This window comes from Beijerinckia indica subsp. indica ATCC 9039 (assembly GCF_000019845.1).
GTDB lineage: Bacteria > Pseudomonadota > Alphaproteobacteria > Rhizobiales > Beijerinckiaceae > Beijerinckia > Beijerinckia indica.
Genome location: NC_010581.1, coordinates 975,394 through 1,206,079, shown reverse-complemented (window position 1 = coordinate 1,206,079; position 230,686 = coordinate 975,394). Strand labels below are relative to the sequence as shown.

Annotated in this window: 196 protein-coding genes, 2 tRNA genes and 3 pseudogenes (2 of these 201 running past the window's edge); 94 read left to right on the top strand and 107 right to left on the bottom strand. The window is 57.0% G+C overall.

From position 1 onward, the window contains the following. The 6 genes from nusA to BIND_RS05305 all read left to right on the top strand — a co-directional run. A protein-coding gene (nusA, locus tag BIND_RS05330) for a transcription termination factor NusA (RefSeq protein ID WP_012384049.1) crosses the window boundary here: on the top strand, positions 1–1,325 show its 3' portion. The gene continues 292 nt to the left of window position 1, outside the view; the window shows 1,325 of its 1,617 coding nt (coding positions 293–1,617); its start codon lies beyond the left edge, outside the window; its stop codon occupies positions 1,323–1,325. Positions 1,326–1,396: 71 nt separating this feature from the next. After that, the gene (locus tag BIND_RS05325; RefSeq protein ID WP_012384048.1) at positions 1,397–2,140 is read left to right on the top strand and encodes an RNA-binding protein; all 744 of its coding nucleotides are present in this window, start codon (positions 1,397–1,399) and stop codon (positions 2,138–2,140) included. A gap of 178 nt (positions 2,141–2,318) precedes the next feature. Further along, the gene (gene infB / locus BIND_RS05320; protein ID WP_012384047.1) at positions 2,319–5,480 is read left to right on the top strand and encodes a translation initiation factor IF-2; all 3,162 of its coding nucleotides are present in this window, start codon (positions 2,319–2,321) and stop codon (positions 5,478–5,480) included. A 660-nt stretch (positions 5,481–6,140) separates the two neighbouring features. Further along, a complete protein-coding gene (rbfA, locus tag BIND_RS05315) occupies positions 6,141–6,566 on the top strand; it encodes a 30S ribosome-binding factor RbfA (RefSeq protein WP_012384046.1) in 426 nt (141 codons plus the stop codon). 42 nt (positions 6,567–6,608) lie between these two features. Continuing rightward, positions 6,609–7,511, top strand: a complete 903-nt coding sequence (gene truB, locus BIND_RS05310) for a tRNA pseudouridine(55) synthase TruB (RefSeq protein WP_012384045.1) — start codon at positions 6,609–6,611, stop codon at positions 7,509–7,511. A gap of 174 nt (positions 7,512–7,685) precedes the next feature. Further along, a tRNA-Ser gene (locus BIND_RS05305) sits at positions 7,686–7,775 on the top strand. 227 nt (positions 7,776–8,002) lie between these two features. Here BIND_RS05305 and BIND_RS05300 read toward each other — a convergent pair. The 4 genes from BIND_RS05300 to BIND_RS05285 form a co-directional block, all read right to left on the bottom strand. After that, a complete protein-coding gene (locus tag BIND_RS05300; RefSeq protein WP_148210561.1) occupies positions 8,003–8,248 on the bottom strand; it encodes a hypothetical protein in 246 nt (81 codons plus the stop codon). Between the two features lie 22 nt (positions 8,249–8,270). Continuing rightward, on the bottom strand, positions 8,271–9,665 hold the full coding sequence (locus BIND_RS05295; RefSeq protein WP_148210560.1) for a nucleotidyltransferase domain-containing protein: 1,395 nt from the start codon (positions 9,663–9,665) through the stop codon (positions 8,271–8,273). Between the two features lie 325 nt (positions 9,666–9,990). Then, a complete protein-coding gene (locus tag BIND_RS05290) occupies positions 9,991–10,347 on the bottom strand; it encodes a type II toxin-antitoxin system PemK/MazF family toxin (RefSeq protein WP_012384043.1) in 357 nt (118 codons plus the stop codon). Beyond that, positions 10,344–10,568, bottom strand: coding sequence for an antitoxin MazE family protein (locus tag BIND_RS05285; protein WP_012384042.1), 225 nt, complete (start codon positions 10,566–10,568; stop codon positions 10,344–10,346). The genes BIND_RS05290 and BIND_RS05285 overlap by 4 nt, the downstream gene beginning before the upstream one ends. Positions 10,569–10,816: 248 nt before the next feature. Here BIND_RS05285 and ureC point away from each other — a divergent pair, with 248 nt between their 5' ends. Continuing rightward, entirely contained in the window at positions 10,817–12,529 is a 1,713-nt protein-coding gene (gene ureC, locus BIND_RS05280) for an urease subunit alpha (protein ID WP_012384041.1), read from the top strand. 5 nt (positions 12,530–12,534) lie between these two features. Here the strand turns inward: ureC and argE are convergent, their stop codons facing one another. The 3 genes from argE to BIND_RS05265 form a co-directional block, all read right to left on the bottom strand. After that, on the bottom strand, positions 12,535–13,713 hold the full coding sequence (gene argE, locus BIND_RS05275) for an acetylornithine deacetylase (protein WP_012384040.1): 1,179 nt from the start codon (positions 13,711–13,713) through the stop codon (positions 12,535–12,537). Between the two features lie 41 nt (positions 13,714–13,754). Continuing rightward, positions 13,755–14,147, bottom strand: coding sequence for a Co2+/Mg2+ efflux protein ApaG (apaG, locus tag BIND_RS05270; protein ID WP_012384039.1), 393 nt, complete (start codon positions 14,145–14,147; stop codon positions 13,755–13,757). A gap of 107 nt (positions 14,148–14,254) precedes the next feature. Beyond that, complete coding sequence (locus tag BIND_RS05265) at positions 14,255–15,481, bottom strand: O-succinylhomoserine sulfhydrylase (RefSeq protein ID WP_012384038.1); 1,227 nt, start codon at positions 15,479–15,481, stop codon at positions 14,255–14,257. Between the two features lie 177 nt (positions 15,482–15,658). Between BIND_RS05265 and BIND_RS05260 the strand changes: the two genes are divergently transcribed. Further along, positions 15,659–16,843: a 2'-deoxycytidine 5'-triphosphate deaminase gene (locus BIND_RS05260; RefSeq protein WP_012384037.1), complete on the top strand. Its 1,185-nt coding sequence runs from the start codon at positions 15,659–15,661 to the stop codon at positions 16,841–16,843. Between the two features lie 18 nt (positions 16,844–16,861). Here the strand turns inward: BIND_RS05260 and BIND_RS05255 are convergent, their stop codons facing one another. Both BIND_RS05255 and BIND_RS05250 read right to left on the bottom strand, forming a co-directional pair. After that, on the bottom strand, positions 16,862–17,524 hold the full coding sequence (locus BIND_RS05255; protein WP_041778484.1) for a class II aldolase/adducin family protein: 663 nt from the start codon (positions 17,522–17,524) through the stop codon (positions 16,862–16,864). A gap of 343 nt (positions 17,525–17,867) precedes the next feature. Then, on the bottom strand, positions 17,868–18,140 hold the full coding sequence (locus BIND_RS05250) for a hypothetical protein (RefSeq protein ID WP_012384035.1): 273 nt from the start codon (positions 18,138–18,140) through the stop codon (positions 17,868–17,870). Between the two features lie 1,035 nt (positions 18,141–19,175). Between BIND_RS05250 and BIND_RS05245 the strand changes: the two genes are divergently transcribed. The 9 genes from BIND_RS05245 to BIND_RS05205 all read left to right on the top strand — a co-directional run bounded on the left by BIND_RS05245 (position 19,176) and on the right by BIND_RS05205 (position 31,370). Then, positions 19,176–20,648, top strand: a complete 1,473-nt coding sequence (locus BIND_RS05245; protein WP_012384034.1) for an undecaprenyl-phosphate glucose phosphotransferase — start codon at positions 19,176–19,178, stop codon at positions 20,646–20,648. A gap of 511 nt (positions 20,649–21,159) precedes the next feature. After that, positions 21,160–22,284 carry a polysaccharide biosynthesis/export family protein gene (locus BIND_RS05240; protein WP_244395966.1) on the top strand — a complete coding sequence of 375 codons (1,125 nt, stop codon included), beginning with the start codon at positions 21,160–21,162 and terminating at the stop codon, positions 22,282–22,284. A 310-nt stretch (positions 22,285–22,594) separates the two neighbouring features. Next, positions 22,595–23,725 (top strand): AGE family epimerase/isomerase, encoded by a 1,131-nt coding sequence (locus BIND_RS05235; protein ID WP_012384032.1) that lies wholly within the window; start codon positions 22,595–22,597, stop codon positions 23,723–23,725. A 637-nt stretch (positions 23,726–24,362) separates the two neighbouring features. Further along, positions 24,363–25,856, top strand: a complete 1,494-nt coding sequence (gene rfaE1, locus BIND_RS05230; protein WP_050763911.1) for a D-glycero-beta-D-manno-heptose-7-phosphate kinase — start codon at positions 24,363–24,365, stop codon at positions 25,854–25,856. A 199-nt stretch (positions 25,857–26,055) separates the two neighbouring features. Next, complete coding sequence (locus BIND_RS05225; protein WP_012384030.1) at positions 26,056–26,613, top strand: D-glycero-alpha-D-manno-heptose-1,7-bisphosphate 7-phosphatase; 558 nt, start codon at positions 26,056–26,058, stop codon at positions 26,611–26,613. Positions 26,614–27,103: 490 nt separating this feature from the next. Beyond that, positions 27,104–28,561 carry a UbiA family prenyltransferase gene (locus BIND_RS05220; RefSeq protein WP_012384029.1) on the top strand — a complete coding sequence of 486 codons (1,458 nt, stop codon included), beginning with the start codon at positions 27,104–27,106 and terminating at the stop codon, positions 28,559–28,561. Positions 28,562–28,568: 7 nt separating this feature from the next. Next, positions 28,569–29,024, top strand: coding sequence for a GtrA family protein (locus BIND_RS05215; protein ID WP_012384028.1), 456 nt, complete (start codon positions 28,569–28,571; stop codon positions 29,022–29,024). Beyond that, entirely contained in the window at positions 29,015–30,349 is a 1,335-nt protein-coding gene (locus BIND_RS05210; protein WP_012384027.1) for an FAD-binding oxidoreductase, read from the top strand. Before BIND_RS05215 ends, BIND_RS05210 begins: the two co-directional genes overlap by 10 nt. Before the next feature lie 208 nt (positions 30,350–30,557). Beyond that, positions 30,558–31,370: an SDR family oxidoreductase gene (locus tag BIND_RS05205; protein WP_012384026.1), complete on the top strand. Its 813-nt coding sequence runs from the start codon at positions 30,558–30,560 to the stop codon at positions 31,368–31,370. A 424-nt stretch (positions 31,371–31,794) separates the two neighbouring features. Here BIND_RS05205 and BIND_RS05200 read toward each other — a convergent pair whose 3' ends face one another. Further along, entirely contained in the window at positions 31,795–32,352 is a 558-nt protein-coding gene (locus BIND_RS05200) for an HdeD family acid-resistance protein (protein ID WP_012384025.1), read from the bottom strand. 365 nt (positions 32,353–32,717) lie between these two features. Between BIND_RS05200 and rpe the strand changes: the two genes are divergently transcribed. Then, a complete protein-coding gene (rpe, locus tag BIND_RS05195) occupies positions 32,718–33,395 on the top strand; it encodes a ribulose-phosphate 3-epimerase (RefSeq protein WP_012384024.1) in 678 nt (225 codons plus the stop codon). 86 nt (positions 33,396–33,481) lie between these two features. After that, positions 33,482–33,904: a hypothetical protein gene (locus BIND_RS05190; protein WP_244395964.1), complete on the top strand. Its 423-nt coding sequence runs from the start codon at positions 33,482–33,484 to the stop codon at positions 33,902–33,904. 123 nt (positions 33,905–34,027) lie between these two features. Here the strand turns inward: BIND_RS05190 and BIND_RS20035 are convergent, their stop codons facing one another. The 3 genes from BIND_RS20035 to cysQ all read right to left on the bottom strand — a co-directional run bounded on the left by BIND_RS20035 (position 34,028) and on the right by cysQ (position 36,557). Then, positions 34,028–34,786, bottom strand: coding sequence for a hypothetical protein (locus BIND_RS20035; RefSeq protein ID WP_012384022.1), 759 nt, complete (start codon positions 34,784–34,786; stop codon positions 34,028–34,030). Positions 34,787–34,928: 142 nt separating this feature from the next. After that, positions 34,929–35,522 carry a DUF1134 domain-containing protein gene (locus BIND_RS05180; RefSeq protein ID WP_012384021.1) on the bottom strand — a complete coding sequence of 198 codons (594 nt, stop codon included), beginning with the start codon at positions 35,520–35,522 and terminating at the stop codon, positions 34,929–34,931. Positions 35,523–35,690: 168 nt separating this feature from the next. Next, complete coding sequence (gene cysQ / locus BIND_RS05175; RefSeq protein WP_012384020.1) at positions 35,691–36,557, bottom strand: 3'(2'),5'-bisphosphate nucleotidase CysQ; 867 nt, start codon at positions 36,555–36,557, stop codon at positions 35,691–35,693. 393 nt (positions 36,558–36,950) lie between these two features. Here cysQ and chpT point away from each other — a divergent pair, with 393 nt between their 5' ends. The 3 genes from chpT to BIND_RS05160 all read left to right on the top strand — a co-directional run bounded on the left by chpT (position 36,951) and on the right by BIND_RS05160 (position 39,061). After that, a complete protein-coding gene (gene chpT / locus BIND_RS05170) occupies positions 36,951–37,619 on the top strand; it encodes a histidine phosphotransferase ChpT (protein ID WP_012384019.1) in 669 nt (222 codons plus the stop codon). Positions 37,620–38,013: 394 nt separating this feature from the next. After that, positions 38,014–38,547, top strand: coding sequence for an Hsp20/alpha crystallin family protein (locus BIND_RS05165; protein ID WP_012384018.1), 534 nt, complete (start codon positions 38,014–38,016; stop codon positions 38,545–38,547). 154 nt (positions 38,548–38,701) lie between these two features. Further along, entirely contained in the window at positions 38,702–39,061 is a 360-nt protein-coding gene (locus BIND_RS05160) for an ArsC family reductase (RefSeq protein WP_012384017.1), read from the top strand. 220 nt (positions 39,062–39,281) lie between these two features. Here BIND_RS05160 and BIND_RS05155 read toward each other — a convergent pair whose 3' ends face one another. Continuing rightward, a complete protein-coding gene (locus BIND_RS05155) occupies positions 39,282–40,055 on the bottom strand; it encodes an SDR family oxidoreductase (RefSeq protein ID WP_012384016.1) in 774 nt (257 codons plus the stop codon). A 114-nt stretch (positions 40,056–40,169) separates the two neighbouring features. On the opposite strand from BIND_RS05155, the gene BIND_RS05150 reads away from it, so the two are divergent. Then, on the top strand, positions 40,170–40,595 hold the full coding sequence (locus BIND_RS05150; protein WP_041778479.1) for a winged helix-turn-helix transcriptional regulator: 426 nt from the start codon (positions 40,170–40,172) through the stop codon (positions 40,593–40,595). Between the two features lie 334 nt (positions 40,596–40,929). Here the strand turns inward: BIND_RS05150 and BIND_RS05145 are convergent, their stop codons facing one another. The 16 genes from BIND_RS05145 to yajC form a co-directional block, all read right to left on the bottom strand. Beyond that, a complete protein-coding gene (locus tag BIND_RS05145; protein WP_012384014.1) occupies positions 40,930–41,124 on the bottom strand; it encodes a hypothetical protein in 195 nt (64 codons plus the stop codon). Positions 41,125–41,355: 231 nt separating this feature from the next. Further along, positions 41,356–41,431 (bottom strand) — tRNA-Phe (locus tag BIND_RS05140). A gap of 95 nt (positions 41,432–41,526) precedes the next feature. Next, positions 41,527–42,792 (bottom strand): phosphoribosylamine--glycine ligase, encoded by a 1,266-nt coding sequence (gene purD, locus BIND_RS05135; protein WP_012384013.1) that lies wholly within the window; start codon positions 42,790–42,792, stop codon positions 41,527–41,529. A 42-nt stretch (positions 42,793–42,834) separates the two neighbouring features. Further along, a complete protein-coding gene (locus BIND_RS05130) occupies positions 42,835–43,422 on the bottom strand; it encodes a hypothetical protein (RefSeq protein WP_012384012.1) in 588 nt (195 codons plus the stop codon). 39 nt (positions 43,423–43,461) lie between these two features. Further along, positions 43,462–45,375: a DNA mismatch repair endonuclease MutL gene (gene mutL / locus BIND_RS05125; RefSeq protein ID WP_012384011.1), complete on the bottom strand. Its 1,914-nt coding sequence runs from the start codon at positions 45,373–45,375 to the stop codon at positions 43,462–43,464. A gap of 35 nt (positions 45,376–45,410) precedes the next feature. Next, positions 45,411–46,691: a M16 family metallopeptidase gene (locus tag BIND_RS05120; RefSeq protein ID WP_012384010.1), complete on the bottom strand. Its 1,281-nt coding sequence runs from the start codon at positions 46,689–46,691 to the stop codon at positions 45,411–45,413. Between the two features lie 193 nt (positions 46,692–46,884). Next, positions 46,885–48,282: a M16 family metallopeptidase gene (locus BIND_RS05115; protein ID WP_425277059.1), complete on the bottom strand. Its 1,398-nt coding sequence runs from the start codon at positions 48,280–48,282 to the stop codon at positions 46,885–46,887. Positions 48,283–48,576: 294 nt separating this feature from the next. Then, positions 48,577–49,302: a hypothetical protein gene (locus tag BIND_RS20030; protein ID WP_012384008.1), complete on the bottom strand. Its 726-nt coding sequence runs from the start codon at positions 49,300–49,302 to the stop codon at positions 48,577–48,579. 315 nt (positions 49,303–49,617) lie between these two features. Further along, a complete protein-coding gene (gene lspA / locus BIND_RS05105) occupies positions 49,618–50,121 on the bottom strand; it encodes a signal peptidase II (protein ID WP_012384007.1) in 504 nt (167 codons plus the stop codon). Between the two features lie 28 nt (positions 50,122–50,149). Further along, the gene (gene ileS, locus BIND_RS05100; RefSeq protein ID WP_012384006.1) at positions 50,150–53,155 is read right to left on the bottom strand and encodes an isoleucine--tRNA ligase; all 3,006 of its coding nucleotides are present in this window, start codon (positions 53,153–53,155) and stop codon (positions 50,150–50,152) included. A gap of 582 nt (positions 53,156–53,737) precedes the next feature. Then, positions 53,738–55,051, bottom strand: a complete 1,314-nt coding sequence (locus tag BIND_RS05095; protein WP_012384005.1) for an ATP-binding protein — start codon at positions 55,049–55,051, stop codon at positions 53,738–53,740. Between the two features lie 96 nt (positions 55,052–55,147). Next, the gene (locus BIND_RS05090; protein ID WP_012384004.1) at positions 55,148–56,035 is read right to left on the bottom strand and encodes a phytoene/squalene synthase family protein; all 888 of its coding nucleotides are present in this window, start codon (positions 56,033–56,035) and stop codon (positions 55,148–55,150) included. Further along, positions 56,035–56,409: an Mth938-like domain-containing protein gene (locus tag BIND_RS05085; protein ID WP_012384003.1), complete on the bottom strand. Its 375-nt coding sequence runs from the start codon at positions 56,407–56,409 to the stop codon at positions 56,035–56,037. The genes BIND_RS05090 and BIND_RS05085 overlap by 1 nt, the downstream gene beginning before the upstream one ends. A gap of 120 nt (positions 56,410–56,529) precedes the next feature. Next, positions 56,530–57,489 (bottom strand): protein translocase subunit SecF, encoded by a 960-nt coding sequence (gene secF, locus BIND_RS05080; protein WP_012384002.1) that lies wholly within the window; start codon positions 57,487–57,489, stop codon positions 56,530–56,532. 48 nt (positions 57,490–57,537) lie between these two features. Beyond that, entirely contained in the window at positions 57,538–59,133 is a 1,596-nt protein-coding gene (gene secD, locus BIND_RS05075) for a protein translocase subunit SecD (protein WP_012384001.1), read from the bottom strand. Positions 59,134–59,230: 97 nt separating this feature from the next. Then, a complete protein-coding gene (yajC, locus tag BIND_RS05070) occupies positions 59,231–59,566 on the bottom strand; it encodes a preprotein translocase subunit YajC (protein ID WP_012384000.1) in 336 nt (111 codons plus the stop codon). 430 nt (positions 59,567–59,996) lie between these two features. Between yajC and BIND_RS05065 the strand changes: the two genes are divergently transcribed. Continuing rightward, positions 59,997–60,920, top strand: a complete 924-nt coding sequence (locus BIND_RS05065) for an ATP-binding protein (RefSeq protein WP_012383999.1) — start codon at positions 59,997–59,999, stop codon at positions 60,918–60,920. Between the two features lie 7 nt (positions 60,921–60,927). Here BIND_RS05065 and dusA read toward each other — a convergent pair whose 3' ends face one another. From dusA to BIND_RS21090, 3 genes and pseudogenes are all read right to left on the bottom strand, one after another. Further along, entirely contained in the window at positions 60,928–61,938 is a 1,011-nt protein-coding gene (gene dusA, locus BIND_RS05060) for a tRNA dihydrouridine(20/20a) synthase DusA (protein WP_012383998.1), read from the bottom strand. 96 nt (positions 61,939–62,034) lie between these two features. Continuing rightward, a complete protein-coding gene (locus BIND_RS05055) occupies positions 62,035–63,510 on the bottom strand; it encodes a protein adenylyltransferase SelO (RefSeq protein WP_012383997.1) in 1,476 nt (491 codons plus the stop codon). A gap of 156 nt (positions 63,511–63,666) precedes the next feature. After that, positions 63,667–63,824: pseudogene (locus BIND_RS21090) on the bottom strand (IS5/IS1182 family transposase); the annotation flags it as partial. Between the two features lie 50 nt (positions 63,825–63,874). Between BIND_RS21090 and BIND_RS21240 the strand changes: the two are divergent. Then, on the top strand, positions 63,875–64,171 hold the full coding sequence (locus BIND_RS21240) for a PASTA domain-containing protein (protein WP_148210559.1): 297 nt from the start codon (positions 63,875–63,877) through the stop codon (positions 64,169–64,171). A gap of 354 nt (positions 64,172–64,525) precedes the next feature. Then, the gene (locus BIND_RS05050; protein WP_012383996.1) at positions 64,526–64,978 is read left to right on the top strand and encodes a VOC family protein; all 453 of its coding nucleotides are present in this window, start codon (positions 64,526–64,528) and stop codon (positions 64,976–64,978) included. Between the two features lie 2 nt (positions 64,979–64,980). Here the strand turns inward: BIND_RS05050 and fdhD are convergent, their stop codons facing one another. From fdhD to BIND_RS05015, 7 genes are all read right to left on the bottom strand, one after another. Then, positions 64,981–65,868 (bottom strand): formate dehydrogenase accessory sulfurtransferase FdhD, encoded by an 888-nt coding sequence (fdhD, locus tag BIND_RS05045; protein ID WP_012383995.1) that lies wholly within the window; start codon positions 65,866–65,868, stop codon positions 64,981–64,983. Then, positions 65,855–66,484 (bottom strand): molybdenum cofactor guanylyltransferase, encoded by a 630-nt coding sequence (gene mobA / locus BIND_RS05040; protein ID WP_012383994.1) that lies wholly within the window; start codon positions 66,482–66,484, stop codon positions 65,855–65,857. The genes fdhD and mobA overlap by 14 nt, the downstream gene beginning before the upstream one ends. Before the next feature lie 58 nt (positions 66,485–66,542). Further along, positions 66,543–67,757 carry a molybdopterin molybdotransferase MoeA gene (locus BIND_RS05035; RefSeq protein ID WP_012383993.1) on the bottom strand — a complete coding sequence of 405 codons (1,215 nt, stop codon included), beginning with the start codon at positions 67,755–67,757 and terminating at the stop codon, positions 66,543–66,545. Positions 67,758–67,868: 111 nt separating this feature from the next. Next, positions 67,869–68,099, bottom strand: coding sequence for a formate dehydrogenase subunit delta (locus BIND_RS05030; protein WP_012383992.1), 231 nt, complete (start codon positions 68,097–68,099; stop codon positions 67,869–67,871). 3 nt (positions 68,100–68,102) lie between these two features. Continuing rightward, on the bottom strand, positions 68,103–70,958 hold the full coding sequence (gene fdhF, locus BIND_RS05025; protein ID WP_012383991.1) for a formate dehydrogenase subunit alpha: 2,856 nt from the start codon (positions 70,956–70,958) through the stop codon (positions 68,103–68,105). Between the two features lie 55 nt (positions 70,959–71,013). Further along, a complete protein-coding gene (locus BIND_RS05020) occupies positions 71,014–72,564 on the bottom strand; it encodes a formate dehydrogenase beta subunit (RefSeq protein ID WP_012383990.1) in 1,551 nt (516 codons plus the stop codon). Then, entirely contained in the window at positions 72,561–73,034 is a 474-nt protein-coding gene (locus BIND_RS05015) for a formate dehydrogenase subunit gamma (RefSeq protein WP_012383989.1), read from the bottom strand. The genes BIND_RS05020 and BIND_RS05015 overlap by 4 nt, the downstream gene beginning before the upstream one ends. Before the next feature lie 281 nt (positions 73,035–73,315). Here BIND_RS05015 and BIND_RS05010 point away from each other — a divergent pair, with 281 nt between their 5' ends. Further along, a complete protein-coding gene (locus tag BIND_RS05010) occupies positions 73,316–74,224 on the top strand; it encodes a LysR family transcriptional regulator (RefSeq protein WP_041778474.1) in 909 nt (302 codons plus the stop codon). Between the two features lie 42 nt (positions 74,225–74,266). Here the strand turns inward: BIND_RS05010 and BIND_RS05005 are convergent, their stop codons facing one another. Together BIND_RS05005 and BIND_RS05000 are read right to left on the bottom strand one after the other, a co-directional pair. After that, entirely contained in the window at positions 74,267–75,937 is a 1,671-nt protein-coding gene (locus BIND_RS05005; RefSeq protein ID WP_012383987.1) for an OFA family MFS transporter, read from the bottom strand. Positions 75,938–76,060: 123 nt separating this feature from the next. After that, the gene (locus tag BIND_RS05000; RefSeq protein WP_012383986.1) at positions 76,061–77,278 is read right to left on the bottom strand and encodes a cupin domain-containing protein; all 1,218 of its coding nucleotides are present in this window, start codon (positions 77,276–77,278) and stop codon (positions 76,061–76,063) included. Positions 77,279–77,402: 124 nt separating this feature from the next. On the opposite strand from BIND_RS05000, the gene BIND_RS04995 reads away from it, so the two are divergent. Further along, positions 77,403–78,266, top strand: coding sequence for a LysR family transcriptional regulator (locus BIND_RS04995; protein ID WP_012383985.1), 864 nt, complete (start codon positions 77,403–77,405; stop codon positions 78,264–78,266). Positions 78,267–78,599: 333 nt separating this feature from the next. Further along, positions 78,600–79,850 carry a hypothetical protein gene (locus BIND_RS04990; RefSeq protein ID WP_012383984.1) on the top strand — a complete coding sequence of 417 codons (1,251 nt, stop codon included), beginning with the start codon at positions 78,600–78,602 and terminating at the stop codon, positions 79,848–79,850. 220 nt (positions 79,851–80,070) lie between these two features. Here the strand turns inward: BIND_RS04990 and BIND_RS04985 are convergent, their stop codons facing one another. The 7 genes from BIND_RS04985 to urtA all read right to left on the bottom strand — a co-directional run bounded on the left by BIND_RS04985 (position 80,071) and on the right by urtA (position 86,653). Continuing rightward, positions 80,071–80,421, bottom strand: coding sequence for an FmdB family zinc ribbon protein (locus BIND_RS04985; RefSeq protein ID WP_012383983.1), 351 nt, complete (start codon positions 80,419–80,421; stop codon positions 80,071–80,073). 75 nt (positions 80,422–80,496) lie between these two features. Continuing rightward, a complete protein-coding gene (fmdA, locus tag BIND_RS04980; protein WP_012383982.1) occupies positions 80,497–81,729 on the bottom strand; it encodes a formamidase in 1,233 nt (410 codons plus the stop codon). Between the two features lie 26 nt (positions 81,730–81,755). Next, on the bottom strand, positions 81,756–82,445 hold the full coding sequence (gene urtE, locus BIND_RS04975) for an urea ABC transporter ATP-binding subunit UrtE (RefSeq protein ID WP_012383981.1): 690 nt from the start codon (positions 82,443–82,445) through the stop codon (positions 81,756–81,758). 11 nt (positions 82,446–82,456) lie between these two features. Next, positions 82,457–83,221, bottom strand: a complete 765-nt coding sequence (gene urtD / locus BIND_RS04970) for an urea ABC transporter ATP-binding protein UrtD (protein WP_012383980.1) — start codon at positions 83,219–83,221, stop codon at positions 82,457–82,459. A gap of 10 nt (positions 83,222–83,231) precedes the next feature. Next, positions 83,232–84,362, bottom strand: a complete 1,131-nt coding sequence (urtC, locus tag BIND_RS04965) for an urea ABC transporter permease subunit UrtC (protein ID WP_012383979.1) — start codon at positions 84,360–84,362, stop codon at positions 83,232–83,234. A 10-nt stretch (positions 84,363–84,372) separates the two neighbouring features. Further along, positions 84,373–85,299, bottom strand: coding sequence for an urea ABC transporter permease subunit UrtB (gene urtB / locus BIND_RS04960; RefSeq protein ID WP_012383978.1), 927 nt, complete (start codon positions 85,297–85,299; stop codon positions 84,373–84,375). Positions 85,300–85,372: 73 nt separating this feature from the next. Then, entirely contained in the window at positions 85,373–86,653 is a 1,281-nt protein-coding gene (gene urtA, locus BIND_RS04955; RefSeq protein WP_012383977.1) for an urea ABC transporter substrate-binding protein, read from the bottom strand. Positions 86,654–86,956: 303 nt separating this feature from the next. On the opposite strand from urtA, the gene BIND_RS04950 reads away from it, so the two are divergent. Beyond that, a complete protein-coding gene (locus BIND_RS04950; protein ID WP_012383976.1) occupies positions 86,957–90,349 on the top strand; it encodes a hybrid sensor histidine kinase/response regulator in 3,393 nt (1,130 codons plus the stop codon). After that, positions 90,339–91,268 (top strand): response regulator transcription factor, encoded by a 930-nt coding sequence (locus BIND_RS04945; RefSeq protein WP_012383975.1) that lies wholly within the window; start codon positions 90,339–90,341, stop codon positions 91,266–91,268. The genes BIND_RS04950 and BIND_RS04945 overlap by 11 nt, the downstream gene beginning before the upstream one ends. A 223-nt stretch (positions 91,269–91,491) precedes the next feature. Here the strand turns inward: BIND_RS04945 and katG are convergent, their stop codons facing one another. From katG to BIND_RS04920, 5 genes are all read right to left on the bottom strand, one after another. Then, positions 91,492–93,708, bottom strand: a complete 2,217-nt coding sequence (katG, locus tag BIND_RS04940; RefSeq protein WP_012383974.1) for a catalase/peroxidase HPI — start codon at positions 93,706–93,708, stop codon at positions 91,492–91,494. 139 nt (positions 93,709–93,847) lie between these two features. Then, a complete protein-coding gene (locus BIND_RS04935) occupies positions 93,848–94,402 on the bottom strand; it encodes a MaoC family dehydratase (RefSeq protein ID WP_012383973.1) in 555 nt (184 codons plus the stop codon). 42 nt (positions 94,403–94,444) lie between these two features. Then, the gene (locus BIND_RS04930) at positions 94,445–95,308 is read right to left on the bottom strand and encodes an alpha/beta fold hydrolase (RefSeq protein WP_012383972.1); all 864 of its coding nucleotides are present in this window, start codon (positions 95,306–95,308) and stop codon (positions 94,445–94,447) included. 127 nt (positions 95,309–95,435) lie between these two features. Beyond that, the gene (locus BIND_RS04925; protein WP_012383971.1) at positions 95,436–96,623 is read right to left on the bottom strand and encodes an MFS transporter; all 1,188 of its coding nucleotides are present in this window, start codon (positions 96,621–96,623) and stop codon (positions 95,436–95,438) included. 189 nt (positions 96,624–96,812) lie between these two features. After that, entirely contained in the window at positions 96,813–98,438 is a 1,626-nt protein-coding gene (locus BIND_RS04920) for a pyrroloquinoline quinone-dependent dehydrogenase (RefSeq protein WP_012383970.1), read from the bottom strand. Between the two features lie 565 nt (positions 98,439–99,003). Here BIND_RS04920 and BIND_RS04915 point away from each other — a divergent pair. Next, positions 99,004–99,930, top strand: coding sequence for a LysR family transcriptional regulator (locus tag BIND_RS04915; protein WP_012383969.1), 927 nt, complete (start codon positions 99,004–99,006; stop codon positions 99,928–99,930). A gap of 342 nt (positions 99,931–100,272) precedes the next feature. Here BIND_RS04915 and BIND_RS20500 read toward each other — a convergent pair whose 3' ends face one another. The 4 genes from BIND_RS20500 to BIND_RS22305 all read right to left on the bottom strand — a co-directional run bounded on the left by BIND_RS20500 (position 100,273) and on the right by BIND_RS22305 (position 104,236). Continuing rightward, positions 100,273–100,494 carry a hypothetical protein gene (locus tag BIND_RS20500; protein ID WP_012383968.1) on the bottom strand — a complete coding sequence of 74 codons (222 nt, stop codon included), beginning with the start codon at positions 100,492–100,494 and terminating at the stop codon, positions 100,273–100,275. A 298-nt stretch (positions 100,495–100,792) separates the two neighbouring features. After that, complete coding sequence (locus BIND_RS04905) at positions 100,793–101,038, bottom strand: universal stress protein (RefSeq protein WP_012383967.1); 246 nt, start codon at positions 101,036–101,038, stop codon at positions 100,793–100,795. A gap of 208 nt (positions 101,039–101,246) precedes the next feature. Further along, positions 101,247–103,379, bottom strand: coding sequence for a TonB-dependent receptor (locus tag BIND_RS04900; RefSeq protein ID WP_244395962.1), 2,133 nt, complete (start codon positions 103,377–103,379; stop codon positions 101,247–101,249). Positions 103,380–103,825: 446 nt separating this feature from the next. Next, the gene (locus tag BIND_RS22305; protein ID WP_012383965.1) at positions 103,826–104,236 is read right to left on the bottom strand and encodes a DUF2946 family protein; all 411 of its coding nucleotides are present in this window, start codon (positions 104,234–104,236) and stop codon (positions 103,826–103,828) included. A gap of 562 nt (positions 104,237–104,798) precedes the next feature. Between BIND_RS22305 and BIND_RS21230 the strand changes: the two genes are divergently transcribed. From BIND_RS21230 to BIND_RS04880, 3 genes are all read left to right on the top strand, one after another. Beyond that, the gene (locus tag BIND_RS21230) at positions 104,799–106,001 is read left to right on the top strand and encodes a hypothetical protein (protein WP_148210558.1); all 1,203 of its coding nucleotides are present in this window, start codon (positions 104,799–104,801) and stop codon (positions 105,999–106,001) included. 254 nt (positions 106,002–106,255) lie between these two features. After that, positions 106,256–106,858: a TetR/AcrR family transcriptional regulator gene (locus tag BIND_RS04885; RefSeq protein WP_012383963.1), complete on the top strand. Its 603-nt coding sequence runs from the start codon at positions 106,256–106,258 to the stop codon at positions 106,856–106,858. A gap of 165 nt (positions 106,859–107,023) precedes the next feature. Further along, the gene (locus BIND_RS04880) at positions 107,024–108,079 is read left to right on the top strand and encodes an alkene reductase (protein ID WP_012383962.1); all 1,056 of its coding nucleotides are present in this window, start codon (positions 107,024–107,026) and stop codon (positions 108,077–108,079) included. A 41-nt stretch (positions 108,080–108,120) separates the two neighbouring features. Here BIND_RS04880 and BIND_RS04875 read toward each other — a convergent pair whose 3' ends face one another. Next, a complete protein-coding gene (locus tag BIND_RS04875; RefSeq protein ID WP_012383961.1) occupies positions 108,121–109,002 on the bottom strand; it encodes a DUF72 domain-containing protein in 882 nt (293 codons plus the stop codon). 288 nt (positions 109,003–109,290) lie between these two features. On the opposite strand from BIND_RS04875, the gene BIND_RS04870 reads away from it, so the two are divergent. The 3 genes from BIND_RS04870 to BIND_RS04860 all read left to right on the top strand — a co-directional run bounded on the left by BIND_RS04870 (position 109,291) and on the right by BIND_RS04860 (position 112,214). Then, positions 109,291–109,953 carry a dienelactone hydrolase family protein gene (locus BIND_RS04870; RefSeq protein WP_012383960.1) on the top strand — a complete coding sequence of 221 codons (663 nt, stop codon included), beginning with the start codon at positions 109,291–109,293 and terminating at the stop codon, positions 109,951–109,953. 2 nt (positions 109,954–109,955) lie between these two features. Then, positions 109,956–110,684 (top strand): phosphoribosyltransferase, encoded by a 729-nt coding sequence (locus BIND_RS04865; protein ID WP_012383959.1) that lies wholly within the window; start codon positions 109,956–109,958, stop codon positions 110,682–110,684. A 201-nt stretch (positions 110,685–110,885) separates the two neighbouring features. Then, positions 110,886–112,214, top strand: a complete 1,329-nt coding sequence (locus BIND_RS04860; protein ID WP_012383958.1) for a chloride channel protein — start codon at positions 110,886–110,888, stop codon at positions 112,212–112,214. A 142-nt stretch (positions 112,215–112,356) separates the two neighbouring features. Here the strand turns inward: BIND_RS04860 and BIND_RS04855 are convergent. Continuing rightward, positions 112,357–112,868, bottom strand: a pseudogene (locus BIND_RS04855) (SRPBCC family protein). Continuing rightward, the gene (locus BIND_RS04850; protein ID WP_012383957.1) at positions 112,816–113,157 is read right to left on the bottom strand and encodes an ArsR/SmtB family transcription factor; all 342 of its coding nucleotides are present in this window, start codon (positions 113,155–113,157) and stop codon (positions 112,816–112,818) included. The pseudogene BIND_RS04855 and the gene BIND_RS04850 overlap by 53 nt, the downstream one beginning before the upstream one ends. A 107-nt stretch (positions 113,158–113,264) precedes the next feature. On the opposite strand from BIND_RS04850, the gene BIND_RS04845 reads away from it, so the two are divergent. Next, positions 113,265–113,507 (top strand): chloride channel protein, encoded by a 243-nt coding sequence (locus BIND_RS04845; protein ID WP_041777932.1) that lies wholly within the window; start codon positions 113,265–113,267, stop codon positions 113,505–113,507. Beyond that, on the top strand, positions 113,482–114,396 hold the full coding sequence (locus tag BIND_RS04840) for an MBL fold metallo-hydrolase (RefSeq protein ID WP_041777931.1): 915 nt from the start codon (positions 113,482–113,484) through the stop codon (positions 114,394–114,396). The genes BIND_RS04845 and BIND_RS04840 overlap by 26 nt, the downstream gene beginning before the upstream one ends. Before the next feature lie 69 nt (positions 114,397–114,465). Here BIND_RS04840 and BIND_RS04835 read toward each other — a convergent pair whose 3' ends face one another. Further along, a complete protein-coding gene (locus tag BIND_RS04835; protein ID WP_012383955.1) occupies positions 114,466–114,819 on the bottom strand; it encodes a winged helix-turn-helix transcriptional regulator in 354 nt (117 codons plus the stop codon). Between the two features lie 124 nt (positions 114,820–114,943). Between BIND_RS04835 and BIND_RS04830 the strand changes: the two genes are divergently transcribed. Further along, positions 114,944–115,957 (top strand): zinc-binding alcohol dehydrogenase family protein, encoded by a 1,014-nt coding sequence (locus tag BIND_RS04830; protein WP_012383954.1) that lies wholly within the window; start codon positions 114,944–114,946, stop codon positions 115,955–115,957. A 156-nt stretch (positions 115,958–116,113) separates the two neighbouring features. Then, the gene (acuI, locus tag BIND_RS04825; protein WP_012383953.1) at positions 116,114–117,097 is read left to right on the top strand and encodes an acrylyl-CoA reductase (NADPH); all 984 of its coding nucleotides are present in this window, start codon (positions 116,114–116,116) and stop codon (positions 117,095–117,097) included. Positions 117,098–117,117: 20 nt separating this feature from the next. On the opposite strand, the gene BIND_RS04820 is transcribed toward acuI, so the two are convergent. Further along, on the bottom strand, positions 117,118–117,912 hold the full coding sequence (locus BIND_RS04820) for a DUF1499 domain-containing protein (protein ID WP_012383952.1): 795 nt from the start codon (positions 117,910–117,912) through the stop codon (positions 117,118–117,120). A gap of 219 nt (positions 117,913–118,131) precedes the next feature. On the opposite strand from BIND_RS04820, the gene BIND_RS04815 reads away from it, so the two are divergent. The 3 genes from BIND_RS04815 to BIND_RS04805 all read left to right on the top strand — a co-directional run bounded on the left by BIND_RS04815 (position 118,132) and on the right by BIND_RS04805 (position 121,078). Further along, the gene (locus tag BIND_RS04815) at positions 118,132–118,365 is read left to right on the top strand and encodes a hypothetical protein (protein ID WP_012383951.1); all 234 of its coding nucleotides are present in this window, start codon (positions 118,132–118,134) and stop codon (positions 118,363–118,365) included. A 530-nt stretch (positions 118,366–118,895) separates the two neighbouring features. Next, positions 118,896–119,852: a metallophosphoesterase gene (locus tag BIND_RS04810; RefSeq protein WP_012383950.1), complete on the top strand. Its 957-nt coding sequence runs from the start codon at positions 118,896–118,898 to the stop codon at positions 119,850–119,852. A 296-nt stretch (positions 119,853–120,148) separates the two neighbouring features. Continuing rightward, positions 120,149–121,078, top strand: coding sequence for a histone deacetylase family protein (locus tag BIND_RS04805; RefSeq protein WP_041778464.1), 930 nt, complete (start codon positions 120,149–120,151; stop codon positions 121,076–121,078). Between the two features lie 15 nt (positions 121,079–121,093). On the opposite strand, the gene BIND_RS04800 is transcribed toward BIND_RS04805, so the two are convergent. Next, entirely contained in the window at positions 121,094–122,095 is a 1,002-nt protein-coding gene (locus BIND_RS04800; protein WP_012383948.1) for an Lnb N-terminal periplasmic domain-containing protein, read from the bottom strand. Between the two features lie 26 nt (positions 122,096–122,121). After that, entirely contained in the window at positions 122,122–123,426 is a 1,305-nt protein-coding gene (gene ribB, locus BIND_RS04795; protein WP_012383947.1) for a 3,4-dihydroxy-2-butanone-4-phosphate synthase, read from the bottom strand. Positions 123,427–123,488: 62 nt separating this feature from the next. Here ribB and BIND_RS04790 point away from each other — a divergent pair, with 62 nt between their 5' ends. From BIND_RS04790 to BIND_RS22155, 3 genes are all read left to right on the top strand, one after another. Then, on the top strand, positions 123,489–124,256 hold the full coding sequence (locus tag BIND_RS04790; protein ID WP_041777930.1) for a phosphodiester glycosidase family protein: 768 nt from the start codon (positions 123,489–123,491) through the stop codon (positions 124,254–124,256). A gap of 157 nt (positions 124,257–124,413) precedes the next feature. After that, the gene (locus BIND_RS04785) at positions 124,414–126,282 is read left to right on the top strand and encodes an ABC transporter ATP-binding protein (RefSeq protein WP_012383945.1); all 1,869 of its coding nucleotides are present in this window, start codon (positions 124,414–124,416) and stop codon (positions 126,280–126,282) included. Positions 126,283–126,557: 275 nt separating this feature from the next. Continuing rightward, positions 126,558–126,881 carry a GrpB family protein gene (locus BIND_RS22155; protein WP_158304357.1) on the top strand — a complete coding sequence of 108 codons (324 nt, stop codon included), beginning with the start codon at positions 126,558–126,560 and terminating at the stop codon, positions 126,879–126,881. A gap of 252 nt (positions 126,882–127,133) precedes the next feature. Here BIND_RS22155 and BIND_RS04775 read toward each other — a convergent pair whose 3' ends face one another. Further along, positions 127,134–127,931 carry a rhomboid family intramembrane serine protease gene (locus tag BIND_RS04775; protein ID WP_012383944.1) on the bottom strand — a complete coding sequence of 266 codons (798 nt, stop codon included), beginning with the start codon at positions 127,929–127,931 and terminating at the stop codon, positions 127,134–127,136. 230 nt (positions 127,932–128,161) lie between these two features. Further along, a protein-coding gene (prfB, locus tag BIND_RS04770) for a peptide chain release factor 2 (protein WP_012383943.1) occupies positions 128,162–129,293 on the bottom strand; the annotation gives its coding sequence in 2 pieces (ribosomal slippage) (positions 128,162–129,223 and positions 129,225–129,293; 1,131 coding nt in all). Positions 129,294–129,951: 658 nt separating this feature from the next. Between prfB and BIND_RS04765 the strand changes: the two genes are divergently transcribed. Both BIND_RS04765 and BIND_RS22150 read left to right on the top strand, forming a co-directional pair. Beyond that, positions 129,952–131,145: a mannitol dehydrogenase family protein gene (locus BIND_RS04765; protein WP_050763908.1), complete on the top strand. Its 1,194-nt coding sequence runs from the start codon at positions 129,952–129,954 to the stop codon at positions 131,143–131,145. Between the two features lie 40 nt (positions 131,146–131,185). Continuing rightward, positions 131,186–131,422, top strand: coding sequence for a hypothetical protein (locus tag BIND_RS22150; RefSeq protein WP_050763907.1), 237 nt, complete (start codon positions 131,186–131,188; stop codon positions 131,420–131,422). Positions 131,423–131,614: 192 nt separating this feature from the next. Here BIND_RS22150 and BIND_RS04760 read toward each other — a convergent pair whose 3' ends face one another. Next, the gene (locus BIND_RS04760; RefSeq protein ID WP_012383942.1) at positions 131,615–132,952 is read right to left on the bottom strand and encodes an erythromycin esterase family protein; all 1,338 of its coding nucleotides are present in this window, start codon (positions 132,950–132,952) and stop codon (positions 131,615–131,617) included. Positions 132,953–133,246: 294 nt separating this feature from the next. Between BIND_RS04760 and BIND_RS22300 the strand changes: the two genes are divergently transcribed. After that, positions 133,247–133,438, top strand: a complete 192-nt coding sequence (locus tag BIND_RS22300) for an MliC family protein (RefSeq protein WP_425277058.1) — start codon at positions 133,247–133,249, stop codon at positions 133,436–133,438. A 62-nt stretch (positions 133,439–133,500) separates the two neighbouring features. Here BIND_RS22300 and BIND_RS04755 read toward each other — a convergent pair whose 3' ends face one another. The 4 genes from BIND_RS04755 to BIND_RS21225 form a co-directional block, all read right to left on the bottom strand. Then, positions 133,501–134,208: an HAD family hydrolase gene (locus BIND_RS04755; RefSeq protein WP_012383941.1), complete on the bottom strand. Its 708-nt coding sequence runs from the start codon at positions 134,206–134,208 to the stop codon at positions 133,501–133,503. Between the two features lie 211 nt (positions 134,209–134,419). Beyond that, the gene (locus tag BIND_RS04750; protein ID WP_012383940.1) at positions 134,420–136,831 is read right to left on the bottom strand and encodes a penicillin-binding protein 1A; all 2,412 of its coding nucleotides are present in this window, start codon (positions 136,829–136,831) and stop codon (positions 134,420–134,422) included. A 544-nt stretch (positions 136,832–137,375) separates the two neighbouring features. Then, positions 137,376–138,752: an N-acetylmuramoyl-L-alanine amidase gene (locus tag BIND_RS04745; RefSeq protein WP_148210557.1), complete on the bottom strand. Its 1,377-nt coding sequence runs from the start codon at positions 138,750–138,752 to the stop codon at positions 137,376–137,378. 888 nt (positions 138,753–139,640) lie between these two features. After that, on the bottom strand, positions 139,641–139,862 hold the full coding sequence (locus BIND_RS21225; RefSeq protein WP_012383938.1) for a hypothetical protein: 222 nt from the start codon (positions 139,860–139,862) through the stop codon (positions 139,641–139,643). 145 nt (positions 139,863–140,007) lie between these two features. Here BIND_RS21225 and BIND_RS04740 point away from each other — a divergent pair, with 145 nt between their 5' ends. Continuing rightward, positions 140,008–143,025 (top strand): Rne/Rng family ribonuclease, encoded by a 3,018-nt coding sequence (locus BIND_RS04740; RefSeq protein ID WP_012383937.1) that lies wholly within the window; start codon positions 140,008–140,010, stop codon positions 143,023–143,025. Between the two features lie 284 nt (positions 143,026–143,309). Continuing rightward, positions 143,310–143,963, top strand: a complete 654-nt coding sequence (locus BIND_RS04735; protein WP_148210556.1) for a PAS domain-containing protein — start codon at positions 143,310–143,312, stop codon at positions 143,961–143,963. A 44-nt stretch (positions 143,964–144,007) separates the two neighbouring features. On the opposite strand, the gene BIND_RS04730 is transcribed toward BIND_RS04735, so the two are convergent. From BIND_RS04730 to BIND_RS04710, 6 genes are all read right to left on the bottom strand, one after another. Further along, positions 144,008–144,568 carry a GNAT family N-acetyltransferase gene (locus BIND_RS04730; protein WP_012383935.1) on the bottom strand — a complete coding sequence of 187 codons (561 nt, stop codon included), beginning with the start codon at positions 144,566–144,568 and terminating at the stop codon, positions 144,008–144,010. A gap of 239 nt (positions 144,569–144,807) precedes the next feature. Continuing rightward, positions 144,808–147,165: an Orn/Lys/Arg family decarboxylase gene (locus BIND_RS04725; RefSeq protein ID WP_012383934.1), complete on the bottom strand. Its 2,358-nt coding sequence runs from the start codon at positions 147,163–147,165 to the stop codon at positions 144,808–144,810. 172 nt (positions 147,166–147,337) lie between these two features. Then, a complete protein-coding gene (locus BIND_RS04720) occupies positions 147,338–147,733 on the bottom strand; it encodes a DUF3126 family protein (protein ID WP_012383933.1) in 396 nt (131 codons plus the stop codon). Positions 147,734–147,937: 204 nt separating this feature from the next. Next, positions 147,938–148,783, bottom strand: coding sequence for a serine O-acetyltransferase (cysE, locus tag BIND_RS04715; protein WP_081433809.1), 846 nt, complete (start codon positions 148,781–148,783; stop codon positions 147,938–147,940). Next, positions 148,776–148,958 (bottom strand): hypothetical protein, encoded by a 183-nt coding sequence (locus BIND_RS21220; protein ID WP_148210555.1) that lies wholly within the window; start codon positions 148,956–148,958, stop codon positions 148,776–148,778. Before BIND_RS21220 ends, cysE begins: the two co-directional genes overlap by 8 nt. Positions 148,959–149,065: 107 nt before the next feature. Further along, complete coding sequence (locus BIND_RS04710; RefSeq protein WP_012383931.1) at positions 149,066–149,833, bottom strand: alpha/beta fold hydrolase; 768 nt, start codon at positions 149,831–149,833, stop codon at positions 149,066–149,068. A 221-nt stretch (positions 149,834–150,054) separates the two neighbouring features. Between BIND_RS04710 and BIND_RS04705 the strand changes: the two genes are divergently transcribed. From BIND_RS04705 to BIND_RS04665, 9 genes are all read left to right on the top strand, one after another. After that, positions 150,055–150,315 (top strand): zinc-finger domain-containing protein, encoded by a 261-nt coding sequence (locus BIND_RS04705; RefSeq protein WP_012383930.1) that lies wholly within the window; start codon positions 150,055–150,057, stop codon positions 150,313–150,315. Positions 150,316–150,360: 45 nt separating this feature from the next. Beyond that, complete coding sequence (locus BIND_RS04700; protein WP_012383929.1) at positions 150,361–151,599, top strand: FAD-dependent monooxygenase; 1,239 nt, start codon at positions 150,361–150,363, stop codon at positions 151,597–151,599. Positions 151,600–151,665: 66 nt separating this feature from the next. Beyond that, the gene (locus tag BIND_RS04695) at positions 151,666–152,829 is read left to right on the top strand and encodes a PA0069 family radical SAM protein (RefSeq protein ID WP_012383928.1); all 1,164 of its coding nucleotides are present in this window, start codon (positions 151,666–151,668) and stop codon (positions 152,827–152,829) included. 126 nt (positions 152,830–152,955) lie between these two features. After that, positions 152,956–153,588: a ribonuclease HII gene (locus BIND_RS04690; RefSeq protein ID WP_012383927.1), complete on the top strand. Its 633-nt coding sequence runs from the start codon at positions 152,956–152,958 to the stop codon at positions 153,586–153,588. 89 nt (positions 153,589–153,677) lie between these two features. Next, the gene (locus BIND_RS04685) at positions 153,678–153,986 is read left to right on the top strand and encodes a hypothetical protein (protein WP_148210554.1); all 309 of its coding nucleotides are present in this window, start codon (positions 153,678–153,680) and stop codon (positions 153,984–153,986) included. Between the two features lie 421 nt (positions 153,987–154,407). Beyond that, on the top strand, positions 154,408–155,214 hold the full coding sequence (locus BIND_RS04680; protein ID WP_012383926.1) for a helix-turn-helix transcriptional regulator: 807 nt from the start codon (positions 154,408–154,410) through the stop codon (positions 155,212–155,214). Positions 155,215–155,291: 77 nt separating this feature from the next. Next, the gene (locus tag BIND_RS04675; protein ID WP_012383925.1) at positions 155,292–155,906 is read left to right on the top strand and encodes an acyl-homoserine-lactone synthase; all 615 of its coding nucleotides are present in this window, start codon (positions 155,292–155,294) and stop codon (positions 155,904–155,906) included. Further along, positions 155,890–156,123, top strand: coding sequence for a hypothetical protein (locus BIND_RS04670; RefSeq protein WP_012383924.1), 234 nt, complete (start codon positions 155,890–155,892; stop codon positions 156,121–156,123). Before BIND_RS04675 ends, BIND_RS04670 begins: the two co-directional genes overlap by 17 nt. 254 nt (positions 156,124–156,377) lie before the next feature. Continuing rightward, a complete protein-coding gene (locus BIND_RS04665; RefSeq protein ID WP_012383923.1) occupies positions 156,378–156,599 on the top strand; it encodes a DUF2093 domain-containing protein in 222 nt (73 codons plus the stop codon). Positions 156,600–156,986: 387 nt separating this feature from the next. Here BIND_RS04665 and BIND_RS04655 read toward each other — a convergent pair whose 3' ends face one another. From BIND_RS04655 to BIND_RS04645, 3 genes are all read right to left on the bottom strand, one after another. Next, entirely contained in the window at positions 156,987–157,235 is a 249-nt protein-coding gene (locus tag BIND_RS04655; protein ID WP_012383922.1) for a DUF4170 domain-containing protein, read from the bottom strand. A 97-nt stretch (positions 157,236–157,332) separates the two neighbouring features. Further along, positions 157,333–158,154 (bottom strand): 3'(2'),5'-bisphosphate nucleotidase CysQ, encoded by an 822-nt coding sequence (locus BIND_RS04650; protein ID WP_012383921.1) that lies wholly within the window; start codon positions 158,152–158,154, stop codon positions 157,333–157,335. A 109-nt stretch (positions 158,155–158,263) separates the two neighbouring features. Beyond that, positions 158,264–160,261 (bottom strand): glycosyltransferase, encoded by a 1,998-nt coding sequence (locus BIND_RS04645; RefSeq protein ID WP_148210553.1) that lies wholly within the window; start codon positions 160,259–160,261, stop codon positions 158,264–158,266. A gap of 235 nt (positions 160,262–160,496) precedes the next feature. Here BIND_RS04645 and BIND_RS04640 point away from each other — a divergent pair, with 235 nt between their 5' ends. Next, positions 160,497–161,555, top strand: a complete 1,059-nt coding sequence (locus BIND_RS04640) for an aldo/keto reductase (protein ID WP_012383919.1) — start codon at positions 160,497–160,499, stop codon at positions 161,553–161,555. Beyond that, positions 161,552–162,769 (top strand): MFS transporter, encoded by a 1,218-nt coding sequence (locus BIND_RS04635; protein ID WP_012383918.1) that lies wholly within the window; start codon positions 161,552–161,554, stop codon positions 162,767–162,769. Before BIND_RS04640 ends, BIND_RS04635 begins: the two co-directional genes overlap by 4 nt. Positions 162,770–162,777: 8 nt before the next feature. Here BIND_RS04635 and BIND_RS04630 read toward each other — a convergent pair whose 3' ends face one another. Then, a complete protein-coding gene (locus BIND_RS04630; RefSeq protein ID WP_158304356.1) occupies positions 162,778–163,050 on the bottom strand; it encodes an ATP synthase subunit I in 273 nt (90 codons plus the stop codon). Between the two features lie 223 nt (positions 163,051–163,273). After that, a complete protein-coding gene (locus BIND_RS20485) occupies positions 163,274–163,582 on the bottom strand; it encodes a hypothetical protein (protein ID WP_012383916.1) in 309 nt (102 codons plus the stop codon). 479 nt (positions 163,583–164,061) lie between these two features. Between BIND_RS20485 and BIND_RS04620 the strand changes: the two genes are divergently transcribed. Beyond that, positions 164,062–165,048 carry a zinc-dependent alcohol dehydrogenase family protein gene (locus tag BIND_RS04620; protein ID WP_012383915.1) on the top strand — a complete coding sequence of 329 codons (987 nt, stop codon included), beginning with the start codon at positions 164,062–164,064 and terminating at the stop codon, positions 165,046–165,048. A gap of 296 nt (positions 165,049–165,344) precedes the next feature. Further along, positions 165,345–167,351 (top strand): aconitate hydratase, encoded by a 2,007-nt coding sequence (locus BIND_RS04615; RefSeq protein ID WP_012383914.1) that lies wholly within the window; start codon positions 165,345–165,347, stop codon positions 167,349–167,351. Positions 167,352–167,512: 161 nt separating this feature from the next. Here the strand turns inward: BIND_RS04615 and BIND_RS04610 are convergent, their stop codons facing one another. Further along, positions 167,513–169,378, bottom strand: coding sequence for a PQQ-dependent sugar dehydrogenase (locus BIND_RS04610; RefSeq protein ID WP_012383913.1), 1,866 nt, complete (start codon positions 169,376–169,378; stop codon positions 167,513–167,515). 405 nt (positions 169,379–169,783) lie between these two features. Between BIND_RS04610 and BIND_RS04605 the strand changes: the two genes are divergently transcribed. Next, positions 169,784–171,109, top strand: coding sequence for an LLM class flavin-dependent oxidoreductase (locus BIND_RS04605; protein WP_012383912.1), 1,326 nt, complete (start codon positions 169,784–169,786; stop codon positions 171,107–171,109). A 93-nt stretch (positions 171,110–171,202) separates the two neighbouring features. Here the strand turns inward: BIND_RS04605 and BIND_RS04600 are convergent, their stop codons facing one another. Both BIND_RS04600 and BIND_RS04595 read right to left on the bottom strand, forming a co-directional pair. Further along, on the bottom strand, positions 171,203–172,300 hold the full coding sequence (locus tag BIND_RS04600; protein ID WP_012383911.1) for an alkene reductase: 1,098 nt from the start codon (positions 172,298–172,300) through the stop codon (positions 171,203–171,205). A gap of 46 nt (positions 172,301–172,346) precedes the next feature. After that, on the bottom strand, positions 172,347–173,354 hold the full coding sequence (locus BIND_RS04595; RefSeq protein WP_012383910.1) for an ABC transporter substrate-binding protein: 1,008 nt from the start codon (positions 173,352–173,354) through the stop codon (positions 172,347–172,349). Between the two features lie 230 nt (positions 173,355–173,584). Between BIND_RS04595 and BIND_RS21775 the strand changes: the two genes are divergently transcribed. The 4 genes from BIND_RS21775 to BIND_RS04580 all read left to right on the top strand — a co-directional run bounded on the left by BIND_RS21775 (position 173,585) and on the right by BIND_RS04580 (position 179,236). Further along, positions 173,585–173,734, top strand: coding sequence for a hypothetical protein (locus BIND_RS21775; RefSeq protein WP_012383909.1), 150 nt, complete (start codon positions 173,585–173,587; stop codon positions 173,732–173,734). A 202-nt stretch (positions 173,735–173,936) separates the two neighbouring features. Beyond that, positions 173,937–175,202, top strand: a complete 1,266-nt coding sequence (locus BIND_RS04590) for an efflux RND transporter periplasmic adaptor subunit (protein ID WP_158304355.1) — start codon at positions 173,937–173,939, stop codon at positions 175,200–175,202. A gap of 122 nt (positions 175,203–175,324) precedes the next feature. Continuing rightward, positions 175,325–178,513, top strand: a complete 3,189-nt coding sequence (locus BIND_RS04585) for an efflux RND transporter permease subunit (RefSeq protein ID WP_012383907.1) — start codon at positions 175,325–175,327, stop codon at positions 178,511–178,513. A gap of 141 nt (positions 178,514–178,654) precedes the next feature. Further along, complete coding sequence (locus BIND_RS04580; RefSeq protein WP_012383906.1) at positions 178,655–179,236, top strand: TetR/AcrR family transcriptional regulator; 582 nt, start codon at positions 178,655–178,657, stop codon at positions 179,234–179,236. Positions 179,237–179,249: 13 nt separating this feature from the next. Here BIND_RS04580 and BIND_RS04575 read toward each other — a convergent pair whose 3' ends face one another. The 3 genes from BIND_RS04575 to BIND_RS04565 form a co-directional block, all read right to left on the bottom strand. Next, the gene (locus BIND_RS04575; RefSeq protein ID WP_012383905.1) at positions 179,250–180,563 is read right to left on the bottom strand and encodes a TAXI family TRAP transporter solute-binding subunit; all 1,314 of its coding nucleotides are present in this window, start codon (positions 180,561–180,563) and stop codon (positions 179,250–179,252) included. Positions 180,564–180,923: 360 nt separating this feature from the next. Continuing rightward, positions 180,924–181,157 carry a hypothetical protein gene (locus BIND_RS04570; protein ID WP_012383904.1) on the bottom strand — a complete coding sequence of 78 codons (234 nt, stop codon included), beginning with the start codon at positions 181,155–181,157 and terminating at the stop codon, positions 180,924–180,926. 215 nt (positions 181,158–181,372) lie between these two features. Then, on the bottom strand, positions 181,373–182,008 hold the full coding sequence (locus tag BIND_RS04565) for a YoaK family protein (RefSeq protein WP_280110006.1): 636 nt from the start codon (positions 182,006–182,008) through the stop codon (positions 181,373–181,375). Between the two features lie 273 nt (positions 182,009–182,281). On the opposite strand from BIND_RS04565, the gene BIND_RS04560 reads away from it, so the two are divergent. Then, positions 182,282–184,300 (top strand): AAA family ATPase, encoded by a 2,019-nt coding sequence (locus tag BIND_RS04560; protein WP_012383902.1) that lies wholly within the window; start codon positions 182,282–182,284, stop codon positions 184,298–184,300. A gap of 87 nt (positions 184,301–184,387) precedes the next feature. Here the strand turns inward: BIND_RS04560 and BIND_RS04555 are convergent, their stop codons facing one another. Genes BIND_RS04555 through BIND_RS04545 form a run of 3 tightly spaced genes read right to left on the bottom strand, consistent with a single transcriptional unit; the run spans position 184,388 to position 188,560 of the window. Beyond that, positions 184,388–184,699, bottom strand: coding sequence for a hypothetical protein (locus BIND_RS04555; RefSeq protein ID WP_012383901.1), 312 nt, complete (start codon positions 184,697–184,699; stop codon positions 184,388–184,390). 4 nt (positions 184,700–184,703) lie between these two features. Beyond that, positions 184,704–188,225 carry a transcription-repair coupling factor gene (mfd, locus tag BIND_RS04550; RefSeq protein ID WP_012383900.1) on the bottom strand — a complete coding sequence of 1,174 codons (3,522 nt, stop codon included), beginning with the start codon at positions 188,223–188,225 and terminating at the stop codon, positions 184,704–184,706. A gap of 38 nt (positions 188,226–188,263) precedes the next feature. Then, on the bottom strand, positions 188,264–188,560 hold the full coding sequence (locus BIND_RS04545; protein WP_012383899.1) for an FAD assembly factor SdhE: 297 nt from the start codon (positions 188,558–188,560) through the stop codon (positions 188,264–188,266). A gap of 254 nt (positions 188,561–188,814) precedes the next feature. On the opposite strand from BIND_RS04545, the gene BIND_RS04535 reads away from it, so the two are divergent. The 8 genes and pseudogenes from BIND_RS04535 (at position 188,815) to BIND_RS04505 (ending at position 198,193) form a co-directional block, all read left to right on the top strand. Next, positions 188,815–189,123, top strand: a complete 309-nt coding sequence (locus BIND_RS04535) for a GlsB/YeaQ/YmgE family stress response membrane protein (protein ID WP_012383898.1) — start codon at positions 188,815–188,817, stop codon at positions 189,121–189,123. A 199-nt stretch (positions 189,124–189,322) separates the two neighbouring features. Then, complete coding sequence (locus tag BIND_RS04530) at positions 189,323–190,558, top strand: aspartate kinase (RefSeq protein WP_012383897.1); 1,236 nt, start codon at positions 189,323–189,325, stop codon at positions 190,556–190,558. 275 nt (positions 190,559–190,833) lie between these two features. Beyond that, positions 190,834–193,101, top strand: a complete 2,268-nt coding sequence (gene ptsP / locus BIND_RS04525; RefSeq protein WP_012383896.1) for a phosphoenolpyruvate--protein phosphotransferase — start codon at positions 190,834–190,836, stop codon at positions 193,099–193,101. A gap of 263 nt (positions 193,102–193,364) precedes the next feature. Next, a complete protein-coding gene (gene prfA, locus BIND_RS04520; RefSeq protein WP_012383895.1) occupies positions 193,365–194,441 on the top strand; it encodes a peptide chain release factor 1 in 1,077 nt (358 codons plus the stop codon). A 22-nt stretch (positions 194,442–194,463) separates the two neighbouring features. Next, a pseudogene (locus tag BIND_RS22295) lies at positions 194,464–194,598 on the top strand (EamA family transporter); the annotation flags it as partial. A gap of 151 nt (positions 194,599–194,749) precedes the next feature. Further along, positions 194,750–195,322, top strand: coding sequence for a YbhB/YbcL family Raf kinase inhibitor-like protein (locus BIND_RS04515; protein ID WP_012383894.1), 573 nt, complete (start codon positions 194,750–194,752; stop codon positions 195,320–195,322). 603 nt (positions 195,323–195,925) lie between these two features. Next, on the top strand, positions 195,926–196,768 hold the full coding sequence (locus BIND_RS04510) for a transglutaminase-like domain-containing protein (RefSeq protein WP_012383893.1): 843 nt from the start codon (positions 195,926–195,928) through the stop codon (positions 196,766–196,768). 168 nt (positions 196,769–196,936) lie between these two features. Further along, positions 196,937–198,193 (top strand): alpha/beta hydrolase, encoded by a 1,257-nt coding sequence (locus BIND_RS04505; protein ID WP_012383892.1) that lies wholly within the window; start codon positions 196,937–196,939, stop codon positions 198,191–198,193. A 156-nt stretch (positions 198,194–198,349) separates the two neighbouring features. Here the strand turns inward: BIND_RS04505 and BIND_RS04500 are convergent, their stop codons facing one another. From BIND_RS04500 to BIND_RS04470, 6 genes are all read right to left on the bottom strand, one after another. Continuing rightward, positions 198,350–199,612, bottom strand: a complete 1,263-nt coding sequence (locus BIND_RS04500; RefSeq protein WP_041778449.1) for a L,D-transpeptidase family protein — start codon at positions 199,610–199,612, stop codon at positions 198,350–198,352. A gap of 606 nt (positions 199,613–200,218) precedes the next feature. Further along, a complete protein-coding gene (gene ldtR / locus BIND_RS04495; RefSeq protein ID WP_012383890.1) occupies positions 200,219–200,791 on the bottom strand; it encodes a transcriptional regulator LdtR in 573 nt (190 codons plus the stop codon). Positions 200,792–201,407: 616 nt separating this feature from the next. Continuing rightward, positions 201,408–202,820, bottom strand: coding sequence for a glutathione-disulfide reductase (gor, locus tag BIND_RS04485; protein WP_012383888.1), 1,413 nt, complete (start codon positions 202,818–202,820; stop codon positions 201,408–201,410). Positions 202,821–203,052: 232 nt separating this feature from the next. Further along, entirely contained in the window at positions 203,053–203,631 is a 579-nt protein-coding gene (locus tag BIND_RS04480) for a DUF2059 domain-containing protein (RefSeq protein WP_244395961.1), read from the bottom strand. Positions 203,632–203,634: 3 nt separating this feature from the next. Then, the gene (gene rpiA, locus BIND_RS04475) at positions 203,635–204,345 is read right to left on the bottom strand and encodes a ribose-5-phosphate isomerase RpiA (protein ID WP_012383886.1); all 711 of its coding nucleotides are present in this window, start codon (positions 204,343–204,345) and stop codon (positions 203,635–203,637) included. Between the two features lie 165 nt (positions 204,346–204,510). Beyond that, positions 204,511–204,870, bottom strand: a complete 360-nt coding sequence (locus BIND_RS04470; RefSeq protein ID WP_085938742.1) for a hypothetical protein — start codon at positions 204,868–204,870, stop codon at positions 204,511–204,513. 117 nt (positions 204,871–204,987) lie between these two features. Between BIND_RS04470 and BIND_RS21210 the strand changes: the two genes are divergently transcribed. The 5 genes from BIND_RS21210 (at position 204,988) to BIND_RS04450 (ending at position 208,852) form a co-directional block, all read left to right on the top strand. Further along, the gene (locus BIND_RS21210) at positions 204,988–205,185 is read left to right on the top strand and encodes a hypothetical protein (RefSeq protein WP_148210550.1); all 198 of its coding nucleotides are present in this window, start codon (positions 204,988–204,990) and stop codon (positions 205,183–205,185) included. A 31-nt stretch (positions 205,186–205,216) separates the two neighbouring features. Beyond that, positions 205,217–205,900, top strand: a complete 684-nt coding sequence (locus BIND_RS04465; RefSeq protein ID WP_012383884.1) for an HAD-IA family hydrolase — start codon at positions 205,217–205,219, stop codon at positions 205,898–205,900. Positions 205,901–205,959: 59 nt separating this feature from the next. Then, the gene (locus BIND_RS04460; protein ID WP_012383883.1) at positions 205,960–206,727 is read left to right on the top strand and encodes an SDR family oxidoreductase; all 768 of its coding nucleotides are present in this window, start codon (positions 205,960–205,962) and stop codon (positions 206,725–206,727) included. Positions 206,728–206,886: 159 nt separating this feature from the next. Further along, complete coding sequence (locus BIND_RS04455) at positions 206,887–208,128, top strand: NupC/NupG family nucleoside CNT transporter (protein WP_041778447.1); 1,242 nt, start codon at positions 206,887–206,889, stop codon at positions 208,126–208,128. 196 nt (positions 208,129–208,324) lie between these two features. Then, positions 208,325–208,852, top strand: coding sequence for a hypothetical protein (locus BIND_RS04450; protein ID WP_012383881.1), 528 nt, complete (start codon positions 208,325–208,327; stop codon positions 208,850–208,852). A 70-nt stretch (positions 208,853–208,922) separates the two neighbouring features. Here the strand turns inward: BIND_RS04450 and BIND_RS04445 are convergent, their stop codons facing one another. Then, positions 208,923–209,918, bottom strand: a complete 996-nt coding sequence (locus BIND_RS04445) for an aldo/keto reductase (RefSeq protein ID WP_012383880.1) — start codon at positions 209,916–209,918, stop codon at positions 208,923–208,925. A 97-nt stretch (positions 209,919–210,015) separates the two neighbouring features. After that, positions 210,016–210,639, bottom strand: a complete 624-nt coding sequence (locus BIND_RS04440; protein ID WP_012383879.1) for a transglutaminase-like cysteine peptidase — start codon at positions 210,637–210,639, stop codon at positions 210,016–210,018. Between the two features lie 484 nt (positions 210,640–211,123). On the opposite strand from BIND_RS04440, the gene BIND_RS04435 reads away from it, so the two are divergent. The 4 genes from BIND_RS04435 to greA all read left to right on the top strand — a co-directional run bounded on the left by BIND_RS04435 (position 211,124) and on the right by greA (position 217,076). Then, positions 211,124–212,104, top strand: a complete 981-nt coding sequence (locus tag BIND_RS04435) for an EcsC family protein (protein ID WP_012383878.1) — start codon at positions 211,124–211,126, stop codon at positions 212,102–212,104. A gap of 13 nt (positions 212,105–212,117) precedes the next feature. Beyond that, positions 212,118–212,705, top strand: coding sequence for a hypothetical protein (locus tag BIND_RS04430; RefSeq protein ID WP_012383877.1), 588 nt, complete (start codon positions 212,118–212,120; stop codon positions 212,703–212,705). Positions 212,706–213,162: 457 nt separating this feature from the next. Further along, the gene (carB, locus tag BIND_RS04420; protein ID WP_012383876.1) at positions 213,163–216,486 is read left to right on the top strand and encodes a carbamoyl-phosphate synthase large subunit; all 3,324 of its coding nucleotides are present in this window, start codon (positions 213,163–213,165) and stop codon (positions 216,484–216,486) included. 116 nt (positions 216,487–216,602) lie between these two features. Next, the gene (gene greA, locus BIND_RS04415; protein WP_012383875.1) at positions 216,603–217,076 is read left to right on the top strand and encodes a transcription elongation factor GreA; all 474 of its coding nucleotides are present in this window, start codon (positions 216,603–216,605) and stop codon (positions 217,074–217,076) included. Between the two features lie 345 nt (positions 217,077–217,421). Here the strand turns inward: greA and BIND_RS21205 are convergent, their stop codons facing one another. Beyond that, complete coding sequence (locus tag BIND_RS21205) at positions 217,422–217,628, bottom strand: hypothetical protein (protein ID WP_148210549.1); 207 nt, start codon at positions 217,626–217,628, stop codon at positions 217,422–217,424. 654 nt (positions 217,629–218,282) lie between these two features. On the opposite strand from BIND_RS21205, the gene BIND_RS04405 reads away from it, so the two are divergent. Then, complete coding sequence (locus BIND_RS04405; RefSeq protein WP_012383873.1) at positions 218,283–219,302, top strand: bile acid:sodium symporter family protein; 1,020 nt, start codon at positions 218,283–218,285, stop codon at positions 219,300–219,302. Between the two features lie 20 nt (positions 219,303–219,322). On the opposite strand, the gene nagZ is transcribed toward BIND_RS04405, so the two are convergent. After that, the gene (nagZ, locus tag BIND_RS04400; RefSeq protein WP_012383872.1) at positions 219,323–220,435 is read right to left on the bottom strand and encodes a beta-N-acetylhexosaminidase; all 1,113 of its coding nucleotides are present in this window, start codon (positions 220,433–220,435) and stop codon (positions 219,323–219,325) included. Positions 220,436–220,759: 324 nt separating this feature from the next. On the opposite strand from nagZ, the gene BIND_RS04395 reads away from it, so the two are divergent. The 4 genes from BIND_RS04395 (at position 220,760) to BIND_RS20020 (ending at position 223,554) form a co-directional block, all read left to right on the top strand. Continuing rightward, entirely contained in the window at positions 220,760–221,329 is a 570-nt protein-coding gene (locus tag BIND_RS04395) for a hypothetical protein (RefSeq protein WP_012383871.1), read from the top strand. 75 nt (positions 221,330–221,404) lie between these two features. After that, a complete protein-coding gene (locus BIND_RS04390) occupies positions 221,405–222,196 on the top strand; it encodes an NAD kinase (protein WP_012383870.1) in 792 nt (263 codons plus the stop codon). Between the two features lie 3 nt (positions 222,197–222,199). Continuing rightward, a complete protein-coding gene (locus tag BIND_RS04385) occupies positions 222,200–222,781 on the top strand; it encodes an NUDIX domain-containing protein (RefSeq protein ID WP_012383869.1) in 582 nt (193 codons plus the stop codon). A gap of 53 nt (positions 222,782–222,834) precedes the next feature. Beyond that, positions 222,835–223,554: a citrate lyase subunit beta-like protein gene (locus tag BIND_RS20020; protein WP_012383868.1), complete on the top strand. Its 720-nt coding sequence runs from the start codon at positions 222,835–222,837 to the stop codon at positions 223,552–223,554. Positions 223,555–223,566: 12 nt separating this feature from the next. On the opposite strand, the gene BIND_RS04375 is transcribed toward BIND_RS20020, so the two are convergent. From BIND_RS04375 to BIND_RS04355, 5 genes are all read right to left on the bottom strand, one after another. Further along, a complete protein-coding gene (locus tag BIND_RS04375) occupies positions 223,567–224,454 on the bottom strand; it encodes a substrate-binding domain-containing protein (protein WP_012383867.1) in 888 nt (295 codons plus the stop codon). A gap of 3 nt (positions 224,455–224,457) precedes the next feature. Then, positions 224,458–226,608, bottom strand: a complete 2,151-nt coding sequence (locus tag BIND_RS04370) for a TonB-dependent receptor (protein ID WP_012383866.1) — start codon at positions 226,606–226,608, stop codon at positions 224,458–224,460. A gap of 133 nt (positions 226,609–226,741) precedes the next feature. Continuing rightward, positions 226,742–227,686 carry a 4-(cytidine 5'-diphospho)-2-C-methyl-D-erythritol kinase gene (locus tag BIND_RS04365; RefSeq protein WP_012383865.1) on the bottom strand — a complete coding sequence of 315 codons (945 nt, stop codon included), beginning with the start codon at positions 227,684–227,686 and terminating at the stop codon, positions 226,742–226,744. Positions 227,687–227,840: 154 nt separating this feature from the next. Beyond that, on the bottom strand, positions 227,841–229,559 hold the full coding sequence (locus BIND_RS04360) for a tetratricopeptide repeat protein (protein ID WP_012383864.1): 1,719 nt from the start codon (positions 229,557–229,559) through the stop codon (positions 227,841–227,843). 338 nt (positions 229,560–229,897) lie between these two features. Beyond that, positions 229,898–230,686: the 3' portion of a cell wall hydrolase gene (locus tag BIND_RS04355; RefSeq protein ID WP_012383863.1), read on the bottom strand. The gene runs 444 nt beyond the window's last position; 789 of the gene's 1,233 nt are visible here — the last part of the coding sequence; its start codon lies off the right edge, out of view; its stop codon occupies positions 229,898–229,900.

Below are 230,686 nucleotides of genomic sequence, written 5' to 3'. Positions count from 1 at the left end.
TCGCCGAAACCCTGCCGCCCTTCGACTTCGGCCGCATCGCCGCCCAATCGGCGAAGCAGGTGATCGTTCAGAAGGTGCGCGAGGCCGAGCGCGATCGGCAATATCAGGAATATAAGGACCGCATTGGCGATATCGTCAACGGCGTCGTCAAGCGCGTCGAATATGGCAATGTCATCATTGATCTCGGGCGTGGCGAGGCGACCATCCGGCGCGACGAGATGATCCCGCGCGAAGTGTTCCGCCCCGGCGATCGCGTGCGTGCCTATGTCTATGACGTGCGGCGCGAGCAGCGCGGACCCCAGATTTTCCTCTCCCGCACGCATCCCCAATTCATGGCCAAGCTGTTCCGTCAGGAAGTGCCTGAAATCTACGACGGCGTGATCGAGGTGAAGGCCGTGGCGCGCGATCCAGGCTCGCGCGCCAAGATCGCCGTCATCTCGCGCGATACGTCGATCGATCCGGTCGGTGCCTGCGTCGGCATGCGCGGCTCGCGCGTTCAGGCGGTCGTCAATGAATTGCAGGGCGAGAAGATCGACATCATTCCCTGGTCGCCCGATGCCGCCACCTTCATCGTCAATGCCTTGCAGCCGGCGGAAGTCGTCAAGGTCGTGCTCGACGAGGATTCAGCGCGTATTGAAGTCGTGGTTCCGGATGACCAATTATCCTTAGCAATCGGCCGTCGTGGCCAGAATGTCCGCCTTGCCTCGCAATTGACCGGCTGGGATATCGACATTTTGACCGAGGCTGAGGAATCGGCCCGCCGCCAGAAGGAATTCACCGAGCGTACCGCCATGTTCATGGGTGCGCTCGACGTTGATGAAGTGGTCGGCCAATTGCTTGCCTCGGAAGGCTTCCGTTCGGTCGAGGAACTTGCTTTCGTCGAACCTTCCGAACTTGCGGTGATCGAAGGTTTCGACGAGGAAACGGCGGCTGAGATTCAGGCCCGCGCCAATGCCTACCTCGCCCGCATCGAGGCTGAACATGAAACGCGCCGGCGCGAGCTCGGTGTTTCCGACGATCTGCTCGAGATCGACGGTTTGACCAATGCCATGCTCGTGAAATTTGGTGAAAACGATATCAAGACCGTCGAGGATCTCGCCGGCTGCGCCACCGACGATCTCGTCGGCTGGAGCGAGCGCAAGGATGGCGAAACCACACGCCATCCAGGCATTCTTGACGGATTTGAAGTGTCGCGCGAGGAAGCCGAGGGTCTTATTATGAAGGCGCGGGTGAAAGCCGGCTGGATCGATGCCCTGCCCGAAGCCTCCGAACCCGAACAAGAGACTTTCGCCGAAGCCGAGACGCAAAGCGAAAGCGCTGACTGAATTTAAACTGTTATGCAACTGATCGGAATGGATCCGATGATCTAGAAAACCTTCACAAACAGGAGTAATCCTTGGGGAAAGCCTTGCGCGCCGAAACCGCCGACGGACCAGAGCGCACCTGCATCATTACCCGCGCCAAAGGCGCGCCAGACGATATGATCCGTTTCGTCGTCGGGCCGCAGGCGGAGGTAGTGCCCGATATCAGGCGCAAACTGCCGGGGCGCGGCGTCTATGTCACGGCTTCCGCCAAAGCCGTGGCGGAAGCCGTCCGCAAACGCGCTTTCTCCCGTGGATTCAAGGCTCAAGTGACGGTTTCCGAGACGCTCGAGGCACAAATCGCAGTGCTTTTGGAGCAAGATTGCCTGCAGGCGCTTTCCCTCGCGAATAAAGCCGGGCTTGTCGTCTGCGGTTTTGGCAAGGTCGAAACCTTGCTCGCCAGCGGTGAGCCGGCTGGCCTGATCCATGCCTGCGATGGCGGTGAGGATGGTCGGCGCAAGCTCGGTCAAAGCTTACATCGGCGCTTTGGCCAGGAATTTGCCATTCCTCAGATCAAACTCTTTACATCTGCTCAATTGGATTTGGCATTAGGGCGGACAAATGTGATACATGCTGCGCTGGCAATGGGTCCGGCAAGCGAGGCTTTTCTCAAACGGTGTCAGAGATTGGAACGCTACCGGATGGACGCGATTGCCGATGGGATCTCGGAGGCAAGTCTGGAAACAGCTCCAGATGGAATGTTTGAAGAGCTTTCAAACGAAGCAATGGCGAGTGACAAAGCCTTGAATGAAGGGGTCGAGCCGAACCAGCAAACGTGAGCGATTTTTCCGAACTGGATTTCAACTGGCTTTCAAGGCGAGGTCGGCGAATTCCCCGAGGCTGAAATATTTTAATCGGGCGGATGCAAGCTCGAGAATGAGTTTCAGCGTGACGGACATGAAATGAATTTGTCGGCGGTATGAATTTGAATGGGCGCGGCCCCGGGACGCAAGACTGATGAGTGAATCGAAGAATTCGGGCGAGAATACTTTGAGCGTGACGCCGACTAAGACCTTGTCGCTCAAGCGGCCGGTCGAGGCCGGGACGGTGCGCCAGAGCTTCCCGCACGGCCGCAGCAAAGCGGTCGTGGTCGAGAAGGTAAAGCGCCGCCCCATCGGACCCGGCGGAGACGGGCATCCTGCCCGCGAGGCGGCCCCCACGCCCGCACCCGCCGCCACTGTAACGGCGCCACCACCGGCGCAGCGTCCCGCAGCGCCTAATCCGACAGCCGCTCCAACGACGCCGCCTGCGGCAGCCGTGCCTAATGTTCCCCCGCCTGCCCCGCGGGCGGAAGTGGCACCGCCGAGCGCCCAGCCCGCACCCGCAGCGCCCACTGCCGCGACTCCGCCTGCGCAACCCAAGGCAGAACCAGTACCCGCTCCGATCGCTGCGCAAGCCGCGCCAGCACCGGTCCCGCCTGTGCCTGCCCCATCCGCACCTGTTCCATCAACATCTGCTGCGCCAGCCGCTCCCAAGCCGGCTCCCGCGCCCGTTTCTCAGGCAAAACCGATCCAAACAGCACCCGTTCAGACTGCGCCTGCTGCGCAAGCTTCCGCATCACAAACGACAGGTCCCCGCCCCGTGGCCGCTGGGCCGCGTCCAGCGACGGGTGCCGCCAAACAGGCCACTGCCACGCCTCAACGCGGAGCTGCTTCTCCGGCTCAGCGCCCACAAACCGGTGGCGGGCAAAGATCAGGTGGACAGCAACGCAATCAATCCGGTGGACGCGGGGGGCCGGGCCGTGGCGAATCTGGTTCATCGCGCACACCGACCGGCGTTGTCCTGCGCTCCCTGACAGACGAAGAGCGCGAGGCGCGCGCCCGAGCTTTGTCGGGCGCCCGCATCCGTGAGGAAGAAGATCGTAAACGGGCCGCCGCCGAAGCCAAAGCCCGCGAGGAAAGAGAAGCGCGCGAACGCGAGGAACGCGCCGCCGCCGAGGCCCGCAAGGCCGAGGAAGATGCACGCCGTTTGCAGGAACAGGAAGCCAAGCGCCGCTCCGAGCAGGAAGCCAAGCGCCGCCTCAGCGGTGGCGAGCCGGCTCCCGCCGCCAGCCCCTCCGTCGCCCGCAAACCCGTGATGACGGCAACCGCCGCCGCTCCTGCCGCAGCAGCCCCGAGCGGGCGCGCCGCCGTGACCGACGAGGAAGAGACCAAACGCGTCATTCGCCGGCCTGGAATGCCGACCAAGGTCATCGTGCCGCCGCGGCCGACCAAGGGCGCCGAGCCAAAAAGCCGTGGCCGCTTGACCGTTGCAACAGCCACCGGCGGGGAGGAAGAAGAAAGGACGCGTTCCGTCGCGGCCTTCCGCCGGCGTCAGCAGCGTCTGCGTGGCCATGTCAACGAGGTGAAGGAAAAACTCTCCCGCGAGGTGATCCTGCCCGAGACGATTACCATCCAGGAACTCGCCAACCGCATGTCGGAACGCGGCGTCGATGTGATCAAGCTTTTGATGAAGCAAGGCCAGATGGCCAAGATCACCGATGTGATCGATGCCGATACGGCGCAGCTCATTGCTGAAGAACTGGGCCACACCGTGAAACGCGTGGCCGAATCCGATGTCGAGGAAGGTCTGTTCGATACGGTCGATGTCGAGGAACATCTGGTGCCACGGCCGCCGGTCGTGACCATCATGGGCCACGTCGATCACGGCAAGACCTCGCTGCTCGATGCCATCCGCCACGCCAATGTTGTTTCCGGCGAAGCCGGCGGCATTACGCAGCATATCGGTGCTTATCAGATCACCGCGCCGAATGGGTCGCCGATCACCTTCATCGACACGCCCGGCCACGCCGCCTTCACCGCCATGCGTGCCCGTGGCGCCAAGGTGACGGATATTGTCGTGCTGGTCGTTGCGGCCGATGACGGCGTCATGCCGCAGACCGCCGAGGCCGTCGCCCATGCCCGCGCCGCCGGCGTGCCGATCATCGTGGCAATCAACAAGATCGACAAGCCGGACGCCAAACCGGAACGTATTCGCTCGGAACTGCTGCAATATGAAGTTCAGGTCGAATCGCTTGGCGGCGACACGCTGGAAGTCGAGGTTTCTGCGACCAAGAAGATCAATCTCGATAAATTGCTGGACCTCATCGCCCTGCAGGCCGAATTGCTTGACCTCAAGGCCAATCCCGACCGGGCGGCCGAAGGCACGGTCATCGAGGCTTCGCTCGACAAGGGACGCGGGCCGGTGGCGACGGTTCTGGTGCAGCGCGGCACGTTGCGGGTCGGCGATATTATCGTTGGCGGCACGCATTGGGGTCACGTGCGTGCCCTGATCGATGACAAGGGCGCGACGCGCAGCGAGGCCGGCCCCTCCATGCCGGTTGAAGTTCTGGGCTTTTCGGGTTCGCCCGAAGCCGGTGATCGCGTCGCCGTGGTCGAGACCGAGGCGCGCGCGAGAGAGATCACCGAATATCGCGAGCGTCAGCGCCGCGAGCAGGCGGCCGCCCGCGGCGGCCAGGCGCGTGGTTCGCTCGCCGATATGATGAGCCAGCTCAAGAATGCGGGCCGGAAGGAATTTCCGCTTGTTATCAAGGGCGACGTGCAAGGCTCGGTCGAGGCGGTCGTGGCGACGCTCGAAAAGCTCAATACCGACGAGGTCGCCGCACGGATCATCCATGCGGGTGTCGGCGGCATTACCGAATCGGATATTACGCTCGCCCAAGCGGCCGGCGCCGTGGTTCTCGGTTTCAACGTGCGCGCTCTGAAGGAAGCCCGCGCGCTCGCCGAGCAGCAAGGGATCGAAATCCGCTATTACAACATCATCTATAATCTCGTGGATGATGTGAAAGCGGCCATGTCCGGCCTGCTCGCCCCGACGCTCCGCGAGGAAATGCTCGGCAATGCCGAAATCCTCGAAGTGTTCAACATTTCCAAGGTCGGCAAGGTGGCTGGCTGCCGCGTGACCGATGGCCGTGTCGAACGCGGCGCTCATGTCCGCCTGATCCGCGACAATGTCGTCGTCCACGAAGGCAAGCTTTCGACGCTGAAACGCTTCAAGGACGAGGTCAAGGAAGTGGTGGCCGGCCAGGAATGCGGTATGGCTTTCGAGAGCTATCAGGATATGCGTCCGCACGATGTGATCGAGTGCTATAACGTTCACGAGATCAAACGTTCGCTTTAAGATACACAATGAGTTCAGGCGGAAACGCCTGAACTCATTACATTCCGAGGGGATCTCTTCGCACCTGATGATGTCACTCCGCTTCCCGCGCGTCACAGCACAATGGCGAGGTTAATTGATCATTAACCATTGTCGTGTGTCCTGGAGAGGCGGGAAGCAGTTTCGGCCATTAACCTTAAAAGCAATCCATTGTGCTTTTCATGTATGGAGAGACATTGGCCAGATGATCAGAAGGCGTGAACGCAATCATAGCCGTGAGTTCTGATAGATTAAATCGACTCGATAGCGCGGCTGTTTTTTTCGTATCCTCTCTAGACTTCGCATCGAGAGAATTGTATTGCCGAGACCGTTTACGGCGCGGCATAGTTTGAAGCTGCTATACCAAAAAGCGCAAGTTTACGCAGGAGGCCGACCCTTTTCGCGTGAGATCATTTCGGGCCCGCGTCGAGTCTTTTCGCCGCTGGCTCAGCATTGGCGAACCCTTTTGGTTCGAATCGCTGGAGCCTGTTCTATCCTCGGATCATTCATAAGGCCGGTTTCTTAAGAAAGCCTTCCAATCCCCCGACAAGTTCAGGCCCAAAATCTGTCAATCGCTACAATCCTCTCCATATGTGTTCGTGGCCAAGCCACGGCGCTGGAGACGACACGGGAGCTTCTTCCATGTCCAGAGCCCATCATCAGCAAGGCGGCGCTCCATCGCAACGCATGTTGCGCGTCGCTGAGTTGATCCGCCACACTTTGTCCGATCTCCTCAGCCGTTCCATTGTCAATGATCCGGTTCTCGAGGGTCATGTCATCACGGTCCCCGACGTGCGGATGAGCCCCGACCTCAAATTGGCGACGGCCTTCGTGATGCCGCTCGGCGGCAAAGACATCAACAGCGTGATCGAGGCCCTTGACCGTCACAAGAAATTCCTGCGCAGCGAAATCGCTCAAAGGATTCATCTGCGTTTCGCGCCGGATATTCGCTTCAAGGCGGATGAGAGCTTCGACTATGGCGATAAGATCGATGCCTTGCTGGCTTCACCGCAAGTGCGCCGCGATCTCGACGCCACTCATACCGAGACTCAGAAAGCGGCGGATTAAGTTCGCCCCGATCTCATAATGGATAGGTTGATTTCAAAGACGATGAATGCTCCCCGTTCCAAACGCGTCGAGGTCAATGGCTGGGTCGTGCTCGACAAGCCCATCGGAATGACTTCAACTCATGCCGTTTCCCGTCTGAAACATATTTTCAACGGCAAAAAAGCCGGCCATGCTGGCACACTCGATCCCTTGGCTTCGGGCATTCTGCCCGTAGCCTTCGGCGAGGCGACCAAAACCGTGCCCTATGTCCAGGATGGGGAAAAAGCCTATCGGTTCACCATCCGCTTCGGCGCCGAAACCGATACGGATGATTCTGATGGGCGCATTACCTTGCAATCCGAGGCACGCCCCTCCCCCGCCGAACTAACTGCTTTGCTGCCGCGCTTTCTCGGCACGATCGAGCAACGTCCTCCGGCCTATTCCGCGATCAAGATCAATGGTGAGCGTGCCTATGATCTGGCCCGCGACGGAGAAATTCCAGATATTGCGCCACGCCTCGTGACGATTCACGCGCTCGATCTCGTCAACATGGACGGGGACGAAGCCGTTTTGGAAGCACGGTGCGGCAAAGGCACATATGTGCGCGCCATCGCCCGCGATCTCGGCCGTCTGCTCGGCTGCTACGGCCATGTCTCGGCTTTGCGGCGCACGCGTGTTGGCCCCTTCCACGAAGACGACGCCATCCCCCTTGCCTCCCTCGTGGAAGGTACGGCGGAGAGGCAAGGCATGCGCGGCATCGAAGCCGGCCTGACTGAAATGCCCCGCATTCCAGTTGATCGCTCGACCGCGGCAAAGCTGCGGCGCGGACAATCCATTCTGCTGCGCGGCCACGACATCCCCACTGAGGGACCTGCCTATGCGGCCTGCGGCGACGTGATCATCGCGGTTGGTGCGGTGGAAAGAGGTGAACTCATTCCAGGCCGTGTTTTCAATCTGCCGTTCTGATCAAGCAACGATCTCCCATCATCTCGTAAAAACCTAACAAGAAAGAGACAATCCCCGCTTGCGCTTCGCCTTCGGCTGGCTATAGTGCGGCGCATTCGCGATTGACCGCATCGCCAGGCTGCTCCCAAAGAGCACGGGCCGCGAGGACGCAAAACCGTCCAACAAGCGAAATCCGGAGGGGTGGCCGAGTGGTTGAAGGCGCACGCCTGGAAAGTGTGTATACGGGAAACCGTATCGCGGGTTCGAATCCCGCTCCCTCCGCCATAGAATTGATATAAATATTTGATTTTATTGATAACTTTTGTCCAGCCCGTGTATCGTATACACTTTAGATTACACCTTGAAGGGTGCTTTGATATCTGCGTACTCCCGCCCAGTTATCTTACGAGAAGCCCTGTTAGGCCTCCTCATCCCCCTTCAGCCATTAGACTGTGAATCGGCGTCCAAAAGTTGGACGCCGATTCACATTTCGATCAACCGACAGAAGCCCTTCAGGCCCGTATGCATTGCTGCGCCGCCTCGCCGATCGCGGCGCAATGCGTTGGATGCGGCTTGTCGGCTTTGGCATAGCGATAAACTCGGCCAGAATGGCCATCGGCGGCTCTGCTTTCAACAAGCGACAAGTTGATCTCTATGGTCGACACGCGGCGCAAAGCCCTCACGGCGGAGACCATCCCTTCCGGAGGCTGGAGAGCCGTCATCGTTGCAATAGCAAAGGCAACAGCACGGGGGATCACGAAGCGGAAGGTTCCCACTTGGTCAGGTGGGTTCAACCTCAGAGTGACTATCTTCGTTCGAGCTCGCTGGAGGTGCTAGCTCCTCCAGCAGACTTTTGATCCAGACCGGTGCGGTCTCTCGGATCTCGTCGGGTAATCCGCTCGTATCAACGTCGATAACGATCATCTTGTGTACTTGGCGTTCGTTCAAACGCATGGTCTGGCGGTGGATGTCGCCGCACATGATCATAGCCGCCATCCCGCAAAGATGAACCAATGCACGATCTGGTCTTGGCTTCAGCCGACGTGGACGCTCAAAGTTGGAAAGCTCGACACGCAGTTCGATCTCCGTTTCAAGGTCCCGAATCTCCCGTCGCAGCACCATGGATGCCGCGTCCCGCCCCTTCGGGTCGGACCAGGTTTCTTGATACTTCAAAAGGACCTTCGACACTCCGTCATAGCCGCCGGTTTTCAACGAGGCCGGGCACCAGTCGTGCCAGCGGAGTTCGGTGTCATCGGTCATCACGTAGGAGCCAGAACCCGGGACTGTCCGCCGCTCAGTGAATAGCCGGTGGGGAGAGATGCTCCCGTCGATCTTGTGTGCAGACATCCAACGAGCATCCATCGGTCGAGGCACCGAGGAAAGCGGCGTGAGGTCGGGCAATTCCCTTGGAGCGCTCATCTCGTTGCTGCGTCCCGGGGAGTCTGGGTGTCGGGGGATTACTTCGTCGTCAACCCTGCCGCCCCTGCTTCGGTCAAAGATCAACTGGCAAGGTACTCCAAGTCGCTGGAGTTCGCCGGAACCGATATGAGCACCGGCGAGGAGCGGATGCCGGCGCTTGCCAAAGATGCCTCGCTCCTCATGCCAGTATAGCTTCTGAAGGAAGAGGAGGTGATCTGGTGCTTGGTCAACCAACTCACGAAGTCGAGTCGAGTGTGATGCGTCGTCATCAAATGCCGGGTTGTGCGCGGTCTCGATTGCGAGGTCGATATCACCGACTGTTGCCTGCCCACGCATGACCGATCCGAACAGCCAGACCCGCTCCACAAGGTTGAGCGGCGCCGACTGCTCGTTCATGTGCTCAATACGCGCCAGTAGATCATCCAAAACCCGGCGGGCTGTGCGCAACGGGCTACGACGCGTTTTCCCACCGGCAATCGCTAGCCCAGCCTCGGTCAAATGGTGCTCGTGCGATACGGCCTCCGGATCGATGAGCTTTCGCTCGAGCATTTCCTCGTAGAGCGCAGCCGCTTCCAGTCGCGAGGGTGCGAATGACTTCGCCTCGAAGAAGTTCTCCTCTTGGCCAGTTCGCGCATACACCTTTAATGCCTGCTTGACCTGTGTCAGCCGAAACCCGGCTAGTGTAGTGTCCCTCGGTAGATTGACACCCATCGCTACCTCCAAGTGTGGTGCGCCATAACGGAAATAGCCGTTCAATACCAAGGTTGATCAAGAGAGATCAGCGCATCTTGACCGTGGCACCGGCGATGTCCGCTTCTGGCGAACGGCATGGGGGCAGCAGAATGACCGAGATAGGCGCATAGTAGAAATTGAGCGGCTATTTGGGAGAGGCCCACTATCCAGCATCCTGCCATTTGGCCTTAACCGTATTTTGGAGGGTCATAAAGGGGAATAGTGTAGACGTAGTTCCCATCTTCATCGTTCTCCACCCGCCATAGAATTGATGCGCCAACTCCTGGCCGCGTGCTGTCAAAGCTGACCGGCGCGCTTCTATGAACGTGGCGAACCGATGTAAATCCCCTTATTCATTCTTTACGGCTGCTCGTGGCGAAACTGCTAAGCCGAGGAAAACAAGCATGGCCTGATTGAGGCGCAGGATATCTTCATCATCCAAGCGCCCTATTTGCAGGCCGACCTTGGATTTCGGGACGGTGGTCATCTTGTCGACCATCAACCGGCAGGACATCCGCAATCCATTGCGTTCATTCGACGCTATCTGCAGCCGGAACAGAGGCGCTTCGGTCTCGTCCGTGGTGAAGGCACAAATGGTGATCGAATCTGTTGCATCAAAGCTATCGTCTTGCACGATGACAACCGGACGCGGTTTACCAGCGTAATCCTTGCCGCCAGCCACCGTCCAAATTTCACCGCGCTTCATTCATCGCCCCAATCCGAAATCGCGTCGATGAACGCCTGATCTGCACGCGCTTGGGTCCCTGTGGCAACGGCCAGCGATTGGCGATGCGCTTCGGAGCGAAAGGCCGGCGCTCGCACGTCCGGCACCCAGATCTGGATAGGGCGTAACCCCTGCCGGCGCAGGCGCTCACGATGCTCACGCACCTTGACGCGGGACGGCTTGGGCTCTGGTACTGGGGCCATGAGAGCACTCCATATTAAGTTACATGTAACCTAGCATGGGAAGAAAAGTTTAACCAGGAGAAACAACTCCCCTATCCTCTCACAAAAGAGTGGGTAGGGGATTTCCTGGGCCACATCGACCTTAGATGATGATACCAATCTAAAAAGGCATCGACGGACATTTATTGAGGTATCAGCGTAAGTTACCTCGGGTATTCGATTGTCATTTATGACCTAAAAGCCCATTTTTCTGCAGACCGGAGATTCGCATGGCCGTCACCCTACCCCGCCCCGCTTATGCCGGCATGTTTGGACCGACCACGGGCGACAAGGTTCGCCTTGCCGATACGGAGCTTTTCATCGAGATCGAACGCGATTTCACCCTTTATGGCGAGGAAGTGAAATTTGGCGGCGGCAAGGTCATTCGCGACGGGATGGGACAAGGCCAGGCCTCAAAAGCCGAGGGCGCGGCGGATACAATTATCACCAATGCCGTGATCATCGACCATTGGGGCATTGTCAAAGCCGATGTCGGGCTGCGTGATGGGCGCATTATCGGCATTGGCAAGGCGGGCAATCCCGATGTCCAGCCGGGCATCGATCTCATCATCGGCCCTGGCACCGAAATCATTGCCGGTGAGGGACGCATTCTCACCGCTGGCGGGTTCGACAGCCATATTCATTTCATCTGCCCTCAACAAATTGAAGAGGCCTTGGCCTCGGGCATGACGACAATGCTCGGCGGGGGCACCGGCCCAGCGACAGGCACTTTCGCGACGACCTGCACGCCAGGACCCTGGCATATTGCCCGGATGATCGAAGCCTCTGACGGTTTCGCCATGAACCTCGGTTTTGCCGGCAAGGGCAATGCCTCCAGATCTGAAGGTCTCGTCGAGCAGATCGAGGCGGGCGCTTGCGCCCTGAAACTGCATGAGGATTGGGGCACGACACCAGCGGCCATCGACTGCTGCCTGTCCGTCGCTGATGATCACGATATACAGGTCATGATCCACACGGATACATTGAACGAATCCGGTTTCGTCGAGGACACGATCCGCGCCTTCAAGGGGCGCACCATTCATGCCTTCCACACCGAAGGCGCCGGAGGCGGCCATGCGCCCGACATTATGAAAGTCGCGGGCCTGCCCAATGTCCTGCCTTCCTCGACCAATCCGACACGGCCCTTCACCGTCAATACGCTCGACGAACATCTCGACATGCTGATGGTTTGCCATCATCTCGATCCCTCCATTGCGGAGGATCTCGCCTTCGCCGAAAGCCGTATCCGCAAGGAAACCATTGCGGCTGAGGATATTCTGCACGACCTTGGTGCTTTATCGATGATGTCCTCGGATAGTCAGGCCATGGGACGCATCGGCGAGGTGATCACACGCACCTGGCAGACAGCCGATAAGATGAAGCGTCAGCGCGGACCACTCCCCGAAGACAAGAGCAATAACGACAATTTCCGTGTGCGCCGTTACATTGCCAAATACACAATCAATCCGGCCATCACTCATGGCGTTTCGCGTCACATCGGCTCGATCGAGCCCGGCAAGCTCGCCGATCTTGTTTTATGGACGCCTGCTTTTTTCGGCGTGAAGCCGGATCTCGTCATCAAGGGCGGTATGATCGCCTATGCGATGATGGGCGATCCCAACGCCTCGATCCCGACACCGCAACCCGTGCATGGGCGCCCAATGTTCGGAAGTTTTGGCGGGGCACGGACCGGCACGTCCTTAACTTTTACGTCGAAGACGGCCCTGGCGCATGGCCTGGCCCAAAAGCTCAAAATTTCGCGTAAATTAGTACCCGTCGAAAACACCCGCGGAAATTTGCGCAAGACGAGCCTGATCCTCAACGGCGCGATGCCTCACATCGAGATCGATCCGGAAACCTATGTGGTCAAGGCTGATGGCATGGTACTGACCTGCGAGCCAGCGAGGAGCCTGCCCATGGCGCAGCGCTATTTTCTGTTCTGAGCAGATCAACCCATCTCGGTCGCGAGCCGGCGCATGAAGGCAATGCCGGCCTCGATCTGGGCAATGGCAATATATTCATCCGGCTGATGCGCTTGGTCGATCGAGCCCGGGCCGCAAACGATGGTCGGCACTTCGGCCTTTTGAAATTGGCCGGCTTCCGTGGCGAAAGGCACAGTAATGGTCCGATTGGAACGCGCGAGTTTCAAGGCCAGGCTCTCGGCTTGCGAGCCCGTTTCTGGAGCAAGCCCCGGAACTTCCACCTCGACCAGAGTCTCGATGGACGCCTTGGGGGCATAACGGGTCATTTTCGGCAAAACCACACGGGCGGCATAGTCTTCAAGGTGCCGCAAGGCACGGTCCTGCGCCACGCCTGGCAGGCCACGAAACTCCCAAAGGAAACTGCATTCCTTCGCAAGGATATTGCGCGCCGTACCGCCATGAATCGTGCCGACATGAATGGTCGAGGCGGGTGGATCGAAACGGCCACTCGGATCGCCTTCGGCGGCCAAAACTTCGGCAAAACGATAAAGCTCGGTCACGAGATCACAGCCCGCTTCGACAGCACTGGCGCCGAGATAGGGTTTCGAGGAATGCGCCTCGTGACCGTGAACAGTCGTGCGATAGGTGGCGACACTTTTGTGGGCGTCGGCGACTTGCATCAGGGTTGGTTCACCCACCAGCACTGCCGCCGGACGTGGCAGATCATGACCGAAACGAGCAATCGTATCCAGCGAGCCCGTACAGGCGATTTCCTCGTCGTAGGACAGCAGAATATGGATCGGCCGCGCCAGCCGCGCCTGTTTGAATTCCGGAATCATGGCGAGACAGAGGGCGTCGAAACCTTTCATGTCACAGGTTCCGCGCCCGAATACACGGTCAGCCTCGCGGCGCAGGGTAAACGGGTCGCTGGTCCAGCTTTGCCCTTCAACCGGCACGACATCCGTATGGCCGGAGAGGACAACGCCCCCATCCACTTTCGGCCCAATGCTGATGAAAAGGGCGGCCTTATCCCCTTCCGCATTGGGGACTTTGACATAGTCAACAGCTTGTTCGCGAAGATAATCCTCGACCGCCGCAACGAGGGGCAGATTCGATTTCGAACTCTCCGTGTCAAAGCTGATAAGGCATTCAAGCATGTCGAGCGTAGCGCCCAGCCTGGCATCTGGATTTTGCGAATTCACCATGGCCAATCCAGTTGAGACGAGACGCCGCTCTTATCCGAAGATCAGTTTAGGACTTGTCGAGAGAATGGGGAATCGAGCGAAAAGACGGGGATTGCTGCTTCAAAAACATCCCCCTTTTCCGTCACCATGCGATAGCTGCCAGTCATGATGCCGGAGGGCGTGGTCAGTGGGCAGCCCGATGTATAGCGGAAGGTCTCTCCCGGTTTCAAAACCGGCTGCTCGCCGACAATGCCAGGGCCCTGGACTTCCTCAAGTTTGCCATTAGCGTCGGTGATCTTCCAATGGCGTCCGGTGAGTTGCACCGTCAAATCGCTCTGATTGGCGATCTCGACCGTATAGGCCCAGAAGAAGGAGGACTCATCCGCATCGGAACGTTCCGGCACGAATTCCGTCAGGACGGTGATCTGAATATCGCGGGTAATGGTGCTGTACATGGCCTGTCGTCTTTAATGTTTGGGTGTTAAGGTAACACAACGGGCCGGCTGAGGAAAAGGCTGGGAAAGAGGCACAAGCGGCACCTCTTGCCATCCCGTCACCTGCCTTATTCAGCGGCAAGCTGCTTTTGTCCAAGCACCGCGAGCGCGGCTTGCAAATCGGCGATCAGATCTTCCGCGTCCTCGAGCCCCACCGACAGTCTGAGCAGTCCCTCGCCGATGCCCATGGTGGCACGCGCCTCCGGTGTGAGACGCTGATGCGTCGTCGTGGCCGGATGCGTGATGAGGCTTTTGGCGTCACCGAGATTATTCGAAATCTTGATGATCGACAGAGCATTGGCGAAGGCGAAGGCGGCCGGCTTGCCGCCCGTGACCTCGAAGGCGACCATCGTGCCTCCCCCGAGCATTTGCCGTTTGACGATCTCGGCTTGCGGGTGATCGGCGCGGCCAGGATAGAAACAGCGCGCGATCAGCGGATGATCCGCCAGGAAATCGGCGACTTTTGCCGCATTGGCCATCTGCTGCTGGACACGCAGCGGCAGGGTTTCCAGGGACTTCAAAAGAATCCATGCGTTGAAGGGAGACAGAGCGGGACCCGTCTGGCGCAAATAGGTCTGGAGATGCGTTTCGATGAAATCCTTGCTCGAAAGGACGACACCACCAAGGCAACGCCCCTGCCCATCGATATGTTTGGTCGCCGAATAGACCACGCAATCAGCGCCGAGTTGCAGCGGCTTCTGCAACATGGGCGAAGCGAAGGCATTATCGACGACGAGGCGCGCGCCATGAGCATGGGCAATCGCCGCGACAGCCGCAATATCATAGACCTCGAGGCTTGGATTGGTTGGGCTTTCCAGAAACAAGGTCTGGGTCTGCGGCCGCAGCGCGTCTTTCCAGGCCTTGAAATCCTTGCCATCGACCAGCGTGGAGGCAATACCGTAGCGCGGCAGCAATTCCTCGACAATATAGAGGCAGGAGCCGAACAAGGCACGCGAAGCGACGACATGATCACCGGCCTTCAAGGGCGCGAGCAAAGCGGCCGTTACCGCCGCCATGCCGCTCGCAGTCGCACGGGCCGCTTCGGCTCCCTCGAGCAAGGCCATGCGTTCCTCGAACATGGCATTAGTCGGATTATTGTAGCGGGAATAGACGAAACCCGGTTCCTCGCCCTTGAAACGTGCTTCGGCCGCTTCCATCGTCGGATAGACATAGCCCTGGGTCAAAAAGATCGCTTCGGCGGTTTCACCGAAAGGGGAACGCGTCGTTCCACCATGAACGAGCCGGGTCGCCGTCCGCCAGCCTTCTGGATCACGCGGCGGCTTGAAATCCTGCATGGGTGGGCTCCTCGAAGAATAGCTTGCTGCCGTGCAGCTTCGTCACCGGCTTGAAAACCTATCGTGTGACGTGCTTACTGGGGCCAGGACCGCATCTCAAGTCCAGAGATCTTTTATAACGCATCACAAATTGATCCCAAAAGGGGTATCCCCTTTGGGTTCGCTCCGGGGACCCTCATGCCGACGCAAGCTTCTTCCATCAAAAGCGCGGATCAGCGTTCCGAGCCTGTCGCCGGTGCGGTGGAATTCGGTTCGCAATTTGGTCTTTTGCCGCGCCAGAAGATAGAAGTGATGGTCCGGCGCGGCATGATCATGAGCCCGGAACTCGACAACGGCCAGATTCAGCCCGCCAGTCTCGATCTGCGGCTCGGCCCGAAGGCTTATCGCATCCGGGCCAGTTTTCTGCCCGGCAAGGACCGTACGGTCGAAGGACAACTCGCTAATCTCAATTCGGAAGAAATCAGCCTCGAGGGTCATGGCGCCGTTCTGGAGCGCGGCTGCGTTTATGTGATTCCCCTTCTGGAATCCCTCAAACTGCCGGAAAGCATTTCCGCCATTGCCAATCCCAAAAGCTCGACCGGCCGGCTCGATATTTTCACACGACTCATCACCGATCGCAGTGAAGTGTTCGATCGCGCCGCGCGGGCCTATGAGGGACCGCTTTATGCGGAAGTCTCGCCACGCAGTTTCAGCATCCGCGTACGGCGCGGCACGCGGCTCAACCAGATCCGGTTTCGACGCCTCAACTCTCAACAATTAGAACGCAATGATTTCTCGCTGGATGAGAAGGAATTGCGGGAACGGCACGAAGCGCTCCCCCTCGTCGACGGCCCGTTAAATCTGCGCAACGGCCTTGTGCTGCGCGTCGCCCTGAGCCGCGAACCATTAGGGCCGATTATCGGCTATCGCGCGCAAAAACACGCCGATATTCTCGATGTGGATCGCGTCGGGGCCTATGCCGTCTCCGATTACTGGGAGCCGATTCTGGCCCGCGAGGACCAACGGCTCATTCTCGATCCCGGCGAATTCTATATTCTGGCGAGCCACGAAAAACTGCATATTCCACCGGATCTTGCCGCGGAAATGGTGCCAATCGATCCAGCCATGGGAGAATTTCGCGTCCATTATGCGGGATTTTTCGATCCAGGTTTCGGCCATACCGTCAGCAATTTGCCTGGCGCCCGGGCTGTTCTCGAGGTCCGCAGCCGGGAAGTCCCGTTCATCTTGGAAAACGGGCAAGTCGTCGGGCGTCTCGTCTATGAGAAAATGGCCGAGGCGCCGCTCTCCGTCTATGGCCAATTGGAGGGCGCCCATTACCAGGGGCAGGGCCTGAAGCTTTCAAAACATTTTCAAGAATGCTGAAATTTCCCGCCTGAAGTGTCAGGCGGGGCGCGGCTTCAGACCGTAACTTTTGAACTTCTCGATATTAAGAGCGATTTCCGCGTCCGATAGGATGACCGGTGTGCCGATTTGCGAAGCCACGTAATATTGCTGGCAGAGCGTCTCGAGTTCCACGGCCAGCCACAGAGCCTTGGCGAGATTGGGACCCGTGGCGATAATGCCATGATTAGCAAGCAGGCAGCAGGTGCGGTCTTCGAGCGCCTTGAGCGCCGTCTCGGAAAGTGCCTGCGTGCCAAAAGTCGCATAATCACTGCAACGGATCGTCGGACCGCCTGCGGCAGCGATCATATAATGAACGGCTGGGATTTCCCGCCGGCACATGGCGAAGGCCGTACTGTAGACGGGATGCGCGTGAACGACGGCATTGACGCTCGGCTTGGCCAGCAAAATATCCCGATGGATCCGCCATTCGGAGGATGGGACAATCGGACGGTCTGAAACGAATGTGCCATCGAACTTCAGAAAGACGATGTCGGCCGCCTGCATCTGATCATAGGGCAAACCCGAAGGCGTGATCAAAAGACCCTCGCCCCAACGCACTGAAATATTGCCCGACGTCCCTTGGTTCAGACCAAGGCCGCGCATGTTCCGGCACGCCTCTACGATCGACCAGCGAAGAGCTTCTTCTTCGGATTCGTTCAAACCCTGTCCCTCGAATGTCTTTCCCAATGACACCGCTCTATCCGAGACGCTGCACGACGCAAGTCTACAGCATCTAACCAAAAAGCAGGCCCGATTTTTCGGGATAAGGGAAAGACACACGGGGTCATTTCAGATCAGTAAGCAGAACTTGATCCGATCACGTCAACACATCTGAAGCAGACTGCCGCAAGGCTTTGAATACTCGACCGAACGCAATTTCGAGCATTTTCTGCTTCAATCGGATCAGAAAATGCTCGAAATTCTTTGGCGCACAATCTCTGTCCCAAAAGCTTGCAGCTCTTGGGAGTGTTAAGGACTCACACCGCGAGGATCACGATGTGGCTCAGGAACGCGAGCCGTGAACCAAGGGTTTACCGACGAAGCGAAGGGATTTCTTGGGAGGCGCGCTCAAAAGACCCATCAGATAACCCACCTGAAGCGCGCACAGGATTAAAAGGGGAGCAAAGACGAACCCAGGAACTCCGCCGTGCCAAACCTGTGGCATGGTGAGACACAAGAGCACAATAGCTGCAAACGTCGGGATGAGAACCAGAACTTTGAAGAAACGGCCCAGCAAGGCCCCTATGAAGACACTTCCGATCAGTAAAACGCTCATGTCATACCTCCCTGATTGATTTGATTTTATCGCGCCTTGTTTTAATTGGCGCTTTATTTATTCTATACAATTCTAAGCAATATCAGGCTTGATGTTTTTATCCCAATATCTGCTTAATTCCGACACTTTCGTTCGTTTTGCCTCAGTCCTCCCCTCTAATATTCATCGAAGGATGCCGAAGGTTCACTTCCTTCAATCATTATATTGCCATTCAGGATGGACTCTAAAGCTCCGCCGCGCAAGCGAATTTTAGGCTGAACCTTGGGTGGACACGACAGCCCTGTCACTTCGGGATGGTCGACTCCGCAGGAAACAGAAAGGCCGCGAAACCCATTCAAATACAGGGAGATCACCGCATGACATATTGCGGCCGATGTTCAACCCATGGGAACGCGACGGGTTGAAGGAACGCCATCCGAACATTTTTGAGAAGGCGATTTTGATCCCCCGGCGCCTTCACCCTGAGACACAATACTAAAGACTCGGCTGGCTCGCGGCCTCGCGTGGAACGCTTTCTGAAGCCGAAAGCAAAACGGCCAGACACGAAAATGTCTTAAAATAAATTATATATTACTTTTGAATTTCTCTCAATGCTCTTGTCTCTCGCAAGATCGAGACATTCACACATCAAGAGTAGCCCGATGACTTGCCTGAACCAGCATATCACGTCAGCGATTTCATCAAGAGGCACGCTGAAATCGTCACTCTTAAAGAGACGGGAGCCAGTCTTGCCGCCATGCGCGTGAGTTAAAGACAATAAGAATGTGCAAAATATTCGCTCTTCACAACGAGTGCCTGAATCCCGCGATCGGAAATCCTAGCTTGTCTATCCTTTTCAATGGACGTTACCATAGAATAGCCTAATATGGAGAAGGGCTTATTTCCTCGTTAGGCGCGCCACAGACGCGCACGCCCATTTCGATTTTCGGATGTTCGAGGCTCGGTATTCTCAAGTGCAGACAACTTTATCAGTCTTGAGACCTTAGTGTTTTGGTGCTATGAACGAAGGATCGGAACTGAAGCGGGCTCAGCTAGATGTATTTCAGCCGTACTGGTGAGATGGTCGAACAGGGAAATCATGTCGAGCACCATTCCTGGTTCGCTCAGCATATCAATATATCTTACCAAAATATCGAGTGGATCGCGGCACTCATTGATATTATACTTATAATTTCTGCCAGCATCATCGGTACTATCCTTTTTCAATATATCGCCTATGGCGATTTTGTCGGCTTGGAAGCCAGTTTCGGTGTCGGCGTCACGAATAGCCTCCTTTATGCCTATGTCGCGCGCTCACATGGTTTATATCGGCTGCCCGTTCTCCTCTCCCCTCTCCGGCACCTGGCTCGTATCTTCTTCTACTGGCTTGCTGTCGGCATGTTCGTCGCTGCTGGCCTCTTTCTGTTGAAAGTTGGCACCGCCATGTCACGCGGTGCCATGGTCTCCACCGGCTTGTTGCAGATCAGCTTCCTCGTCATTGCGCGACTGCTGGAAGAAAAACTGACTCGCTCCATGGTCGCCTCGGGCAACCTTGCCGGACGGCGCGTCGTCACGATCGGCGAAAGCGGTGAATTACAGCGCTTGAGCGCGTCCTATCTTTTCCGTTATTTTGGTTTGAAGGAAGTCGCTCGCATCGCGCTGACGGATATCGGCGATGTCAGGGCCAATCCCGCGACAGAGAATTCCTATTTCCTTGAGGCCATGGACGCGGCGCGCGACCTCAATGCTGAGGAATTCGTCATAGCCCTGCGCTGGAGCAGCCGCCCCTTGCTCGAAACTGCACGGGAACAGCTTCGCGCTTCTCCCCTGCCGGTCACGCTTTTACCGGATCACAATATTCGTTCGATTCTCGGCCGGCGCGGTATTGCCACGGGACGTCCAGTCGTTTCGCTCGAGCTCCAGCGCGCGCCCCTGACCTCGCCCGAAAGAGCCGTCAAACGCATTGTCGATATTGTCTTGGCCTCGATTGCCTTGGCCCTGCTCTCACCCATCTTCTTTATCGCAGCCCTCGCAATCAAATTGGACAGCAAGGGGCCGGTGATTTTCAAGCAAAGGCGCAACGGGTTTAACTCCCGCCTGTTCCTGATTTATAAGTTCCGCTCCATGACTGTGATGGAGGATGGCGCCGTCGTGAAGCAGGCCCAGCGCAACGATCAGCGCGTGACCCGGGTGGGAGCTTTCCTGCGGCGTTCCAGCATTGATGAATTGCCGCAATTACTGAATGTCCTCAAGGGCGATATGTCCCTGGTCGGCCCGCGGCCGCACGCTCTTGCTCATGACAATGAATATAAGGCCTTGATCGCGAAATATGCTTTTCGCCATCATGTTAAGCCTGGCATGACAGGCTGGGCACAGGTCAACGGTTTGCGGGGCGAGACCGGCCGTCTCGAGCAAATGGTGGAACGGGTCAAGCTGGACCTGTGGTATATTAATCACTGGTCGCTGGCGTTCGATATCAGCATTCTGCTGCGCACCTGTTTCGAGGTTTTGCGCAATCGTGCTTATTGATCGGCGGGCCGGAGCGGAAGATTGATCCGTTTCGGCCCTTGCCTTGGTCTCCATGGTCGATAGTCCATCATAAATCTATCGACTTCCCTCCCAATATTTACGATTCAGCCACGCATCTCCTGTCCATGCTCGAAGGCATCGGTTTACGTTGATCGCGCCTTTTGATACTAAGCTTGATTCTCCGTCTAAGGAAACCAAGGTTAATGTCATGGGCGCCCGCGTGGCGTTTCGAAATTATAGTTAATGCCATGGTAGATCTATTGTGCTTATAATTCCCTATCCTTAAAAAAATCCCTGTTCTTCTGAGAAGTTGTGTTAATTATGTAACACATACTGGATAATTTTCCAAAAGGACCTTTGAATCGGGGATGGCCGGCTGGTCCATTTGATCCCGACGCGTTATGAGTCGCAGGTTCCTAAATTGGGGTTGGTTATGTCGGCGTTTCGATGGGTTGCTTTGACCAGCCTAGCAATTGGCCTCCTTCCTGCCGGAGGCTGTGCCTTTTTCCCGGTGAGCGGACCTTCCTCCGCTAGCATCAACGCGCAATCCTCCCCAACAAGCCCTTACGGGCTCGTCCCCCTGACACCCGAAACGATCGATGTGATCGCCGCCTTTGAACCCAAAGGGTTGGCCGGCACGTTCACGGACAGGCGGCCCTCTTCGAACATCAAATTCGGCGTCGGCGATATCGTCAGTGTCACTGTTTTCGAAGCGGCAGCAGGGGGCCTCTACATTCCGCTCGAGGCCGGTGTAAGGCCGGGTAATTACGTCGCCTTGCCAGACCAAGTCGTCGATAATGATGGCAACATCACTGTCCCCTACGCCGGTGCTATCCGCGCCGCAGGCCGCACCAATGTGCAAATTCAGAACGATATTATAGCCCGCATCAAGAATCGGGCGATCGAGCCGCAGGTCGTCGTCGCGCTGTCACAGCAGCGTACCTCTTTGATCAGCATCATTGGCGAGGTTAATACGCCTTTGCGCTTTGCCATGCCCGCCGCGGGTGCTGGCGATCGCATTCTCGATGCAATCACGCGCGCTGGCGGCATCAAGGGCCAGGGTTACGAGACCTGGGTCATGCTCGAACGCGACCATCGCCGCGCGACAGTGCCGTTCGAAAATCTCGTGATGAATGCGTCGAACAATATTTTCGTGCAGCCCGGCGATCGCATCTATGTCTATCGCGAGCAGCAAAAATTCCTCGCTTTTGGCGCGACTGGAAACCAAGGCGAGTTCCCGTTCGATGCCTGGCGCATCAATCTAGCGGAAGCCGTAGCCAAGGCGGCGGGTCTCGTCGATCAGCAGGCCGACGCGACCTCCATCTATCTCTATCGGCGTGAACCGCGCGAAGTGGCGCGGCGGCTCGGCATTGACGTCAACAATATTCACGACGAGCTCGTGCCTGTCATCTTTACAGTCAATCTTCGTGATCCGGGTGGCTATTTCCTCGCGACACGATTGCAAGTGCGCAATCAGGACATTCTCTTCGTCGCCAACGCCCAATCCTATGAGATTGATAAGTTCCTCTCCTTCGTCAATCACGTTGCCGTTACCGCTCATTCCATCGAGAGTCCCATCGCCGGAGCTTCCATTACTCGGGCCGATGTCGCCGGTCACGCGGTTGTTGCACCGTAATATAAAACTCGTTTAAAACGGGTCAGATTCAAGAACAGAGTTCTCCCTTTTTCCAAGGGGAGAACTCTTTTTTGGAAGTTTAGCGCCTTTCCTATAAATCGAAATCGGGTCACGCTTTCCACGACCCTCGGAACGATCACAGATTATCGATCCGAAGAGCCAATATTGCCGAAAACCTGCTTTTCCTGGACAGAGTCAGTTCGATCTCACCTGATTTTACTCATAATATATGAGCGAAAACAAATTTCGGGCGCACCGTCGATTCATAAATACAGGGCTCAACAAAACGCCGAAAAGCGGGATTGAACGGATGCAGCACGACACCTTTGGCCACGAAATCGGCCTCGCTGAACAATGGCTGGAAAAATCAGCTTTGCCCCTCTGGCAGAGCCAAGGAATTGATTGGGAAAAAGGTGGTTTTTTTGACGCGCTCGATCTTGTGACCGGCGTCAATAGCGCCAACCGCAAGCGTCTGCGCGTCATCACACGGCAGATTTATGTCTTCTCGCAAGCTGCGAAACATAATATCCCGCAGGCACGGGAAGCTGTGCTTCATGGTATTGATTTCATCTTTTCCCGCGCCCGCCATCCGCAAGGCGCCTTTCTTTCCAATTTCGACCTCGACGGGAATGCTGTCGGCGATCAGCGAGATACCTATGATCTCGCTTTTGTCCTCTTCGCCCTGGCTCAAGCCTATTCAATCACACAAGACCCGAAACTCGCGCAGGAAGCGTTGAGCCTCGCCGCCTTCTTTTCGAAAGTTCTGTCACATCCAAGGGGCGGCTTCGTCGAAGGCATTCCAGCGGAAAAGCCACGCCGGCAAAATCCGCACATGCATCTTCTCGAGGCAAGCCTTGCTTGGGTTGGATGCGGCGAGAAAACGGTCTTTCCGGCGCTCGCGCATAATCTCGTTGATCTTTTCAAGAACCATTTTTTCGATCCCGAAACGGGCGCCATTCTTGAATATTTCGATGATTCACTTGGACGCTCCGGACCCGATATCCGGGAAGCAGTGGAACCGGGGCACCTGTTCGAATGGGTCTGGCTGCTGGACCAATACGAGTCGTTGACGGGACAAACGGTCCCTTATCTCGATCAGATCTATGACTTCGCGCATCGTCATGGCGTTGATCGGAAAAGCGGTTTCCTCTTTGGTGAAATCGGCCTCGATGGAAGTCTGCACGACGCCAAGGTCAGACTCTGGCCCCACGCCGAATGGCTGCGTGCGGAAGCAGCCTGGAAACGACGCCATCCGGAAGCAGATCCTGACCGGGTCCGTCAGGCTTTTACCGCTCTATGGCGTTTCCTCGAAACAGAGCGATCAGGGCTGTGGTTCGAACATTACGATCCCGAAAATGGTGGCTTCCAAAAAGGTCCTGTTCCGGCCAGTTCTCTCTACCACATCGTGGGGGGCTTCAAGGGCCTGAAAATTTGGGAATAATCCTGAAACACCCCAAAATGGGCTGATCTCCGCGGCGGGATTTGCCATCAAAGGCGGAGAGCACGATTGAAACCATTGACGCGTGCTCTCCCGTCAAACAATGTTCTGAAGCTGAAACCGCCACTTGCCAATCGCGGGGAACATCCCCCGACACCCCAACCATGATCAGCTAAGCCTATGAACTTTCAAATGTTTTCGCCTATGTGCGCGTGTGAACGTGCCTATGTATAGAGATTACATTTTAAAGTCAGAAGCAAAGCAAGTGCGTTTTCAGACTTGACCAATTCGCAGAATATCCTTCATAAATATTCGGTACACTAGCGCATCGGATCCAAAGTGCGGACCACTTTTCAGGATCAATCTGATGGATTTTCAAAGATCTAGAGTATCGGACACGATTAAACTTGAACGATCGATGCTCTAAGTGAAGGCTATCACGCCGGACGAACAGAGCGCCATGGCGTCATAGGTGCTGCTGATTGTGTGCTTCATTCTTCGGCGTTTCCGCTAGAGCATATCTCTTCAGAATCGTAATCAGACGACATGCTCTAACCTTAGAAAAGGCATCAATTAGTTCCAAAAGTGGTGTCCACTTCTGGATTGGTGCTACAAACAACTATTCGTGATGGGGCTTGCGATGAGCTTGGTCGAAAACTTCTCCTCGATCCGTATTTTATGCGTGGGCGATGTCATGATCGACCGGTTTATCGAGGGGCGGGTCAAACGCATTTCGCCTGAACGGCCGGTCCCTGTTCTGACGATTGACAATAATTATTTAGTTCCAGGCGGCGCCGCCAACGTCGCGCGTAACATTGCGGCCCTGGGCGGCCATTGCACGCTCATGGGCGTCATCGGTGACGATGCAGCGGGCCGCGAGCTTGAAAGCAAGATTGGGGAAGCGTCCCAGGTCGAGCCGGCGCTGCTTCGTGTCACGGACCGTTCGACGACCGAAAAAACCCGTTTCGTGACCCAGGGACAGCATATGCTGCGCGCCGATCAGGAACGCGCGGATTGGATTCTCGCCGAGACAGAAGCCGCTCTGATCGCCGCTTTCAAGGCCGCTTTGCCCCACCATCAGGCCGTCGTTCTGTCCGATTACGCAAAAGGAGTCCTGACCGATCACGTTCTCGCCGAAACCATCTGCGCCGCCCGTTCCTATGGCATACCGATCATCGTCGATCCCAAATCCGTGCGGATCGAACGTTATTCCGGCGCAACCGTCCTCACGCCCAACGCCAAGGAAATAGAACAGGCGACGGGCATTGATCCCACAGATGATGAGCAGGCGATCGCGGCGGGTCGCGAAACACTGCTGCGCGCGGCAATCGACAATATCCTCATCACACGCGCGGAAAAGGGCATGACGCTCATCGGCCGCGATGGGTCGCCTACGCATATTCCGGCCAGCGCGCATGAGGTTTTCGACGTTGTGGGTGCGGGCGATACTGTCGTCGCGACTCTGTCCCTGGCGCTCGGCGCTGGTGGTGAAATGGAAGCCGCGGCGCGCCTTGCCAATGCGGCCGCCGGCATCGTCGTTGGCAAGCGCGGCACAGCGACCGTCACCCGGACAGAATTGCTCGAAGAGCTCGAACGAGAGACACGTCAGGGTCTTCTGCCCCCCTCCTCCCATATTCTCTCCTGGCAAACCGCCAAGGCCCGTATCTCCGCCTGGCAAAGGGATGGATTCAAGGTTGGCTTCACCAATGGATGTTTCGACATCCTGCATGCCGGCCACGTCAGCTTGCTCGATTTCGCCCGCGCTCATTGCGATCGCTTGATCATTGCAATCAACAGCGATGAATCCGTACGGCGCCTCAAGGGCCCGACACGTCCGGTTAATTCCGAACAGGATCGCGCTTTCGTCCTCGCGGCTCTCGCCTCCGTCGATGTGGTAGTGATCTTCAATGAGGATACACCGCGCGAAATCATCGAATATTTGGCGCCCGATGTCCTCATCAAGGGTGCGGATTACGAGGTCAGTCAAATCGTCGGCGCGGATTTCGTCCTCAGCCGAGGCGGTGAGGTTCTTCGCGCTGAACTGGTGCCTGGACGCAGCACGACCGGGATCATCAGCAAAGCTGCGGGCCGCCAGGAAGCAAATACACAGCCCAAAGAGGGCGAGACGGTTTGACCGTGACGAAGCGTCCATCGGGTCACACGACGACCACCGACGACCTTGGCAAAAGACGGAGGACTTGGCCGTCTTGATGCGGTAAACGGTTTCGTCGAAGGCAATGTGGCAGGCCATCCACAAATGGCTTGCCTATGGTCAATGGTCGCGGCCACTCTCCGCCTCGCCAGAACGCCGCGAAAATCCTCCCGAGATTGCAATGCCTCAGCTGTCGCCAGCCATTTTTCTCGACCGAGACGGGACCCTCATCGAAGAGAGACATTATCTCGGCGATCCCGATCAAGTCGTCCTGCTCGCCGGCGCTGTCGAAGGGCTCAAGGCCATGGCCCAGCTTGGCCTGCCCCTTGTCGTCGTCACCAATCAATCGGGCATCGCACGCGGCTATTTCACCTTGGAGGCGGCGCATGCCGTCAACCAGCGTGTCGCCGATCTTCTCGCCGCGCAGGGGATCATCATCAACGGCTGGTATCTCTGCCCCCATGGACCGGACGATCCCGCTTGTCATTGCCGCAAGCCCCTGCCGGGCATGATCGAGGCAGCAGCAAGTGATCTTCACCTTGATCCAAGCCGCTCGGTAATGATCGGCGACAAAAAATGCGATCTCGACCTGGCAGAAGCGGTCGGCGCCGCGGCCCTCCTTGTCACCACCGGCCATGGACATGAAGATATTGACTATGCGCTGGGATTGAACATTCCCGTCTGCCGGGATCTGGTCGAAGCCAGCGATCATCTCAAGCGGCTCATGATCCAGGCTTGAGCCGCTCCTCAAGGACCCGATGTTCAAGTTTAAATATGTACTCTAGCATTTTGAAAATACATATCTTGATCGGCCTCTGATGATTGAGAGCATCACTCCAGCCTAGTGATGATTTTGACCTTCGTGCCTCGAACGAGCGGGCATCATCGACAGGCCGAATTTTTTCGATCGAGGTGTTTTGCTTGCAAAAATATTGCCTTCATCGAATCTTATCATGATGATCTTGAAGTGATTCCTTCTGGAGATCGGATGCTCATGGTTGCGTAGAAAGCCTGGAGCAAGCCAATGATGTTTCAGTCTTGGTGGTCAGCTGATACGTGGCCATAGGTTGCTTTTCCCGCGAGCAGCCTCCACCTTGTTTATATTCCTTTCTCTCCCTTCGACTCTTTGCCCGAGGCAGGACCGAAGCCGGTTACGGACCTGATGAACCATGACGGATCATTCCTCGCCCGCCCCTTTGCCCGACGAGACTGACTCTTCAGGAGACCGTGTGGCAACAATCGCGTCCTCAAGTCCTGAGGGTGATCGGGTTTCAGCTCAAAATCGCCCCCTTGTCGTCGATCTCGACGGCACATTGATCAATTCCGATCTACTGGTCGAAGGTCTGTTCCGACGGATCGGCAAGGCGCCCTTGGCGGCTTTTCCTCTTCTGCGGGCTTTATTCAAGGGTAAAGCCTATTTCAAACATGTGATCGCCGAAACCGACAGTCTCGACCCGGCAACCCTGCCCTATAATGAGACGGTGCTGAAAATTGTCGAGAAGGCGCGGGCGGAAGGACGGCCGGTCTATCTCGCTTCCGCGAGCAACGAACGCCTTGTCGGCGCGGTCGCCGATCATCTCGGCGTCTTTACGGGCTGGTTCGGCTCGAATGCCACGCTCAATTCTTCTTCGCACAATAAAGCTGGCTTGCTCGTCGAGAAATTCGGCAACCAGGGTTTCGATTATATCGGGAACGACAAGGTGGATCTTCCTGTCTGGGCGGCGGCAGCCAAGGGCATGGCGGTCAGACCACCCTCCCGCCTCCAATCGCGCCTTGCTACGGATCACATTGAGATCGTCGAAAACAACAAGCCGCGCCTTAAGAGCTGGCTCAAGCTGTTTCGCATCCATCAATATGCCAAGAATGCCTTGGTCTTTCTGCCCCTTCTGACAGCGCATAAATTCGATCTCTTCTCTTTTTTCCTCGCGCTCCAGGCTTTTTTTGCTTTTTCCCTCTGCGCCTCCAGCGTTTATGTTCTCAATGATCTCGTGGATATCGAGGCCGACCGCCAGCATCCGACCAAACGGAAGCGTCCGTTCGCCTCGGGCACGATACCGATCGTCCAGGGGGCGCTATCGATCCCTCTGCTCTTGCTAGTCTCCCTGGGGCTCGCCGCTGCAACCTCCTGGTCGTTCCTCGGCGTTCTCCTGGCCTATTTCGCCTTGACCAATGCCTATACGTTCTCACTCAAGACCAAGATGCTGATCGATGTCGTGACCTTGGCGATGCTCTATACATCGCGGGTCATTGGCGGCGCGGCGGCAATCGATGTCGGTGTCTCGGAATGGCTGCTTGCCTTTTCGATGTTCTTTTTCATGTCGCTCGCGCTCATCAAGCGCTATATAGAATTAGCAGTGCGAATCGACGCATCTTTGCCTGATCCATCGAATCGTAATTATAAATTGAGCGATGCGGATATTGTCGCCTCGCTCGCGGGTGCATCAGGATTGAATGCAGTCACCGTTTTCGCGCTCTATATTTCGTCCGATACCGTCCATACACTTTACCGTCACCCGAAATTGTTATGGCTGGTTTGTCCGATCCTCCTTTATTGGATCTCTCGTGTGCTGATGATGGCGCATCGGCGTCTCGTCAACGACGATCCGATCATCTTCGCCCTGAAGGATCGCGTGAGCCTGATCTGTGGCCTTCTCATCGCCTTGATCATGATCGTCGCCGCTCTATAGGATCCACATGTCCGATCGCTCCACCCTCCGCGTACCATGGCAAGGCAGTCAATCGGCTGGCATATTCGTCCGTTACGTTCTTTTCGCCATTATTGCCGGCATTATGAACCTCGGGACCCAGGCGCTCGTCTTCCGCTATGCCCCCGTCGAAGCCTTGATGCTGTCCATCCTGGCCGGAACCGGGGTCGGATTCGTCGTGAAATATTTTCTCGACAAACATTGGATCTTCTTCGACGATTATGATGGAGCGGCACAGGAAGCCCGCAAGATCTTTCTCTATGCGAGTTTCAGTGTCGCCATGACCCTGGTCTTCTGGGGTTTCGAACTTCTCTTCCTTGTGATTGGCAAAACCGAAACTGCCAAATATACAGGGGCTGTCGTTGGTCTTGCATTCGGCAATTTTGCCAAATATGTGCTTGATCGTACCTACACTTTCAAAACTAAGGCGACCTCATGGAACTGAGCGGTTGGGGCCGGTATCCGCGCTTCGATTCCACCGTGTTCGCTCCAGCGAACCAGACCGAAGTTTTCTCTCTTCAGCACAAGCTTTCGCATTATGTCGCGCGCGGCAACGGCCGGGCCTATGGCGATGCGGCGATCGGAACCATGTCGAGCCTTTCCATGCTCGGCCTCGATCGTCTTGGCGCCTTTGATCCAGCAACAGGTCTTCTCACGGTCGAGGCCGGGACCTTGCTCGCCGATATTATCGAGACCTTTCTGCCCAAAGGCTATTTTCCGCCCGTTGTCCCCGGCACGAAATTCGTGACCGTCGGCGGGATGATCGCAGCCGATGTGCATGGCAAGAATCATCATGCGGCCGGCAGTTTCGGCACCCATGTCATATCCTTGCGGCTTGCCCTTCCCTCGGGAGAGGTGGCGGTCTGTTCCCGGACGGAAAATGAAGATCTGTTCGATGCGACCATTGGCGGCATGGGTCTGACCGGCGTGATCCTCGATGCGACATTCCGCATGATGGAAGTGCCAAGCGGCTGGGTTCAACAGGAAACCGTCGTTGCCAAAAATCTTGAGACGGCGCTCGAAAGCCTGTCGAGCCACGAGGACGCGACCTATTGCGCCGCCTGGATCGATTGTCTCGCGACGGGCAAATCACTCGGTCGCTCGCTCGTCTATCTCGGTGAACATGCGACACCGGAAGCTGTCGACGAACTGAAGCCTGGTGCTCCCCTCTTCCCAACCGTTGGCCATGAGGCTCTTGGGGTGCCACTGGATTTTCCGTCCTTTGCCCTCAACCGGCTCAGCGTCACCGCCTTCAATATGCTGTATTTCCGCAAGGGCGCGCTCATGGCGGGCGTTCCCTACCTCAGTGGCATCGATCCGTCTTTTTTCCCGCTCGATGGCGTGCATGATTGGAATCGCATCTACGGCAAACGCGGCTTCGTGCAGCATCAGTCCGTGATTCCCGAGGAAAAGGCGCAGTCGACCCTGGCGGAAATTCTTCGCCGCATCGCCAACCGCGGCAATGCATCCTTCCTCGCCGTTTTGAAAAAATTCGGCGCTTCCTCCTCTGGGATCCTGTCTTTCCCCAGTCCCGGTTATTCATTGGCGCTCGATTTTTCGATCGATCGCGGCCTGTTTGAATTTCTCGACGAGATCGACAAACTGGTCATCGCGGCGGGCGGACGGATCTATCTGGCCAAGGATGCGCGGCAGTCAGCCGCAACATTCGCGGCCGGCTATCCCGGTCTCGAGCGTTTCCGCGAGATCCGCGCCAAGATCGGAGCCGACACCAAGCTGACGTCGCACCTGTCGGAGCGGCTTGGTATTTGACCGATCGGCGCGGTTTCAAGATCACGGCATAATCCCAAAGGCTAACACCTTTGGGACAAAATTATGCAGAAAAACAAAGTGTTAGAGAACATCGTTTCCATTTCTGTTGAATGAGCGATGTTCAACCGGTGTCCGTCAAGGCCAACGCTCTTTCTGGAGCACCGGATCATCATCCAACCCGGACTATTTCTCTTTCTCTCTGAAAGAGATGTGGTTCCTACTTCGAGCTTATCGATCATTGGGGCGGTTCGACTTGGCACATCTACCTGAAAACTCCCCGAAGGACGCGCAATCCCTCCTGGTGATCGGCGGCACGTCCGATATCGGTCGCGCTTGCGCCTTGCTCTTCGCCGAAGCCGGTTTCACCATCCTGCTTGCCGGTCGAGATAAGGAGTCCCTCACGCGCGAGGCCGGTGATATAGCGGCCCGCAGTGGCGCCGATGTCTCGGTTCATCCACTCGATATTCTCGAGACGGAGACTTTCGAGGATTTCATCAAGAACCTGCCCATTCTGCCGGATCTGGTTCTTTCCGTGGTTGGCCTCCTGGGCGATCAGACAAAAGCCGAAACCGATCTCCTCCATGCACGCACCATCATTCGTTCGAATTTTGAGGGGCCAGCTTTGCTGCTTGGTCTTTTCGCTGAAAAATTCGCTGCGCGGGATCAGGGTGTCATTGTCGGTGTCAGTTCAGTCGCTGGAGATCGTGGACGCGCCAATAATTATGTCTATGGCGCCGGCAAGGCCGGTTTCTCAGCCTTCCTCTCTGGTTTGCGTAACCGCTTCGGCAAGACAGGCGTCCATGTTCTGACGGTCAAACCCGGATTCGTGCGCACGCGCATGACAGCAGGCATGCCCTTACCAGGGCCGCTCACCGCCGAACCTGTCGAAGTCGCCAAGGCAATCTATCGCGCCGCGGTCGTGCATCCGCGCAATGTGATTTATGTCAAACCCGTCTGGTACCTTGTGATGACCATCATCACATTGATCCCAGAGTCGATTTTTAAACGCCTGCGGATTTAGAAGTCAGATCCAAAGGAAGATGCCCTCTTGGGATCAATCTGATGCCTTGATAAAGGCTTGGAGCATAATCCCAAAAGGTGGAAATTTTTAGGATAAGAATTATCCGTTAAAACAAAGAGGTAGAGAACATTTCCTGATCCAGTTGAATCAGGAAATGTTCTCTTTAAGAATGTCGCTCCCGACTGAACCCAGATGAACGGGCAGTGCTGTTTGAGCGTCCAATGCTCCGGCCAACTTTGACCGGCTTACAGACCTTTGACTTGGTCGTCCGGTTGAGTGCCTTGAGAGGCAATCCAAGAAAACCAATCCAGGACTATGGCAATGATGGCCAGCCTGGATCTATTCTTCGTCAGGGAAGTCAGAGCGTCGGACTTTCAAAGTGAATCCTGCCCGATGCTCTCTCTTTCTAAAAACGCATCATACTCTAAGCCGGCACGCGGTTGCTGGTTGGCAATGCGAGGCACAGCCAGCCCACGCCCTGAAAGATCATATCGAAGCCGAGAAGATAGCCCAGCACCCATAATCCGCTGGCTGGCCAACCGATGAGAATCACCAGGCCCGCGATTACGCCAAAGGCCCCTGAAAGGGACAAAAGCCATCCCAATTGCGACCAAAACCTGACACCCAGGTAGAGGCGCACGAAGCCGGAAATCAAAAGGACCAGACCAAGCACATAGGTCAGGATGAGAGACCCCACGACCGGTTGGTTCACCAGCACAACGCCACCGGCGACATAGAGAACGCCCAGAAAAATCTGCAAGAAGAACCCGCCCCATCCTTTGGTCCAGAAGGCATGAAAGATTTCAAAGAGACCGCCGACAATGGCACAGAGACCGATGATAACAGTGCTGACGAGGGTCGCCAAAATGACATCGCCAAGGATGAAAATACCAGCGGCGATGAAGACCACACCCAACAAAAGGCAGGCCCATAAGGGCAGTACCGCCCTTTCACTGATGGACGCAGACGTATTGAAGCTCATTGCCGCTCCTTTCGTTCCAGTTCAAGAAAATATCTGATCAACTTCGCAGGAATTATTCTTTCGATTTAATTATTTAATAATAAATACTTGCTCTACAGGTTTAAGTTCTTGGATTATGATTCAGAGTCTATTTTAAGTGAAACAAACTCTTCCGAAGTTTGTTCCTCAGTTAAGAAGCAGGAAATTTTGCAGGAAACAGACGTTCGCGATAAAAGCCTCGGGAGAAAAAGTCAGACATTTTCTTATAGTGCATGATGCTTCAAATCGGAATTAGACATCGTGACCTATGGCTTTGAAAATAAACAGGGCTGATCCTAGAAGCGATTCCCTTGGAGGGATTGTACCCTGATCGTGTCGGAGGCGAAATGAATCCCCTTGCCATTGCTCCTTCCATTCTGTCGGCCGATTTCGCCAAGCTCGGCGAGGAGGTTAAGGCCATTGCTGAGGCCGGCGCAGATTGGGTCCATGTCGATGTGATGGACGGACATTTCGTACCCAATATCACGATCGGTCCCGCCATTGTCGCCGCGCTCCGGCCGCATACATCGCTTTGTTTCGATGTTCACCTCATGATCGCTCCCTGCGATCCCTATCTCGCCGCTTTCGCCGAGGCAGGCGCCGATCTCATCTCGGTTCATGCCGAGGCGGGCCCCCATCTGCATCGGTCATTGCAAGCGATCAAAGCGCTCGGCAAGCAGGCCGGCGTCGTGCTCAATCCGGCCACCCCTGTCGCCCATGTCGCGCATGTCCTCGATCTCGTCGATCTCGTGCTCGTGATGTCCGTCAATCCGGGTTTCGGCGGTCAAGCCTTCATCCCGTCCGCTATCGGCAAAGTCGCGGAATTGCGACAATTGATCGGTGAACGGCCGATCCGGATTGAGGTCGATGGCGGCATCAATCCAGAAACCGCGCGGCAAGTGGTCGAGGCCGGAGCCGACACTTTGGTGGCGGGTTCCGCGGTCTTCAAAGGCGGCCCGGACCATTATCGGACCAATATTGCCAATATTCGCGCGGGAGCCCTTGGCAAACGACATGCGGCCTGACGCAGGATCCCGACAAAACCGTCATCGAAATCCGGTATGAGCTCGCGCGGCGCCCAAACGTTTCATCTCTGGACGAGCCTTGATCCGTGAGCGCTGTCTGGCTTGAAGAGCAAGCCAGAACTGGACCGGTTTTTGATTATCCAGCAGCGACCCATCCGTTTGTCGCTAGCCCCACCAGAGGAACAATCGTGAGCAATATTGCCTATTGGCTGAATTTCCGGATCGAAGACAATGACGTCGCCCGCAAACCCAATCAGAAGAGGCGTTACGAGGATCTGGTGGAGATTGTCGAGGAATATGCCCTGACCTGGTGGCGGCAAAGTCCCTCCCTCTATATTTTCGATACCAATGTCGATATCGAGCATATGGCTCCACTGTTCAAGAAATGCATCAATCCAGAATGCGATTTCTTCATTCTCGGCCAGCTCGGCAAGGATGTCGTCAAGATTTATGGAAAGTATAACGACAAGGATATTTTCAAGGTGATGCCCTATATGGAAGAATTGTAGGATCTGAACCTTTCATTACCAATCCTCGGCCGTGCTTATCTCAAGAGGAAAGGCCGAGGAGAAACGCCACATTCTCGACTTTTCGTGCATCTGATAGGCGAAAAGTCGAGAAGCTCGGCGCATTCATCGTGCTGGACGATCCATTTCCTTGGAAAGGACTGCTTGCTTCTCCTTGACGATCCGCACGACTGCAGTACCCAAATCCTTGATATCCTGTCGCAAAAGAACCTGCTGCTCCAGGATTTGTCCCTCCTTGGCCCGCGTTTCAGCCAAGCGGTTCTCAAGATTTTGCACTTTTTCCCCATCAGCCTCGTAGAGATCGCGCAAGGATCGATGCTCTTCGTGCAATTGAGCCAACGCGTTAAGACAATTCGATAAAGCCAGGGTCTTGTCGGTTTTTTGGCGTGTCAAAAGCTCTTTTTCCTCCTGCAGAGCCTGCAGGGCCGAGGCTTGCTCCTCGCATAAAAACCGTATCGTCTCGAAGCGCCGCTCGAGGCCAGCGGTTTCTGTTGCCGCTTCTTCCAGGGATTGATTGAGACGGCCAATTTCATTCAAACGCTCATGCGCTAATTCACTCTGAAGCGCGAGTTCGTTGGCAAGAGTGGTGATCCGCCATTCCCGGCGGCCGATCTCGACCATATCGGCGATATGGGCTTGATTGGCGGTCTCGAGTTTCTGTTCCATCCGCCTCTGAAGGAGGGCAGCCTCGGCGCGAATGAAATCACGATCGGCAAGGATTTCTTGAGGCGACAGCGGCATCTGTCTTTCGAGCCGGCGCCTTGTCAGGCGCAAAGCCCGGTTCCAGAAGACAGGGGTAAAGGCGAGCGCCAGTAGTCCCGCTAGCAGGAAACCAAGGCCAAAAATCATGATTTGCTCGATCATGAAGCCCTGTCACACATCAGACAGTCCAAGCGCTACTCTTTAATTCAGCATCCTCTACGACGCTCTGGAATCTTTAATAGCGCGTCAAATCTATCCAAAAAGTGGCGCCCCTTTTTTGAATAAAGGCTCCTTCCGCTATCACTCAGAATGGATTCCAGGTCGAGGTCGGAGTGAATTTCAAATAGCTGATATTCAAGCCAAGACGCGCGCCAATACCAGCACGGATGGGTACGACATAAATATCATCGGTCATCAGCGCCGTCATGCCAAAACCGCCAATGACATAGGCCGATCCATTGACTCCGCCAAAACGGCTGTAGATAGCCTGGGCCGCCGGCAGATTATAGACAAGCATCATAGTGCGATCACCATCTGCCCCGGCGTCGAAACCCAGCGAAGGGCCTTGCCAATAGACGCGCAGATTGCCGGCGTTGCGTGTGTACATGACACCTTCGCCATAACGCAGACCGCCGATGAAAGCGCCGCTGGCTTCCTGCCCGAGAATATAGCCGTTGGGCCTCCCCCATTGCTTGGTCGCGTTTTCGACGATTTTGGCGAGGCCGCGAGAGAGCGAACCAAAAAAACGGTGACCGCTCTCGATCACTTCATCGGTGGAAATTTCATCAGGCCGCTCAGAACCTGGATTAGCCTTGGCGCGAACCAACCCTGCACCGGACAATCCCAGCCCGGCAGCGACTGAGAGCAGTCCTTTCGTCATTGTCCTGCGTGAGTGCATCGGTCCCTCCGTCAACCGCACGACCTCTTCTCTCCGGCGCGCCGATCTCGTCGCGAGAGCATTGATGCAAACGGTTAACGAATGATTATAACGAGAATGAATTTTCACGCATATGCCAAAGCCCTTGAGCTTGGCCCTTGAGCCCAACCCATAAGCTAGGCCCGCCCCTCATGCGATCGGCTTTTCGGGAACGAGCGCGCGATCCCCCCAGGCAATGAAGAAATCATTACGATAAAGCTCCGTCGCCTTGCCATAATGCAGCGGCTGATTATCGAGGCCAAGGACGAGTCCGCCCGCCGCACGCAAAACCGCATCGCCTGCGGCTGTATCCCATTCCATTGTCGGACCGAAACGGGGATAGACATCGGCTTCGCCTTCGGCGACGGCGCAAAATTTAAGCGAGGACCCGGCGGAATGTCGCTCCGCAATGGCAAGCCGGCCAAGAAAAGCCTCGGTCTCGGCATTGGAATGCGAGCGACTAGCCAATGCCGTCAGGCCATGGGATGGAGCCCGCCGCACATGAATGGCATGGCGGGCTGAAACAGGCGGCAAGACACCGCCGGGAGCAACCGTGCAGACAAAGGCTTTTGTGCCGCCGAGCCACAGCCGGTCGAGCGCTGGGGCATAGACCACCCCGGCAATCGGTGTCCCCGCCTCGATTAAAGCAATATTGATCGTGAATTCACCAGTATGGCTCAAAAATTCCTTCGTACCATCGACCGGATCGACCAGAATGAAAGACGAACCGCAACGCGGCCGGTCACCCCGCGCGGAGGCTTCCTCCGCCACGACCGGCAGATGCGGCAGGCGAACGGCCAATTGTTCGAGAATGATCGCTTCAGCCTGTTCATCCGCGTCGCAGACAGGGCTTTGATCCGGCTTGCGTCTCGCGTGGCAATCGGAAGCATAGATCCGCATGACCTCGACTGAGGCGCGAAGGGCAATGGCCGCGAAAATTTCGGCTATGGTATCGCGGTCTTCGCACGCGACCTTTTGTTGCGCGGCAGGAGGCATTTGAATTTTCGTGCCGTTCATTATGCTCCCCACGCTTCGACCCGGTCTCTCTTCAGGCCTTGGTTCGCCCCTTGAATTTTGACCTGATGCATCCCGCGCCACTGCGTAACGTTAATATGAATTTCCGTTAATCTAACCCGCTATAGCGGGAATGACCATGAGACGAAAGATCACCATGGTTCCGGCCGAGCCAGGCCAACCGTCTCCATTTCGGCATAAGGTTCATGCCTTACGCTCATATAGGAATTCGGGGATTTTTGCGTCAGACCGCAAGCCTTCTCCGGCAAGGATCTTTCGTTCGAACAGCGGCTTGCGACCAAATTATTAACCATTGTTAACTATGCTGGCGAAACCTTGCTTTTTCCAGTCCCTACCGGAAAAAGCAATTTCCTCTGCTCTACGGATGGATGCTGAATGACTCAATTCTCCCTCGACCCCATGGATCTCGCGGCCCTGCTCTGTTCGCGGGTTTGTCACGATGTCATCAGCCCAGTCGGGGCCATCGTCAACGGCCTTGAAATCCTCGAGGAAGAAAAAGAAGAGAGCCAGAGGGAATTGGCTCTGGATTTGATCAAGAAAAGCGCCGAAACCGCATCCGCCCGCCTGCAATTCTGCCGCCTCGCCTTCGGCGCTGCGGGTTCCGCCGGCGCCCTGATCGACACGGGAGACGCGGAAAGGGTCATGCGCGGCCTTTTTGCAGAGGGGCGCAGCACCTTGGAGTGGCATGCCCCGCGCGTGCTGATGGCGAAAGACAAGGTGAAGCTCATTTTGAATCTATGCCTGATTGCCATGGCAGCCTTGCCGCGCGGCGGCGTGGTTTCGGTCACGATCGAAGGTGGCGAGACACCAAGCCATATCAAGATCGACGCCCAGGGCACGAATGCCCGCCTCGCTCAGCATGTCCCGAGCCTGCTCGCGGGCGCGCCGGACACTGGATCGGTCGATGCCCATGGCATCCAGGCTTTTTACACGGGCCTGGTGGCCAAATCGGCCGGTATGACGCTCGATATTATCGCGGAGCCGAATCTCGTCCAGATCGCAGCGACACCCATCGCCGCCAACGTGCTCGACAACGTCGCCTGAGAGCGGAACTCTCCAAGACTCGGTCCCGGTGAAATCTTCATCGGGTCGGGTCACACCCACCATGCTTGGTTTGATTGGATTCAACGGCGGGAAATTCAGAAGAAAGATAGGTTGCTTCTTTGTCATGGCTTCTTTGCCATGCCATTTCGATAAGCAACGGCATATTTTTCCACCGTAGAGATCACGTTATAACACGTCGAAATGAATATTCGAATTCTAAGCTAGACTAACCTTGCCAAAAAGCAAAGTGTCATTATGTGATCAGCAAGAGAAGTGACAGTTACTTCTCACCGATGACTTAGCCATACTTTCCGCTTCTCCTAATCCATACCACACAAGCAGAAGCGTCTCTATTCCTTCGGATTTGTTTTCTCATTCGAGAGGAGCAATGACTATGGTAGAGAAAGTTCCAGTGAAAGCCGAGCCTAAAGCTGTGACCCCGAGCTCGACCTTCGGCTCGTGGGCACCTTTTGAGTCGCTTCGCCGGGAAGTCGATCATCTCTTCGAGCGGTTTGCCAGCCCCGGACGCCCGCTTCCATTAGGCCGACAAATGTTCAGCCTCGATTTTCCCTGGTTGGACAAAACCAGTGGCTTCCTCGCGCCGGCCATCGATGTCATCGAAAAAGACCAGGAATTCGAACTCACCGCCGAGCTTCCCGGCCTTGATGAGAAAAATATCGATGTCAAAATATCAGAGGATCTGCTGACGATCAAAGGCGAGAAGAAGGAAGAAAAAGAAGAGCGCGAGAAAGAATATTATCTGTCCGAGCGCCGTTTCGGTTCTTTTACACGATCCTTTCAACTGCCCGCAGGCGTCGATGCCAGCAAGATCGAGGCGACGTTTACAAAGGGTGTTCTGACCATAAAACTGCCTAAGACGCCCGAAGCCCAGAAAAGCGAAAAAACCATCGAGATCAAAGCTGGTTGATGTCCCTCCCGGCGTCATGCTTCACAATCCCACCCTCTATGCGCCCGAAAGCGGACCCGCTTTCGGGCGCAATGCTTGAAAGGGTCTTGCAGGTCGAACCAGGAGACAAAGCCTCCGTCATGCTATAGCTGGACATGAACGGAGAAACTTGGCTATGGCGACGATCTACGGCATCAAGGCCTGCGATACGATGAAAAAGGCGAGGACCTGGCTCGACGAACACGGAATCGCTTACGCTTTCCATGACTACAAGACGGCCGGCATCGACCGCGACCGACTGGAAAGCTGGGCGCGCGCGATAGGCTGGGAAAAATTGCTCAACCGCGCCGGAACGACCTTCCGCAAACTGCCGGAACAGGACAAGGAAGGTCTCAACCAGGATAAGGCGATCAAGCTCATGCTCGCCCAACCCTCCATGATCAAGCGCCCCGTGCTGGACCTAGGAGACCGCCTCCTCGTCGGCTTCAAACCGGCCGATTATGAAGGGGCAATGCTCCCTTCCTCCAGATCATAAAATCGTTCCCCTGCCGGGCTGAACAATCCGAAACAACGCCCCTAAGCCCGACATTGTTGGTCATCGGGCGGCGGCGGGAGTTCGTCGACATCTGCCGCATCATCATCAACGGGAGGTGGGCCATGCTAAGTCTGGCCCAGTGCTCGATGCACCGTTCTTAAAGCCGAGCGTTCAGGGTGGCAAGATCAGAAAGTGGGTGGGTTGAGTCCGCCAGGACTAGCTAGATCGGACGGTTCCTCGGCTGCCCAAGTTTCACCATTTGCTTGAATATGAAATCCGGTGCGATCCGGCTTGCGATCTTGAGAATGTTCGCAGCGCCTGGCCTAATTTCCGTTCTCCCGGCTTCGATCGCCGCTAACGTTTGTTTGACCAGTTTGTCGGGTGCCATAGCGCTCCGGCCCTTCATCTCCTCGGCAAACTCACCTCTAAACAATTCCGTTTCAACTGGTGGCGGAGCCAACTCAATGACGTTGATCGACGTGTCGGAAAGTTGCGCCCGCAGGCTTTGCGTGTAGGCGTGCAGGGCTGCTTTCGCGGCGGAATAGACTGGCGACACAGGCATCGGGACGAAAGCGAGGCCCGAGGATACGTTGACGATCGCGGCTTCGTCACGTTGCAGCAGATGCGGCAGGAATTGCTGCACCATTCGGATTGCTCCAGTCAGCAAAATATCGACCTCACGCGTAATGTCTTCGAGACTGTGTGGCTCCACCAGCTTGAGATTCCGCATTATGCCCGCGTTATTGACGAGAACATCCAGCTTCGGAAAGCGGGATAAAATCTCCTCGTAAAGTCTCCGAATGTCGTCCGGCTTCGTGACATCGCTCCGAACAACGTACAGCCTCGGAAAGGCCTTCGAAACAGAAGTCAACTTGCTCTGATCACGGCCTGTGACAATCACGATGTTTCCGCGCTCGACGAGGCTATTGGCGAGCGTGAGGCCGATCCCGCTGGTGCCGCCGGTAATCAAGACTGTTCGATTGGTCATTTTCATAGTGAATACCTGAAGTCCGTTGCATTCAGGTAGTTTTGACGCTCATACTTTCCAAAGGGAAGAAGGCACCGAAAAGTTCTATACTTACCAAATGGAGAGCATTAGATGTCCACGATGGCAAAGTTCACGGATGAGCAGATCGCAGCGGCGAAGTTCTATGCAGAACAGCAGCCCCCGGCCGATCTCGATCCCCGCATTGAAAAGCTCGTGACCGACGTGATCGGGCGTGTGGCGGATAAGTGGACAATGCTGATTCTCGATGTGCTCGCCGAGAAGGGAGAGCTCAGATTTTCGCGTTTGGCTGAGGCCGTGGAAGGTATCAGCCAGAAGATGCTCACGCAGACATTACGCGCTATGGAGCGCGATGGGCTGGTCAAGCGCACGATCTACCCAGTTGTGCCGCCGAAGGTTGAATACCGGCTCACTGACCTTGGTATCACGCTCGGGGCGGCATTCTGCGGCGTGTGGGTATGGGCCGCAAACAATCTCGATAAGATCGAACAAGCGCGTGAGGCTTTTGACACCGCGAACGAGCGTTAATGCCCGCGTCGGATCGAAAGTACCAGGCTTTGATAACCGATACGACGTCTTCGACGATCTCTTGTAACTCCGTTGGCGTCGTACCGTCTCGGACCTGGATCGAAATGCCCTGCATGGGTTCTGGCGCACTTCGCGTGCAAGGAAGGTCTCAATCAGGACAAAGCGACCAAGTTCACGCTCGCCCGATCAAGCGCCCGTGCTGGAACTGGGAGACCGCCTCCTCGTCGGCTTCAAACCAGCCGATTATGAAAGGGGCAATGCTCCCGTCCTCCAGATCATAAAATCGTCTCCCTACCGGACTGAACGATCCGGGACGCCACCTCTAAGCCTGACATTATTGATCATCGGGCGGCGGTGGCGGGAATTCGTCGACATCCTCCGCATCATCATCAACGGGAGGTGGGCCGCCCCGATCGTCATAAACGGGAGGAGGTGGCGGCGGTCTATCTCCATTATCCGGTCCGCGATAGGGCTGAGCAATGGCTGTTGTGGCGACGCTAAAAAGTAAGGCCGTGAGAGCGAGTCTCATTTCGGTTTCTCCGAAGGTCGGTCATCATGACTATCCCCGTACGCAACAGAAATGATATTCCTCAATTTTGGGGAAATCATGCCTCATGACGAAATGAGGAGCACGACCAACCAACTGCTGCGCTCAGTGTCGAGAAACGATTTAGCCAGATGGTGTCGGAAGAGGTCTTTTAGCTCGAAAAATCTCATATTTAACGAGATCTTTTCTGCTCAAATTTTTCGGTGGGGTCGCTGGTGCCCAGGGGCGGAATCGAACCACCGACACTGCGATTTTCAGTCGCATGCTCTACCAACTGAGCTACCTGGGCAGGAACGAATCTTCTGTCTCAAGACGTTGCTTCGAACCTGGGGCCTTATAGTGGACTGGACGTCCCGTTGTCCAGCACCCTTAAGCGGATTTATGTCAGTTCCTTTGCAGCGCGCGCCATCCGATGTCGTGGCGGCAAAATCCTTCAGGCCAATCGATGAGATCGACAGCCGCATAGGCGCGCTCCCGCGCTTCCGCCACATCCTTGCCAAGGCCCGTGACATTCAAGACGCGGCCTCCATCAGCCAGGAGTTTCGTACCTTCGCGCCGCGTGCCGGCATGAGTTAGGCTGACACCAGGAAGACTGGCCGCCTTTTCCACGCCCCGAATCTCGCTGCCCTTTTGCGGCGCTTCGGGATAGCCCTTGGCGGCGAGCACGACGGTCAGTGCGACTTCATCGGCAAAATGCAGAGGCTTTTGCGGCAGGTGACCCTCCGCGCAGGCAAGAAGCAGGGCGAGAAGATCGTCTTGCAATCTTGGCAGCATGACCTGCGTTTCCGGATCACCGAAACGGACATTATATTCGATCAGCTTCGGCCCAGCGGGCCCGATCATCAGCCCCGCGAATAACATGCCCTTGAAGGGCGTCCCGCGTGCCGCCATGCCTTTGACCGTCGGTGTGATGATCTCATCGATGACCCTTTCGGTCATGGCCGCATCCATGACAGGCGCTGGCGAATAGGCCCCCATGCCACCGGTATTGGCGCCCGTATCACCCTCGCCCACCCGTTTATGATCCTGCGCCGAGGCAAAGGGTAAAGCGCTGGTGCCATCACAGAGCGCGAAGAAGGAGGCTTCCTCGCCTTCCAGAAAATCCTCGATGAGCAAGCCATTGCCACCGATTCCGCCCGCAAAAATCTGATCGATCGCAGCCTCCGCCTCCGCATGGGTCGCCGCCACGACGACGCCCTTACCGGCAGCGAGGCCATCCGCCTTAACGACGATCGGCAGGGGTCTTGTCGCGGCATAGGCTTTGGCCGGCGCCGCCTCATCGAAGCTTTGGGCTTGCGCCGTCGGAATCCCATGCTCCAAGCAGAATTGTTTCGTGAAATTTTTTGATCCTTCGAGCTGAGCGGCCGCTTGGCTCGGACCAAAAACTTTAATGCCCGCCGCAACGAGCGGATCGGTAAGCCCCGCGACGAGCGGCACCTCGGGGCCGATCACGACAAGGCCGATCGCCTGGAGGCGGCAGAAATCGATGACCGCCTGATGATTCTCGATTTTGAGCACGACGGGTTCGGCGATCTCCATCATGCCGGGATTGCCCGGCGCAACGAAGAGGGTCGAGAGCAAAGGGCTTTTGGCGAGAGTTTTGGCGATCGCATGTTCGCGCCCGCCGGAGCCGATGAGAAGGACGTTCATGAGCCTGGATATTCGAAGATCGAGGACGACGAAAAAGAGCTTTCAAGCCATGACATTATAATGGCGCACAATCCACAGAATTTGAAAAACCAGTGCGCCGCCGACGAAAGCCAAATGAAAACGCCGATCGCGAATGAACATGGCCGCGACAGCCAGACTGAAAAGGGCCGCCTGCTGCACAGGATATGCCCCTGACAGGGAACGGAAATAATCCCAGCCCTTCAAAATCGAATCGAAAACATCGAAGAAAAACACAGAGGCGAGCAGACCGTAAAACCATTTCTGGCATGAAAGGAAATAATCCTCGAACCCTTTATATTCGTCCATACGGTCTGGAAACAGCAGCGTCGAGATGAAGAACAACAAAACGATATAGAAGAGAATGTATGCGTAAACCTCGAAGGTGATGACATCGATGCGGGCCAGCATGATCTCGAACCACCAGAAATAGATGATGTAGAGAAGCAGAAAGAGAGCCCAGCCGAGATGGACCGGATAGATCGTCTCACGCTTGGGATGCTGGACAAAACGCGCGAGCCCGGTCAGCAGGCGGGCAATGCTCAAACTGGTGATAAAGCCTGTGATCAGACGAACATGGGTAAAGACATCGAGATGCACGATTTGGTTCATTTTCATCGATCCGACACTTATGAGATCTCGTCGCTTCGCTCATCCACGCCCGAATAATCTCTCGATGTCACCGAGCTTCAATTCGATATAGGTCGGGCGCCCGTGATTGCATTGGCCGGAGCCCGGCGTGCGTTCCATCTCGCGCAGGAGCGCATTCATCTCCTCGATACCGAGACGACGGCCGGCACGCACGGAATGATGGCAGGCAAAGGTCGCCAGCACATGATCGAGTTTGCGTTCGAGCGGGATCAAGGCTTTGTCGTCTTCTTGCAACTGGTTCGCGAGATCATGGATCAAGGCCGGAACCGAGCCATCCTTCAAAACGATCGGAATTTCCCGCACGGCTAGCGCGCCGGGACCGAAGCTTTCAACCACGAGGCCAAAATCGGCCAGCATCGAGGCCGCGTCGACCAGCCGTTCGACATCAGCCTCAGGCAATTCGACAATGGTCGGCAGGAGAAGGATCTGGCGCTCGACCGTTTGCGCCGCGCGCGCCTGTTTCAAACGTTCATAGACAAGACGTTCATGCGCCGCATGCTGATCGACCAGCACGAAACCATCGCGCGTTTGCGCGACAATATAGGTCTCATGCAATTGCGCCCGCGCAAATCCAAGTGGCTCATCATGCGGCGTCTCAGAAGCCGCCTCGCTGAGCTCTTTCCCGCTATCCCCGTTCAGACCAGCCGGTGTTTCGGCAAAACCCAAAGGCAGCGAGCCTGACATTTCGATACGATCGCCAGGGGGCGGATTTTGGGGCGGATTTTGCGGTCGCGCGGGGGATTGCCGCCAATCCCAATCCTGAACGCCTTCCTTGATCCAATCCCTGGGCGGCATGGTCGGCGCTTGCCTTGACGCGGATGGCATGGACGCGGATGATACGGGCCGCTGCCCCTGCCCCGCCGAATGCATCGCAAGAAGGCCGAGCGCCACTCTGCCACCATCAGGCGTCGCCCGATGCATGGCTTGCTGCAATGTCTGTTTCAAGGCGCCAACAAGGAGACCGCGCACAAGACCCTGATCGCGGAAACGAACTTCCGCCTTGGCCGGATGCACATTGACATCGACCTCTTGCGGATCACACCGCAGAAACAGAGCCAAGGCGGGATAACGCCCGGCTGGCAGATAATCCATATAGGCCGCGCGCACAGCGCCGGTGAGCAATTTGTCGCGCACCGGCCGGCCATTGACGAAAAGATATTGCGCTAGCCCATTGGCACGATGCCAGGTTGGCAGGCCGATGAACCCTTCGAGGATAATCCCTTCGCGTTCCGCCTCGACCGGCAAAGCATTGGCCTCGAAATCCTTGCCCAGCACGGCGCCGATACGCGCGAGCAGGCCTTCTGGTCCCTCGGCACAAGGCAGATAATCAAAGCCCGCTGTATCCGTGCTCGTGAAGGTAAAACGCCGGGTCGGATGCGCCATGGCCAGGCGCTGCACGGCATCGGCGGCAGCGCGCGCCTCGGCGCGATCACCTTTCAAAAATTTGAGCCTTGCCGGCGTCGTGCGAAACAGTTCACGGACCTCGATCCGCGTGCCACGTGGCTGGCCGCAGGGAATGACCGTCTGTTTGCGTCCATGTTCGACGCTGAGCGCGACACCATGCGTGGCCGTTTCCATGCGGCTCGTCAGCGACAGAACCGAAACGGAACCGATCGAGGGCAAAGCCTCGCCACGAAACCCGAGCGTCGCAATGGCGAAGAGATCGCCATCCGGCAATTTGGACGTGGCATGGCGCTCGACGGAGAGTTCCAGATCCTCGGCGCTCATGCCGCAGCCATTATCGGTGACGCGGATGAGCGTCTTGCCGCCGCCTTCAAGCACGACATCAATCTCGCTCGCCTGCGCGTCGAGCGCATTTTCGACGAGTTCCTTCACCGCCGCGGCGGGCCGCTCGATGACCTCGCCGGCGGCGATGCGATCGATGAGGACGGGATCGAGACGGCGGATCGTCAAAGGTTAATCGCTTGAAGATTTTACCGCATGAGCTTTTACAGATTTTCAGGCCGTCCGGCGATGGCGACAAGCAGATGGCCATCGCCAAACAAACGTTTGCAGACGCGCTTGGCATCGTCCATCGTTACAGCCGCGATCCATTGATTGCGCGCGTCGAGATAATCGACGTCGAAACCATCCGTCTGCAAATGCACGAGCTGGCCGGCGATCTTGGTCGACGTATCGAAACGCAAGGCATAGGACCCGATCAGATATTTCCGGGCCTTGTCGAGCTCTTCCCCGGTCGGTCCATTCTCGGAAAGATCGCGGATCTGCTCCTCGATGACGCTCAGGGATTCCGCCACACGCTCGTTTTTGGTCGAGGTGCCGCCGGTCAGCATGGCCCCATGATCGAAAGTGACGAGTTGGGAATAGACGGAATAGGCGAGCCCGCGTTTCTCGCGTACCTCGCGAAACAATCGTGCCGAGAAAATGCCGCCGCCGAGAATATGATTGACCACTGTCGCAGCGATAAAATCCGGATCCTTGCGGCCAATGCCCTGGCGGCCAAAACGGATGGTTGATTGCGGAATGTCGAGATCGACGACCTGCCGCCGCCCCTCGCCGGTAAAGAGTTGATCGGGGATGGCAACAAGATCGCCATGGGCCGGCAAATCGCCGAAAGCCTGGTCGAGATAGGCGCCGAGCGTCGCCGCGTCGATGGCGCCAACGACGGCGATTTTCAGACTATCCCGCGCCAGCAAGCGGCGGCGAAGATCGAGGAGATCATTCCGCGTCAGATCCGGCAGGCTGACGAGATCGCCACGCACCGGTAAGCCATAGGGATGGTTTGGATAGGACAGAGCGCGAAAGGTCCGGCCGGCGACATAATCAGGATCATTCGCCTCGCGCTTGAGGCTCGCCATCATCTGGCTGGTCACGCGGGCGAAAGGTTCGGCATCGAGCCGCGCCTCATTGACGGCCAGCCGCAACAATTCAAAGGCGCGCTCGGCATTGCGCGACAAGGTTTGCATCCGGCCGCCCAGAACGTCGCGATCGGCCGAAAAAGACAGTTCGATCGCATCTTCGTCCAGCGCCTGGTGAAAGGCATCGGCATCCAGGGCGCCGGCGCCTTCATCGAGCAGGCCAGCGAGCAGGGTCGCGGCTCCTGGCTTGCCCTCCGGGTCCTGCGCCGCGCCTCCCTTGAAGGCACATTCAAGGGCAATGAGCGGCACCGCATAATCCTCGACGAGCCAGGCCTCGATCCCTCCCTTGGAAACGACCTTCTGGACGGAGGCAGCGCGAGACGGAGCGTCAGTGGTGGCGAGTGCGGTCATGGTCGGAAAATTCCCAAAGGCCCCGCTGCGGAACAGGTCCTGGCCGGGGCAAAACAAACGTGCGGGTCATGAAAACGCTCCTCATGGCACGCCGATGGCGACCTGCCATGAGGAGCTACGAATTATGCACCCGATCAGCACGGATCATCTGACCCTGGCATCAACAGGAAGCGGGCGCAACCAGAAGGCCGGTTCAACTGGCCTCGGTCTCGACCTCGATCGTATGTTCTCCTGGGGCATGGGCCGGCAGGAGGAAACCCGTAACGCCGCGCCTTTTGGCGAGCCAGCGCGTGGCTTTCTTGACATCCTCCAGGGTAACGGCCTCGATTCGCGCCGGCCATTCGGCAATATCGTTCAGGGTCAGGCCAACGCTGAGCGAAGCGCCATACCACCGCGCCAATGTCGATTGATTATCCTGGGCATAGATCGCCTCTGCGACGAGTCGGGTCTTGGTGCGACGCAGATCCGCTTCCGAGACGCCTTCCTTGGCCACATGGGCAATGACGGCGTCAATGGCATTGTCGATTTCCTCGAGCGTAATGCCTGGCGCCGGGATGCCATAAACATAGAAGCGCGTCTGATCGACAGCCGTCCCCTGGTAATGGGCGCCGGCGGCAACGGCGACTTTATCGGCCACGACGAGCTTTTTGAACAACAGGCTGGTCTGACCGCCGCCCAGCAAATGGCCGAGAACTTCAAGCGCTTCCGCTTCGCCAGGCGCGGCCGTCTTGTAGGACGGGACGAGGAAGACCCCCTGATGCGTCGGCTGTTCGACCTTTTCATCGACGAGCTTGACGAGCCGATGAGCGCGCGGCTCGGGCTCACGGGGACGCGAGCGACGCGGCGCCTCGCCATGGGCCGGGATCTTGCCATAGACATCCTCGGCAAGCGCCAGAACCTCATCGGGCTCGACATCGCCGGCGACGACGAGAATCGCATTTTCTGGCGTATAGAAACGATCGTAATAGGCAAACGCATCCTGGCGATCGAGGGTTTCGATCTCATGGCTCCAACCGATGATCGGCTTGCCATAGGGATGATGCGTATAAAGGGCGGCCTGGACTGCCTCGTTCAGAAGGTCCGAGGGATCGGAATCCGTGCGCATGCGGCGCTCCTCGAGCACGACATCGCGCTCGGGGGCGACCACTTCATCGGAGAGGACCAGATTTTTCATCCGGTCAGCCTCGTAATTCATGCAGACGCGGAGATGGTCCTTGGCGACCCGCTGGAAATAGGCGGTATAATCATTCGAGGTGAAGGCGTTTTCCTGACCGCCGAAATCGGCGATCACTTCGGAAAATTCGCCCTGTTTGTGATCCTTGGTGCCCTTGAACATGAGATGTTCAAGGAAATGCGCAATGCCGGACTTGCCCACTGGATCATCGGCGGACCCGTTACGATACCAGACCATATGGGTGATGACAGGCGCGCGATGGTCAGGAATGACCACAATGTCCATGCCATTGGCGAGCTTCGCCTGACTGACTTGCGGCCCATGGGCCTTGGCCGGATTGGCTGGCGAAGGGGTGAGGCCGAAAGAACCTTGAACAGGTGATGCCGCGCTCGACTGACCCTGAGACATGCAGACCATCGCTTTCATTCACTCGCAGGCGCCTACGCCACGCTTGTGGCACGAGGCTGTTACCTGCCTGTTATGCATCTTCCCGCGCATCCTTCGCGGGACCATTCATTGCAACCTTGTATCGCAAGGCCCGGATCACAAGGGTCTTTCTTCTGCTTTCGGCATGAATTCCACTCTTTTCCAAAGAATAACGCGGTTTCCAAAAGCGAAAAAATCAGAACATTTGGACCTTTGAAACAAGCAGAATTCACGCCAAGTCTTTTCGGGCGTCAGGCTTGCGGCACGCTGGAGCCCTCGCCGCGCTTACCGGTCAAAGGCGTCGGCCGCGCTTTTGTGGCCCTGGCTGCGCGTATAGGCGGCGGCATCGCCCGCATCCACCGTTGCCTTGGCGTTCTTGTCGGATTCGAAATGGGTCGTCTTGGTCGCGGCACGATAGCCAGCCGGTGGCTCGGTCAGATATTTCCGCGAAGGCTCGTCACCCACATTGACGACTTCCTCGTCATCCTTGTGCATAACTTTTTTCAAGAGATTCCACGGCGCATAGACGCACATCGCCGTGCCCGCCGTCGCCTGGCACCCATCATCGGGTTTGCCGCCCGGCTCCTCCGTCTTATCGGTCTTGCCGCGCGCCAGTTCCTGCGGCGAAAGCTCGGCGCGCGTATTCAGATTGACCTGCGGCGCTGGACGATGGGAATCCGCCGCGGCCCGTTTGCGCGCCAAAACGTCAGGATCCTTAGGCCAAGCGGCATCTTGTTCCTTGCGCGCCACAGGTGCTGGCAATTGATCCATATGCGGCGGTACGACGAGCGGCGCCCGTGCCCGATAGTCGATTGCCTCCTGCTCTTCCTTGTCGAATTGCATGCCGACAAAGCCGAGCAAGGAATTCAGCGGGTTCGTATCTTCATAGGCGGCGGCAGGCGCGACCGCACCGAGACCGAGCACGAGGCCAAGGCATAAAGCAGAAGCGGTAATGAAACCCCTGGCCGGCGAAACCGTTCTGCGGCAAGCGGAGGCTTTGGCGGAATTCATGATCTCTCCTTCTCGCTGGGCACTCGATAAGAAAGGGCGGAACCGGGCCAAATCAAGGCAAACAGAAGATAGACCTGCCTTTTTAAACCTGACATCCGCGCCATGATATTATGGCATGAAGATATTTTACATGGGAGCTTCACGCCTTAACTTCAGAAGCAGGTGTGTGAATAATGCTATAATTCTTTATCAAAGCATCAAATTTACCCAAAAATGAGACCACTTTCAGGTTTGATGCTCTGGGTCGCGTCTGGCGACCGCTTATCCTCTTTATCAAAACATAAACTAAGGAAAACTTGCAAGGGTTTAGCTCGCTCAAGAATGTCCCTCACTGTCGGGCGCTGGCACCCCCGCCTCTTCACTCGTGAACGCATCAAGGATCAAAAGCGCCACCCCGGCGACGATCGCGGCATCGGCCAGGTTGAAGACATACCAGGAGAAGGAGCCGATGTGAAAATAATAGAAATCGGCGACTGCGCCGGCCGCGATCCGATCGATGGCATTGCCGAGCGCGCCACCGATAATGCAGCCGAGCGCCAGAGCCACAAGCCGGTTGGTGGCACGCCAAAGCCAAATCGAGAGCAGGAGAATAGCAAAAAGCGTCAGAGCGACGAGAATCCAGCGCCCCATGGCACTCTGCGCGCGGAACAGGGAATAGGAAATGCCCGGATTGCGCTCGTAGATAATATCAAAAAAGGGCGCGAGCCGCACGGGCCGGCGCGCCTCGATATCGAACACATGAATCAACCAGAGCTTGTTCGCCTGATCGAGCACGAGGCATAGGAAAGCGGCGAGCCCGCCGAGCACGCGCGGGCTCACGAAGCCATTCCGCAAAGGCGGGCCATTCTCACGCCGTCCACAGGCCGGCCGCCTTCAATTCCCGCAAGGCCTGGGCATCGCGCGGGCTCACATCGGGATAGTCCGGATCGGCGCCAATATGTGGAGACACCTTCCAGGACCTCGCGCATTTGCGGCCCGCTGCCGCAGCGCTGACAACTGCCACGCCCGGCACGTCGGCCAAGCGGAAAGCCTCCTCGGGTCCTTCCCCCGCCTCGATCGTAATATCCGAGGTGATACAAATTTCGGCGAAATCCACCCCCGCGAGCAAAGCGCGCATATCCTCCGCGGCGATGAAGACCCGCGGCGCCGCCTCGAGCGAAGAACCAATCCGTTTCTGCGCACGCTCGATTTCCAATGCGCCGGTGACCACCGAACGGATCTTGCGGATGATCGCCCATTTCGCCGCCAAGGCATCATCGCGCCAATGCGCGGGCACATCGGGAAATTGTTCGAGATGAACCGAAACAGCCTCAGGATAGCGCGAGAGCCAGGCTTCTTCCATGGTGAAGACGAGGATCGGCGCAAGCCAAAGTGTCACGCAGCGGAAAATCTGCTCGATCGCCGCCAAAGCCGCGTGGCGTTTACGGCTCGAAAGCGGATCGCAGTAAAGCGTATCCTTACGGATATCGAAATAAAACGCGGAAAGATCCGTGTTGAGAAAGGCGGACAGGCGCGCCACGACGCGTTTGTAATCGAAGCGCCGGTAGGCATCGCGGATTTCGCCATCGAGTTCGGCGAGCCTGTGCAGCATCAGCCGTTCGAGTTCGTCCCATTCTTCATAGGCAGGCGTCTGTTTCGCATCATAATGCGCAAGCGATCCCAGCATCCAGCGGATCGTATTGCGCAATTTCTTGTAGGTTTCGGTGAAGGTCGAAAGGATCTGTTTGCCGATGCGCAGATCATCCGAATAATCGGAGGCCGCCACCCAGAGCCGCAAAATATCAGCGCCGGCATCCTTGATGACCGATTGCGGCGCGGTGACATTGCCGAGCGATTTCGACATTTTGCGCCCCTGCTCATCGAGCACGAAGCCATGTGTCAGCACGGCATCATAGGGCGCCATGCCGCGCGTGCCGCAGGATTCGAGCAGGGAGGAATGGAACCAGCCGCGATGCTGGTCGGAGCCTTCGAGATACATGATCTCGTCGCGCCCACCCTCGCGCAGCCTCTTGATTCCGGCGAGCCCCGGAAATTCCCTCGCATCATCGAGCGTGAACGCATGCGTCGAGCCTGAATCGAACCAGACATCGAGCACATCATTGATCTTCTCGAACAGAGCCGGATCATAGTCAGGCGCAAGGAACCGCTCGGCCGCCCCGTCCGCGAACCAGGCATCGGCCCCTTCCGCCGCGAAAGCTTCGACGATCCGCGCATTCACTTTCGGATCGATCAGGATTTTCTGGCTCTCCTTCTCGACGAAAATGGTGATCGGCACGCCCCAGGCACGCTGGCGCGAGACGACCCAATCGGGCCGGTTGGCGATCATGCCGGTAATGCGATTTTCACCCGCCGCAGGATACCAGCGCGTTTTGGTGATCTCGGAGAGCGCGATCTCCCGCAAGGTCCCGTTGAACCCTTCGACCGGCTTGTCGAGCGCGATGAACCATTGCGGCGTATTGCGGAAGATCAAAGGCTTTTTCGAGCGCCAGCTATGCGGATATTGGTGCTTCATCCGCCCGCGCGCCATCAGGGCATGCGCCTCGATGAGCGCCTTCATCACGGCGTCATTGGCATCGCCCTTATTGCCCTTGTCGTCGATGACACGCGTTCCCGTGACCCCAGGCGCTTCCTTGGTGAGGAAGCCATCCGGATCGACCGTATAGGGAATATGCGTGTCGATGCCGCGCTCGCGCAAAACGCGCTGGTTCGCCATCCAGATGTCAAAGTCTTCACGGCCATGGCTCGGCGCCGTATGGACGAAGCCAGTACCCGTTTCGGCCGTTACATGATCGCCATCGAACAGCGGCACGGCGAATTCATAGCCGGGAATGGTGGCGCCGAGCGGATGCGCGCAGGTGATCCCGGCCAGCACCTCGGCCGGCACCTCGGCGACGCGCTCGAAGGCTTCGACCTTGGCCGATTTGAAGAAATTCTCGGCGAGCGCCTCGGCCAGCACGAAAGTCGCGCCCTTTTGCACCCAATTGCCCTCGGGCGCACCGGTCACGCGATAAAGCGCATAAGCGATCTTGTGTGAATAAGAGATGGCGCGATTGGCCGGAATGGTCCAAGGCGTCGTCGTCCAGATGACGATCGAGGCTTTCAGCAATTCCGTTTCCAGCGCATTGCCCGTGGCGCCCTCGCAACGCAGGGAAGCAATGGGAAAAGCGACAAAGATCGTATCGCTGGTATGGTCTTCATATTCGACCTCAGCCTCGGCGAGAGCGGTTTTTTCAACCACGCTCCACATCACCGGCTTCGAGCCGCGATAAAGAAGGCCATTGCCGGCGAATTTCATCAATTCCTCGGCGATCCGCGCCTCGGCCGGAAAGGTCATGGTGAGATAGGGATGGCCCCAATCGCCGCCGACGCCCAACCGTTTGAATTCCTCGCGCTGGACATCGACCCAGCTTTGCGCAAAGGCACGGCATTCCTGGCGGAATTCGATGATCGGCACATCATCCTTATTCTTGCCCTTGGCGCGATATTGCTCCTCGATCTTCCATTCGATTGGCAGACCGTGGCAATCCCAGCCGGGCACATAATTGGAATCGTGCCCGCTCATCTGCTGCGAGCGGGTCACGAGATCCTTCAGGATCTTGTTCAGCGAATGGCCGATATGGATATTGCCATTGGCATAGGGCGGCCCGTCATGCAGCACGAATTTCGGACGGTCCCTGCCTGCCTCGCGCAGAAGCTTTTGCAGGCCGATCGATTCCCAGCGGGCGAGCAGCTCGGGCTCTTTCTTGGGGAGACCCGCGCGCATCGGAAATTCCGTCTGCGGCAGGAAAAGCGTTTTGGAATAATCGGGACCGCTAGACTCTTTCGCTGCGGGTTTCGGCGTATCATCAGTCATGGGGAAAGGGCCTGCTCGGGCGTGGCGCGCAAAATGTGCGGGGATTGGTTTTCTTCTCCCGGCCGGACCCGAGCGGGGAGCAAAGCCCCATCCTCAGGTGCGAACCGGGCCTCTAATTCGGCCTTGGTTCAGCATGATTGGCTCCATCCATGCGCGCGAATAAGACCTTCGTCGCGGCAAGAAGCTCCTTACTAGCAATGAAATCGGCGGCGGGCAAAGGCTTTCAGACGCCAGCCTGCCATGAAAGCCCTCTGCGGGCTGATTGACAAACATGACCCGCAACTAAACTATTCTGTCGAATAGAGATGCCGTGACTCGCGGCTAAAAAATCAAAGGGAGGGCGTCACACTACATGGTGGCAGGCAGAAAGGCGTCGACCTGACACGGTCGACGCGCCAAACTCAGCTTTTCGATTGTGCCCACACGCGGCATGAGGGCCTACCGTGCCCAAATGGATGCCATCGCCTGGGATGGGATTGCCCCGTCAAGGAAATCGTCAATCCCCTTCACTTCTCAAGTTACTCATTTTCCGATGACAAACTTGACGCGGAGTAAAAGAGAAGAACTTTTAAGCGACGAGTATCAGATACGTCCGATGTGTCTTAGTTTGACATACGCGCGAAATACGGGGTCAGTAAATTCATAGGACCCACGCGTTTCTGGAACTTTTACGAGAACAGGCCCGTAGCGATCATCAATCAAGCGCGGAAGAAGTTGATCCATATAGTCAACACCAAGTTCCTGCGCGGATGACCGACTCCGTGATAAAAAAACTCGTCCCAACGACGCATCGTATTCTGCGCATTCATCCGCCTGCTCTGCAAGTAACGTTAGGAGCAAAGCGCGTTCTTCAGATTGACCAATAGCCCGTTGATATGCCGTTTCAAGATTAGGAAAGGCACGACCGGATTTTATATTTTCAATGACGAGGTTTAATATTTCATTATCAACAAGATTTGTACCTCTAGCATTCGCATTGCTAACACATGCCTTCCCCAAGAGCTGTGCGAAATAAGGGTATCCTTCAGAAAGCAACGCAATCTTTTTTACAACACTTTCTTCGAACTTTACCTTTCCCTTGTAAAGGTGCTCCGCGACTTTGAATATTTCCCTTGTCTCGCTCTCTGGCATCGGTTTCACGAAGATAGAGCCTTGTTCGATTAGCCGCCCAACCGAGGCATGATCTGCAATCAAGCTGCTCAAGTCTTGACCAATACCGCAAATACCAAACTTTACTTTATCACTAGATAGAGATTTTATAAGAGAACCAAGCCCTTGCTTGTCTTTAATAACATCGAACTCATCTAATAGTATAAGCACCGAATCACGTTTACTGAAGATCCGATTATTATACTCAACAACAGCAGAAGTAAAATTTCTGAAAGTTTGTATAACATCGCCTGGAACGGCATTAGCGTACTTGGATGCTTCTTGCCCTTTGGCTCCCCACTTTGCAACCTTGATATCTAAGCCTAAAGAGCTTTCAGCACTCCTGGAAAATTCAGCTAATTGTTTCCCTTGATCTGGCACCAAACGTAAAAGTCCATCCTCTTCGTCGGTATCATTACACAATCGTGATACGAGATCCTGTGCTCCAGATATTATTGAGTCACATGTATAATACACAGTGTAATATTTACGCAGCTTTTGTGGTAATAAATGGCTTAAGCCTGCCTTTCGAACCAATTCGTAATTGCCATTTGCAAGGGCTTGAATCTGTCTTGTTAAAGATGATTTACCGACACCACGTTTACCATAAATTGCGATCAAACCAAGAGATGAGTTTAGAGCGTCGATGCTTTCCTTAATTAAATCAGCTCTCCCAACGAATCGGTGCGGATCGGTGATTACCTGAGATGTAAAACCAACTTCTGGGTCTAAAAATTGAAATGACATGCAATCTTTCTCTTATACCAAGTGTCATAAAGAATGGCTCTTGGAGCCATTCTAAAATTTTCGATACACCTTTGAACGGGTTACCGTCCGCCTGTGTCACACCCCCCGCAACCGTTTCGAGGCCCGCCACAGAATCCATTGCTTGCGCCATTGCGGTAGCATGATCGGCACCCGGAAAGGCGCATAGCCGCGCTTATCCATTTGTTTCAGATAGGGGCTGGTAAAGCACACGGGCAGGAAGGCCGCGCGTGCTTTGAGCGGAACCGCCGCGATCCTTTGTTCGAACAAGCTAATCTGCTGGCGGGCGAGCCCGCGCATTTCGGCGAGCGTCGCAAAGACGCCCGGCGAGGCTATGCCGCCGATGATTTCTTCGAGATCGGCTTTATGCCTGCTCAGCATTTCGCAGGGCACATAATCCTGGCCGCGCGCGCTATGCCACGGCAAAGCGCGCATGAGGCCTGTCAGTCCATAGGCGAGCCCGGCCGGTTCGGCAGCGGCAAGAAGACCGGGTGTTTCCGGGCCGGAGAGGACAGAGGCCACGAGATAGAACAGGCTCCCAGCCGTCGAAAGGCCATAGGATTCGAGTTCGGCCAAAGTGCGCATCGGCGCGTCATAGAGATCGAAGGTCCGCGCCTCGATCATGCCGATGAATCTTTCACGCGGTAGCGCGAAACGCTCGATCGTATCGAGCACGGCGGCGGCCACCGGATTGGCCATTACATGACCTTGGGTCTCGCTCTCGATCTTGTTGTCTTCTCCTTCTGGCGGCTCCAGAATATCGCGCCACCATTGAAAACGGATTTCGCCCAAAATGGGCTCAGTCACGACCTCGCGCGCGCGGGCAATTTCCAGATTGAAAGCATAAAGCGCATAGGCATGTTTGCGGAAGGGCTGTTCAATGAACAGAGAGGCCAGCCAGCGATCGGGATCATCGCGCCGGACCATGTCTTCACAATATGTGTAATCTTCCGTGCGTGCATGCATTAGGGCACCGCCAGCAGCGCCGCCGCGACGAGGCGCCTTTCTCCGAGCAGGATCGGATAGGTCCGCGCCGCGGCGCCCGTCGGCATGGGTTCGGGCCTGATGCCCGCCTCGCGCAGCTTTTGCGCGAGCGCAGGCGGGAGAGGAACGAGATCGACCCCCGTGCCGATCAGCAAATGATCAATGGTCCCCTTCGGCTCCGCGAAAACGGTTTCGAGCGAAGCAAGAGTGATGTCTTCTGGCCGCAAAGGGTCCCAGGAGTAAATGCCAGACGGCAGAGCGAGGATGGAGCCGCGATGCGACATGCCGCCGAAACGGAAACCGCCATTGCCATAGCCCTCTATGGCATGTTGACCCGGCAGAAATCCTTGCGCCATGACAACACCTTCCACCCAAGAGTGTGATCAATAACTCTTGGTGCCGTTTTGAATTTTCACCTCGTCACGGGCAGGACGAACATTCGAAAGTCTGACAAAGCCATTCTCGTGGCTGTTGTCTCATACAGAAGCCTTCGCCGCTTTCCCCGAAGGCGATTGCGTATCGGCCTTGGCCGTCTCGCCGCCCTCATTGCGGAGACCGAGATAGATCAGCATCGGCGAGCAGATGAAGACCGAGGAATAAGTCGCGACCACAATGCCCCAGATCATGGCGAGCGAAAACGACCGGATCACCTGGCCACCGAAAATCACGAGTGAGAGCAGCGCGAGGAACACGGTCGTCGCCGTCATGATCGTGCGCGGCAGCACCGCATTCACCGAAAGATCGATCAATTGATCGGTCGGGATCTTCCGGTATTTCTTCATCATTTCACGAATACGGTCGAGCACGACAACCGTTTCGTTCAAGGAATAGCCGACAATGGTCAGGATGGCGGCAATGGATGTCGTGTTGAATTCGAGCTGCGTGACGGAGAAAAAGCCGACTGTCAGCAAGAGATCATGCATTGTGGCGATGATGGCGCCGACGGCAAATTGCCATTCGAAACGGAACCAGAGATAGCCGAGCACGGCGATGATCGACAAAACGACGCCGAGCGTGCCGGACTGGACGAGCTCACCCGAAACACGCGGGCCAACGACCTCGATCCTGCGGATGTCATAGCGCTCGCCGATGGTTTGCCGCACGCGATTGACGGCTGCTTCCTGCGCCGCGTCGCCGCCGGGCTGGAGGCCAAAACGCACGGTCACATCGGAAGGCGTCCCAAAACCCTGGACTTCAATATCGCCGATATTGAGATGATCCCCCAATTCGCGCAATTCGACGAGATCGGCGGGTCCTTCCTTGGCGCGTAATTCAAGCAAAGTGCCGCCCGAAAAATCGATGCCGAAATTCATGCCCCAGGTGAGAAAGATCGTGACCGCCAGAATCGACATCAGGGCCGAGAATGGATAGCTCAGCCGGCGCAGGCGCATGAAGGGAAAGCGGGTATTTTCAGGCGCGAGGCGCAGCAGTTTCATCGAAAATCCCAAGCCTTTTCAAGTGTTCTCAAGCAGCAGACCCGTGCCTTAGATCGGCAATTGGGTCGGGCGCTTGGAGCGATACCAGAGAGTAATCATCATGCGGGTCATGGTCACGGCGGTGACGATGGTCGTCAAAATGCCGAGCGCCAGCGAAACGGCGAAACCGCGTACCGGCCCGGAGCCGAGGAAATAGAGAATGGCCGCGGCGACAAACATCGTGACATTGGAATCGACAATCGTCGCGAAGGCGCGGTTGAAGCCGGCATCGAGCGCCGAGACGATCGAACGCCCTGCATGTGCTTCCTCACGGATGCGTTCATAGATCAAGACGTTGGAATCGACCGCCATGCCGATGGTAAGAACGATGCCGGCAATGCCCGGCAGGGTCAGGGTGGCGCCGAGGAGTACCAGGCCCGCAAAAATGAAGGCGATATGGACCAGAAGGGCGAGATTGGCGAAGACGCCGAAAATGCCGTAGGTCACGAGCATATAAAGTGCGACGAGCGCGGCACCGACATAGGCCGCCCGTTTACCGGCATTGATCGAATCCTGCCCCAGGCCCGGCCCGACCGTGCGCTCCTCCACAATGCTCAATTTGGCGGGCAACGCACCGGCGCGCAGGAGAATGGCGAGATTATTCGCCTGCTCAACTGTGAAACTGCCGGAAATCTCGCCCTGGCCGCCGGTGATCGGGCCCTTGATACGCGGCGCGGAAATCACTTTGCCATCGAGCACAATCGCGAAAGGACGCCCGACATTAGCGGCGGTCACTTCACCAAATTTCTGACCACCGCGAATATTAAAGCGGAAATTGACCACCGGCTCCTGCGTGCGGCTGTCGAACCCCGGCTGGGCATCGGTCAAGTCCTCGCCCTGCACCATCACCCGTTTCTCGATCGGCAGCTTGCCGTTGCTCTCGACCTGGTCGAGTTGCTCGATCTCGTTCGGATCGGTGCCAGGTTCCGCGACAAGGCGGAATTCGAGCTTCGCTGTCGTGCCGAGAATTTCCTTGAGCTTCGATGTATCCTGCAGACCCGGCACTTCGACAAGGATGCGGTCATTGCCCTGGCGCTGAATGTTCGGCTCTGTCGTTCCGAGCGCATCGACGCGGCGCCGTAAAACTTCGATTGATTGATCAACCGCGCGCCGCACGCGGTCGTTGATGGCGGCATCGGTCACAACAACCTGGATCAGGCCATCGTCCTTTTCGACAATGTCGAAAGAGGCCGCGCGATTGCCACCCAGCAGGTTCACGCCGCTGGAACCCGCCAATTGCTGGAGCTTCGGCATAAGCTTGGCGCGTTCGGCTGGATCAGCGAGGCGGAATTGGACGCCACGCGGCAAGAGGCCGATACCACCCGAAATGCCGATCTTCTCCTCGCGCAAGATCCGCCGCAAATCATCGCGCAGGCTATCGACCTGGGTTTTCAGCACGGAGGGCGCATCGACCTCGAGCAGGACATGCGAGCCGCCTTGCAGATCGAGACCCAGAACAATAGCGCGCAAGGGCAGCCAATGCGGCAGATGCGCGCTCACGGCCTCGCGTTGCTCTGGAGAGAAGAGGCTCGGCAGGATGACGAGAAAAGCGAACAACGTCATGCCGATGATCGAGGCGATTTTCCAGGTCGCGAAACGCAGCATGACTTTAGACACTTTCTAGAAGGAGCAAATCCACCCACCGGCCCTCTTATCGAGCGATCGGATCGTCAAAATTGGAGGAGCACGCAAAATTGGACGATCACGCCTGATCCTTGACCGGCTCACCCTTGGAACGCACTTCGGCGATCATCGTGCGTACAACCCTGACTTTGACATTCGGCGCAATTTCGAGCTCGACCTCGGCCTCGTCGGAAATCTTGCTAACCTTGCCGATCAAGCCACCGGTCATGACGACCATATCACCGCGCCGGATATTCTTGAGGAGATCGGCGTGTTCCTTCGCCCGCTTCTGCTGCGGCCGAATGATCAGGAAATACATAATGATAAGGATGAGGCCAAAAGGCGCCACCTGCAGGATGATGTCGGACGCTCCCGCCGCACCACCGGCGGACTGAGCGAAAGCAGGTGTGATCACAATCCTCTCCTCTAAATGCTTGACTCTTTAAGAGACGCACGATTCCAGCACGATCCATAGTCCGCGCCAGCAGACACGACAACCTTTTTGAGGCTTTTGTCCCGGTTTTCCCAACCAAAAACGGGAAAACGACGGCGCGGCCCCAGGCGATTCCCATGGCCATGCTTTAGATAATCATCCATACGATTTGTTAAACAGTCTGCCCGTCGAACAGAAATGTGAGCGCGAGTCTGTTGAAATTATACCAACGGTCATGATCAATGACCGTTGGATCGCTCTTGAATTTTCGCTCTCGCTTTGAAAAAGCGAAAATTCAAGAAAGGAACCAAAGGTCGTGCTTTACGACCTTTGGTATTATCGTAAGGGAGCAGAAGTCTATAGCGGCTCAGTCCCCGCCTGGTTCCTTAAAAATCCTCTTTTCAAGAGCCCCATGACCCATCCCAATTCCGACATCAAATCCGCCGTGGTTTCTGCCGCGGCATCCTCATGGAGCGATCCGGCGGCACAGGCGCTCGAAAGAATCGCCACGGCGCTTGAAAAGCTCATTCCAGCCCCTCCCCCGCCCGTCGATTTCGATGCGGCGGATGCCTTCGTCTGGCATGCGGCAACGGCGAGCCTCCAGCCTGTCAAACAGGTCAATCGCGTGGAAATGGCTCTTTTGCGCGGCATCGACCGGCTGCGCGATCTCCTCACCGACAATACCGAGCGTTTCGCCAAAGGCTTTGCCGCCAATAATGCCCTCCTCTGGGGAGCGCGCGGCATGGGTAAATCCTCGCTCGTCAAGGCGGCCCATGCGGACATCAACGCCAGGCTCAAAGGCACGCCGGCTTTCCTGCCCTTGAAACTCGTCGAGATTCACCGCGAGGATATCGATAGCCTGCCGGCCCTGATGGGTCTGATGCGGGAAGTTCCCTATCGTTTTCTGATCTTCTGCGACGATCTTTCCTTCGACGCCGAGGATACGAGCTATAAATCCTTGAAAGCCGTGCTCGAGGGCGGCATCGAGGGGCGACCGCCAAATGTGCTTTTTTACGCCACCTCGAACCGGCGGCATATTCTCGCCCGCCAGATGATCGACAATGAACGCTCGAGCGCGATCAATCCTGGGGAAGCGGTTGAGGAAAAAGTCTCGCTATCCGACCGTTTTGGCCTCTGGCTCGGCTTCCATTCCTGCTCGCAGGAAGATTATCTCGCCATGATTTCCGGCTATGTGGAGCATTTAGGCCTTGAGATCGAGCGCGATCAGCTCGAACGCGAGGCCCTCGAATGGGCAATCACGCGCGGCGCCCGTTCCGGCCGTACCGCCTGGCAATATATTCAAGATCTCGCGGGCCGCTTGGGCCGGGCCACCTGAGCCTTTTTCAGCCTGATACAGCCTCGACGGGCCGAAAGCTCCTCGCCTTGACCACATGCGCAGCGGCGGCCCGCAGAACGTCGGCGCCCGCATCACGTGCCAGACCTTCCGTGGCGAGATGGCGCCGAAAGGCCCGCGCGCCCGGCCGCCCGTTGAACAGGCCCAGAATATGCCGTGTCATGGAGTGCAGCGGCACCCCTTCGGCCCGCCGCGCTTCGACATAGGGAATGAAAGCCTCGACTACATCCGTGGCGTCGGTGAGCGGAGCCTCCTCGCCAAAAAACAGCGGATCGACCGAGAGCAGCATGGCCGGCTCCTGATAAGCTTGGCGCCCGACCATCACCCCATCGACATGGCGAAGCTGCTCCTGCATGGATTCATGCGTCACCAGCCCACCATTAATCATGATCGGTATCTCGGGATAGGTCCGCTTCAAGGCATGAACGAGCGGATAATCGAGTGGGGGCACATCGCGGTTCTGGCGCGGCGACAGACCCTTGAGCCAGGCCTTGCGGGCATGGACGATAATCCCGTCGACGCCCGCGGCAATGATCGCCGCGCTCAAAGTCCCCAAGGCTTCCTCCGGGTCCTGGTCATCGACACCGATCCGACATTTGACCGTGACCGGCAAGGAAACGCTCGCCTTGATCGCCGCGACACAATCCCCAACCAGCTCCGGTTCCAGCATGAGACAGGCTCCGAAAGCCCCGTTCTGCACGCGCTCCGAGGGACAGCCGATATTGAGATTGATTTCGTCATAGCCGAAATCCGCGCAAATGCGTGCCGCCGCCGCCAGATCGCGCGGTTCAGAACCGCCGAGTTGCACAGCAACGGGATGTTCGACATCATCAAAGCCAAGCAAACGATCGACGTGACCATGCAGCAATGCCGCCGTTGTAATCATCTCCGTATAAAGGAGCGCCCGACGCGACAAAAGCCGATGAAAAACGCGGCAATGCCGATCGGTCCATTCCATCATCGGCGCGACGGAAAATCTATACGATTGAAATTGCTTCATTTTTGAGTAATCTCAAAGCCATGAGCGCGCATCCTTTGCACTCTTTTACGCCATCCTGCGATGCGCCCGAACCACAGCCATAATTTAGCTCGCCGCTCATGTCCCGCAAAAGGTCTGCAAAACGCGCTCATGCGCGGCTGGCGGCTCCATATAATGCGAAAAATCCGGCTGGTCCGAATAGGGATCGGTCACGATGGAGAGAAGTTTCTCGAAGGGAGAGAAATCGTTCTGCCCGATCGCTGCAGCAATGACGGCCTCGACCCTATGGTTGCGGGGAATATAGGCGGGATTGACCCTCCGCATCGCTTGCTGTCGTTCCATGGGATCTTGCGGTTCTTGCGCGAGCCTTTGCCGCCACCCGGCAATCCAGGCATCGCAATCCGCCGGATCCTTGAACAAGGACCTGAGCCTGTCTTCCGCGTCTTGGCTCGCGGCGGCCTGGCTCAAGGCGCGGAAGGTCAGCGTAAAATCAGCGCCATTGCGTGCCATCGTCGCAAAAAGCGTCTTGATGAGCGCCTTATCCTCTTCTTGTTGCGTGAACAGGCCGAGCTTCCGCCGCATGGCGGCGAGATAGGCGGCCTCGAAATGCGCGTCGAATGTGCCGATGGATTTTTGCGCCATCGGCAAGGCTTGTTGTTGGTCATCGGCGATCAGGGGTAGCAGGGTCTCCGCCAGCCGCGCCAGATTCCACCGGGCGATGGGAGCCTGATTGTTATAGGCATAGCGCCCGCCATGATCGATCGAACTGAACACCGTTTCCGGGTCATAGGTATCCATGAAGGCGCAAGGACCATAATCGATGGTCTCACCGGCAACCGACATATTATCCGTATTCATGACACCATGGATAAAGCCGACCGACATCCATTGTGCGACAAGGGCCGCGAGCGCCATAATGACCGCATCCAGGAGGGCCAGATAAGGTGAGGCCTTGTCGGCGGCTTCAGGATAGTGCCTGGCAATGACATGATCGGCCAAAGCGCGCAGGCCTTCCACGTCGCCGCGCGCGGCAAAAAACTGGAAGGTGCCGATCCGAATGTGGCTCGATGCGACCCGGGTCAGAACCGCTCCCGGCAAAAATGTCTCGCGCGGGACCATTTCGCCTGTCACGACCGCCGCTAGAGCGCGTGTCGTCGGAATGCCTAAGGCAGCCATGGCCTCGCTGACCAGATATTCACGCAAAACTGGCCCAAGCGTTGCCCGCCCATCACCCCGCCGTGAAAAAGGCGTGCGCCCGGCCCCCTTGAGCTGGACATCGCGGCGGATTCCCCGTCGATCGAGAAGTTCGCCAAGCAGAATCGCGCGTCCATCGCCAAGCTGCGGCACGAATTGCCCAAACTGGTGGCCCGCATAAGCAATGGCTATGGGTTCAGCTTCGTCCGGAATGCGATTCCCCGCGAAGATCTCGGCCCCTTCCGGGCTCAGAAGCGATGCGGCATCGAGCTGGAGATCCGTCGCAAGGGCCTCGTTCAACCGGATCAATCGGGGCGAGGCGACAGGGGTCGGAGAAACCCGGGCAAAAAATCGATCCGGCAAACGCCCATAAGTATGTTCAAAAGCAAATCGAGTCATTTGGGGCCAGATTTCTCAAGCTTCGGCTTGTTCAGGAACGGAGCGCCACGATCCTCGGCCTCGAGCACCGTTAGCATGCTCTCGTCTCTTCAAATCCTGCGCCAAAGTCAGGTTTTTAGCGGATTTAAGAGGCAGACTCAAAACGCCCCGTTTGGATCAAGCCCTTACGATGTGGCGTGTGACGGTTCGGATGTGGGGGAGAACACCCATGCGATGGCGCTGACGATGGAGGCTTCGAAATTTTCGGCGAGGTGCCGACAACGGCCAAGCCAAGCGAATGTGCGCTCGACGACCCACCTGTGCGGTGGAACTTTGCATGCCGTACCGTTTACCCTCGTCGCGCCAAAATGGAGAATCAATAATCGTGACAACAATTGATGGAAAGATACGAGCTAGCGAATTCAGAGCCTATCTCGAAGAGCTACATAATGAATTAGCTCAAGCCCACAAGTTAACTGGTGGCCTTCACGGAACCGATATAACCAAGAATGTGGATGCTTATATAAAGACTGGAATGTCGTTCACTGAGGCTGAAGAGCTGTTGAAAGCAGCAGGATTCACAGTTGGTAAAAGACCAAGTTCTGTACCTCCAGAGATAAATAGAGCAAAAGACTGGTATGCCATTGTAGCAAATATATCGCCGTCGAAAACCAAATTCTGATGTAAAACAAATATTTATATCTCTTTGCTTCCAAAGGCCCCTGGTGATTACACAGTCGTTGACAAAGTCTCTGCAGCCTTCTTCGTATCCACCCTGTGAAGAGATAACATTATGCCCGAAGAGTCAATAAAAGTTTATTTCGAATCTCTCGATTCTGTAGAGCCTGAATTACATACAATCACCACTTGCATATACAGATTTATCCGGCCAACAATACATCGCAAAAGCGTATGCTTAAAACTTTAAATACCTATAGTAAAATCACGGATTTCGATCAGCAAACCGTGTCGGAAGCGTGAACCAATCCAGCACTCCTTTGTTATCTCATCCAGCGTCTCTGCCTAGGAGCGTCCCATGCCTGAAACCAAAAAGGCGCGCGCAATCGGCTTCAACCATATTGCGCTTGAAGTCGGCGATATCGATGAAGCCCTGTCATTTTACGGACGGATATTCGAGTTCACGCTTCGCGGGAAAAGCGAAAACATGGCCTTCATCGATCTGGGCGATCAGTTCCTGGCGCTTCAGAAGGGGCGCCTCCAGCCGCCGGACGATGGGCGTCATTTTGGACTGGTTGTCGATGATAAGAACACAGTCCGCGAAGCATTGACTGCGGCAGGCATTGAAACACTGCCTGGACCTTTCCTGGACTTTCGCGACCCTTGGGGCAATCGCGTCGAGATCGTTGGCTATGCTGACATCCAGTTTTCCAAGGCACCGAATATATTGCGCGGCATGGGGCTGACACATCTTTCTAAGACACCGCAGGCCCTCAAGGAACTCAGCGAAAAAGGCATGGCGCCGGATTAACCTCAGCGTTCAAGATCGATCCTGCTGGCTCCTGTAAAAATCACTTGCTGCCTCTGTCGCGCCAACGCCACCAGGGTCAATCCCCTCTCTTCCGCAACACCAAGAGCGCGAATGGTGGGGGCTGAAATAGCGACAAGAATCGGCATGCCGGCCATGACGGCCTTCTGCACCATCTCATAGGAACAGCGACTGGTAATGAGACAAAAGCCTTCACTGAAATCGATTTTGTTGCGCAGTCCCGCTCCAATCAATTTGTCCAGCGCATTATGGCGACCGATATCTTCCCGCACGAAAAGAATTTCGGCCTCCGGCGAGACCCAGGCGGCACCATGAACCATATGCACCACGGCGTTGAGAGATTGACGCGTCTCCAGATCTTCTAATGCTCGCCGCAATGCGGATAGCGCGATCCTTTTCCCTTGGGCGATCGTCGGCAACGGTTTGATAAGCGTATCCGCCGTCTCGGCTCCGCAGATTCCGCATCCGGTACGCCCCACCATCGCTCGTCGACCCGATTGAAGAAGACGCTGGAAATCTGAACCGGCTATATGGAGATGAACCTCATAGCCTGCGGTTGTCTTCTGAATTGTCATCTCACGAATGGCTTCGTAAGAGGAGACGATGCCCTCGGTGAGAGAGAATCCGATCGCGAAATCCTCGATATCCTGAGCGGTCGCCATCATGACGGCATAAGGAATAGTATTGTAAATCAGGCTGATGGGCGTTTCATCCGCTATTGCCAGGGTTATGTTTTCCTCATTGACACCATCGGTCGAGACGCAAAGGGCTGGCCAATGTGCCATGATGGACGCAGATGTATGTGAACCCTTGTCCGTCGAGGAACTGTCCAGTGTGGCATCTGTTTGAGCGTCACGGCTAGACACGGTCATGATCCACCTTATGCTCAAGCATTTCGATCGCCGCCTGATAATCCTCCGGCGTATTCACGTTGAAGAATGGATCAAACCATTCTGTGTCAAACACAATCTCCCTGACATCGATGAGATCGGCAAAGGCTTTCACGCTCAGCGCTCCCCGATCAGGACAAGCGATCGCGGCTTCAAGTCTTTGCCGCAAGAGTCCACAGCATGACACAGGCCAAGTCGCCACGAGATGGTGACGGCGATTTTCAGACACCGCAACGCAGGGCGCTGGCAACAGCCTTTGCAAGAGCATCGGCGGGATGAAGGGTGTATCCCCTGGGACAGTCAACAGACTATCGAGGCCCTGCACCGCTGCCCAATCGAGCCCGCGCAATACGCCTGCGAGAGGCCCCGCCCCTTCGATATCGTCAGAAAGAACAGGCAAGGACCAAGGGAAAAAACGATGAGGATCACCGTTTGCACTGATGGCCAGAGCCTGACACTGAAGGCTTAGAATAGCGATCAGCCGCTCCAGAATAGATCGGCCGCCAAGCGTCAGCAATGGCTTGTCGCATGTCCCCATGCGCCGCCCGATGCCTCCGGCTAAAATCACGGCACCACAGCGATGATCGATTGAGGCCATAGTCCTGTCTTCTTCTCTGGTATGATCAATGATCTCACCAATTCATCAGGTTGTAGACTCAAAACAGAATGACTTCCGCCGTTCGGCCCAATGTTACATTCGCACTGTCCGGATCCAATTGCAGCAACCCTTTCGCACGCAGCAATGTCATAATATCCGCAGCGCCGACACTTTTTACAGGTCTGATCCGCATTTCATGTCTGTCCTGTACCATATCGACAAAAATAAACTGAGTAAGATCCCGGCGTATCCTTGGCTCGAAATCGAGAATGCCGGAGCACCGCGAGATTTCCTTTTGACCATATAATTGTCTGATCAAAGGAAGGAGCAGCATATAAACACCAACGACAGCAGCGGTCGGATTGCCAGGCAAACCAAAGATAATCGTCTTTCCCAACGTCGAGACTGTTAAAGGCTTGCCCGGCTTGATCGCCACACCACGGAAAAGCACATCCGCGCCCAGATCGCGCAGCATGGCATGGACATGATCCGTGTCGCCGACGGAAATGCCACCGGTCGTCACGACAATGTCGGAGATTGCGCAGGCCTGTTGCAAGACCGATTTCAGTACGTCTGGAGTGTCCGTCGCCACGATATGCGTCGACGTATTCACCCCGAGGGATTCGAGCAGCGCCGCCAGCATTGGCGAATTGGAGTCGAAAATCTGCCCGGTGCGCGGCTGCGCGCCAGCGTCAGGTGCCACCAGTTCCTTGCCATTGGCCAGAATGGAAATATGGATTTTTCGCCTCACCGATGGCAAAGCGATCCCCTGACTGGCAAGGATCGCGACATGACGCCAGTCGAGCCGCGATCCTGCCTCGACCAGCCTGTCGCCGCGTGCGAATTCCTCACCCATACGCCTGATATGTGCCCCCAAGGGCGGCAACGAGGGAATAATAATCCCTTCTGGAGCTATTAGGACATCCTCCTGGGGAATGACAGTATCCGCTCCCTCAGGCAAGGGAGCCCCGGTCAGGATGCGACACACAGTGTGCTCACGCAAAAGGCCAGCCGGATCGCCAGCCGCACTCTCACCGACAAGGGGAAGGACACATCCGGGCGCGAGATCATTATGCCGAACGGCATATCCATCCATCGCCGAGAGATTCATCGCGGGCCGATGTTCGGTGGCGACAATATCTGTCTCGATGATCCGGCCAACGCATTGCGCCAACGGAACCGTTTCAGCCCGCACGCGGCGATCGGCGAGGCTCAGAACGAGTTGCAAGGCCTCCTGAAAAGATACGGCATTTGTAAAACACGAAGTTGTCATGGGCTTTACCCTCCCGTGACGTTCATATCGGATGCCACGCCGCCGGTCTCCCCCGCCCAGGAAACGTGCCTCACAGAGACCAGCGCTGCCTTGGCCTCTTCGGATCGATCCTCACGCCTCCGACTTCTCATGCGTTTGCAGGCTCATGGCCTCGACCACGATCAGATCGAGGTCTGGTGCGCCTTGTTCGATCACATGCTGCAAATCACGCCGCATGACCGGCGACCAGAACGAGGCAATATGCACGCGTACCTCTACAATGGCATCCTCCCGCGAATAGGGCTTGAAAAAGCCAGCGATCTGATTGGCCATGCGAATGAGCGTTTTTGGATGGTTCGTCATAATCTATTCCGCCGCATCGAGAATACGCGTGAGGCTAATGTTTTCCTCGGCGAATTTTTCCTGCCAGCCGGTCGGACCATTGGTCTTTCGAACCTGCACCGCCGTGACCTTATATTCCGGGCAATTGGTGGCCCAATCCGAATAATCCGTCGTGATCACATTGGCGCCGGTCATCGGATGATGAAACGTCGTATAGACGACACCCGGCTGCATTCGATCAGAGATCTTGACGCGCAGCGCAATAGCACCGACCCGGCTCTCGATGGCCACAAGATCACCATCTTGCAGGCCCCGACTCTCGGCATCGAAAGAATGGATCTCGAGAAGATCCTCTGGATGCCAGGCCGTATTGTCAGTCCTGCGTGTCTGCGCGCCGACATTGTAATGGGCGAGAATACGTCCGGTGGTCAAAATCAAAGGGAATTTGCGCGATGTGCGTTCATCCGTTGCGACAAATTCCGTCAGCATGAACCGGCCCTTGCCGCGCACGAAATGATCGACATGCATGATCGGCGTGCCAAGCGGCGCCGCCTCGTTGCAAGGCCATTGCACGGAGCCTATTTCATCGAGCTTGGCAAAGGAGACGCCCGCGAAGGAAGGCGTCGCAGCCGCGATCTCATCCATGATCTCGCTCGGATGATTATAAGACATCGGCATACCGAAGGCCTTGGCGAGCAGGATCGTGACTTCCCAATCCGAATATCCGCCGAGCGGAGGCATGACCTTGCGGACGCGGTTGATGCGGCGCTCCGCATTGGTAAAGGTGCCATCCTTTTCCAAAAATGAGGAGCCTGGCAGGAAGACATGGGCATATTTTGCCGTCTCATTGAGGAAAAGATCCTGAATGATGACGCATTCCATGGCGGCGAGGCCTGCCGTGACATGCTGCACGTCAGGATCGGACTGGGCAATATCCTCGCCCTGGATATAGAGGCCTTTGAAACGCCCGTTCACCGCCTCATCGAGCATGTTGGGAATGCGCAAGCCAGGCTCTGCCGAAAGCGCTGTCCCCCAAAGATGTTCGAAGAGGATGCGGGTCGAGTCATCCGAGACATGGCGATAGCCTGGAAATTCGTGCGGGAAGGACCCCATGTCACAGGACCCCTGGACGTTGTTTTGTCCCCGCAGCGGGTTCACCCCGACGCCCGGCCGACCGATATTGCCGGTTGCCATGGCGAGATTGGCCATGCCCATGACCATGGTCGAGCCCTGGCTATGTTCGGTCACACCGAGGCCATAATAGATCGCCGCCTTGCCGCCGGTCGCATAAAGCCTGGCGGCCGCCCGCAGTTCCGCCGCTGGCACGCCAATCACGGTTTCGAGCCTTTCGGGGGCATGCCGATCGTCAGCGATAAAACGCGCCCAGGCTTCGAATTCCGCCCAATCGCACTGCGCCCGCACGAAAGCCTCATTGACGAGACCTTCACTGACGATGACATGCGCCATCGCATTGATAAAGGCGACATTGGAGCCGGGCTTGAGCTGGAGATGATGCGATGCCTGAACGTGGGGGGATCGCACAAGATCGATCCGGCGTGGATCGGCGACAATCAAGCGCGCCCCCTGACGCAAGCGTTTCTTCATCCGCGCGCCGAAAACAGGATGACCATCCGTCGGATTGGCGCCAATCACCAGAATGACATCGGCTTCATCGACGGACGCGAAATCCTGCGTGCCAGCCGAGGTTCCGAATGTCATCTTCAGGCCATAGCCGGTCGGCGAATGACAGACGCGGGCACAGGTATCGACATTATTCGTGCCAAAACCGGCGCGCACCAATTTCTGGACGAGATAGGTTTCCTCGTTTGTGCAACGCGACGACGTGATACCACCGATGGCATCGCGTCCATATTGCGCCTGAATGCGCCGAAACTCGGAAGCCGCGTGAGTGATCGCTTCTTCCCAACTCACCTCGCGCCAAGGGTCTTTGATGCTGGCACGGATCATCGGCTTGGTGATCCGGTCTCCATGCGTCGCATAACCAAAGGCGAAGCGGCCCTTCACGCATGAATGGCCTTCATTCGCTTTGCCGTCCTTCCAAGGCACCATGCGCACCAGCGTCGTGCCACGCATTTCCGCTTTGAAGGAACAGCCAACGCCACAATAAGCACAAGTGGTGACGACGGAATGCTCGGGCGCACCAATCGCAATGACGGATTTTTCATTCAAGGTTGCGGTGGGGCAAGCTTGCACGCAAGCGCCGCACGATACGCATTCAGATTGCAGGAAAGGCTCACTCATTCCAGGAGATACGCGGCTGTCGAATCCACGGCCGGCGATCGTCAGAGCGAAAGTGCCCTGCACTTCCTCGCAGGCGCGCACACAACGGCTGCAGACAATGCATTTCGCCGGATCATAGGTGAAATAAGGATTGGATTCGTCCTTCGGCAGGACATGCGGCGACCCCTTGGCAAAGTGATTGCTGCCCTCCATGCCATACCGAACCTCGCGCAGGCCAACGGCTCCGGCCATGTCTTGCAATTCGCAGTCACCATTTGCGGAGCAGGTCAGGCAATCAAGCGGATGATCGGAAATATAGAGTTCCATCACCCCTTTTCGCAAGCGTGCGAGACGCTCGGTTTGTGTATGCACCACCATGCCGGGCGCCACTGGCGTCGTGCAGGAAGCCGGCGTGCCGTTCCGCCCCTCGATCTCCACAAGGCAGAGCCGGCATGAACCGAAGCTCTGCAAGGAATCAGTCGCGCAAAGCTTTGGGATTTGCGTGCCCATCTCCATGGCAGCGCGCATGATCGACGTGCCTTCCGGCACGTTGATTTGCATGCCATCAATGGTCAAGGTCACCTGCTGTTTCGATGTCGAAAGCGGGGTCCCGTAGTCGATCTCGTGGATGAGCGACATGCTGGGCGTCTCCTGATTGTTTTCTATCGAGGATCGAAAAGCGCGATCCCTGGTTCTATTCGGCGGCGTGCCGCACGGGTGTGAAATCGTCCTGAAAATGCGTCAGCGCACTCATGACGGGATAAGGTGTGAAACCACCAAGCGCACAGAGCGAGCCGAATTTCATCGTCTCGCAAAGGTCCTTGACGAGGGCGAGATTGTGCTCAGCCTCCATGCCATGGGCAATCTTGTCCAGGGTTTCCGCGCCTCGCGTCGAGCCGATGCGGCAGGGTGTACATTTGCCGCAGCTCTCATGAGCGCAAAATTCCATCGCGAAACGCGCCTGTTTCAGCATGTCCACCGTATCGTCGAAGACGACGATGCCGCCGTGGCCGATCAAGCCATCGCGAGCGGCGAAAGCCTCGTAATCGAACGGTGTGTCGAAAAGATCGACGGGAAAATAGGCGCCGAGCGGACCACCGACTTGGACCGCGCGCACCGGCCGGCCGCTGCGCGTACCGCCGCCAAAACCCTCGACGAGTTCGCCGAGCGTGACGCCAAAGGCGATCTCGACCAAGCCGCCATGCTTGACATTACCAGCGAGTTGAATCGGCATCGTCCCGCGCGAGCGGCCCATGCCATAATCCTGGTAAGTCTTGGCGCCTTGCGCCAGAATGAAGGGCACAGTCGCAAGAGACATGACATTATTGATGACAGTCGGACAGCCGAACAGGCCGACATGCGCAGGCAGCGGCGGCTTGGCACGGACAAGGCCACGTTTGCCTTCGAGGCTTTCGAGCAAGGCGGTTTCTTCGCCGCAGACATAGGCGCCAGCGCCCACGCGCACCTCAATGTCGAAGGCCCATTCCGAGCCCGCCACATTGGACCCGAGATAATCGGCGCGGCGCGCGGCCTCGATCGCCGCCTCCATCGCATGGACGGCATGCGGATATTCCGAGCGGATATAAATATAGCCCTTCGTCGCGCCGACCGCGATGCCCGCGATCGTCATCCCTTCGATCAGGACGAAGGGATCGCCTTCCATGATCATGCGATCGGAAAAGGTCCCGCTATCGCCTTCATCGGCATTGCAAACGATATATTTCTGCCCCGGCTTTGTCTGCGCCACGGTCCGCCATTTGATGCCAGTCGGAAAACCCGCACCGCCACGGCCACGCAATCCCGACTCGACCACTTCCTCGATCATCGCGGCTGGTCCAAGATCAAGGGCCCGGGCCAAGCCACGATAACCGCCATGCGCCAGATAATCTTCGAGGGAGCGAGGATCGACGATGCCGCAACGCGCGAAAGTGAGACGCTGTTGTTTGGCGAGATAGGGAATGGCTTCCGGCCGCCCAAGGCACAAGGGATGCGGTTCACCGTTCATGAGACCATCTGTAAGAAGCTCAGCCACGTTTTCCGGCGCTAGAGGACCATAAGCGATACGTCCCTGAGGAGTTTCCACCTCGATCATCGGCTCCAGCCAGAACAGCCCGCGTGAACCTGTGCGTATGATCTCGATGGCAAGGCCCTTTGTATCCGCTGCTTGCTGCAAGGCTTTGGCTATGGCATCGGCTCCGACTGCCAGAGACGCCGCATCACGGGAAATGAAGAAGCGTATCGTCATGAGCGCACCTCGTTCAGGAGGGCATCGAGCCTGGCCGCATCTACTCGACCGATCGGCTGATCATCGAGCATGGCGGAGGGGGCTACAGCGCAAAGACCGAGGCAAAAGACCGGTTCAAGAGTCACCTGCTGGTCTGGTGTGGTCTCACCGAGCTTAATGCCGAGTTGCCGCTCGACTCCCGTGGCCAGATGGTCGCCCCCTGCCGCCTGACAGGCTTCGGCACGGCACAGCTTCAATATATGGCAGCCCGGCGGCTCGCTGCGGAAATCATGATAAAAGGTCAGAACACCATGAACTTCCGCGCGGGACAGGTTCAGTGCCTCGGCGATCATCGGAACCGCTTCGGCGGGCACATAGCCAAAAGCCTTTTGAAGCGCGTGGAAGATGGGAAGAGTCGCCCCTTCTTGCGCCTTGTGCTGGGCGATGATCGTCGCAGCAACGGCGTCATTCCATGGCTCGTGGAATGCCATCAGGGGGAATCCTCCTCATGATTATGATCATTGTCCAGCAACGGGCTGTGCGGAAAACTATGGAACGTCCCTCGAAGGGGATCAATAAAGCTCTTTCGTTTGACGATAGAATATTCCTATCAAGCTTCAGGTATCGGGCCGTGCTTAATCGGAAAAGACTATGAGAATCAGAACCAATCCACTCCGCCCATCGGTCTGTCTCTTTGCCGAGACATTCACATTTAACGGAATGTTGATGCGTGTTCGGCATCGGCAAAATCGAGGCGAAGGCTCTTGTTCAAGTGATCGATAAACTGGAATTTCTCCTCGCCCTCTCCCGCGAGGGCCATTTCGGCCGTGCCGCTGAAGCTTGTGGCGTCACGCAGCCGACCTTGTCGGCGGCTATCAAACATCTCGAAGATATGTTGGGGGTTCGCCTGGTCAATCGCGGCTCGCGCTTCCAAGGCTTCACCGCCGAAGGGGAACGGGTCCTCACTTGGGCGCAGCGCATTGTCGCCGACGCGCGCGCCATGCGGCGAGAGGTCGATGGGCTGCGGCATGGCCTCAATGGACATTTGCGCATCGCCGCTATTCCCACGGCCCTGCCGATCATCGCCGCGCTGACGACGCCCTTCCGGGCGCGCCATCCGCAAGTGCGGTTCACCGTGCTGGGGCGCGCCTCGACGCAAATTCTCAGCATGATCGAGGCCGTGGAGATTGATGCAGGCCTGACCTATCTCGACAATGAACCCCTCGGCAAGGTCAAAAGCCTGCCGCTTTACCAAGAAGATTATTGCCTCATCACGGCCACTAAGACCGAGCCCGGCCAGCGTGACCATATCACCTGGAGCGAGGCCGCCGCTTTGCCGCTGTGTCTGCTCTCACGGGATATGCAGAACCGTCGCATCATCGACGATCTGCTCGGCAAGACCCTCACACCGGACAAAATCGTCCTTGAGACCGATTCCCTGACTGTGCTTCTCACTCACATCCAGACGGGTTCCTGGACGAGTGTCATGTCACGAAAACTCGCGGAGACATTGGGCGATCTTCCAGGCCTTGTCTCGATCCCATTGGTCGAGCCAGTCGTGAAGCATTTGATCGGGCTCGTCGCTCCCGCCAATGAACCCATGATACCGCTCACCGCGGCTCTGTTCACCGAAGCACGGCAGCTCGCCAAGACGCTCTATGGCGCGGGAGGACATTCATAATAGAGAGACCAGCGGTCATGGTTGATGACCGCTGGAATAGCTTCATTGAAAAAGCCGGATTGCGCTTTCGAGTGTTTTCGCGACACCCCAGAGAAGCGGCAAAATAACCAGCATCCACGCCAGGGCAGCCGTTGGCGTCAGGCCACCACGCCCGATTCCGTGAGACAGATCGCCTGCGACGGATGTCTCATGGGCGCCGGGTCCTGTTCCCACGTCCATGAAGCGATGCTCGGCCACCGGCTTGATCAAAGCGTTGCAGAGCAAGCCTAGAACGAGAAAGCCCGCCAGGACATAGAGCGTCACATCATAGAGCCGGTCGTCAGGAACACCGGCCGCCTTATTGATCTCGCGAATATAATTGACCACGACAGGGCCGATGATTCCGGCTGTCGACCAGGCTGTCAAAAGACGGCCATGGATGGCGCCGACAAATTGTGTGCCGAACATGTCGGCAAGATAGGCCGGCGCCAGCGCGAAGCCACCGCCATACATCGACACGATAATGCAGAGGGCACCAACGAACAAAGTCCTGGACCCCATATGCGCAAATGTCGGCGCAGCGGCATAGAGGATGATGCCAAGGAGAAAAAACACCAGATAGGCTGTTTTACGGCCGATCTTGTCCGACAATGTCGACCAGAAGAAACGGCCGCCAATATTGAAAAGCGAGAGAAGAGCCGCGAAACCCGCCGCAATGCCGGCGATGGCCCCACGCTGCACGGGATCGAGCGCGGCAAAACCAAGATCCGGCCGATGAATGAGATTGCCGCCAAAAATTTCCTGCAGCATGGGAGACGCCATGCCGATGACGCCGATCCCTGCCGAAACATTGAGGCAGAGAACAGCCCAGATCAACCAGAATTGCGGTGTCTTATGCGCTTCACTGAGATGCACATGGCCGTTGGTGATCATCCGCTTCGTACCGGCCGGAGACTGCCAGCCCGCCGGTTGCCAGCCTGAAGGGGGCACACGATAGCCGAAAGCCCCGACCATCATGAAGACGAAATAGATCCCCGCCATGACAAGAAAAGTTTCAAGGACGCCGACCGAGGCCGATGTCCTGAAATGCGCCATTAACAGGGCAGCCAGTGGCGAACCAATCATGGCACCGCCACCAAATCCCATGATTGCCATGCCCGTCGCCATGCCGCGCCGGTCAGGAAACCATTTGATCAAGGTTGAAACCGGCGAAATATAGCCAAGGCCAAGACCGATGCCACCAATGACACCGGAGCCAAGCCATAAAAGCCAAAGTTGATGCAGCTTGATTCCAAGCGCCGAGACGACGAGGCCACCGCACCAACATAAAGCGGCGATCACGCCAGCCTTGCGCGGCCCCGCCTTTTCCAGCCAGCCACCGAAGAGCGCCGCCGACGAGCCGAGAAGAACGAAAAACAGGGTATACATCCAGCCGAGATCAGCAATTTTCCAATCACATTGGGTCGTGAAAAGCCGCCCCAAGAGACTCATCTCCTCAGGACAGGCAAGAGGCGCTGCTATTCCAAGAGCCTGGCTCAACGGCAACCAGAACACACTGAAACCATAGGCCATGCCAATACAAAGATGGATGGCCAGGGCGCAGGGCGGGATCAGCCAACGGTTAAATCCGCGTTCCGCGACAATTCGTTCGCGCGCAAACAGGCCATAGCTCACATCCGGCTGCAAGGGTCCTGCTGTTGTCACTTCTTCCTCTGAAGGATAGGCCGTTCTCATCATTCCTCCCAAGACCTTGTTTGCTTGAGCAAACTTTATACCGGCGCGCAGCGCTATCGCATCGATTCCGAAAGGAGCAACCACTTCCGGGACCGATGCTGCCCATATTCTTTGTATATGCTTTCAGGCCGGCACGACAGGCGTCTTGTTTTGTGCGAGCTGCCGTAGCTGGGAAACATCCATATTGAGATGCGCCGCCACCAATTCATGCGGTGTGTTTGCCATCCACGATGTCAAGGAAATATCGGAATATTGCCCGGTCGTGAAGACCTCCAGAAAGCGCAAAGTATCCTTGCCTGTATTGAGAATATAGTGACCTGTCGAACGGGGAACATAGCCGACATCGCTCGGGCTGAAATCGAATGTGTTGGCGCGCCCCTCATTGGCGAAAACCGTCATACGGCCGGAACCACTGATATAATATTGCCATTCATCTGAATTTGGATGCCAGTGAAGCTCACGCATACCGCCAGGTTCGACCTCAACCAAGGCCGCGGACATGTTCGTTGAAGCTTTGAAATTATTCACATCGGCAATCCGCACCGTCCCGCTGCGCGTCTTGATTGGCGTCTGATCCATCAAGGCAAATTTATAGGAATTGGGCACGTCAGGACGATTGCTTTGCGCCAAATCGCTTTCTAGACTCCCCGGCATGGGCGCGTTGAAGATCCACAAATCCTTGTGGGGAATATTTGCAAAGGCGGATTCTGGAAGATTGAAATTCTTGGCGAGAATATCGGTGGGTGTATGCGCGATCCAGTCGCTGATGAGAAAGGTGCTATCCTCGGAGAAATTGCCATCGTTGAAGACGAGGACGAATTCGCAGCCATCCGGGCCAAGGCCCTGGATCGAATGCGGAATGCCCGAGGGAAAGAACCAGAGGTCTCCTTCCTTCACGTCGGCGACGAACCGTTTGGCGTCGCCATCGACTGCAGTAATCCGCCCCGTGCCATAGGTCACATAGGCCCATTCCGCTGGCAAATGCCAATGCAATTCGCGAACAGCCCCCTTGGGGAGGCGCATGTTGACGCCGGCCATGGCCTTGGAGGCCGGAAAATTGCGCACCGTGACTTCGCGTGCCCAACCCGCATCCGTATGCCGATTGTGCACCTCGGAAAAAGAAAATTTCAACGTGCCAAGATTGCCGTGATCGGTCGAAAGCGGATTCAAAGCGCTCGGATTGAGGGCTTCCTCGCGCGGATCGTGCGGGCCTGGATAGCTCACGGCGGGATTAGCGGAAGGATAGGCTGTCCCTTCCTGAGCACTGCGAGCCGTGCTTGCCGCAAGCAGACCACCGGCCGCGCCAGCCGCGAGAATTTTACGCCGAGAATAATCAGTCATGATGCGCTCCTTCCCTTCATACGCCCTTTATATCGAAGGCTGCGGTAGAATGAGGACCGCGGCTTTGTTTGGGAACAAGGCAAAGAACGATGACTGCGATCGCGTTTTCCGATAAGGAGATGCCATGCTCGATCCGCTGCACTTGCAAACATTTCTGCACATCGCAGAAGGCCACAGTTTTTCAGAGACGGGCCGCCGTTTGGGTATCCGCCAATCCACGGTCAGCGATCACGTGCGCAAACTCGAAGAGATACTCGGCCATCAACTTTTCGTGCGCGATACCCATCACGTGACATTGACGCTCGAAGGAGAAGCGCTTGTCGCTTTCGCGACGGGTATCCTTGCCGCCCAGGATAGAGCGCTCAGACATTTCGCCGGAACCAAATTGCGCGGACGTCTGCGTTTAGGCGTGACCGAGGATCTCATTCTTTCCTGGCTGCCCCAGATCCTGAATGATTTTGTCCAGAAGCACCCACAGATCGATTTGAGCTTTACAATTGCCTTGAGCAATGTGCTGATCCAGCGTTTCGACGCGGGCGAACTCGATCTTGTTCTGTGTAAGCGTTGGGCGGGTGAAGAGCGCGGCGAGCTCCTTTGGCGCGACCAAGTCGTGTGGGTGGGAGCCAACCCCGCTCCGATCAGCGCGAACGGACAACTTCTTCTCATTTTGTATCCGGCCCCGAGCCTGACGCGCTTCATGGCCTTGAGCGCGCTTGAAAGCGCTGGAATTTCGTGGCACATCGCCTGTACGAGCGACAGTTTAAGCGGTGTCGTTGCCGCGGCCCGTGCGGGAATGGGAATTTTCGCGCATTCCCGCAGTTTGATCCCATCGGGCCTCGTGGAAATCACTTCCTCCCATGGCTTGCCGAAACTCAATGAACTTGATTTCGTCATGCTCTCCGCCAATCCGCGCTATCATGCCTCCATCGGCGAACTAACCGAAGCGATCCGACTTCACGTCTCCCGACGCGACGGGTCCAAACCTTGAAACCGGAGGTTGGTGCCAATCGGCGTTGAAATCGCGAGCATTGCACCGCGCCAAGCCATTCCTTTAACGGCCAAGCGACTTGCACGAACATGCACTTGGTCAACGGTGCCATCCAAATAGACAGAATGTATAAAAACAATCCTGACAACTATTATATTTTCATCAGCAGACCATTTCCATCGTTCCAAATCTCGCAACCGCCCTGTGGCAAGGATAGGAGAATACGCGTTTCTGCGTATTCTTGAAGCTTTTGTCCCGATCTATTCTTCGCTGAGCAGTTTCGTTTCCAAGGAAACGGAGCCCAGTTCTTAAGAAAAGATTGAGGGGCCGTTAATGGTCAGAGATTTAGTCGGGACCGGCAAGAAGAACGAGAAGAAGCGCCCAATGTTGCGCAAAACGGCTTGGGCGTTGACTTTGTTGAGCAGCGTGAGTGGCATGTCACTGACGGGGGCTCAGGCCGGAGAGACCTTCCAACTCGGCGATGGCCATTCAATGACGCTTGGCGCGGGCATCAGAGCAGGCGTTGGATCCGTTTCCCCCCATGCCGTAGGTGGCAATGGTACTGGAACAATCGGCAAGTTCAGCCTCGATGATTTCCGTATCTATACGCAGTTTGCCTGGAATCAATACCTCAAGGCGACTGTCAATACGGAACGTGGATATGGCAATGGGCCTATCGGGATTCTCGACGCCTATGCGCAATACGAGCCGAGATCCGAGGTCAATGTCTGGATCGGTCAGATGCTGCCGCCGAGCGATCGCTCCAATCTCGATGGACCCTTCTATCTCAGCCAATGGTATTATCCGTTCGTCTCGCAATATCCTTCGCGTTTCAATGGACGTGATATCGGCGCCACGGTCTGGGGCAAGGTGCTAGACCAGAAACTGGTCTATTCGGCTGGTATTTTTGCCGGACACAATCTTGGGACCTATCGCGGATATCCTGATCCCGGCGTCGATCCATCGACCTTCGCTTATTACGGTCCCTCGAACCAGGGCCGCAATCCCCTCTTTGCCGGCCGCCTTGTCTATAATTTCTGGGATCCGGAGCCCGTCGACGCCTATTACACCGCGAGCACCTATTACGGAAAAGCCGATATTCTCTCTATCGGAATCGCCGGCATGTTCCAGCAAGATGGCGTCGGCAACGCGATCAATCGTGGCAATTACGGCGCGTGGAACGTCGATGCCTTGATGGAGAAGAAACTCGGCGATTATGGCGTGATCACATTGGAAGGCGCTTATTATCGTTATGACACGAGTGGTGTCATCGATGTCCCCGCCAATTACAATAGTGCTGGGCTTACGGCGAATATTGGCGGCCTGACCCAAGGCAATGCCTATCTTGCCAGTGCCGCCTATCTCATTCCCACCAAGATCGGTTGGGGCCAGTTCCAGCCTTATGCCCGTTATCAGCATTTCGATGCGACTCTTCTCAACACTTGGAACTCTCAGATCGATTTCGGCGTCAATTATGTGATCAAACCGCATGACCTCGTTTTGACGCTCAATTGTTCGATGAATTCCTCGAGCTATACGAATAGTGGCACACGCGTGACATTCGGCGTCCAATATCAGCTCTGACCCCGTCAGGATCAGCCAGTTGAAACGCCTCCCAAGAGATTTGGGAGGCGTTTTTCATTCGCGTTGCGGCAAGACATTCCATGGGCAATTTCAAGCGACGCAAATAGGCGACGCTTTATGGAAAGCCCGTTTACGCAATAAATTAAGGCCCCTTTTTACGATGGAATGCATCGTAAAAAGGGGCCTCCTGTTCAGCCAAGGTGAATGCGAACGATACGCTTCAATGGCTGATCATCCAGGGCCGAGCGGTCGGAAAGCTCTTGGCGCCACTCGTTGTGGTCAGCATTGGCCGTTTCTTCTTGCTTTTCAGGCCACCCGAGCAGCACGCGCAGCCAGCGCCATGTTTGGCCTTATATTCATCGCTCGTCATCGGCGCATGGCTCGCGCGCTCGTTGACGGCATGGGCCTCAAAGCGTGCGCGCGACATGCTGGAAGAGTGCGGCGCGGTCAAAAGCACGCGCGGCGCAAGGGCGCCACAATCCGGACAGGGTTGCGGATCGGAATATTCGCTCATCGGCCGCATTGCGGTGAAATCGCCACATGTATCGCACAAATACTCATAGACCGGCATGGCATATCCTCATCAACATGGAAACGGGATGGCATCAGCCATCCCGCGCATTCATGCGTGAATCATCACTTTGGATTACACATCCTGGGCGATCGGCATATCAATGGAGCCGTCAAGATATTTCGTCGGACCGGCCGCTGAAGGATTGATGTCGAAGTCGAAGATCTCGGTCGGGATCCACAAAGTGGCGCAGGAGTTCGGAATATCGACGACGCCGGAGAAATGGCCCTGCACTGGCGCGGTCCCGAGGATCGAATAAGCCTGCGCGCCTGAATAGCCGAATTTCTTGAGATATTCGATGGCGTTGAGGCAGGCCTGACGGTAGGCGACATTAGCGTCCAGGTAATATTGCTTGCCTTCCTCATCCACCGAAATACCCTCGAAGATGAGATAATCCTTGTAATTCGGCGTGATCGGCGACGGCTTGAAGATCGGATTCTTGATGCCGTATTTCGACATGCCCTCCTTGATAAGTTCGACCTTGATATGCAGCCACGCGCCAAACATTTCGATGGCGCCGCAGAAAGTGATCTCGCCATCGCCCTGGCTGAAATGCATGTCGCCCATCGAAAGGCCGGCGCCAGGCACATAGACCGGAAAATAGATCTTGGAGCCGCGCGACAAATCCTTGATGTCGCAATTACCGCCATGTTCGCGTGGCGGCACGGTACGAGCGCCCTCTGCCGCGACCTTCTCTTTCGCCTCGCCCTTGAGTCTGCCGAGATGAGCAGTCTTGGCGAAAGGCGGATTGGCGAGCGGCGGCACGCGGGTCGGGTTGGTCGCGATCAGCCCCAGTTCACGCGCGTTCCAGGTCTCGAGCATCGCCTTGCTCGGCAAGGTGCCGATGAGGCCGGGATGAATGAGGCCGCCAAAGCTGACGCCCGGGATATGGCGTGAGCGGGTGAACATGCCATCGAAATTCCACACTGATTTCTGCGCCAGCGGGAAGTGATCGGTGAGGAAGCCACCGCCGTTCTTCTTGGCGAAGAAGCCGTTGAAGCCCCATTCATGCCCCTTCAAGGGACCGGCATCAAGAATGTCGACCACCAAGAGGTCGCCCGGCTCGGCTCCTTTCACCCCGATCGGACCGGAGAGATAGTGCACAGTAGACAGATCGACATCGCGGATGTCATCGGCGGAATCGTCATTCTTGATGGCGCCGCCGGTCCAATCGACAGTCTCGACCAGGAAGTCAGCGCCGGGTTCGACCCACACCGCAATCGGAATGTCCGGGTGCCAGCGATTGTGGAGGTTTTCATTCTCTGTCGCCGGCCGTGACAGGTCGACGGAGATAAGGGTATCAGGCATTAAAAGCTCCGTTTCCGTAGGGTGGTTCAGACTGAGAGAAATTTGGCGACCTTGGCCTCGTCGACTTCGGCGCGCAGATTTTCATGGACGATCTCACCGTTCTCGATGACAAGCACGCGGTCGGCGATATCGAGAGCGAAGGACAGCACTTGCTCGGATACGACAACGGAGAGGCCTTTCTCGTCACGTATGCGCTTCAAAGTGCGGCCCATTTCCCGAATGATGGAGGGCTGAATACCCTCCGTCGGTTCATCAAGCAGCAGCACTTTTGGCTTGGTGGCGAGCGCCCGCGCTATGGCGAGCTGCTGCTGCTGCCCGCCAGACAGATTGCCGCCGCGCCGCTCCTTCATTTCAAGCAGCACCGGAAACAAATCATAGAGATCGGACGGCACCCTGCTTTCGCCACGCGCGATGAGCCCGGTTTCGATATTCTCCTGCACAGTCATATTGGAGAAGATCATGCGCCCCTGAGGGACATAGGCGATCCCCTCCACGACGCGTTCGTAGCTCCTGAGTTTCGTGATGTCGGTGGGACCAACGCGGACCGCGCCGCTTCGCGTCGGTATGATCCCCATGAGCGCCCTCATGAGCGTGGTCTTGCCCATGCCATTGCGGCCCATGATGGCGACAATCTCATTGGGCGCGACAGTCAAGTCGAGACCGTGCAGCACTTCGCTCTGTCCGTAAGCGACAACGAGTTTGGAGACGTCGAGCATTGCCCCTCCCCTCAATGACCGAGATAGACTTCGATGACCTTGGGATCCGCCTGGACCTTGGCCATCGTGCCTTCGGAGAGAACCTTGCCCTGATGCAACACGGTGACTTTGTGGGCGATATCCTCAACGAATTTCATGTCATGCTCGATCACGATCACCGAGCGGTTCTTGATAATGGTATTCAACAATTCAGCGGTCTTCTTGCGCTCGGAAACACTCATGCCGGCGACCGGCTCGTCGAGCATCAAAAGTTCAGGGTCCTGGATCAGCAACATGCCGATTTCCAGCCATTGCTTCTGGCCATGGCTGAGATATTCCGCGCGTTGATCGAGCTGGCCGGCGAGAAAGATGGTTTCAGCGATCTCTCTCACCCGCTCCTTCACGGCCGCGTCGCGGCGAAAGGTGAGTGCGCCCAGCACTGAACGCCCTTTGGGATAGGAGATTTCGAGATTCTCGAAGACGGTGAGATCCTCATAGATGGATGGATTTTGAAATTTGCGCCCGACCCCGGCACGCACGATTTCATGCTCCTTCATGGTCGTCAGTTCACGGTCCTTGAACTTGATCGAACCGTCGGTCGCCTTGGTACGTCCGCATATAAGATCGAGTACCGTTGTCTTGCCGGCGCCATTCGGGCCGATAATCACGCGGATTTCGTTCTCATCGACATAGAAGGAGAGATCATCGACGGCCTTGAAGCCGTCGAAGGAGACGGTCAGGCCCTCGACCGCCAGCACGAAGTCCTTATTCATCTGATTGTTCCGTTGCGGGTTCATTGGGTGCTCCTCACTCGGCAACGGCCGGGGCGCCGCTGGGCGTCTTCGGCTTCAGGCCGAAGACCTTGCCCAGATGCGGGGCCACATACGTCTGGTAGAGGCCGGCAAGGCCATTCGGGAAGACAAGCACCACGGCGATGAACAAGCCGCCGAGACCGAACAGCCAGAGTTCAGGAAAGCTCTCGGAGAGGGATGTCTTTGCCCAGCTGACGAGCAGCGTGCCATAGACCGCTCCCAGCAGGGAAAGGCGACCGCCGACGGCGCAATAGATGACCATTTCGATCGAGGGCACTGTTCCGACGAAGGACGGCGACATGAAGCCGACCTGGAGTGTAAACATCGCACCACCGATCGCCGACAGAATAGCGGAAAGGCAGAAGATGAAGACTTTGAAATTGGCGACGTCATAGCCGGAGAAACGGACACGATCCTCTTTATCGCGCATGGCGACGAGTATGCGGCCGAGTTTGGAGGATTTGACGTAATAGGCCAGCAGAATGGAGGCGAGCAGCAGACCGACACAGACGAAATAGAGGATACTCTTCGCCGCATCGGTGCGGATATCCCAACCGTGCAGCGTCCGCAGATCCGTGATTCCGTTGATGCCGCCTGTATATCCCTGCTGACCAATGATGAGGATGGTCAGGATCGAGGCGATGGCCTGCGTGATGATCGAGAAATAGACACCACCCACGCGCCGCTTGAACATGGCAAAGCCGATGATTCCCGCGAAGATGGCAGGCACTGCGACAATGGCGAGAGTCGTGAAGCCGAAGCTGTGGAAAGGCCGCCAGAAATAGGGCAATTCGGTGAGCTGGTTCCAATCCATGAAGTCCGGAATGCCCGGTGTCGACTGGATCTTGGTGTTCTCCACGCTCGAAGCTTCGAGCTTGAGATACATGGCCATGCAATAGCCGCCAAGGCCGAAGAATATGCCTTGGCCAAGCGAAAGGATGCCAGCATATCCCCAGCATAGGACCAGGCCAAGCGCCACGAATGCATAGGTCAGATATTTGCCAACCATTTGCAGGCGAAAGCTGTCGAGTGCGAGAGGCAGAATGACGATGAGCAGCGCACTCAAAATCACAATGCCAACGATATCCTTGCGGGCAAGGAAGAAACTACGGTCGAATGGTGTCATTTACCCCTCCTCAACGCCGGACCTTGATGGTGAACAGACCTTGTGGACGAATCATCAGGATGACCACCACGCCGAGCAGAGTGAGCACTTTCGCCATCGAGCCAGATAAGAAAAACTCCAGCGTCGACTGCGCTTGGGAAATTGTAAAAGCCGAAGCGATGACGCCAAGGAGGCTCTGCGCGCCACCAAACACGACGACGAGGAATGTATCGACGATATAGAGCTGACCGGCGGTCGGACCCGTAGAGCCGATCATGGTGAAAGCGGAGCCAGCGATGCCGGCGATGCCGCAGCCAAGGCCGAATGTATAGCGATCGGTTTTCTCTGTATTGATACCGACCGCCCCCGCCATGACACGGTTCTGCATCACGGCGCGCACCTGTTTGCCCCAGCTCGAACGATAAAGCAGAAGATAAACAGAAAGGGTAATGACGACGGTGAGGCCCATCACGAACAAGCCGTTGATCTGGACTTCGATCGTGCCGGTAACAGGCAGCGAACCCATCATCCATGGCGGCAGTTCGACACCCACCTCGCGCGCGCCAAAAATGGAGCGGTAGCTTTGTTGCAGGATGAGACTGAGGCCCCACGTGGCCAGGAGAGTGTCTAGCGGCCGCTTATAAAGAAAGCGGATCATGCTCCACTCGACAAGGAGGCCGAGCGCGCCGGAGGCGAGAAAGGCGACCGCCATGGCGACGAAGAAATAGATCGAATAGAGCGAGGGCAGATAGGTTTGGAACAGATTTGACGTGAGATACGTCATATAGGCGCCAAGGATCATGAACTCGCCATGCGCCATATTGATGACGCCCATCTGGCCAAAGATGATGGCCAGACCCAGCGCCATCAGGACGAAGATCGAGAACAGGATCAGGCCGGCAAAAGCCTGCATGACGAAGATCGAACCGAGATCGCCGAGCGAATAGTCCATGAACATCTGCGTTCCCCGCGCATGAGCCAAAGGGTACGCCCGCCCTCTGTCGTCAAAGAGAGCGGGCCATTTCTACAGCTTATTGATATCCTTTGGGGAACGGGTTCGGCTCTACGAGATCAGGGGTCTCGTAGACCACCTCGTACTGGCCATTGACGAGCGCCTTGCCGACACGCGTCCGGCTCCACAGATGGTGGTTCGGATGGATCTTGACGTAGCCTTCGGGAGCCTCTTTGAACTCGATGCCGGGAGAAGCTTCCACCACTTTGTCGACGTCGAAGCTGCCAGCCTTCTCAACGGTCAGCTTCCACAGCCAGGGCCCCAGATAAGCCGCCTGCGTCACATCGCCGATCACCACCTTGTCGCCATAGGCCTTCTTGAAGGCTTCCACGAACTTCTTGTTGTTCGAGTTGTCGAGGGACTGGAAGTACTTCATGCACGCATAGGCGCCGGCAATATTTTCGCCACCAATGCCCAATATCTCGTCCTCGGTCACGGAAATGGTGAGCAAGGTCTGCTTGGAAAGATCGATGCCTGCCGCCTTGAGCTGCTTGTAAAAGGCAACATTGGAACCGCCGACGATGATTGCGTAGATCACGTCCGGCTTGGTCAGCTTGATCTTATTGATGACGGAATTGAACTGGGTGTGGCCGAGCGGGAAATATTCCTCTCCGACCACCTTCCCCTTGAGGAAGTTTTCAATATGCTTCCGCGCGATCTTGTTGGAGGTACGCGGCCAGATATAGTCCGAACCAAGAAGATAGAACGACTTGGCGCCCTTGACCTTGGAAACCCAGTCGAGACCGGCGATGATTTGCTGGGTCGCCTCCTGGCCCGTATAGATGACGTTTTTCGACTGTTCCAACCCTTCGTAAAAGGTGGGGTAATAGAGGATGCCGTTATATTGCTCGAAGACCGGCAACACTGCCTTGCGCGATGCCGAAGTCCAGCACCCCATGACCGAGGCGCATTTATCGTTGACGAGCAGCTTCTTCGCCTTTTCGGCGAAGGTCGGCCAATCGGAGGCGCCATCTTCCTGAATATATTTGATCTTGCGACCGAGCACGCCGCCAGCGGCATTGATCTGATCGATGGCGAGCTTCTCGGCTTGCACCGAGCCGGTCTCCGAGATCGCCATTGTGCCGGTGACGGAATGCAGAATGCCAACCGTCACCTCAGTGTCGGTGACGGCTAATCCTGTCGTGTTGACCGCCGAGGTTGCTGGCGCCTGGGCATAGCCAGCCTTCGGAAATAATGCGGCAGCCGGCAGGAGCGCGGCAGCTGGAACAGTCGACAGGACTTTCAGCACATTGCGACGGCTGACAGAACTATCTTTCGAGTGATCGTCATTTGAAGACATAAGTCCCCCTCCACGGTTTTCCGCGCGGCCTTGACACGCGTTGATGCGCTTTTGTCGAGGGGGAAGATTGACGGTATGACGCGTCGCAGCAATACGTGGATTACCGTATAGGGGTTTGGCCCAACCCATCGGACAGTATGCACACTTTCTCCCTACCTTCGCCGTGGAATGGAGTGTGCTTTGGCGTGGTGCTCAACAAGCCTCGTGCTGATTGATTCCATGTTCCAGGACCGGCGAAAGAGCAGGAGCATCGTGGGGAACGAAAGGCGGATATCGATCGACGAGGCAGCGAGGCAGGCCCCGATGGCGGCGGAGCAGAAGATCATTCGGGTGCGGCGTCGCTACAATCAATGGGTCGTCAATGAGACGCTTGAAGATTATGCGCTCCGCTTTACCGCAAAGAATTCCCGGCGATGGTCGGTGTTGCGGGTCGCCAATACCGCCCTCGGCGCGGTCGCCTTTCTGGCGCTGGAAGCGATCGGCGGCGCCATCACCCTGAGTTACGGCTTTTCAAACGCCGTCACCGCCATTCTCGTGGTCTGCGCGCTGATCTTCGCCACGGGTCTGCCCATCAGCTATTATGCCGCCAAATATGGGGTCGATATCGACCTGCTCACGCGCGGCGCCGGCTTCGGCTATATCGGCTCGACGCTCACGTCGCTGATCTACGCATCCTTCACCTATCTGTTCTTCGCCATCGAAGCGGCGATCATGGCGCTTGCACTCGAAATGTGTTTCGGCGTGCCGCTGATGATCGGCTATTTCGTCAGCGCGCTCGTCGTCATCCCTTTGGTGACGCATGGCATCACCTTCATCAGCCGCTTTCAACTCTGGACGCAGCCCCTCTGGATTTTCCTGAACGTGCTGCCCTTTCTCTTCATTACCTGGAGCAGCGACGGCACATTGATGGCGGGCTGGACTGGTTTTCCGGGTCTGCTTGACGGCGCAAACGGCTCTTTCGATTTGGTGAGGTTCGGCTTAGCCTCGACATTGGTTTTCGCCGTGATCACCCAAATTGGTGAGCAGGTTGATTTCCTGCGCTTTCTGCCACGCCGCGCGCAAGGCTCGACGCCGGGTGTATCTCCCACGGCATGGTGGGTGGCCATGATATCGGCCGGGCCAGGCTGGGTCGTTCCGGGCGGGCTGAAAATGCTCGGCGGTTCCTTTCTCGCTTATTATGCCTTGCAGCATGGCGTGCCATTCAGCCATGCCGCCGAGCCGACCCAGATGTATCTCATCGCCTTCAAGACCGCGTTGTCACCGCAAGTGGCACTCGCTTTCACCGGTCTGTTTGTGATTGTGGCGCAGCTCAAGATCAATGTCACCAATTCCTATGCGGGCTCAATTGCCTGGTCAAACTTCTTCTCCCGCCTCACGCACAGCCACCCCGGACGTGTCGTCTGGCTGGTCTTCAATGTCGCCATCGCGCTGATGCTGATGACGCTCGGCATCTACAAGATTCTCGAGAAGATATTGGGCCTTTATTCCATCATCGCGGTCGCATGGGTGGCCGCGATCGTCGCGGACCTTATCGTGAACAAGCCGCTCGGTCTCTCTCCGCCCGGCATCGAATTCAAGCGTGCCCATCTCTACGATATCAACCCAGTCGGCGTCGGGGCGGTGATGGCTGGAACCGGTGTCGCCGTCTTCGCCTTCGCGGGCGTTTTCGGCCCGCTGCTCCAAGCATGCGCACCATTCCTGGCGCTCTTCGTTTCTTTCAGCACCGCGCCCCTGATCGCCTTCCTCACCAAGGGCCGTTATTACATCGCCCGCCATCCACGCGAGAATTGGCACGATAAGGAAGCGCTGAAATGCTGCATCTGCAAACATAAATTCGAGATCGAGGATATGGCGCATTGCCCGGCCTATGATGGGCCGATTTGCTCGCTCTGCTGCTCGCTCGACGCACGCTGCAACGACCGTTGCAAGACGGAGGCGCGCTTTCCCGAGCAGATCCTCGCGGCGCTGGGGGCGGCACTGCCGGCCTGGATCATGGAGCGCATCAATTCCCGCCTCGGCCATTATCTCGGTGTGTTGGCGGTGCTTGCCTCCATTATCGCAGCCATATTGGGTGCGCTCTATTTGCAGGCCGCTCTCGCCCCTGCCGCTGAGCGTGCGGCAATTGGTGCGATGCTCTTCACACTCTATTTCATCCTGCTCATCATCGCTGGCATTGCCGCTTGGCTCTTCGTGCTGACGCAAGAAAGCCGGAGTGTGGCGCAAGAGGAAAGTCACCGCCAGACCGCGCTTTTAAGGCGCGAGATCGAGGCCCATAAGCGCACCGACCAAAAGCTCCAGAAAGCGAAGGAAGTGGCGGAGGCCGCCAATCTCGCCAAAAGCCGCTTTGTGGTCGGCTTGAGCCATGAACTGCGGACGCCGCTGAATGCTATTATGGGCTATGCTCAGATTCTTGAACGCGATGTCTCAATCCCTTCTCACCGGCGCAATGCCATTCGCGTGATGCATCGCTCGGCGGAGCACCTGTCCGGCCTCATTGACGGACTGCTCGATATTTCCAAGATCGAGGCGGGACGTTTGCACCTGTCGCGCGACGAAGTCCGCTTTGGCGAATTCCTCGACCATCTGGTTGATATGTTCCGCCTCCAGGCTACAGCCAAAGGGATCGATTTCGTTTATATCCGCTCCGAACATCTCCCGGCCGTGGTCTTTACCGATGAAAAGCGGCTGCGGCAGATTCTGATCAACCTTCTGACCAACGCCATCAAATTCACCGCGGAAGGCCGAGTCACCCTCCGTGTTTCCTATCGCTATCCGGTCGCCAGGTTCGAAATCGAAGACACTGGCATGGGCATCTCCCGCAATGACCAGGAACGCATCTTCTATCCCTTCGAGCGTGGCCAGCATGCCGGCACCTATGCGATCATTGGCATTGGTCTTGGGCTCACCATTACCAAATTGCTTACGGAAATCATGGGCGGAGAAATCTGCTTGACCTCGGAAATTGGCGTGGGCAGCACCTTCCAAGTGAAGATCATGCTCTCCGAGGCGACCCATCCTGTCCATGCGAGGCCCATCGAGCAAAGCATTCGTGGCTATCTTGGCCCGCGTCGCACTGTGCTCGTTGCCGACGACAACGTGGACCACCGTGATCTCATGCATGAATTGCTGATCCCGCTGGGTTTCACAGTGCTTTCCGCTCCAGATGGCGTCGCCGCGATGGAAATGGTGCGGCAGTGGGATCCCGATCTGCTTCTGCTCGACATTTCAATGCCAAACCTGGATGGTTGGGAAGTCGCCCGACAACTTCGCGATGAAGGCTTCACGCGCCTACGCATCATCATCATCTCAGCCAATGCTGGCGAGATCCGCGAGGATGTGATGGAGAAGCGCTATCATGACGATCAGATCGTCAAGCCGGTTCATCTGCCGGGTCTCCTCGAAAAGGTACAGACATTGCTTGATCTGGAATGGACCGACCAGGTGGAAACCGGCGAGACCAAAGCCCCCCTACGCCCGCCGCTCTCGATACGCCCGCCAGCCAGCGACCATATCGCCGAATTGATCAAGCTCGGAGAAATCGGCTACGTACGGGGCATCCAGGCCAAGCTCAATGAGATGGAGACCCTCTCATCCGAACATGATGCCTTTGTCGCGCATATGCGTGACCTGATGGATGTCTTCGACCTTAAGCAATATATGACTCTCCTGGAGGCAATACGTCGCGATGACGCATAGCACACAGCGGCGTGACATTGTTCTTGTTGTGGACGATTCGCCTGAAACATTAAGCTTTTTGACCGACGCACTCGAAGCGGCCGGAGCGACCGTATTGATCGCGGTCGATGGCGCCAATGCCCTCGCGCTTGTCGAACGGATTACCCCTGACATCATCTTGATGGACGCCGTGATGCCGGGCATGGACGGTTTCGAAACCTGCCGCCGTCTGAAGCGCGATAAGATTGTGACACACGTGCCCGTGATCTTCATGACGGCTCTTTCCGATACCGAACAGATTGTCATGGGCCTCGAAGCCGGCGGCGTCGATTATGTGACGAAGCCAATCGCTTTGGACGAGCTCATGGCACGTATGCGCGTCCATCTCACCAATGCCCGCGAGACCTATAGCGCACGAGCCGCACTCGACGCGGCTGGCCGCTTTCTGCTCTCCGTCAACCGGTTGGGCCGCGTGCTCTGGAGCACTCCACAGGCAACAGCTTTGCTCACGACCATCACGAGTTCGGCACCCGTCGACGGTTTCCTGCTCCCTGAAACTGTACGATGCTGGCTCGACGGGCTGCGAGGAAAGACAGGAGATGAGACCGAGACATTCGAACTGCGGATCGAGAATGCAGACCGGAGGTTGAAAATATCCTATGTCAGTCAGGTCGGTCCGGATGAATTGCTGCTCAGGGTCATGGAAGACAATACCCTTTCGCCCGAGCAGACACTGAAAACCCGGCTGAACCTCACCTCTCGCGAGGCGGAGGTGTTGACATGGGTCGCTCGTGGCAAATCCAACCGTGACATAGGCGAAATCCTGGGCCTATCGCCACGCACCGTGGACAAACATCTAGAGCAGGTCTACGCAAAAATCGGAGTCGAAAATCGCGTAGCAGCGACAGCGCTCGCCATCCAGACATTAACGCCGAAGTAGAACGATGGTCTGAAAACTCATGCGCCTTCACTCGAAGGCGAGGTATCGGGTATGTGGCCTGGTGGCTATTCTGTACCAACTCAATTGAGACAGACTTCTGATTTAGAAAGAGCACAGTCGTAGAGACGCATCATACCTCCATTTCATAACCGGCAGGTGCGGCTTTCCTCTTCTGGAATGTAACCGGGCGGCCATACACAGGCCGCCCGCTAGATATATTCGGTCAGATGAGATCGAACCGGTCGGCGTTCATGACCTTTGTCCAAGCAGCCACGAAATCCGTCACGAATTTCGTCTGCGCGTCCGCGCAGCCATAAACTTCGGCCAGGGCACGTAGCTGCGCATGGGAGCCGAACAGCAGATCCACTCTGGTGGCGGTCCATTTCACCGCCTTGGTCTTGCGGTCATGGCCCTCATAGACACCGTCCTCGGCGGCGGGTTTCCATTCGGTCCCCATGTCGAGCAGATTGGTGAAGAAATCATTGCTCAGCACGCCGGGCCGCGTAGTGAACACGCCATGCTTCGAGCCACCCGTATTAGCGCCCAGCACCCGCAGGCCGCCGATCAGCACGGTCATTTCCGGCGCCGTCAGGGTCAGAAGCTGTGCGCGGTCCACCAGCAGATGCCCAGAGATTTCCGCCAGCTTGGCGGGCACGTCATTACGGAACCCATCGGCCGGAGGCTCCAGCGGCGCGAAGGAATGAACATCCGTCTGCTCCTGGGAGGCATCCGTGCGCCCCGGCGCGAAGGGCACAGTGATTTTTTGGCCCGCCTCGCTCGCGGCTTTCTCGATCGCAGCACCACCCGCCAGTATAATGAGATCGGCCAGCGAGATCTTTTTGCCGCCGCTCAGCGCGGCGTTGAAATCGGCCTGGATCACCTCCAGTGCCTTCAACACCTTGTCGAGCTTCTGCGGCTCATTCACCGCCCAGTCCTTCTGCGGCGCCAAGAGGATGCGCGCGCCATTGGCGCCGCCGCGCTTGTCGGAGCCGCGGAACGTGGAGGCGGAGGCCCAGGCGGTCGAAACCAGTTCGGCCACGGTGAGGCCGGACGACAGGATTTTCTCCTTCAGCGCCACCACATCCGCCTCATCGACCAGCGGATGGTCCACGGCCGGAACCGGATCCTGCCAGATCAGCTCCTCCTCGGGCACGAGCGGCCCGAGATAGCGCGCGCGGGGCCCCATATCGCGATGCGTCAGCTTGAACCAGGCACGCGCAAATGCATCCGCGAATTCGGCGGGATTTTCGAGGTAACGGCGGGCGATTTTCTCATAGGCCGGGTCTGCGCGCAGGGCGAGATCGGTGGTCAGCATCGAGGGCGCATGGCGCTTATTCGGGTCGAACGCATCCGGCACGCTGCCGGCACCCGCACCGTTCTTGGGCCGCCATTGATGCGCGCCCGCGGGACTCTTGGTGAGTTCCCATTCAAAGCCGAACAGGTTTTCGAGATAGTGGTTGCTCCATTGGATGGGAGTCTGGGTCCAGATCACCTCCAGCCCGCTCGTGATCGCATCCTTGCCCACGCCGGTGCCGAAGCTGCTCTTCCAGCCCAGCCCCTGCTGCTCCACCGCGGCAGCCTCCGGCTCGGAACCGACATGATCGGCCGGGCCTGCGCCATGGGTCTTGCCGAATGTATGCCCGCCCGCGATCAACGCGACGGTTTCCTCATCATTCATCGCCATGCGCGCGAAGGTTTCGCGAATGTCGCGGGCGGCAGCCAACGGATCAGGATTGCCATCCGGCCCTTCCGGATTCACATAGATCAACCCCATCTGCACGGCGGCCAGCGGGTTTTCAAGGTCGCGGTCACCGGAATAACGGCTGTGCTTGTTGTTGGGATCATTGCTGAGGGCGAGCCATGTGGTCTCCGCCCCCCAATAAGCGGACTGATCCGGCTCCCATGTGTCGATGCGCCCGCCGGCGAAACCGAATGTCTTGAAGCCCATCGATTCCAGCGCGACATTTCCGGTCAATATCATCAAGTCCGCCCAGGAAATCTTGCGGCCATATTTTTGTTTGATGGGCCAAAGCAAGCGGCGCGCCTTGTCCAGACTCACATTATCCGGCCAGCTATTGAGCGGCGCGAAACGCTGCTGCCCGCCGCCTGCGCCGCCACGCCCATCCCCAATGCGGTAGGTGCCGGCGCTGTGCCAGGCCATGCGGATGAACAGACCGCCATAATGGCCGAAATCCGCCGGCCACCAGTCTTGGGAGTCGGTCATCAGGGCCTTCAGGTCCGCGATAACAGCATTCAGATCCAGGCTCTTGAACTCCTTCGCATAGTCGAACGCTTCGCCCATCGGGTTGGACAGGCTAGAATTCTGGTGAAGGATCTGAAGATTGGGCTGCTTGGGCCACCAATCCCGGTTCGTCCTGCCGTGTTCCGCATGCACAAACGGGCATTTGCCCTGGGCCTTGTCGTCTGTCTGCGCGTCCATGGTCCCTCCTGTTTGCAGCGAATTGAATATCGCTGGACGGAAAATTGCCGTTTGGCCGTCTCTCTGTCCAATTGATTGAAGTGAAAACAATAATCGGTTTTCTCAATCGAACTAAGCCTGTCTTAGGCGGACTAAACACCTAGGGAGCCATCTGCTTTTCCGCCATGCGAAGGAGATATTTATGCTGCCCGGAAAGGACGAGTTCTCCCCGCTGGTTGTGCACCGTTGCTCTCGTCACGACAGTGCCGCCAGCTTCACCGGGTTCGAGAGCCGTGATGGTCAGCATAGGGTAGAGCGTGTCCCCTGAATGAACTTCTTTCAGAAATTGACATGACAATTCCGTAAACGCGATAAAGGCCTCGCCAATGAAATGGGGAAAGAGTGTCGCTCCTGGCGCTGTGAAGGCGAGCACCTGCAGACCATGAACCACAGGTGCAGAATGCCCGTGTCTGCGCGCCCACTCGACATCATAATGGACCGGATGATTATCGGCGGAGACGGTTTGAAAAGCAGCCGCATGGGCGTCGGTGAGCGTACGGCTGGGGGCGCGGAAGACCTCCCCTACTTTGAGTTCCTCGAACGTGCGCGCCGGGACGACCAAAAAATGCGTGGGATCGAACTCCGCATTGTCTTTTTCGTGAGGTGTGTTCGGACTCGATGACAATATCGTCTTGTCCGAACTGGGCGTGTCCATTTTTTTCTCTCCATCTGATGTCAGGTTCGACGTTGATACGGTTCAACCAGCCCAACCATCGAGAAATTCCAGCAGCAGCTTGTTCACGCGCTCGGGCTGTTCCTCATGTGGCAGGTGACCACATTGCGCGATCGGTTCGGCGCGAAGATTGTGTGCCATCTCGGCCCAGATGGAAGGCATATCGAACATTTTGCCGACGGCTTCGAAATCCTCTCCCCAGAGCGAAAGGACGGGACAGGTGATTTTCACGTCGGCATCGATCTGATCTTGCGCATTATCCTCGAGATTGGCCCGGTAATCCGCCATCGCCCCGCGTACCGCACCGGGCCGCCGATAGGCCTGAACATAAGTGTCGAACGCTTCCCCCGAGATTGTGTGAGGGTTGTAACACCAATCGGAGAAGAAATGCCGTAGCCACAAATCCTCCCGGCCAGCGATCAGCGCTTCGGGTAAATCCGGCACGAGGTGAAAGAAGAAAAACCAATATGCCTTGGCAACTTGCGCGTTTACGCTTCGTGCGACGATCCGTGTTGGCACATTATCCATCACGACCAAGCGATCAAGGAGAGCTGGATGATCCTTGGCGAAACGCGTGGCTACACGCGCACCACGATCATGGCCGATGAGCGCGATCTTGGGGATATCGAGAGCTTTGAGCAATGCGACGATGTCGAGCGCCATCGTGCGTTTGTCATAACCTGCCGCGGGCTTGTCCGTTTCGCCATAACCGCGCAGGTCCGGCGCAATCACCCGGTAATGTTCGGCGAGCACGGGAATCTGATGGCGCCATGCATAGCTCGTTTCAGGAAATCCATGGAGCAATACGATGGGCGGACCATTGCCAACCTCAAGATAGTGCTGGCGTATGCCATTGGCATGGACCGTCTTGTGGCGGATTTCAATCATCGGAAAATCCCTCATACCATGCAAGTGCAAGGAAACAGATTCTCTTGCCGAGCGATTTTTCATCATGTTCAATCCGCACGGAAAGTCGTCAGTACCGTACGCCCGACACGAAAGAAGCGAAGAGACATCAACGAGCGGGCTGGCCGCCAAGCAATCGAACAGCAAGCGCGAACAAGGCGAGCCCAGTGCCATAAACGCATACACCCGGCCAATCGGCGATATTCCAGGCGAAGGTCGCGCCGGCGGATCCAATCGCCCCACCGACGAACATCCCGCTCATGAAGATTGTGTTCAGACGGCTGCGCGCCTCAGGACGCAAGGCAAAAACCATGTGTTGGTGAGAAACCAATGCGCTCTGCATACCAAAATCCAAGACAACGACACCCACCACGAGGCCCACCAAGCTCGTCCAAACGCCGAAAAGGATCCAAGCCAGCAGGACTGAACCAAGTCCAAGCAAGACGACAGGGCGAGGCCCACGCCGATCGGCAAGATGCCCAGCCATCGGAGCGGCAAGGATGCCAACCGCGCCAACGAAACCAAAGAGACCCGCTACATCCGCGCCAAGATGAAATGCCGCGCCTTGCAGGCGCAACGCCAGGATCGTCCAAAATGCGGTGAACGATGCAAACAGAGCCGCCTGCACGATCGTCACCTGGCGCAGGATCGGCTCATCCTGCCAAAGGCCCGCCAATGATCGGATGAGAGCCGGATAGCGGATATCCGAGGAGATCTGGCTCAAAGGCAATACAACACGCATCAACACACCGCCGATTAAGGCAAGCGGGACACCAATCCAGAACATTTCACGCCAGCCAAAATATGTCGCGACATAGCCGGCAAGCGTCCGGCTGAGAAGGATTCCGCACAGCAGACCTCCCATCACCGTTCCGATCACGGCGCCGCGTTCACTGGCGGGCGCGAGGGATGCCGCGAACGGGATGATCTGCTGCGCCACCGTTGCGGCAAAGCCGATACACAAAGACGCGATGACCAGCGTCCAAGCCGAGGGGGCGAGACCAGCCAGGGCAAGGACGATGCCGAGCAAAGCGAATTGCATGACAATGAGCCTACGCCGCTCGACCAGATCCCCAAGTGGCACGAGCAGGAACAAGCCAGCCGCATAGCCGAGTTGCGTCGCAGTCGGGATGAGCCCGGCTGCGCCTGCATGATCAAAAGAGTCTTCGATCACGCCGAGCATCGGCTGATTGTAATAGATGTTGGCGACAGCGATGCCGCAAGAAGCAGCCATTGCGAAGAGAAGCCCCTTGCCGACCGATGTCGTCGCGGCACTTGCGGGTTGAGTGATTTGCATGTGAATACGCTCTTCCCCAACGCGAACGATATGGCCAAAGCCAGGAAAATTCAGATGTATGCCAGAAAGGTGTGCCGGCACGACGTTAACGTATGGCTAGCTCCGTCCGCGAACGCAGCCGGAGCGCTTTGCCGACCGCGTTCGCAAGTTGATCGAGTGAGGTAAGAGTTGACGAATGTCGCCGCCCGGTTACGGTTTTAGTGCGAAGACCGTGATGGTCGGATTTCCGCCGCCAATCTCTGGCGCCATCTGGTTGTAATAGCCACCCACGAAACCAGAGACCACGGCAACATATTGCTTGGCGCCAGAAGCGTAACTGACCACGCCCCCTGCGGCAGGGCCGCCAAGGCTATGCTTGAAGACAATTTTGCCGTCCTTCGCGTCGAAGGCGAGAAAGTCGCCAGTGAGCTCTCCGACGAAGACCAGGTCGCCGCCTGTAGCCGCCACGCTGCCGATTATTGGCTTGCCAGACTGGTACTGCCAGCGCTTCTGACCCGTCGCGGCGTCGAACGCGGTAAGCCAGCCACGCGCGTTGGCCCAGGGCTCGAACTGGAACTTGCCACCGAAAAACTGGCCTCGCTTGTTCTCGCCTTCCGGGTTTGGCTGCTCCGCCGCCGGCTGGATCTGATTGCACCAGTCTGTCGCCGGCATAAACAATGTGCTGAGCTGTGGGCTGTAAGCGCCTCCATTCCACTCATGGCCGCCCAAAAGGCCGGGACATATGCGCTTGGACAAGCTGCTGATCGGACCATCGGCGTTCTCCCGTGTGGTGAAGGGAACGCTGTAAAGCACCTTGCGCGTGTCACGATCCAACACCTGCATCAGGCCGTCCTTGCCATTCAGGGCAATGAGCGTGCGCTTCTGGCCATCGACCTCGATCGTGAAAACCGGCGCGGCATGACTCAAGTCGTAGTCTCGCACATCATGCGGGATCGCTTGATAGTACCACGCCAGCTTACCGGTGCGGACATCCAACGCCACAACCGAGTCCGTGTAGAGATTATCGCCCGGGCGATTTTTATCATAGAAGTCGGGTGCCGGATTGCCGACTGGCACATACAGCAAGCCCTTTTCCACGTCGAACGACATGGGTGTCCAGAGATTGCCACCCCCGTGTTTTAGAACGTTGGGATCGCTACCCCATGTTTCCGCACCCGGCTCATCGGGGTCCGGCACCGTGTTGAACGTCCACACGGGTTCGCCATCGCTCAGCCGGAAGGCGCCAACCCAACCCTTGCTGGCGAACTCAGATCCCGCCGGGCCAATCAGCACGAGGTCATCGTAGATGAGTGGCGGCATGCTGAAGAAATAGCCGTCGCTGGGCTTCACAACCTGCCGCGACCACAGCACTTTGCCGGTCTCGGCATCCAATGCAAGGAGATAACCGTCAGCGGTCCCGCGCACGACTTTGCCATCTTTGATAGCGGCGCCCCGATGGGTGACGAACGTCTCATGATCCCGCGGCTTCCATTCGGATTGCCAAATCACCTTGCAGTTCGCACCATCAATCGCCACGGTATAGTGCGTGGTCGTCGCGAAGATGGTGCCGTTATAGACGATCGGCGCGGTTTGCGCCGGCATTTTCTCCGGGAAGCTGTAGGCGCAGATCTGTGTGAGATCGGCAGCATTCTTCGCATTGATCTGATCAAGCGGCGTATAACGTTGGCCGCGATAGTCGTGATCCACATACGGCCAGTTGGCACTATCCGTGGTGGCGTTATTCAGCTCCTGTTGCGTCGGACCCGCCGCCAGCGCGGCACCGGTCGCTAGAGACAGAATAGAAACGCTTCCGAATGCAAAGGCTTTGGCACTCATTGTGCACTCCTTAGAGATAGACGATCGCACGCAATCGCGCGCCACAATCGCGTGCGTTACTCTTGTGTTGGCCTTCAATGATTGATGTGGCCGATTATTCGGGGGCCATCGAGTCTTCGAGAGCCGGCCGCTGTGAGAACATATTCCGAAAAAGCTGGGGGCTTTTTGGATAAGAATATGCGCTATAAACAATGCAATAGTGACCTATTTCCGATTCTATTTGATCGGAAATTGCTCTAGGTCCCATGCATTGATTGAGAGCTCCAGCGTGAACCTTCTGGCTCTTTTGTTCAGAGTTTACGAATGTCTTTAAACCGCGTGAGGCCCTTCAATGCCTTGAGTCATCGGCCATAGGTGTATGCATTGATAAAGTCCACCAAATGATTACCGATCTCGGCGAAGATTCGGGGCTCCACCCAATTCAGCAAACGGCCTGGGTTTGATCATCTTCAACTCCTGAAAGGGATGAACCTGTCCCTTTCAGGAGCTGGAAAATGAACCTCGACTGTATCGAAGAAAAGAGAAATAATGGAATGACATCAGTTCCAGTTCTTTAGGATATCTCATGGCTTTACCGGACCTCGAAGCCTGGGCTATTTTCGCCAAGGTGGTGGAAACCGGCTCTTTCGCAGCGGCGGCAGCCGAACTCGGGATTACAGGGCCCACGGTTTCGAAAGCTTTGGGTCGCCTCGAAGCGCGCTTTGGTGAACGATTGATTCATCGGACATCGCGTCGCTTTTCCTTGACTGAGACCGGCAGAGTTCTAGCGATCCGCGCTGCTCAGATCCTCGCCGAGGGTGAGGCTATTGAAGCGGAGGCCCAGGCCAAATCGGCAACGCCGCGCGGCAAGATCAGGCTTGCAGCACCTATGTCCTTCGGATTACGCCATGTCTCGCCGGTTTTGCCGGAGTTCCTGGCAATGTATCCGAACGTATCGATCGATCTCCAACTCGACGATCGCATGGTCGATCTGGTGGCTAGCGGGATCGACGTCGCGCTGCGCATCGCGGACTTACCGGATTCAAGCCTACTCGCGCGGCGGCTCTGCCCAGTGCATCGCTGGGTCGTGGGTACGCCAAGCTATTTTGAACGCCATGGAACGCCGCTGCGGCCGCGCGACCTCGCGAGCCATGCCTGCCTCAGCTACAACTATCTCATGAGCGGCGAGATCTGGCACTTCAAAGATACCAAAGGCGTGGAGGAGAGTGTCAGTATCAATGCCCGCTTGAGTTCCAACAATGCTGAAGCTCTGTGTGCCTCGCTTGAGGCCGGCGAAGGGATCGCGCTTCAACCGGACTTCATCGCGTGGCAGGCCGTCAAGGCTGGGCGCCTCATCGCCGTCCTGACCGACTGGACCTCCTCACCTTTGGCGCTGAACCTCATAACGCCTGCCGGACCTCGCGCGATCCGCACCCAGGTTCTGCTGGATTTTCTTACACGCCGCTTCGCGACCGGCGTGGCGCCGTGGACGATCGCTGCATCGACACCGTAGTATCTGTTTTTCGCCGCTTTGTGCGGCTGCTTCTATTCCACCTGCTGATGGTCAACCTGATGACCAGCAACATCGCCGGCAGAGCGGTTTTTTAAGATTGAGCTTTTGGAGAAGGCTCATCTACACCCATTTTTGGGGTCCTGCGTTCGACGGCAGCAACGGCCTCATGAGGTGTCGTCCCAACGATCGCGACTAATGAAACGGGCAAACGCGGGGCAAAGCGATAGCCAAGCAAGATGCCGCCTATCACAAGGGCCGGGCTAAGCCGCCAGCACAGCGATAGAACGCTCCCTATATCCACCTGCTCACCACAACAGTCAGAAATAATCGACGATAATGGAGTTAATGCTCGGCAGACGGATGCTGAGAGCTTTCTGCCTTCTTCTTGGCCAAGTGACGGCCCGCCAGACATCCTGCCGCAGCGCCCAGAACGGCATGATGACCGGCATAATGGCCAGCTATGCCCCCGACAATAGCGCCTTTAATACATCCCTTGGCCTCAGCAGCCACGGGAGCGGCGATGAGCGATCCGACACAAAGGATTGTCACGATCATTTTACGCATATGAATTCGTCCTTTTCACCCTGGCTTCTAGAGATGATCATAACCTTGCAGGCGACGCTCGAGGTGCGGATGGCCTGCTGGTTGCCCTGCCCTACCAACTGAATGCAGCCTCGCAATCCGAATAGTGACAAGACTTGAATGCGTCCGTCTGTTCTTCGATGCTTGAGCTGAATCGTTAGTCAGCAAAGAATGGATCACATAGAAACATAACAGCACATGAATGATGGGCTCGCCCCCTTCGCCAAGATCTTTTGCAACCTCGAGGAGGTGCGGACCTGCTTTTGGGCTGCTACAATCGCTAATGAGACATCAGAACGGGTATGGTTATACGGTCGAGAAGAGACTGGGTTGTGCCGCCGAACATGAATTCGAATAAGCGCGGGTGGCCATAAGCCCCCATAATCAAGAGATCCACCTGCAAATCCGCGATATAGGTCAGGAGCACATCAGGCACGTGCTTGCCGCCGGAGGAAACCTCCATCAGTTCAGCTGAGATGCCGTGCCGGCCAAGATGCGTCCGCGAAGAGCGGGCGAGATGGCGCATGCCATTACTCGACAGGCTTTCCCCAGCCAAACTGAGCCTCAGCCAGCGTGTCTGGATGTCGATCTTGCGCGCTTACCTCGTTATCTCCATCATTCTGGTGATTGTCAAAGTCTTCCAAATCGCAAGCGGTCAATAAAGCATAAAGATCAGGCCTGTTGACGCTGATCTGTGTCAACAGGCCAATTTTGCGGCACGCCCGCCTACTTTATCAGAAGCGTATGGTCATGCCGCCATAGATCGTGCGGCCTATTCCTGCAACAGGCGTTTGTAGGACGCTATTAAGACCGGCCTTGTAGCTGGCAATATCGACGCCGCCGAGTGGTGAATAATACAGCCGGTCGAAGAGATTTTCGACGCCGGCATCAAACCGCAGATTGGCGAATTCAAAGGCGGTGCGAACATTCATCAGGCCATATGCGGGGGTTTGCGGTTCGAGACGCAGGGTCTGAACATTCGTCTTTGCCGCAACTGCTTCTCCTTCGAGAGCTGTTGTCAGAACACCTCCGAGCAACGGGATCTGATGCTCGATCGCGACTTTGCCGTTCATCGGCATCATATGATAGAGGCTGCCGCTGTCATCGAGGCGCCTTCCGCGTGTATAGCTTGCAACACCCGTGAGCGTCAAAGTGCCAGCATCCTCTGAACGGAACAGGCGAGCTCTTCCCGAAAAGTCGACACCAAAAATTTCAGCATCATGATTGGCGAATTGCAGCAGATTGACCTGGCCGGAGCCAGTGCCGAGCACGCCCAGCTTATCGACGTCAATATAGTTTTCGATATGCATGTAATAGGGTGTGACCTTCGCCTCAAAACCTCCTTCGACCGCGTCCCGCCAGCTCGCACTGATACTGAACGTATGCGCAACCTCTGGTTTAAGGGCAATGTTGCCGACGTAACCGTTACCGTCACCAAACCAGTTGTTCATTTCCGAAGCCATGGCATTCGTTGACCACGTATAACGTTCGTAAAGACTGGGGGAGCGTGTCTTGCGGGTGTAGCCGGCCTCGATGAGGCTGCCGGCGTCAGGAGCAAAACGCACGAGCGCTGTCACATCAAAATTGATATCCATGCGGGCATGGTTGGAGGCATTGAATCGAGCAGCATCTGCACCATACATCATGGTATTGTACCCCTCGACATTCTGCGTATTGGTCCAGACGAGATCATTACGTATCCCGATCAGGGTCGACCAGCTTTGTGTCCAGCTTCTCTCCCATTCGACGTAGGTTCCAAGCCTGTCACGTGTACCATTATTGATGTTCTGGAACGTTTCGCAGCACATCATGCTGCTCATGCTCATAGACATGGAACCCATGCTGGGCGTGGAACCAGCGACGGGTGGCCACCAGTCATTGAGCGATTGTCCGTGAAACTCATTACCGATTCGGATGCTATCAATCTGGCTGGCTAGAATCTCGCTCTTGAACCTATAGCCGAAATCCGTTCCACTCGTATACATCGGCATTCCGGTCGTTGATGTTGCTTCGATGCCACCGTTCTTGTCAGCTAGAAAATTCATGTAATGCCGTGTATGTTGGTAATAGGCATTGGCCTCGGCACGTCCCCAGTCGAAGCCACCTTTGTAAGTTAAGTCGAAATTCAGAGATTTGTTTCCCAGCATATCCATGCGCTGATTGACGAAGCCCTGGTAGGGAATATCCTGATAGGCGGCACGGAGCGCAATGAATTGATCCTCTTTGCGATAGGCGATGGTTGCGGAATGGTTTTGCGCCGCAAAGCTTGTCGAGGGGACCTCGACGCCACCACCTGCGTGATAATTCGATGCCTTGGTCCAAGCGCCCGTATAATTGACACTGAAATGCTCAGTCGCGGCTGATGCCGTTCCGGCAATGGTCGGATTTTTATTGTTCGAACGATAGAAGAGCGACAGGGAACCGCTGAAAACGGGTGTATTATCCGAAGCCAGAATTGGCAAGTTGTCCTGAGTTACTGATACTTGCGTGGGGACAGGAGGCGCAAAGATAGGCTCGCGCGGGGTCACAATGATTGACCCACCGATGGAATCGCCGCCTTTGCTGACAGGAATAAGCGCCGTCAGGACTTCGATTTTAGAGATATTACTCGGGTCGATATAGGATAGTGGTGGATTCATATGGTTGCCGCAGGCTGAAGTGATCGATATGCCGCCGATCTCAATGGCATTGCGGTCATCATTGAGGCCATGAATGACCGGCAGGCTTGATAGGCCGCCTCCCTGGGCGAGGCTTATGCCCGGCACCTCTTTCAGCAAGAGTGCCGTATCGGGCGAAATAACTCTCTTGCTGGCGAGGCGTTCGCCACTCACCTCATGCCCCATCGCTGTATGGTCGATAGGGTTCATCGGTGGCTCGTCACGTTTACCAACGACTTCGATGGTTGGCAGATTGGATGGTGTCGCCTGTGCCAGACAGGAACTTGGCACAAGTCCCAGTCCCACGATCAAGGGAGTAATATGCTTTTTTCTCTTATGGCGAGGTGAAGAGGCTGGCGATTTGGCAATTGCACCAGTGTGCTCAAGGGGAGCAAACATACATGTCTCATTTGAATTGACTCAATCCCTTCCCTATCTCGCGGCGAGCGTTCATGCGCATGCAGGGTGTGCACGCGGTCGCCGCTTACGATCGATGAAGCGGATGAGCTTGAAGGAAAACACAAAGGCAGCCGCAGCCCGCGACACGAATCCTTTGTAGGATTAAGGCGTGACGGATCATCACCGTTACAGCTGGGTTACCACAGCGCACCAGCGTTAACGGTCTTGGAGACGCGTCACACTGAGTTGAGGGGAAATTACCCCACCTCAGCCGGAGAGTTCACAGGAGGCGCGCGTGTTCGCGGCGGCGAATGACTCGCGGAAGCAAGAGTTCCGAAACCCCGCGCGACAATAAAGAAGGGCTTTTGAACGGGCTCAATGGTGAGCCACAGTGCCAGAAAGACGGCAGGCAGCAAGCCGCCACCCAGCATAGGACATTCAGCAGTACAGCAATCGGTTTGATGGGAATGGATTGGCGCCTGATCCGAAGGGGTGCCGGGTGGGTGACTGTGACTGGAGCAAATGACAGGGGCGAAGGTCTGTCCGGCTTCACCGGACATCGCTTCGGCACTCATGACAGAGCCAAGGGCCAAGCCAGAGGACAGCATACGGATGACCAGCAGCCCAATCACTGCAAGCGCGATCCAAAAGTTGCCCCTCGAGCCCATTCCGCCCAAAATCCTGATCCCATCCTGGCGCTTCAGTCACAAACCGAAGCCTGATACTTACAAGAATCTATACGAAACAGCCTTGTTTGTATTGGTCGAAATCAGCGCAGTTTCGTTGAGGCAATCACATGGCTTAAGGCTTGCCGCCTATTACTGTGTCAGACGCTCAGTCAGGACCGACCTGACCTCTTGGCAACCCAACGCAAGCGTTGGGTTCACGCGGATTGGATTGGTGTGGTTGTGCTGTAAGAAATCCAAACACTAGACGACCGATCTATTCTTGTCGCTATATAGCCCCATTTAAATCGTTATAGAGCCGCATTTCAAGTTCTATTAGCAAAAATCATTCGTTCCATAATCAACAATAAATAGGCGAGACACGCCTATCAATAATACTAAACATCATGGGGACTTTATATTGCTTAAATACGCGAAAATATATAGAAAATGCCGCTATCACCTTCCGAAATCAAACTTAACTCCGCACCCTTCAATCTTTAAGCTCCTACTCCTTGGGGGACTTCTTGTAGCCAATGCATCCGCCTCTGCTGAACAAGCACATATGGCGGATCAGTTTGTCGATTCAGTAGGCGTTAATGCCCATTTCGACTTCTACAACTCGCCCTATTATCTTCATTTTAAAGATATTATCATCCCTGCTTTTAAGAGTTCAGGTATCCGTCATGTGCGTTTTGCTGCCTTTAATACGCCAACCGCCGCGACCACGAATGTGGCGACGCTGATCAGCACTCTCAGGTCCTATAATGGGACGCGCATCGGCCTTGATCTCGTCGAGTTTCCATCGACATGCCCGCTTACAAATGACATCCGAACAAGCGGGAATTTAAGTTGGGTATCTTACACCAATATCGACTATTTCGAGGGATTGAACGAATATAATGGGAGCAATAACCCTTGTGGCGGGAATTGGTACGACAATGATCGGTCTTTCCAAAAAGCTCTATGGAACAAAGTCCAATATGATAAAAGTGGCGTAGCGGTATTAGGCCCCAGTTTATACGGGACTCTCAGCACCTATGCCTCTCAAATCGGTAATCTTTATAGCCCTCAGTATGAGACTTACGGGAATGACCACTCCTATCCTTATAATGGAGGCCCTCCCTCTAATAACATTCACGGCTATCAAACCGGCCAAGCTGTGATGAATGGCAGCTTACCTTTCGTAACATCAGAAACAGGGTATCCAACAGATCCTGGACTGGTCAATAATTCCTCGATAAGCTATCGAGCCCATGGAAAATACTTCAGCAGGTTGTGGTTCGAATATTTTAATGCGGGCTCCGTCAGAACCTTTTCGTATGAATTGATCGATGATCCTGTCGCGGCGGGACCCGTGTCCGAGCAGCATCTCGGTCTTCTTGATCAACATGGAAACCCCAAACCAGGATTCACAGCCATCTCGAATGAGATCGCACTTCTTAAAGACCCTGGACATAATTTTACGCCGGGAGCTTTGAATTACACGTTAATAAACGCTCCGAGCCAAGTCCATCATACACTTCTCCAAAAGCGGGATGGCCGGTTTTATCTTGCCCTCTGGCAAGAGGTTGCCAGCTTCAAGCAGCAATGCTGCGATATCACCAATTCCTCTGTGGCAGTGACAGTCAAATTTGCCAATACAATGAATACGGTCAACCAGTATAACCCGATTGCATCAGCAACCGCTTTCGCAACCAGCAGAACGGTGAGCTCCCTGACTGTTTCCGTGCCAGATCAAGCAATCATATTGGAAATTATTCCGTGATACGATTTGCATCCGTTCGACCAGGCCGCAACAGCTATCGCGCCATGAATGGGTGTTTTGGTGATTTCCATTGCATGGTGGAAATCACCAAATCTCGGGCTCACTACACCCGTTGAGCTCGTTCTTGATGCCGGAAGCGACGGTCCGCCGCCTTATCCAGCACCGGCTCATGGCCGGACTAAACTCCAAGGGGAACGCGTTCTGAAAAACCCAACTACTAGACGACCGGTCTAATTTGGTCTAGAAAGAGGCCCATGAACGCAACGCCTGTCCATACCGATGTCCGACAACATATTCTGGAAATCGCCCGGCCTATTTTGAGCGGCAAGGGGTTTTCCGCCGTTGGTCTGAACGAGATCCTAGCGGCAGCCGGAGTGCCCAAAGGATCATTTTATCATTATTTCCCATCCAAAGAGGCGTTCGGTGAAGCGCTTCTGGAGCAATATTTCACATCCTCTCTGGCTCAGATCGACACCCTTTTGACGCAGCCCGGGGGCACGGCTGCCGACCGGCTGATGCGCTATTGGCAGAACTGGCTCAACTCCCAGGCAAGCAGCGAGACGCAGGCGCAATGTCTTGCCGTCAAGCTCGGGGCGGAGGTCTGCGACCTCTCCGAGCCTATGCGCACAATTCTTCAGGACGGCACGATGCAAATCGTGCGGCGTCTGGCGCGCTGCATGGAGGAGGCGCGCGCGGATGGGTCACTGCCAGATCTTGGAGATTCCCAGCACATGGCGATGACCCTTTACCAGCTCTGGCTGGGCGCCAGCCTGCTGGCCAAGTTCACCCGTGATCCTCGGCCTTTCGAAGAGGCCATGATCACAACCCGCAAATTGCTCAACCTTCCAGCGTCCTAAGCCGGGGAAAGACGTAGCCTATACCAGAGGTCCCCTTCATGATTTCTCTATAGACGACTGGTCTAATACAACCGGCAAAACAACCTTTCCCAACCAGCTTGCCCCCAAACACGAGGCCAGCCTCGCCGCGAAGTCCAACCCTTCTTCTTTCCCAGGAGATTTCACATGCCGACGCTTTTTGATCCCTTGACCATTGGCGATCTGAAACTGCCCAATCGGGTGGTCATGGCGCCACTGACGCGCCTGCGCGCGGGAGAGACACATATCCCAAACGGGCTGATGACCGAATATTACACGCAACGCGCCTCGGCCGGACTGATCCTGTCCGAAGCGACACCCGTCACACCACAAGGCATTGGCTATGAAGGTGTGCCAGGCATTTGGGCAGAGGCGCAGGTCGAAGGCTGGAAGCATGTCACGCAGGCCGTGCATGAGGCCGGTGGTCGGATCTTCCAGCAACTCTGGCATGTCGGACGCATTTCCGATCCTTTCTTTTTGGATGGTCAACTCCCCGTCGCGCCCAGTGCCATCGCGGCCCAGGGCCACGTCAGCCTGTTGCGTCCCGAGCGGTCATTCGTGACTCCGCGCGCATTGGAGACAGACGAGATCCCCGGAATCGTGGAAGCCTTCCGGCGCGGCGCGGCGAATGCAAAGGCCGCAGGGTTCGACGGCGTGGAAATCCATGGAGCCAATGGATATCTGCTGGATCAGTTCCTGCAGGACAGCACCAATCATCGCACCGATCTTTATGGTGGTTCCCTCGAGAACCGGGCTCGGCTGCTTCTGGAAGTCACAGATGCAGCGATCTCCATCTGGGGAGCAGGACGCGTGGGCGTCCATCTGGCGCCCCGATGCGACGCGCATTCGATGGGGGATTCCAACCCAGCCGCCACATTCTCCTATGTCGCGACCGAATTGGGCCGCCGGAAAATCGCTTTCCTCTGCGCGCGCGAGGCCGTCGGACCGGACAGTCTCGGACCACTTCTGAAGAAGGCGTTTGGCGGTCCCTATATTGCCAATGAGCAGTTCTCAGGCGCTTCAGCAGAAGCCGCAGTGGCGGAAGGCTGGGCGGACGCGGTCGCATTCGGCAAATCCTTCATTGCCAATCCCGATCTGCCCGAGCGTCTTCGGACCCATGCGCCTTTGAACGAGCCGGATCCTACAACATTCTACGGTCTCGGTGCCAAAGGCTATGTTGATTACCCAGCTCTTGCGCATTGAACAGGTTGACGTATCCGGCGGAAATATTCCGCCGGATACACTCACGCCCCAACATTGAGACGTTCAGCCAAAGCCGCGGCATCGGCTGGGGCCCGAATTTTGGCATCGTTATCGAAAAAGACGAAGACATCCCGTCCTTTCCCAAGCCGCTTCGTTGGTCCTAAGACACGTTCGGCATCCTCTGGCTCACCGCCACCAGCCCAGGCACGCACACGGCCCGCCCATCGATCGAGCGCTTGATCATCATACCCACTTGCGTAGAGCTCTTCCGATCCATGCAGGCGGCAATAGATGAAATCGGCAGTCAGATCCATCAAGAATGGCCATTCCACACTATCGGCGCAAACAAGCGCTGTTTTGTAATGGCGCAGCAATTCGATAAAGGCTGGTGCGCGGAAGCTATCATTGCGTATCTCCACAGCATGCCGAAGCGGCATTTCGACATCACTCTCAAGCCAGCATCTGTTGTCCAGCCATGTATCGTGACGCCGCGCCAAGACGCGCGCTTCTTGTGTATCATGCGGCAACAGGGCAAGAAATGACTGAAACAAATCGGCATCGAATGTCATGCGCGATGGAAATTGCCAGAGGATCGGCCCGAGCTTCGGCCCAAGCCGCAGGAGGCCGGATGCGATGAAATTGGCGAGCGGTGCCTCGATATCTCTGAGCTTGCGCATATGCGTGATGAAGCGTGATGCTTTGACTGCGAAGACAAAATCATCCGGTGTGTCATTCCGCCAGCGGGCAAAGCTTTCGGGTCGTTGAAGGCCATAGAATGTTCCATTGATCTCGATGGACCGAAAATGCCTGGCTGCGTAGGAAAGCTCCTGCTTCTGAGGCAGTCCTTTGGGATAGAAGGTTCCGCGCCAGGGAGCATAGGTCCAGCCCGAAATACCGATGCGAACCGCTCCACGCGTCGTCATGATCTCTCTCATCAAGATCTACAGCGCCATTGGCGCGTATCCTTCGTCAACACCATTGCCATGACATCGTTCCGCGCTGGAGCGCTTGCGCCGGTCTCCGCAAAAGGGTCTCGGCCAACCTTGCTCACACGGACTTGCGGGCAAATTCCCCTCGCGATCAAGCTATTGGAACTACTTTTGAATTTCCTGATTGTGGAACCTCCACAGGCCTTGGCGATTTCTGCGGGAGCGACAGGCGGCTCCCGCACCATGCTTCTCGACACGTGTCCAATTTGTTGAGGTTTAGTCATGTCACAATTGTTTCTGGAAAAGGTCGAGGACGTCCGGATCGAGCCTGAAAATCTGAGCGGTCTCCTGGGTGTGCCGGAGGGTGCGCAGGGCATTGTGATCTTCGCGCATGGGAGCGGGAGCGGGCGAATGAGCCCGCGCAACAATTATGTGGCCGCGGCGCTGAGACAGGCGGGTCTTGCAACTTTTCTGCTTGATCTTCTAACACCGGCCGAAGAACAGGACCGGCGCAATGTTTTCGATATCGATCTGCTGGCAGCGCGTCTGACGCGCGCCACACAATGGATCGCGGAAAAGCCCGAGACGGCGGCCCTCGTACCCGGCTATTTCGGAGCCAGTACCGGTGCTGGAGCCGCACTCAAGGCCGCCGCGCGTCCGCAATCGGACGTTGCCGCCGTGGTGTCGCGTGGCGGGCGTCCCGATCTCGCCCTCGATGTCCTGCCGCACGTACGCGCACCTACGCTCCTGCTGGTGGGCAGTCTCGATGGTCCAGTCATCGGCATGAATCAACGTGCGTTTGATGCGCTGCCAGGCAAGAAAAAGATCATCATCGTCGAAGGCGCCAGCCATCTCTTCGAAGAACCGGGGACATTGGACGAGGTCGTTCGCCACGCAACCGATTGGTTCCTCACCTATCTCGGCCATCCGAGACAGAGGAGGTGACGATGCCCCGTTCCCCATCAGCTTTTCGGGATCGCCGTGATGCCGGCCTTCGACTCGCCGAGGTTCTGGAGACGCGCCATTTTTCCAATCCTGTCGTTTTGGCCCTGCCGCGAGGCGGCGTACCTGTCGCTTTCGAGATCGCAAGGGCCCTGCGGGCACCGCTTGATCTGATGCTTGTTCGCAAGATAGGCGCCCCTGGTAATCCGGAATATGGAATTGGCGCCGTGATCGACGGAAGCCACCCGCAAATGGTCCTCAATGAAGAAGCCATGGCCATTCTGAGGCCTTCAGCGACCTATGTGAATGCGGAAAGGCAGCGTCAACTCGAAGAGATCGAGCGCCGCCGGGCGTTCTATCTGGGCGGGAGGCCTCCTGTTTCCCTCAAGGGACGCACGGCGATCGTGGTCGATGATGGGATTGCAACGGGGGGCACAATCCGTGTCGCGCTCAAGGCCTTGCACGCAACAGAAGCCGCCTTCATCGTCCTGGCCGTTCCTGCGGCGCCTCAATCCGTGATCGAGTCGCTTCGCAGCGAAGCCGACGAGATTATTTGCCTCGGGACACCCGAGCCCTTTCACGCCGTCGGTTTATATTACAAGAATTTCGAGCAGACTTCGGATGAGGAAGTCGTTGCCTTGTTGCGGGAAGCGGAGAGCTTTTCTGGAGGAAGCGAGCCGCCACCACAAGGCTTTGCGCCGAAAGGCAGCATGAGGTCAACAAAGAGCCCTTGAGGGAGCGCCATGCTGTCTCATCAAACGGGCTCAATTCACGCAGCCGCTCCAAACACGCGAAAGCACATGGAAGCCGAGATTGCTCACCAAGATTGCTCCTGGCCGTAATGCTTTATGATAGGTTTTTTCGTTAATGAAATTCGGCTTAAATGGCACGCAACAAACCGACGCCTTCGAGTTTAGCGAGCGCAGCCTCCTCCCATGGCTTCCCTTTCTTCCCAATTGCGCCGCCTCCTAGGCCTTTCGTATCCAGCTCTGCAAACCCTTCTGCGCCGGACTTTCTTTCTCATTGGCGGGCTCACGGTCGGCGGTGTAGCTGTGCTGATGGCCTTTTGCGCCGATCAAGCTCAGACTGCTTTCACGGCTCTCCTTGGCCGGTGGCCCAATGCCGCCTTTCTCATCACGCCAATAGGCTTCGGCCTTGCCTGTCTGCTCGCGCAGAAAGTCTTTCCGGGTTCGCAAGGCAGTGGCATTCCGCAAGTCATCGCCGCGCGGCGTGTCATTGACCCGAAATCCCGCCTCTCGCTGGTTTCCGTCCGGATCGCCATTGGCAAAATTTTGGTGATGATCCTTGGCCTTCTCTGTGGCGCCTCGATTGGCCGAGAGGGGCCGACGGTTCAGGTTGGGGCTTCGATCATGGGGGCCTTCGGTTACAAGGCTCCCCCTTTTATCCAGCCGGGCCTTTTACTCGCGGGCGGAGCGGCCGGCATTGCCGCAGCCTTCAACACGCCACTCGCCGGCATTGTTTTCGCCATCGAGGAATTGAGCCGATCCTTTGAGGCCCGGACAAGCGGTCTGGTTCTCGGCTGCGTTATCGCCGCCGGCCTCACCTCACTCGCAGTCGTCGGTGATTATACTTATTTCGGTTCGACCGACGCCATTCTGCCGCTCGGCCCCGCCTGGATCATCGTCCCCCTCTGCGGTGTCATCGGTGGGCTTGCCGGAGGTCTTTTCAGCCGGATTCTCATCCTGTTTTCAACAGGTTTGCGCAGCACATTCGTCAAGCGGCGCCCCATTATCTTCGCCATGATCTGCGGCCTCGGAGTCGCGGCTTGTGGTTTTCTGAGCCAGAATTCCATCTATGGAACTGGCTACGAGCAAGCCCATGCTATCGTCCATGGTGACGACACGCTTCCCGCCACTTTCAGTCTGTTCAAATTTCTGGCCTCGACCTTCTCATCAATTGCCGGCATTCCCGGCGGTGTGTTCGCGCCCTCGCTTTCCGTCGGCGCCGGGCTTGGCGCTTCGATCCATCACCTTTTTCCCGTGGTGCCGCTCGGTGCCCTCGCCCTTCTCGGTATGGTCGGCTATCTCGCGGGCGTCGTGCAAACGCCCATCACCTCTTTCGTAATCGTCTTGGAAATGACTGAGGATCACGCGATGATCATTCCAGTCATGGTCACGGCCCTCATCGCCAATGCGGCCTCGCGGGTCATCTGCGGCGATGGACTCTATCACGCCCTATCGCGCTCCTTCCTCGAGAAACTGCCCAAGGGCCATGTCCTGCCCGAACAGACCGAAGGGCTTTAAAACTTTCACCAGATGAACGACGGCCTGTTCCTCGATCCCGCTTGGGCAGCGGAGAGCTTTTCTGGAGGAAGCGAGCCGTCGCCACAAGGCTTTGAACCGGCGCAGTCACGCCGTTTGGCGTGATCTCAACGCACGCAAAGCATCAGGCCGAGAGTTGCACGGCAAGCTCCTCCAATTGCGTGAGACAAGTGCCCCACCCCTGGAAGAATCCCATTTCTTCGTGCTTTGTCCGATCCTGCGCGCTCTTATGGCGCACAATTGCGCGATAGCGCGTGCCATCAGCCACCGGCTCCATCGTAATTTCAGCCGTCATGAAAGCTTCGGCGTTCGGCCGGTACTGAGGACCGAGACCATCCGTCCAGACCAGAGCCGTTCCGGCTCTACGGCAAGGACGCACCCCGGCCTTTCCGGAAAGGCTTCCCCTTCTGGCGAACACATCACGATATTGAACTGGCCGCCCGGTACGAGCTCGATTGCGGCCTTGGTCACGCCGTAGGGCTTGGGCGCGAACCATTGCTTCAGAAGATCAGGCTCGGTCCAAGCGCGCCAGAGTTGCGCCGGACTCGCCTTGACCGTGCGTTCAAGGACGAGATCGAGTTGGTCATTTATGTCCACGTGTATTTTCCTTTGCAGCCAGTGTTTCGACGAAGGCATCCAGCTGATTCAGCCGGGTTTCCCAAATGCGTCGCTCTTGTTCGAGCCAGCCTTGTGCTGCTGTAAGCGCGTCAGGACGTAATTCGCACATGCGGACACGACCCGTTTTGCGGGAGACGACGATCTCGCTCTCTTCAAGCACGCGGATATGCTTCATGAAGCTGGGCAGTGCCATGTGATGGCGCTGCGCGAGATCACTGATGCTGGCCGGGCCACAGGCAAGCTGCGCGATAATTGCGCGGCGGGTGCCATCTGAGAGAGAATGAAAGACGCGATCAAGGTGAGCCATATGGCTAACTAATTGCAACCTTTCCCCTTTGTCAAGACACTAATCCATCTGGCTTAGTATTATCCTTGGAGGCTGGTGCACGAATTGGTTTTTCGTCGACACCGGGCATGGCCGGCTCTCTCGCGGGCGCCGTGCAAGCGCCCATCACCTCTTTTGTGATCGTCTTGGAAATGACCGAGGATCATGCGATGATCATTTCGACAACGGTCACGGCCCCCATCGCCCATGCGGCCTCAGCGCTCTCCTTTCTCGAGAAACTGCCCGGGGCTTATCCTGCCCGAACAGACCAAAGGGCTTTGAGACTTTCACCAGATGAACGACAGCATGTTCCTCGATTCCACTCGCCTTGATCCCACTCGCGAAGCGGCGCCGGGAGAACTCATCCAGCTCACGCCGCTGGTCCGCCGCATTCTCGCCGGTAATGCGAGCGCGATGACCTACAAAGGCACATGCACTTATGTCATCGGTCATGGCGAAGTGAGTGTCATCGACCCCGGGCCGGAAGATCCGGACCATATCAAGGCCTTGCTCACAGCCCTCAAGGGCGAGAGCATCGCACAGATTCTCGTCACCCATACACATCGCGATCATTCGCCCGGAGCGCGCCTTCTGAGCAAGGCTACTGGTGCGCCGATCTATGGCTGCGCCCTGCCCTCACCCGCACGCCCAATGTCGGCATCCGAATGGGATCGTTTCAAAAAGAGCCATGATCTCGACTACGAACCGACCTCCATTCTTTCCGACGGTCAACGCCTGGCAGGAATGGATCATACTTTCACCGTTATCGCGACGCCTGGCCATACGACAAACCATCTCGTTTTCGCCTTGGAGGAAGAAGCGAGCCTGTTTTCCGGCGATCACGTCATGGGCTGGGCCACGACCGTCATCGCGCCGCCGGATGGAAAGCTCAGCACATACATGGCCTCGCTCGAAAAATTGCGCGCGCGCAAGGACGAGCTTTATTGGCCGGCTCATGGCGGTCCCGTGATGGAGCCACAACGTCTCCTGCGTGGCTTTATCCAGCATCGCCATCAGCGCGAAATGGCTATTCTCAATCGGCTGGAAGCCGGCGATCAGACCTGTGAAACAATCGTCCAGAATGTTTACGGCAATCTCGGTCCGGGCTTGCAGGGAGCTGCCGCCTTATCGGTTCTCGCCCATCTCGAGGATCTTGCCGAAAGTGGACGTGTCACGATTTCGGGAGACGGCGGAATAGAAGGCCACTTTGGCTTAGCATAAACGGCAGCACCGCTCATTCATACAGATTGAGGAGCGGTGCTATAGGCCACTCTCTTTGAAAAAATCGCCTCACTCCTCGGCAGGCAGCCAAAGGTCCTTATTGGCGTCGCCCCAGGCTTTCAACGCCACGATGACCGGCTCCAGACTAAGCCCGCGCTCGGAGAGGCTATATTCGACGCGAGGCGGTACTTCCGCATAGACCGTTCGCTCGATGAACCCATCCCTCTCCAATTCGCGCAATTGATTGGTCAGCATCCGTTGCGTCACATTCGGCAGGCGCCGCCTGATTTCGTTGAACCGCAGCGTGCCCTTGAGCAAATGGTAGAGGACCACGCCTTTCCACTTGCCGTCGATGAATTGCAGCGTCGCCTCGACGGCGCAACCAGGGCTGCAAGTCAGTTCCTTATGACGAATCCGGGCCATGACGGTATCATTCTCGACACTATGAGCGATTAAAGTGCGTTCTTGTCACCTTTGAAAATAACCTGTCTTTTAGCCGCTGTGGAAGAGGCCGGATCATAAGGATTCGGCATGATGGAGACTATTCATGCGCGCTGTCGGCTATCAGACTTCGCTCCCCATCGACCAGCCAAACGCCCTCGTCGATATCGATCTGCCGAAGCCCGAGCCGAAGGGTCGCGATCTGCTCGTCGCGGTCAAGGCGATCTCGGTCAATCCGGTCGATACCAAGGTGCGCCTACGCGCGGCCCCGGAGCCGGGAGACTGGAAAGTCTTGGGCTGGGACGCTGCGGGCACCGTCGTTGCCACCGGACCCGAGGCGAATCTGTTCAAACCAGGCGATGAGGTCTTTTATGCCGGCGCGCTGGAGCGGCCAGGCAGCAATGCGGAATTCCATCTCGTCGATGAACGGATCGTCGGCCTCAAACCCGCCTCGCTCGATTGGGCGGCCGCCGCCGCCCTGCCCTTGACCTCGATCACGGCCTGGGAAGCCTTGTTCAATCGGCTCGACATCAACAAGCCCGTCGCTGGCATCAAGCCGTCGATCCTCATCATCGGCGGCGCGGGCGGGGTCGGTTCGATCGCGATCCAGCTCGCGCGCCAATTGACTGAACTTGAAGTGATCGCGACGGCCTCCCGGCCGGAGACGCGGAAATGGGTCGAGGATCTCGGAGCTCACCACATCGTGGATCATAGCAAGCCTTTAGCGCTCCAGATCAGCGCGCTTGATCATTCTCCCGGTTTCGTCTTTTCGACGACCCAGAGTGATCAGCATCAGGCCGATGTCGCGGATTTGATCGCGCCGCAGGGTCGCTTTGCACTGATCGATGACCCGCCATCGTTCAATATCGCTCTCTTCAAACGCAAGAGCGTTTCGATCCATTGGGAGTTCATGTACACGCGGTCGATGTTCCAGACAGCGGACATGCAAGAGCAAGGAAACTTGCTCAATGAAATTTCCAAACTGGTCGAAAAGGGCATTTTGCGCTCGACCCTGGCGGAGCATTTCGGCCTGATCAATGCGGCCAATCTAAAGCGAGCCCATGCCTTGCTCGAAAGCGGTCAAGCACGCGGCAAAATCGTGCTCGAAGGATTCGTCTGATCCTCAACAGCCCATCGTCTTCTTGACGATCGATCGTCTCTTCGTCGATCCTGCGGATGGCGACGCCACCAAACTCATCACGGCCATGCCGGGATGACATCTGTCATGAGGGCCGCATCGATCCTGTGAGCGGCCCTCTCATTTGGGAAGAGTCTCATGTTCAAAGGGTGGTTGATCGATAAGATCGACGGTAAGCAAAGCGTCGCCTTCACGGATATCGACGAAGCCAATTTGCCGGAGGGCGATGTCCGGGTTCGGGTCGCCTATTCAACGATCAATTATAAGGATGCCTTGGCCTTGACGGGCAAAGGCCCGGTGGTCCGGCATTTTCCAATGGTGCCCGGCGTCGACCTCGCAGGCCATGTGGAAACCAGTTCGGACCCCGCTTTCAAGCCCGGCGATGAGGTTTTTCTGAACGGCTGGGGCGTCGGCGAGACGCATTGGGGCGGTCTTGCCGAACTGGCGAGCCTCAAAGCCGCCTGGCTGCTCAAGCCGCCGACAGGACTTTCCCTCCGCCAGATCATGGCGCTCGGCACGGCTGGCTATACAGCCATGCTCGCGATCATGGCGCTCGAAAAACATGGCCTTAAGCCCGGCGACGGCCCTATTCTCGTCACGGGCGCCTCTGGCGGTGTCGGCGGCTTTTCGATTTCCTTTCTGGCGACGCTGGGGTTCCAGGTAATCGCCTCGACGGGACGGCTGCAGGAAACTGATTATTTGAAATCGCTCGGCGCAAGCGAAATCATTGACCGCGCGGAATTAGCAAGCCCTGGCAAGCCGCTCGGCCGCGAGCGTTGGGCAGGCGCCATCGACAGCGTGGGCGGTCATACACTCGCCAATGTCTGCGCCTCGACGCGTTATGAAGGTGCCGTCGCCGCATGCGGCCTCGCGCAGGGCATGGATTTTCCGGCGACCGTCGCACCCTTCATTCTGCGTGGCGTGACGCTCTACGGCATCGACAGCGTTTATCGCACCAATGAGACGCGGCGGGTCGCTTGGGATCGCATCGCCAATGTGCTCAATCGCCAGCAACTCGATCTCATCAGTCATGAACGCCCTCTGGCTCAGGCGCTCCAAACCGCCGAGGATCTGTTCGCCGGCGCCGTTCGCGGACGTGTCATCATCACCATTGGTTCATGAGAGACTAGAAGATCCGGTTCTCACTCTTCGTCGCCCTGAAGCGTCGTCATGAATTGTTGTATGCGCCGCGCATTGGCGCCAAAATCATGCGGCAAGAGAGTGGATACGGAACGCATGTCGATCCGCGTCTCCGCGCCGAGCGGCTGAATGCGGATCGTAATATCATTCGGAAACCCGAGAATACGGCCCCGCGCGATCGCATCGATATGGCCAGCATTGCGTCCTGAAGGCGGCACGGCCTCGACGATCCGCCAGCCCATGGCCGCCGCCGCCTGCCTGACAGAGCGATAGGCCGCTTGCGCGTCGGAATCGAGAAGAACCGGTTCGATCTCCGGATAAAAGCTTTTCTGAAGCTGACGCTCGGCCTCGGAGGGGATCGCCGGCGTTGTCTGACGACGCGCCGCAAGCGCCTTGGCACTCATGGAAAAGGCTGGAGGGTCGGCAAGATCCGTCGAAATGTCGCTCAAGGCTGGCAAGCGCCAGGCAAGGCTGGCGAGATAGGCTGGATAAGCGAGCAAGAGAAGGGAGAGGAAGAACCCCGCGAACATGGCCCCAAGCCCCTTGCGGCCCGTCCGCCAGATGATCGCCATGGCAATGAAACTGGAGATCAAGGCGAGACAGGCCGAGAACACCGCCGCGGCTAGAACCACAAAAACCATTCTCAGATCGAGACCCTTGATATGAAAGCTCCGAACGTCGAGCCCATAACGGGAAGCGAGGATGCCGAGGCCAGCTAATAAAAAGGCCAAAAGCGCGAAACGGCGACTCCAGAGCGCCATGGCCGAATAAGGCTCTTCCACAATCCGACGGCGCATTCCGAAAGGCCTTTCCCAAAATAAAACTGAAAAGCTTTTAATCGATAGAGCCGGCATTAACCTCGCAGCCGCATCATCGTTGCAGGCAAAACGAGCGCCTTCCACTCCGAGAGAAACGAGACAGCCGGGCAAAATGCCAGCACTCACCTGTCTCAGGCCGATGGATTGCTCGAGACCCTTGAGTTGACCAAGCATTGACCCCAGCGAGGATGATGAGCCATGAGCGAAGCTGAAGCCCCCCTTCCCCAATCCGGAGCGCGCGATCTTCTCGCACGCCTCTACCGCGAGATTGGCATTTCCGCCGTCGCCGCGGCTCTCGAATCTTTTACGGGGCGGTCCGACCAGGAGAACGCGGAACAATCTTCTGTGTCCACGGTCTCAAGGCTCCCCATGCATGAGCATGATGTGCACAAAAGCGATCTCCAAGATCAGGAGCACGATAAGGCTGCCTGAGGCAGCACCGCCTTTTTTGCACGACCGGGAGGTTCGTCATCAACGAGCCTTCCGGAATGGAATCCTTGACCGCTGAAAAAGAATCCAAAAATAGTTATGATCTGTTCAGGGCAAAGGTTAAGAATTTTTCACAAAATACAAATACTGATCCTTCCCTGTTTTCTTACGCAAAATAAATGTATCTCATTGGGTAGAAAAACACTCCCAGAGGACCATCTTAAAGCCGGATCAGCTTTTGGAATCAGTTTGAGGCTTTTTCCAAAAAGCCTTCGCTTTCAGATGCTTTCCCGCGCGCTGCTCCCCCTGAAACTGGCGGATCAGACCCATCTTTGCCGTTCTGGCTCGAAGAACGCCTATTTCTCCAAAAATTGATTGAAATTTGTTTTCCCTGCGGGGAGATTCCTGTATCTTTAAAAGATTATTTCAGCTTATCTTTGCGCTGCGGTCATACACAATGCTTAGCATTAATTCTGCCGTCTTTCCGTGGTGATATTCTTTTGAGATCGCGTTACGACAAGTAAGTTCCAGACATGCCTCTCTTCACACGGCGAAATTTTCTTCTCGGCGCCGGCACCTGCGTCCTCGCGGGGGCCGGGACCACTGCCTATGCAACCGCCATCGAAGCCGGACTTCGTCTGGAAGTCACCCGCTATTCGATCACTCCTCCTCATTGGCCGAAGGATTTGACCCTTCGGGCGGCTGTCATTTCCGATATTCATGCCTGCGAGCCTTGGATGCCGCCCTCCCGCGTGCGCCTGATCGCCGAGGTGGCCAATTCCCTTTCCCCCGATATCATTTTCCTCTTGGGGGATTTCAACGGCGGCAACCGCGTCGCCTCCCAACCCGTCTGGCCCGAGCAATGGGCGGAGGCTCTGTCGATCCTGAGCGCCCCACTCGGAAGCTACGCCATTCTTGGCAATCACGATTGGATGCATGGGCCGCTGCCGTATATACGGGGCGACAAGGGTGAATCCATCCGTCGGGCCTTGGCCCCCGCCAACATCAAGCTCCTCGAAAATGACGCCCTCCGCTTGAACAAAGATGGCCGAGCTTTCTGGGTTGCGGGACTTGGCTCTCAAACCGGCTATTTCGACGATCATCATCGCTGGACCAGGGGCATGGACGATCTGCCGGGCACATTGGCCAAAGTGACGGATCAGTCTCCTGTCCTTTTCCTCGCGCACGAGCCTTATATTTTCCATAAGATCAGCGATACAGCCACGGATTTGGGTGACCGTCGCATTTCCCTGACCTTGTCCGGCCATACGCATGGCAATCAGATCAATGTTCCCTTCTTGACGCCGCATCTTGTCAAACGGCCTTTTGTTCAAGATCTCGTCTATGGCCATATCGTCAGGAACGGCCATCACCTGCTCGTTTCAGGGGGGCTTGGCACCTCTGTCGTGCCGGTGCGGATCAACCGGCCGCCGGAAGTTCTTGACGTGACCATCAAGGGGACGGGACCGGCTCTCGCGGCCAGCATGTGAGCGCCCCGGCGCGTTCTTTCCTCTCCACGTTTTTGAACTTCCCTCTCTACATTTTTGAAAATGCATCAGATTATTCCGAAAGAGGTATCCACTTTCGAAGATGATCATCTATGGTCTGCTGTCAGAGCATCAGACTCAAAGGCCTACCCACTTCCAGGTCCGGTGTTCTAGTATCATTCATGCATCGGATCGTCCGTCTCGGGTCCGACCCGAGGCTTAGGAATTTTGCCCGCGCACCTATCGAGCCGAAAAAGCGAAGCTGCTTTCCGGCTGGATATTGTAAACATGGATTGATCGTGACGACTTTGTTTCTCAGCCATCCCTCCAGCGCCGGCCATGATACCGGCCCTGGCCATCCCGAACGTGCGGACCGGATTCGCGTCATCGATCAGATGCTCGAACATGAACGCTTCCAGATGCTGCATCGCGCGCTGGCGCCCGGCAATGACCGGCAAGCTATTTTACGGGTCCATCCGGAGACCTATGTCGACGCGATCCACGACGCCTGCCCCAAGGAAGGCTATGTCGAAGTCGGTCCCGATACGATCCTGAGCCCTGGCAGTTGGGAGGCCATCGCCCATGCCATCGGCGGAACGACCGCCGCAGTGAATGAAGTCATGCGTGGCGATGCCAAAAACGCTTTTCTCGCCGCCCGGCCACCGGGTCATCATGCCGAGCGTGAAGTTCCCATGGGCTTCTGCTTCTTCAATACGCCTGCGATTGCCGCGCGCCATGCCCAGGCGGTCCATGGCGCCGAACGCGTAGCAATCGTGGATTTTGACGTCCATCACGGCAATGGAACCCAGGATATTTTCTGGTCCGACGCCAGCGTGCTTTATGCCTCGACTCACGAAATGCCTTTGTTCCCCGGCACGGGCTCCGTGGCCGAGACCGGCGAACACAACAATATTGTCAACGCCCCCTTGAAGGCCGGCGACGACGGCGTGGCCTTTCGCGAAGCGATGGAAAGCCGGATCCTGCCGGCGGTCGATGCCTTCCATCCGGATTTCATCGTGATCTCGTCAGGGTTCGACGCGCATCGCCTCGATCCGATGGGTCATCTCAATTTGGTCGAGGCCGACTTCATGTGGGCGACGGCAAAGATCATGGAACTGGCGGAGCGTCATGCCAAAGGCCGCGTCGTCTCCATTCTTGAGGGTGGTTACGATCTCGAGGCTTTGGCCCGATCGGTCGCGGTCCATGTCCTGACCCTGATGGGTGCTTGACCCTTCAGCGACGGATCAGGGCACCGCAACCCTGATCCTCTTAGAATAATCCGGCGCCGAGCCCGCCTCCTCGCCGAGACGGGTGATCAAAGCCCGCTGCTTGACCATTTCAAGCGGCAAATTCTTGTCGACGATGCCATGTTCATAGAGGTAGTCGGGGAGATAGCCCGATAGAAGAATGCGCCAGTCGAGCGGTGTCCCCGGCTCGATGAGTCGCGCCAGCTTGAAGATGATGGTCGTGCAATTGGAGGTGATCGTCTGATAGAATTCAGGCGTCCCCGCCAGCCTGTTGCCCATGTCCAGAAAGGACAGAAAGAGCGCGCGGCGCTGCTCCGGCGTCAGCCGCAACCTGAACATCGAGACCGTTTCGTGCCTGATATTGGTGCGCAGGCGCAAGATGTCACGCTCGTCGGCCGCGATCAGGACCAGTTCGAACATTTTGAAAAAGCCGCCGAGTTCGGAAAAGGACTCGTGCCTTTCCTTGCGGATTTCCGCTGAGAAGACGACAAACCGCCCATCGTCGAAGCCGAAACTGATCAGCGTATGAGCAATGGCTGGGTTGGACCAGACGGAACTGATCAGATCGACAGAGCTGAGAGCCGCGATCGGATAAATCCGCGTTTCCCAATGCGGGGTGAAATCCGTCTCCGAGCGCCAGTCGAAATCGCGAATATTGTGCAAGAGAGCGTCGCCGTCCTGCAGCTCTGCGGTCACGCCATGTTCGACATCGGGCGCCCAATCGCGATCATTGGAGGGTTTGATCGAAATCCACCAAAGGACAGCGACACCCAAAGCGATCACGAGGCCGCACCAGGCAAAGCGTGAATCGCCACGCTGCTGCAAGACGAGCAAACCGATGGCGATTGCACTCACCAGCGCCAGCCATAGCCAGCGTCTGAGACCATCAGACTGATACCAGACGGCGAAACCAACCAGCACCGCCGCGACAAGCACCACAGGCCAGAAGAGCAAAAGCGCGGCAAGCCCAACACCGCTTGTCTGACGGACGTCATCCACGCTTTACGCTCCGAAAAAGCTCGTTGTCAGCTCAAGCCTTCGGTCGAAACGATTTCTATGCCAAAGCCGGAGAGGCCGACATAGGTCATTGCGGCAGAGGTGCAGAGCTTGATCGAGCTGACGCCGAGATCACGCAAAATCTGCGCTCCGAGTCCGACCTCGCGCCATTCCTTGGTCCGCAAAGCTTCCGAATCCATTTTGTCCTGGCCGGTGATCTGCGCCGGCACACCGGCCGTTCCGTCCCGCAGATAAATGAAGACGCCACGCCCTTCCGTCTTGAATTTTGCAAAGGTTTTGCGGATCGTCTCGCCGCCGGTAATGACGTCGGCAACGATATCAACGCGGTGCAAGCGGGTCGGCATGGCCCGGCCATCGCCGATCTCGCCCTCGACGAAGGCGAAATGCTGAACGCTGTCATAGGGTGTGCGATAGGCATAACCGGTGAGCGGTCCGCAAGGCCCTTCCACGCTGAAACTCGCCACCCGCTCGACAAGCTTTTCACGCGCCTGGCGATAAGCGATGAGATCGGCCACCGAAATCCGCTTTAGCCCATGGTCCTTGGCAAAAGCATTGATCTGCGCGCCGACCATGACGGTGCCATCGTCATTGGTCAATTCGCAGATCACGCCAACCGGCGGAAGCCCGGCGAGACGGCAGAGATCGACCGCCGCCTCGGTATGGCCGGAGCGCATCAAGACACCACCCTCGCGGGCGATCAGCGGAAAAATATGGCCCGGCCGCACGAAATCGCTGGCCCCCATATTACCGTTGGCTAAGGCCCGGACGGTATTGGAGCGCTGCTCTGCTGAAATGCCGGTGGTCAGCCCATGTTTGCCATCGACCGAGACGGTAAAGGCTGTGCCATGGGGGGCATCATTGGCCGCGACCATGGGGGAAAGATGTAAACGGCGCGCTTCCTCGAGCGTGAGCGGCGCGCAGACGATGCCGCAGCAATGGCGGATGATGAAGGCCATTTTCTCCGGCGTGCAGAGCGAGGCAGCACAGATGAGATCGCCTTCGTTTTCGCGATCGTCATCGTCGGTGACGATGACGAGTTCGCCCTTGGCGATGGCCTCGATGGCCTGGGCGACCGAATGGGGCATTGGGAAGCGCTCCTTGCTTGCGCGGGATTCGAGAAGGGCGTTGGACAGGAAATCATTGGGCGTGACGGCGCCTTCGGTCGCGCGCACGATCAGTTCGGCGGTTTCACGGGAGGGCCAAGCCTTGTGCTGATTGCACATTTGTGAAATCGAACCCTTGGAAAGGCCGATCTTCCGGGCGAAATCCGATCGCGTGAGATGATTGCGCTCTAGCCACTCACCGAGTTTCATAAAGCCATTCTAGTACGCCCATGGGTTTAGTCAAACTAAAACAAACCACGGCAGCCAGCCAAATGTTCATTTTTACTAAACTTCTGATGCGGGTTTTCTTACCCCTTTTCCTCTCGGCTGGCACCGCGTGGGCCGAGCCCTGCCTTCCTCTCACCGAGGAAGGAATCAATTATGTCGTCTGCCGGTTCGATACCAAGCGAAGCGATTTGCGGCTTTTCTGGCAACAGCCGGGCGGCCAGCCTTATGGCGGCTTTGCCCCCTTGCGCGCCCAATTACAGCCCAAAGGCGAGACGCTCGAATTCGCGATGAATGCCGGCATGTTTCAGGAGGATCTCAGCCCCGTCGGGCTTTATATTCAGGAGGGCCGCCTGCTCCATCCCGCCAATATGCGTAACGGGCCGGGCAATTTCCATATGAAACCAAATGGGATTTTCTATTTCAGCCAGACCAGCGCGGGCGTTATGGAAACCGGCCGTTTTCTGCAATCAGGCCTCAAACCCGATTATGCGACTCAATCCGGCCCGCTGCTCGTCGCCAATAATCAGTTGCATCCCAAGATTGAACCGACCGGCACCTCGGAGAAAATTCGCAACGGCGTTGGGGTCAGGGACAATCATGAAGTGATTTTCGCAATTTCCGAGGCGCCGGTCACCTTTTTCCGCTTCGCCCGCCTGTTCCGCGACAGGCTCCATTGCCCGGATGCTTTGTTTCTCGACGGCTCGATTTCAAGCCTTTACGCACCTTCCCTCAACCGCGATGACCAATGGCGGCCGATCGGGCCGATCGTCGGCGCCGTCTCCAAACCCACGCAAGGCGCAGCCGGAAAATAGAAGATTTCTCCCTTTACAACCAATTGCGGAAACTTCCTTCCTCTTTATGTCTCCGGCGCCGAATTTGCATTGAAATCAACATTGGTCGGGTCTAGTTCTCGGTCGCTCAAGCTTGCGGCCCCTCTTTCACCTTCGCCCGCGCCGGCATTTCTCGCTCATGCTCAATCGTCTGGAAGATCTGCTGCAACCCACCGAGGTTGCGCCCGAGGCCGCGCCACCGCAAAGCCTCATCGGTTTCTATTGGCATTTTGCGAAACAGGTCAAAGGCCTCGTCCTCATCCTGTTCGCGACGAGTTTCACGGTCGGGCTGATCGATCTCGCTTTGCCGTTTTTCCTGGGTCGCATCGTCGGGATGGTCGATTCCACGCCACGCGAGGTGTTCTGGCCCACGCATGGTCGTGAACTGCTTTTCATTCTCTTCGTGATTCTCGTGGCTCGGCCTTTTGTCTTCTTCGGCCATGGTCTCATCACGAACCAGGTTCTGACTCCCGGCCTGACCAACCTCACCCGCTGGCAGAACCATTGGCATGTGGTGCGCCAGAGCTGGGCTTTCTTTCAGAATGATTTCGCGGGACGGATCGCGAGCCGCGTCGTGCAGACCGGGGCATCGCTGCGGGAAACCATCGTCACCTCGGTCGATATCGTGTGGCGGGTTCTCGTCTATGGCGCGAGCGCGTTGTTCCTGCTTTCGGCGCAAAGCGTCATCCTCGCTTTGCCGCTCGCCATTTGGTTCGTCTTCTTCATAGCGCTGCTACGATTCTTCGTACCGCGCATGCGGGATCGATCACGAGCCAATTCGGACGCCCGCTCGGCCCTGACGGGGCGTGTCGTCGATAGTTACACGAATATTTTGACGGTCAAACTGTTCGCCCGCGCGCGTGACGAGGATCATTTCGTGCGCGACGCCATCGACAATCACACCAAAGCCTTTCGCGCTCAGCAAAGGCTGAACACTTTGTTCGGCCTTTGCCTTTCCTGCTTGAACGCGAGCCTCATCAGTGGCACCGGGATCGTGGCCCTGAATCTGTGGTCGCGCGGCGCCCTTTCGGCCGCCATGGTAGCGACAGGTTTGACGCTCACGTGGCAGGTCGCCAATCTCGCCTGGTGGATTTCGCAAAGCGTCACGACGATTTTCGAGGCGGTTGGCGCCGTGCAGGAGGGCATGCGCTCGGTGGCGGTGCCACGGCAAATGCCCGACCGGCCGGATGCGAAAAAACTGCATGTCACCGAGGGCGAGATCCGTTTCGAGCATGTCACTTTCGGTTATGGCACCACGCGCGGCGTGTTGCATGATCTCAATCTGACCATTCGTGGCGGCGAGCGCATCGGCCTCATCGGCCATTCAGGGGCCGGTAAATCGACACTCGTCAATCTGCTCTTGCATTTCTTCGATGTCGAATCTGGCCGTATTCTCATCGATGGGCAAGATATCGCCAAGGTGACGCAGGAAAGCCTGCGCGCCCGGATCGCCATGGTTACGCAGGATACATCCCTGTTGCACCGCTCGATCCGCGACAATATCCGCTATGGACGGCTCGATGCCAGCGAAGCCGAAATCCGTGCCGCCGCCGAACAGGCGCATGCGCTTGATTTCATCGAAAGGCTGGAAGACCATCAAGGCCGGCACGGTTTCGAGGCCCAGGTCGGCGAGCGCGGCGTCAAACTTTCCGGGGGCCAGAGACAGCGCATCGCCATTGCACGCGTGATCTTGAAGAATGCGCCCATCCTCATCCTCGACGAGGCGACCTCGGCACTCGATTCAGAAGTGGAAGCGGCGATCCAGGAACAACTCGGCACTCTCATGCAAGGCCGGACTGTCATCGCCATCGCGCATCGCCTCTCGACCATTGCGCAAATGGACCGGCTGATCGTCCTCGATCATGGCTCGATCATCGAGCAAGGCACACATAAGGAATTGCTTGCCGCCAATGGCGCCTATGCCCGCGCCTGGAAACGGCAATCGGGCCAGTTCGAAGCCGCCCGTTCCAACAAGGCCGATGCCATCTTCGATCTCGCTGAAGAATAAGCATTGGGCCGCAATATGACGCGCAACTCTGCCCTAAAGCATCAGACCCAAAAGTGGGCTCCACTTTTGGGTCCAATCTGATGCGTTTACAAAAACTTAGAGCATCGGACACGAGTCCATTTGAACATCCGATGCTCTAGATCTTGCGACTGATCGGTGCGTCATTCTGAAGTGACTTACACTTGGCCCAATACCTTGTTACGGCATCACAAAATCAAAGAGTGAGACGCAAACTCATCCGTATCCTCTAGGTATCCGAACCTATGGTTTCCAGTATGAAAAATCAGGAGCTTCAACGAAGTGAATGCGTTGTCATGCTGTCGCCCGACATGGTGGGTCCGGTCGCGGAAGAGGCATTTCAAACACTGCGTCAACAGCTTTTGGCGAAGCTGCCGAAGGATGTCGATATTGAACATATTGGCGCAACCTCTATTCCGGGTTGTCTTACAAAAGGTGATCTCGATATCGTGATCCGAGTCCAGCATGCTCAATTTGCCGAAGTAGATCGAAACCTTGCCCGATTATTCATTCGGAATGTCGGGTCGGTTCGGACAGACAGCTTCTCCTCATTCAAAGATGACGCAAGACACCCCCGCTAGGGATACAACTCGTAGTTCGGGGTGAACCTCTGGACATCTTCATTGCTTTTCGAGATCGCCTCCGCGCTGAGCCTATATTGTTAGCACGCTATAACGCGATGAAGCAGCGTTACGATGGAGCGAGTATGGAACTCTACCGAGTTGCAAAGGCTGCTTTCGTGGAATCAGTCCTGGCGGAACGATCGTCGCTTCGAGTCGATCATGCCCAAGACGACCGTCGATAAAACGTAAAGCATCGCTCATGCATCTGATTTAATGAACGATCTTCGCGGAGGGATCAAACCAACGAAATGCAATGAGCCCAAACAGAAAGCCGCCGATGTGGGCCTCCCAGGCAATCGTCGCATCGGTGAGGCCTAACGAGCCAGGCATGACGCCAAATAGGAAATTGGACAGGAACCAGAAGGCCAAGAAGGTCAGCGCCTGCCGATCCGAGAACACATCACGCAAGGGAAGCGCTGGCTGACGATAAAGGTCATCCCCTTCGACATCGGAGAACCCCAGGGTGCCGCCAAGCGGCGCGCCCGGCTGAAACACGAAGCGGATCGCCGCCGCCATGGCTGCCGAGACCACTGCCGAGGCGCCGACAATCGGCTGTAAATCCGCCATATGCGTCAGAAAATGCATGAAGGCTCCAGCGATTGCACCACCAGCGCAAAAGAGAAGAAAACGGCCGCTTCCAAACCGCCGCGCAACTGCCGAGCCAAAAGCGCCAAACCACAGGCCGTTCATGCCGACATGCGCCCAGCCGCCATGCAGAAAAGCATAGGTCAAGACGGTCCAATAATGCGGCTCGCCATTGTTCAGGAAGAACAAGGCCGCCTGCATCTTGAGTTCGTCTTCACGCGCCAGCGCATTCAGCACATCCGTCACCCGGTCGGGATCGATCTGGAAGGTGAAACGGCCAGGAACAAAGGAGAAATTTTGCAACAATCGCAGGAATTGCTCGGGTGAAAGCCAGTCGCAAAGAGCCTGTATGGCAAAAAGCACGACAAGAAGCGTGAGAATGACCGGCGGAATATTGAAGATTTTTTCCCGTTTCGCCGGCATGAATCTCGTACCCGTTAGAGCATCAGACCCAAAAGTGGTTTCCCGCTTTGGGGCCAATCTGATGCGTTTTCAGAAAAGATAGAGCATCGAATAGGGTTCACTTTGAAGGTCCCGATGCTCTCGAACATCATGGAGCTCAGCCGGACTCGTCTGAGCTCCATGAATGATTGGATAAATAATATTCGAGAGCACGATGCACGAAGATATCGCGCTCTCGTAAAGCAGGAAGCTTATTCCACATCCTCGATGGCGACCGGTCCGCCGCCATTGACCTTTTGCGCAAGCGCCGCTTCCATGAACGTATCGAGATCCCCATCCAGCACTTCGTCCGGCGTGCCGGAGGTCGTGCCCGTGCGCAGATCCTTCACGAGCTGATAGGGCTGCAACACATAGGAACGGATCTGGTGGCCCCAGCCGATCTCCGTCTTGGTCGCTTCGGTGGCATTGGCCTCGGCCTCACGCCGCTCCAATTCCTTTTCATAAAGACGAGCGCGCAGCATGTTCCAGGCGGTCGCCCGGTTCTTATGCTGCGAACGCTCACCCTGGCAGGCGACGACAATGCCTGAAGGAATATGAGTGATGCGCACGGCGGAATCGGTCGTGTTGATGTGCTGGCCGCCGGCACCCGAGGAGCGATACGTGTCGATCCGGCAGTCGCTTTCCTTCACGTCGATTTCGATCTTGTCATCGATCACTGGATAGACCCAAACCGAAGCGAAGCTCGTATGGCGCCGCGCATTGGAATCGAAAGGTGAAATGCGAACCAGACGATGCACGCCCGACTCGGTTTTCGCCCAGCCATGCGCATTATGGCCTTTGACGAGCAAAGTGGCGGATTTGATGCCCGCCTCGTCGCCCGCCGTCTCTTCGATGATTTCGACCTTGAACCTGTGCCGCTCGGCCCAGCGCGCATACATGCGAAACAGCATGCGCGCCCAGTCGCAACTTTCCGTGCCGCCGGCACCCGAATGCACTTCTATATAAGTGTCATTGGAATCGACTTCGCCGGAGAGCAAGGCTTCGATCTGGCGCCGTTCAGCCTCGATCTTCAAGCCCTTGAGCAGGTCTATTCCTTCTTTCTCGCTGGCCTCATCGCCTTCGGCCTCGGCCAATTCGATGAGCGTCGCCGCATCGTCGAGGTCACCCTCGAACTGCTTGATGGAGCCAAGCCGTTCTTCCAGTTCGGTGCGTTCGCGCATGATTTTCTGCGCGGCTTCCGCATCGTTCCAGAGATCGGGATTCTCGACTTTGGCGTTTAATTCTTCAAGGCGTCGCGTCGATGTATCGACGTCAAAGATGCCTCCTCAGCAATCCCAAGGATTGCTTGATCGTTTCGACGAGCGCTTCGGCTTCGGCGCGCATGATCTGCGAACTTTCCTGATTGGAGCATCGGATTGATGAAGACCCGCGAGGGGATCAATCCGAGGCGTTACGAAATCGGTCGGTCACCCCAGAGGAAGGACCAGCCTTGGCCCGTGAAGTGACCCTTGTCTTCATATAGTGCGTGTGAATGGCCTGAACCTTAAGAGACGCGCCCCCGCTTGTAAACTTTTGCTGTGGTTGATCGTGGGAATTCCGGCCAGAATCTGGCTCCACTGGGGAGAAAAAGCGAATTTGCCCCTAGACGGCGGGCTCCAATTGCAAAAATTTCAAAAAAAATTTCACTCGAAAGAGCACATTGGCACATTTTGACGCAGGTTAGGCTTAGCCATTTTGAGTGCAAAAAGCATTGCTTTTGCAAAAATTGCTAAGCTTTTGATGAGAATTTGCTCTCAAATCGATAATTTGCCCACACAGAATCATGCGTGGTGTGCCATTTGAAAATTTCAAGAGGCAATTTGTTCAATTCACGATATGCGTCAACTTGACACATGCCGAGGGGTTGCCCTGCTTCCGTGACCCACCTTACGTTATCCGACAACACCGTGACCCAACCCCGCGGACAGGCCTTTGTCCGCACGACGCCATGTCGAATCCGATCAGGAGAGATCGCTCCTCCGCGTCCACCAGGAGTTTTTCTTTGACTTTCTTGCACTCCCCCTTCGGCCCTCAAAAGCCCGCTTTCACGACCATCGATCTCCCCGATGAAGGAGGAGAAGATGCCAATGGCGAGCAGCCCCAGCTTTCCACCGCCGTGCTCGACACCATGCCGGAAAGCGTCCGCCGTCCAGGCTATGATGTGACCAGTCTCACAAGCGGCATTTTGCATCTCGGCTGTGGTGCTTTCCATCGCGCCCATCAAGCCGTCATCACGCAGAGAGCCATCGAGGCGGAAGGCGAGAAAGGTCTGTCCTGGGGCATTGCTTCGGCGAGCCTCAGACGGCCGACGACCCCGGACGCGCTGGAGCCGCAAGATGGGCTCTATACGGTGCTTGAACGGGATGCCAGCGGCACCAAGGCCGAAATCGTCGGCAGCCTGAGCGAAACCTTCTATGCCCCCACGGACGAACGCGGCCTCGTCGATCGCCTCGCCGATCCGGCCACCAAAATCGTCACCTTGACTGTCACCGCCGGTGGCTATTCACTCGAACCATCGAGCGGCCGGCTCCAGGCCGACGATCCCGACATTCAGAGTGATCTCACGGCGGAACGTCCGGTCACGACGATCGGCACTTTGATGCAGGGTCTCGACGCCGTGCGCAAGGCGGGCCATGTGCCGCCCGTCATTCTGAGCTGCGACAATCTCGGCTCCAATGGCGACACGGTCCGCCAGGCGGTGATCGATTGCGCCGCCATGACTGATGACAAGCTCGCGTCTTGGATTGAGCGCAGCGTGCAATTCCCCAATACGATGGTGGATCGCATCGTGCCGGTCACGACAGACGAGGATCTGCGCACCGCCCAGGATGTTTTGGGCGTGCTCGACGCGGCCCCGGTTTCCGCTGAACCCTATCTGCAATGGGTGATCGAGGATTTTGAAGGCGAGAGGCCGCTATGGGAAGCCGGCGGCGCCGAAATCGTCGGCAGCGTCGCGCCTTGGGAGGCGACCAAGCTGCGCCTTCTCAATGGCACGCATATGGTCCTTGCTTATCTCGGCGGCCTCGCTGATCATGGCACGATCGCCGAAGTGGCGAACGATCCGCTCATGGTCGACTTCGCCCTGCGCTTCATGCTCAATGAGCAAGCCCCGACCCTGCCCTCGACGGCGCCGGATCCCTATCATTATGCCAAGCTTCTGTTGAAACGCTGGCGCAATCCGGCCCCTGCAGCATGATGTCGGTCGTATCGGCCGCAATGGGTCTGAAAAACTCGCCATGCGCATTCTGCGCCCCTTACGCGAGAATTTGCGCGCTGGCCGCCCCTCCCCCTGCGCGGTGCTGGCAATCGCGAGCTGGATTCGCTGGTTTGCCCTGGATGATACATCCGGCACCAAAATCGAGCTCAATGATCCGCTGGAGATCGAACTCCGCAATCTTTGCGCAGCGATCGGCGAGGATCATACAAAAGCTGGCCAAGGCCTTCCTGAGTATCGAGGAAATTTTTGGCCCTGAGATCAGGAACAATGGAGAGCTGGTGCAGGACCTCGGCCGCGCTCTGTCCGATCTGCATCATCACGATCTGCGCAGCGTGATCGCGTCGCGGCTGAATTAATCGCGACGACATACACTTTTGAACCCGGCGGGCTGTGTGTGAGTCTGGCAGCCCACAGGGTTCAAATCCCTCTTCCGTCTCCGGAAAGGGAATCACACACCAAAAGGATAAGTCTCCGGCACGCCATGCGGGCGGCTGCTCGGCAAGGGTGTCACGGCTTTCGTTTCCTCGAACCAGACATAGGCATCGAACTGATCGGGCAGGACAGCTTCGAAATAATGGCTATGGAATTCCGTATCAGGGCGATAGATAACGCCGATCGCCCGTTCGAGCCGAGACTGCGTCAGAGCCTCTCGCAAGGCACCCCGTCCATGCCCCCGCAGCTCGGTCAATGAGCGCGGCATACCGGCCTTCAAAAACAGATATTCGTAGGAATCGAGCCTTGCCGGCAGCACGTTCTTGATGCGCATAGGGCCGTCCCAATCGTCGGCGGCAGCAACCGTACCGCGATCGGTGCCGAAGCCGATCGACACGGCGTCGTCGCCATAGGCCGTCTTGCAGAATTCGCCGATATTGAATTCGCCCTGCCAGCCCATCACGGTCGCCGCCGCATTGCCGATATGGGAATTATGCGCCCAGACCACAGCCTTGGTTTCCGGGCCGCGGGCTTTCATCACATATTGCAATGTCTCGAACATATGCCGGTCGCGCAGATTCCAGGATTCCGTCGAGCCGCGATACATGATCCGATAATAGGTCTCGGCGGCACGCACGATCCGCGCATTCTGCACAGCATCAAAAAGATCCTCGCCATCCTTCGCCGTGGCATCGAGTTCACGGTCAAGCATGGTTTTTAATTGGGCGACGACGGCATCCTCGCAACTGTCATGAGTGCCGCGCAGGACCGCCCGGCCATACCAGGCCGGGTCCATGTGCCAAGCCGACAAGCAGCCATAACGCTTGCGCGCGATTGCGGCCGCCGCCGGATCGACACGATCAAGATAAGTGAGCACGGCTTGTACGGAGGCATGCAGGGAATAGACATCGAGCCCGCGAAATTCGGCCCGCTGTTCCATCGGCAAAGCTTCATTATGCTGACGCATCCACGTGACGAAGGCGCCGACCTCTTCATTGCGCCACATCCAGGTCGGGAAACGGGCGAAGGAATCCTTATCATATTGGCCCGGCCCGCGATGGCGAACATAACGGTCGATACGATTGGCATCGGGCCAATCGGCCTCGACGATGACAATGCTGAAACCGTGACGTTCGATCAGCCGCCGCGTGATCGCGGCACGGGCGCGATAGAATTCGGAACTGCCATGCGTCGCCTCGCCAAGCAGCACGACACGCGCGCCGGCAAAACGATCGAAGAGAGTCCCGAAATCTTGTTCCGCATCGGGATCCGGCAGAGGCAAAGCCGCATCGCGGAGCAATTTGACCGTCTCCGATCCCTGTCGATCCAGGCCGGGAAAAGTCATATCGGTCATACGAACCTCCATCGTTGGCGAACGCGGGAGAGATCGTGTCCAAGTTAAAGCTTGGATGATGCATTCAGTCCGATTTAGGCACCATTCTCCCAGCTTCTTGAGAACGCACAAAATTGCGCGGAGTTGTCTTTGCTGGAATGGGCCATATGGGACCAGATCAAGGAGACGTTCTCTTCAAGGGCTCTGCAACACGGCGTGGTTCATTAAAAAGATGACGACGCAGGAAGAAGGAGAGAGGAATGGGGGCTTCAACAATCGCCTCGATCCAGCGGCCGATCGTCATCGTCAGCGACGATCACCTTCCAGAGTGAACCTCCATCCGCTACGATGACGCGCGGCGGTATTTTGGAAGTCGTCGTGCTCTCGCCATCCGGCTCCGGCACGAAATATCGCTATGATGGGGGAATTGAATTCTGGAGCAAGGAACAAGATGCCCTCGTCGAATGGAAAGGACAGTCTTTCCAATGCACGACGAGGAAATCATGATGGTAGCCCGCCCAACAAGAAAAGCTCCCAGCGCGCGACGGCCTTCTTACTGACCGAAGGGATTACTGCTTGGTTGCGGGCGCGGTCTCGGGCACGCTCGAACGGATGAGTTCGGCGACGACATTCAGATCGTCGGCGACCATGAAGACCTTTTCGAGCATTTCATCGGTCGGACCCAAAAGATCCGGCACCATGATCACCCGCATTCCTGCCGCATGGGCGGCCCTGACACCATTGTGGGAATCTTCCAGGACCAGGCAGCGTTCGGGTGGCGTTTGCAGGGCCTCGGCCGCGCGAAGGAAGGGATCCGGATCAGGCTTACCGCGCTGGACATCATCGCGCGTGATAATGGCGCTGAACCGCTCGCGAATGCCAATGAGTTCGAGATGATGATCAGCCTTGCGACGGCTCGAGGAGGTCGCGACCGCCTTGCTGATGCCTTGCTCCTCAAGTGCGCCGAGAAGATTTTCGACACCTGCCTTCAATTGCAAGTGGCCGGCTTCGACCAGTGATGTGAAATGCTTGTCGGAAGTTGCGAAATAGAGATCGAGCGGGAAATCCTCACCAAACCGTTCGGCGACAAGGCTGCGGCAGCGATCAATCGGCACGCCGATCATCGCTTGGCAAAAGGAAAACGGCGTATCATAGCCCATCTCCTCGCCCGCCTTATTGAGCGCCTTCATCGCAAGGCTCTCACTATCGATCAGGAGCCCATCCATATCGAAAATCACGGATTGCGGCGCAACCCAGGTTTGTTCAGAAGCTGTCATTGACCTGCCTTGGCAAAAATTCCATCTGTCGGGATCGCGGCACGCGACCCTCTAGAGCATCAGACCCAAAAGTGGCTCCCACTTTTGGGATCAATCTGATGCGTTTTCAGAAAGATAGAGCATCAGATTGGCTTCAATGTGAAAGTCCGATGCTCTAACAGCGGAATGTTGAGTTGGTCAGTTCAGCGATCCTTCTCAGCGATCGCCAGGTTCAGTAAAGACCGCCAGTACCGGTGCCGACGAGTCGGTCAGCATCGGGATTGACGGTTTGCGCGCGCGGCGCGGAATCGCTCGCCGCATAAGTATCGGGCGGCGCGGTGCCCGGTTTGAAGGCCTCAAGGATGGAACCAGCCCCGGTGGAACGCAAGCCTGACTTGGCATTGACCGAGATCAGCTTGATGCCAGGCGGCACGCGAAACGGCACATCAGGCTTGTCCTTCAGGGCCATTTTCATGAAATCCCGAAAGATCGGCGCCGTATATTGCGCGGCCTGCGCGGAATCGCCCAGCGAACGCGGCTGATCGTAGCCCATGAAGACGCCAACCGCGAGGTCGGGCGAGAAACCGATGAACCAAAGGTCCTTCGCTTCATTGGTCGTTCCGGTCTTGCCGGCCAGATGTTTGCCGACTTCCTTGATGACCTGTCCGGTCCCGCGCTGAATCACGCCTTCCATGATCGAGGTGATCTGATAAGCAGTCAGAGGATCAAGCACTTGCTCGCGTTTGTCGATCAACCGCGGTTCCGGCTGATTGGCCCATTTCTGGGCGTCGCAGCCCTCGCAGACACGATCATCATGCCGATAGAGCGTATGGCCGTAGCGGTCCTGAATGCGATCGATCAGGGTCGATTTGATCCTTTTGCCGCCATTGGCCAGCATGGAATAGGCGGTTGTCATGCGCATCAAAGTCGTCTCGCCGGAGCCGAGCGACATCGACAGGAACGGCGGCAGATCGTCGTAAATGCCGAAACGCTTGGCATATTCGGCGATGAGCGGCATGCCGACATCACGCGCCAGACGCACGGTCATCTGGTTGATCGAATGTTCGACGCCATAACGCAAAGTATGCGGGCCGCTCGAATGGCCTTCGAAATTTTCCGGCCGCCAGACACCAAGACCAGGCCCTTGATCGATTTCGATCGGCGCATCGAGCACGATCGACGACGGCGTATAGCCATTGTCCAGCGCTGTCGCATAGACAAAGGGTTTGAACGAGGAGCCCGGCTGGCGCATGGCCTGAACCGCGCGGTTGAATTCCGACTGATCGAAGGAAAAGCCACCGACCATGGCAAAGACGCGGCCCGTATAGGGGTCCATCGCGACAATGGCACCGCCGACCTCTGGGATTTGCCGCAACCTGAACTGCCCAGGCTTGCCGTCGAGGGGTTCGACGTAAACCACGTCGCCCGGGATCAGCGAGGCACGCCCGCCAAGGCCGCGCGTCCAACGCAATCCGACCGGCGCCAACGTTCCGGATTCCCGCTCGCGCGCGATTTCTCCGGATTTTTCCCGCTTCGGCTGCAAGCCTATGCGCGCATAATTATCCGATGCATCGAGGATGACAGCGAGCCGCCAGGGCGCGACATCGCCCAAGACCGGAATTTCGGCAAGCGCCACGCCCCAATCCTGGCTGATGTCAATATGGCGCATGGCGCCGCGGAATCCATGAGCCTCGTCGTAGCGCACGAGACCATCGACCAGCGCACGGCGCGCCATGAGCTGCATTTTTGGATCGAGCGTCGTGCGGACCGAAAGCCCGCCTTCATAGAGTTTCTTTTCCCCGTAACGATCGCCGAGTTCACGCCTGACCGCCTCGGCGAAGAAGCCCGCCGCATAGGCATTGGGAGAAAGGACACGCGGATTGACGCCGAGCGGCTCGGTCTTCGCCTTCTCGCCATCGGCGCGCGAGACATAGCCATTATCGACCATGCGATCGATGACCCAATTGCGGCGTTCGATCGCGCGATCGCGCTTGAGGAAGGGATGATAATTATTCGGCGCCTTGGGCAGAGCGGCAAGATAGGCAGCCTGAGCAATGCTCAGTTCATGCACCGATTTACCGTAGTAATTCAACGCGGAGGCGGCGACGCCGTAATTGCCGAGGCCGAGATAGATCTCATTGAGATAAAGCTCGAGAATGCGTTCCTTGGAATAGGCGCCCTCGATCCGGAAGGCGAGCAAGGCCTCACGGATCTTGCGATCGAAGGAGCGTTCATTGGTCAGCAGAAAGTTCTTGGCGACCTGTTGCGTAATCGTTGAAGCGCCCTGGACATGATGGCCACCCTCGACCAGCACCATAAAGGCGCGCAGGATGCCTTCCGGGTCGACACCGCTGTGATTATAGAAATTCTTGTCCTCGGCCGAAATAAAAGCCTGTTTGATCAGTGGCGGGATCGCCGTGCTCGGCAGATAAAGCCGACGCTCATGCGCATATTCGGCGAGAATCGACCCATCGGCGGCATGGACGCGCGTCATTACCGGCGGCTCGTAATTCTTGAGCTGCGTATAATCGGGCAGGTCGCGCTGGAAATTCCAGACAAGAAAGCCTGCCGCGCAAGCGCCGACAACGAAGAGAATGGCGGCTGTCGCGAAGAGGAAACCGAAAAAACGGGCGATAAGCCGCATCAATCAAGCCTCGATATCACGCGCGTGAAGGGAGACCGCGCCTTGGATGAAATGGCTCCGGCGTCCATGAGCCGGTGGAAGCAGGAAACGTGCTGAAACAAACTCGCTAGAGCATATTCAGTCAAACTGAGATCGGATGCCATGCTCTATAGTTGAAAAACGCGACAAACTTCCCCAAACTTGTGATCCGTTTGGGTTTATTGCCCGCATATCCCGGCCATACCGACCGGCCACTCGAGATCTTATATCGGGAAGCGGCGCCTCGTAGAGGCCGCGCGGCCAACCAGCGACAAGCTTGAAATAATCCTCATCAAGCCAAACCGCAACCGCAGTTCCCCATGATTCAGGCAAACTAACCAGTCTTTAATCTGTCTGTGAATAGGCAAGTATTTCATCATGCATGGGTGCGATGATTTTATGGTCTTAATTTGTCACTCTTGGCTTGGCCGAACCTTGCGGCGACTTACCAACGTCTTTCCTTGCCGACATCTTTCAATGCGCTAACACTCCCGATGAACCGTTTGGATTCCTTCGTGGAATCGTCTCAATGCGCATCATGGGCAAGATCGGTCGTGGCTGTACCGCGCAGAATGGATGCGGAATCGTGCCCCCTCGCCCGAGCTTGCGTTTCCCCTTGAAATTGTCCTGGTCCTGGAAACTGCCCTTGAACTTGAGTCGGACCGCGCGCGGCGAAAAATCGATCGACCGCCTCGGCGACCTTGGTCACAACTTTTCCGCGCCATTCCGGTGAAGCCAAGGCCGCGTGATCATTCTCATTGGACAAATAGCCGAGTTCGAGCAAAACCGAAGGAACATCAGGCGCCTTCAAAACGCGAAAACCCGCCGAGCGCTGAGGGTTTTTGTTGAGCCGGCCGACGACTTTCCAGTAATCGACTAAAGTCCTCGCGAAAACATGGCTGTAGGCTCTCGTCTCGCGCCGCGTCAAATCGAATAGAATATCGGTAATTTCCGGCGTTTCTTCCTTACTTTCGAGACCGCCGACAAGATCCGCCTGGTTTTCCTTATCGGCGAGACGTGCGGCCTCGGCATCCGAGGCCTTGTCCGAAACCGTGTAGACGGTGGCACCACCGACATCCGCCGTCTCTGAAAGAATATCGGCGTGGATCGAAATGAACAGATCGGCATGATGAGCCTGGGCAATCTTGACCCGCTCTCCGAGGGGAATGAAAATATCATCCTCCCGCGTCATGATAATCTGATAGCGCCGGCTAGCGTTAAGCTTATCGGCCAGGCTTTTGGCAAAATCCCGCACAAGGTTTTTTTCGACGAGCGTACCCGCCATCGCTCCGCTATCGACGCCGCCGTGGCCCGGATCGATGACAATGACAGGCCGATCCACATTGGGTCCCGGCTTCGGCGCAATCATAGGCGCATTGTCCGGCAAAGCCGCCGGGGCCTGAGCGGATGCCAGCGCGACTTCCTGCCGGCCATTTTGCGCCGCCGCCCGAAAACTCGCCCGATCGGTCGCGGCCAGGACAATGACGAGGCGCGCCCGGCCAGACGATGAAGTGTCTTGAGCGGCTTCCATGCCCGCTCGGATCACGCGAGCTGGCTCCTTGAGATCGATGACGATGCGCGATCGGCCGGGTGCGAAAGAGCCGAAACGATAAGCCGCAATGAGCCCGCTCGGGGCCACAGTCTGCGCGGTGGAAGCATGGCGCCCCCGGCGATGACGAGCCAGTGCCGCAGGGGCAGGCGCGAAAGTGGGTGGCGCGAACATGAAATCGACGGCGGGCAGATCGATGACCACACGATCAGGCGCGGAAAGCACCATGGCCTTGACCTCGACCGGAGCGGAAAGATCAAAGACAAGCCGGCTTCCCTCGCCACGCGTTTCGAGCCATGCCGCCGAGGCCTGAACCGGCGCCTGTTCGGCGGCAAACGAAGAAACCGGGCTCATGAAAATGAAAAAAAGCCACGCTGCCCACGCCCTGCCCGGCTTGGAAAAGCCCTGAAGCAAAGAGAAGAATCGATCCAGCGAAGCCCGCACTGGATGGCCATTCCAGTCCCAAAACATCATCGGCCCGCGCACCCCAGACAACCCAATCCCCATCCTTCCGGCTTGCCCAAGCTGGGTTCTCCAAAGACCGTTCCCAAGGAACAGGAAAGTTCGCGGCCCGGTCCGAATCATCGCTTTCGAATCAATACCGTTCGGCCCCAGCTCCGCTTCCCCTTGTCCTCGTATCTAACTCTTATCCTCTTGAATCCTTGCCTTTTCTCTGAAAAGATTCGAGCGTATTCGAAAATGATGCCCTATGAAAACGATCCAATTTGCCCAAACTTGCCGGTGCCAGCATAAATGTTGTGTGGTTAATGACTTATCACCAATTCAATGCTGGAAAAAACGATCAAAAAAACGCGGATTCATGCCAGAAGCTTGCCAAACCCCTGATATCCTCGATATGAATAAGTGAACCAGTTCGCACAGAGGGCGCGCGGTCTTCCTATCCGCAGGCGCCTCACAGCTTCAGCCCGCGAATGCGGCGTGGCCTCGACGCATCCAAGCAGATCGAGGACTTAAAAGCTGCAACCGCGTGCTTACGACATGCCCGTTGAACTGGGCGGAACCGGATTCCTCGGAATCCTCGTGCAACCTAGCGAGAATATGGTCTGACCCGTGCGGGGTAATTTATCGACCCGGACCAATCAGCAAAAGGCCATGCAGCCGATCTCTCGGCTGCCGTTCCTCGCGCCACATTTCTTCTCGACCTCAAAAGGGGAGACAGCGGTCTTCCCACGCATTGCGACTCTCGAGTTTCACCTTCTCGGTTCCCTTGCTCTCAAACCCTTAGTTTTTTCCCATCCAACGCATGATACGCCGGAAGCCCGGCGGCCCCGCCCGGAAAGGATCCGGCCGGCTCTGCTCATGAGCCTCGCCCCCAAAACCACGCGGCGGACGGCACCCAGTCGGATGACCCTTGGCGGGATAGTCCCTAGCGGAATATTTCGTGGTTACGTGACGCTTGCCCGGACAAGACTTGCCCGGCCCTTCAACGGCCAGATCAGCCACGGTTTGCCTCACAAGGCTCCGCTCGGCTCGGCAAGTCCCTCTTCCTTCAAGCCGATTTTCCACACAATCGATCAGCCTCAAGCCGATCGAGACCAAGGTGTTCAGCGGCCTAGGCGCCCGCGCGTCATGCCCGAACGAGTTTCCCATGGCCAACAAAATGCTTATCGATGCCTCCCATCCGGAAGAGACCCGGGTGGTGGTTCTGCGTGGTAATCGCGTCGAGGAATTCGATTTCGAATCCGCCAGTAAAAAACAGCTTCGCGGCAATATCTATCTTGCCAAAGTCACCCGGGTCGAGCCGTCCCTGCAGGCCGCTTTCGTCGACTATGGCGGCAATCGCCATGGCTTCCTGGCCTTTTCCGAAATCCACCCGGATTATTATCAGATTCCTGTCGTCGACCGTCAGGCTTTGATCGAAGAAGAGGCACGCGCCCAACACGAAGAAGATGAGGAGCCACAGGCTCCACGCCGCAGCCGGCGCTATCGCCGCGGTGACCGCAACGGCCAGCGCGCCGCCGAGAAACGGCGCAATGAAGACGACGTGCTGGCCCTATCCCCCGTCTTGCCCGAAGCGGTTGAACCCGCGCCCGACCAGGCGGAAATGACCGACGAACCGCAAGCCTTTTACACGGCGGATTCAACGGATCATTTTCCCCATTTCGAGAACGGAGCGGTAGAGACACCGGACGCCGACGAGACGCAGGCGGACGAACCCTTTCTCTTCCCGCCCCACGAAACCACTGCGGAGGAGTTACAACCGAGCTTCCAATCGAGCTTCCCGGCAAGCGAGGAGGAGCCCGCCGATTTCACGCGCCACGAGCAGCGGGAAGTCTCAAGCGACGAGAACGACGAAGCGCCTTCGGAGGAGCTCCCCTTCAACGCAACGGAATTGGCCGGCACGGCTGTGGCCGCCCCGGAAGCAATTCCGACACGCGATGATTTCGGCAACGATTTCAATGACGACGAGGGAGATGAAGGGGACGAGACCGAGGAAGAAGACGAGCAGGTCGAGCAGATCGGCGGCGACAGCGATGCCATGGAAGAAGCCATGCATCGCGCCCCCCGCTATCGCCGGCAATATAAGATTCAAGAGGTCATCAAGCGGCGCCAGATCCTTCTCGTCCAGGTGGTGAAGGAAGAACGTGGCAACAAAGGCGCCGCGCTAACCACTTATCTTTCGCTCGCCGGACGCTATTCCGTCCTGATGCCGAATACGGCCCGTGGCGGCGGCATTTCCCGCAAGATCACCGATGCGGGCGACCGGCAGCGGCTGAAGGCCATCGCCCAGGAACTCGAAGTGCCGGAAGGCATGGGCGTCATCCTGCGCACGGCTGGCGCCGCGCGCACCAAGGCCGAGGTCAAGCGCGATTTCGAATATCTCCTGCGCATGTGGGAAACCGTGCGCGAAATGACCTTGAAATCCACGGCCCCGACCCTCGTCTATGAAGAAGGATCGCTGATCAAGCGCGCCATCCGCGATCTCTACAATAAGGATATCGACGAAATCATCGTCTCGGGCGAGGCTGGCTATCGCGAGGCCAAGGACTTCATGCGCATGCTCATGCCGAGCCATGCCAAAAGCGTCCAGCTCTATCGCGATCCGCAACCGATCTTTGCCAAGGCAGGTGCCGAGGCTCAGCTCGACGCCATGTTCTCGAACCAGGTCACCTTGCGGTCGGGCGGTTATCTCGTCATCAACCAGACCGAGGCGCTTGTCGCGATCGACGTCAATTCCGGCCGCTCGACGCGCGAACATAATATCGAGGACACGGCCGTCCGCACCAATCTCGAGGCTGCCGATGAAATCGCCCGGCAATTGCGCCTGCGCGATCTCGCCGGTCTCATCGTTGCCGATTTCATCGACATGGAGGAAGGCCGCAACAATCGCGCGGTGGAACGCCGGTTGAAGGAAGCCCTCAAGAACGATCGCGCCCGTATTCAGGTCGGACGCATCTCGCATTTCGGCCTGCTCGAAATGTCACGCCAGCGCATCCGCACCGGCGTTTTCGAGGGCTCGACCGTTATATGTCCGCATTGCCTCGGCGCCGGCATGGTGCGTTCAACCAGCTCGATCGCCCTGCATGTGCTGCGGCTGCTCGAGGATGCGCTGATCAAGAATGCCGCCTATGACATTACCGTCAAGACGCGCACGGTCATCGCGCTCTATATCCTCAATCAGAAACGCACGAATCTGCGCGAATTGGAGCAACGTTTCGGAGTGAGCATCACGGTCGCGGCGGACGAGAGCCTGACCGGAATGACCTATCACGCTTTGGAACGCGGCGAACTCGCCAGCGGCACCAAGCTGCCCGTGCGGGAAACAGCTATCGGACCGGCCGATATCTTCCCTCTCGACGAGGAAGAAGAGATCGAAATGGAGGCCGAGGAGCTGGAACCCGTCTCCGGTTCGGATGAGGGTTCGAACGAGGACGAGGAAGCCACCGCCGAAGCCGAGGGTGAAACGGAGGCCGATGGCCGCGCTCGCCGTCGCCGTCGCAAGCGCCGCCGTGGCGGGCGTGGCAGCGACCGGGAAGGGTCAGGCATTGCCGCCAATGCACCGCAACCGTCCGATGATGCCTTGGGCCTGATCGCAGGCATGTCGCCTTATGCCGCTGCGGATGACGAAAACGCCGCGGCCTTCACAGCGAGCGAAGCAGAGGAAACTCGCGACGAGGAAACCGAAGGTGCGGAGACCGTGGAGGCAAAGGGCGAGGACATAGCCCCCGCGCCGAACCGCAGGCCGCGCCGTTCCCGCTCACGCGGACCAAGACGGGCCAATGCGGAAGCGGCCGAGTCATCGGCAGGTTCAGCGACAGAGACGGCGATTTCGCAGGAACCTTTTGAGCCAGAAAGCTCGCTTCCATCAACAGGTGCCGAAGCTGAACACTTGGCTCCATCTCAACCTGTGGAGCTGAGCCACGCCGAAGATTTTGCCCCCGTGCTATCCCCGGCTGCACCAGAGGAACCGCATATTGTGGAAAGCGTCCCGGTTGCTCCGGTGGCCTTGCCCATGATCGTGCCCGAGCAAGGGAGCACGGCGCTTGTGCCCGTCGAAGCGGAAGCGGAAACGGCCTCGATCACGCCCCCCGTTGAGGAAAGCGGTCCGCCGCAACCCAAACGCTCCGGCTGGTGGCAAAGAGCCAAGGCCAGTCTGCGGGGCTGATCAGTCTCTTCGTCTTCATATGATCAGTCAGGACAATGGCCTTCGATATTATCAGCGTCACCTGGAGCCGCTTAACCTAACGTCAAGCTAGAACGTCCAAGATCGCGAAAATCCTCCGGATTTTCGCGATCTTTTCATGTGCGACGGCGGCCATGACGAGAGGGATGCGGCGCTGGACTGGCACATCCACTGCTGCCATCCCGAGAAATCCCCGGATTTAGATCAAATACGTGCCAAATTTGAACATTGGCCGGCGGGCCAAGCTCATTTTGGTTCAGGAGGCCATGATGAGACATGCTGCGAGTCAGCATTTATATTCTTATTGGAATCAATTACGGCGCGATCGTCCGGCGCCGGAACGTTCCGAGATCGATCCCGCGGAAATCCGCTCTATTCTCGCCTATACATTCATATTGGAAATGGATGCGCAGGCAGCTTTTCCCTTTCGCCTTTCCGGCGCCAGGATCAACGCTCTCTTCGATAGGGAACTGAAGGGACGATCCTTCATCGGCCTCTGGCGCGACAAGGAAGCCGCCAGCATGGCAACCTTATTGCCCAGGATCGTCGATCATGCCTGTCCGATTGTCGCGAGGATCAATGCCGCGCCACAAGGTTATGCGGAGAGCGCGTTCGAGCTTCTGCTGCTGCCGCTCTGGCATGAGGATATGACGCGATCGCGTATTCTTGGATGCCTCGCCGGTTTTGACCACCCCGCCTGGCTCGGCCTTCTGCCGGTCGAACGTCTCGTCTTGCGCGGGCTGCGGCAGGTTCAGGAAAAAACCGCGCAGAATCAGGAAATAGAAAGCCAACACGAAGCAGAGCAAGCACGCGCCAAGCCGTTACAAAAAGCGAGCGTCTTCTCTCTCGGTGGCCATCTCGTCCGCCAATACGGCCATTTGCGGGTCTATCCCGGCGGCCGCCAGGATGCCTTGGCCTAGAAACACGATGCGATGTTTTCGCCTCTACTTGGTATCAATCGCCCTCACGGGCTGGAGAGAGGCGTGGGCGGCGGCGGGGCCGTGGAACCGGCGCCCAATGAGCGTTGCACCATGATGGTGTCAGCCCAGTGGCCGTATCGATAGGCGACACTTGGGAGGACGCCGACTCGTGAAAAACCGAACGTCTCATGAAGTCCAAGCGAGGCTGCATTATCGGCATCAATATAGCCGATCATTTGCCGGAACCCGGCTGCCGCACAGGCGTCAATCAACCCCTGCATGAGCAGCCGCCCTATGCCTTGGCCGAGATGTTCATGGTGAACATAAATCGAATGCTTGACCGTATAACGATAGGCCGGCCGCTTGCGGAACAGCACGACATAAGCATAGCCAATGACCTCGCCGCCCAGCATTGCTACCAGATGCGGGAAACGACGGTTGCGCAGGTTCTTGCGCCGATCGCGGAGATCGTCAGGTTGGGGCGTGCCGCTGTCGTCGACTCCTTCTTCGATGCCGCGCCGGATGTGCCGGCGGTAGATCTCCAGCATGGCCTCGACATCTTTGTCCTGTGATGGCCGGATGACGACAGCTTGTTCATTCTCCATCTATGACTCGGCCCGCGCATTCTTAATTTTATAGATAAATGATCCTGACACTTGCGAACCAAGTGTCAGGTTTATCCACTCTCATACCAAAGGTCGTGAATAACGACCTTTGGTTCCTTTCTTGAATTTTCGCTTTTTCAAAGCGAGAGCGAAAATTCAAGAGCGGTCCAACGGTCATTGATTATGACCGTTGGTATCACACCAAGTCTCATGAAGCATGCGTCTTGGAACATGCTCTCCTATTCGGAGACCACGTAAGTGTAAAGCCGGACGCGGCCGCCAGCATCCACCTCGCGATAAACGCCTTGAATCTCCACCTCGAAGCCGGGGAAGGCATTGAAGCTCGCCTCGAACATTTTGAGATAGTCGATCATCGGCTGCGCGCGCTCAGTGATACGCTCACCCGGCACGATCGTCGCGATCCCAGGCGGATAGACCACGAACGGTGTTGTGGCGATCCGGCCAAAGATGGCATCGATGGGGAGGTAATCGACGTCATTGCGTACGAGACAACGCGCCGCATCATGTGGAGACAAGGCGATCTCCGGCAGATGGTCAGGCGAAAACTGCTTCGCCTGCAAAGCGCTGACATCCGCGTCGCGGAAGAAACGATGCATGTCCGCGCAGAGATCGCGCAGGCGCTCCCCGGCATAACGTGCCGGCCTTCTCCGGTAGAATTCGGGAATGGCTTCTTCCAGCAGCACATTATCATCATGCAGTTTCTTGAAAGCGACGAGCCCGCTAACCAGCGTGCCGGCCTTGCTGGCCTCCACTCCAGGCGTCAGCAGGAAGAGCAGCGAGTTGAGGTCATTCTTTTCCGCGACAATGCGATTCTCGCGCAAATATTGGGCGACAACCGGGGCTGGGATGCCATGTTCGGCATAATTGCCAGTGGCGCGGTCGAAGCCAGGCGTCAGCAGCGTCAGCTTGTTGGGGTCGGTCATGGCAAAGCCCGGCGCCATGTCGGCGAAGCCGTGCCAGGCGGCACTCGGCGCGAGTTGCCAATAAAGAGGGTCGGTGGCGAGCTGGTCTGTCCCGATCGCCTCCCAGGCGACATCATGCACCGCGCCCTCGCGGGACACATCGGGGATCATGATACGGTCGGGCACGAAAGACTCGAAGAACCAGCGCCGCTCGGGACGTATTTCTTTCTCCTCGAACTCACGCTTTATGGCGCGAATCTTCTTGCGGAGCTCAATACCCAGCCTGATCGTATCGTCCCATAGCACCTCACCCGAACGCCCCTTCATCATCTGCGCGCCGACATCCAGCGATGCGAACAGCGGATAGAAAGGCGAGGTCGACGCATATTGCATGAAGCTCTCGTTGAAGCGGCGATGCTCGATACGGCGCTTTTGCCCCTTGATGTGACGATCCTTGATATGGATCTGCGAGGCCTGCGAGAAGCTGGCCAATTGCTTATGGGTCGACTGGGTGGCGATGATACCGGGGGCGTCAGGACCAAGGTCTGAAAGCCCCATGGCAAAACGCCCTGCATAGAGCGGATGAAACTTCATGAAGCCAGCCCAGGCCTCATCGAACAGGATGTAATCGCAAAGATGTCCGATGCGCTGGAGGATCATCTCGGCGCTGTGGATCGTGCCATCATAAGTGCATTGTTCGACCACGGCGACGCGGAACGGGCGCGGCCGGCGCCAAGCCTCGGCATCCTTGACCAGCGGATGAGTACGGATACGCTCGCGCAGTGCTTTCTCATCGAAAGCATCCCAGCGCATTGGGCCGATCAAGCCGAAGGCATTACGCACCGTCGGAAGATAGACCGGAATGCCGCCGCTGATCATCAAGGCGCCATGATGGGCGGCCTTGTGATTGTTACGGTCGAACAACACCAGATCGCCGTCGGTCACGAGCGCGGACAGCGCCACCTTATTGGAGGTCGAGGTGCCGTTGAGGACGAAATAAGTCTTCTCCGCGCCAAAAATCCGGGCGGCTTCCTTTTGGGCCTGCAAAGCCGGCCCTTCGTGGGTCAAGAGGTCGCCAAGATCGAGCACTGAATTGTCGAGGTCGTCGCGGAACACCGCCTCTCCGAGATGCTCCATGAAGACCCGGCCAATCGGGCTACGGCCATAGAACACGCCCCCATTGTGGCCCGGACAGGTCCATAGCTGATTGCCTTCTTGGGCATAATCGACGAGTGCGCCGAAGAATGGCGTCTTCAACGTCTCGGCATATTGCTTGAGACGGCTGATGAGATTCTTGGCGATGAAGGCAGGTGTCTCTTCCGAGAGAAAGACATAGCCATCGATGAAGTCGAGCACTTCGACGGGCAGATCCTCGAACCGCTTGCGGCGGATCAAGAGGATGATCGGAAAGTCGAGGCCACGGCGGCGCATGAGATTGATCAGCGCGGCCGTCTTGCCCTCGAGGCCCTTCTTGCCCCAGTCAACCACCATGCATCCGATGGCGGCGTCGGTCTGCACCGCAATCTCGGCGTCTTCGAGCTTGCGGGCCTTGACGACTTCGAAACCGGAGCGCTCGATCTCGTCGACGATCTGATTGAATCGGACGCCTTCGAGATCGTCCGCATCAAAGGCCGGTATCGCGAACAGGAACGTGAATCGTCTGAAATAGTCCATGCATCCCTCGGTCATATCCGAGGGGAGATGTCGGCTCATTCCATGACAGAGCGGTGACTATCGAAGGCGATGGCGCATCGGGCGGACCAATGCACCGGAGCGACGTGCAGGCGCGAGGCATCAAAGTGAGCCCAAAAGCGGTGCTCCCTTTTGGGTTTGATGCCCTCGATCTTCAGAAATCGTCGAGATCGATATCGAGGATCGCCATCTGAAAGGTGAAGCTCTTGCCTTTGGCGTCGTCGGCGGAGATCACACCGAGAAAATCGTCACCCGAATTCAGTTCGACGGAATCATTTTTTTTCGGGCGCGGAATGATTTTAAGCCGATCGTTCTCAAACAAGCGGCGCAGATAATCCTGCAGGACCGGGCGCTCGACTGGCACTTTCATCGCAAAGGCGAAGGAACGGTCGCCATCCTCGTCGTCGACCATGATTTCGCCGATCTGCCGCTCGCCAAGCAGGACATCCGCATCATCGGGATTTTTACGCGCCTGCGTGACTTTGATGCCCTGATTGCCGAAACTCTGGCGCAGGAAGCCTTGCAATTTTTGCAGCTCTGATTTTTCCAAGATGCTCTCCGAAACGCGGAACCTCGGCGCCGCCGCCAAGCTGCTCCGCCGCGATCAACCTTTCCAGCTTTATGAAAAGACATCGGACAGAGCCAGGGTCGTCTTCCCGCGCGTCCGATGATCGTTTTCGTGTTTAACCGCGGAATGTGGAGAGGGAAAGTCGGGCGATCGTTTCAGAGTCGAAGAAACTGACAGAAATCGATGTCAGTCCTGACCGCTCGTTGCCGCCAGAATCTGATCCATGAAACGAGAGGGCTCGGCGCAGCCGGCTTCGCCAACGATCTGCGCCGGGACGCCCGCCACGGTCTTGTGATCGGGCACCGGGCGCAGGACCACCGACCCTGCTGCGATTCGAGAGCAGCGGCCGATTTCGATATTGCCGAGGATCTTGGCCCCCGCGCCAATCAGCACGCCAGGACGGATTTTGGGATGCCGATCGCCGCTTTCCTTGCCCGTTCCGCCCAAGGTCACATCCTGCAGCATGGAGACATCGTCATCGATAACGGTCGTCGAGCCGACAACGAGACCCGTCGCATGATCAAGAAAGATGCCCTTGCCGATTTTTGCGGCGGGATGAATATCGGTTTGAAAGACTTCCGAAGAACGGCTTTGCAAATAAAGGGCGAAATCCGTGTGGCCAGCCTCCCAAAGGGCGTGAGCGAGCCGATAGATTTGAATCGCGTGGAAGCCCTTGAAGAACAGAACCGGCTCGATGATCCGCGTGCAGGCGGGATCGCGATCGATCACGGCAGCAATGTCTGCCCGAAACGCTTGGCCGATCGCCGGCTGCTGGTCCAGAATGTCGAGATAGGTCGTGCGAATGAGATCGCCCGGCACGTCCGGATGGCCAAGACGAGACGCCAGCCGATGGACGATGATCGCCTCGAGACTGTCCTGATTCAGAATGGTCGAAAAGACGAAACCCGCCAGTTCAGGTTCTCGCCGTACGGTTTCCTCCGCCTCGATCCGCAGCTTGGCATAGATTGGATCGGCCTTGGGGAGGCCCATCGCTTTGGCTGTGGCTTGCAAGGCATGGGTCACTTTAACCATCTCCTCGAGCATCAAAATCGAAAGGTATTTTTCCTTTCGAAGGCATTCGATGCATTTTCAAAACGCCGGACACGACATCAGCTTTCCAGCGAAAGTCATTCGCGCCCGCCTCTTCAACCATTCCTTGCCGCAAAACACGCGCGGCTCGGGACATTTGCTCTACTTCAGCCATCATGACAGGCGCGAGGCCCTCCCTATCTGTCCAGTGTTGCGACCGGACAGACGGAGTGCCGCGATTTGAAACAGTTCCGGCCCAAACCGGCTCCCGCCTGCATACGCTCGTTACGGCCTGTTTAGCAAGAATTCGACCACTCCCTTTTTATAAACGGGATCTCCCACTGCCCTATTATGGTCGCGGCCGGGAATGGGCAGAACGTGGGCTGCCGGCAGCAAAGCGGCAAGCTTGTGAGGATCCCCCGCGACATCATCGGTAGTCCCAACAGCGACCAAGGCGGGTTGGCGGATCTCGCCAAGCTGTGCCTCGGTCATGGTCTGGCGGGCCCCCCGGATGCAGGCGGCAAGGGCCTTGAGATCGCTTTTCGTTGCTTCCGCGAAGCTGCGAAACATGCGTTGCATTGGATCGGTCAGTGTGTCTAAAGAGGGGGCCTCCATCGCTTCGGCTATGCCGAGCGGCAAACCGGCGCCATCCACGAGATGATAGCCGAGCCCAGCCAGAATCGCCGAGCGGACCCGCTCTGGATGCGACCAGGCCAAATAAGCCGTGATCCGCGCACCCATCGAATAGCCCATGACATCGACCTGCTGCAGCCCGAGATGATCGAGCAGGGCTATGGCATCGCCGCACATCTCCTTGATATGATAAGCGGCAGGATCATAAAACTTTTCGCTGCGGCCATGGCCGCGATTGTCGAAGGCGATGACCCGGCGCCCGGCTTCCGTCAGGGTTTTGACCCATTGCGGAAACACCCAATTGATCGCATGGGTCGAAGCAAAACCATGAATAAGGAGGATGGGTTCGCCGCGATCGGCTACCACCGGCGCTTCGTCGATAAAGGCGATGCGCACCCCGCGCGCCGAAAACTCCTGCATGGTCTGCTCCTTCCTGCCGCCTCATTCGCCGTGGTAACCATGACTTGCGATCTTGGGCGCGACAGATCAAGCGAATTGATCATCAGATCTTGGCCTCAGACGTTCGACCCCTATCAAATCCTGGCCCGATCGCATAAAGGTGACCGGCAACCATTTGCTTTTCGCGGGGCTACTCGCTTTCATTCCCACAGTCCCGTTCGCGCATTCTGGAGTTGGTCCTGATGGCTTCGCACAGCACTCCGCATTTTCATAACCAACCGGGTGTCGAAACCGTGCGTGTCGGCGCCAAGGAATTCATGTGCGTCGGCGCCTTGCCGCCTTGTGACCATCCCCATATTTTCATCGATATGGGTGACGACAACGAAGCGATCTGCCCCTATTGCTCGACACATTATGTTTATGACGCCAGCCTGCATGGGGGATGCGAGCCGCCGGAATGCCGTTTCGAGCCCGCTCTCGAAACCACCAATGCCACGGCCTGATGGTTTTCTGATCCCGCCCGAAATGTTCGCACCCTAGACAATTGCATGCGCCAGTCCCATGCGCTCATTGCCGGCGCCGGCATCGGTGGCCTGACGGCTGCTCTCTGTCTTGCGCGGCAGGGTTGGCGCATCAGTCTGTTCGAACAGGCGCCCGTCCTCGAAGAGGTGGGGGCCGGGCTGCAACTCTCTCCCAATGCCAGCGCCATTTTGCGGGGGCTCGGCGTGCTGCCGCATCTGGAGCACGCCGCGCTGAGACCGCAAGAGCTCGTGCTCCGTCGGGCGCGTGACGGCGCCTCTCTCATCCGTCTGCCTTTGCATGAAGCCGAACATCTTTGGGGCGCCCCCTACCTCCTGGCGCATCGGGCCGATCTGCAACGCGCTCTGCTCGAAACGCTCGCGCTGCATGAAAACATCAGCTTGAGACTGGGTTCGACCGTCGCCGGTTTTGCCTCGGGCGCCGACGGCGTCCGCATCGTCGTCAAGCACGGACAAATCAAAAGCACGTTCGAGGGCGATTGCCTGATCGGTGCCGATGGCGTGCATTCCCTCGTGCGCGGCCGGCTTCTGGAAGCCTCACAGCCGCTCCCGCAAACAAAGAGAGAGCTTTGCAAACGGACGGCTTGGCGGGCGCTTGTCCCCGCCGAACTGGCCAGTACGGAGATGTTGAAGCCGCGCACCAATCTCTGGCTCGGTCCTGATGCTCATCTCGTGCATTATCCCCTGCGCCAGGGCACGGTCGTCAATGTCGTCGCCGTCATCAAGACAAGGCCTTCGACCGATTCCACGCAAACGTTCTGGGCTGGGATCGGCGATCCCGCCGAACTGGCGCAATCCTTTACCACATGGGCAGAACCCGCCCGCGCCCTGCTCGCGGCGGCGCCACAATGGCGCACCCACCCTTTGCTTGATTATCCACCTTTTCCCACCTGGTGCGCGGGGCGTGTCGCGCTTCTTGGCGATGCCGCCCATCCCATGGTGCCTTTTCTCGCGCAAGGCGCGGCCCAGGCGATCGAAGATGCCGCCATGCTAGGTCACGTTCTCGCGGAACCCCTCACAGGGACGCAAACGATCGAAACAGCGCTCGTGACCTATCAAAAGCAGCGTTACGCCAGAGCGAGCAAAGTCCAGGCTGCCTCACGCCGACAAGCCACAATCTACCATCTCAAAGGGCCTGCCGCCTTGGCCCGCGACACGGTCTTGCGTTTCAGCAATCCGGAACGCACCCTCGCCGGCTATGGTTGGCTTTATCAGGTTCAGAATTACCCACAGGACGAATTGACATAAATTCCGTTTGTTCTATTTTTGTTCTCGTCCGATGTCGGAACAAAAAGAGAATAAGCGGGGTGCGCCATGGTGGAAGCTGGACATCTGCTGAAACAAAACGTGGTCAAGACGCAGCTGGCCCCCAACTGGCTGAGCGTGCCATCCGATCGCGTCGCGATCAAGGACGTCCTGCCTACCTCTGAAAGACGGGGCCGTGGGGCTGTGTCCAATCGCGGTGGACGCTTCGAACAGGAAGCCCGCCAGCGTGAGCATGACGGCTGGCATGAAGAAGAGCCGCCGCCTCTCGCCACCAGCGTCACGCCGGAAAAAGTCCGCACCCTTATTACGCATAATGATTCCCCGGATATCGGCTTCGACCGTTCGATCAATCCCTATCGGGGTTGCGAACATGGCTGCATCTATTGTTTCGCACGGCCGACCCATGCCTATCAGGGTCTTTCTCCTGGCCTCGATTTCGAAACCAAGCTGTTCGCCAAGGCGGGCGCCGCGGCAGCGCTCGAACGCGAATTGGCCGCGCCTTCCTACCGTCCGAAAACCATTGCCATCGGCACCAATACGGATCCCTATCAACCCATCGAGCGGCAACAGAGGGTCACGCGTCAAATTCTCGAAGTTCTCGCCCGCACCAATCATCCGGTTGCGCTCGTCACCAAATCCGCGCTCGTGTTGCGCGATCTCGATCTGCTTGCGCCCATGGCACAAAAGGGGCTCGTCAAGATCGCCATTTCCGTGACGACACTCGATGCCGGGCTCGCCCGCAAAATGGAGCCCCGCGCCAGCACGCCGGAACGGCGGCTCGAGGCCATGCGGCTCTTATCGGAAGCGGGTGTGCCGGTGAGCCTGCTGCTCGCGCCCATCATTCCCGGCCTCAACGACAGTGAGATCGAAACAATCCTGACGCGCGTCCATGCCTTGGGGGTCCGCGAGGCCGGCTATGTCATGCTCCGCCTGCCGCTGGAATTGCGCGATCTGTTCAGCGAATGGCTGATGGAACATGCACCTGCGAAAGCCCGTCATGTTCTCTCCCTCGTGCAATCGGTCCGCGGCGGCAAGCTCTACGACGCCACATTTGGCAAACGCATGACCGGCACTGGCCCCTATGCCTGGATGGTCGGGCGGCGTTTCGAGATCGCTTTGGCGAAACTCGGTTTTTCCAAATCGCGCAAAAGGCTGCGCAGCGATCTGTTCCAACCGCCCATGCGGGAATCGGCGCAACTCTGCTTGTTTTAAAAGAGGCTGGTTCTTATTCCGATTTGCGGCGTTCATAATGGCCGGGGTAAGCCCTTGTGCACCGCTTGCCCTGGTCAAAGGCCTTCACGCGAGGCATCATGACGCGATCCCTGCAGTCGAGTCCGCATGCCCAAAGAGACACTCTCCAATCCGTCCCAACCGGATTTCACCTTCGAGAAACGCTTGCGAAAGCGTGGCTTTACCCTGATCGCCGGCATTGACGAAGTGGGGCGTGGGCCGCTGGCCGGCCCTGTGACCGCGGCCGCCGTCATCCTCGACCCAAAGAATTTGCCGCAAGGCCTCAACGATTCAAAAATGCTTTCCGCCGAGCAGCGCGAGGCGCTCTATGATCTGATCCTGGCGCGCGCCCTGGCCGTGGCCATAGCCTGCGTAGGTCCGGGTGAGATCGATCGCATCAATATTCGCCAAGCCACCTTGACGGCCATGCGGCGCACCCTGCCCGCTCTCGCCTTGGCACCGCATTATGTACTGGTCGATGGCAATGACTTGCCCGAAGACCTGGGGTGTCCAGGCGAAACCATCATCAAGGGCGATGCCCGCTCCTTGTCGATTGCCGCAGCCTCGATCGTCGCCAAGGTCGCGCGCGATCGATTGATGCAGCGTCTTTCAGCTCTCTATCCAGCCTATGGCTTCGAAAACCACGTCGGCTATGCAACGCAAGCCCACCTCACTGCGATAGAAGCATATGGGCCATGCCCAATTCACAGGTTGAGCTTTTCACCCTTCACTACCAAGTAAATCCTCAACTTCTCCAGCGATCCAATGAGCAGATCAAAGTGCGATGAGGCCGTTCCAGCTTTCCTCGACTTTCGCTGATGATCCTGGACATGAAAATATTCAAGGAGTTTACGGGAAGAGACGCCGACAAGTTTGAAGAGGAACATGCGATGATAGGAAATCATCAGCGAACTCTGATCCTCGGCTTAACTCTTCTGCTGGCATTGTCGACGGGAGCTTTTGCCAAAATGTCTCGCGTCAAAGCAGTAAAGAGGCACTATCCCCCCTATGTAGCCGAAGTCGTGGCGCCACCCTTTCAAGAGCCAGGCTTTCCGACGTTTCAGCGACGGATGAGGGAAAGCGGAAGTTATGGCGCCATGCTCGAAGGCAGAAATCCAGCCGCTGGTTCGCTTCCCTGAAGCATCCAAACGCGCGTGCGTTACACATGAATGCTTTGTGCTGAAGCTTGACTATTCTAAAGCTTGACTATTCTAACGTTCACATTTAAGTGATAATTATAACTTCCGGTTGTAGCCAAGGCCACGCTAATTTTTGCCGGCCGATCTTCTGTCACAGGCGCGTAGCCTTTGGAAATTTCTTTACCGCTGTTTAGCGGAAAGCTCTTTTTACAACCTATGCTCTACGGTTAGAGAAAGAACTCTCGACCATCCGGAAACGAACGATTCCGAATTGCGCCCCTGTTTGGCCCCTTTCTGCGACTTGAGGTTGCTTTAAGCACTAAGGCTAAATCGTGGCGAAGTTCCAGAAATTGCGCTAACTTTAATCTCATCCTATGCAATTGATCTCCTATGGAGAGATCCAACCGAGGCAACGCGGCTCATGTGCGCAGCGAAAAACGGCTCCGCTCTCCTCAAGCCTACAACGCTTCGATCACCGGCGTCCTGGGCTGCGAATGCGTCGACGGAAAACGTCGCCATCACCCAATTGCTTGATCTCGAAGCAAACCTTTCAGAGAGAACTCTGGAAGAATTCGCGGTTTTTATTCAAAAATATTATGAATTGAAGAATATCTTCTATATCTGTCCCAGTCTCCCGGGCCGCACAATTACGGATCCTTATATTCTCGGCACCTATAGTCAGGAATGGATCGAGCATTATCGAGAGCGCAATTACGTCAACCTCGATCCGGTGATCAATGTCGGCGCGCGGTCGCTGCTTCCGATCGATTGGGCCAAATTACCCCGGAGTTCTCCGAAAATTCAGAAATTTTTCGGAGAGGCGACGGATTTCGGCGTCGGCCGCCAGGGCCTCACTATTCCGGTCAGGGGCCCAACCAATGGCCTTTGGGCCCTCTTCTGCATGACCACAGATGATACACAGGCAGAATGGCAGGCACGCCATTATGAACTGATCCGCGACATGGTGCATGTCGCCCATTTCATTCAGCAACGCGCGTTTGAAATGCATCATCAAGATGAAGGGATCGATATCAACACGATCACCAAGCGGGAAATCGAGGCCTTGAGTTGGTCCGCGGAAGGCAAGACGCTCGAAGATATTTCTGTGCTGATGCGGATTTCACAGGAAACCGTCAAGGCGCATCTCGACTCCGCGCGCTATAAATTGGGCGCCCTCAATCGTATTCACGCTGTCGCCAAGGCAATCCGGGCCGGCTTGATTCGTTGAACTCCCCGATTCGGGGAATAGGCTCGCAGAGCCTGCGCAGACAACATGGATCATCTCTATTGATCGAGGGATGTCCAATGTTGCGCCTAGTATGCGGTTATGAACGAGACGAAAATCCAGAGCTCTTCACCGAAATGTTTCGGCAGAGGCGGATTATCTTTCATGACCAGAAGAAATGGGATGTCAAAGTCACATCCGATAATCTGGAAATCGATGAATTCGACCGTGACGACACAGTTTATCTCTGCGTGATGGGCCCCTCGGGCGAACTATTCGGATCGGTCCGCCTGCTCAGCACGATTACTGATCATATGGCGACACATGTCTTTCACAATATGTTCCCTGGTCTCGTCATTCGCTCACCGACGATTTGGGAAATCACACGTTTTGTCGTCTTCGATGATCAGGTCATCCAGCCGAACGGGATTTCTCGCACAGCCTGCGAACTGATCCTCGGCATCTGCCAGTTCGGGCTCGACCACGGCGTCACCCAAGTCACCTCGATTTATGAATCAAGCCTGCATCGGGTTTGGCGGCGTTGTGGCGTCAATCATATCGTGCTCGGGCGTTATCTCGGGGCACGGCCTTCAATCTTTTTCGGTCTGCAGGATATTGATCGGAATCTCGAGAAAAACATCCGCTTGACGACCGGTTTAACCACGGGAACGGAAGTCGATGTCCAAGCAGCTTAAAACCGTTCCCCAAAGCGACAATCGGATCAATCACGCGCTTGGTTTGGCTGCCGGTATCGAAGCGCTGGCCAAGGACGCCGTTGGCCTCGACGATCCCGTGGTCGATCTCTATCTCGCCCTGGCTTACGATTCCCTGCGTCGGCTAATCAACGAGATCGAGCGCCCCGAAACCGTGCGGAGCGCCCTCTCGGCCCAGGAACGAAGCTCTGGACTTTGAAAAAACATCCGGCTCAGAAGGTGGTCCGACTTCTGAGCCGGATGGTCTGGACCCGTGGGTAAATTGATATCGTGGAGCCGACTGATCTGGCGCTTGCAGATGCAAAGTTCAGGGCCGGCCCCAGGAATGCCCTTCCGAACTCCCGACGATCTACGCCGATGTGGCTAAAAAGCCGGTTCTCGTTTACGATCAGAGGTGTAATATTACAGGTCTCTTTTCGCGATCTTTGATAAAAAGCGTCCTTGAGTTTGTCCATGAACCGCTATGAACGTCGCCCCATATCGATGGGGGAAGCCGAAGTCCAATATCTCGACGGTGATCTCCGCATCATCCGCCCCGGTGCCTTTGTCAGATGCGCGGTGACGGGTGTCAGCATCGCACTCGAGGACCTGCGCTATTGGAACGTCGACTTGCAGGAAGCCTATGCTTCCCCTGAAGCAAAATTGCAGCGCCTTCAGCCTCTTTCAAAAAGCTAAGCAGCATTGCCCGCTGCAAGCCGTTATCGGCTTTGCAGCGTCAACGGCATCATTCAGGTGAATGGCCCGCGCCGATCTTTTTGTCGGCTTCCCTTTGCTTGGCTCCGCCATGGACGCCCCAGATCATTTTCAGTGCACAAAAGTTCACCGAAAATGATCTGGGAGGAATGAGGCTGGAGCATCAGATCCAAAACTGGCGCCCACTTTTGGAAAAATCCGATGCGTCTCAAAAGAATGGGAGCATGGCTCCCGTTCCGATCAAAGAGCTGGGCTCTTAGTTCCGTTCAGCCTTTTCCCTTCCACCCTTATCCAAATCGCCTTTATTCCTGGTTCCTGGCAGCGAATAATCTCTTGTCCGAGAGTGACGAGACAGCCAGGACGCCCAACTTAGGCTTCTTCTTTGACCTTCGTGGCCGGATCGAGAAGGAGGGACAAATCCGCGACGAAATAGCGCATCTGTGCATTGTCGACAGTCGCTTGCGCTTTGCTCCGCCACACGGATTCCGCCGTGGCGTAATCGGGATAGACTCCGACGATATCGATCTTTGAAAGATCCTGAAATTCGTGGCCAGAGAGATCTTTCAGTTCTCCGCCGAAAACAAGATGAAGATGCTGTTTGCCGGTTTCTTTACTCATCAGCGCTGGTCCGCGGTTGGAAATCAGTGGGGAATGGGAGGACTGGCACAGTCGAACTGCTCAGTCGCTTTCCCTTCAACCCTCCAAGATGCAAAAGTCAACCCAGCCGGTTGGACCGTGCCCTGCGCGCCGCCGCATTGACTTCCGCATGGATCCGCTCAGGCGCCGCCGTCAGGAGACCATGCCGCGTCTCTGGCCGATTATAAAGCAAAGGCAATCCTTCGAGACTGGCCAGCCGTCCACCAGCCTCATGCAACACGAGATCGGCAGCGGCAATATCCCAATCATTGGCATTTTCGGTGGCAAAGCCCGCATCCAGGATCCCGGAAGCCACCTTGGCAATGCGCACGGCCAGGGAAGGAATTTTCGGTTCGAGCGTGAAAGGCAGACCGGCTTGACGTAATTGCTCGGCCAACGGCAAGGGCGCCGCGATCCGGGCATCCTTGTCCATATGGGTGCGGGACGAAACCGTGATGGGCTTGTCGTTCAAGCGCGCGCCTTGCCCTGCCACGGCCAGATAGGTTTCGCCGAGAGCCGGCGCATGGACGATTCCGACGACGGGCCTTTGATCCTCAACCAAGGCCATCGCGATCGCCCAGCGTGGATCGCCATGCGCGAAACCGCGCGTCCCATCGATCGGATCGACGATCACCACCCGCTTTTTGCCAAGGCGCGCCGGTGAATCCTCGCTTTCCTCAGAAAGCCAGCCGGCATCCGGCAATAATTTCGCGAGATGTTCCTTCAGAAAGCGATCGACAAGATAATCCGCTTCTGTGACCGGAGAACCGCCGACCTTATGCTGAATTTCCGCGCGTGTGCGCTCTCCCGGCCTGAAATAGGAAAGCGCAATATCCCCGGCTCCGCGAGCTATGTCGGCAAAGGCGCCGACGAGATCATCAGAATGAGTGAGCGAGGCCAAGGGAAATTATCAAACCCACAGGAGAAACAAGTAGGATGAGGCTTAGTCCCCTCCTTGAGTGAAAACAAGCTTTTCATGGTGGCGCAACGAATCCGCGCGGCTCACATCATCATCCCAGGGAAAGGGCTCCGCTTCGCAGCGCGAATCCCGGATGAAAACAAGGATCGTCACGCAAACGGTCGAACCATTGTTGCGCGAACCATTCCGCGCCCGCTTCACCGGCAGAGGGCCGAGGCGCGTCGCGCCGCAGCCTGACCGACGGCTCGATACAGGATCTTTGACCATGCGCCGCAAGTCGCAAACAAAGATCCTGATCGAGCAAGGATGGAGGCAAGACGGGTTCGGCAGCAAAACCGCCGAGCAACAAGAATTTGCGCCGGGCTATGGCGAGGCAGCCGCCGCCCACAGCCGCCACTTCATGCAAGAGACTGTCACGCTCGCGCCAAAGCTCTGCCTCGGGACTATCCGCCACAATTATATCGCTGCGGGGTTCCCCCCCATCATCGCCAGAGCCAAGCACGAAAGCGGAGGGCAGGATCGCGCCGCGCGAATCGAGCATACGGACCCCGACCGCCCCGATTTCTGAGCGCATGGCAAGAGCCAGCAAGCGATCGAGCCAATCTTCACTGAGAATTTCGACGCCATTGTCGAGAAACACAATCATATCGGCGCGGCGCCGCGCCGTGGCGGCATTGCAGAGAGCCCCAAGACCGACCCCGCCCGGATTGTGCAAAACTGAAATAAGCCGGTCGTTCTTGATCAATTTGAAAAGATGTTTGGTGTCTTCCTCGACACTATCATCATCGACGATGAGGATCGAATAATTATCAAAGCGTGTGCGTTCATAAATACTGGCGATGCTGCGTCCGAGTTTTTCGGCGCCATCACGGATCGGCAGAATGATCATGGCCGAAGGATTGATCTCGCTCGATCGCGATGGGGACGGACTTACAGGCGGTGTCACCATCCCCGCGTTCGGACCACCTTCGCGCCGTTTGAGCAGAACACGGTGGAGCGGCAAAACCTCGCCTGGCGGCAGGGCCGCGAGCCGCGCCGCGGATAAGACAGATGCCGCGGGTGCCGCCCCATCGCTTTTCACGGCTTCGATCCGCACCGCGAAAGCCTTGCCGAGAAAGGCGCCAGCCTGAAAGAAATCCGGGCTCCAACCGGGTTTCAGCAAAATTCGGCCAACAACGGTTTCCTCGTCTCCGTAAAAGAGCGTTTTCTCGGGGTAGCGCATCGCGGCTTCCGCCAGACAGGCAAGACCCCATGCGCGCCATCGATCACCAGCATCGACCTCCGCCACGAGATCAGTCCCGGGCAATCCCATCACATATTCGGCGATCGTCCCGGCCGGCTGGTAACGCACATGTTCATCGTCGCAAAACGCACGGGCATCCGCCGCCAATTCTTCGGTTGGAAGGATCAAGGTCCAGCGCGGATAAATTTGTGCTTGAAGGGCCTCGATCGTTATTTTCAGTGCCTGTTTCCCGGCGCCTTGCCCGCTCAGAAGGATATGAATCCACGGTCCCTGGTGCCAATCGGAACGCGGCCGGTCGATCGCGGTAAGATCAGTCGGCCGCGTCCGTTCCGCGACCCACGCAAGCGAATCCGCAAGAGGCACGCCCGCGACGGCCTGTTCAAGAAGCCGCGCGGCTTCCCGCCTTTTGCCCTGCAGAAGCCGCAGCAAGGCCGCGCGCGTTCTGTTGCGATCGCGCACAAAAGCCAAACGGGCCATTTCGCTCGTGGAAACACGCCGGAGAGAGAGAATGGCGAAATCGAACCGCCCGGGCCGATTGGTTGGGCTGACGCTGATCGCCGTGCAATCGGCGGGTACAAAACCGCGCCACACCCCCTTGCCCGCGACGGGTCCTGGCGCGATCTGGTCGGTATAGGAGCCAGAGCCCGAGCGAAAGCGAAAGACGGGACGGACCGGCACATCCCACAGGCTCGCAGTATAGATGATTTCGACAAAAGCACCCGGGGCGAAGGCTCCCCAAGCCTCGATGATCAGCCAGGGCTGCGCGGACAAAGCCACAAACCCATCTTCACCGGCTGTGACATCCCTTTCAGGTGCCAGGGAGAAGCGTAAACTCTGCTTTTCCACGAAACCTCCCACGACCCATCTCCACACGGGATTTTCTCTTCCATACACGCTTTCGGCCAACAAGGCGGAAAAGCTTCGCTCGTCGCATCCGTCACTCGGCCCGTTTCGAAGCCGCTTCCGTTCATATCCTCGCGAGGTGGCAGCTCAAGCGTTGAGCTTTCCCCAGGGCCATGGTTGATAAGGCTCAGCGCGCGGTTTGTTACTCCCTCCACCCGAATCGTTTTCGGAGTTTGTCATGGACTATCGCCCCCTTGGTCGTTCCGGTCTCAAAATTTCGGCGCTGACGCTTGGCACCATGACCTTCGGCGGCAAGGGCGTTTTCGCCAAGACGGGTAACACGGATGTGAAGGGTGCCAGCCGCCAGATCGATCTCTGCCTCGAGGCGGGCGTGAATTTCTTCGATACGGCCGATGTCTATTCGGATGGCCTTTCGGAAGAAATTCTCGGCGAGGTGCTTTTCGGCCGGCGCAAGCGCGTGCTGTTGGCCACCAAGGCCCGTTTTCCAACGGGCGACAAGGGCCCGAATGATCGCGGCCTGTCGCGTCATCATCTGATCCGCTCGTGCGAGGCCAGTCTGCGCCGTCTGAAAACCGATCACATTGATGTCTATTGGTTGCATGAATGGGACGGGCTGACGCCGCTCGAGGAAGTTTTCGCCGCTCTCGATGATCTCGTGCGTGCCGGCAAGATCTCCTATGCCGGGGTCTCGAATTTCTCCGGCTGGCATGTCATGAAGTCGCTCGCCATTACGCAAGCCTATCCGCGCGCGCGGCCCATCGGCCAGCAGATCCATTATACGCTGCAGGCACGCGAGGCCGAATATGAACTGGCTCCCATCGCCATCGACCAGGGCGTCGATCTCGTCGTCTGGAGCCCGCTCGCAGGCGGTCTGCTTTCCGGCAAATACCGGCGTGGCAAACCCGAACCCGAGGGCACACGCAAAGCCGCTCAATGGACCGAGCCACCCGTCCACGATGTCGAAAAACTTTATGATATCGTCGAAGTCCTGATCACCATCGCCGATACGCGCGGCGTTTCCGCCGCGCAGATTGCTCTCGCCTGGCTGCTCGGACGTCCCGGCGTTGCCTCAGTGGTGATCGGCGCCCGCACCGAGGAACAACTCATTGATAATCTCAAAGCGGCCGATCTCATCCTGAGTGCGGACGAACGCGCGCAGCTCGACACCGTGAGCCAGCCACCCCTGCTCTATCCCTATTGGCATCAGGCGACGACCGCCGCCGACCGCCTCTCGTCGGCGGATCTCACGCTCCTCGCGCCCTATCTCCACGCATGAGCGCCGGCGGCAAGGCAAAATTCGCTGTGAAAGGGCTGTCACCGGCCCTGACGCTCGCTTGTGCCGTAGCCTGCGGCACCATGGTCGCCAATCTCTATTATGCGCAGCCGCTGGTTGATCTGATCGCACCCGACCTCGGCCTCGATGAGAGTTATGCTGGCCTGATCGTGACTTTGACGCAGCTCGGCTATGGCGCGGGCCTGCTCCTGCTCGTGCCTCTGGCCGATTGCCTCGACAATCGGCGTCTGATCCTGAGCACTTTGCTCGCAACCGCTGTCGCACTGGTCGGCGTCGCGACGGCCCCCTCCGAATTTCTTTTCCTCGTTGCCACGATTCTGGTGGGAGTCTGCGCATCGGGAGCCCAGGTCATCGTTCCCTTCACGGCCTCCCTGGTGCCCGAGGAAATCCGCGGCCAGACGATCGGCAATGTCATGGCGGGCCTGCTCACCGGCATCATGCTGGCGCGACCGGCCGCCAGCCTCATCGCCAATTATGCAGGCTGGCGCGCGGTTTTTTGGATTTCGAGCGGATTGATGCTGCTCCTGTTCACCTGGCTCGCCAAAACCCTGCCGAGCTACCGGCTGCAAGAGCGTGATCATTATAGCAAGATCCTGCGTTCCATGGGCCATATTCTGGTCAGTTCGCGCCCACTTCAACGCCGCGCGATCTATCAGGGCATAGCCTTCATGGTGTTCAATCTGTTCTGGACCGCCTCACCGCTGGTGCTGACACATCGTTTCGACTTCGATCAGAAGGATATTGCTCTCTTCGCCCTGGCAGGCGCTGGCGGCGCCCTCGCCGCCCCGGTTGCGGGACGGCTCGGCGATCGCGGCTATGTGCGTGCCGGAACCGCTGTGGCCTTGAGCACGATCACGCTGAGTTGCCTGTTCTCCGGGTTCGCGGTCTCATGGCACTGGCTGACGCCGCTCGTCATTTTCGCGGTGACGCTTGATGCCGCCGTGCAGCTCAACCAGATTCTGAGCCAGCGCGTGATCTTTTCCCTGCCAGGCCATGCAAGGGGGCGATTGAACGCCATCTATATGACAATCGTCTTCCTGCTCGGCGCCATGGGCTCGGCCGTCGCAACCTTCACCTATCATGAAGGCGGTTGGTGGATGACGGCGCTAACCGGCACGGGATTAGGCTTGCTGGTAACGGGCCTTTTCGCAACCGAATGGGTCAAACCCACAAAGACACACAAGCTGAAGAGATAACGCAAAGGTCACGAGATCTTTGCCCAGACACCGCGTAAAACAAGAAATCGGCCGACGAACAGGCCGAATACGGTGGCGAGGAGCGGGGCCACTCCTTCCCGGCTCGCCAGGATCAAGAGCCCTCCAAGGAGAACGAAACGGGCAAGGGCAATGGAGATTGCGAGAAGCGGGCGCCGGCCTTGCGCCAAAAGGCGCGTGTTCCACCACAAGGCCCGGAAATAAATCACACCCAGCAGAAAACCGCCAAACAAATGCGCGCCGAGCACAAGGGCCTGGTTCATGGGTGATAAATCATTGAAAAACCAAGGGCTCATCACCTCAGCATCCCTTGGCTGCTTGGCTACCGTGCCGGGCACGCTGCCTGAATTGACTATCGAGGCTCATACATCACTTTCAGAGGAGCATTTTCCAATTCAGTCGATTTGGAAAATGCTCGTTCTCTCTTACCTGAGAATAAACACCACAGCCGGCACTGAAAATCATGCCAGCGCCCGACAGGTCCGTTCACTGTGTACGGTGATGGTGGTGGTGATGATGATGGTGGTGATGGTGGGTCGTGTGCGTTCTGGTGTGCCGCCGATGCGGCGTGCCAACGACGCTGTGGACGCCGCCCACCACACCCGTGACCGCTCCGGTAGCGGCGCCGACACCCGCGCCGACCGCGCCACCCACGACGCCGCCGACCGGGCCCGCCGCACGATTACCTGTCGCGGCACCTTGCTGAGCTCCGCCGATGAGTCCCTGCGCCATCGTCCCCGTGCCGGAAAGACCGAGAGCAATAAGAGAAGCCACGACAAATACAAATTTCTTCATAGAATCATCTCCTAGGAAAGAGGCTGCTTACGCTACTATGAACTGAAATCAGTGGCAAAGTGTTCGATTTTGTCACATGCCTCAAATAGGCAGAAAAGCTTACGGTTATGCACCTTGTTCCACGCTATAAAATCCGGGCTAGTCTGCGGCGACAAAACCTCTGTTCAAGAGGAGACAACCCCAAGAGATTGCGCCCAAGAGATCATGGTTCCTCGAAAGCGCATGCGCAACGGGGCGGTTCTCTCTTGCCATTTTGCACGTCAGCGAACCGATGTGTCAGCATACCATCATTCATAGACAATGACCGATGAACCACTCCTGAATTTTCATTAAACCTTAGAAATGAATCAAACTCCGCAACCAGAAATCTTTTTTCATGACTATGGTCATGAGCACAAGATTTCCGTTGACGAGTTCACGCCGTCTCTCCTGAACAGGCGAGTTCCCGATAATTTTCGACAATGGAGGCGAGGACAAACATGCACGCCATGGTTTTGAAGGCGCTCAAGACACCTCTCGAGTGGACGGAGCTTCCTGATCGTCAGCCTGGCCCTGGGGAGATCCGCGTCAAGGTCCTTGCTTGCGGTGTCTGCCGCACGGACCTGCATGTCGTCGATGGCGAATTGCCCAATCCCAAGCTGCCGATGATTCCCGGCCATGAGATCGTCGGCCGTATCGACGCGATCGGGCCCGGCGTCGAGGGCTTGCACCACGGCGAACGGGTCGGCATTCCATGGCTTGGACATACATGCGGCGTCTGTCCCTATTGTGTCAGCGGTCATGAAAACCTATGTGATCATCCTCTGTTCACGGGTTTCACACGCGAAGGCGGATATGCGACCGCCGCCATCGCCGATGCCCGTTATGCCTTTCCGCTCGGCGAGACTGGCGATGATGTCACTCTTGCCCCGCTCCTCTGTGCCGGTCTCATCGGCTGGCGCTCGCTCGTGATCGCCGGCGAGAGCGCCAAGACGATCGGTCTTTATGGATTCGGTGCCGCCGCCCATATTATCGCTCAGGTCGCCGTTTGGCAGGGCCGCTCCGTCTTCGCCTTCACCCGGCCGGGAGACACAAAGACACAAGCTTTCGCCCGCAGTCTCGGCGCGGTCTGGGCTGGAGGATCCGATGAACCGCCGCCAGAAAAGCTCGACGCGGCGATTATCTTCGCTCCCGCGGGTTCGCTGGTGCCGACAGCCTTGCGAGCCGTCCGTAAAGGAGGCCGTGTCGTCTGCGCCGGCATTCACATGAGCGACATTCCCTCCTTCCCCTATGACATTCTCTGGGAGGAGAGGCAACTCGTTTCCGTCGCCAATCTCACGCGTCAGGACGGGCTCGACTTTCTCAGCCTCGCGCCCAAGATCGGCATCACCACAACGACCACGCATTATCCTTTGAAAGACGCCAATCAGGCGCTTGCCGATCTGCGTGCCGGCAAGTTCGAGGGGGCTGCTGTCCTCGTCCCCTGACCTTCAAGCTCAAAGTGCAACGCAGAAGCAAAGACGACGTTTCCCGCAATCAAAAGGAAGGCAAGGATCATTGCCTTCCGGTATCACGCTCCGTTAACGCTGGGCGACACCACAGCCGTTGAATGCGCAAGCACACGCCTTCCCTTAAAGCTTTGTTATAACAAGCAATTGTCTCGTCATCGCTGATTACGGCGACGCGGAACTCCCGCGTTTATCACGCATTTTAGCGACACCACTGCGTGATAAAAAACATGCGGTCGGCTCAACCCACGACTTGAGCATAATGCGGTGTTGCCATGGCCCAGAATGTCAGTCAGAAATTGATCGGCTCCCATCTCGTCGACGGTGTGATGAACCCCGGCGCACCCATTACGCTGCGCATCGACCAGACCCTCACGCAGGACGCCACCGGCACCTTGGTGATGCTGACGCTCGAGGCAATGGAGCTCGACCATGTCAAAACCGAAGTCAGCGTTCAATATGTCGATCATAATCTGTTGCAGATCGACAATCTGAACGCAGATGATCACCTGTTCCTCGAAAGCGCTTGCCGTCGGTTCGGGATCTGGTATTCGCGGCCAGGCAATGGCATCAGCCATGTCGTTCATATGGAACGCTTCGGCCGTCCCGGAAAATCCCTGCTCGGGTCCGACAGCCATACACCGGCAGCGGGTTCTCTCAGCATGCTCGCGATCGGTGCCGGAGGGCTCGATGTGGCGCTCGCCATGGCTGGCGAGCCTTATCCGACCGCCATGCCAAGAATTTTCGGGGTCGAGCTCAAAGGCGCGCTGCCCGATTGGGTGAGCGCCAAGGATGTCATCCTTGAAATGTTGCGCCGTCATGGCGTCTCTGGCGGTGTCGGCAAGATCATTGAATATTATGGCCCAGGCCTCGATTGTTTGAGCGCGATGGACAGACATGTCATCGCCAATATGGGCGCGGAGCTTGGCGCGACCACCACAGTCTTTCCTTCCGATGAGGAGACGAAGAAATTTCTGGAAGCGCGCGGGCGCGGACGGGATTGGTGCGCGATAGCGGCCGACCCAGGATGCGAGTATGATGATCACGACGAGATTGATCTCTCAAAGCTCGAACCGCTCATCGCCCAGCCCTCGAGCCCCGGCAATGTCGTGGCCGTCAAGGATATAGAGGGAGAAGACATCTATCAGGCCTATATCGGTTCCTCGGCCAATCCAGGATGGCGTGACTTCGCCGTGGCGGCGGAGATCGTGCGCGGCAAGAGCATTCCCGCCCATGTCTCCTTCGATGTGAACCCGACATCGCGCCAAGGCCTCGAAATCCTGGTCGCCGATGGACATCTTAACGATCTTCTCGTGGCCGGCGCGCGCATCCATCAGACGGGATGCAACGGCTGCATCGGCATGGGCCAGGCACCGGCGATCGGAAAAAACTCGCTGCGCACAACCCCACGCAATTTTCCTGGCCGCTCTGGGACAGAGGAAGACGCGGTCTTCCTCTGTTCACCGGAAACCGCCGCAGCCTCCGCACTCACCGGCAAAATCACCGATCCACGTTCGCTGTCCATGAGCTATCCAAGATTGCGGGAGGCAGAGTCCATCGCCATGACATCATCCTTGATCGCGTCGCCGCTTTCCTTCGAGGAAGCACGGCGGGTCACGCTGGTGAAGGGACCGAATATTCGCTCCCTGCCCACACTCGATCCTCTGCCGGATAGTCTGGACCTCCCGATCCTGCTCAAAATGGGAGACAATGTCTCCACCGATGAAATCATGCCAGCGGGCGCGAAAGTGTTGCCCTATCGTTCGAATATCGAAAAGATTGCAACCTTTTCCTTCGAGCGCATAGACGAAACCTATGTCGAGCGGACCCGCACGGTGCCAGGGCACGCGGTCATCGCCGGCAGGAATTACGGTCAAGGATCATCACGCGAACATGCAGCGGTCGGGCCGCGCAGCTTGGGGCTGAGACTTGTGCTTGCCAAAAGCTTTGCCCGCATACATCGGCAAAATCTGATCAATTACGGAGTCCTGCCGCTCGTGTTCGTCGAGCCAAAGGATTATGACTCGCTCGAAAAAGACGATGTTCTGGCAGTGCGTGATCTACGCCGCATACTCGAAAAAGGCGACGAGGTTGTTGCGCTGGAGAGCAAAGGCGCCACCAAGGGCGTGATCCTGGCCCGGCACGGACTGACGCCAAAGCAGATCGAAATCATCCTTGCGGGTGGGGTGACCAATTTGCGGCGGAACGCGAGCAAATTGCCCCCAACCGAGGGGGCGGGCACACAGCGCATCATCGAGCATGATGCGCTCATCGTTCACTAATCCCTCGGTCACAAGAAATGACCGACAGCATCAAGCCAAAAGTGGGCACCCCTTTCTGGCTTGATGCGGAGCGCGAGAATGGAGAAGGCTTACCGGGCGCCGCTGGCGGATGACCTGACCAGCGGCGACCGTCAATTCATCCCTCGTCCCTTATTGGTGGGTCATTGGGTGGCTTTTGGGGCTGGCTTTTGCGCAAGGGCCCAAACATAGGCCGCGACCGCGGCCACATCGGAATCCGCGAGCGGCGCGCCGCCACGCGGCGGCATCACCCCCTGGTAACGCTTGGGCTCCGTCACGCCTTTGGCAATCACTTGCCGCAAGGCTTCGTAGCTTCCATCGCTCCACTGCCATTGACCGTTGGTCAGATCCGGCCCGACAGGACTCCCCTTGGCATCCGAGCCGTGGCAGCCGGAGCAAGTACCGCCCGCGATCTCACCATGGAAGATCTGGTCGCCCCGCGCGACCTGTGCGGCCGTAGCGCCTTCCGGCACTGGCAACGACACCCCGGCATCAGGATCAATCCCCTCCGGCGGTTCGGCCTTGGCCGATGTCGTGGTCGTTCCCTCGATCGGAGCGACAGCAGCGGCGATCGCCGCTTTGTCCTTGTCCGGTCCCTGATAAGTCACCCGCCAGATACGCCCGCCCGCGTCATCGCCAATGAACAAGGCACCATCCGGACCGACCGCAAGACCACTCGGCCGATGCAAGGCTCGTCCGGGCTCCTTATGCGGGCCGGCAAATCCGTCGGCAAAGACCACGTAACGTCCTGAAACCCTGCCATCCTTCAAGGGCTGAAACACAACATTATAGCCAGCCTGTGGCGCCGGTGCCCGATTCCAGGACCCATGAAAGGCAATGAAGGCACCACCTTTATAGGCGGCAGGCAATTGATCGCCTTCATAGATCACAAGCGCATTCGGTGCCCAATGTGCCGGAAATGCCGCGACTGGTCCCGACTTTTGCGCGCAAACCCCGATCTTCTTGCCGCCGTCGCCACCATATTCCGGCGCCAACACGAGCTTGCCCTGAAGGTCGTCGAAATAGCATTGCGGCCAGCCGAAATCCGAGCCTTCATGCACGTCCAACAATTCCTCGGCGGGCAAGTTGACCCCCTGCTCTGTCGTATAGAGCCCCCCCCAATTTTGCGAAAGCTGATCGCGCCCATGCTGCGTCGCGTAGAAATGGCCGGAGGCGTCGAAGGCGAGCCCTTCGCCATTGCGGATCCCGGTCGCATAACGTTCTTTCGGTGAAAATTTCTGGCCGCGCTTGTCGGCATGATAGCGCCAGAGGCCACCGCGCGTTTCAAGTTCCACGCAAGGATCGGCGCCCACCACATTCGGCATGCGGTTTTCCGTCTGACAGGCGTTCGTGGCCGAGCCCAGATCAACGAAGAGATTGCCGGTGCGATCGATCACGAAGGGATGCATGGGATGATCGCCGGTTAGCGGCAGGCCTTCGACAACGATCTCCGGTTTTCCCGCCGGCACGATCCCTTTGCTCGGCAAGTCATAGCGTTCGATCCGATCGCTTTCCTCGATGAAAAGTCCATTGCCGTAGATCGCTATGCCGGTGCCGCCGGCAATCCCTTTGCCGGTTGCGCCGAAACGCTTGACCACATCCGCCTTGCCGTTTCCAGTCTTATCCTGCAATGCCACCAGAAAGCCACCGTCCGGGGTCTTGTCGCTTTTATAATAGCGGCCGCTCCACGTATTGACATAGACGACGCCATTCGGCGCGACGACGAGATGGCGCGCATGGCCAATGCCATCGGCAAAGACCGTCGCGCAAAATCCCGGAGGCAAAGTGATGCCGCCCGCCTCTTTGGAACAGGCGACGGTCGGCACCGTGGTCGTTTTCTCTTTGGTCCCTTCTGATTGTGCCCAGACAGAGGAACTGGAAACGGCCAGAGCCGTCGCTAAGGACATCCACAAGGACGTTTTCAAGGATGTCGTCATAAGCACTGCGCGATCGATCTTTGTGACAGCACGGACCCTTGCGGCGAGCGCAGGCGTGGCGAATACACTCATGGAGCCTTCATCCCTGATCAAAGGAGCGCGGCTTTTCGCGCGCCCAGCATGGTCTTCGTCGCGCATCATCGCATGCGACGCGCTTGCTGAAAGCTCTCTTTGAGACGGAATAACCAGTCAGCGCGTTCAAATATTCGCTATCTTGCCGATCATGCCTCGCATCACATTATCGATATGCCCATGGCCGATAATAGCGACATGATCGTTCCAGATATTGCAGATTTTCTGTCGATTTTCATTGGAAGTCTCAAATTTTCCTAATCTTTACTGCAGCATAACTTGAATTAAATTAAGTCTATTAATTATCTATGCATTGGACGATAAGAGAGGCCCATGGCCAGCATTCCTGTTTACAGTGAATGAAATGTGTGGCCCATGCGCCTTGGTGATTGAAAGGATATGCCGATGAGCGATCAACGCCAATTGCATCTTGGCGCTTTCATGCGTCCCATCAGCATTCATACGGGCGCTTGGCGTTATCCGGGCGCCTATCCCGATGCCAATTTCAATTTTTCGCATCTGAAACATTTCGCTCTGAAACTCGAAGCGGCGAAGTTTGATGCTTTTTTTATGGCCGATCATCTCGCCGTACTCGACATGCCGCTCAAGGCCCTGAAACGAAGTCATACGGTCACTTCGTTCGAGCCCTTTACCCTGCTTTCAGCTTTGGCCGCGATCACCGAAAGGATCGGGCTTGTGGCGACGGCTTCAACCACTTTTGAGACGCCCTATCATATCGCCCGCCGTTTTGCCTCGCTCGATCATTTGAGCAATGGCCGCGCCGGCTGGAATATCGTCACCACTGCCAATCCGGACGCGGCCCTGAATTTCGGCTACAAAGACCATATGGATCATGACGCACGCTATATTCGCGCGCGAGAGTTCTACGATGTCGTGACAGGCCTTTGGGATAGTTTTGCCGACGACGCTTTCATTCGCGATGTCGAGGCCGGCATCTATTTCGACCCTTCGAAAATGCATATCCTCGATCATCATGGACCAAGCCTGGACGTGCGCGGCCCCCTGAATATTGCCCGTCCTGTCCAGGGCTGGCCGGTCATCGTTCAGGCTGGCTCCTCCGAAGCCGGACGTCAGCTCGCAGCAGAAGTTGCCGAAGTGGTCTTTGCCGCGGAATCGACGCTAGCCGCCGCGCAAGCATTTTATGCCGATGTCAAAGGCCGTATGCGGACCATCGGCCGCGACCCCGATCATCTCAAAATCCTTCCCGCCGCATTTGTGGTCGTTGGCGACAGCATCGAAGAGGCGCAAGCCAAGCGCGCCCATCTCGATAGTCTGGTGGATTATGACAGTGGTATAGCCTCCTTGAATGGCATGCTGGGCCATGATGTTTCCGGCTATGACCCAGACGGTCCTCTACCAGAAATCCCCGAGACCAATGCGAGCCGCAGCGCGCGAGCGAGACTCGTCGAGGCGGCTCGAACCAAGAATCTGACCATCCGCCAACTGGCGCAAAAGGCTGGCAGCTATGCCGGTCTCGCCTTTGTCGGCACCCCCACGATGATCGCCGATGCCATGGAACAATGGCTTCGCGAAGAGGGATCCGATGGTTTCAACATCATGTTCCCCTATCTTCCAGAAGGACTCGACGATTTCATCGAACGCGTTGTGCCAGAATTACAGCGGCGCGGAATTTTCCGGATCGAGTATGAGGGACAGACCTTGCGCGACCATCTGGGACTGCCGCGACCACATAATCGTTTTTTTGCTTAAATTTCACCAGAGCAACTCCACGACTTCCACGGGAGAGCTGGAGAGACAAGAACAGAGCGGGGCGTCTGGATCGCCCCGCCGCAGTTGATAGAGTCAGCTCACTTCGGCGAGCGCCGGCGTCAGGCTCGGATAATCAATATAACCTTCATCGCCGCCACTATAGAAAGTCGCGGGGTCCGGCGCATTGAGCGGCGCCTGCAAACGAAAACGGGCGACGAGATCTGGATTAGCGATGTACAACCGGCCAAAGGCGATGAAATCCGCGCGTCTTTCGGTTAACGCGCGCTCACCACTCTCATGCGTAAACTCGCCGCACAGGATCAAGGCACCGGAATAATGCGTGCGTAAATGGGGTGCGATCCGCTCCGGCGGCGCGATCGTATCCGGCTCGATCACATGCAGATAGGCGATCCTGCGGCGATCGAGTTCTTGCGCGACATAACCATAGAGCGAGGCAGGATTTGAATCGTCAATTCCATCTTGCGTGAAATGCGGAGAAATTCTCACGCCGACCCGGCTGGCTCCAAAAACATTCACCGCCGCATCGACGATCGCAAGCAGAAAGCGCGCGCGGTTCTCGATGGAACCCCCATAGAGATCCTGTCGCCGATTGGATCGATCGCGCAGGAATTGATCGATCAGATAACCATTGGCCGCATGGATCTCGACGCCGTCGAAATCGGCGGCGCGGGAATTGACTGCCGCCAAGTGGAATTCATCAATAATCCCTTGAATCTCTCCCGTTTCCAATGCACGCGGAACAGGAAAAGGCGCCAGGCCCCCCGCTACGGGCACGTCACCAATGGCCGCAATGGCGGAAGGCGCAATCGGTATCCGATTATCTGGCAAGCGTTCCACATGCGCCTTGCGGCCGAGATGAAACAATTGCTGGAAAATCCGCCCGCCCTGCCGATGCACAGTTTTGGTGACCTGTTTCCAGCCCGCGATCTGCGCCTGTGTATGAATCGCCGACCCACCCGGGCGGCTGACACTGAACGGAGAGACATGTGTCGCCTCGGAAACAATCAATCCGGCGCTGGCACGCTGCCCGTAATAAGTCGCGACCCTTTCCAAAGGCGCACGCGTTGCAAGATCGGACCGCGCCCGCCCAAGCGGCGCCATGACAAGACGATTGGGAAGAACGAGATCACCGATCCGGCCCGGTTCGAACAGATTTTCACCTAGACTCATGCACCATCCTCCTCTCTGTTTTGAACATGTCCTTCATGCATACAGATCAAGGACTGCGCGACGCGCCAGCCTCACCCACTACGAAGCTGCGATCATAGGCTTGCGTAACATCAAGATGAGCCGGGATGATCCCGAGCTCGAAATAAAGATCGGCCACCTTCTGGTGTACGGCAATATCTTGATCCTCGACCGCTTGTGTCACGACAACCTTCATCCGCTCAATAGTTTTCAGCGCCACCTCATAGGATACACCCGTGTCATCGGCATAGACACGCGCATAATCAGGAATATGGGAATCGGCCCAGGCATGGGCGCGCTGCACCCGCGCGATGAAATCGAGAAGCTGAGCCCGTTTCGTGGCAATCGCGCGATCGCTCGCAACGCCGCATAGGACTTCATCGATAATGCCTTGCGAGGAGAGAATGACGCGCGCATGATCATTGAGTTCAGCGGCGGCAATAAAGGGATCCCATATCGCCCAGGCATCGACACTGCCGGATGCCAAGGCAGCCTTGGCATCCGCCACCGTCAGATTGATGAGATGGGTCTCTGATAAGGGAATGCCTGCCTGTTTGAAGGCCGCCGCGACGAGAAGATGAGCGGGCGAGCCACGCACCAGAGCGATCTTCTTGGCCTTCAGATCAGCAAGTTTGTGAATGGAGGACTTTTCGGGCACGATGAGCGCCGCGCCAAATCCATGAAAACGCCAGACATTGATGGTCTTGATCGGCGCATGACCCGCAAGTGCGAAAGTAGCGGTTGCATCACCGACATAGCCGAAATCGAGCGCATTGGCGGCTATCGCTTCGACCAAGGGGGCGCCGACGGGGAAAATCGACCATTCGAGCCGATAGGGTATCTGGTCCAATTCACCGGCGACCTTCAAAAGCGCCTTGATCGCGCCACGTTGATCACCAATGCGCAGGACCGGCCGATCCTCGGCCAAAACCGCATGGGAAAACACTGAACCTATGCAAATGACACTAAGCACAAGCAGCAAGGCGCGGCGAAAACGGCTTGCACAAGATGAATGCGACAGTTTCCAGAAAGCCATGCGCGCGATCCATTCTCTCTTGCCAGGTCTCTCTCGCCAAGCCACCTTATGGCCGGACATTATCGCATGAGATTATTATAGATCATAATTTCCATCAATTAAGTTACGTAACATATCACCTCGATAAAAAGTAACGGATGAGATCTCCGTCACCCGCCCCCGCCCATTAAGGCCGGTCTGCAAAATTTACGAAATTATGAGTGAGAGTGCTCGTCAGGACATAGCGCCGGATGTCCTACCCTTCTCGATCGGCGGGGAACAGGATCCGCCTGTGCCAATCAGGCCTTGCCGCCGCCAAGACACGCGCCTTCCTCGATTTCGTCATGGAAGCTTTTCGGCACAAATGGCTGGCGAAGCGTTCCGCTGGCAGCCTCGGCTGAGCCAGAAAATAATTCCATACCAACCGGAATAAAACGATTGACAAGGATGGGCGCTCAAGGCACCCTGCTTTTATACCGGTCGGTAGTTAACCTTTGGCGCGGGATGCGCCACGGCGAAAATCGGATCGGATCGGCCAATCATTTTTCATGCCGTAGCGGGAGCCTCATTGTCCCCAACCAGGCATGTCAGCGGGCACGGCTCATGACCATTCAGCAAGAAGCATCGATCGACGGGCTCGAGCGACGGGTTCTGCGTGACCCCGCGCTGCCGCGCAGCGAGGGCGCCAGCAAGACTTCAAGGAGAACTTCGGCTCTGCTCGCCGTTCTTGTCCTGGGCGGTGGCGCGCTTGCCTATGTTTATTACAAATCCCAGAGCAGCGCCCCGGCTTTAGCGGCTCCGCCCGCGCCAACGGTCACAGTGAGCCATCCGCTGCAAAAGACGCTTGCCCCCACGACCGGCTTCCTCGGGCAATTATCGGCCATCGATTTCGTCGAGATCCGGGCGCAGGTTTCGGGCTATCTCACTGAATATCATTTCAAGGACGGCCAGAACGTCCATAAAGGCGATCTTCTCTTCGTCATCGATCCGCGCCCCTATCAAATCCAATATGAGCAGGCGAAAGCGTCCTATCGCACGGCTGTCGCCCAACTCGATCTCGCGAACCAGGAAATCTGGCGCGCGCAGGAATTGAAGCGGCGTGAATATGCCACCACGCAAACGGTCGATCAGAGAAACCAGCAGCAACGTGGCGCCCAGGCCGCGGTCGATCAAGCTCAGGCCGCCGTTCACGCGGCGGAACTCAATCTGGAATTCACGCGGATCACCGCCCCCTTCGATGGCAAGATCAGCTCCCGCCGCGTCTCGGTCGGCAGCCTCATCAATGGCGGCGCCGGCGGAGGGGCGACTGGCGGCACCAACCTCCTCACCACTCTCGTTTCGCTCGATCCGATCTATCTCGATTTCGACATGAGCGAGAACGATTACCGCGCCTATCAACACGCCGCCAAGGCTCAAGGCTCGGATACGTTGGCCCCCACGATCGATGTCATTCTCGATGATGAAGAAGGCACGATTTACAAGGGCCAGCTCACCTTTCTAGACAATGCTGTCGAGCGCTCGAGCGGTACTTTGCGCGCGCGTGCCACCATCCCCAATCCCGATCTCGCCCTCACTCCCGGCCAGTTTGCCCGTCTGCGCGTGCCGATCGGCACCCCCAAGCCCATGCTGCTCGTGCCCGCCGCCGCTCTTGGCGCCGATCAATCGCGTGAAATCGTGATGACGGTCGCCGATGACAAAAGCGTCGTCCCCAAAGTGGTGAAGACCGGCCCCCTCGTCGATGGTTTGCGCGTGATCAACGAGGGTCTTGCCCCCAACGATCAAGTGATCATCAACGGCCTCATCCGCGCGCGTCCCGGCTCCAAGGTTACCGCCGTGCCCGGCACGATCGAAGCCGCAGCGAAATTGTAACGCCATCGGTCATCAAGAATAACCGACAGGGCACTCTCGAATTTTTGCTTATGCTTAAAAAGTAACAATTCGAGAAAGAAATTCACGCTCGCTATCTGCGACCATTGGTACGAGGGCGACCCATGCGTTTGTCCCATTTCTTCATCGACCGCCCGATTTTCGCGACGGTTCTGAGCCTGTTCATCACCATCATCGGGCTTGGCGCCTATTTCACTTTGCCCGTCGCTGAATATCCCGAGATCGTGCCGCCGACGGTGCAGATCACCGCGACCTATCCCGGCGCCTCGGCGGATGTTGTCAGCCGCACGGTCGCGACACCGCTCGAACAACAGATCAACGGCGTCGAAAACATGCTCTATATGAGCAGCCAGGCGACCGGCGACGGCAAGCTCGTCATCACCATCACCTTCAAGATCGGCACCAATCTCGACACCGCCCAGGTCCTGACCCAGAACCGTGTCTCCATCGCTCTGCCGCGCCTGCCGCAAGAGGTGCAAAGGCTCGGCGTGACAGTGCGCAAAACCACCCCGGACATTCTGATCCTCGTCCATCTCTTTTCTCCGGATGGCTCGCGTGATCAGCTCTATATGTCGAACTATGCCACGCTCCATGTTCGCGACGTGCTGTCGCGACTTGAAGGCATTGGCGATGTGCAAGTGTTCGGCAGCCGCGATTATTCGATGCGGATCTGGCTCGATCCCGACAAGGTCGCGGCCTATGGCCTGACCGCCGGCGAGGTCGTCTCCGCCTTGCAGGCACAGAATGTCCAGGTCTCAGCCGGCATTCTCAACCAACCGCCGCTGCCCTCCGCGGCCGCGTTCCAATTGAATGTGCAGACGCTGGGCCGGCTGACAAAGCCGGAGGAATTCGCCGAGATCATCATCAAATCGGATGAACAAGGCCGTTTGACACGTGTGAAGGACGTGGGCCGGGTCGAGGTCGGCGCCCAGGATTACGGCGCCAATGGCTTCCTCGACGGACGCAATGCCGTGCCGATTCCTGTCTATCAGCAGCCCGGTTCCAACGCGCTGGAAACCGCGAACCGCGTCCGCGCCACCATGGATGAACTTGCTCGCGATTTCCCGCCCGGGCTCGCTTACGATGTCGTCTATGATCCGACACGCTTCATCGAACAATCCGTGCATGAAGTTCTGCATACGATCATCGAGGCTATCGCGCTTGTTGTCGTGGTCGTCATTCTCTTCCTGCAAACCTGGCGGGCCTCGATCATTCCGATCGTCGCCATTCCGATTTCCTTGATCGGCACTTTCGCCATTCTCGCCGCACTCGGTTTCTCGCTGAACAATCTGTCCTTGTTCGGTCTCGTCCTCGCGGTTGGCATCGTGGTCGATGATGCCATTGTCGTGGTCGAAAATGTCGAGCGCAATTTGCAAAAGGGGCTATCCCCGCGCGAGGCCGCGCACCTGACCATGGATGAAGTCGGTGGCGCTTTGATCGCCATCGCCTTGACGCTCTGCGCCGTGTTCATTCCCTCGGCCTTCATTTCCGGCATCAGCGGCGCCTTCTTCCGGCAATTCGCTGTGACCATTGCGGCCTCGACAATCATCTCCTGCCTCGTCTCGCTGACCTTGAGCCCGGCGCTTTGCGCGCTTCTCCTGCGTCCGCATACACAAGAGCATGACCATCATGCCAAGGGTTTTGGACCCGCGCGGCTGATTCAGGGCTTTTTCAACCTTTTCAATCGCGGCTTCGACTGGCTTTCCAACACTTATGGCCGCGCGACATCACGCTTGATCCGCCTCTCGGCCATGGTGCTGATCGTCTATGCCGGCTTGATCGGCCTCACCGGCTGGCAGTTCAGCCGCGCGCCGACCGGCTTCGTGCCGGAGCAGGATCAAGGCTATCTCATCAATATTCTGCAACTGCCGCCAGGCGCTTCCCTCGATCGCACAGAAGCGGTTTTGCGCCAGGCGACTGACCTGATCCTTGCAACCCCCGGCGTCGCCCATGTCGTGCCCTTCTCGGCGCTCGATGCGACGACCTTCACCAATGCGTCCAATGCCGGCACCATTTTCGCCGTGCTCGATCCTTTCGAGGAGCGGCACGCCAAGGGGCAGACGGGCGTCGCCATTCTCGCGGAACTGCGCCAGAAACTGGCCGCGGTCCAGGACGCCTTCATCCTCTCGATCGCGCCGCCGCCTGTCCAGGGCATCGGCACCGCCGGCGGCTTCAAGCTCATGGTGCAGGATCGCCAGGGCCTGGGTTCGGCGGCGCTCGAGGCCGCCGCCCAGGATCTGGTCGCCGCCGCCAATCAATCGCCTGCCTTTGCCGGCGTCTTCACTTTGTTCAATACGCGCACACCGTCTGTCTATGCCGATATCGATCGCGCCAAGGCGCAAAAGGTCGGCGTCACGCCGGAGCGGGTTTTCGAGGCGCTGCAAGTCTATCTGGGCTCTGCCTATATCAATGATTTCAATTATCTCGGCCGTACCTACGAAGTCATCGCCCAGGCCGATGGACGCTTCCGCCGCGATATCGACGATATTGCCCGGCTGCGCACCCGCAATGCCCAAGGGGCCATGGTGCCGATTGGCACGGTCGCCACATTCAAGCCGCAGACAGCCCCCTATCGCGTGCCGCGTTACAATCTGTTCCCCAATGCGGAAATCATGGGCGCGGCGGCTCCAGGCGTTTCCACCGGCACCGCTCTCGCAACCATAGAGCGTCTGGCACAAGAGCATTTGCCTGCAGGCTTTGGCTATGAATGGACGGAAATCGCCTATCAGCAGAAAGTGGCTGGCACTTCGACCTTGCTGATTTTCGGCGCCTCGATCCTGTTCGTCTTTCTCGTGCTTGCTGCGCAATATGAAAGCTGGAAGCTGCCGCTCTCGGTCATTCTCATCGTGCCCATGTGTCTGCTTGCCGCCGTCACGGGATTGATGATGCGCGGCATGGCGATCGATATTCTGGCGCAGATCGGCTTTGTCGTTCTCGTTGGATTGGCCGCGAAAAACGCCATTCTGATCGTCGAATTCGCCAAACAGGCGGAAGATGATGGCGCCACAACAAAAGACGCCGCGGTTCAGGCGGCGCGGACACGATTACGGCCGATTCTGATGACCTCGCTCGCCTTCATCCTCGGTGTGTTGCCCCTGGTGATGGCGAGCGGCGCCGGCGCGGAAATGCGCCAATCGCTCGGCACCGCCGTCTTCTTCGGCATGTTGGGCGTGACCTTCTTCGGCCTTATCTTCACGCCCATCTTCTATGTCGCGGCGCGCCGGCTCTCCTCTCCCTTCGGGCACGGCAAAGCGCGGCAGGAGGCCGTGGCCAGCGCCAGCGCAGCGGAGTAAACTGGTCACGGCCTTTTCATACCTTCGACCCGGTGACTTGAGACCGGGTCAGGCATTACAAAGAGAATGCGATGAAGCTATGCATTTATCGCATAACGATCAGGCGAAAAGGAGGCATGCTGAACGAAGCATGCGAAAATAATGGGACGCCCTCGGGAATTCGATCTCGACGAGGCCCTCGACCGGGCGCTCGCCCTGTTCTGGCGCAACGGCTATGAGGGGACCTCTCTCGCCGATCTGACGGAGGCGCTCGGCATTACCAAGCCGAGCCTCTATGCCGCCTTCGGCAACAAGGAAGAATTGTTCCGCAAGGCGCTGGACCGCTATTATCAAACCTATATGCGTTTCATCGCCAAGGCTTTGGCTGAACCCAAGGCACGCCTTGTCGTCGAAACCTTGCTGGATGGTTATGTGAAAATCGCCACAGGCCAGCAAACACCGGCGGGGTCTCTCGGCATCAATGGCGCACTGGTCTGTTCCGAGGCGAGTGAATCGATCCGCAAGGAATTGACCGCACGCCGCGTCTTGGATGAAACCCTGCTCCGCCAACGTCTTGGCCGCGCGCGTGATGAGGGTGATTTCCCCATGGCGGTCGATCCCGCTGCCTTCGCCCGTTTCGTCATGACGCTGGCCATTGGTCTTTGCGTGCAAGCGATGGCTGGCGTCACGCGCAAGGATTTACAGGAGGTCGTGGCGACGGCGCTGCATGCCTGGCCGAGTTGATGGTCCGTTGCGATCACGCGCTCTGCGGCGACCTTGGTTCCAAGATCTGGCGGCGGTGTTCGATGGCATGGCGTGTATGATCGATGGCAACGGAAAAAGCGCTCGACCCGCCTGTATCCACGGCATGCTGGGTCAGAAGCGATGCCACGATTTGGTTGAATTCCTTCTCCAAGGCATCAAGCCCTGCCAGCTCGGCACTCGCGGCTTGATCGGCGATTTCGATCAGCCGGGTGATTTGTTGCATGGCAGCGTCGGATTTTTGACTGCTCAGCCGCCCGCTGATAATGGCAAACGCAGAGCCGAGCACGCTCGCAATCATGGTCCCAATATAAATATAGCTCTGAAACTCCTCGAAAAAGCTTTGCTCTCCGCTGCTCAGATAAGCGGTGACACCTGGATGAATAGGCAAGATCGGGCTTTTACTATCGGGATCGGGCGCTTCGATTTCATTGGCGAGAGGGCTTAGAGCCATGAGTTTGGCCTTTGTCGCGAAGATCGATCGGGCAAGGGCCCCGGCCACGACATTGAGCATCGTATCTGGAACGACAAACCGATAAGTGACAGCGAGCGTCGTCACCTGATCATTCGGCGTTGCTGGTTTGGCTCTGAAAGCGCCGGCTGGAACATCAAGCGATTCGAAGCCGGGAAACCGTTTGGCGATGGCTTCCGCCTCGTCAATGGCAAGAATGCCCGGCGTGCCCTTGGTTGCCCTGGCGATCGCGGAGACGGCATCAACCACTTCCCCCGGACCAACAGGGCCAATGGCCAGAACCGCATTGACACGCTTTTGTTGAACGGCCTCGCCGATCTCCTCCCGTGCGAGGAAAACCCGTTTCACGGCTGTAGGCGAAATATTATAGTAACTTAATATTGTATCGAGAGCTTGCGCATTATTCTCCTGAATGAACCCTTGCGGGATACCGACCGTCTTGCCGTAGAGCTTTGTGATCGTGTCGATGGGGGATTTTGGCGGCAGGACGAAGGCGACGGCGGCGCGTCGCAGAATCGCGATGGTCATTCCATTCGCGGGCGGGGATACATCACTGCGGACAATGGCAAGGTTGACTTGATGATCCTCGATCGCCTTGGAACTGGCCGCCAGATCCGGAACCGGGACGAGCGTGAACTGAATCCGCGGATGCTCGCTTGTCGTCACTTTGACGAAAGCCTGCATGAAAGCGTCCGCGGCACTCCCGGCGGGTCCGGTCGTGACGTACAAGGTCGCATGCGGTTTCAGGAAATAGACGGCGGCCACAATCGACGCGACCAGCAGCAAGCCAATGGCGACCGACCCCGCCAACAGCCAGGACCATCGCGATCCGAACATCTGGCCCGCCTCCCTCAGCAAGACCACGTCAGGTCATCACGACAGCACCTTGCCCGCCGTTCCCAGCAAAAGCAAGGACATTGAGATCTGCCGCGCCGCGCCTGAAAACGCATGATCCGGCAGCGAGGTTGCCAAGGATTAAAGAGAATGCGCCGGCTGCATTGATTTATTTTGGTTTATTGAGGGCGGCGGCGCCGCACGCCCGGCCAAATTGATCGTTCACCCGACAACATCAAACCGAAAAGCGGGCACCCGCTTTTCGGTTTGATGCGTTCATGAAAATTTGGAGCGCCTCTCCCGTTTCCGATTCAACAAGCGATGCTCGCCATGACGGAGACTCATGCTGAAAAGCATTCAGCCTCAATTGGGACCGCTATTGCCAATGTCCAGATTATCATTGGTGGCGGAGCCTTCGCCAGCCCGATAAGGGTGCGTCCCAGTGGCCGAATGATCGCTCATGCCATCCGGCGCGACATAGATAGGAGCCGCATGATGATGCCGCGCATGCGGCTCGTGCTGGGATTTCGCCCAGCCGGCGCTGGTCAGGCCAGCCGAAACCATTGCCGCCAGGATGAGGGATTTTCCCAAAGTCATGTCTTGCTCCTTTTTCTTTTATGACAGTTTGATGACTGTTCAATGACAAAATAGGAGCCTTGAATTCAGGTGCAAGATAGTGCGGGTGTCACCGTTTCGTGAGCCCCAAAGATGAGAGGTTTCGTCTCGAAAAGGGCAAGGATGGATCGAGAGGGAGCTTTTGCGGCTTTTTGGCCAGATTTTGTGGTTCTCTTTGCGAGCCAGAGACGCGTCGATTATTCCGATTTGCCAGCCTGCCCGCGCTCGAAGGCAAGAGTGAATCCAATGACAAGGCCGAGCAGGATCATCGGCACGATCAGCGGATAATCGCTGCGCGCCACGATAAGCGCCGCGCTCACGGCGCCAATGGCATAGGAAACCCAAGCCATGCCCGGCAGAGCACTTTCCGCCCAATGCACGCCCTTGCCTTGCCTGGGAGCGCCGCAGAGATGTTCCGCGCAATAATCCACGAAGGCTTTCGCGCATTTCAGAAGATTATTGGTGATGACGATCGTTTGCAAAGCAACGCCAGAAAAGCGGGAAATGGTTTCGCCCTGCATCGCCGCCGCCATGGCGAGAAGCACCAATTCCCATCGCAGCGAGACATTTTGCGCGAGACGCAGGACTTGCGCGACCAGAAGCAAAAGCGCCATCAAGAGAAGTTCAAGAACAGGCGGCTGCATCATGCGCCGGATGATGCTCGAAACAATGCCGCCGCAAAAGAAGGCCACAAGCACAAGACCGATGGTGGTGACAATATGCCAGTTGCCGCGCGCGAGCTCGATTCCGAGCTGCGCCGTATTGCCCGTCATAGCGCCTGTATAGATGCTAAGATCGAGATAGCCGATGACATCGATGTATCCGGCGACTATGCCGAGAAGGGTGACTTGTTTGAAGGCGATGACGAAACTATGAGGCTGGTTTGTTGTGGATAGGCAGATTGTGTGACTCTCCTATTCTCTGTAAAGATAGATATTTGATAAGGGCTTTATATCCTTTGATCTAATTTAGATTCCAAAAGAATCACAGCCGTTACAAGAATTTCGGAGATTTCCGGTTAATCAACGTTAAGAATCTTCATATTGATTGCGGCTAGAATCTTAACGTTGATCTTGTATTTGCTGACGCATAAACAGAGAGACGCTATGAAACTTAAAGTAGTCCGGCCGCATCTTTCGATCCAGCCATTTGATGAGGTCGAACTTCCTGATTTAACTATCCTCGTCGGCCTGAACGGTAGTGGAAAGAGCCATTTGCTGCAAGCAATCGAGATTGGAGCAGCAGAGACGGACTTATTTCCTTCCCTTCCTGGGTTCCATGCTGGTCACCCAGCCACAATTCCTCCTGGGTCAATCGTCCGCATCGAAAACTCATTTATTACTGCTGATATTTTTTCTGGGGCTGTTCTTAGCTCGATCGCGGGTGGCCATAATCCAAATCACCAATTGAATCACCGACTCTTGAATTTTGATATCCTCCGGAAGACTGTGCTCGCAGACAGTCTCTCAAATCTCGAAAATGCACTTGGATGCCCTATATCATCCTATCTGAGTTCCGAAGAAGATCCTTGGCAATTCGGTTACGACGCGATCCTCACAAAAGCCGGAATAACTGTTGGATCGCGCAAAGCATTGGAAATAAAGGAAGCTTTTGACGATGCGCAATCAAAACTGACGATCCATTTGACACAACCCGGACATCCATTAGATGCCGATCTACATGCGCTGCGGTTGCTGGTGAAAGACGTAGCAGAGATTCTTAGGATTTCGCCGCTCGAGGTTACAAAGATGCAAGTACTCAGCCGCAATTGCTGGGGTGGTTTCAGCATTTTCGAACCACAGATTTCGTTGGTCATCGCTCGCTATCGTGATGCCATGGCACAAAACGATCTCTATACATGTGCAGACCGACGCAACGGGACTTCAAATGGACTCAGCGACAATGCGTTCAGGGAACACTATGGACATCCGCCCTGGGAGCTAGTATCCGAATTTATTCAAAGCTTTGGGCTTGCCTACCGCGTAACAGCGCCCGCTCTCGAGCTTTCCCAACCCTATACTTTTTCTCTTGAGCGGACAGACACTGGTGCTACGGTTCAGTTCGGTGCACTGTCGTCAGGCGAGAAGGTGTTGCTTCGATTTGCCCTTTCATTATTCCCGTTTGATCCATTGCGGATCAGCATCATCCGCCCGCGGCTTTTACTCCTTGATGAAATGGATGCATCGCTCCACCCTGAGATGGCGTACCGCTGGCTGAAAGGCATAAGCGATGGGTTAGTACAAAAACTAGGGATCAAGTGCATCCTCACGACACATTCGCCAACGACAGTCGCCCTCGCAGATGAGGAATCTCTTTTCCAAAAGGTTCCCGGAACATCCCAGCCACAAAAAATTTCGAAGCAGAAGGCCTTGAATGGGTTAACCTACGGCGTGCCGATACTCTCCATAGACTTTTCCGGGCGCCGCCAAGTTTTCGTCGAAAGCGATACAGATGCTGCAATATATGAAACTATCTATACCCTAATAAAAACCCGCCTAAATATGCCCCGTGAGTTGAATTTTATTTCAACCGGAATGAGGATCAAGGACAACAATGAAATCAACGCTGGATGCACCATTGTCACGAACATAGTTCAAAACTTGGCTGGGAAAGGCAACCAGTCAGTCTTTGGGCTCATCGATTGGGATGGCACAGCCACTCCAGATCAGCGTATCAAGGTACTGGCAAGCGGCACCCACTATACATTAGAGAATGTGCTTCTGGACCCTCTCCTGATCTCGTTTCTGTTAATCCGAGATGGCGCTCCAGCAGATAGGCAAGTCCGTTCATACTCAAACCTCGATACACTGAATGGGACGGAGCTACAGGCTCTCGCCGACACGGTCCAAGATGTCCTTGTACTGCCAGGCGACGATTCAAATAAGCGATTGAACACATACATTAGTGGCCAGAAGATTGAAGTCAAAAATAGCTACACAACGATGAGTGGACACGACCTCGAGACAATTCTCGCGGATAAATTCCCATCACTGAAGCGTTATACTAAAAACAGAGGACACCTTGTAAGGAAAATGGTAAACACTATTCTTCTTGACTACCCAGGCTTCTGCCCGGCTGTTATACGAGATATCTTTCAAGAGATTTCATCTGCTCATATTGAGTAAAAGCAGTGAAGTATCGCGCATTTGATGCGATCCACCGCTAATGGCCATCTGAAAATTGAGTAATTTGAATAGCGCTATGTGATAGCCTCACACCCCGCCCTTCCCCAAAGCATGCTTCACATAGGGCCATTCCAGCGTAAACCGCCCATCAAAAAACTTCAGCCGGCGCACCGGTTTGCCATCCATACCCTCTTCCAGCAACGGCAGGCCGGCACGCATCGTTTCGGCGATTTTGGGTGACAGAGCCGCTTCGACACTCATGCCGAATTCCGCCGTCACTTTGATGATCGTCTCGAAGTATGCGCCATGTTTGTGATCACACAGAATCTCGACGGCTTTGTTCAGCTCATAGAGCCGCGCAAACAATCGTTCCTCTTCGAGCGTGTAACGGCGCGGCATAGTGTCATGCCGCCTGTTTCATGGCTATGGCCGCGAGTGTGCGCACGAGCTGTTTCGTGCCTTCCAGCCTGACATTGGGATTGGCGAAATCGCGGGAGAAGACGATCTTCATATCCGCGCGCACCTTGGCCTCAGACCCTTGCTGCGCGACATAGCGAACAAGCCCTTGCGGATTGGCGAAAGCATTGTCGCGGAAGCCGATGATGACGCCCTTGGGGCCCGCATCCACTTTTTCCACATGCGCCTTGCGGCACAATAGTTTGATGGCGACGAGCTGCATCAATTGCTCGACCTCCTTCGGCATGGGCCCAAAACGGTCGATCATTTCGGCGGCGAAACTTTCGATTTCCGCCTCGCTTTCGATGGTCGAGAGGCGGCGATAGAGCGTCAGACGCAATTGCAGATCGGGCACATAATCTTCTGGAATCGTGACCGGCGTGCCGAGCGTGATGGTCGGCGACCAGGCTTCCTCGACCGGCGCCTCTATGCCCGACTTCAGGGCCTCGACCGCCTCCTGCAACATTTGCTGATAGAGTTCATAGCCGACTTCCTTGATATGGCCCGATTGCGCATCGCCGAGCAGATTGCCGGCGCCGCGAATATCGAGATCGTGGCTGGCAAGCTGGAAGCCCGCACCCAACGTGTCGAGCGAGGACAGCACTTTCAGCCGCCGCTCGGCCTGTGGCGTCAGGGTCTTATTCGGCGGCACAGTGAAGAGCGCGTAAGCGCGGATTTTCGAGCGGCCAACGCGGCCACGCAATTGATAGAGCGCGGCAAGGCCGAACATATCGGCGCGATGCACGATCAAAGTGTTAGCGGTTGGAATATCGAGACCGGATTCGACAATGGCGGTTGAGAGCAGCACATCATATTTGCCCTCATAGAAGGCGGCCATTTTATCTTCGAGCTCGGTCGCCGCCATTTGTCCATGCGCGACCACGAATTTGACCTCCGGCACATGGGTGCGCAGGTATGTCGCGACATCCTCGAGATCTTCGATGCGCGGGGCGACATAAAAACTCTGCCCGCCGCGATAACGCTCGCGCAACAGAGCTTCGCGGACCAAAAGATCATCGAAGGGCGAAATGAAGGTACGCACGGCCAGACGATCGACCGGCGGCGTGGCGATGATCGAGAGATCACGCACGCCGGTCATGGCGAGCTGCAGCGTGCGCGGGATCGGCGTTGCCGAAAGGGTCAGCACATGCACTTCGGCGCGGAGTTCCTTTAGGCGTTCCTTGTGCTTGACCCCAAAATGCTGTTCCTCGTCGATGATGACGAGGCCGAGATCCTTGAACGTGATCCCCTTGCCCAGCACGGCATGAGTGCCGACGATAATATCGACATTGCCCGAGGAAATGCCTGCCTTGGCGGCTTTGAGATCGGCGGCGGAGACCATGCGCGACATTTGCGCGACTGTGACCGGCAGATGCGCGAAACGGGCTGAAAAATTCTTGTAATGCTGGCGGGCCAAGAGAGTCGTCGGCACGATGACGGCGACTTGTTTGCCATTGATCGCCGTGTCGAAGGCGGCGCGGAGCGCCACTTCCGTCTTGCCGAAACCGACATCTCCGCAGACAAGGCGGTCCATCGGCTTGCCCGAGGAAAGATCCTCCAGAACCGAGTCGATGGTGGCCTGCTGGTCCTCGGTTTCCTCGTAAGGGAAACCTGAACAGAATTCGGCATAGAGCCCTTCGGGTGGCACCAGTTTCGGCGCTTCCCTTGTCTCGCGCGCGGCGGCAACCTTGATGAGACCAGAGGCCATTTCGAGAATATGCCGGCGCATCCGCGCCTTGCGCTTCTGCCAGGCGCCACCGCCGAGACGGTCAAGCGGGACATCGGATTCTTCCGAGCCATAGCGCGAAAGTAATTCGAGATTTTCGACGGGCAGGAAAAGCTTTGTGCCTTCGGCATAATGCAGTTCCAGGCAATCATGGCGCACGCCCGCCGCCTCGATGGTCTGCAAGCCAATGAACCGGCCGATGCCATGTTCGACATGGACCACCAGATCGCCCGCCTGCAACGAGGCGACCTCGCTCAAGAAATCCTGGGCGCGGCGGACTTTGCGGCGCGTCTGCACGATCCTGTCGCCCAGAATGTCCTGCTCGCCGACGACGGCAAGCCCTTCCGCCTCAAAACCCTGTTCCAGGCCGATGACGCCGAGCGCCACGGTGGAGGGTTTCAGCGCCTGCGCCTGGGTGAAGGAGGAAATTGTTTCCTGATCCTTGAGGCCATGATCGGCCATGACATGGGCAAGCCGCTCACGCGAGCCATCCGTCCAGGCGGCGAGGATCACGCGCTTGCCCGCGCCTTGCAGGGCCCGCACATGGGTCAGCGCGGCCTCGAACACATTGGCCTCGGGATCGGCCCGCTCGGCGGCGAAACTGCGTCCGGGTTTGGAATTCAGATCAACGACAGGGCCGCGCGAAGAATCCGGCGGCACGGCGAAGGGCGAAATGCGCACGAGGCTGGTGAGGGACAGCGTTTTGCCCCATTGCTCCGGCGTCTGATAAAGTGCATCGGGCGGCAGAGGCTTATAGGCCACATGGGCCGGGTCGGCGTCATAGGCCGATTTGCGGGCCTCATAATAATCCTTGATCTGCGCGAGCCGTTGTTTCGCCGCTTCCTCGGCCTGCGGATCGAGTACGAAAGGCGCGCCGCCGACATAATCGAACAATGTATCGAGATGGTCGTAGAACAGAGGCAGCCAATGTTCGCAGCCTGGGTGCCTTCGTCCCTCGCTGATCGTCTCATAAAGCGTATCGCCGCGCGTCTGCGCATTGAAACGCGCGACATAGGCCTGGCGGAAATGGCGGATCGTCTCGGTGGTCAGTTGCACCTCGCTCATCGGCACAAGATCGAGCGCGCGCAATTGGCCAATGGTGCGCTGGGTTTCCGGATCGAAGGAACGGATGGATTCCAGCGTATCGCCAAAGAAATCGAGCCGGACCGGCTGCGCCATGCCGGGCGCGTAAAGATCGACAATGCCGCCGCGCACTGCATATTCGCCGGTATCCCGCACGGTCGAGGACCGTGCAAAGCCATTGGTCTCGAGCCAGGCCGCAAGGCCATCGAGCGCGACGGCATTGCCGGGCGCGGCTGAAAAAGTATTGGCGGCGATGAAGCGCAAGGGCGGCAAGCGCTGGACCAAGGCATTGACGGTGGTCGAGAGAATGCGCGGCCGTTCCAGGGAGGAGCGCGAACGGGCGAGACGCGCCAGCACCATCATCCGTTTGGCGGCAATCGCCGCGTTTGGCGAGACGCGGTCATAAGGCTGGCAATCCCAGGACGGCAGGTCGAGGATTTCGACATCCGGCGCCGCAAAGGCCAGAGCCTCGCCAAAGGCCCGCGCCCGCGTGCTGTCACGCGCCACATGCACCAGCACCACGGAGCGTTCCTCGCCGGCACGGGCACAGGCATGAATCAGATCGGCGAGGCAAAAGGCGTCGTAGCCATCGGCCACGGAAGCCAAAGTCAGGGAGCCGCCCTTAGCGAGTTCGGCGACGGCGCGTTTGAAATCGGTCACTTGTCAAAAAACCGGCAAAGTGAGGGGCAGCGGACCGCTCAAAGGTGAATCGGACTAGAATGCGTATGGAAAGCCAGGATCTTGTGAAACATCGGCGTATCATAATCGGCGGGCAGCGCCACCTCGCCGGTGAGCCAAGTGAAAAGATCGCGGTCGAGCGCGTCCATCAAATGTTCGAGATCGTCGAGTTCGGCATCGCTCAGCTTGGCAAGTTCGGAATCGACGAAACCACCGAGCAGGAGATCCATCTCCCGCATGCCGCGATGCCAGGCGCGAAATTGAATACGGCGGCGGCGGGTGTCAAGATGGGTCGCTTGCGGCTGCATGCCGGACATCGGCGTTCCTTTCAACGAAGATCGCGCCGAACGGGTCGTTCGGCGGTGCGATGATCCTGGAATTTGCCAATGAGTCTATCCGAAAAATCGGAAATTCTTAACCCAATCCCTTCATCGGATTTGTTCCCCAAAATCTCATGTTTCTGCCACGTCTTGCAGGGAACAGGTTTTTCTGCATGAGCTATGCAACTGCTAAGCCTGATGGGGCGTTCCTCGACGTCGAGGCGCGTCATTGAACATCAAGGATTCTGTTCATGAGTGTTCTAGGGATTTTATGGATCATCATCATCGGCTTTGTCGCCGGCATGATCGCTCGCTGGATTGGTCCTGGTGAGCATAAGCCTTCGGGCTTCATCCTGACTGTCGCGCTCGGTATTGCCGGCGCCTTCGTCGCGACGCAGCTCGGTCAATTGGTTGGCTGGTATCGTCTGGACCAGGGAGCGAGTTTCGTCGGCGCCACGGTCGGGGCGATCATCGTGCTGTTCATCTGGGGCTTCATCGCCAAGCGCCTTTATGGCAATGGTGGCACACCGCCCGGAGAAGGCCCCAGACGCTGGCTTTGACGCCAGAGAAGGCCAAGAGGGTTTCGAGAGAAACGACTAGCCCTAATCCGGGCCAGCTGTCTCCCTGTGATGTAAAAAATTAACAGACCTTGGCCAAACCGCGCGCTTCCTATATAGGCCGCACACTGACGGAAGCCATTGGCCCCTTGCCTGGCTTCCTTTTCCTGTTTTCTTTGATCCTGAATCAGTACGGAGTCCGATGCCCCGTCTCGTTATGAAATTTGGCGGCACGTCGGTCGCGACGATCGACCGTATCCGGAATGTGGCGCGGCATGTGCTGCGGGAACGCAAGGCGGGTTTCGACATTGCCGTGGTTGTATCGGCCATGTCCGGCAAGACCAATGAGCTCGTCGGCTGGTGCAAGGAGGCCTCCCCCCTCTACGATCCGAGCGAATATGATGCGGTCGTCGCCTCTGGCGAACAGGTCACGGCGGGGCTTCTCGCCCTTGTTTTGCGCGATATGGGTCTTCCGGCGCGGTCCTGGCAGGGATGGCAGGTGCCGATCCACACCTCCGATGCCCATGCCGCGGCGCGAATCGTGTCCATCGACGGCAAGAATCTGATCGAGGGCTTCGAGGCCCGTCAGGAAATCGCCGTCATTACCGGGTTCCAGGGCATCCACGAACCGACACAGAGAATCACCACGCTCGGGCGCGGCGGCTCGGATACGAGCGCCGTGGCGGTCGCAGCGGCGATCGGCGCCGAGAGGTGTGACATTTATACCGATGTCGATGGCGTCTATACGACCGATCCGCGCGTCGTGCCCAAGGCCAAACGGCTCGACAAGATCGCCTTCGAGGAAATGCTCGAAATGGCGTCGCTCGGAGCCAAAGTGCTGCAGGTCCGCTCGGTCGAGCTCGCCATGCTGCACAAAGTCAAAACCTTTGTGCGCTCGTCCTTCGACGATCCCGAAACCCCAAGGCCCGGCACGCTGATCTGCGATGAGGAGGATATTGTGGAGCAACAAGTCGTCACGGGCATCGCTTTTTCGCGTGACGAGGCGCAGATCACCCTGCGCCGCGTGAGCGATCATCCGGGCGTTGCCGCAGCCATTTTCATGCCTCTCGCCGAGGCCAATATCAATGTCGACATGATCATCCAGGTCGCCTCGGCTGATCATGCGACGGATATTACCTTCACCGTGCCAGGAACGGAATTCGAGCGCGCCCAGCAGATTCTCTATAAGGCACAATCGCAGATCGGCTTTTCGAATCTGCAAGGCACCACCGATATGGTGAAGGTCTCGGCCATCGGGGTCGGCATGCGCAGCCACGCGGGCGTTGCCGCGCGCGCCTTCAAGGCTCTTTCCGACAAGGGGATCAATATTCGGGCGATCACGACCTCGGAGATCAAATTTTCAATCCTCATCGAGGCGGCCTATACTGAATTGGCGGTACGGACCTTGCATACCCTCTATGGTCTTGATCAGCCTTGATTCACTTTGCGTTTTGGTGCAGCGCAGCAAAAACTCTTTGTTTTTAGCTGCATTTCCTGCTTGCGGTCCGGAGTTTGCCTTGCTTAAACCGACCGAAGCAACGAAAAGGCCCGGTCGCCTTCCGCCTGCCTGAGCGCCTCTTGCGAGAGCGCTGAGGCTCAAGATCAGAGCTGCATTGGTTTCGCCTTTAAAAACAAACCAATGACGACTTATGCCCCAAGGCTGGCCGACCGATGCCGCAATATGGGCCCCCCGGGGCTGAACAGGAAACGGCTATGTATGGCGCTCTCGGTGGCCCACGTCTGCTCTTGCGTCGGCTCCGCGAAGTCATGGCGGAATCGATCAGCCCGCAGGCCCAGCTCGACAAAATCGTCACGCATATCGCCGCCAATATGGTCGCCGAGGTCTGCTCGGTTTACGTGCTTCGCGCCGATGGGAGCCTGGAACTTTACGCCACGGAAGGTTTGAAGCCGGAAGCGGTTCACTTGACCCTGATCCATACCGGAGAAGGTCTCGTCGGCCGGATCGCCGAAACCGCCGAAGCCCTGGCGCTGTCCGACGCGCAGCAACATCCCTCCTTCCTCTACCGGCCGGAAACCGGCGAGGAGATCTATTCCTCCTTCCTCGGCGTGCCGATCCTGCGCGGCGGCAATACGCTCGGCGTTCTGGTGGTGCAGAACAAGGCGCGCCGCACTTATTCCGAGGAGGAAATCGAGGCGCTGCAGACGACCGCCATGCTGCTCGCCGAGATGATCGCCTCCGGCCAGCTGCAATCCTTGGTTCCACCCGGCCAGGATATTGCCTTGCGCCGCCCGCTGGCGATCAAGGGGACTCCTGTCGCCGATGGTGTCGCCCTCGGCCGTGTCGTCCTGCACGAGCCGCGGATCATCGTCAAACAGCTGATCGCCGAGGACACCAAGGCAGAAATTGCGCGGCTCGATACCGCCATCAACGCTCTGCGTGACTCGATCGACCGGCTGATCGAAAGCGGCAATATCGGGCCTGGCGAACATCGCGACGTGCTCGAAACCTTTCGCATGTTCGCGCATGATCGTGGTTGGCTGCGCCGCCTGCGCGAGGCAATTTCGAGCGGCCTGACGGCAGAGGCGGCCGTCGAACGGGTGCAGAATGACGCCCGTGCCAAGCTGCAAAGGCGTACAGAGCCGTATCTGCGCGAGCGCCTGCACGATCTCGACGATCTCGCCAATCGGCTCCTGCATCAGTTGACCGGCCAGAATTTTGTGCCGGAACATGCCAATCTGCCCGATCATGCGATCATCGTCGCGCGATCCATGGGCGCCGCCGCTTTGCTCGAATATGATCGCACAAAATTGCGCGGCCTTGTGCTCGAGGATGGCGGCGCTTCAAGCCATGTGGCGATCGTCGCCCGCGCGCTTGGCATCGCCATGGTCGGCGATGTCGCCAATATCACCGATTTCGTCGAACCCAATGACGCCCTCATTCTCGACGGCAGCACGGGTGACGTCCATGTGCGGCCGCCCCATGACATCGAACATGCTTATGCGGAAAAGGCGCGTCTGCGCGCCAGACGCCAGGAGCAATATCACAAGCTGCGCGCCGTGCCGGCCGTCACGCGGGATGGCGTGAAGATCGATCTGCATATGAACGCGGGCCTGTTGGTCGATCTTCAGCATGTCGCGGAAACGGGGGCACTTTCCGTCGGCCTGTTTCGCACCGAATTGCAATTCATGGTGGCGGCCAGATTCCCCCGCCTGAGCGAGCAGGAAGATCTTTACCGCACGGCGCTCGATGCCGTTGGAGATCGGGCGCTCACTTTTCGCACGCTCGATATCGGTTCTGACAAGGTGCTGCCCTATATGGCCCAGGTGCAGGAGGAAAATCCGGCGCTGGGCTGGCGGGCCATCCGCATCGGCCTCGATCGCCCCGTGCTGCTGCGCTCGCAATTGCGCGCCCTTTTGCGCGCCGCCGACGGCCGTCCCCTGCGCATCATGTTCCCGATGATCGCCATGATCGAGGAGCTCGATCGCGCCAAAACCATGGTCGCGCGCGAATTGCTGCATCTCGCCCGTCATAACCATCCCATACCGTCAAAGCTCGAACTCGGCGTCATGGTGGAAGTGCCGTCGCTCTTGTGGCAACTCGACGAGCTTTGTCCGAAGGTCGATTTTCTCTCCGTCGGCTCCAATGATCTGGTGCAATATCTCTTCGCCGCCGATCGTGACAATAAGCGGGTGGCAGGTCGTTTCGACTGTCTTTCCGTACCGATTTTGCGCGCCTTGAAGCTCATCGTCGACAAGGCTGCGGCGCATGGCACGAGCGTGACCTTGTGCGGTGAGATGGGAGGCCGTCCACTTGAAGCCATGGCCCTGATGGGGCTGGGTTATCGCGGCCTGTCCATGTCAGCCGCGGCCATCGGCCCGGTCAAAGCCATGACGCTCGCCCTCGATCTCGGCAAACTCGAGGCAAGCGTTCATTCCTGGCTCGAAGCCGACCAGGGCGCTAGCGCCTCACTGCGCGAAAGGCTGAAACGCTTCGCCGAGGAAGAGGAAATTCCTATTTAACCTGTTCGGCCCTGGCTTCACCGATCCAGGGCCTAACCGCCTCGCCTTTTGATATTTTCATGATTTTAAAGAAGAATATGGAATCCTTTTCCACGCAAAATAGTCTATAAGAGCAATTTCGTATCCATGACCGTTGAATCATTTCCGCATTGTCGCTTATGCCGCTAAAAAAGCGAAAAATGCGGGAAGGAACCAAGGATCGCTCCCGCGACGCCTTGGTTTAAAGGCGGCTTTCCCTTTTCCTTTCTCTTTCGCCCGAACCCATGCTGCCGCAAGACAAGCTCGATCTCATCCTGCGTCGCCACGAGGAAATTTCCGCGCGCCTGACGGAAAATCCCGATGCGGCGACTTTCGTATCCCTGTCACGCGAATTGGCGGGGCTTGATGAAGTGGCGCAGGCCATTCGCGCCTATCGCGATGAAATGACCGAAATATCCGGCATGGAAGCCATGCTGGCCGATCCCGCGACAGAGCCCGAATTGCTGGCGCTCGCCGAAGAAGAATTGCAGGATGCGCGGCAAAGGCTCGGCGCTTTCGAACAGCATTTGCGGATCGCTCTGCTGCCCAAGGACGCGGATGATGAAAAAAGCGCCATTCTCGAAATTCGCGCCGGCACAGGCGGCGATGAAGCGGCGCTTTTCGCCGGCGATCTGTTTCGCATGTATCAGCGCTACGCCGAGGCCAAGGGCTGGGGCGTCGAAATCCTATCTGTGAGCGAAGGGACAGCGGGCGGTTACAAGGAAATTGTCGCCGAGATTACCGGCAAGGGCGTCTTCGCCAAGTTGAAATTCGAATCCGGGACGCATCGCGTCCAGCGCGTGCCCGATACGGAGACACAGGGCCGGATCCATACCTCAGCCGCGACCGTCGCCGTCCTCCCGCAGGCCGAAGAAGTCGATGTAGAGATCAACGAGGCGGATTTGAAGATCGATACGATGCGCGCGCAAGGCGCCGGCGGCCAGCATGTCAACAAGACCGAATCGGCGATCCGCATCACGCATCTGCCGACAGGCACTGTGATTTTCGTCCAGGACGAACGCTCCCAGCACAAGAACCGCGCCCGCGCCATGTCACTTTTGCGCTCGCGCATTTATGACGCCAAACGGCAACAACTGGAGGCGGAAAGGGCTGCTGACCGCAAGGCCCAGGTCGGTTCGGGTGATCGTTCAGAACGCATCCGCACCTATAATTTCCCACAAGGCCGGCTGACGGATCACCGTATCAATCTGACGCTCTACAAGCTTGACAAAGTGATGACCGGCGAGGCGCTCGATGAGGTGATCGACGCCTTGATCACCGATTATCAAGCTGCCCAACTCGCCGCGAGCGAGGGGGCGTGAAGACTTTCTTCCTCGCCAATAACTGGCTTCGGAGGCCCTCGCCTCGCCAAGTTTTGCCGCCCTGACCGCCATTTTTGGCAAGATCGGTGCCGAAAACATCAATTCCGATTTCGCGACTTTCCTACATACGCTTGTCGTTCTGGCTGTGCTTGCGCTTAAAGCGTAAGCTTAGCATAAGATCAGCCGTTTATTTTATTGAGAACGACAAGACGTTTCAGCCTCGCATGCCAGAATTGCAGTTTTGATTATTGTGGTGGTCCAACAATTGCGAATAATTCAATTGTGTTTAGCAATTGAAGGAGAGAGGAATGCTGAGCGATGTGGCGGCCGCGTTCGGCCACATGCTTGAGAATTATCCCTTGGGTCCCAAAACCTTAGTTTATCGGGACGCCCGGACGGAAGCCCCCGAACTGATCAAGGTCGAAAGCCAAGCTTTTGAAAATTACTATCCCATTCCTCCCTTGTTCACGAGCGATGGTGAAAATGTCTCGCCGCCCTTGAAATGGGAAGGCGTGCCGGAGGCTGCGCAGAGCCTGGTCCTTCTCGTCGAAGACGCCGACAGCCCGACATATAATCCCGTCATCCATGCCTTGAATTGGACCTTGCCCGGCCACGACGGTGGCTTGAGGCCGGGCGTCCTGCAGACCGACGCGGCAACAGACGACGAGACGCTGACAGGCCAGTTCTCCGTGAAAGCCAGCTGGGTCGCGCCCAATCCGCCGATTGAGCATGGGCCACACCGCTATCTTTTCGAGATCTATGCGCTCGACACGCGCCTGCATTTCGCCTTCGTCCCCAGTCGGGAACAGCTTTTGACCGCCATGCGCGGCCATGTTCTCGCCAAAGGACAAGTGACCGGTATTTGCGAACGGATGGATTAAGCGCCGCCACGCAGCACCGGATCGCAGGTCCCCAATCAGCTTCCCCAAAAGCGCAAGATCCACAATGTCTTGCGCTTTTTTCTTTGATCCAGGACCATCGCTCGTTCGTCCGGACGTCTAGGCAATTCTATAAGCTTTTGTAATCACATCAAATTTATCTAAAAGTGATATATACTTTCAGGCTTGATGTGTAGGGTGAAATGACACGATTTCCTCATCGACCGTGAATGATCGGTCAACATGGTTTGATCTCGAACGGCATTGCCCCTTTCGCCACGTTCGAGTTGCGCTTCTTCCCCGGAATCCTCCCCTATTGGAACCAAGTTTCTATTGAGATGTTGGAAAAGAGGATCTCATTGCAGGTTGTAAGCGGAGCAGGTGCAACCCGTATTTCCAGGCCTTCGCGATGCAACTCACGGCCGGCCCTCCGTTCAGCCCATCACAGGGATTTCTGACAGACTGAAGTGGCCGTACCCCCGTGCCTGATCATTGCACGCGTTCCCACCCAACCGTCTTTCATGCGGAACTGCGATTTGACCAACGGCCCCTACGCCACGGTTTTTCTGCTTCTCTCCTTTCCGCACATTTTTAAGGCTCTATATCATGTTGATTCGGTACGGATATGAATTGACCTTCAATTGTCCCCGGCCGACCCTGATGCTGTGCCTTCTTGACGCCCATCCCGAACGGTCGCAGGAAATCCGCTACGAGGTCGCGCCAACCTTTCACCCGCCAATCCCGACGACGGTCTATGTCGATTCATTCGGCAATTATGTGCGCAAATTCGTGGCACCCGAGGGCAATATTACCTTGACCGCCGATGCGATCATCGAGGACAGCGGCCTGCCCGATCCCGTCATGCTCGATGCAGGGGAAGTCCCCCTCGAAGAAGTGCCGAACGAATTTCTCCTCTATCTTCTCGGCAGCCGCTATTGCGAGACGGACAAGCTCAGCAATATTGCCTGGGACCTGTTCGGGGCGACACCGCCCGGCTGGCGCCGGGTGCAGGCCATTTGCGATTTTGTCTGTGATCATTTGACCTTCGGGTATCAATTTGCCCGTGCAACCCGTACCGCTGCGGAAGCTTTCGAGGAACGCCTGGGCGTCTGCCGCGATTTCGCGCATCTCGCCGTCACTTTCTGCCGCTGCATGAATATTCCCGCCCGCTATGCCAATGGCTTTCTTGGCGACATCGGCGTGCCGCCGGATCCGGCGCCAATGGATTACAATGCTTGGTTCGAGGCTTATCTCGACGGGCGCTGGTTCACTTTCGACGCGCGCCACAATATTCCGCGCATCGGCCGGATCACGGTGGCACGTGGCCGCGATGCCGCCGATATCCCGCTCGCCACATCCTTCGGACCGCATCAGTTAACAATCTTCAAGGTTTGGACCCATGAGGTAAACGAGGAGGTCTTGCAGCAATTAATACGGCGTAGCGCTTAAACCCAATCTCACATCCCGCATCGCCAGCTTGACGGCGGCCGTGAAACAAAGGCAATGTCGCCATATTCAGGGACTCGAATGGGGCTCTCCATTCGGGTTCGATGCTCTGTCTCGCGGAGAATGGCGCAGGGGTATCATTCTGCCCGTTTGAAGATCTTGGGATAAGCCATGCACGGTGACGCGGCCCAATTCAAAAGACCTCGAACCGCGCTTTCACGCCTAGCGCTGGTCGTTGCCCTGACCTCGAGCCTCGGTGGCTGCGCCAGGGACATGCAAGGCTTTCTCATGCCCGTGGCTGAATCGGCCCCCGGGACCAATCGCGTCGAAATGGTTGTCGTGACGACACGCCTTCCGACCAACACGCCGGGTCTCATCTTCTCCGGCAATCGCAGTCAGAAAACGTCCTTTGCCGATATTGTCGTCTCCATCCCGCCGGATAATGCGCGCCAGATTGGCGATGTCCAATGGCCTCGCACACAGCCTGGTAATCCGCTGACTGATTTCGTTTCTCTGCGGACTGATATTGTCGATCGCGACACAGCGGTCCGTACATTCCACAAGCTGGTCCTGCATACACGCAAACGGCAGGCGCTTGTCTTCGTGCATGGCTTCAACAACAGGTTCGATGACGCTGTCTTCCGTTTCGCGCAGATCGTTCACGATTCCGGCGCGGATGTCGCGCCAGTCCTGTTTACCTGGCCCTCGCGCGGCAGCATTCTCGCCTATGGTTATGATCGCGAGAGCACCAATTTCTCCCGCAACGCTCTGGAAGACACTTTGCGGTTTCTCGCCAATGATCGCGATATCGATGAAATCGATATTCTCGCCCATTCAATGGGTAATTGGCTGCTCCTCGAATCCTTGCGTCAGATGGCGATCCGTGATGGCCACGTCGCCCCCAAAATTCGTAATGTGCTGTTGGCTGCGCCGGATGTCGATATCGACAATGCCCGCGAACAGATCGCCGATATGGGACCGAAACGGCCGCACTTTACGCTTTTCGTTTCGCAGAACGATCGTGCCCTCGCGCTCAGCCAAAGGATCTGGGGAAGCCCGCGATTGGGCGCAATCAATCCCGACGTCGAACCGGCGCGGAGTGAATTGTCACGCGACAATATAGACGTGGTCAATATGACCAATATTCAATCGTCGGATCCTCTGAATCACGGCAAATTCGCCCAAAATCCAGAAGTCGTGACATTGATCGGGACCCGATTGCTTCAAGGCCAGTCGATCAGTGATTCCCATACCGGGCTCGGCGATCTGATCATCGAAAAGGCGGCTGGCGTCGCGACATCGGTGGGAACGGCGGCCGGTCTAGCTGTTTCCGCCCCAGTAGCCGTCGTCGATTCCAACTCACGGGAAAACTACGGCGATCAGGTCGATGCGCTCAGCCAAAATCTCGGAAACTCCGTAAGCCCTTGAATTCGGAAGGCTTGACCCGAGAAAGCCATCTCGCTGCGCACGAATGAAAACGACAGATCGTCAAAATAATAGAAGGGCGGAAACACGTTCGTTTCCGCCCTTCTATTATATTCAAATTCAAATCAGTCCGTGAAAGTCGAGGAAGAGCCTCGTGGCTCATTCCTCATCATTGATCGGCGGGAGCCCCGTGTTCCGGGCATTGGCCGTCTGCTGCACGGTGGTCGGATTGTCCGCGACCGCACCGAAACCATCACGCTGATAAATATCCTCGCGGAACTGCACTAAACCATCGGGTGTGGCCCAAGCGGTGACATAAACCCAATAGACAGGCACTGAAGAGGTGATCTTCGCGTCGATCCGCTGGCCGGAGCGGATCGCCTCATCAATATGCGCACGATCCCAGCCAGGCGTGTCCTTGAGCAGCCACGTGACATAATCACGCACATTCTGCACGCGAATACAGCCGGACGAGACGAAACGCTCGTCATCGCCAAAGACACCCTTTTCAGGCGTGTCATGCATGTAGACGCCGTAAGGATTAGCAATATTGATACGCACCACGCCCAGCGAATTGATGTCGCCGCCCGGATCCTGACGGAACCGGTAGTTGGTCGCCTCAAGCGAGTTCCAATTGACCTGGCTGGACTGCAGTTCCTGCCCGTCCTTATTGAAGATCCGGATCTTATGATCGCTCAAATAATTCGGATCTTTTTGCATGCGCGGGATCAGATCCTTGCGGATGATAGAAGCCGGCACAGTCCAATAAGGATTGAAATTGATATCCGTGGCTCTGGTCATCATGACCGGAGATTGACGGTCGATCTTTCCGACGCCAGCAATATGATGCGTTGCGACGACACCATTCTCAACGGTTTCGACCGCCATGGCCGGAATATTCGCCATAACGAATCGTTCGCCGAGATTGCCGCTATAAGACCGCAACCGCACGAGATTGACCTCGAGCTGATGCAACCGCACATCGGCAGGCACGTTCATCGCCGTCACGGTCTCGCGGTTGACGATGCCTGTTTCGGCCAGGCCATGGCGCGCCTGGAAATGCCTGACGCCGGCATCGACATAGGAATCGAAGATCGGCGAGGTGCCGGCCGAAGCATCGAGATCGCCGGTTTCGATCAACCGTTTGCGTAATTCGGTGACGGCAGCATTATTGGCGCCGAGTTTCAGCGTGGCGCTGGCCGACACACGATTCCAACCACCCCGCGCGACGATGTTGCGATAGGTTTCGATCGCTTGCTCGGTCGCGTTCAACGTCTGGACCGAAAGCACCGGCACGTTGGAGCGCAGGACAGCCAGATTGGCATCCGTGTCATAGCGCTGCGCCCATTCGGCCTGGCTGCCATAGGGTCCAGCCAAGGCCGAGGAAACTTGCAAGGGAAGCTGTGAGAGGCAAAGACCCATGGCAAGCAGGATTTTGGCATCATTCCGCTGCCGCTTGCTCTCGATTTTTGGCGCAAGCGAAAGGGAAGGCAACAAAGACCTTGCCGGGGAGAAAAAAGCGTTCGTCACCTTAAACTCCAATTCATGGAACTCCGGTTCATGGAATTCTCATTCCCGGGACTCCATTGACGGGGCATGCCCAGAGCTCCAAGCAAATGGCATGCAGCACGAAAAGATTCAAACACGTCTGATTTTAAGCATCGACCTGGATAGACCACGAAGATTCATTGGTCTGGATAATGCGGCATTCCGTACAAACGGAAAACGCCCGCAACCCTACGCATCCAGAGGCATCGGTTTTTAATAAAAATCACCTAGGTTCTGATCAAGCACTAACCTCATAAAGGTTAAAAAGGAACGAACAGCGCGGCAAATTTGTGACAATTGCCTGTGTTTGCCTCAAGTCTGAGCCCAATGAGGACAAAAACCACGGTGAACGGGCAATGAATAAGGGATGATCTGGGTTGATCAGACGAAAAATCCCCTCCGAAGACTCTTTCCTCGGAGAGGATTTAATCCATCAGATACAAAAGTTAAGATGACCGGCCTCTGACAGCCCGATGTTTTTTAAAGGCGATAGCGGATCTGATCGGTCCAGAACCGTTCAAGACGCAGCAAGGCATGATTGAGCTTGCTGAATTCGTCCACGGACAGGCCACCGATCTGCTCGACGGTGGTGACATGTTTGTCATACAGGGCCGCCACGATTTCATGCACCGACCTGCCCTTTTCCGTCAGGCTGATGCGGACCGAACGACGATCGATCCGCGAGCGGGCATGGTGCAAATAACCAGCTTCGACCAGTTTCTTGACGTTATAAGAGACATTCGAGCCCAAATAATAACCGCGCGTCCGTAATTCCCCCGCCGTCAATTCCTTGTCGCCAATATTATAAAGCAAAAGCGCCTGAACGGAATTGATGTCACTGCGACCGCGCCGGTCGAATTCATCCTTGATAATATCGAGCAAACGCCGATGCAGACGTTCGACCAAGGTCAAGGCTTCGAGATAGACTGGCCGCACATCAGGGGTGCGAAGATGAGAGTCCTGAGCCTGGGGGCGCGTTTCCCCAACGGGCGCGCGGAACGCGCGAACCGGGCTATGCCCTCGGGAAACCTCGACTTTCTGTGGGTTGCTCATAATGGACCTCATCGCAATAGACGCCGATCACTTTGTCGACCGATTTGAAATAACGAAACAAAATGCTCCAATGAGAAGCACTATACAAACAAGTATGGTATATTTTTATAATATATACTGTAAAAATATACACAAGTTATCTGGAATATACTTTTAAGTTCATGAATAGAATTCGTTAAAAATTCACCATTACATCACCCAATGAGACAATGCCCATCTTCACGGGCAGCCCGAGACTCTCCCTGTTGCTACCCCTTTATTCTTCCAAGCGGACCTTGCCCCAGGGTTTCGCACCGCGTGAAACCCAGAGATTTTCTTCTTATCTGCGTGATCAGGGGAGTCAGGGAAATCTCCACGGTCCCCGCATTCGCACCCGGACCGTTGGAATTGCCAATTCAGAAAGTCATTTTAGCTATATCAAAGCTCATCGTCCGCTTCGGGAGGCGGATGCGCATTATTCATAAATAGAAAACAGTCTTTATCAAATATAATCGATAAAATGCTATGTGTCGGAACTAGACTATCGCGGCAGTTTGCTAGAGGGAGATAGTTGTACATGCCCCGCATCTCTGAGCTTCGGCAGTCAGATCAACGCGGGGAGAGCATCGTCCAAGCTTCAATCTGCGGCGCCCGGCGCCTCATCAAGTCCTTGGGGCGCGCGTTCATAACGGGCCGTGCGCACGCGCATGGTCACGAGTTCCTCGGCAGACGTCGGATGCACGGCCATGGTCGCGTCGAAATCAGCCTTGGTCGCGCCCACCGTAATGGCGATCCCGAGAATCTGGGCCATTTCACCAGCATCCTCACCAAGGATATGGACACCCAGAACTTTATCGGTCTGTCCATCGACCAGGATTTTCATCACGGTCTTTTCCTGCCGCCCTGACAAAGTGGCTTTCAACGGTCGGAAGCTCGCCAGATAGACATCGACGCAATCGTAAATTGCGCGCGCTTCCATTTCGCTCAATCCGATCGTGCCCAGTTCCGGCGTCGTGAACACAGCCGTCGCGACATTGGTATGATTAACGGCAGTCGACTTATGGCCAAAAACCGTGTCAGCAAAGGCATGGCCCTCGCGGATCGCCACCGGCGTCAAGGCCAGGCGATTGGTGACGTCACCCACCGCATAGATCGAATCCACATTGGTCTTGGAATAAGCATCGACCTTGATCGCGCCGATATCATCCACGATGACACCCGCCTTTTCCAGGCCAAGGCCGAGTGTATGCGGCCTGCGCCCTGTCGCGGTGAGGACCTGATCCACTTCGATATGCGTTCCCTTGGTCAAGGAAACATGCAAAGCATCACCGCGTTTCTCGATGGCCGTCGGCAAAAAGCCAGATTTCACATCGACACCGGCATGGATCAGAGCGTCGCGCACGCCATTACGCATATCTTCATCAAAGCCGCGCAGGACATTATCACCGCGTTGCACGAGCGTGACCTTGCTGCCAAGACGCGCGAAAATGCTCGCGAATTCGACGGCAATATAGCCTCCGCCAACGATCAGCAGGCGTTTCGGCATCTCCGGCAGATCGAAAATCTCATTCGAGGTAATAGCCAGATCCCGGCCCGGCACATCCGGTTCCAAGACCGGCGTGCCACCCGTCGCCACCAGAATCATTCCCGCCGTCACCCGCCGTTCGTCGGCTTTCAGCAAAACAGTATGCGCATCTTCGATTTCAGCGCGTGAATCGAGGATCGTGACACCCGCTTTGTCGAGATTGGTCCGATAAATCGCCGAAAGACGGGAGATTTCCTTTTCCTTCGCCGCGACCAGTTTCGACCAATGAAAGCTGGGCTGCGGAACGTCCCAGCCGAACCCCGCCGCATCCTCGAAATGATCGACGAAACGGCTTGCATAGACCATGAGTTTTTTCGGCACGCAGCCGCGAATGACGCAAGTGCCGCCGACCCGAAACTCCTCCGCGATCAACACGCGCGCGCCATAACCCGCGGCAATGCGCGCGGCGCGCACGCCGCCGGAGCCCGCCCCGATAACGAAAAGATCCACATCGTAATCGGTCATGAAATCCGCTCCCAGAGCATTTTCAGGCGAAGCATGTCGCTTCGCATCGAGAAAATGCATTTTTCAAAGATCTAGAGCGCCAAACATGGTTCCATTGGAACGTCCGACACCCTATCGCGTATCCTGTTTCCGCCCGGTTTCCGATCCGTCTTTGCGGGCGCCATCAACGCTCACACCGCGCCAAAGCAAGAAAGCAACCAGCAACGCCGAGCGAGAATCAGAAATCAGAGAATCAGAAATCGTGACCCTTCTTCTTCATCTCGACACGGACGCGGGTCATCATGTCCGTTGAAATCTTGCTCTGCCAGCCCTGCATGGCCGTCAGCAATTCGTTCAGGAACACAGGCTGCGTCTCCACGAAACGGCGACCGCTCTCGCTCTGATAAAAAGCGAGCGCCGTTTTCATATCCTGCTCGGTCAGAAGCCGCACATAAATATGCGCGGCCAGATCAATCATTTCATCCGCCTGTTTGTCGAATTCCGGTTTCAGGTCCAGCATCACATCGTTCAGATCGCGGATCAGCTCCGGCCGCGTCTGTGTCAATGCTGTTGCGATCTGATCCATATATTGCGGGATGATGACCGCAAATGAGCGCGACATGCCCGAGGCGACGACGAGCTGGCGGGCCATCACCAGGCCGGTCTCGCTCGTGCTGGGCGCTGGCGCTGGCTGTGCTGTTTTTGGCGGAAGCGGCGCGGCCTGCTGCGCGGCAGCGTTCCCGCTCCCCCCCATGAAAAGAGGAGAAACGACCAGGGCAAAGACGAGGAAGGGAGATGCGAGGAAATGCGGACGCCGGTTGAAAAACATCATGCCTCAATCGAGTTGGCCAAAAATCTCGATGCCTTCCGACCCCGCGCAAATAACCGCCTTGGCGAGACCGATAAAAAGCCCATGTTCGATGACCCCAGGAATCTCGAGCAGCGCCGTAGAGAGCTTTTCGGGATCAGGAATCGCACCAAACGAAGCATCGACAATATAATGGCCATTGTCGGTCACATAGGGACCGCCGCTCGGAATGCGGCGCAGTTTGACGTCCCCCTGGCAACCGCAGGCCGCAGCCGCGCGAATGATCATGAGTCGCGTCGCCTCGGCGCCAAACACATTGATCTCGATCGGCAAGGGAAATTTGCCGAGCGTCTGAACCGCCTTGGAGGCATCAGTAATGACCACCATGCGTTTCGAGGCTGCGGCGACCATTTTCTCCCGCAGATGCGCGCCGCCACCTCCTTTAATGAGGCGTAATTGCGGATCAAATTCATCCGCCCCATCAATTGTCAGGTCGAGCTCAGGGGTCGCATCGAGCGTCGACAAGGGAATCTTGTAAGTGTCCGCCTGGGTGCGCGTGCGCTCCGATGTCGGGACACAGAGCACATCAAGGCCCTCGGCGACCTTGGCGCCAAGCAGATCCACGAAATGCGCCGCCGTGGTGCCGGTGCCAAGACCGAGACGCATGCCGGGTTTCACCAGTTCCAAGGCCTTGGCGGCGGCAAGACGCTTGGCTTCGTCGGGATTAAGAAGGGCCATGGCTGCTCTTGGAAGTGGTGGAGGGAAAGGGAGGAAATCGGCGGGAGGACGTGATGCGAGATTCCAGAGCGTTATGCAAAACGACTGGTCAACGAAGGAGGCATTTGCGCCTGAACCCCGTTTCCGTCAAGTCCCGCCCCCGCCCGGGACTACTATCAGAACCGCTCATTTCGCTTGCGCGGTGCAAACGACCACTTCGTTCAGGACGTAGCAGATCGACATCATGCCCGTGCGCAGATCAACGCGAAACACGCCGCCTTCTTTTTCATGATGGGATGCGATCAGCGAATATTCGCTCGAGGCCTGCGAGCCGGCGCCTTGGCCCGGGGGATAACACAGCGTGACGCCCACCGCCCCTTCCCCCTCGCTCAAGCCATATTGGCAGGCGCCGACCTCGCCGCTGGCCCGATCAAGGCGATAGACCCGGTTCAAGGCAATGTCCGGAGCCGCCAGAAACTCATAATTGGCCGCGCGCACCGGCGAGAAGGCCCCAACCAAGGTCAAGCTCATGGAAGCCAAACCCATGGCAATTGCCCAGGGCGAAAGGCCCCCTGAAAGCCGAAAAGCAAAAAATCTCATGCCCTGCAATTCCAGCGTGCCTCGTTCAACGGTTCATCCACCACCAATGCTAAGCAGCCTTGCGTGGCCAAAGCCCCGATTGATTTTGCTTTTTTTGAAGCAAAATCAATGCTGCCAAGAATTTTAAGTGTAAGCAAACTTTGGAAAGTTTGCTTAGTGGCGCTTTGCCTTTTAGACCATCCCGCTCAAAAGAGGGACCCTCCTTTTGCAGCGCCCCATGCCGGACGCAAGATGGCCATCCTCTCTTTTCGCCCGTCTTGATCGCTGCATGATTCAATCTTAACCTCCGCCCATGATTCAAGCCTTATCCGCCCCCCTCCTCGTCTTCGATCTCGACGGCACCCTGGCCGACACGGCCGGCGATCTCATCGCCACGCTAAATGTCATTTTGCACCGGGAAGGCCTGCCGCCGCTCAGCACGCAAGAGGCGAAACCCATGGTTGGCGCGGGCGCCAAGGCACTGATCGAACGCGGCCTCAAGGCCAGCGGCGTCACCGTCTCCGAGGCCAAGCTCGAGGAGATGTTCGACGCCTATCTGGCCTATTACGAAGCGCATATTTGCGAGGTGACGGAGCTCTATCCAGGGCTCACTGCGGCGCTCGACCGGTTCGAACAGGCAGGATGGATTTTTGCCGTCTGCACCAACAAGATCGAACATCCCTCACGCCTGCTGCTCAAGGCATTGGGGATAGACACCCGTTTTCGGGCCATTTGTGGCAAGAATACCTTTGCTTTTTCAAAACCGCATGGCGAAGCTTTGCTGCAAACCATCGCCCGCGCCGGCGGCGATCCTCGCCGCAGCCTCATGGTCGGCGATACAAAGGTCGATATCGAGACGGCTCGCAATGCCGCCGTGCCTGTTGTCGCGGTCGATTTCGGCTATACAGATCAACCCATCGCCCACTACAAGCCCGATCATGTCATCAGCCATTATGATCAATTATGGAAAGCGGTCGCCGCCTTGCCCTTTGACTGATGATCGAGGCGGGTCAAGCAGGCTATTCAACCTAATCACCAGCAAATGTGAGAGACATTATGGGCGCGAGTGGAACGGGTAAGATCGCCTTGATCACAGGCGCCGGTTCCGGCATCGGCCGCGCCGTTGCTTTGGCCATGCATGCGGAAGGCTATGCGCTTTTCCTCGTCGGCCGCCGGCTGGAAACACTGGACGAGACAGCCGCCATAGCCAACAAGACCGGCGCGGCTGACATTGCCTCCTTCGCCGCCGATGTCAGCGATCCAAAGCAAGTGGCCATGGCTTTCGAAGCCTGTCGGCAGAGATTTGGACGCCTCGACGTTTTGTTCAACAATGCCGGCACGGGCGCTCCCCCTGTGCCGCTCGAAGATCTGACTTATGATCAATGGCGCGCCGCCGTCGATGTCAATCTCACCGGCACCTTTCTCTGCATTCAGCAGGCTTTCAAGTTGATGAAGGCACAAACACCGCGCGGTGGCCGCATCATCAACAACGGCTCGATCTCCGCCGAGGCACCGCGCCCCTTTTCAGCGCCTTACACGGCAACCAAACATGGCGTGACCGGCCTCACCAAATCCGCCTCACTCGACGGCCGGGCCTATGACATAGGCGTCGGCCAGATTGATATTGGCAATGCCGGAACCGATATGACACAACGCATGGCACAAGGTATTATACAGCCCGATGGATCGGTCCGGGCCGAACCGATCATGGATGTCTCCGAAGCCGCGCGGGCCGTTGTCTATATGGCGAGCTTGCCGCTCGACGCGAATGTCCTTTTCCTGACCGTCATGGCGACGAAAATGCCCTTTATCGGGCGCGGCTGAAGCGAGGTCTGGCATAAACTTGGCTTTTGGGTGAGTATTTCCAACGTGTCATTCCAATGATCATGAAAGATGATCATTGGAACATTCTCGAATTTTCGTCATGCCTTTGAAAATGCGAAAATTCGAGAACGCATCACTCGCTCAACGCCCCGGCTCCGCATGACAATTCTCCACGGCTTTCTTGGCCTTCTCTCCTTGCTCATCATCGCCTGGCTGTTCAGCGAGGATCGCTGGCATGTCCCGCTACGCCTCGTTATCGGCGGCGTCATGCTGCAATTCGCCCTGGCACTTCTCCTGATGAAATTTCCACCCGCAACCCTGGCCTTTGCGCGGTTGAACGACGCGGTGAATGCCTTGCAGGAGGCGACCGATGCCGGCACGAGTTTCGTCTTCGGCTATCTTGGCGGTGGTCCCCTGCCCTTCGCGGAAATCAAACCCGGTGCGAGTTTTCTTCTCGGGTTCAGGGCCTTTCCTCTGGTGCTCGTCATCAGCGCCTTGGCGTCGCTTCTGCTTTATTGGGGTGTGCTGCAAAAAATCGTGGGGTTTCTCGCTTGGGGCTTGCGCCGCAGCCTCGGAATCGGCGGCGCGCTCGGTCTTGGCGCAGCGGTGCATATTTTCGTCGGCATGATCGAGGCACCGCTGCTTGTCCGCCCCTATCTGATACAGATGAAACGCGGCGAATTGTTTGCGCTGATGAGCTGCGGCATGGCCGGCATTGCCGGCACGGTGATGGTCATTTATGCGAGCCTGCTCGAGTCGGTCATTCCGCAATCACTCGGCAATATTCTCATCGCCTCTGTGATCTCGACACCAGCAGCCCTCGCCATCGCCGCATTGATGGTGCCTTTCGCACCGAAAGCCGATGAAAGGAGCGAGCTCCGGCTGGCCACACCTCCATCGAGCGCCATGGAAGCCATTACCCAGGGCACGCAAGAGGGGATCGGCTTTCTCGCCGGCATTATCGCCATGCTCATCGTCCTCGTCGCTTTGGTGACGCTCGTCAACAAGGGGCTGGCTCTCTTGCCCTTTGCGGACCCGATCACCCTGCAAGGCCTCTTCGCCTGGCTCTTCAAACCCATCATGTGGCTGATCGGGATTCCCGGCCAGGATATCGAAACAGCAGCGCGGCTGATGGGCACCAAGATGGTGTTGAATGAATTCGTGGCCTATCTCGATCTCGCACATCTGTCTGGCGAGAGCCTGGAGCCACGCTCGCGCCTCATGCTGACCTATGCCTTATGCGGATTCGCCAATTTCGGCAGTCTCGGCATCATGATCGGCGGCATGAGCGCCATGGCACCCGAGCGCAAACAGGAAATCGCGAAGCTCGCCCCACGCTCGCTGATTTCCGGGACACTTGCCACCTGCATGAGCGGCGCGGTTGCGGGTCTGCTGAATTGAATGAGAGGGTAAAACCTCTCATCAGAGCTCCTGCGGCTGAAGACCTTTGTCGCTTCAAACAGCAGAGCCTGTCAGAAATTTTCCGGACAGGTAGGACCGATCAGAAACATCGATCGTTCTCTCGTTAGAAAAGCCTTTAGCGCGCGTCTATTTTATTGAATGGACGCTCAATTCAAGGCTCGGAGGAGATCGCAACATGCAAAGCGAAAGAATGCGGGCTCTCAAAGAGGGAGCCCTGAGCGAGGCAAAAAAATTCGTATCCATATTTCTTTATTGTTGGGTCCTGCTCAGCCTCTTCGCGCTCTACAAATTCCTCGTTGTGGATAAGTCGCGTTTAGGCTCTGATTTGAGTTTTGCCCTTGTCAATGCATTGATCTTAGCCAAGATCATGCTCATCGGTGAGGGATTCAATTTGGCGGACAGGTTCAGCGACCGGCCTCTCATCTATCCCATTTTCTATCGATCGGCGGTCTTCGCTATCCTCTTGATGAGTTTCAGCCTACTGGAGGAAGTCGCGCGAGGAGTGTGGGAAGGAAAGACGATCGCCACAAGCCTTCACAGTGTTGATGGCGGACGCCTGGGCGGGATGATTATCATCGCAACGATCATGTTTGTCGCCCTGATACCCTTCTTCGCATTCAAGGAAGTCGACAGCCATATCGGTGAAGGAAGATTGTATGAGCTTTTTTTCAAGCAACGCGTAAAATACGCGCCGCTGCAATAGCACGATCCTGGAACACGGGCTCGTGCATCTGCCCAGCCCGTGGACGACAAGGTTTGACATCGTTCTGGGATCAGGCGGCGTCGCGGTGCAGAGGTGGAGCCATGAATTCCGGCGAGATCGGATTTTTGATATTGCGCGAAAGGATCGCGTCGATCTCTTTCTTGCTGGCTTCATCCAGATGCCAGCCTTCGATTTCACCGATCGGATCAAGCTGATCAGGACGCCGCGCACCCCAGAGCGCAATGGTCTGACCCTGATCGAGGACCCAACGCACCGCAAGCGCGAGCACGGATTTATTGAAGCGCTCCCGCGCCAGTGTCTGCAATTCCTCAACGGCGGCAAGATAATGAATAAAGCGCTCACCCTGAAATTTAGGGTCCTTTAAGCGCAGATCATCGCCGTGGAATTCATGGCCCTTGGTCATCTTGCCGGCAAGCAGTCCCCGGCAGAGCGCCCCATAGCAGAGCGATGTCAGGCCGTTTTTTTCGGCATAGGGGAGGACATCGGCCTCGATCTCGCGCTCGAAGAGATTATAGGGCGGTTGGACCGCATCGAGCTTGCCACCCCTGCTGAATTCATCCATTTGCGCCGGGCTGTAATTGCTGACGCCGATCGCCCGGATCTTGCCCGCGTCACGCAAATCCTCGAGCGTGCGCGCTGTTTCCTCGAAGGGAATAGCGGGATCGGGCCAATGAACCTGATAGAGATCGATGACATCCGTGCGCAGGCGCTTGAGCGAATCCTCGATTTCCTGACGGATACGGGCCGGGCTTGAATCGCGATAGACTTTGCCGTCCTTCCAGGCGAGGCCGAGCTTGGTCGCGATCTGGACCTCGTCGCGCAGGCCGCTTTCCGCCAGGGCTTTGCCGATCACTTCCTCGGAATGACCAAACCCATAGACGGGTGCCGTATCGATCAAACGGATACCGCGTTCGATCGCGGATCTGATCGTCGCGATGGCCTCGGCGTCGTCGGTCCCACCCCACATCCAGCCACCGATCGCCCAGGTGCCAAGCCCGATGCGTGACGTAACGATGCTGGAAGTGCCAATTGTGATGGTTTCCATAAGTCGCGTCTCCCGTTGTGAGGAAAGTGAAGGGCGGATCACGCGACTATAATCCCCGAGAACACGGGAAGTACCCTAAAAATCTCGTGAAACCGTTCTACCGCGAGACATAGGCTGGTGCCGGTGTCGGTTCGCCAATCTGCACCCAGACATTTTCATCCTCTTCGGACTGGCGCTTAACGAAACGATAAGGGGTTTTGTCCCATGGTTTGATCTCGTCCTGCAGATTGTCGAGAATGAATTCTCCATGATCGGTCTTCACGGTCAAAATCGCATGACCTTCGTTCTGTTGGTCCTTAACGACCGTCATCAACAGGGCCTGGCGGGGGAATCCTTCCTCCATCAGGAGCTTGCGCTTGAGAAGAGCAAAATCCTCGCAATCGCCCTTGCCGTCGGTGGGATAGTCCCAGCGGTCGAGCACGCCCCAATGGTCACTGTCGGAGACCGGCGTGACGGCCTTGTTCACTCCGGCATTGATCCGGAGCATTTGCTTGAGACTCGCTTGCGTGAGCGTAATCGTGACAGGCGAGAGGGAGTTCTCGATACATTCGCCGGCATAGCGACGGCAGAAATCGATCCATCCATAAGGCACGCTCGTCGCCGGCCCAAGGGTGGCGAAACTCGCATGCGGAAGCGGGGGCTCCCTGGTCTGAGACCAGCCGGCCGAAGGCGTCGCGCAAAGCGCCAGCGCTACAGCCACGGAGCGTATCAACTTGCTCATTTTTCCTTCCCTAACTGGAACGAAGAGCAGTGTGCGCGAAGCTCTTTGCGAGGGTTCTAAGCAGAAACCTCAATCTTTACCGAACCTGCCCAATCCCGCCCGGAAGCCTGGAGCAAGGTGATCCAATCCTTGCGAAATCCCGTCACATTGTCGGAAATCGCCGTTCACCATCGATCCCCTCTCTTCTCTTGAAGAGGGCCTGTCTCCGAAGGCGGTTTCTGGCCGCCTTGGTCGAGAAGCTTGTGCATTTTAGCCCGGCAATGACGATGGTAAAGAAATGGTTTCATCCCCATTTGAGCAACGGACGCGCGGCGTGTTGCGAACCAACCCTTCCGCTGGTCGTTAATGACCCGAATCCGCTTGTCATTCGTGGTTTTTGCTCCTTCTCGGCACGCTGGGATAGGCTTTTAAACATCAAAAAGGCTTCTTCCCGTCGTTAACGTTATTTTCATAAACTGGTCGCCGCATTGGTCGTGAGGCCCGCATGTCCTTGGTGAATGTCGATCCCGCAATACCCTCCGGCCTGCCGGCGCTGGCATCCATTCTGTCACCGGAGGATCGCGCGGCACTCCAGCGCGCCCTGCGGCAAATCGAACGCAAAAGTTTCGCGGCGAGGCTGAATTCCGTTTTGGGACGCAAGAGCCTGCTCATCGCGCCTCTCATTCCCGCGACCGTAGCGGACAATGCCAACAAAGCCGCTTTGGCCGCCATTCAGACCGCGCTGCGCCTCGTCTTACGCACACTCGAAAATAAACAGGGACAAGAGAGCCATAAGCTGCACAAAGCGGTCGCGGTTCTGTCCGGTGCCACAGGCGGAGCTTTCGGTCTTTCGAGCCTTCTGCTGGAACTGCCCTTTTCGACGGCGGTGATCCTGCATTCCATCGCCGATATCGCCCGTGGGGAAGGCGAGGACATGACCCACCCCGAGATGGCGCTCGCCTGCCTCGAAGTTTTCGCCCTGGGCAATGACCGGGACATCAGAACGCTTCATCCCGACGATGAAGCGCGGCGCGATGCTATCTCCTTGGAAGGCAGGCTCGAAAACATCGCGGTGAAGACCAGCTATTTCACCATGCGCGGCATGATGGCCAAATCCGTCACCGAGGCGACGCGCTATCTGCTCTCCCATGGAGTCATTGACGAGACCGCGCCGGTTCTCGTCCGTTTGATCGCCCAGCTCGCTCCCCGCTTTGGTCTCGTGGTGTCGCAAAAGGTCGCCGCCCAGAGCGTTCCCTTGATTGGCGCGGTCGGCGGCGCGGCTGTCAATTACGCCTTCATGGATCATTTCCAAACCTTGGCGCGCGGCCATTTCACGATCCGCCGCCTCGAGCGGGTCTATGGCGTGGCGCTTATCCGTCAGGAATATCAAAAACTTCTGGAAGAGGAAGCCGATTCGCACAGGGAACCTGGGCGACGCAATTCCTTTCAGCAATCGATGCAGCAGTGGTTTCGTCGCGGTTCTTGAGCCGGAGATCGTCATGCCGCCGATTAACCGTCCTCCCTTCGCCCTGCCGCTCCTGTTCCTGGCTGGCGCGTGGCTCCTGCCGGTCCAGCCTGCCCAGGCGGGATTTTTCGAAGCTCTCTTCGGGCTCGAGAATAACGAGCCGAGGATTTCCGTCATGCCGGCCGAACGTCATCACACGATCCATCACCCGAGCCCGAAGAAGCGCCCCAAGATGCATGCCCGTGTCCATGCCGCGCCCAAGCCCGTCATTATGCACGTGCTGACCGGCGAGCCGATGCAGGCTCTGATGCGCGACACCACCTTGCAACAGGGCGATGTTGTCATGACGCCCAAGGGACTGCGTATTTTCATGGGTGAGTCCGAGAGCCCGCATGAGGCCAAGGATTTTCTTGCTCTTTCTGCTCTCTCCGGCCGTAAGGCCCGTCACAAGGAGCTTTTGACCGCGATTGATTCCGCCAGAGCGAATCCCATCTTCCCGCCACGGCAGGAGGTGACGGACGATCTCGCAAGCGGACGATCTGTCGCGCTCGACGCCAGTGTGTCCATTCCCATCGCCTTGCGCAGCGAGACGCGGCCATTCATCCGTTATGTCGGCCCCTGAAGAGCAGCAGACCCCGGAGCCGATCAAACACTTCCAGCCGGCTGGTGCTCAAGCGGCAAAATGCCCTTCCAGACCTCCACCCATGCCGGCATCGGTAATTTCCTCCGTTTTTCCTCAATCTCCAATTCCATCGGCGACCATTTTGTTTTAGCACTGGCCCCACCACGCCTTTCCCGATCTTGCTTATCCCCGCGTCCAGCCTGGGTCGTTCCTGAAAGAACCTCGCCCGGAAGAACCTTGCGCGGCGGTCAGGTCCGCCTGGGCAAGCCGCAAAGCGAAGCGGGACGGAAAAGGCAACCAGCTTTGGAGCATCAAGCCCAAAAGCGGACACCGCTTTTGGGATAAACTTGTAGCTTCAATGAACGAGAGTATTGGCGGCGTTTCTGGCGCCTCGCCGATGATCGGGACACTCATCCTCAATCAGACGATTGAGCCTTGGTTAGGGGAACGCGATCGCATGCCAAAGAGGACGGATATCGGCACCATCATGATCATCGGCGCAGGGCCGATCATCATCGGTCAGGCATGTGAATTCGATTATTCCGGCACGCAGGCCTGCAAGGCTCTGCGCCAGGAAGGGTACCGCATCGTCCTCGTCAATTCCAATCCGGCAACGATCATGACCGATCCGGACATGGCCGATCGCACCTATATCGAGCCGATCACGCCGGATGTGGTGGCCAAAATCATTGCCAAGGAGCGCCATGCCGCGCCAGGCGGTTTCGCCCTTTTGCCGACGATGGGCGGCCAGACCGCGCTGAATTGTGCCCTCTCCCTCAAGAAAATGGGGGTGCTGGAGGATTATGATGTCGAAATGATTGGCGCCACCGCCGAGGCGATCGACAAGGCCGAGGATCGTGAATTGTTCCGCGAGGCCATGACCAAGATCGGCCTTTCGACGCCACGCTCGCATCAGATCAAGACGCTGACCCAGGCGCTCGACATTCTGGACGATATCGGCCTGCCGGCGATCATCCGCCCTTCCTTCACCATGGGCGGCACCGGCGGCGGCATTGCCTATAACAAGGCGGAATTCATCGACATTATCGAGCGGGGCATCGATGCCTCGCCGACCAATGAGGTTCTGGTCGAGGAAAGCGTCCTCGGCTGGAAGGAATATGAAATGGAGGTCGTGCGCGACCGCAACGACAATTGCATCATCGTCTGCTCGATCGAAAATATCGATCCTATGGGCGTCCACACCGGCGATTCGATCACCGTCGCCCCTGCCCTGACGCTGACTGACAAAGAATATCAGGTCATGCGCGACGCCTCGCTCGCCGTCTTGCGCGAGATCGGCGTCGAGACGGGTGGCTCCAATGTCCAATTCGCGGTCAATCCGAGCGACGGCCGGATGATCGTCATCGAAATGAATCCGCGCGTCTCGCGCTCTTCGGCTTTGGCGTCGAAGGCGACTGGATTTCCGATCGCCAAGGTCGCCGCGAGACTTGCCGTCGGCTATACGCTCGATGAAATCGCCAATGATATTACCGGCGGCGCGACGCCGGCCTCCTTCGAGCCGACGATCGATTATGTCGTCACCAAAATTCCGCGCTTCGCCTTCGAGAAATTTCCTGGCGCCGAGGATACACTGACGACGGCGATGAAATCCGTCGGCGAGAGCATGGCGATTGGCCGCACCTTCGCCGAAAGCCTGCAAAAAGCTTTGCGCTCGCTCGACACCGGCCTCACCGGCCTCGACGAGATCGCCATAGACGGCCTCGGTCTTGGCGATGACATGAATATACTGCGTGGCGCGCTCGGACGGCCGACGCCCGACCGTCTGCTGATCGTCGCGCAGGCCATGCGCGAGGGCATGAGCGTCGAAGAAATCCACGAGGCTTGCGCCATCGACCGCTGGTTCCTCGAACAGATCGAGGGCATTTTGAAGCTGGAGGCCAAGGTGCGCGCCTTCGGCCTGCCTGAGGATGCCGCCAATTTGCGGCTGTTGAAGGCCGCCGGCTTTTCCGACACGCGCCTTTCAACCTTGGCCAAGGTGACGCCGCAGGAAGTCGCGGCGCTCCGCGCGAAACTCGATGTGCATCCTGTCTTCAAGCGCATCGATACCTGCGCCGCTGAATTTGCCTCGCCAACCGCCTATCTCTATTCGACCTATGCACCACCTTTCGCGGGTGCGCCCGTCTGCGAAGCAAAGCCCAGCCCACGCGACAAAGTGGTCATTCTTGGCGGCGGGCCGAACCGGATCGGCCAAGGCATCGAATTCGATTATTGCTGCTGTCAGGCTTGTTTCGCCCTGCATGATGCGGGTTTCGAGACGATCATGATCAACTGCAATCCGGAAACGGTTTCAACCGACTATGACACCTCCGACCGGCTCTATTTCGAGCCCCTGACGCCCGAGGATGTGCTTGCCATTCTCGCCAAGGAGCAGGAAGCCGGCACCCTGAAGGGCGTGATTGTCCAATTTGGCGGCCAAACGCCCCTGAAACTTGCTCATACTCTTGAAAAAGCGGGTATTCCCATCCTTGGCACCTCGGTCGACTCGATCGACCTTGCCGAAGACCGCGACCGCTTCAAATGGCTTCTCGATAAAGTCGGCCTCAAACAGCCGATGAACGGCATCGCTTATTCGGTCGAGCAGTCCCGCCTCGTCGCCTCTGATCTCGGCCTGCCGCTCGTCGTGCGCCCCTCCTATGTGCTGGGCGGCCGAGCCATGGCGATCATCCGCGACAATGCATCTTTCGATGATTATCTGCTCGGCACTTTGCCGGGGCTCGTGCCCTCCGATATCAAGGCCCGCTATCCCAACGACAAGACCGGTCAGATCAATACGGTGCTCGGCAAGAATCCGCTGCTGTTCGACCGCTACCTTTCCGACGCCGTTGAAGTCGATGTCGACGCCCTCTGCGACGGCAAGGATGTCTTCATCTGCGGCATTATGGAACATATCGAGGAAGCCGGCATTCATTCCGGCGATAGCGCCTGCTCGCTGCCGCCGCGCTCGCTCGGGCCGGACAAGATCGCCGCGCTCGAGGAACAGACGCGCAAGTTGGCCCTGGCACTCAAGGTCGGCGGCTTCATGAATGTCCAATATGCCTTGAAGGATGGCGAGATCTACGTGCTGGAGGTCAATCCGCGCGCCGCGCGAACAGTGCCCTTCGTCGCCAAGGTCATCGGCATTCCACTCGCCAAAATCGCCTCGCGGATCATGGCCGGTGAAAACCTGGCGAGCTTCCGTCTCGAACCGAAGAAACTGCGTCATGTCGGCGTCAAGGAAGCCGTCTTTCCCTTCGCTCGTTTCCCCGGCGTCGATACAGTCCTCGGCCCCGAAATGCGCTCGACCGGCGAGGTCATGGGCATTGATTTCTCCTTTGCCATCGCCTTCGCCAAAAGCCAGCTCGGCGGCGGCACCAAGGTGCCGACCAAGGGCACGGTCTTTGTTTCTGTGCGCGATGAGGACAAGCCGCGTGCCGTCGACACGATCAAGCTGCTGATCAATCTGGGCTTCAAGATCTGCGCGACGGGCGGCACATCCCGTTTCCTCGAGGGGGAAGGCATAGAAGCGCAGCGCCTGAACAAAGTTTCGGAAGGGCGCCCGCATGTCGTCGACGCGATCAAGAACGGCGCGATCCAGCTCGTTCTGAACACGACCGAGGGGGCGCAGGCACTCGCCGATTCACGCTCCTTGCGGAGGGCGGCGCTGCTGCATAAAGTTCCCTATTATACAACGCTTGCCGGTGCCATAGCGGCGGCCCAGGGAATCAGGGCCTATCTCGCCGGGGACCTGGAAGTTCATGCCCTGCAGGATTATTTCGCCTGAATCCAGCCGCAGGGCTTGCTCCATAGTCTTGCGGGAGCCGTGAAGGTGTCTCATACTTGCCGTTCTTGAATCGGGCGTGACGAACGGCAAGCGGTTTTATTGCGAAAGAGACGACAATGGACAAATTCCCGATGACGCCAGAGGGTTATCACGCCCTGGACGAGGAGTTGAAACGCCGCCAGCAGGAAGAACGCCCGCGGATCATCCAGGCGATCGCCGAGGCGCGCTCCCATGGCGATCTGTCGGAAAACGCCGAATATCATGCCGCCAAGGAAGCGCAATCGCTGAACGAGGGCCGGATCGCCGAACTCGAGGACAAACTGTCCCGCGCGGAGATCATCGATGTCAGCAAATTGTCCGGCAATACGGTGATGTTCGGCGCGACTGTGACGCTTGTCGACGAAGATACCGAGGAAGAAAAAATCTATCAGATCGTCGGCGAGAGCGAGGCAGACGTCAAAGCTGGCAGGGTCTCGATCACCTCTCCCACCGCGCGCGCCTTGATCGGCAAGAAGATCGGCGATTCCGTCGAGGTCAATACGCCCGGCGGAGGCAAGAGCTATGAAATCCTGAACGTGGCCTTCCAATAGCGGGATGGCTCGAAAGCCTCCCTCCCGCCCAAAAGGTCTCTGCTTTTGGGATCAAGGCGATGGGTTGGCAGGATTTATAGCATCGCTATGCGCCCGATTCACCTAGTATCGAGAAGCGCAAATTCTCGATACGTCACCTTTTAAACTTATCCACTTGTCCTCATTGAACCACGACGAGTCGCCCTTCAATGAGGGTGGATACTAGCGATGCTCCGAAACAGACAAGCTCTCGGACGCAGGCTCATCTTTCTCTCTCTTCGATTGTCGAAACGGCTTTTCTCCCTCGGCTTGGAATAAATCATCCGTTCATCCGGTCTGGACAGGCATACGGGCAGGATGCCCGCATCAAGAACAGGAGCGGATGATGATCAACAAAAGACAAAGCTGGACCACGACAACACCGGCGACATCGCCAAGGAATGCGCCTACCAGCGATGGCCAAGGCTTCTCAGGCCGTATGAAATGGGCGAGTGTCGTCACTCTGTCAGCATTGGCCAGCACGCTCTTATGGGGCGTCGTTCCCAGCAAAGCCTCGGAGAGACATACCTCCATGCATATCTATACAAGCCCAGATCCGGGTTTGTGGAGAGCACAAGTAACCACCTTTCCACAATTTCGTTTACCCAACAAGGAAAGTGGCAGTTTCGGCGCTGTGCTGGAAGGCAGAAATCCCGCCTCCGGCTCCATTCCATAGCAGGTTCAACTTAAACCCGTCGATGATGATGCAAATGCATCAACGAAACACGCATACAGAGGAATTTTTGACTTTTGAAGGATGACACAGGCTTGAAGTGATCGCCCGCATTCATGATTGTTCCATAGCACATTCAGAAGTGTATACTTCTTTTGTTTAATGCTGTTATGCAACAATCTCTGATAAGGGATGCGGGCTTTTTTTTGGAAATGATCTTTAAGGCAAAGTCTGTCCACACCGTGACTCAAATCGTGCGGGCCTTTGTTGATCCGTCTGCGATCAGTGCGCGACGGGCTCCCTTCCAGCAGAAGCATTTGGCTCAGGGCTAAGTCTGCCTTCGCGGATCGCTGATCCCTCAATTGTGAAGTCACGTGTAAAATCGCGAGGAGAGGCACTATCGGACGATCGAGCACTTTCCGATTCGGCAGAAATGAAAAATGCTCTAATGTGGCGGGACTTTTCACGATAAGGCTGAGCCCTTTTCAATCGTTGAACTTCTGCAAGAGTGCCAGATGTCCGCTCTACGCCGTTTTATCCCGCTCGATCCTTTTCTCATCGGGCTCCTCATCGCCGTTGGTCTGGCCATCGTCCTACCGGCCAAGGGCGAGGCGATTTCTCTTCTCGATGCTCTCGTCTATGCGGCCATTTTCGCGCTGTTCTTCCTCTATGGCGCGCGGCTGAAGCCGGAAGCGGTGCTCGCCGGCATCACCCATTGGCGCTTGCAACTCATGGTGCTCGCCAGCACTTTCGTGCTGTTTCCGCTGCTCGGCATCGGGCTCGTGCATTTTCTCGGCTCCTGGCTGTCAGAGCCGGTCGCGGTCGGTCTCCTGTTTCTGACGCTCGTCCCCTCCACAGTTCAATCGTCCATCGCCTTCACCTCCATAGCGGGCGGCAATGTTCCCGCCGCCTTGTGCAGCGCCTCAGCCTCCAGCTTTTTCGGCATTTTCCTCACGCCGGCTTTGGTCTCTCTGTTGCTGAGCAGCAAAGGTGTCGGTCTCAGCACCAAGGCGATCGAGGATCTCGTGATCCAGATTCTCGTGCCCTTCGTTCTCGGTCAGGTGTTACGTCCTTGGATCGGCGCCTGGATCGGGCATCACAAGGCCGTGACCTCCTTCGTCGATCGCGGCTCGATTCTTCTCGTCGTCTATGCGGCGTTCAGCGCCGGCATGGTGAATAATGTCTGGACGGCGCTCAGCCTCGGCGATCTCGGCATTATCTTCGCCGCCGACACACTCCTTTTATGCATCGTGCTCGCGGCAACGACCTATACCAGCCGCTGGCTCGGCTTCGCGCGGGAGGATGAAATCGTCATTGTGTTCTGCGGGTCCAAGAAGAGCATCGTCAGCGGCATCCCCATGGCGAATATTCTCTTCGCAGGTCAGGCTGTCACGCTTGCCGTGCTCCCTCTGATGCTGTTCCATCAGATTCAATTATTCATCTGCGCCATCATCGCCCAGCATTATGCGCGTGGCTCGCACGCCACACCGGCGAAAAAGCCAATCGTCCAGGCCGATGCCGCGACGAAATCCTGACCGACGCAAAGGCAAGTGATTTAAATCACCTCGACCGTCTTGGCCGCGAACAGAGGGCCAGCTTCTGCATGGCGCGCGAAAATCTGAGGGGCCAGAGTCCGTACAGGATTGCGCGGCGCCTGGCTGAGCAAACCATCGATCCGCACCTTTGATACGGTCAGTTGATCGGGTGTGATCTCACCTTTATCGCGCGCCCGCACAATGCTTTCCGCGAAATCCCGAACCCGCTCCGTCTCGGTCCAATGGGCGCAGACCATGAGAAGATCGCAGCCCGCCGCGATGAGACGCGCGGCGGCCGTGGGCTCGGCAAAAAACTGATTCATCGCACCCATGCCGATATCGTCCGAAACGACGACGCCGGAATAGCCCAATTCCTCGCGCAACAGTTCAGTGCAGAAACGCCGCGAAAGCGTCACCGGAAAATCGGGATCGATCGCCGGAAACAGAATATGCGAGGTCATGATCATCGAAAGGCCGGCCTCGATTGCGGCGATGAAGGGCTTCAATTCACGCTGCCGCAAATCTTCGAGGCTACAATTCTGGCTCGGCAGGCCATAATGCGAATCGACTGATGTGTCGCCATGCCCTGGAAAATGCTTGCCGCAGCCGAGAACATTTTCCGCCTGCATGGCCCGCAGGAAACCAAGCGCCAGCGGCGTCACCGCCTCGGGCGTCGTGGCGAAGGCCCGCTCGCCGATCACGGGATTGGCCGGATTAGTGTGAATGTCGAGGACCGGTGCGAAATTCAGATTGATGCCGAGCGAGGCGAGTTCGCAGCCCATCGCCTGCCCCACGGCGGCGGCACAATCGCCCCAATGCGCCGCATAGGCAAAACGCGTGATTGGCGCCGGCGTCCGGCACACCCGGCCACCCTCATGGTCGATGCCGATCCAGAGATGCTCCCGACCGCAAGCCGCGTAAATGTCTTCGATGAGCCGCGCATGGATTTCGAGCCATTGCGCATAAGGCAGGTCATGCCGAAAATTGCTTTTATAGAGGATGACCCCTGCCGGCCGCAGATCAGCCAGCAAGGCCCGATCCTGATCATGCAGTTCTGGCGTCGGCCGCAGACCAACGAGAAAATGAGTGCCGACTTCAGCAATGGAATTTCGGGCGCGGATATTCTGGAGCATCGGACTTTCCACAAGCGAACAAATCGGCGCCAAAAGCGTTTAGCGTTTTGGCCTATGGTCCATAAGTTTGAAACTACTGAAACTACAGAGAATTTACCTAAAAGTACGGCGCATTTGCGAGATTGATGCTGTATAAATCCCCATCGCGTTTGAAGGCGCAACAGAGGTCCTCGTTTTATGCGACGTATTTTCTTAAACCTCGCAACGGCTTAACAAAAATCCCTTGCCTTTTCGTTATAATCCGAACTTCTCTCGTAAAGGGGGAATACCCCTCCCTTGCTCTCCGATCCCATCACTCCCTTTGTTTCTTCCAGGCCCTCCTCCATGCCCGCGTCGAAAATTATGTTGATTCGCCATTCGGAAAAGCCCGGCAAGGACCCGGCCCAACTCCCGCCGGTCATTCGCGGCGTGGCGCCGGACGGAACGAAAAGCAAGGATTCGCTTTCTGTACGCGGATGGCAGCGTGCCGGAGCTCTGGTGCGTTTTTTTGACCCATTGCCCGAAAAGACCGAACCAGAGAGCGCCATTGCTCGGCCAAGCGCCTTATTTGCCTGTAAGGCTCTGCCAACCAATAGCAGTTTGCGGCCGCAGCAGACGCTTTGGCCGCTGTCCGACTTTCTGAAGGTGCCAGTCAATGTCGATTTCGCCGAAGGAGAAGAACAGGGGCTGGTCGAGGTGGCCCGTGGCAAGGAAGGTGTCGTGCTCATTTCCTGGAAGCACAATAAGCTCCCAACCATCGCCAATCTGATTCTTGGCGACACCACGACGGCACCACAGAAATGGCCGATCGATCATTTCTCGACAGTCTGGGTGTTCGACCGTGGCGATCAAGGCTGGAGCTTCCGGCAAGTGCCGCAACGCTTGCTGGCCGAGGATCCAGAAACCGTCATCTAGCGTCCGCCCTCATGCCATCCTTTGTGAGGCAAGAGGATATTCCCGAGCCGCCAGCTTCATCCTTTCCCTCCAATCATGGGCATGATCTTGCCGCAACAGCGCCGTTTTGAACGCATCGCCTTTATCGCTGCTTCCACGCCTGACGCCGCCGAAGCGATGCGCGAACTTGTGATTCTTTATGGCAATGTCAATCCGGAAGAGGCCGATGTCATCGTCGCCCTGGGCGGTGACGGTCTGATGCTGCAAACCCTGCATCGTTTCATGGGACGTTCCAAACCGATTTATGGCATGAATCGCGGCTCGGTCGGTTTTCTCATGAATGAATTCCGCCTGGAGGATCTCGAAAAGCGACTGGAAGAAGCAGAAGCCTCGGTCGTCCATCCCCTGCGCATGAATGCGGTGGATACACGCGGCATGGAGATCAAGGCACGCGCCATCAATGAGGTCTATCTGTTCCGCCAGACCTATCAGACCGCCAAGCTACGTATTTCGATCAATGGCCAGGAACGTTTGAGCGAACTCGTGGCCGACGGCATTTTGCTCGCCACGCCAGTCGGTTCAACGGCTTATAATCTTTCCGCGCATGGACCGATCCTGCCGCTCGACGCCGCCATGGTCGCATTGACGCCGATTTCACCGTTTCGGCCGCGCGGCTGGCGTGGCGCCCTCCTGCGCGACAAGGTCACCGTGACAATCACCGTTCTCGATGCCGATAAAAGGCCCGTATCTGCGGTGGCCGATCATTATGAAATTCGCCATGTCGCTCGTGTCACGATCGACATGGATCACGCAACGGGCCTCGTCTTGCTGCATGATCCTGGTCATTCGCTGAACGAACAGATTCTGCGCGAACAATTCGGATATTGATATATGCCAGGCTCCCTCCGCATTCTCGGCCGCAAACTGTTGTCAGAGGGCTTTGGGCGGCTCGAGCGGATTGTGATCGATCGCAAACGTTTCAATGGCGAGAAGCAGGACGTGGTCCGCGAGCTCTATGACACGGGTCATGGCGCCGCCATTCTTCTTTATGATGCCTCGCGTTCACGCGTGCTGCTTGTGCGTCAGTTCCGCCTGCCCGCCTATATTGGCGATGCTCGCACGAGCCTCGTCGAGGTCTGTGCCGGCAAGCTCGAAGGGGATGAACCGCATCAATGCATCGTGCGGGAAGTTCGTGAGGAAACCGGTTTCGCCATCGCAAATCCCCAGTTTTTGTTCTCAGCCTATTCAAGTCCCGGCTGCTTCGCCGAAAAAATTTTCTATTTTGCCGCGCCCTATCATCAGGACCAACGCGTCGGGCCGGGCGGAGGCCTCGCCACCGAGGCCGAGGATATTGAAATTCTGGAGCCGACACTCGACGAGGCCCTCGCCATGATTGAGACAGGCGAGATCAGCGACGCCAAGACCATCGTGCTTTTGTTTTATGCCAAGCTGCATAATGTCATGCAGGATTGAGCTTTGTTAAACCAACAGTCATAAGCATGATTGTTGGTGCAGGCGAGCATGTCATGCGTGTCCTTCTCTCCCGATCGATCGAAAATTTCGAGCCTGATGCGACGAACGGCGCAGACGGCTTGATCATGACCTTGCCCGATACGCCAGAGGAGCGTGCCAGTTTCTCGGAATCTCTGCGCAAGATACGCTCGTCTCTCGCCATACCTCTGCTCATCAGAGTCGCGCCGATTGAGAATGCAAGAATAGACGAGGATCTGGCCCTCGTCATGCCACATGCCCCCGATGGCATCGTGCTGCCCACCTGTTCCGGCCGTATGGATGTGCAGCATCTTGGTTGCAAGCTCGCCGTTCATGAAACACTCAACGGCTTTGCCGATGGCAAATTAATGATTTTCGCCGAGGCGGGGGAGACGCCCGCTGCCTGTTTCACCTTACATACATACACAAAGGCAAGCCCACGCCTTGCCGGGCTCATTCATTCGCCGGCTCGTCTCGCGACGGCTCTAAACATCGAGTGGACTGTTTCCTCGAAAGAAGAAGACACTGGATCTCCTCTGGCTCTCGCAAAAGCGCAAGTGGTTCTCGCCGCCGCATCCGCCCATGTGCCAGCTTTGATTCAATACTCACATCCCGGCCAGAATGGGGAAAACCCGACTTCAACCCCGGAAACTGGCCTTTTGCTTCATGAGAAGGCCAGGCAATCCGGTTACGCTGGCGCCATTGTCGAGGAAGACATTCTGGTCCCGGTCATCGCCTCAATCTTCAGCCGATGACCATGTGGTTCTTTACGGTCGCGAAAGTCCCGTCACCGGCGTGAAACCATAATCGGCAAGGATCGCCTGGGCCTTAGGCGTAAGAAGATAGAGTGCAAATCGCTGCGCCGCCAATTGCCGCTCGGGCGGTGGCGCTGAGAGAGGCGTCAGGCCGTAGTCAACGGCAATTGTCAGGTTTTCGGGTGTCCTCACGGCACTGAAATCCGGATCCGGCTTCGCCTCGCGCCGGCTGCAATAGCCGATAAATGTATCGACCGTCCCATCCGTCAGAAAATGCTTGACCGGACTGCCGCCCTGGTTGGCTCCTGGCTGACTGCCAGGCTGCGGCAAGATCTCACCACCAACCAGCTTTTGTGCCTTGTCTTCAAGAATTTTTTGCGCACCCGGATGCACATACTCCGCCTTCGCGAACAAAGCCCAGGCATAATCACCGCCAGGATCAGCATGCGGTGTCGAGGTCCCGATCCTGGTTGCTGGGTCAAGCAATTTATCCAGGAGATTGTCCGAGGTCAGGCCAAAACCGGGCTTGGCCAGCACACACATGGCATTGCGCGTAAAGACAACCGGCGGCAGGCCCCTCCCTTCTCTGGCGAGTTGCGCCGGATGTTTCATATTAGCCGAGAGGAAGAGTTCAGCATCGCCCCCATTCTCGATCTTTTCGAGGAGCAATCCAGCAGGGCCGAGGAAAATATCGATTTTCTCACCCGTCTCATTCTCGTAGCGTGTCGCCACAGACTTGAGCGCTCCCCCGAGGCTGCTTGCGGCATAGACACGCAAAGGGGACGGAGAAGATGGGGATGGAGATGATCTGGCCGGGCTCGCCTCTTGCGCTAGGGCGAGACCGTGGGACGCAAGGCTCAAAACCAAGAACACAATGCGCGCGATCATTGGCTTCATCATGGTTCAAAAATCCATCTGCATGGATAATCTGACAGTGCGCGGCGCACCCAGCGTTCCTGTCCCGTTGTCCGTGCTGTTGTAGCCGTTCTGGCCACTCGGCGCGACATTCGCCCAATAATGGGCATCGGCGATATTATAAACATTGAGACGCCAGGTCACCGGCCGCTCGAAGATCTTCGTGACGTAACGCATGCCAAGATCAGCGACGACATAGCCATTGACGAAGGTCGTATTCGCATAATCGCCCGGCCGGTCACTGGCAAAATTGACATTGGCGTTGAAGGCGAGGCCAGGCACTACCGGAACCTGATAATCCAGGAGAACATTGAACATGACATGCGACAGACCAAGAATCTGTTTGCCTGTTGTCGTAACCGAACCGGTATCATAAAGGCGTGGATCAAGCAGCGAGAGACCGCCGAATACAGTCAAATCATCAGTCAATTTGCCTGCGGCCGTCAGTTCAATTCCGCGATTGATTTGGGACCCGTTGATACCGAAGACATTATTCACGGTATAGGCATAGGGACGCTGAATCTGGAAAAGCGCGGCACGGAGATTGATTTTATCGAGATCGACCTTATAGCCCAGTTCCCATTGCTTGGCGCGATAGGGCGCGAGCACATTGCCTGCATTGGCCACGCCGGCCGGGGCGCTATCACCTTGTTGCAGATTTTCCGCATAAGTGAGATAGGCAGTCATGTTCTGATAAGGCTTGAACAAGAGACTCGCCGTCGGACTGACACCGCTCGTATTGTAATTGCTGGTCATCACGCCAGTTTTGTTGAAATTCTGCGCATTGATCCAGCTTTGGCTGATGGCGAATTGCACCGCCCATTGATCCGTCAATCCAATGATATCACCGACGGTGATCGATTGCTGAAGGGTTTCGACAGAGCGATAACGGTTCTTGAAATCGGGAAAGGCCTTCGCCGGAAAAATGGCGGGATTGTTCAGACTCGCGCTGCCGAGCGTCACCGCTCCGGTTTGAAAAGGCGTATAGCGATCCCATAGAAAGCCGTTGTTAGCGATGACGAAATCATGAGAGACAGGACCTGTGAAAAAACGGCCGTTCAAAGCGACTTGATTGCTCAAGACCGTATCCAAAGAATAAGTGGTAGTCGCCGCGGTCGTTGTATAAGCGCCGCTATTATTGGTGATCGTATTGGTCGGAACCGTTGAGGCTCGGTCATTGGACTGGCGCAGGATTCCGGCCGTCAAATGCCAATCCTGGCTGAAATCATGTTTGAGCCGCCCACCGAGAATGAGCGTCTGATTGTCGTCCCCCCCATTGGGCTGGCCATAGCCCAGCCGCGTCGGATCGGGCGCCGCCGGAAAGGCGACTTTCGAGGCGAGGGCAAAGGTGCCGGGCAGTCCCTTGGTGACATAATTGTAGAAGCTGGCGTTGGTCTCCACGACCGTTTCAGGCGTAATATGAACGTCGAAGGCCAAGCTCGCGAGCTGTCGTTTCAACTGACTGCCGTTGACATAATTTTCGCCGTTCTGATTCAAGAGATTCAACCGATAGGCGAAATGCTTTCCCTCATCGAGATAGCCACCGACATCAGCATGACCGAGCCAGGATGTTTGCGAAAGATAGCCGAAGGTCAATTCATGCAAGGGCACATCGGTCGGACGTTTGAGCACGAAATTGAAGGTGCCAGCGGGATTGGACGGACCATAAATGGCACTCGATAAGCCGTTCAACACTTCGATCCGGTCGAATTGCTCAATCGGATAATCGGTCGTTGCCGCAATGTTCAGCCCGTCGATCCGTGTATTCTGCACAACACCGGCCTGCATGCCTCGTGTCTGAGGCCGGATATTTTCGCCCTGAACCGAAGGGATCAGACGAAAGGCCTCGCGCACACTCAGCAATTGCTGGTTTTTGGCGAGATCAGAGGGAACAATCGTGATCGAAAAGGGCGTATTCACGACGGGCACCTCGCCGAAGGGGCCGAGGGACGCCGTCTTGACGCGATAGCCGCCTTCGACAGAGGAAAGAGAAGGAGCAGACGCTTCGGCTGAGATAGTCACGGGCGCAAGCTGGATCTGTGTATCTTCAGCGCGGGCCGCCGAGACAGAGACAGACATATCGATCAATCCGAGGCAAACGAACATGCGGAGATCGACGACACAAAAAGGACGATACACGGTTTTCCCCTCAAGAACCGCGACAGCGTATCGCCCCCTATATAGCTCAGCAAGAGCTTAGCCATAACTTTTCATTTTAAAAGGCTTTTTATAGAATTTACAGACAATCTTATCTCTTTGAAAAAGCGCCAGTTTATCGAAAGGCGCAGCTCTTGACCCACCAGTTGGGATGCGCTTGCAAAATCACTTTCTTGGCCTTGGCGGCGGCGCGACAATCGGAAAAAAGCGCAAAACAGGTCGCGCCGGACCCGGACATGCGCGCGAGCTGGCAACCACGCGCCGCCGAGAGAATGGCCAGCACATCGCCAATGACCGGGGCCAGGACCGAGGCCGCGTCTTCCATATCGTTACGGCCCTTGCGCAGAAGGGCGAGGAAGCCAGAGCTGTCAAGGTTCGGAGAAAAAGCCGGATGCGGGCCATAATGGGTCTGCGATCCAGGCGTGAGATTCATGCGGGAAAACACGGCCTTGGTTTCGAGCGCCTGCCCCGGATTGACAATCAACCCGACGAGCGGAGGCAAAGGAAGCGGCTCGCCAAGTTGCTCGCCGACACCGCGCATCATGCGTGCCCGCCGTTCGAGACACACGGGGACATCGGCGCCAGTCGCGCGCGCTGCGGCCATCAGGCGCGGATCATCGAGGGGGATCCCATTGGTCCGCGCCAAAAGGCGAAGGGCTGCCGCCGCATCCGACGAACCGCCACCAATGCCCGCCGCAACCGGGAGGCGTTTGACGAGATGAAAGGCGCCGAATTTCAGATTTTCGATCTGCTGGCCGAGATTGCGAGCCGCCTTGAGAACCAGATTCTGATCATTGTCGCCGGCCAAGGGAGCCGTCGGTCCTTCAAGCGTCAGGCCAAGCGGCTCGCCAGGCGTCAGGGAAAGCTGATCCCCGCCACAGGAAAAAGCGACAAGGCTTTCGAGCTGATGCCAGCCATCATCACTGCGGCCGAGCACATGCAAGGTGAGATTGATCTTCGCGGGCGCGCGCTCGACCAGGACGGCGGGAGAGGACAAAGGCAGGATCCAAGGGCGGGCATGGCCCGAACGGAACGGGTTCGAGCCATGGAACGAAAACAATTTTCCTTTTCCGGTCAGGAAGGAAAGGTCAAGGCACGAGACTAGTATCGAGAATCACGGATTCTCGATACGTCACTTTTTAAACTTATCCACTTGTCCTCATTGAACCGCGACGAGGCCCGCTTCAATGAGGGTGGATATTAGGCCTGAACCTTCATCCCCCGTTTTTGGCGGGGCGAGCCTCGGCGGCGGCGGGCTTTTCTTCGTCATCAAGCCCGTGCTCAATCTTGGCCAGGATCTTGTCCTTGTCCTCGGGCTCGGGCCCAAGATCACGCGCATGGTTCCATTGGAAATGAGCTTCGAGCTTGCGCCCGACCCGCCAATAGGCATCACCCAAATGATCATTGATGACCGGATCGGAAGGCTTCAGATCAATGGCCCGCTCGAGTTCCTTGACCGCCTCGTCATAGCGGCCCAGCCGGTAATTGGCCCAGCCAAGACTGTCGACGATATAACCGTCGGTCGGCCGCAATTCCACGGCCTTGTGCAGCATGGCAAAGGCCTCGTCGAGATTGAGTCCCTGATCGACCCAGCTATAACCAAGATAATTCAGCACCAGAGGCTGGTCCGGGAACAAAGCCAGGGCGCGGCGGAAATCGGCCTCCGCCTGCGGCCATTGCTTGTTACGCTCATAGGAAATGCCACGGAAATAATAGAGCGGCCAATTGGCCTTTTCCGGCTTGCTCGTGGCGGCGAGCGCCTGAGTATAGGTTTCGATGGCCTCGGCATATTGCTTATGGGCGCGCTGCAGATTGCCGAGCGCCGATAAAGCATCGCTATCCTTCGGATGTTCCTCGACGATTCGTTTCAGATATTTGTTCGCCTCCTCGGTGCGGCCGAGGGCTTCGAGAATCTGTCCGGACTGGATATCGGCAGTAATCCGCAAGGGATCATCGTCGGGCACGGTTTCATAGACGTCGATCGCCCGCTCGTTCTGCTTGATGCGTTCATAAATATCGCCAAGCGTAATGATGGCGAGGCTGTTCTCGGGCGCGAGAAACAGCGATAGACGAAGATAGATCATCGCGGCCAGTTCGTCGCCTTGCCGGCTGCCGGCGGCACCCAGGCCATAGAGCACTTCGGCAGCGCCCTCCTCCGGTGTGCGCACCGGCGACTCGAGCGTCTTGCCGCTCTTCAACGTGGCAAGCGCGGCGCTGATGATCGGATGATTGGGCAGAATCTCGTCGAAGGCCTCATAGACCTTGATCGCTTCGTCACGGCGGCCATGCAGCGCCAGGAATCGCGCATAGACATCGACAAGCCGCAAAGTGTTCTTGTCGGTATCATAGGAGGCCTTCAGCCGACGCGCCGCTTCGGTTGGATTATGCGCGACATCGGCGATCAAGCCGCCGTGGAAATCGCGAAACACGCCGAAGCTTTCATCATGCAGGCGATCGACCAGTTCAAGCCCGCGCTTGTATTCTCCACTGCCTGCATAGGTCCAGGCCGCAAGAAGCGTCGCGGTAATATCGCGTTCGTGCCCAGCGCCGCCCCGCGCGAAATGATTGCGCGCGGCCGCATATTGATGCTGCTTGATCGCCTTGACGCCCAAGGCGAGATGGGCAAGGCCGTTACCGGGATCACGCGCGAGCAGACGATCCGCGAAACCAAACGCATCCTGCATGTTGCCGTTCGAAATCGCGGCGACAAAAGCCCGCTCGATCAAAGCCGAATTATGCGGATCATAACGCAAGGCTTCGCGAAAATAGGTGGCTGCCGCGAGCGTGTCCTTATCGATGCCTGCGACATAGGCAGCGAGATAATTGCCGATCGGGCTGTCACCGACCTCGAAAGGTGTCGCTATGGCCAGGCTTTCACGGGCCCGTGCCAGCGCCAAGGGGGCTGGAACCAACAGAGCACAGGCGACGGCCACGGACAATCCGCGCGGCAAAAAACGGTACGATGCGAGAGAGCGAAACGGTGCAGAAGAAAATGTGAAGGACACGCGATCGTCTTTCCGTGTGAGTACAGGCGACCTCTTGGTCAATCCCTCCGCCAATGAATGGCGAAAAATTAGGTGTTAAATAAGTTTGGGCGCGATTTGACGGGATGCGGTTCCGTTGCCAAAGATGGCGATTTTATGTTGCCCCGACAAGTCTCGCGCCGAACCAATCAAAACCAATCTTAAGCCAAAGCTGTCTCCGGCGAAATCCGGCGATCGGCTCTTCCCATGAATGTGTCTTGTTAAAAGGCATCACGGGCCAATCGGACTCACGTCTGCCCAGGGCGTAATTTATAGAAGATATGGTGCCCGATCACATCCATCTTTTTTAGGGCCTTGGCCCAGCGGGGCCGCACATAATTCGCGTGATAATGCGTGGAACCACCGATATCGGCAAGATAGGTGCGCCCCTCGGTCACAGAATCCGCCACTTTAAGCGCCGTGCGCCAGGCATCGGGCTCGGTGATCTTGAGAGATTTTCCCTCGCAGGCGAATGAGAACTGGCAGCCATGATAATGCTGCCGATTCTGATAAACGACGCCGCAGATGGAGGCAGGATAAAGCCCGCTTGAAACGCGGTTGAGCACGACCTGCGCGACCGCCGCCTGCCCTTCCTCGGGCTCGCTGCGCGCCTCGAAATAAATCGCTTCGGCAAGGCAGCGCTTTTCGCTGCCCGCACGATCCTGACTGATGAGCGCCGCATAATTCGGCTTCTGCCGCTCGGCGTAACTGGTTTCGGGCGCATTTTTGGAGCGCTGGAACACGACTTCTACAGGTGTCGCCTCGGCAGGCGCTGGCGTCGTCGAAGCCAAGGCCAAGGCGCGGGGCGTTGCCGGAGTCGCGCCCTGCATCAAGCGCTCGTTGAGGGCGCTCGGGCGCATGGCGACAGTGGCGCGCGTCGTCGTGCTCCCGGTCGCCGCAGGTGAGGCATCGCCAGCGGCATGGACAGTCGTGGGGCTTTCGCCATCCGGCCAGGGCTCGAAAGAGGCCACGCTCTCCGGCCCCTCGACATCACCCTCGGCTGGCGAAAAGCCACCCGTTGGGGAGGTTTCATCATG

What these genes read in the sequence shown, in the direction of transcription:
- BIND_RS04440 (WP_012383879.1), bottom strand. Translation starts at nt 210,639, where the DNA reads ATGAGCAAGTTGATACGCTCCGTGGCTGTAGCGCTGGCGCTTTGCGCG.
- BIND_RS04585 (WP_012383907.1), top strand. Translation starts at nt 175,325, where the DNA reads ATGCGTTTGTCCCATTTCTTCATCGACCGCCCGATTTTCGCGACGGTT.
- BIND_RS04395 (WP_012383871.1), top strand. Translation starts at nt 220,760, where the DNA reads ATGCCCGCGTCGAAAATTATGTTGATTCGCCATTCGGAAAAGCCCGGC.
- urtA (WP_012383977.1), bottom strand. Translation starts at nt 86,653, where the DNA reads ATGTCTTCAAATGACGATCACTCGAAAGATAGTTCTGTCAGCCGTCGC.
- BIND_RS05210 (WP_012384027.1), top strand. Translation starts at nt 29,015, where the DNA reads ATGGAACTGAGCGGTTGGGGCCGGTATCCGCGCTTCGATTCCACCGTG.
- BIND_RS04835 (WP_012383955.1), bottom strand. Translation starts at nt 114,819, where the DNA reads ATGGCCCGGATTCGTCATAAGGAACTGACTTGCAGCCCTGGTTGCGCC.
- BIND_RS04870 (WP_012383960.1), top strand. Translation starts at nt 109,291, where the DNA reads ATGTCACAATTGTTTCTGGAAAAGGTCGAGGACGTCCGGATCGAGCCT.
- secF (WP_012384002.1), bottom strand. Translation starts at nt 57,489, where the DNA reads ATGAAACTGCTGCGCCTCGCGCCTGAAAATACCCGCTTTCCCTTCATG.
- BIND_RS20035 (WP_012384022.1), bottom strand. Translation starts at nt 34,786, where the DNA reads ATGATCGAGCAAATCATGATTTTTGGCCTTGGTTTCCTGCTAGCGGGA.
- BIND_RS05290 (WP_012384043.1), bottom strand. Translation starts at nt 10,347, where the DNA reads ATGAAGCGCGGTGAAATTTGGACGGTGGCTGGCGGCAAGGATTACGCT.
- BIND_RS05285 (WP_012384042.1), bottom strand. Translation starts at nt 10,568, where the DNA reads ATGGCCCCAGTACCAGAGCCCAAGCCGTCCCGCGTCAAGGTGCGTGAG.
- BIND_RS04695 (WP_012383928.1), top strand. Translation starts at nt 151,666, where the DNA reads ATGGTGGAAGCTGGACATCTGCTGAAACAAAACGTGGTCAAGACGCAG.
- BIND_RS04390 (WP_012383870.1), top strand. Translation starts at nt 221,405, where the DNA reads ATGGGCATGATCTTGCCGCAACAGCGCCGTTTTGAACGCATCGCCTTT.
- BIND_RS04830 (WP_012383954.1), top strand. Translation starts at nt 114,944, where the DNA reads ATGCGCGCTGTCGGCTATCAGACTTCGCTCCCCATCGACCAGCCAAAC.
- BIND_RS04700 (WP_012383929.1), top strand. Translation starts at nt 150,361, where the DNA reads ATGCGCCAGTCCCATGCGCTCATTGCCGGCGCCGGCATCGGTGGCCTG.
- BIND_RS05035 (WP_012383993.1), bottom strand. Translation starts at nt 67,757, where the DNA reads ATGACAACTTCGTGTTTTACAAATGCCGTATCTTTTCAGGAGGCCTTG.
- BIND_RS04850 (WP_012383957.1), bottom strand. Translation starts at nt 113,157, where the DNA reads ATGGCTCACCTTGATCGCGTCTTTCATTCTCTCTCAGATGGCACCCGC.
- BIND_RS04845 (WP_041777932.1), top strand. Translation starts at nt 113,265, where the DNA reads ATGGCCGGCTCTCTCGCGGGCGCCGTGCAAGCGCCCATCACCTCTTTT.
- BIND_RS04740 (WP_012383937.1), top strand. Translation starts at nt 140,008, where the DNA reads ATGGCCAACAAAATGCTTATCGATGCCTCCCATCCGGAAGAGACCCGG.
- BIND_RS04785 (WP_012383945.1), top strand. Translation starts at nt 124,414, where the DNA reads ATGCTCAATCGTCTGGAAGATCTGCTGCAACCCACCGAGGTTGCGCCC.
- BIND_RS05235 (WP_012384032.1), top strand. Translation starts at nt 22,595, where the DNA reads ATGCAGCACGACACCTTTGGCCACGAAATCGGCCTCGCTGAACAATGG.
- BIND_RS04655 (WP_012383922.1), bottom strand. Translation starts at nt 157,235, where the DNA reads ATGAGTAAAGAAACCGGCAAACAGCATCTTCATCTTGTTTTCGGCGGA.
- greA (WP_012383875.1), top strand. Translation starts at nt 216,603, where the DNA reads ATGGACAAATTCCCGATGACGCCAGAGGGTTATCACGCCCTGGACGAG.
- BIND_RS04690 (WP_012383927.1), top strand. Translation starts at nt 152,956, where the DNA reads ATGCCCAAAGAGACACTCTCCAATCCGTCCCAACCGGATTTCACCTTC.
- BIND_RS04760 (WP_012383942.1), bottom strand. Translation starts at nt 132,952, where the DNA reads ATGACCGATATGACTTTTCCCGGCCTGGATCGACAGGGATCGGAGACG.
- BIND_RS05020 (WP_012383990.1), bottom strand. Translation starts at nt 72,564, where the DNA reads ATGACGATACGCTTCTTCATTTCCCGTGATGCGGCGTCTCTGGCAGTC.
- BIND_RS04610 (WP_012383913.1), bottom strand. Translation starts at nt 169,378, where the DNA reads ATGAGTGTATTCGCCACGCCTGCGCTCGCCGCAAGGGTCCGTGCTGTC.
- BIND_RS04480 (WP_244395961.1), bottom strand. Translation starts at nt 203,631, where the DNA reads ATGATGTTTTTCAACCGGCGTCCGCATTTCCTCGCATCTCCCTTCCTC.
- BIND_RS05090 (WP_012384004.1), bottom strand. Translation starts at nt 56,035, where the DNA reads ATGCATGCACGCACGGAAGATTACACATATTGTGAAGACATGGTCCGG.
- truB (WP_012384045.1), top strand. Translation starts at nt 6,609, where the DNA reads ATGAATGCTCCCCGTTCCAAACGCGTCGAGGTCAATGGCTGGGTCGTG.
- BIND_RS05155 (WP_012384016.1), bottom strand. Translation starts at nt 40,055, where the DNA reads ATGAAAATGACCAATCGAACAGTCTTGATTACCGGCGGCACCAGCGGG.
- chpT (WP_012384019.1), top strand. Translation starts at nt 36,951, where the DNA reads ATGACTCAATTCTCCCTCGACCCCATGGATCTCGCGGCCCTGCTCTGT.
- infB (WP_012384047.1), top strand. Translation starts at nt 2,319, where the DNA reads ATGAGTGAATCGAAGAATTCGGGCGAGAATACTTTGAGCGTGACGCCG.
- BIND_RS05015 (WP_012383989.1), bottom strand. Translation starts at nt 73,034, where the DNA reads ATGGCATTCCACGAGCCATGGAATGACGCCGTTGCTGCGACGATCATC.
- BIND_RS04725 (WP_012383934.1), bottom strand. Translation starts at nt 147,165, where the DNA reads ATGGACTATTTCAGACGATTCACGTTCCTGTTCGCGATACCGGCCTTT.
- BIND_RS04575 (WP_012383905.1), bottom strand. Translation starts at nt 180,563, where the DNA reads ATGTTCGGATCGCGATGGTCCTGGCTGTTGGCGGGGTCGGTCGCCATT.
- BIND_RS05160 (WP_012384017.1), top strand. Translation starts at nt 38,702, where the DNA reads ATGGCGACGATCTACGGCATCAAGGCCTGCGATACGATGAAAAAGGCG.
- BIND_RS05005 (WP_012383987.1), bottom strand. Translation starts at nt 75,937, where the DNA reads ATGAGAACGGCCTATCCTTCAGAGGAAGAAGTGACAACAGCAGGACCC.
- BIND_RS20020 (WP_012383868.1), top strand. Translation starts at nt 222,835, where the DNA reads ATGCGTGTCCTTCTCTCCCGATCGATCGAAAATTTCGAGCCTGATGCG.
- ureC (WP_012384041.1), top strand. Translation starts at nt 10,817, where the DNA reads ATGGCCGTCACCCTACCCCGCCCCGCTTATGCCGGCATGTTTGGACCG.
- urtC (WP_012383979.1), bottom strand. Translation starts at nt 84,362, where the DNA reads ATGACACCATTCGACCGTAGTTTCTTCCTTGCCCGCAAGGATATCGTT.
- BIND_RS05065 (WP_012383999.1), top strand. Translation starts at nt 59,997, where the DNA reads ATGACCCATCCCAATTCCGACATCAAATCCGCCGTGGTTTCTGCCGCG.
- BIND_RS21230 (WP_148210558.1), top strand. Translation starts at nt 104,799, where the DNA reads ATGGCGGATCAGTTTGTCGATTCAGTAGGCGTTAATGCCCATTTCGAC.
- BIND_RS05095 (WP_012384005.1), bottom strand. Translation starts at nt 55,051, where the DNA reads ATGTCATTTCAATTTTTAGACCCAGAAGTTGGTTTTACATCTCAGGTA.
- BIND_RS05000 (WP_012383986.1), bottom strand. Translation starts at nt 77,278, where the DNA reads ATGACTGATTATTCTCGGCGTAAAATTCTCGCGGCTGGCGCGGCCGGT.
- carB (WP_012383876.1), top strand. Translation starts at nt 213,163, where the DNA reads ATGCCAAAGAGGACGGATATCGGCACCATCATGATCATCGGCGCAGGG.
- BIND_RS21220 (WP_148210555.1), bottom strand. Translation starts at nt 148,958, where the DNA reads ATGATGGCTGAAGTAGAGCAAATGTCCCGAGCCGCGCGTGTTTTGCGG.
- apaG (WP_012384039.1), bottom strand. Translation starts at nt 14,147, where the DNA reads ATGTACAGCACCATTACCCGCGATATTCAGATCACCGTCCTGACGGAA.
- nagZ (WP_012383872.1), bottom strand. Translation starts at nt 220,435, where the DNA reads ATGCTCCAGAATATCCGCGCCCGAAATTCCATTGCTGAAGTCGGCACT.
- BIND_RS05030 (WP_012383992.1), bottom strand. Translation starts at nt 68,099, where the DNA reads ATGACGAACCATCCAAAAACGCTCATTCGCATGGCCAATCAGATCGCT.
- BIND_RS04925 (WP_012383971.1), bottom strand. Translation starts at nt 96,623, where the DNA reads ATGCAAATCACTCAACCCGCAAGTGCCGCGACGACATCGGTCGGCAAG.
- purD (WP_012384013.1), bottom strand. Translation starts at nt 42,792, where the DNA reads ATGAACGTCCTTCTCATCGGCTCCGGCGGGCGCGAACATGCGATCGCC.
- BIND_RS04930 (WP_012383972.1), bottom strand. Translation starts at nt 95,308, where the DNA reads ATGATTGAAATCCGCCACAAGACGGTCCATGCCAATGGCATACGCCAG.
- acuI (WP_012383953.1), top strand. Translation starts at nt 116,114, where the DNA reads ATGTTCAAAGGGTGGTTGATCGATAAGATCGACGGTAAGCAAAGCGTC.
- BIND_RS20500 (WP_012383968.1), bottom strand. Translation starts at nt 100,494, where the DNA reads ATGCGTAAAATGATCGTGACAATCCTTTGTGTCGGATCGCTCATCGCC.
- BIND_RS04985 (WP_012383983.1), bottom strand. Translation starts at nt 80,421, where the DNA reads ATGCCGGTCTATGAGTATTTGTGCGATACATGTGGCGATTTCACCGCA.
- argE (WP_012384040.1), bottom strand. Translation starts at nt 13,713, where the DNA reads ATGGTGAATTCGCAAAATCCAGATGCCAGGCTGGGCGCTACGCTCGAC.
- BIND_RS04535 (WP_012383898.1), top strand. Translation starts at nt 188,815, where the DNA reads ATGAGTGTTCTAGGGATTTTATGGATCATCATCATCGGCTTTGTCGCC.
- BIND_RS05055 (WP_012383997.1), bottom strand. Translation starts at nt 63,510, where the DNA reads ATGACTCGATTTGCTTTTGAACATACTTATGGGCGTTTGCCGGATCGA.
- mobA (WP_012383994.1), bottom strand. Translation starts at nt 66,484, where the DNA reads ATGGCCTCAATCGATCATCGCTGTGGTGCCGTGATTTTAGCCGGAGGC.
- BIND_RS05250 (WP_012384035.1), bottom strand. Translation starts at nt 18,140, where the DNA reads ATGAGCGTTTTACTGATCGGAAGTGTCTTCATAGGGGCCTTGCTGGGC.
- BIND_RS04600 (WP_012383911.1), bottom strand. Translation starts at nt 172,300, where the DNA reads ATGAGTCTAGGTGAAAATCTGTTCGAACCGGGCCGGATCGGTGATCTC.
- BIND_RS04945 (WP_012383975.1), top strand. Translation starts at nt 90,339, where the DNA reads ATGACGCATAGCACACAGCGGCGTGACATTGTTCTTGTTGTGGACGAT.
- BIND_RS04665 (WP_012383923.1), top strand. Translation starts at nt 156,378, where the DNA reads ATGAACCGCTATGAACGTCGCCCCATATCGATGGGGGAAGCCGAAGTC.
- urtD (WP_012383980.1), bottom strand. Translation starts at nt 83,221, where the DNA reads ATGAACCCGCAACGGAACAATCAGATGAATAAGGACTTCGTGCTGGCG.
- BIND_RS04790 (WP_041777930.1), top strand. Translation starts at nt 123,489, where the DNA reads ATGTTCATTTTTACTAAACTTCTGATGCGGGTTTTCTTACCCCTTTTC.
- fmdA (WP_012383982.1), bottom strand. Translation starts at nt 81,729, where the DNA reads ATGCCTGATACCCTTATCTCCGTCGACCTGTCACGGCCGGCGACAGAG.
- ldtR (WP_012383890.1), bottom strand. Translation starts at nt 200,791, where the DNA reads ATGAGCAACCCACAGAAAGTCGAGGTTTCCCGAGGGCATAGCCCGGTT.
- BIND_RS04555 (WP_012383901.1), bottom strand. Translation starts at nt 184,699, where the DNA reads ATGCCGCGCCGTTACACGCTCGAAGAGGAACGATTGTTTGCGCGGCTC.
- BIND_RS04905 (WP_012383967.1), bottom strand. Translation starts at nt 101,038, where the DNA reads ATGCGCCATCTCGCCCGCTCTTCGCGGACGCATCTTGGCCGGCACGGC.
- BIND_RS05150 (WP_041778479.1), top strand. Translation starts at nt 40,170, where the DNA reads ATGGCAAAGTTCACGGATGAGCAGATCGCAGCGGCGAAGTTCTATGCA.
- BIND_RS05260 (WP_012384037.1), top strand. Translation starts at nt 15,659, where the DNA reads ATGCCGACGCAAGCTTCTTCCATCAAAAGCGCGGATCAGCGTTCCGAG.
- BIND_RS04515 (WP_012383894.1), top strand. Translation starts at nt 194,750, where the DNA reads ATGCTGAGCGATGTGGCGGCCGCGTTCGGCCACATGCTTGAGAATTAT.
- BIND_RS22305 (WP_012383965.1), bottom strand. Translation starts at nt 104,236, where the DNA reads ATGGGCTCGAGGGGCAACTTTTGGATCGCGCTTGCAGTGATTGGGCTG.
- BIND_RS04745 (WP_148210557.1), bottom strand. Translation starts at nt 138,752, where the DNA reads ATGAGCCCGGTTTCTTCGTTTGCCGCCGAACAGGCGCCGGTTCAGGCC.
- BIND_RS04560 (WP_012383902.1), top strand. Translation starts at nt 182,282, where the DNA reads ATGAAACTTAAAGTAGTCCGGCCGCATCTTTCGATCCAGCCATTTGAT.
- BIND_RS05180 (WP_012384021.1), bottom strand. Translation starts at nt 35,522, where the DNA reads ATGCACTCACGCAGGACAATGACGAAAGGACTGCTCTCAGTCGCTGCC.
- BIND_RS04990 (WP_012383984.1), top strand. Translation starts at nt 78,600, where the DNA reads ATGGTCAGAGATTTAGTCGGGACCGGCAAGAAGAACGAGAAGAAGCGC.
- BIND_RS05205 (WP_012384026.1), top strand. Translation starts at nt 30,558, where the DNA reads ATGTGGTTCCTACTTCGAGCTTATCGATCATTGGGGCGGTTCGACTTG.
- BIND_RS05225 (WP_012384030.1), top strand. Translation starts at nt 26,056, where the DNA reads ATGCCTCAGCTGTCGCCAGCCATTTTTCTCGACCGAGACGGGACCCTC.
- BIND_RS05145 (WP_012384014.1), bottom strand. Translation starts at nt 41,124, where the DNA reads ATGAGACTCGCTCTCACGGCCTTACTTTTTAGCGTCGCCACAACAGCC.
- fdhF (WP_012383991.1), bottom strand. Translation starts at nt 70,958, where the DNA reads ATGTCGCTCATCCACGAGATCGACTACGGGACCCCGCTTTCGACATCG.
- BIND_RS04640 (WP_012383919.1), top strand. Translation starts at nt 160,497, where the DNA reads ATGGACTATCGCCCCCTTGGTCGTTCCGGTCTCAAAATTTCGGCGCTG.
- BIND_RS04875 (WP_012383961.1), bottom strand. Translation starts at nt 109,002, where the DNA reads ATGACGACGCGTGGAGCGGTTCGCATCGGTATTTCGGGCTGGACCTAT.
- BIND_RS04530 (WP_012383897.1), top strand. Translation starts at nt 189,323, where the DNA reads ATGCCCCGTCTCGTTATGAAATTTGGCGGCACGTCGGTCGCGACGATC.
- cysE (WP_081433809.1), bottom strand. Translation starts at nt 148,783, where the DNA reads ATGGTTAAAGTGACCCATGCCTTGCAAGCCACAGCCAAAGCGATGGGC.
- dusA (WP_012383998.1), bottom strand. Translation starts at nt 61,938, where the DNA reads ATGAAGCAATTTCAATCGTATAGATTTTCCGTCGCGCCGATGATGGAA.
- BIND_RS04460 (WP_012383883.1), top strand. Translation starts at nt 205,960, where the DNA reads ATGGGCGCGAGTGGAACGGGTAAGATCGCCTTGATCACAGGCGCCGGT.
- gor (WP_012383888.1), bottom strand. Translation starts at nt 202,820, where the DNA reads ATGACCGATTACGATGTGGATCTTTTCGTTATCGGGGCGGGCTCCGGC.
- BIND_RS04430 (WP_012383877.1), top strand. Translation starts at nt 212,118, where the DNA reads ATGCCGCCGATTAACCGTCCTCCCTTCGCCCTGCCGCTCCTGTTCCTG.
- BIND_RS04885 (WP_012383963.1), top strand. Translation starts at nt 106,256, where the DNA reads ATGAACGCAACGCCTGTCCATACCGATGTCCGACAACATATTCTGGAA.
- BIND_RS05050 (WP_012383996.1), top strand. Translation starts at nt 64,526, where the DNA reads ATGCCTGAAACCAAAAAGGCGCGCGCAATCGGCTTCAACCATATTGCG.
- BIND_RS04505 (WP_012383892.1), top strand. Translation starts at nt 196,937, where the DNA reads ATGCACGGTGACGCGGCCCAATTCAAAAGACCTCGAACCGCGCTTTCA.
- BIND_RS04580 (WP_012383906.1), top strand. Translation starts at nt 178,655, where the DNA reads ATGGGACGCCCTCGGGAATTCGATCTCGACGAGGCCCTCGACCGGGCG.
- BIND_RS04950 (WP_012383976.1), top strand. Translation starts at nt 86,957, where the DNA reads ATGGCGGCGGAGCAGAAGATCATTCGGGTGCGGCGTCGCTACAATCAA.
- BIND_RS04880 (WP_012383962.1), top strand. Translation starts at nt 107,024, where the DNA reads ATGCCGACGCTTTTTGATCCCTTGACCATTGGCGATCTGAAACTGCCC.
- BIND_RS04590 (WP_158304355.1), top strand. Translation starts at nt 173,937, where the DNA reads ATGACCATTCAGCAAGAAGCATCGATCGACGGGCTCGAGCGACGGGTT.
- BIND_RS05215 (WP_012384028.1), top strand. Translation starts at nt 28,569, where the DNA reads ATGTCCGATCGCTCCACCCTCCGCGTACCATGGCAAGGCAGTCAATCG.
- BIND_RS05165 (WP_012384018.1), top strand. Translation starts at nt 38,014, where the DNA reads ATGGTAGAGAAAGTTCCAGTGAAAGCCGAGCCTAAAGCTGTGACCCCG.
- cysQ (WP_012384020.1), bottom strand. Translation starts at nt 36,557, where the DNA reads ATGAACGGCACGAAAATTCAAATGCCTCCTGCCGCGCAACAAAAGGTC.
- BIND_RS05115 (WP_425277059.1), bottom strand. Translation starts at nt 48,282, where the DNA reads ATGGTCTGCATGTCTCAGGGTCAGTCGAGCGCGGCATCACCTGTTCAA.
- BIND_RS04670 (WP_012383924.1), top strand. Translation starts at nt 155,890, where the DNA reads ATGTCCAAGCAGCTTAAAACCGTTCCCCAAAGCGACAATCGGATCAAT.
- BIND_RS20030 (WP_012384008.1), bottom strand. Translation starts at nt 49,302, where the DNA reads ATGAATTCCGCCAAAGCCTCCGCTTGCCGCAGAACGGTTTCGCCGGCC.
- BIND_RS04385 (WP_012383869.1), top strand. Translation starts at nt 222,200, where the DNA reads ATGCCAGGCTCCCTCCGCATTCTCGGCCGCAAACTGTTGTCAGAGGGC.
- BIND_RS04705 (WP_012383930.1), top strand. Translation starts at nt 150,055, where the DNA reads ATGGCTTCGCACAGCACTCCGCATTTTCATAACCAACCGGGTGTCGAA.
- BIND_RS04820 (WP_012383952.1), bottom strand. Translation starts at nt 117,912, where the DNA reads ATGCGCCGTCGGATTGTGGAAGAGCCTTATTCGGCCATGGCGCTCTGG.
- BIND_RS04680 (WP_012383926.1), top strand. Translation starts at nt 154,408, where the DNA reads ATGTGCGCAGCGAAAAACGGCTCCGCTCTCCTCAAGCCTACAACGCTT.
- BIND_RS04635 (WP_012383918.1), top strand. Translation starts at nt 161,552, where the DNA reads ATGAGCGCCGGCGGCAAGGCAAAATTCGCTGTGAAAGGGCTGTCACCG.
- BIND_RS05130 (WP_012384012.1), bottom strand. Translation starts at nt 43,422, where the DNA reads ATGAACCAAATCGTGCATCTCGATGTCTTTACCCATGTTCGTCTGATC.
- BIND_RS22150 (WP_050763907.1), top strand. Translation starts at nt 131,186, where the DNA reads ATGCGCATTCTGCGCCCCTTACGCGAGAATTTGCGCGCTGGCCGCCCC.
- BIND_RS04455 (WP_041778447.1), top strand. Translation starts at nt 206,887, where the DNA reads ATGACAATTCTCCACGGCTTTCTTGGCCTTCTCTCCTTGCTCATCATC.
- BIND_RS05200 (WP_012384025.1), bottom strand. Translation starts at nt 32,352, where the DNA reads ATGAGCTTCAATACGTCTGCGTCCATCAGTGAAAGGGCGGTACTGCCC.
- ptsP (WP_012383896.1), top strand. Translation starts at nt 190,834, where the DNA reads ATGTATGGCGCTCTCGGTGGCCCACGTCTGCTCTTGCGTCGGCTCCGC.
- rbfA (WP_012384046.1), top strand. Translation starts at nt 6,141, where the DNA reads ATGTCCAGAGCCCATCATCAGCAAGGCGGCGCTCCATCGCAACGCATG.
- BIND_RS04605 (WP_012383912.1), top strand. Translation starts at nt 169,784, where the DNA reads ATGAGCGATCAACGCCAATTGCATCTTGGCGCTTTCATGCGTCCCATC.
- BIND_RS04595 (WP_012383910.1), bottom strand. Translation starts at nt 173,354, where the DNA reads ATGGCTTTCTGGAAACTGTCGCATTCATCTTGTGCAAGCCGTTTTCGC.
- urtE (WP_012383981.1), bottom strand. Translation starts at nt 82,445, where the DNA reads ATGCTCGACGTCTCCAAACTCGTTGTCGCTTACGGACAGAGCGAAGTG.
- BIND_RS04465 (WP_012383884.1), top strand. Translation starts at nt 205,217, where the DNA reads ATGATTCAAGCCTTATCCGCCCCCCTCCTCGTCTTCGATCTCGACGGC.
- BIND_RS04995 (WP_012383985.1), top strand. Translation starts at nt 77,403, where the DNA reads ATGCTCGATCCGCTGCACTTGCAAACATTTCTGCACATCGCAGAAGGC.
- BIND_RS04840 (WP_041777931.1), top strand. Translation starts at nt 113,482, where the DNA reads ATGTTCCTCGATTCCACTCGCCTTGATCCCACTCGCGAAGCGGCGCCG.
- BIND_RS04685 (WP_148210554.1), top strand. Translation starts at nt 153,678, where the DNA reads ATGAAAATATTCAAGGAGTTTACGGGAAGAGACGCCGACAAGTTTGAA.
- BIND_RS04915 (WP_012383969.1), top strand. Translation starts at nt 99,004, where the DNA reads ATGGCTTTACCGGACCTCGAAGCCTGGGCTATTTTCGCCAAGGTGGTG.
- BIND_RS04615 (WP_012383914.1), top strand. Translation starts at nt 165,345, where the DNA reads ATGGCCCAGAATGTCAGTCAGAAATTGATCGGCTCCCATCTCGTCGAC.
- fdhD (WP_012383995.1), bottom strand. Translation starts at nt 65,868, where the DNA reads ATGACCGTGTCTAGCCGTGACGCTCAAACAGATGCCACACTGGACAGT.
- BIND_RS04710 (WP_012383931.1), bottom strand. Translation starts at nt 149,833, where the DNA reads ATGCAGGAGTTTTCGGCGCGCGGGGTGCGCATCGCCTTTATCGACGAA.
- BIND_RS04815 (WP_012383951.1), top strand. Translation starts at nt 118,132, where the DNA reads ATGAGCGAAGCTGAAGCCCCCCTTCCCCAATCCGGAGCGCGCGATCTT.
- BIND_RS20485 (WP_012383916.1), bottom strand. Translation starts at nt 163,582, where the DNA reads ATGAAGAAATTTGTATTTGTCGTGGCTTCTCTTATTGCTCTCGGTCTT.
- katG (WP_012383974.1), bottom strand. Translation starts at nt 93,708, where the DNA reads ATGGACGCGCAGACAGACGACAAGGCCCAGGGCAAATGCCCGTTTGTG.
- BIND_RS04445 (WP_012383880.1), bottom strand. Translation starts at nt 209,918, where the DNA reads ATGGAAACCATCACAATTGGCACTTCCAGCATCGTTACGTCACGCATC.
- BIND_RS04375 (WP_012383867.1), bottom strand. Translation starts at nt 224,454, where the DNA reads ATGATGAAGCCAATGATCGCGCGCATTGTGTTCTTGGTTTTGAGCCTT.
- rpe (WP_012384024.1), top strand. Translation starts at nt 32,718, where the DNA reads ATGAATCCCCTTGCCATTGCTCCTTCCATTCTGTCGGCCGATTTCGCC.
- BIND_RS05245 (WP_012384034.1), top strand. Translation starts at nt 19,176, where the DNA reads ATGTATTTCAGCCGTACTGGTGAGATGGTCGAACAGGGAAATCATGTC.
- BIND_RS04630 (WP_158304356.1), bottom strand. Translation starts at nt 163,050, where the DNA reads ATGAACCAGGCCCTTGTGCTCGGCGCGCATTTGTTTGGCGGTTTTCTG.
- BIND_RS05265 (WP_012384038.1), bottom strand. Translation starts at nt 15,481, where the DNA reads ATGCAGGATTTCAAGCCGCCGCGTGATCCAGAAGGCTGGCGGACGGCG.
- BIND_RS04405 (WP_012383873.1), top strand. Translation starts at nt 218,283, where the DNA reads ATGTCCGCTCTACGCCGTTTTATCCCGCTCGATCCTTTTCTCATCGGG.
- BIND_RS04510 (WP_012383893.1), top strand. Translation starts at nt 195,926, where the DNA reads ATGTTGATTCGGTACGGATATGAATTGACCTTCAATTGTCCCCGGCCG.
- BIND_RS04570 (WP_012383904.1), bottom strand. Translation starts at nt 181,157, where the DNA reads ATGACTTTGGGAAAATCCCTCATCCTGGCGGCAATGGTTTCGGCTGGC.
- BIND_RS05085 (WP_012384003.1), bottom strand. Translation starts at nt 56,409, where the DNA reads ATGGCGCAAGGATTTCTGCCGGGTCAACATGCCATAGAGGGCTATGGC.
- BIND_RS04500 (WP_041778449.1), bottom strand. Translation starts at nt 199,612, where the DNA reads ATGGGTCTTTGCCTCTCACAGCTTCCCTTGCAAGTTTCCTCGGCCTTG.
- urtB (WP_012383978.1), bottom strand. Translation starts at nt 85,299, where the DNA reads ATGTTCATGGACTATTCGCTCGGCGATCTCGGTTCGATCTTCGTCATG.
- ribB (WP_012383947.1), bottom strand. Translation starts at nt 123,426, where the DNA reads ATGAAACTCGGTGAGTGGCTAGAGCGCAATCATCTCACGCGATCGGAT.
- BIND_RS04810 (WP_012383950.1), top strand. Translation starts at nt 118,896, where the DNA reads ATGCCTCTCTTCACACGGCGAAATTTTCTTCTCGGCGCCGGCACCTGC.
- BIND_RS04450 (WP_012383881.1), top strand. Translation starts at nt 208,325, where the DNA reads ATGCAAAGCGAAAGAATGCGGGCTCTCAAAGAGGGAGCCCTGAGCGAG.
- BIND_RS04545 (WP_012383899.1), bottom strand. Translation starts at nt 188,560, where the DNA reads ATGTCCGGCATGCAGCCGCAAGCGACCCATCTTGACACCCGCCGCCGC.
- BIND_RS04860 (WP_012383958.1), top strand. Translation starts at nt 110,886, where the DNA reads ATGGCTTCCCTTTCTTCCCAATTGCGCCGCCTCCTAGGCCTTTCGTAT.
- BIND_RS04900 (WP_244395962.1), bottom strand. Translation starts at nt 103,379, where the DNA reads ATGAACCCTATCGACCATACAGCGATGGGGCATGAGGTGAGTGGCGAA.
- BIND_RS04735 (WP_148210556.1), top strand. Translation starts at nt 143,310, where the DNA reads ATGATGAGACATGCTGCGAGTCAGCATTTATATTCTTATTGGAATCAA.
- ileS (WP_012384006.1), bottom strand. Translation starts at nt 53,155, where the DNA reads ATGACTGATGATACGCCGAAACCCGCAGCGAAAGAGTCTAGCGGTCCC.
- BIND_RS04775 (WP_012383944.1), bottom strand. Translation starts at nt 127,931, where the DNA reads ATGCCGGCGAAACGGGAAAAAATCTTCAATATTCCGCCGGTCATTCTC.
- secD (WP_012384001.1), bottom strand. Translation starts at nt 59,133, where the DNA reads ATGCTGCGTTTCGCGACCTGGAAAATCGCCTCGATCATCGGCATGACG.
- BIND_RS04730 (WP_012383935.1), bottom strand. Translation starts at nt 144,568, where the DNA reads ATGGAGAATGAACAAGCTGTCGTCATCCGGCCATCACAGGACAAAGAT.
- BIND_RS04865 (WP_012383959.1), top strand. Translation starts at nt 109,956, where the DNA reads ATGCCCCGTTCCCCATCAGCTTTTCGGGATCGCCGTGATGCCGGCCTT.
- BIND_RS04435 (WP_012383878.1), top strand. Translation starts at nt 211,124, where the DNA reads ATGTCCTTGGTGAATGTCGATCCCGCAATACCCTCCGGCCTGCCGGCG.
- BIND_RS05120 (WP_012384010.1), bottom strand. Translation starts at nt 46,691, where the DNA reads ATGACCGCACTCGCCACCACTGACGCTCCGTCTCGCGCTGCCTCCGTC.
- BIND_RS21205 (WP_148210549.1), bottom strand. Translation starts at nt 217,628, where the DNA reads ATGGAGGTATGTCTCTCCGAGGCTTTGCTGGGAACGACGCCCCATAAG.
- BIND_RS04755 (WP_012383941.1), bottom strand. Translation starts at nt 134,208, where the DNA reads ATGACAGCTTCTGAACAAACCTGGGTTGCGCCGCAATCCGTGATTTTC.
- BIND_RS04470 (WP_085938742.1), bottom strand. Translation starts at nt 204,870, where the DNA reads ATGGGTTTGGCTTCCATGAGCTTGACCTTGGTTGGGGCCTTCTCGCCG.
- BIND_RS04675 (WP_012383925.1), top strand. Translation starts at nt 155,292, where the DNA reads ATGTTGCGCCTAGTATGCGGTTATGAACGAGACGAAAATCCAGAGCTC.
- BIND_RS04920 (WP_012383970.1), bottom strand. Translation starts at nt 98,438, where the DNA reads ATGAGTGCCAAAGCCTTTGCATTCGGAAGCGTTTCTATTCTGTCTCTA.
- BIND_RS04935 (WP_012383973.1), bottom strand. Translation starts at nt 94,402, where the DNA reads ATGGACACGCCCAGTTCGGACAAGACGATATTGTCATCGAGTCCGAAC.
- BIND_RS04620 (WP_012383915.1), top strand. Translation starts at nt 164,062, where the DNA reads ATGCACGCCATGGTTTTGAAGGCGCTCAAGACACCTCTCGAGTGGACG.
- rpiA (WP_012383886.1), bottom strand. Translation starts at nt 204,345, where the DNA reads ATGGCCCTTCTTAATCCCGACGAAGCCAAGCGTCTTGCCGCCGCCAAG.
- BIND_RS21775 (WP_012383909.1), top strand. Translation starts at nt 173,585, where the DNA reads ATGTCCTACCCTTCTCGATCGGCGGGGAACAGGATCCGCCTGTGCCAA.
- prfA (WP_012383895.1), top strand. Translation starts at nt 193,365, where the DNA reads ATGCTGCCGCAAGACAAGCTCGATCTCATCCTGCGTCGCCACGAGGAA.
- BIND_RS22155 (WP_158304357.1), top strand. Translation starts at nt 126,558, where the DNA reads ATGAAAAATCAGGAGCTTCAACGAAGTGAATGCGTTGTCATGCTGTCG.
- rfaE1 (WP_050763911.1), top strand. Translation starts at nt 24,363, where the DNA reads ATGAGCTTGGTCGAAAACTTCTCCTCGATCCGTATTTTATGCGTGGGC.
- BIND_RS04750 (WP_012383940.1), bottom strand. Translation starts at nt 136,831, where the DNA reads ATGCGGCTTATCGCCCGTTTTTTCGGTTTCCTCTTCGCGACAGCCGCC.